The 178,902-nt window shown below is 40.0% G+C and carries 146 protein-coding genes, 8 tRNA genes, 3 rRNA genes, 1 riboswitch and 1 other annotated feature (1 of these 159 running past the window's edge); of the genes, 125 read left to right on the top strand and 32 right to left on the bottom strand.

The features are described 5' to 3' along the window. The first annotated feature begins 522 nt into the window (after window positions 1–522). The 5 genes from rpmH (at window position 523) to IGL90_RS13650 (ending at window position 3,735) form a co-directional block, all read left to right on the top strand. Complete coding sequence (gene rpmH, locus IGL90_RS13670; RefSeq protein ID WP_002356012.1) at window positions 523–657, top strand: 50S ribosomal protein L34; 135 nt, start codon at window positions 523–525, stop codon at window positions 655–657. A 203-nt stretch (window positions 658–860) separates the two neighbouring features. Next, on the top strand, window positions 861–1,217 hold the full coding sequence (gene rnpA, locus IGL90_RS13665) for a ribonuclease P protein component (RefSeq protein WP_048738026.1): 357 nt from the start codon (window positions 861–863) through the stop codon (window positions 1,215–1,217). Beyond that, the gene (locus IGL90_RS13660; RefSeq protein WP_002356010.1) at window positions 1,217–2,044 is read left to right on the top strand and encodes a YidC/Oxa1 family membrane protein insertase; all 828 of its coding nucleotides are present in this window, start codon (window positions 1,217–1,219) and stop codon (window positions 2,042–2,044) included. The genes rnpA and IGL90_RS13660 overlap by 1 nt, the downstream gene beginning before the upstream one ends. Window positions 2,045–2,058: 14 nt before the next feature. Continuing rightward, window positions 2,059–2,835: an RNA-binding cell elongation regulator Jag/EloR gene (jag, locus tag IGL90_RS13655; protein WP_048738024.1), complete on the top strand. Its 777-nt coding sequence runs from the start codon at window positions 2,059–2,061 to the stop codon at window positions 2,833–2,835. Between the two features lie 177 nt (window positions 2,836–3,012). After that, on the top strand, window positions 3,013–3,735 hold the full coding sequence (locus IGL90_RS13650) for a response regulator transcription factor (RefSeq protein ID WP_010824887.1): 723 nt from the start codon (window positions 3,013–3,015) through the stop codon (window positions 3,733–3,735). 43 nt (window positions 3,736–3,778) lie between these two features. Here the strand turns inward: IGL90_RS13650 and IGL90_RS13645 are convergent, their stop codons facing one another. Beyond that, the gene (locus tag IGL90_RS13645; RefSeq protein WP_002356006.1) at window positions 3,779–4,474 is read right to left on the bottom strand and encodes a GntR family transcriptional regulator; all 696 of its coding nucleotides are present in this window, start codon (window positions 4,472–4,474) and stop codon (window positions 3,779–3,781) included. 133 nt (window positions 4,475–4,607) lie between these two features. After that, on the bottom strand, window positions 4,608–6,005 hold the full coding sequence (locus tag IGL90_RS13640; protein ID WP_002410309.1) for a CitMHS family transporter: 1,398 nt from the start codon (window positions 6,003–6,005) through the stop codon (window positions 4,608–4,610). 403 nt (window positions 6,006–6,408) lie between these two features. On the opposite strand from IGL90_RS13640, the gene IGL90_RS13635 reads away from it, so the two are divergent. The 34 genes from IGL90_RS13635 to guaB all read left to right on the top strand — a co-directional run bounded on the left by IGL90_RS13635 (window position 6,409) and on the right by guaB (window position 44,848). Next, window positions 6,409–6,771: a hypothetical protein gene (locus IGL90_RS13635; protein WP_048738021.1), complete on the top strand. Its 363-nt coding sequence runs from the start codon at window positions 6,409–6,411 to the stop codon at window positions 6,769–6,771. Continuing rightward, window positions 6,755–7,156: an acetyl-CoA carboxylase biotin carboxyl carrier protein subunit gene (locus IGL90_RS13630; RefSeq protein ID WP_033594381.1), complete on the top strand. Its 402-nt coding sequence runs from the start codon at window positions 6,755–6,757 to the stop codon at window positions 7,154–7,156. The genes IGL90_RS13635 and IGL90_RS13630 overlap by 17 nt, the downstream gene beginning before the upstream one ends. A gap of 29 nt (window positions 7,157–7,185) precedes the next feature. Beyond that, complete coding sequence (locus tag IGL90_RS13625; protein WP_002383526.1) at window positions 7,186–8,301, top strand: sodium ion-translocating decarboxylase subunit beta; 1,116 nt, start codon at window positions 7,186–7,188, stop codon at window positions 8,299–8,301. A gap of 21 nt (window positions 8,302–8,322) precedes the next feature. Further along, a complete protein-coding gene (locus IGL90_RS13620; protein WP_002356001.1) occupies window positions 8,323–8,457 on the top strand; it encodes an OadG-related small transporter subunit in 135 nt (44 codons plus the stop codon). 32 nt (window positions 8,458–8,489) lie between these two features. Continuing rightward, complete coding sequence (gene citC, locus IGL90_RS13615) at window positions 8,490–9,482, top strand: [citrate (pro-3S)-lyase] ligase (protein WP_002359207.1); 993 nt, start codon at window positions 8,490–8,492, stop codon at window positions 9,480–9,482. 5 nt (window positions 9,483–9,487) lie between these two features. Next, complete coding sequence (citD, locus tag IGL90_RS13610) at window positions 9,488–9,796, top strand: citrate lyase acyl carrier protein (RefSeq protein ID WP_002355999.1); 309 nt, start codon at window positions 9,488–9,490, stop codon at window positions 9,794–9,796. Then, window positions 9,784–10,671 (top strand): citrate (pro-3S)-lyase subunit beta, encoded by an 888-nt coding sequence (gene citE / locus IGL90_RS13605; protein ID WP_002376284.1) that lies wholly within the window; start codon window positions 9,784–9,786, stop codon window positions 10,669–10,671. The genes citD and citE overlap by 13 nt, the downstream gene beginning before the upstream one ends. Window positions 10,672–10,673: 2 nt before the next feature. Then, entirely contained in the window at window positions 10,674–12,206 is a 1,533-nt protein-coding gene (citF, locus tag IGL90_RS13600) for a citrate lyase subunit alpha (RefSeq protein ID WP_002355996.1), read from the top strand. After that, window positions 12,199–12,735 carry a citrate lyase holo-[acyl-carrier protein] synthase gene (gene citX / locus IGL90_RS13595; protein WP_002390266.1) on the top strand — a complete coding sequence of 179 codons (537 nt, stop codon included), beginning with the start codon at window positions 12,199–12,201 and terminating at the stop codon, window positions 12,733–12,735. Before citF ends, citX begins: the two co-directional genes overlap by 8 nt. Continuing rightward, entirely contained in the window at window positions 12,728–14,125 is a 1,398-nt protein-coding gene (locus IGL90_RS13590; protein WP_002359205.1) for an oxaloacetate decarboxylase subunit alpha, read from the top strand. Before citX ends, IGL90_RS13590 begins: the two co-directional genes overlap by 8 nt. 117 nt (window positions 14,126–14,242) lie before the next feature. Further along, window positions 14,243–15,415, top strand: a complete 1,173-nt coding sequence (locus tag IGL90_RS13585; RefSeq protein WP_048738017.1) for an NAD(P)-dependent malic enzyme — start codon at window positions 14,243–14,245, stop codon at window positions 15,413–15,415. 6 nt (window positions 15,416–15,421) lie between these two features. Continuing rightward, window positions 15,422–16,291, top strand: a complete 870-nt coding sequence (gene citG, locus IGL90_RS13580; protein WP_048738015.1) for a triphosphoribosyl-dephospho-CoA synthase CitG — start codon at window positions 15,422–15,424, stop codon at window positions 16,289–16,291. Window positions 16,292–17,031: 740 nt separating this feature from the next. After that, the gene (locus IGL90_RS13575) at window positions 17,032–21,996 is read left to right on the top strand and encodes an Ig-like domain-containing protein (protein WP_163404275.1); all 4,965 of its coding nucleotides are present in this window, start codon (window positions 17,032–17,034) and stop codon (window positions 21,994–21,996) included. Between the two features lie 232 nt (window positions 21,997–22,228). Beyond that, window positions 22,229–23,626 carry a tRNA uridine-5-carboxymethylaminomethyl(34) synthesis GTPase MnmE gene (gene mnmE / locus IGL90_RS13570; protein ID WP_002355989.1) on the top strand — a complete coding sequence of 466 codons (1,398 nt, stop codon included), beginning with the start codon at window positions 22,229–22,231 and terminating at the stop codon, window positions 23,624–23,626. 19 nt (window positions 23,627–23,645) lie between these two features. Further along, window positions 23,646–25,553 (top strand): tRNA uridine-5-carboxymethylaminomethyl(34) synthesis enzyme MnmG, encoded by a 1,908-nt coding sequence (gene mnmG, locus IGL90_RS13565; RefSeq protein ID WP_048737720.1) that lies wholly within the window; start codon window positions 23,646–23,648, stop codon window positions 25,551–25,553. 568 nt (window positions 25,554–26,121) lie between these two features. Beyond that, window positions 26,122–26,301, top strand: a complete 180-nt coding sequence (locus IGL90_RS13560; protein ID WP_048737722.1) for a hypothetical protein — start codon at window positions 26,122–26,124, stop codon at window positions 26,299–26,301. 13 nt (window positions 26,302–26,314) lie between these two features. Continuing rightward, the gene (locus tag IGL90_RS13555; RefSeq protein ID WP_048737725.1) at window positions 26,315–26,875 is read left to right on the top strand and encodes a GNAT family N-acetyltransferase; all 561 of its coding nucleotides are present in this window, start codon (window positions 26,315–26,317) and stop codon (window positions 26,873–26,875) included. Between the two features lie 258 nt (window positions 26,876–27,133). After that, window positions 27,134–27,934, top strand: coding sequence for an SDR family oxidoreductase (locus tag IGL90_RS13550; RefSeq protein ID WP_002355987.1), 801 nt, complete (start codon window positions 27,134–27,136; stop codon window positions 27,932–27,934). A gap of 15 nt (window positions 27,935–27,949) precedes the next feature. Then, window positions 27,950–29,812, top strand: a complete 1,863-nt coding sequence (locus tag IGL90_RS13545; RefSeq protein WP_048737726.1) for a BglG family transcription antiterminator — start codon at window positions 27,950–27,952, stop codon at window positions 29,810–29,812. After that, window positions 29,809–30,294, top strand: a complete 486-nt coding sequence (locus IGL90_RS13540; RefSeq protein ID WP_002368739.1) for a transcriptional regulator GutM — start codon at window positions 29,809–29,811, stop codon at window positions 30,292–30,294. Before IGL90_RS13545 ends, IGL90_RS13540 begins: the two co-directional genes overlap by 4 nt. Next, entirely contained in the window at window positions 30,294–30,848 is a 555-nt protein-coding gene (srlA, locus tag IGL90_RS13535; RefSeq protein WP_002355983.1) for a PTS glucitol/sorbitol transporter subunit IIC, read from the top strand. The genes IGL90_RS13540 and srlA overlap by 1 nt, the downstream gene beginning before the upstream one ends. A 16-nt stretch (window positions 30,849–30,864) precedes the next feature. After that, window positions 30,865–31,860: a PTS glucitol/sorbitol transporter subunit IIB gene (gene srlE, locus IGL90_RS13530; protein WP_002355982.1), complete on the top strand. Its 996-nt coding sequence runs from the start codon at window positions 30,865–30,867 to the stop codon at window positions 31,858–31,860. Between the two features lie 23 nt (window positions 31,861–31,883). Further along, the gene (locus IGL90_RS13525; RefSeq protein ID WP_002355981.1) at window positions 31,884–32,240 is read left to right on the top strand and encodes a PTS glucitol/sorbitol transporter subunit IIA; all 357 of its coding nucleotides are present in this window, start codon (window positions 31,884–31,886) and stop codon (window positions 32,238–32,240) included. Window positions 32,241–32,267: 27 nt separating this feature from the next. After that, a complete protein-coding gene (locus tag IGL90_RS13520) occupies window positions 32,268–32,945 on the top strand; it encodes a fructose-6-phosphate aldolase (RefSeq protein WP_002355980.1) in 678 nt (225 codons plus the stop codon). Window positions 32,946–33,145: 200 nt separating this feature from the next. Next, entirely contained in the window at window positions 33,146–34,918 is a 1,773-nt protein-coding gene (locus tag IGL90_RS13515; RefSeq protein ID WP_002361446.1) for an oleate hydratase, read from the top strand. Window positions 34,919–35,476: 558 nt separating this feature from the next. Beyond that, window positions 35,477–36,463 (top strand): DUF3114 domain-containing protein, encoded by a 987-nt coding sequence (locus IGL90_RS13510; protein WP_048737532.1) that lies wholly within the window; start codon window positions 35,477–35,479, stop codon window positions 36,461–36,463. Between the two features lie 247 nt (window positions 36,464–36,710). Then, a complete protein-coding gene (gene rsmG, locus IGL90_RS13505) occupies window positions 36,711–37,427 on the top strand; it encodes a 16S rRNA (guanine(527)-N(7))-methyltransferase RsmG (protein ID WP_002355977.1) in 717 nt (238 codons plus the stop codon). 15 nt (window positions 37,428–37,442) lie between these two features. Then, complete coding sequence (locus tag IGL90_RS13500) at window positions 37,443–38,204, top strand: ParA family protein (protein ID WP_002355976.1); 762 nt, start codon at window positions 37,443–37,445, stop codon at window positions 38,202–38,204. Then, a complete protein-coding gene (locus IGL90_RS13495; RefSeq protein WP_002355975.1) occupies window positions 38,197–39,087 on the top strand; it encodes a ParB/RepB/Spo0J family partition protein in 891 nt (296 codons plus the stop codon). Before IGL90_RS13500 ends, IGL90_RS13495 begins: the two co-directional genes overlap by 8 nt. Window positions 39,088–39,204: 117 nt before the next feature. Beyond that, a complete protein-coding gene (locus IGL90_RS13490) occupies window positions 39,205–39,390 on the top strand; it encodes a DUF951 domain-containing protein (RefSeq protein ID WP_002355974.1) in 186 nt (61 codons plus the stop codon). A 56-nt stretch (window positions 39,391–39,446) separates the two neighbouring features. Continuing rightward, window positions 39,447–40,562, top strand: coding sequence for a redox-regulated ATPase YchF (gene ychF, locus IGL90_RS13485; RefSeq protein ID WP_002355971.1), 1,116 nt, complete (start codon window positions 39,447–39,449; stop codon window positions 40,560–40,562). Between the two features lie 108 nt (window positions 40,563–40,670). Beyond that, window positions 40,671–41,360: a DUF1129 domain-containing protein gene (locus tag IGL90_RS13480; RefSeq protein ID WP_002363563.1), complete on the top strand. Its 690-nt coding sequence runs from the start codon at window positions 40,671–40,673 to the stop codon at window positions 41,358–41,360. 166 nt (window positions 41,361–41,526) lie between these two features. After that, window positions 41,527–43,209, top strand: a complete 1,683-nt coding sequence (locus tag IGL90_RS13475; protein ID WP_002368743.1) for a 6-pyruvoyl-tetrahydropterin synthase-related protein — start codon at window positions 41,527–41,529, stop codon at window positions 43,207–43,209. A gap of 157 nt (window positions 43,210–43,366) precedes the next feature. Beyond that, the gene (gene guaB / locus IGL90_RS13470; protein ID WP_002355966.1) at window positions 43,367–44,848 is read left to right on the top strand and encodes an IMP dehydrogenase; all 1,482 of its coding nucleotides are present in this window, start codon (window positions 43,367–43,369) and stop codon (window positions 44,846–44,848) included. A 211-nt stretch (window positions 44,849–45,059) separates the two neighbouring features. Here the strand turns inward: guaB and serS are convergent, their stop codons facing one another. The 3 genes from serS to IGL90_RS13455 all read right to left on the bottom strand — a co-directional run bounded on the left by serS (window position 45,060) and on the right by IGL90_RS13455 (window position 48,526). Beyond that, window positions 45,060–46,331, bottom strand: coding sequence for a serine--tRNA ligase (serS, locus tag IGL90_RS13465; RefSeq protein WP_002355965.1), 1,272 nt, complete (start codon window positions 46,329–46,331; stop codon window positions 45,060–45,062). Window positions 46,332–46,418: 87 nt separating this feature from the next. Continuing rightward, window positions 46,419–46,625 (bottom strand) — a binding site (T-box leader). A 40-nt stretch (window positions 46,626–46,665) separates the two neighbouring features. Next, the gene (locus IGL90_RS13460; RefSeq protein ID WP_002363566.1) at window positions 46,666–47,847 is read right to left on the bottom strand and encodes a sensor histidine kinase; all 1,182 of its coding nucleotides are present in this window, start codon (window positions 47,845–47,847) and stop codon (window positions 46,666–46,668) included. Then, window positions 47,837–48,526 (bottom strand): response regulator transcription factor, encoded by a 690-nt coding sequence (locus tag IGL90_RS13455; protein ID WP_002355963.1) that lies wholly within the window; start codon window positions 48,524–48,526, stop codon window positions 47,837–47,839. The genes IGL90_RS13460 and IGL90_RS13455 overlap by 11 nt, the downstream gene beginning before the upstream one ends. A gap of 666 nt (window positions 48,527–49,192) precedes the next feature. On the opposite strand from IGL90_RS13455, the gene IGL90_RS13450 reads away from it, so the two are divergent. From IGL90_RS13450 to IGL90_RS13400, 11 genes are all read left to right on the top strand, one after another. After that, window positions 49,193–50,753, top strand: a 16S ribosomal RNA gene (locus IGL90_RS13450). Between the two features lie 226 nt (window positions 50,754–50,979). Further along, window positions 50,980–53,892: ribosomal RNA gene (locus IGL90_RS13445) — 23S ribosomal RNA — on the top strand. A 96-nt stretch (window positions 53,893–53,988) separates the two neighbouring features. Next, window positions 53,989–54,104 (top strand): 5S ribosomal RNA (gene rrf, locus IGL90_RS13440). The 16S, 23S and 5S rRNA genes sit together here with 8 tRNA genes alongside, the layout of an rRNA operon. A 14-nt stretch (window positions 54,105–54,118) precedes the next feature. Continuing rightward, window positions 54,119–54,191 (top strand) — tRNA-Val (locus IGL90_RS13435). Window positions 54,192–54,197: 6 nt separating this feature from the next. After that, a tRNA-Lys gene (locus tag IGL90_RS13430) sits at window positions 54,198–54,270 on the top strand. Window positions 54,271–54,286: 16 nt separating this feature from the next. Next, window positions 54,287–54,368, top strand: a tRNA-Leu gene (locus IGL90_RS13425). A gap of 6 nt (window positions 54,369–54,374) precedes the next feature. Then, a tRNA-Thr gene (locus IGL90_RS13420) sits at window positions 54,375–54,450 on the top strand. 4 nt (window positions 54,451–54,454) lie between these two features. Next, window positions 54,455–54,526: transfer RNA gene (locus tag IGL90_RS13415), tRNA-Gly, on the top strand. A 15-nt stretch (window positions 54,527–54,541) separates the two neighbouring features. After that, window positions 54,542–54,627 (top strand) — tRNA-Leu (locus IGL90_RS13410). Window positions 54,628–54,641: 14 nt separating this feature from the next. Then, window positions 54,642–54,715: transfer RNA gene (locus IGL90_RS13405), tRNA-Arg, on the top strand. An 89-nt stretch (window positions 54,716–54,804) separates the two neighbouring features. After that, window positions 54,805–54,878, top strand: a tRNA-Pro gene (locus tag IGL90_RS13400). Between the two features lie 45 nt (window positions 54,879–54,923). Here IGL90_RS13400 and IGL90_RS13395 read toward each other — a convergent pair. Continuing rightward, window positions 54,924–55,781, bottom strand: a complete 858-nt coding sequence (locus IGL90_RS13395; RefSeq protein ID WP_002354705.1) for a MurR/RpiR family transcriptional regulator — start codon at window positions 55,779–55,781, stop codon at window positions 54,924–54,926. Between the two features lie 145 nt (window positions 55,782–55,926). On the opposite strand from IGL90_RS13395, the gene IGL90_RS13390 reads away from it, so the two are divergent. The 19 genes from IGL90_RS13390 to IGL90_RS13300 all read left to right on the top strand — a co-directional run bounded on the left by IGL90_RS13390 (window position 55,927) and on the right by IGL90_RS13300 (window position 78,300). Further along, window positions 55,927–57,234 (top strand): PTS sugar transporter subunit IIC, encoded by a 1,308-nt coding sequence (locus tag IGL90_RS13390; RefSeq protein WP_048737491.1) that lies wholly within the window; start codon window positions 55,927–55,929, stop codon window positions 57,232–57,234. Next, window positions 57,212–58,441, top strand: a complete 1,230-nt coding sequence (locus IGL90_RS13385; protein ID WP_048737488.1) for an aminotransferase class I/II-fold pyridoxal phosphate-dependent enzyme — start codon at window positions 57,212–57,214, stop codon at window positions 58,439–58,441. Before IGL90_RS13390 ends, IGL90_RS13385 begins: the two co-directional genes overlap by 23 nt. A gap of 203 nt (window positions 58,442–58,644) precedes the next feature. Continuing rightward, window positions 58,645–59,112 (top strand): CtsR family transcriptional regulator, encoded by a 468-nt coding sequence (locus tag IGL90_RS13380; RefSeq protein WP_002354715.1) that lies wholly within the window; start codon window positions 58,645–58,647, stop codon window positions 59,110–59,112. Window positions 59,113–59,114: 2 nt separating this feature from the next. Then, window positions 59,115–61,610, top strand: coding sequence for an ATP-dependent Clp protease ATP-binding subunit (locus IGL90_RS13375; RefSeq protein WP_002378875.1), 2,496 nt, complete (start codon window positions 59,115–59,117; stop codon window positions 61,608–61,610). Window positions 61,611–61,827: 217 nt separating this feature from the next. Beyond that, window positions 61,828–62,862 (top strand): FUSC family protein, encoded by a 1,035-nt coding sequence (locus IGL90_RS13370; protein ID WP_002354721.1) that lies wholly within the window; start codon window positions 61,828–61,830, stop codon window positions 62,860–62,862. Window positions 62,863–63,041: 179 nt separating this feature from the next. Beyond that, the gene (locus IGL90_RS13365) at window positions 63,042–63,962 is read left to right on the top strand and encodes a peptidase U32 family protein (protein WP_002354722.1); all 921 of its coding nucleotides are present in this window, start codon (window positions 63,042–63,044) and stop codon (window positions 63,960–63,962) included. A 27-nt stretch (window positions 63,963–63,989) separates the two neighbouring features. Beyond that, window positions 63,990–65,237, top strand: coding sequence for a peptidase U32 family protein (locus IGL90_RS13360; RefSeq protein ID WP_002368523.1), 1,248 nt, complete (start codon window positions 63,990–63,992; stop codon window positions 65,235–65,237). Window positions 65,238–65,260: 23 nt separating this feature from the next. Continuing rightward, entirely contained in the window at window positions 65,261–66,823 is a 1,563-nt protein-coding gene (locus IGL90_RS13355; RefSeq protein WP_002367516.1) for a PucR family transcriptional regulator, read from the top strand. A gap of 134 nt (window positions 66,824–66,957) precedes the next feature. Then, on the top strand, window positions 66,958–68,232 hold the full coding sequence (locus tag IGL90_RS13350) for a cytosine permease (RefSeq protein WP_161796739.1): 1,275 nt from the start codon (window positions 66,958–66,960) through the stop codon (window positions 68,230–68,232). Window positions 68,233–68,251: 19 nt separating this feature from the next. Continuing rightward, window positions 68,252–69,346, top strand: coding sequence for a DUF917 domain-containing protein (locus IGL90_RS13345; RefSeq protein ID WP_002354727.1), 1,095 nt, complete (start codon window positions 68,252–68,254; stop codon window positions 69,344–69,346). Further along, window positions 69,347–70,900, top strand: coding sequence for a hydantoinase/oxoprolinase N-terminal domain-containing protein (locus IGL90_RS13340; protein WP_010823318.1), 1,554 nt, complete (start codon window positions 69,347–69,349; stop codon window positions 70,898–70,900). It abuts the gene before it with no gap. A gap of 74 nt (window positions 70,901–70,974) precedes the next feature. Further along, window positions 70,975–71,373: a hypothetical protein gene (locus IGL90_RS13335; RefSeq protein WP_002375430.1), complete on the top strand. Its 399-nt coding sequence runs from the start codon at window positions 70,975–70,977 to the stop codon at window positions 71,371–71,373. A gap of 86 nt (window positions 71,374–71,459) precedes the next feature. Further along, window positions 71,460–72,809: a glutathione-disulfide reductase gene (gene gor / locus IGL90_RS13330; protein ID WP_002354732.1), complete on the top strand. Its 1,350-nt coding sequence runs from the start codon at window positions 71,460–71,462 to the stop codon at window positions 72,807–72,809. 197 nt (window positions 72,810–73,006) lie between these two features. After that, complete coding sequence (folB, locus tag IGL90_RS13325) at window positions 73,007–73,369, top strand: dihydroneopterin aldolase (protein ID WP_002354733.1); 363 nt, start codon at window positions 73,007–73,009, stop codon at window positions 73,367–73,369. Beyond that, the gene (gene folK / locus IGL90_RS13320; protein ID WP_002365443.1) at window positions 73,370–73,855 is read left to right on the top strand and encodes a 2-amino-4-hydroxy-6-hydroxymethyldihydropteridine diphosphokinase; all 486 of its coding nucleotides are present in this window, start codon (window positions 73,370–73,372) and stop codon (window positions 73,853–73,855) included. Beyond that, a complete protein-coding gene (folE, locus tag IGL90_RS13315) occupies window positions 73,849–74,418 on the top strand; it encodes a GTP cyclohydrolase I FolE (RefSeq protein ID WP_002381007.1) in 570 nt (189 codons plus the stop codon). Before folK ends, folE begins: the two co-directional genes overlap by 7 nt. A 3-nt stretch (window positions 74,419–74,421) precedes the next feature. Then, a complete protein-coding gene (locus IGL90_RS13310; RefSeq protein WP_002354736.1) occupies window positions 74,422–75,015 on the top strand; it encodes a non-canonical purine NTP pyrophosphatase in 594 nt (197 codons plus the stop codon). After that, window positions 75,008–75,799 carry a dihydropteroate synthase gene (gene folP / locus IGL90_RS13305; protein ID WP_002386219.1) on the top strand — a complete coding sequence of 264 codons (792 nt, stop codon included), beginning with the start codon at window positions 75,008–75,010 and terminating at the stop codon, window positions 75,797–75,799. Before IGL90_RS13310 ends, folP begins: the two co-directional genes overlap by 8 nt. A gap of 452 nt (window positions 75,800–76,251) precedes the next feature. Beyond that, window positions 76,252–78,300 (top strand): hypothetical protein, encoded by a 2,049-nt coding sequence (locus IGL90_RS13300; protein WP_082153320.1) that lies wholly within the window; start codon window positions 76,252–76,254, stop codon window positions 78,298–78,300. Window positions 78,301–79,161: 861 nt separating this feature from the next. Here IGL90_RS13300 and IGL90_RS13295 read toward each other — a convergent pair. The 7 genes from IGL90_RS13295 to IGL90_RS13265 form a co-directional block, all read right to left on the bottom strand. Then, window positions 79,162–80,208: a serine hydrolase domain-containing protein gene (locus tag IGL90_RS13295; RefSeq protein ID WP_002386221.1), complete on the bottom strand. Its 1,047-nt coding sequence runs from the start codon at window positions 80,206–80,208 to the stop codon at window positions 79,162–79,164. A gap of 451 nt (window positions 80,209–80,659) precedes the next feature. After that, window positions 80,660–80,857, bottom strand: coding sequence for a hypothetical protein (locus IGL90_RS13290; RefSeq protein ID WP_010774056.1), 198 nt, complete (start codon window positions 80,855–80,857; stop codon window positions 80,660–80,662). A 117-nt stretch (window positions 80,858–80,974) separates the two neighbouring features. Next, complete coding sequence (locus tag IGL90_RS13285) at window positions 80,975–81,961, bottom strand: polyprenyl synthetase family protein (RefSeq protein WP_002358954.1); 987 nt, start codon at window positions 81,959–81,961, stop codon at window positions 80,975–80,977. A 37-nt stretch (window positions 81,962–81,998) separates the two neighbouring features. Next, on the bottom strand, window positions 81,999–82,556 hold the full coding sequence (locus tag IGL90_RS13280) for a Gx transporter family protein (RefSeq protein ID WP_048737482.1): 558 nt from the start codon (window positions 82,554–82,556) through the stop codon (window positions 81,999–82,001). Between the two features lie 11 nt (window positions 82,557–82,567). Further along, window positions 82,568–82,990 carry a NusG domain II-containing protein gene (locus IGL90_RS13275; RefSeq protein ID WP_002354745.1) on the bottom strand — a complete coding sequence of 141 codons (423 nt, stop codon included), beginning with the start codon at window positions 82,988–82,990 and terminating at the stop codon, window positions 82,568–82,570. Then, the gene (locus tag IGL90_RS13270; protein WP_082153316.1) at window positions 82,968–83,159 is read right to left on the bottom strand and encodes a hypothetical protein; all 192 of its coding nucleotides are present in this window, start codon (window positions 83,157–83,159) and stop codon (window positions 82,968–82,970) included. Before IGL90_RS13270 ends, IGL90_RS13275 begins: the two co-directional genes overlap by 23 nt. Before the next feature lie 197 nt (window positions 83,160–83,356). Further along, a complete protein-coding gene (locus tag IGL90_RS13265) occupies window positions 83,357–85,303 on the bottom strand; it encodes an NAD(P)/FAD-dependent oxidoreductase (RefSeq protein WP_002354747.1) in 1,947 nt (648 codons plus the stop codon). Window positions 85,304–85,580: 277 nt separating this feature from the next. Between IGL90_RS13265 and pplA the strand changes: the two genes are divergently transcribed. The 6 genes from pplA (at window position 85,581) to IGL90_RS13235 (ending at window position 96,703) form a co-directional block, all read left to right on the top strand. Further along, complete coding sequence (gene pplA, locus IGL90_RS13260; RefSeq protein ID WP_002368513.1) at window positions 85,581–86,510, top strand: extracellular electron transfer flavoprotein PplA; 930 nt, start codon at window positions 85,581–85,583, stop codon at window positions 86,508–86,510. Between the two features lie 254 nt (window positions 86,511–86,764). After that, window positions 86,765–87,832: an FAD:protein FMN transferase gene (locus IGL90_RS13255; protein WP_002354751.1), complete on the top strand. Its 1,068-nt coding sequence runs from the start codon at window positions 86,765–86,767 to the stop codon at window positions 87,830–87,832. 13 nt (window positions 87,833–87,845) lie between these two features. After that, window positions 87,846–88,793 carry a 1,4-dihydroxy-2-naphthoate polyprenyltransferase gene (gene menA / locus IGL90_RS13250; protein WP_010821964.1) on the top strand — a complete coding sequence of 316 codons (948 nt, stop codon included), beginning with the start codon at window positions 87,846–87,848 and terminating at the stop codon, window positions 88,791–88,793. A gap of 387 nt (window positions 88,794–89,180) precedes the next feature. Beyond that, window positions 89,181–89,543, top strand: a complete 363-nt coding sequence (locus tag IGL90_RS13245) for an LPXTG cell wall anchor domain-containing protein (RefSeq protein WP_002368511.1) — start codon at window positions 89,181–89,183, stop codon at window positions 89,541–89,543. Beyond that, window positions 89,530–93,447, top strand: a complete 3,918-nt coding sequence (locus IGL90_RS13240; protein WP_163404262.1) for a WxL domain-containing protein — start codon at window positions 89,530–89,532, stop codon at window positions 93,445–93,447. The genes IGL90_RS13245 and IGL90_RS13240 overlap by 14 nt, the downstream gene beginning before the upstream one ends. A 211-nt stretch (window positions 93,448–93,658) precedes the next feature. Continuing rightward, entirely contained in the window at window positions 93,659–96,703 is a 3,045-nt protein-coding gene (locus IGL90_RS13235; protein ID WP_048737729.1) for a WxL domain-containing protein, read from the top strand. Window positions 96,704–97,089: 386 nt separating this feature from the next. Here the strand turns inward: IGL90_RS13235 and pepG1 (IGL90_RS13230) are convergent, their stop codons facing one another. Further along, complete coding sequence (gene pepG1, locus IGL90_RS13230; RefSeq protein ID WP_277813275.1) at window positions 97,090–97,233, bottom strand: type I toxin-antitoxin system toxin PepG1; 144 nt, start codon at window positions 97,231–97,233, stop codon at window positions 97,090–97,092. 386 nt (window positions 97,234–97,619) lie between these two features. Here pepG1 (IGL90_RS13230) and IGL90_RS13225 point away from each other — a divergent pair, with 386 nt between their 5' ends. After that, window positions 97,620–101,609, top strand: coding sequence for a WxL domain-containing protein (locus IGL90_RS13225; RefSeq protein ID WP_048736879.1), 3,990 nt, complete (start codon window positions 97,620–97,622; stop codon window positions 101,607–101,609). Window positions 101,610–101,798: 189 nt separating this feature from the next. On the opposite strand, the gene pepG1 (IGL90_RS13220) is transcribed toward IGL90_RS13225, so the two are convergent. Continuing rightward, window positions 101,799–101,942: a type I toxin-antitoxin system toxin PepG1 gene (gene pepG1, locus IGL90_RS13220; protein ID WP_277813275.1), complete on the bottom strand. Its 144-nt coding sequence runs from the start codon at window positions 101,940–101,942 to the stop codon at window positions 101,799–101,801. Between the two features lie 562 nt (window positions 101,943–102,504). Continuing rightward, window positions 102,505–104,121 carry a phosphatase PAP2/LCP family protein gene (locus IGL90_RS13215; protein WP_002379014.1) on the bottom strand — a complete coding sequence of 539 codons (1,617 nt, stop codon included), beginning with the start codon at window positions 104,119–104,121 and terminating at the stop codon, window positions 102,505–102,507. Between the two features lie 91 nt (window positions 104,122–104,212). After that, a riboswitch (M-box (ykoK) riboswitch) is annotated at window positions 104,213–104,379 on the bottom strand. A gap of 426 nt (window positions 104,380–104,805) precedes the next feature. On the opposite strand from IGL90_RS13215, the gene IGL90_RS13210 reads away from it, so the two are divergent. Then, the gene (locus IGL90_RS13210) at window positions 104,806–105,444 is read left to right on the top strand and encodes a lytic polysaccharide monooxygenase (protein WP_002375448.1); all 639 of its coding nucleotides are present in this window, start codon (window positions 104,806–104,808) and stop codon (window positions 105,442–105,444) included. A gap of 263 nt (window positions 105,445–105,707) precedes the next feature. Here IGL90_RS13210 and IGL90_RS13205 read toward each other — a convergent pair whose 3' ends face one another. Then, window positions 105,708–106,700 carry a biotin--[acetyl-CoA-carboxylase] ligase gene (locus IGL90_RS13205; protein WP_010778026.1) on the bottom strand — a complete coding sequence of 331 codons (993 nt, stop codon included), beginning with the start codon at window positions 106,698–106,700 and terminating at the stop codon, window positions 105,708–105,710. A gap of 138 nt (window positions 106,701–106,838) precedes the next feature. On the opposite strand from IGL90_RS13205, the gene IGL90_RS13200 reads away from it, so the two are divergent. The 3 genes from IGL90_RS13200 to rpoC all read left to right on the top strand — a co-directional run bounded on the left by IGL90_RS13200 (window position 106,839) and on the right by rpoC (window position 114,905). After that, complete coding sequence (locus IGL90_RS13200) at window positions 106,839–107,054, top strand: zinc ribbon domain-containing protein (RefSeq protein WP_002354768.1); 216 nt, start codon at window positions 106,839–106,841, stop codon at window positions 107,052–107,054. Window positions 107,055–107,470: 416 nt separating this feature from the next. After that, window positions 107,471–111,085: a DNA-directed RNA polymerase subunit beta gene (rpoB, locus tag IGL90_RS13195; RefSeq protein ID WP_002389470.1), complete on the top strand. Its 3,615-nt coding sequence runs from the start codon at window positions 107,471–107,473 to the stop codon at window positions 111,083–111,085. Between the two features lie 166 nt (window positions 111,086–111,251). Continuing rightward, window positions 111,252–114,905: a DNA-directed RNA polymerase subunit beta' gene (rpoC, locus tag IGL90_RS13190; protein ID WP_002354777.1), complete on the top strand. Its 3,654-nt coding sequence runs from the start codon at window positions 111,252–111,254 to the stop codon at window positions 114,903–114,905. 48 nt (window positions 114,906–114,953) lie between these two features. Here the strand turns inward: rpoC and IGL90_RS13185 are convergent, their stop codons facing one another. Beyond that, window positions 114,954–115,646, bottom strand: a complete 693-nt coding sequence (locus IGL90_RS13185; RefSeq protein ID WP_048736880.1) for a prepilin peptidase — start codon at window positions 115,644–115,646, stop codon at window positions 114,954–114,956. Window positions 115,647–115,754: 108 nt separating this feature from the next. Between IGL90_RS13185 and IGL90_RS13180 the strand changes: the two genes are divergently transcribed. The 7 genes from IGL90_RS13180 to IGL90_RS13150 all read left to right on the top strand — a co-directional run bounded on the left by IGL90_RS13180 (window position 115,755) and on the right by IGL90_RS13150 (window position 123,650). Then, window positions 115,755–117,275 carry a gluconokinase gene (locus IGL90_RS13180; protein ID WP_010778024.1) on the top strand — a complete coding sequence of 507 codons (1,521 nt, stop codon included), beginning with the start codon at window positions 115,755–115,757 and terminating at the stop codon, window positions 117,273–117,275. Window positions 117,276–117,358: 83 nt separating this feature from the next. Further along, window positions 117,359–118,078, top strand: a complete 720-nt coding sequence (locus IGL90_RS13175) for a DUF5105 domain-containing protein (RefSeq protein WP_010778023.1) — start codon at window positions 117,359–117,361, stop codon at window positions 118,076–118,078. A gap of 127 nt (window positions 118,079–118,205) precedes the next feature. Continuing rightward, complete coding sequence (locus IGL90_RS13170) at window positions 118,206–118,673, top strand: Dps family protein (protein WP_002354782.1); 468 nt, start codon at window positions 118,206–118,208, stop codon at window positions 118,671–118,673. A 236-nt stretch (window positions 118,674–118,909) separates the two neighbouring features. Next, complete coding sequence (gene rplM, locus IGL90_RS13165) at window positions 118,910–119,338, top strand: 50S ribosomal protein L13 (protein WP_048670019.1); 429 nt, start codon at window positions 118,910–118,912, stop codon at window positions 119,336–119,338. A 13-nt stretch (window positions 119,339–119,351) separates the two neighbouring features. Next, window positions 119,352–119,744: a 30S ribosomal protein S9 gene (gene rpsI, locus IGL90_RS13160; protein ID WP_002354786.1), complete on the top strand. Its 393-nt coding sequence runs from the start codon at window positions 119,352–119,354 to the stop codon at window positions 119,742–119,744. A gap of 138 nt (window positions 119,745–119,882) precedes the next feature. Next, window positions 119,883–122,900, top strand: a complete 3,018-nt coding sequence (locus IGL90_RS13155) for an LTA synthase family protein (RefSeq protein ID WP_082153233.1) — start codon at window positions 119,883–119,885, stop codon at window positions 122,898–122,900. A 189-nt stretch (window positions 122,901–123,089) separates the two neighbouring features. After that, entirely contained in the window at window positions 123,090–123,650 is a 561-nt protein-coding gene (locus IGL90_RS13150; RefSeq protein WP_048736883.1) for a hypothetical protein, read from the top strand. Between the two features lie 74 nt (window positions 123,651–123,724). On the opposite strand, the gene IGL90_RS13145 is transcribed toward IGL90_RS13150, so the two are convergent. Next, complete coding sequence (locus tag IGL90_RS13145; protein ID WP_002396794.1) at window positions 123,725–124,723, bottom strand: AraC family transcriptional regulator; 999 nt, start codon at window positions 124,721–124,723, stop codon at window positions 123,725–123,727. A 130-nt stretch (window positions 124,724–124,853) separates the two neighbouring features. On the opposite strand from IGL90_RS13145, the gene IGL90_RS13140 reads away from it, so the two are divergent. After that, window positions 124,854–126,257 carry a PTS transporter subunit EIIC gene (locus tag IGL90_RS13140; protein ID WP_048736885.1) on the top strand — a complete coding sequence of 468 codons (1,404 nt, stop codon included), beginning with the start codon at window positions 124,854–124,856 and terminating at the stop codon, window positions 126,255–126,257. A gap of 1 nt (window position 126,258) precedes the next feature. Then, the gene (locus IGL90_RS13135) at window positions 126,259–127,725 is read left to right on the top strand and encodes a glycoside hydrolase family 1 protein (protein ID WP_002375460.1); all 1,467 of its coding nucleotides are present in this window, start codon (window positions 126,259–126,261) and stop codon (window positions 127,723–127,725) included. Window positions 127,726–127,836: 111 nt separating this feature from the next. Here the strand turns inward: IGL90_RS13135 and IGL90_RS13130 are convergent, their stop codons facing one another. The 5 genes from IGL90_RS13130 to IGL90_RS13110 all read right to left on the bottom strand — a co-directional run bounded on the left by IGL90_RS13130 (window position 127,837) and on the right by IGL90_RS13110 (window position 133,083). Beyond that, window positions 127,837–130,356 carry a sigma 54-interacting transcriptional regulator gene (locus tag IGL90_RS13130; RefSeq protein WP_048736887.1) on the bottom strand — a complete coding sequence of 840 codons (2,520 nt, stop codon included), beginning with the start codon at window positions 130,354–130,356 and terminating at the stop codon, window positions 127,837–127,839. Between the two features lie 147 nt (window positions 130,357–130,503). Then, complete coding sequence (locus IGL90_RS13125) at window positions 130,504–131,331, bottom strand: PTS system mannose/fructose/sorbose family transporter subunit IID (protein WP_002360964.1); 828 nt, start codon at window positions 131,329–131,331, stop codon at window positions 130,504–130,506. Continuing rightward, on the bottom strand, window positions 131,328–132,143 hold the full coding sequence (locus IGL90_RS13120) for a PTS mannose/fructose/sorbose/N-acetylgalactosamine transporter subunit IIC (RefSeq protein WP_002365419.1): 816 nt from the start codon (window positions 132,141–132,143) through the stop codon (window positions 131,328–131,330). Before IGL90_RS13120 ends, IGL90_RS13125 begins: the two co-directional genes overlap by 4 nt. A gap of 16 nt (window positions 132,144–132,159) precedes the next feature. Next, window positions 132,160–132,651, bottom strand: coding sequence for a PTS system mannose/fructose/N-acetylgalactosamine-transporter subunit IIB (locus IGL90_RS13115; protein WP_002354800.1), 492 nt, complete (start codon window positions 132,649–132,651; stop codon window positions 132,160–132,162). 12 nt (window positions 132,652–132,663) lie between these two features. Further along, window positions 132,664–133,083 carry a PTS sugar transporter subunit IIA gene (locus tag IGL90_RS13110; RefSeq protein ID WP_002354802.1) on the bottom strand — a complete coding sequence of 140 codons (420 nt, stop codon included), beginning with the start codon at window positions 133,081–133,083 and terminating at the stop codon, window positions 132,664–132,666. Window positions 133,084–133,340: 257 nt separating this feature from the next. On the opposite strand from IGL90_RS13110, the gene IGL90_RS13105 reads away from it, so the two are divergent. The 3 genes from IGL90_RS13105 (at window position 133,341) to IGL90_RS13095 (ending at window position 136,201) form a co-directional block, all read left to right on the top strand. Further along, window positions 133,341–134,276, top strand: coding sequence for an ABC transporter ATP-binding protein (locus IGL90_RS13105; protein WP_002354809.1), 936 nt, complete (start codon window positions 133,341–133,343; stop codon window positions 134,274–134,276). Continuing rightward, window positions 134,269–135,039: an ABC transporter permease gene (locus IGL90_RS13100; protein WP_002354811.1), complete on the top strand. Its 771-nt coding sequence runs from the start codon at window positions 134,269–134,271 to the stop codon at window positions 135,037–135,039. Before IGL90_RS13105 ends, IGL90_RS13100 begins: the two co-directional genes overlap by 8 nt. A gap of 187 nt (window positions 135,040–135,226) precedes the next feature. After that, window positions 135,227–136,201, top strand: coding sequence for a tRNA dihydrouridine synthase (locus IGL90_RS13095; protein WP_002413934.1), 975 nt, complete (start codon window positions 135,227–135,229; stop codon window positions 136,199–136,201). Between the two features lie 57 nt (window positions 136,202–136,258). On the opposite strand, the gene IGL90_RS13090 is transcribed toward IGL90_RS13095, so the two are convergent. The 5 genes from IGL90_RS13090 to rpsN all read right to left on the bottom strand — a co-directional run bounded on the left by IGL90_RS13090 (window position 136,259) and on the right by rpsN (window position 139,491). Continuing rightward, window positions 136,259–137,794, bottom strand: coding sequence for a zinc ABC transporter substrate-binding protein AdcA (locus IGL90_RS13090; RefSeq protein WP_048736888.1), 1,536 nt, complete (start codon window positions 137,792–137,794; stop codon window positions 136,259–136,261). Between the two features lie 20 nt (window positions 137,795–137,814). Beyond that, window positions 137,815–137,937, bottom strand: coding sequence for a putative metal homeostasis protein (locus tag IGL90_RS13085; protein ID WP_002383181.1), 123 nt, complete (start codon window positions 137,935–137,937; stop codon window positions 137,815–137,817). Between the two features lie 34 nt (window positions 137,938–137,971). Further along, on the bottom strand, window positions 137,972–138,946 hold the full coding sequence (locus IGL90_RS13080; protein WP_010776196.1) for a CobW family GTP-binding protein: 975 nt from the start codon (window positions 138,944–138,946) through the stop codon (window positions 137,972–137,974). Between the two features lie 15 nt (window positions 138,947–138,961). Beyond that, window positions 138,962–139,111: a 50S ribosomal protein L33 gene (gene rpmG / locus IGL90_RS13075; protein WP_002354818.1), complete on the bottom strand. Its 150-nt coding sequence runs from the start codon at window positions 139,109–139,111 to the stop codon at window positions 138,962–138,964. A gap of 110 nt (window positions 139,112–139,221) precedes the next feature. Continuing rightward, window positions 139,222–139,491, bottom strand: a complete 270-nt coding sequence (gene rpsN / locus IGL90_RS13070) for a 30S ribosomal protein S14 (protein WP_002354822.1) — start codon at window positions 139,489–139,491, stop codon at window positions 139,222–139,224. A gap of 200 nt (window positions 139,492–139,691) precedes the next feature. On the opposite strand from rpsN, the gene IGL90_RS13065 reads away from it, so the two are divergent. The 8 genes from IGL90_RS13065 to lrgB all read left to right on the top strand — a co-directional run bounded on the left by IGL90_RS13065 (window position 139,692) and on the right by lrgB (window position 146,493). Next, entirely contained in the window at window positions 139,692–140,090 is a 399-nt protein-coding gene (locus IGL90_RS13065) for an OsmC family protein (RefSeq protein ID WP_002394733.1), read from the top strand. A gap of 361 nt (window positions 140,091–140,451) precedes the next feature. Beyond that, window positions 140,452–141,174: an ATP-binding cassette domain-containing protein gene (locus tag IGL90_RS13060; RefSeq protein ID WP_048736891.1), complete on the top strand. Its 723-nt coding sequence runs from the start codon at window positions 140,452–140,454 to the stop codon at window positions 141,172–141,174. Next, complete coding sequence (locus IGL90_RS13055; RefSeq protein ID WP_010778019.1) at window positions 141,171–141,842, top strand: methionine ABC transporter permease; 672 nt, start codon at window positions 141,171–141,173, stop codon at window positions 141,840–141,842. Before IGL90_RS13060 ends, IGL90_RS13055 begins: the two co-directional genes overlap by 4 nt. Before the next feature lie 12 nt (window positions 141,843–141,854). Then, window positions 141,855–142,673 (top strand): MetQ/NlpA family ABC transporter substrate-binding protein, encoded by an 819-nt coding sequence (locus IGL90_RS13050; protein ID WP_002354826.1) that lies wholly within the window; start codon window positions 141,855–141,857, stop codon window positions 142,671–142,673. Between the two features lie 90 nt (window positions 142,674–142,763). Next, window positions 142,764–144,533: a sensor histidine kinase gene (locus IGL90_RS13045; protein WP_002367484.1), complete on the top strand. Its 1,770-nt coding sequence runs from the start codon at window positions 142,764–142,766 to the stop codon at window positions 144,531–144,533. Then, on the top strand, window positions 144,514–145,242 hold the full coding sequence (locus IGL90_RS13040; RefSeq protein ID WP_002367483.1) for a LytR/AlgR family response regulator transcription factor: 729 nt from the start codon (window positions 144,514–144,516) through the stop codon (window positions 145,240–145,242). Before IGL90_RS13045 ends, IGL90_RS13040 begins: the two co-directional genes overlap by 20 nt. A gap of 151 nt (window positions 145,243–145,393) precedes the next feature. Then, window positions 145,394–145,813, top strand: coding sequence for an antiholin-like murein hydrolase modulator LrgA (gene lrgA, locus IGL90_RS13035; RefSeq protein WP_002354829.1), 420 nt, complete (start codon window positions 145,394–145,396; stop codon window positions 145,811–145,813). Next, a complete protein-coding gene (gene lrgB / locus IGL90_RS13030; protein ID WP_430604657.1) occupies window positions 145,810–146,493 on the top strand; it encodes an antiholin-like protein LrgB in 684 nt (227 codons plus the stop codon). The genes lrgA and lrgB overlap by 4 nt, the downstream gene beginning before the upstream one ends. Before the next feature lie 188 nt (window positions 146,494–146,681). Here lrgB and IGL90_RS13025 read toward each other — a convergent pair whose 3' ends face one another. Further along, window positions 146,682–147,227 (bottom strand): cysteine hydrolase family protein, encoded by a 546-nt coding sequence (locus IGL90_RS13025; protein WP_010778018.1) that lies wholly within the window; start codon window positions 147,225–147,227, stop codon window positions 146,682–146,684. Window positions 147,228–147,392: 165 nt separating this feature from the next. Between IGL90_RS13025 and IGL90_RS13020 the strand changes: the two genes are divergently transcribed. The 12 genes from IGL90_RS13020 (at window position 147,393) to IGL90_RS12965 (ending at window position 162,297) form a co-directional block, all read left to right on the top strand. Further along, entirely contained in the window at window positions 147,393–148,406 is a 1,014-nt protein-coding gene (locus IGL90_RS13020; protein WP_002370135.1) for an alpha/beta hydrolase, read from the top strand. 366 nt (window positions 148,407–148,772) lie between these two features. Continuing rightward, complete coding sequence (locus tag IGL90_RS13015) at window positions 148,773–153,629, top strand: hypothetical protein (protein WP_048737564.1); 4,857 nt, start codon at window positions 148,773–148,775, stop codon at window positions 153,627–153,629. Window positions 153,630–153,648: 19 nt separating this feature from the next. After that, window positions 153,649–154,038, top strand: coding sequence for an LPXTG cell wall anchor domain-containing protein (locus tag IGL90_RS13010; RefSeq protein ID WP_002354835.1), 390 nt, complete (start codon window positions 153,649–153,651; stop codon window positions 154,036–154,038). After that, window positions 153,995–154,729 carry a WxL domain-containing protein gene (locus IGL90_RS13005; RefSeq protein ID WP_002365407.1) on the top strand — a complete coding sequence of 245 codons (735 nt, stop codon included), beginning with the start codon at window positions 153,995–153,997 and terminating at the stop codon, window positions 154,727–154,729. Before IGL90_RS13010 ends, IGL90_RS13005 begins: the two co-directional genes overlap by 44 nt. 4 nt (window positions 154,730–154,733) lie before the next feature. Beyond that, window positions 154,734–155,534, top strand: a complete 801-nt coding sequence (locus IGL90_RS13000) for a WxL domain-containing protein (RefSeq protein WP_002385162.1) — start codon at window positions 154,734–154,736, stop codon at window positions 155,532–155,534. Next, window positions 155,535–156,293 carry a WxL domain-containing protein gene (locus IGL90_RS12995; protein ID WP_002385163.1) on the top strand — a complete coding sequence of 253 codons (759 nt, stop codon included), beginning with the start codon at window positions 155,535–155,537 and terminating at the stop codon, window positions 156,291–156,293. A gap of 106 nt (window positions 156,294–156,399) precedes the next feature. After that, a complete protein-coding gene (locus IGL90_RS12990) occupies window positions 156,400–157,482 on the top strand; it encodes a DUF916 and DUF3324 domain-containing protein (RefSeq protein WP_002358992.1) in 1,083 nt (360 codons plus the stop codon). A 101-nt stretch (window positions 157,483–157,583) separates the two neighbouring features. Beyond that, window positions 157,584–158,069: a hypothetical protein gene (locus tag IGL90_RS12985; RefSeq protein WP_002354843.1), complete on the top strand. Its 486-nt coding sequence runs from the start codon at window positions 157,584–157,586 to the stop codon at window positions 158,067–158,069. Continuing rightward, entirely contained in the window at window positions 158,044–159,504 is a 1,461-nt protein-coding gene (locus IGL90_RS12980) for a helix-turn-helix domain-containing protein (protein WP_002387402.1), read from the top strand. Before IGL90_RS12985 ends, IGL90_RS12980 begins: the two co-directional genes overlap by 26 nt. A gap of 120 nt (window positions 159,505–159,624) precedes the next feature. Then, window positions 159,625–160,122: an RNA polymerase sigma factor gene (locus IGL90_RS12975; protein ID WP_002360979.1), complete on the top strand. Its 498-nt coding sequence runs from the start codon at window positions 159,625–159,627 to the stop codon at window positions 160,120–160,122. A 24-nt stretch (window positions 160,123–160,146) separates the two neighbouring features. Next, the gene (locus IGL90_RS12970) at window positions 160,147–161,031 is read left to right on the top strand and encodes an RsiV family protein (RefSeq protein WP_002387401.1); all 885 of its coding nucleotides are present in this window, start codon (window positions 160,147–160,149) and stop codon (window positions 161,029–161,031) included. A gap of 129 nt (window positions 161,032–161,160) precedes the next feature. Continuing rightward, a complete protein-coding gene (locus tag IGL90_RS12965) occupies window positions 161,161–162,297 on the top strand; it encodes an ArgE/DapE family deacylase (protein WP_048737572.1) in 1,137 nt (378 codons plus the stop codon). A 52-nt stretch (window positions 162,298–162,349) separates the two neighbouring features. Here IGL90_RS12965 and IGL90_RS12960 read toward each other — a convergent pair whose 3' ends face one another. Further along, on the bottom strand, window positions 162,350–163,141 hold the full coding sequence (locus IGL90_RS12960) for a hypothetical protein (RefSeq protein WP_002354848.1): 792 nt from the start codon (window positions 163,139–163,141) through the stop codon (window positions 162,350–162,352). Window positions 163,142–163,304: 163 nt separating this feature from the next. Here IGL90_RS12960 and IGL90_RS12955 point away from each other — a divergent pair, with 163 nt between their 5' ends. From IGL90_RS12955 to IGL90_RS12945, 3 genes are all read left to right on the top strand, one after another. Continuing rightward, window positions 163,305–163,688, top strand: coding sequence for a YccF domain-containing protein (locus tag IGL90_RS12955; RefSeq protein ID WP_002354850.1), 384 nt, complete (start codon window positions 163,305–163,307; stop codon window positions 163,686–163,688). A gap of 88 nt (window positions 163,689–163,776) precedes the next feature. Continuing rightward, complete coding sequence (locus tag IGL90_RS12950) at window positions 163,777–164,202, top strand: Rrf2 family transcriptional regulator (protein WP_002383201.1); 426 nt, start codon at window positions 163,777–163,779, stop codon at window positions 164,200–164,202. A 58-nt stretch (window positions 164,203–164,260) separates the two neighbouring features. Continuing rightward, entirely contained in the window at window positions 164,261–164,890 is a 630-nt protein-coding gene (locus IGL90_RS12945) for an NAD(P)-dependent oxidoreductase (protein ID WP_002365397.1), read from the top strand. 78 nt (window positions 164,891–164,968) lie between these two features. On the opposite strand, the gene IGL90_RS12940 is transcribed toward IGL90_RS12945, so the two are convergent. Continuing rightward, on the bottom strand, window positions 164,969–166,174 hold the full coding sequence (locus tag IGL90_RS12940) for a hypothetical protein (RefSeq protein ID WP_002367468.1): 1,206 nt from the start codon (window positions 166,172–166,174) through the stop codon (window positions 164,969–164,971). A gap of 191 nt (window positions 166,175–166,365) precedes the next feature. On the opposite strand from IGL90_RS12940, the gene IGL90_RS12935 reads away from it, so the two are divergent. The 10 genes from IGL90_RS12935 to IGL90_RS12890 form a co-directional block, all read left to right on the top strand. Then, window positions 166,366–167,610, top strand: a complete 1,245-nt coding sequence (locus IGL90_RS12935) for a competence/damage-inducible protein A (RefSeq protein ID WP_002365395.1) — start codon at window positions 166,366–166,368, stop codon at window positions 167,608–167,610. Window positions 167,611–167,723: 113 nt separating this feature from the next. Beyond that, complete coding sequence (gene recA, locus IGL90_RS12930) at window positions 167,724–168,770, top strand: recombinase RecA (RefSeq protein ID WP_002354860.1); 1,047 nt, start codon at window positions 167,724–167,726, stop codon at window positions 168,768–168,770. Window positions 168,771–169,166: 396 nt separating this feature from the next. After that, complete coding sequence (rny, locus tag IGL90_RS12925; RefSeq protein ID WP_002354863.1) at window positions 169,167–170,723, top strand: ribonuclease Y; 1,557 nt, start codon at window positions 169,167–169,169, stop codon at window positions 170,721–170,723. 159 nt (window positions 170,724–170,882) lie between these two features. Then, a complete protein-coding gene (locus tag IGL90_RS12920) occupies window positions 170,883–171,680 on the top strand; it encodes a TIGR00282 family metallophosphoesterase (RefSeq protein ID WP_002354864.1) in 798 nt (265 codons plus the stop codon). 73 nt (window positions 171,681–171,753) lie between these two features. Beyond that, window positions 171,754–172,140: a RicAFT regulatory complex protein RicA family protein gene (locus IGL90_RS12915; RefSeq protein ID WP_002359008.1), complete on the top strand. Its 387-nt coding sequence runs from the start codon at window positions 171,754–171,756 to the stop codon at window positions 172,138–172,140. Then, a complete protein-coding gene (mutS, locus tag IGL90_RS12910) occupies window positions 172,141–174,717 on the top strand; it encodes a DNA mismatch repair protein MutS (protein WP_048737569.1) in 2,577 nt (858 codons plus the stop codon). It begins immediately after the preceding gene. Between the two features lie 31 nt (window positions 174,718–174,748). Continuing rightward, window positions 174,749–176,881, top strand: coding sequence for a DNA mismatch repair endonuclease MutL (mutL, locus tag IGL90_RS12905; RefSeq protein WP_048737570.1), 2,133 nt, complete (start codon window positions 174,749–174,751; stop codon window positions 176,879–176,881). A 24-nt stretch (window positions 176,882–176,905) separates the two neighbouring features. Next, on the top strand, window positions 176,906–177,460 hold the full coding sequence (locus IGL90_RS12900; RefSeq protein ID WP_002354869.1) for a Maf family protein: 555 nt from the start codon (window positions 176,906–176,908) through the stop codon (window positions 177,458–177,460). Between the two features lie 132 nt (window positions 177,461–177,592). Next, window positions 177,593–178,030, top strand: coding sequence for a peptide-methionine (R)-S-oxide reductase MsrB (gene msrB, locus IGL90_RS12895; protein ID WP_002354871.1), 438 nt, complete (start codon window positions 177,593–177,595; stop codon window positions 178,028–178,030). Window positions 178,031–178,204: 174 nt separating this feature from the next. Next, window positions 178,205–178,902, top strand: the 5' portion of a protein-coding gene (locus IGL90_RS12890; protein ID WP_002381060.1) for a ribose-phosphate diphosphokinase. The gene runs 274 nt beyond the window's last position; only the first 698 of its 972 coding nucleotides appear in the window; it begins with the start codon at window positions 178,205–178,207; its stop codon lies beyond the right edge, outside the window.

The raw sequence follows: 178,902 nt of genomic DNA, 5'->3' as shown, positions 1-178,902 counted from the left end.
ACAGTGACCTCCTATATGTTTAAATTTTGGTTATCTAAAAAATGTGGATAACTTAAAAGAATGAGCATAGTCGATTTTAGCATTTTTTTAAAACTTTTTCCACAAGCAATTGTTCAATGTGGAAAAAAAGTACACAAGGGTGAAAAAAGTTTTCCACAGGGTGTCGACACTTGCGGAAGAAAGTGGTTGTTGAATGAGTTATCCACAAAAAGTTGAGAATAATTAAGCTTGACACAATCATGTTTCAAGAACTTATCAACAGTCAAAAAAACACCTGTGTAAAACTTTTTAACAGGCTGTTTTTTTGTGTAAAACTAGTGGAAAAATGGCTGTGAACAGAAAAAAATGTGGAAAACTATCCACAAGCTACTCACAGGAAAATTTAATTTGTGGATAATTGAAACGAATCTTTCTCAGGAAATATTTCTTAAATTTTATTGACAAAAGACCCTATTACTCGTTATACTATCAAAGTATGTCTATATATTGATGGATAGTTACAATTTCAGGAGGTGTAATTGCATGAAAAGAACGTATCAACCAAACAAACGTAAACGCCAAAAAGTTCACGGATTCCGTAAACGTATGAGCACTAAAAATGGCCGTCGCGTATTAGCAAGCCGTCGTCGTAAAGGTAGAAAAGTTATTTCTGCTTAATGATGGTCTGGTCTTTTAAACAGTCAATTTCTAAGAACCCTTAGTTATCTCCATAATTTTTTGGAAGATGTGAAGATAACTAAGGGTTCTTTTTCTGTTTTCAATAAAAGAAAGCAGGATTCTATAGAAAAGGCTACTAAAAAAGAGCGGAAATATGCTATTATTATTAAGAAGTAAAAAAATATAGAAACAAAGGGATGCCGATGAAAAAGTCCTACCGTGTCAAGAAAGAAAAAGAATTTCAACAGGTGTTTAATAAAAAACAATCTTGTGCAAATCGTCGTTTCGTGGTGTACGTTTTAGAGAAACCACAACAAGACCATTTTCGAGTGGGGATTTCTGTTGGGAAGAAAATTGGAAACGCGGTCACAAGAAATGCTGTGAAGCGGAAAATCCGCGCGAGTTTATTTCAATTAAAAGACCGTATCTCTCCAGAAATTGATTTTATCGTGATTGCACGTCCAGGATTGGAAAAATTATCGTCTGAAGAAGTGAAAGCTAATTTAACACATGTGTTAAATTTAGCTAAAATATTAGATGTAAGAGAGGGAATTGAGTAGTGAAGAAGTATAAGCGCTTATTATTAATGGCTGGGTTAGTGACCTTAGTCTTTGTTTTATCCGCCTGCGGAACCGCGCCCGTAAGTGAAAGTAGTACAGGAATTTGGGATCGATACATTGTTTATTATTTTGCCCAAGCGATTAAGTTCCTATCATTAGGCGGCAGTGTCGGAATTGGGATTATCCTATTTACGTTAGTCATCCGGATTATTTTATTGCCGTTGATGCATTTCCAAACGAAGAGTATGCGTAAAACACAAGAGTTGCAACCGCAATTAAAGGCCTTGCAACAAAAATATTCTTCAAAAGATCCTGAAACACAACGCTTATTCCGAGAAGAACAGCAACGTTTGTATGCAGAGAATAATGTGAATCCTTACATTGGCTGTTTACCACTGTTGGTTCAACTACCAATCATGATGGCTTTGTATCAAGCCATTTCACGCGTGCCTGAGTTAAAAGAAGGAACGTTCTTGTGGTTAAGCCTCGATAAGCCGGATCCGTATTTAATTTTACCGATTTTAGCGGCTGTCTTTACGTTTGCTAGTACGTATCTTTCAAGTATGAGCCAACTAGAAACAAATGCCTCACTGAAAATTATGAATTACGTTATGCCAGCGATGATCTTCTTTATGGGGATTTCATTAGCCAGCAGTTTATCTCTTTACTGGGTGGTCTCAAATGCCTTCCAAACAGGGCAAACATTGTTATTAAACAATCCATTCAAAATCCGTAAAGAGCGGGAGGAAGCAGCACGTCAAGCCAAAGCACGGGAGCGAGCGCTTGAACGAGCAAAAAGTCCTAAGAAAAAAGGGAAGAAAAAATAAAGGAGGTCGTTCAGATGCCGATTTATGAAGGAAATACAATCGAAGAAGCAACGCAGAAAGGCTTACAAGCACTTAGTTTAACCAAAGAGGATGTTACAATTGATGTGTTAGACGAAGGAAAAAAAGGATTTTTAGGTCTAGGAAAAAAACTTGCCCAAATTTCAATGGAACCAACGATTAGTGAGCAAGTCACAGAAGCGGTCGAAGAAACAGTGGAAGATATTGTTGTTGCCGATGAAGCAAAAGCAGTGGAAGAAGCAGTTGAGGAATTAACCGAAGCAATTCCTAGTCTCTCAGAGGAATCAACACATTCTTTAGAAAATCTGGAAGATGAAGCTGCTATTACTGAATTAGCGATGTATTTAACGAATATTTCAAATGAACTGAACGCCCCTGCCATGGTTCGCATAGCGCGCGAGAATGGCAATATTATCTTCCATTTAGAAACAGAAAAACAAGGCATCTTGATTGGAAAACACGGAAAAGTGTTAAATGCGTTACAGTATTTAGCGCAAGTCTTTATTCACCGCATTGCAAGCAATAAGCTATCGATTGTTGTAAATGTCGGAAATTATCGTGAAAAACGTCATGAAATTTTGGAACGTTTAGCGAAACGCACCGCGGAAAAAGCCAAACGCACTGGGCGGCCAGTCTTCTTGGAACCAATGCCGGCTTTTGAAAGAAAACAAATCCATCACACGCTAAGTAAAGATGAGCAAATCAAAACCCATTCTGAAGGGGATGAACCTTATCGGTATTTAGTGGTTGAACCAGTTAAGAAGTATTTTTAAACAAACAAAGAAACGTTGGCAACTCTCAGCAGGGACTGAATAGTTGCCAACGTTTCTTTGTTAAATGATTTTTTAGCCGTCTCCGTTTCTTTTTTTATGTTATGATAATCAGTAATTACTCCAGTAGTAAATTCAAATGAAAAAGTTTTGTAAAGAGACGTAGGGGGAGCAACAGGTATGCGTACGGAGAAAATACTGGTTGTAGATGATGATGCAGCAGTTCGTCGCTTGATTTGGAAAGCATTACAATCAACAGGTATTCTTATTTACCAAAGTGAATCAATTGAAAAAACAAAAGATATCGTGTCCAGAGTTACCTTTGATTTGTTCATTTTAGATGATAACTTGGAACATGACAGCGATGGTTACTACTTAGTCCAAATGATTAGAGAGAAATATCCACTGGTGCCAATTATCTTTTTTAGTAGCAAAAAAGAAGAAGAGGATATCATTGCAGCCTTGGAAATGGGTGTGGATAGTTATATAACGAAACCTTTTTCCTTGAATGTTTTTAAGGCTCAGGTGATTGCTTCGTTGAATCGATCTCGAATGATTCGAAAACAATTGAATGTTTATAAAAAAGAAGAGCTACAGGTAGGCGATTTCCGTTTTGATTATGGTCGTTATCAACTATTTAAAAAGGATTTACCTATTTCATTGTCTTCGAAAGAAGTTCAATTAATTCAATTTTTTCTGGAGAATCCCGAGCAAGTATTCTCTAAAGAACAAATTTACAGCAGTGTTTGGGGTACTGGGGATGTCGATGCGAATACGATTATGGTTTTTATTAATCGTTTACGAAGTAAATTAGAAGAAAACCCGAAAGAACCTTGTTACCTTCGGACCGTTTGGGGCATTGGTTATACCTTTACGCCAGATGGTTGCGTACAAAAAAAATGAAAAAAGGCCCGCAGTTGCACGAGCGACTGCGGGTCTTTTTTGATTATTCAATTTGTCGACGTTCCATTTCTTTCAAAATAAATTGAAGCGAACGATTTAGATGTTCATGGGTTAAAAGTGTGATCTGGTCAATATTCTTTGTTTTCATTCCGCGGAAAATTAACCAATGTTCTTCTAGGGCAATACTACGACGTTCTGAGGCACGAATCGCAATATCTCTGAAATAGATTAAGTAAGCATGGAGATCAGTCACAATTTTTTTTAAACGTAGCATCTGACTCTTAGTATAAATAAAGGAATTAAAATCTGAAAAGTTCTGTAGTAAGTCATCTACTTGGTTATTTTTATTGTATTGTTCTCCTTCGAGAAGTAAGGCTTCCAATTCATCAAAATCTTCTGGTGTCATGAGTTCCATGGCTTTAATGGTTGCTAAAGTGTCCAAAGATTTACGAATATCATAAATTTCATAAGCATCTTTCATACTGATCCCTTTAACCACGATACCCACCATAGGTATATGTTCCACCAATTGTTCTTTGACCAATTCTTGTAAAGCAAAGCGAATGGGCGTCCGACTAATGTTTAATTGCTCGGAAAATTCTTTTTCGTTAATCCGTTCACCTGCAGGAATATCCCCTAAAATAATGGTTTTTTTAAAGGCTTCATAGGTACAAATTTTTAGAGGTTTACTGCTGGTTAAATCTAAGTTCCGTTTTACTGCTTCAACCGTTGGATTCATATGAGGCACCTCCCTATAGGTTATTTTTATAGATAATAAATATAATATTAAAAATGAAAATATAACGCAAGAAAAGACAAAATGAAAAGAAAACCGAGGAGAAAAGGCACTCCTACGGTTTCAGCGACGACGTTTAATTTTGTGGAATAAATAAAGGCATGTGACCTAAAGCAACAATTGTAACAACGAAAATAACGAAAATTCCTAAGGCATATTTTGCCGATTCTTTTTGCCATTGGCCCATATCTAAACCAGTTAAACGTAATAGCAAGTAAATAAATGCCACTAATGGACTTAATAAGTGGAACGCTTGCCCCATTAAGGAAGCTAAAGCCATAGACATATTGTCAAATCCATAAGAACGTCCAGCTTCTGCTAGGACTGGTAAGACACCGAAATAGAAACCATCGTTTGAAATAAAGAATGTTCCTGGTGCTGAAATGAACGCAATCACTAAGCCCCAAGCGCCGGCTAATTGTTTTGGAATAATATTAACAAAGCTATTTGCTAAGGCATTGGCCATACCAGAACCTTGGAATAAGCCCATGAAGACGCCAGCAGCAAAAACTAAGATAACTACTTGCACAGCATCACCAGCATTTGCACTGATACGGCTGCTTTGATCTTTTAATTTTGGATAGTTAATCATTAAAGCGATACAAGTACCAACTAGGAATAATAATAGCGGTGGCATTTCAATCCACGAAGGCAAACCTAATTGACCAACGAATGAACTTAGGACTAACCAACCGATTAAGATAATCGTTAAAATACCATTGAATGCAAAATTCTTTGGACGACGGATTTCTAATAACTCAGGATCGTTAACAATAGTCATTTCTTCCAATTCTTTATCAGTAAGCGTTGTCACGCCTAAGCGAGCACGTTCTTTTTTCCCCATGCGATAAGCAACAAAGAAGATAACATACAATACAGATAAAATCATACCAGGTGCTAAATAAGAAAGAATGTCGGCATCAACTTCTAGTACGGCCATGGCACGAGCTGTTGGACCGCCCCAAGGTAATAAGTTCATAATGGTGTTTTGTAAGATAACAAGCACACCTAAATTCATCAATTTCATATTAAGTTTTTTGTAGATGGGAATAAACGCAGAACAGCAAATCAAGGTCGTAGTTGTTCCATCTCCGTTTAAGGAAACAGCAGCAGCAACTACCGCAGTAGCCATCAAGACTTTCATTGGATCGCCTTTAGCAAAGTAAATCATTTTTTTAGTGATTGGGTCAAACAAACCAGCATCCAACATAATAGAGAAGTAAAGAATGGCAAATAATAACATAATACCAGTTTTTGAAGTAGTTGAAATCCCATCTAAGACGAAATTCCCAATGTTGACTTCAGGGACAACACCGTCAGCACCAGGTGGCGGACTCGCTACTCCAGTTGCAATTGCAATCAAAGTAAAAATAAGAGGAATAATTACTAAAGATGTAAACGGTGACAATTTCTTTTTCATGATTACATACATAAAGATGATAATCATACCATAAGCTAAAATAGTGAGTAACATGTTTTTCTTCCTTTCTTTTTTAGAACCTTTTTGTAAGCGTTAACAACCGGTGTTAATAAAAAAGAATAGCCATGAGAAATGTTTCACAGTATTCTGGTTTACAACAAAAAATATTTTTTGTGTTTGTCTATAGTGTGAGAATATACAAACTTTCGCAGAGAATAAATAGCCTAAAACAAAAAGAACATCAAAAAAACAATTCAACAATCAAATTCTTATTAATAACTTAATATAATATTAATAGAATCTTAACGGCTGGTAAATGCTTATATACCAATGTTTACAGAGTTTTTTTCACAAAATAAACAATAAAAGAACAATCTGAGCTAGTGTTATCACTAGGTTTTTTAACGGTTTTTTCTATAATGAACGTATACCAAGAATTAGTGAAAGGAGAGACAATATGGGCCTATTTAAGTCCTTATTCAAGAGAGAGCAACACATGCAGGATACCGAGATTAATGAAAGCGTTATCCAACGTGAAGCGGATAACTTGGAAAAGCGATGGATAGATATACCAGCATATATTCCTGCTGAGCCAAAAGAATATCAATTGGTAAGTATTGTGGCCACTGCCATCGCAGCAGGAGAGTTTCCAGAAAGTCGTTTTGTTATCAAAAAAATCGCAAAACGAAATCCAGAAGCAAAAGAAGTTGCCATTATTGCAGCCAGTATAGCTGCAGAGCTTTCAGAAGAGTCTCAGCTAGTTGTCAAAAGAATTTCAAAACAAAACCTTGAGGAGGATCATTATGTTACGCAAATTTAAAATTTCAATTGATGGGAAAGAATATTTAGTCGAGATGGAAGAAATCGGTGGCGTCCCACAACCAGCACCTGTTGCGCCACAACCAACAGCGCCAGTTGCTACGACAGAAACACCAGCCCCTGCTGTTGAAGAAACCCCAGCGCCAGCAGCACAGCCAGCCGCCCCAGCAGGAGCAGATGCAATGCCTGCGCCAATGCCAGGAACTGTGTTAAAAGTATTAGTCAATGTTGGTGATACGGTGTCCGAGAACCAACCATTGTTAATTTTAGAAGCAATGAAGATGGAAAATGAAATCGTTGCAGGAAAAGCAGGTACGGTAACAGGAATTCATGTTACCCAAGGCCAAATTGTGAACCCAGGGGAACCATTAATAACAATTAACTAGAATTAATTTAAGAAGAGGAAGTGATTTGTGTGGAGACACTGATTCAAGGTGTTATAGGAATGGGCCAAGAACCAGGACGCATTGTGATGATGCTGATTGGTGGACTATTAATGTATTTAGGAATAAAAAAAGAGTATGAACCAACACTTTTAGTGCCGATGGGTTTAGGAACGATTTTAGTGAACTTTCCTAATTCCGGCGTATTGAGCGCTGGCGGCGAGCCAGGTCCGTTTAATGTTCTTTTTGATTTTGGAATAAAAACAGAGTTATTCCCGTTATTATTATTTATTGGGATTGGGGCAATGATTGATTTCGGTCCATTGTTACAAAATCCGTTTATGTTGATGTTTGGTGCCGCTGCACAGTTTGGGATTTTCTTTACAGTTATTATGGCTGTTTTATTAGGTTTTGATTTAAACGATGCTGCTTCGATTGGGATTATTGGTGCCGCTGATGGTCCAACGTCTATTTTCGTAGCAAATACCTTACATTCAAAATACATGGGGGCCATAATGGTTGCCGCTTACTCCTACATGGCGTTAGTTCCGATTATTCAACCAGTAGCGATTAAAGCAGTGACGACGAAAGCCGAACGTCGTATCCGTATGACTTATCGGGCCGGTGAAGTTTCTCAAACAGCGAAAATTCTTTTCCCGGTTGTTATTACGATTGTCGCAGGGTTAATTGCGCCGGTGTCATTACCATTAGTTGGTTTCTTAATGTTTGGGAACTTATTAAGAGAATGTGGCGTTTTGGATCGTTTATCCATTACAGCTCAAAATGAATTGGTAAATATTATTAGTATCTTGCTAGGATTATCTATTTCCGTTAGCATGAACTATGCAGAGTTCTTAAAAGTCGATACATTGATGGTTATTGGCTTAGGGTTAGTCGCCTTTATTATGGACTCAGTCGGCGGCGTGCTTTTTGCTAAATTCTTGAATTTATTTAGAAAAGAAAAAATCAATCCAATGATTGGTGCTGCAGGTATTTCCGCTTTCCCAATGTCTAGTCGGGTCATTCAAAAAATGGCTACAGATGAAGACCCACAAAACTTTATTTTAATGCATGCTGCTGGTGCCAACGTTTCAGGACAAATCGCTTCTGTAATTGCTGGCGGCTTACTATTAGCCTTTTTAACATAGGACGGAAAGGAGAACGAATACATGTCTGTTAACATGGAAGATTTAAAAATTGCTTTTGAACTGTTAGGTTTTGGTTGGGGCGGCGTTTTCGTTGTTTTATTTATCATTTATCTAGCATCTAAATTACTAACAAAATTATTTCCAATTAAAAAATAAAGGAGGTTATTGCTGTGAGCAGCGTATATACAATGAAAAGAATCTGGTTGCAAAAAGATAAAAAAGCTTATCAAGCTTGGCGCGAATTAATGGAAAAAGCCGAATTGCAAACGACAGAAGCACTTGATTACACCGTTGGCATATATGATGACACAGCATTAATCGCCTCTGGCTCGCTTTCAGGCAAAACGATTAAGTGCGTGGCCGTTTGTAAAAAATATCAATCTGAAAATTTGTTAACCCAATTGGTGGTTCATCTACTTGAAAAACTGAGAGAAGAAAACCAATTACACAGTTTTTTGTATACAAAACCAAAAAATGAACAAATTTTTCAGTCGCTAGGCTTTCAAAAAGTGGTTGCGAATCAAGAGGTGCTATTTATGGAGCAAGGCAAACCAGATTTTGCCGATTATCTTGATTACCTGACACAGCATAAAAAAGCAGGGCCAGCCAGTAGCATTGTCATGAATGCAAATCCTTTTACGAAAGGCCATCAGTACTTAGTCGAAAAAGCAGCCAAAGAAAGTCCGCACGTTTATGTGTTTGTTTTATCTGAAGATAAATCGCTGTTTTCAAAAGAAGCACGTTTCGCAATGGTGCAAAAAGGGGTAGCCCATTTACCCAATGTGACAGTCCTATCTACAGAAGATTACTTAGTTTCGTCTGCGACTTTTCCTACCTATTTTTTGAAAGAAAAAGCGCCATTAGAGGTAGCTGCAATTCAAGCAACGCTTGATGCAACGTTATTTAAAGAAAGAATTGCGCCAATACTTGAAATTCAGCAACGTTATGTGGGAGAAGAGCCTTATTCAGAAGTGACCGATGTCTACAATCAAGCAATGCAACAAGTTTTCGGACAAACGATAACGCTAACCATTGTCCCGCGATTAGCGAGTGATGGAGAGCTGATTAGTGCGACGAAAGTTCGCAAAGCGATGGCTGAAGGCGACAAAGAGACACTCAAGAAGTTTTTACCAGCAACAAGTTATCAATACTTAGTAGAACACAAGAAACTAATGAGGTGAAGAAAGTGAAGATTATCAAAAATGCTACTGCAGGGACAGTAGAATCAAGTGATATTATGATTACCGTCCAACCCATTGAATCAACAGAAAATACCATTGAATTAGAAAGTAGTGTCGAAAAACAATTTGGCAATCAAATTCGTCAGGTGATTACGACAACTTTGGAACATTTAGATGTCCAAGGCGTTGCGGTCAAGGCGATTGATAAAGGGGCATTAGATTGTACAATCAAAGCTCGGATGATTACAGTTTTACATCGAGGCGCTGAAAAAGAAACGTATGATTGGAAGGAGTTGGACTCATGGAACGTTTAAGAAGAACAATGATGTTTGTCCCTGGAGCGAACGCAGCAATGCTAAGAGATGCACCTTTGTATGGGGCAGATTCAATCATGTTTGATTTAGAAGATGCAGTTTCATTAAAAGAAAAAGACTCTGCCCGTGTTTTAGTCCATTCTGCTTTGAAAACTTTCGATTATGGCAATATTGAAATTGTTGTTCGGATCAATGCTTTAGATGCCGGTGGCGCAGAAGATATTGAAGCAATGGTCTTAGCTGGTGTCGATGTGATTCGTTTACCAAAAACAGAAACAGCCCAAGATATCATTGATGTCGAGGCAGTCATTACAGAAGTAGAACAGCAAAATGACATTCCCGTAGGAACAACGAAAATGATGGCTGCTATCGAATCGGCTGAAGGTGTTCTAAATGCGCCCGCGATTGCCAAAAGTTCAACTCGCTTGATTGGCATCGCGTTAGGCGCCGAAGACTATGTTACCAATATGAAAACACGGCGCCATCCAGATGGCCAAGAACTATTCTTTGCTCGTAGCATGATTTTACATGCCGCTCGAGCAGCTGGGATTGCAGCTATTGATACGGTCTATTCAGATGTAGACAATACGGAAGGCTTTGAAGCCGAAGTTCGTTTGATTAAACAGCTAGGTTTCGATGGAAAATCGGTGATTAACCCTCGTCAAATCCCATTAGTTAATAATATTTATGCGCCAACAGAAAAAGAAATCCAGAATGCTAAGGAAGTAATCTGGGGCATTCGGGAAGCCGAAGCAAAAGGTTCCGGTGTTATCTCCGTAAATGGAAAAATGGTTGATAAACCAATTGTTGAACGAGCTGAACGGGTCATTGCGTTAGCATTGGCGGCTAAATTAATTACCGAGGAGGAAATATAGACATGGTAGTAAATAAAGTAGGCAAAGACATTCCTCAATCTTATGCAGAGCAATACGGCATTTATGAAGGAGAATTAGCACACATTGATGCTTATCAAGAAGCGAGCCGAGCAATTAAACCAGTGAAACCTCGGGAGACAAAACTTTTAGGAAGTATTCGTGAAGCAATTGAAAAAACAGGTTTAAAAGATGGCATGACCATCTCTTTCCATCACCATTTCCGTGAAGGAGACTATGTGATGAATTTAGTTTTAGCCGAGATTGCCGCCATGGGGCTGAAAAACATTTCGATTGCACCTAGTTCAATTGCAAATGTTCATGAACCTTTGATCGAACACATTAAAAATGGAGTAGTCACCAACATTACTTCTTCTGGTTTGAGAGATAAAGTAGGCGCCGCTATTTCAGCAGGTATCATGGAAAATCCTGTGGTGATTCGTTCACATGGTGGCCGGGCACGGGCAGTAGCAGCAGGCGATATCCATATTGATGTAGCTTTCTTAGGTGCACCAAGTTCAGACGCTTATGGAAATGCGAATGGAACCAAAGGAAAAGCTACCTGTGGTTCTCTTGGATATGCGATGGTCGATGCAAAATATGCGGATCAAGTGGTCATCATTACTGACACATTAGTACCATATCCTAATACCCCTATTAGTATTCCACAAACAGATGTTGATTATGTGGTAGAAATTGATGCAATTGGTGATCCAGATGGAATTGCCAAAGGCGCGACACGTTTTACAAAGAATCCTAAAGAATTATTGATTGCTGAATATGCCGCAAAAATAATTACACATTCTCCTTACTACAAAGAAGGCTTCTCATTCCAAACAGGAACAGGTGGCTCTTCACTAGCAGTTACGCGGTTCATGAGAGAACAAATGCTTAAAGATGGCATTAAAGCAAGTTTCGCTTTAGGCGGAATTACGAATGCAATGGTGGAACTTTTGGAAGAAGGCTTAGTAGAAAAAATTATTGACGTCCAAGACTTTGATCATCCATCAGCTATTTCTTTAGGGGAAAATGCCAATCATTATGAAATTGATGCCAATATGTATGCCTCACCGCTTAGCAAAGGGGCGGTTATTAATCAATTAGACACAGCTATTTTATCTGCTTTAGAAGTGGACACAGATTTTAATGTAAATGTCATTACTGGTTCAGATGGTGTCATCCGTGGTGCTTCTGGCGGACATTCCGATACAAGTATGGCTTGTAAAATGAGTCTAGTGATTGCACCACTTGTTCGTGGACGGATTCCAACAATCGTTGAGCAAGTAAATACAGTCGTTACACCAGGTACGAGTGTCGATGTCGTAGTAACAGAAGTCGGCATTGCAATCAATCCAAAAAGAACAGACTTAATTGATTGTTTTAAAACCTTAGACGTTCCTCAGTTTACGTTAGAAGAGTTGAAAGACAAAGCCTACAACATTGTTGGCACCCCGGAACCAATTAAATATGGAGACAAAGTCGTTGCGTTAATTGAATACCGAGATGGTAGTCTAATTGATGTGGTACGCAATGTTTAATGGGGAAAAAGTAACACTTTTAGAGATGTTGGATGCTCGCGAACAAAGAGCTGCCACACAGAAGGAGTTGTTAGAAACAGCACCAGAAGCTAGTCTCTTATCTGCCACAATGAATATTCCTGGAGAAGTAAAAAATTCGCCCACCTTAACGGCTGTTTTTTTAGAAGTAATTGACGAAGTCGAGCAACAATTGCTGGATCAAGTACCGATTGTTAATTTTTACCGGAATGAAAAAACAGGACCTGAATATTATTTGGCGGTTTCGTTAGCCCCACAAGAATTAAAACAAAGAATGGTCAAAATTGAAGAAACACATCCTTATGGTCGTTTAGTGGACCTAGATGTTTTATGGGGAAATGAGGAACTAAAAAGCCTTCATCGAGGAGATTTAGGCTTGCCACCACGGCGCTGTTTTATTTGCCAAGAAGAGGCGAAAGTCTGTGGACGAAATCGACGTCACAGTCTTGAAGCAATGCAAGAAAAAATAACAGAAATAATTTTGACACGAAAGGAGCAGCCAAGTGAGTAAAAAAATTCGTTTTACAGAAACGGTGCTACGGGATGGACAACAAAGTTTAATTGCAACACGGATGCCAACCTCAGATATGCTGCCGATTATTAAAACAATGGACGAGGCAGGATTTCATGCATTAGAAATGTGGGGCGGGGCAACGTTTGATTCCTGTGTCCGCTATTTAAACGAGGATCCTTGGGAACGTCTTCGCCAAATTCGCAAAGAAGTTAAAAATACCAAACTTCAAATGTTATTACGAGGACAAAATTTACTAGGATATCGTCATTACGCTGATGATGTGGTGCGGGCCTTTGTCGAAAAATCAGTTGAAAATGGGATTGATATTATTCGTATTTTCGATGCCTTGAATGATGTCCGTAATTTACAAACAGCAATTCAAACAACAAAAGAAGCTGGCGGACACTGTCAAGCAGCGATTTCTTATACTACGAGTGAAATTCATACCATCGATTACTTTGTAAAATTAGCCAAAGAATTAAGTCAAACAGGAGCGGATTCCATTTGTATTAAGGATATGGCAGGCGTTTTGACGCCACAAACTGGTTTTGAATTAGTGAGCAAAATGAAAGATGCCATTGATTTACCTTTAGAGGTGCATACGCATGCGACTAGTGGTATTTCTGAGATGACCTATTTAAAAGTTGCTGAAGCAGGTGCGGATATCATCGATACAGCTATCTCTTCTTTCGCTGGCGGTACGAGTCAACCAGCCACAGAATCTGTAGCCATTGCGTTAGAAGATTTAGGCTTTGAAACAGGTTTAAATATGGAAAAAGTAACAGAGATTGCTGACTATTTCAATCCGATTCGTGATCGTTTTAGAAGTGAAGGCATTTTAAACCCTAAAGTTAAAGATACGGAACCGAAAACCTTGATTTATCAAGTGCCTGGTGGTATGTTATCAAACTTATTAAGTCAATTAACGGAGCAAGGCTTACAAGACAAATATGAAGAAGTTTTAGCTGAAGTACCTAAAGTAAGAGCAGATTTAGGGTATCCACCACTAGTTACGCCGCTTTCACAAATGGTTGGAACACAAGCCTTAATGAATGTGATTTCTGGGGAAAGATATTCCTTAATACCGAATGAAATCAAAGATTATGTGCGCGGAGAATATGGCAAATCACCAGCACCTATCGCAGAAGAGATTAAGCAAAAAATCATTGGGGATGAAGAGGTAATCACTTGTCGACCAGCGGATTTATTGAAACCAGAGTTGCATAGTTTAGAAAATGAAATCCAACAATATGCAAAATCTGAAGAGGATGTCCTATTATATGCGATGTTCCCACAACAAGGAAAAGACTTTTTAGGACGTCGTGAAGATCCTTTTTACGATGTACCGTTACAGAAAGTGACAGTCAAACTTGACTTGCCAGAATAGAACGGGCAAGTGCTCCGCAAATGTATAAAGAAGCAAGGGTTTGAGCGACGATAACGGTTGTTCAAACCCTTGCTTCATCAAATAGAAAAAAGGCAGCCCGTGAAAGGAAGTGACAATGTGTTAGAAGAAGTTCTAGCAATTCATCAAAAAAATATTGGTGTACTAAGTCTTGAAGCAACAGAAGCGGTGTTAAACCATCATGATTTAGCCAAAATGTATACACCTGGTGTCGCAGAATTGAGTTTAATGATTGCCCAAAATCATGAATTAGCGCGCGAGTGGACCATTAGTGGTAAGTTAATTGCGGTTATTACAGATGGATCAGCTGTTCTGGGTCTCGGCAATATGGGCACGCAAGCGGGCTTGCCAATTGTTGAAGGCAAAGCTTTACTTTATAAAAATTTGGCGGGGGTCGATGCTATTCCTTTAGCACTGGAACAAAAATCAGTTGACGAGATGATTCAAACAATTGAAAATTTACAAAATAGTTTTGCAGGAATCCATTTAGAAGATATTTCTGCACCAAAATGTTTTGAAATTGAAGAAAAACTTCAACAACGTTTGAACATTCCTGTGTATCATGATGACCAAGAAGGCACTGCCATTGTCGTTTTAGCTGGGCTAATTAACGCAGCTAAAATTAAAGGAAAACCTTTAAATCAATTACGTGTGGTGATTAACGGAGTTGGTGCTTCTGGTGTAGCGACCGCTAAGTTATGTATTCAAGCGGGGATTACGCATCTCACCTTAGTAGATCGCCAAGGTGTTTTAAGAGAAGAAGACCCGACATTGAATCCTTACCAACGTGCTTTGCTTCGACAGGTAATAAAACCATCAGTAGAAAACAAAGATTTAGCCACCGCTGTCGTCAATCAGGATGTTTTTTTAGGCTTATCAGAAGCGGATGTGCTAACGCCAGCCCTGATTAAATCAATGAGCCAAGACCCAATTATCTTTGCTTTAGCAAATCCTAAACCAGAAATTGAACCAGCCCTCGCCCAAGCCAATGGTGTCCGTTTATTAGCAACTGGTTCTTCCAAATATCCGAATCAAGTGAACAACATTTTAGCTTTTCCAGGTCTTTTTAAAGGGTTATTGGCAGCGAAAGGCAGAAAAGTCGATGTCGGTTTGCAAATGACAGTAGCACGAAGCTTGGCCGCTATGATTTCAGAACCCACAGCAGAAAAATTTATACCTAATGTATTTGATGGCGGCGTAGTTGACACGGTTTTTAATGCTGTACTAGACTATATAAAACAAGAAAAGACCACGGCAGAAGAAGGGACGTAAAAGGCAATGACAAAGCAAGCAAGGAGTAAATTAGCGCAGCAAGCACAATTGGCACTACTCTATGAAGTGACCTGTTTAAATAAACCAGGCTTGGTGGATCCAGTCGATGCAGGCGCCCATCAAGATATGGATGTTTTCACTTTTTTAGAAAGTAGTGTGGTTTTGACTCCTTATTTTGAAACCTTCGTTCAAGCTGGGACAGAGCTACGTCATTTGCCGATTGAGGCAACATTTCGCGCAATTCGACAAGTTGGTTTAGAAGCAGAACGAGCAATGTTTGAGGCAACAGAAGGTATCAATACACATAAAGGAGCGATTTTTTCTCTAGGTATTTTTTTAGCTGTCTGTGGTCGTCTAATGATTTGGGAGACCCCTTGCACCTTACAATTGTTTCAACAAACGCTTCAAACAATGACGCAAGACTTACTGACCGACTTTGAAAACCTCGCTACGAATGAGCTAGAAAAACTAACTTGGGGTGAACGACTATTTGTTCAGCATGGCTTGACTGGAATCCGTGGTGAGGCGCAACAAGGTTATCCCGCTGTCTTTGAACAGGGAGTGCCTTATTATCAAAAACATCAAGGCACACAACAACAAAAACTCATTGATACGCTCCTTTATTTATCGCTCTATGTTGAGGATACGAATTTGATTAAACGAAGTCAAAATGTCCAAATTTTTGAAATATATCAACCGTTAATCCAGGAATATTTTGCTTTAGGGGGGACACAAACGTTACGGGGAACCCTTTGTTTAGAAAGATTGAATCACTTATTCAAAGAAAAAAATTGGAGTATTGGTGGCAGTGCAGATGCTTTAATTTTGGTGGTGTTTTTAGATAAACTCATGAAATTAAATTGGCTGACGCCTTAATTAAAAAGATAGTTACAACGCTGATTTGGTCAGTTGTTTTGACCTTATATGCTTATGGAAAGGTCTCAAGAGAATTCAAGAAAGCGATTGACAAATACCACGAAACACAGTATATTTTATTACGAAATCATTCTTATCAGAGTATACAAATACGATGATAAACAGTTGAAGCGAATCTTGATTTGCTTTTCCTAAACCTGATTCTTTTAGAATCAGGTTTTTGTTTATCTAAAAGGCGGCATTCGTTCAAAAACGGCTGTCGCCTTTTTTTATGAAATTTTTTTAATATAAAAAATTTCATAAAAAAATCTTAAAAACAGAAAAAATTGTTATAGATTAGAGTCATTTTTTTGATGTAAAGTTTTTGTAACTTATGTCTATAAAATTGATAAAAACAGTCAAAGTAGTAGAAAAAACAAGGGCGGAATTTCTCAAAAAAATAAAAAAATTTTCCGTTATTTAATTATCGATTTATCAAACGATAAGTTATAATAAAATAATTTATTTATCTTTAATGATTGAGAAGAAATGTATAAACTTCCTCATTTTCCTCTCATTGTATAATAACTCACTAATGAATTAGTGAGTTTTTTAACATATCCAGGTTGTTTGTTATCAAATGAATTTTTATATAAAAATTCACAGCATTATATTTTGAAAAGCTGAGGAAATGTACTAAACTGCAGGTGTTAAATCCATTTAAATCGCTAAAGGGGGAGATGAACAACTAGGGGAAGCTAATGATCTTGGTATTTATCGTTTATTTTAAAGAAAAGAGGGACGATCAGATGAAAAAGAAAATTGTTGAGGATTTTAATCGGAAAAGTCAGCATAAAAAATGGACAAAACGCAAGATGCTTAATTTAGCAATATCAAGTGGTTTATTATTTACGTCATTAGCAATCCCTGTAAGTATAGCTGTTACCTCTGGCACAATCAGTGCATCAGCAGCGGTCTTGGATATTGAACTATTATCAAATGTTACGTCAAATAATGACAGTGGCACTTCAACGAGTAATCGTTGGACAGCCGCAAACCAAAATCAACCAGTTAATTTCACGGTTTCTGGTGGCGCTTTAGCAGATGCTTCCGCTGTGTTTAGTGGACAAAAACAAGCGGTGTTAGTGGTTCCTCCTGAGTTAAGAGGAAATGTAGCTGCAGCAGGCAGCGCAGCAATCAATACCAACGTTACGATTGATCTTTCAAAAGTTACTTTTTTGACTGCCGTTTTGAATGCAGCCAATGATTTAACCAATGTCATTACTCAAATTACCAGTGGAGCGTTAGGGAATTTAACTGGTGTTGATATTGATTTGACGGAAGTGAATCGTCAATTGGAATTAGTGAATAACATTGAAAACTTAGGTGCTGCTTCATTTACAGCTCCGGAAACGTTAGCAGCTGACGGCTCATACATTAGTGCACCGATTAGTGATGGTTTAGGGTTAGTTTTAGCCCAAAATGTTTCAAACATCTTACAAGATTTGAATGCGGCAGTTCAAGCTTTGGAGGCGAAAGGAACCAGTATCCCAAGTAATCTTGTCGCTACAGCCATAAATGCAGCCTTGCTTCCTGTCAAAGGCACGGTAAACGTGGCTGTTTCAGGTGCTTTGCCTTTATTAGCGGTTGGTGGTTCAGGTGTGAATGAGTTAGTGGATGCTTCTTTACTAGGCGCAACTACGGTTACTTTACCAACTACCGTTTCAACACCTCAAAATTTATCCAATAATTTAGATGCTCGTTTTGTAGGAACAGTCGTTCAAACAGATCTTTTAGACGTTAATTTATTAGCAACAGCAGACGGTGTATCCAACATTTATTTTGCTGCAGGCACTACTAGTGAAGTAACCGCACCAACAATCACAGGAGTAACAGGCAATTCAACAGCAGGTTACGAAGTTAAAGGAACTGCCGATGCCAATGCCACGGTTGAAATCCGAAATGCAGGAGGCACCGTAATAGGCACAGGTACCGCTGATGGGACAGGAGCGTTTACAGTTACCATTCCCGCAGGTGAAGCAGGCGCCAATGAAACATTAACCGCCGTAGCGAAAAACGCCAGCGGTACAGAAAGTACGCCAACAACGTTCCAAACGCCAGCGGATGAGACAACCGTAACCGCACCAACAATCACAGGAGTGACAGGTAATTCAACGGCAGGTTACGAGGTTAAAGGAACTGCTGATGCCAATGCCACGGTTGAGATCCGAAATGCAGGAGGTGCCGTGATAGGCACAGGGAGCGCCGATGGGACAGGAGCGTTTACAGTTACCGTTCCCGCAGGTGAAGCAGGCGCCAATGAAACGTTAACCGCCGTAGCGAAAAACGCCAGCGGTACAGAAAGTACGCCAACAACGTTCCAAACACCAGCGGATGAGACAACCGTAACCGCACCAACAATCACAGGAGTGACAGGTAATTCAACGGCAGGTTACGAAGTTAAAGGAACTGCTGACGCCAATGCCACGGTTGAAATTCGAAATGCAGGAGGCACCGTGATAGGCACAGGGACCGCCGATGGAACAGGAGCGTTTACAGTCACTATTCCCGCAGGTGAAGCAGGTGCCAATGAAACGTTAACCGCCGTAGCGAAAAACGCTAGCGGTACAGAAAGTACGCCAACAACGTTCCAAACGCCAGCGGATCCTAATACACCCGTGGCGACGCCAATTGTTGAGACTGTAACAGGTAGTACAACAAAAGGCTATGAGGTCAAAGGAACTGCTGAAGTTGGCACCACCATTGAGGTTCGCGATGCAGCTGGCACGGTCCTTGGTACTGCCACAACTGGAACTGATGGAAAATATACAGTGACTTTAGATCCAGGAACAGCAACAGCAAATCAAACGCTGAGCGTTGTAGCGAAAAACGCTAGTGGCACGGAAAGTCAACCAGCAACGGCGACAACACCAGCTGATGTCACTGCACCAACAGTTGATAACATCACAGGCAACTCTGGTTCGGGTTATGAAATTACAGGAACAGCAGACCCTAACACAACAATCGAAGTTCGTGATCCAGCTGGGGCAGTTATTGGTACAGGTACCTCTGATACGAATGGTGATTTTACTGTAACGCTACCAACGGGAACGACCAATCCTGGGGATACGTTAACAGTGATTGGAAAGGATAACGCGGGAAATGAAAGTCAACCGACTGAAGTCCTTGTTCCTGCTGATGCCATGGTTACAGCACCAACTGTAACAGGAGTCACAGGTAATTCAGTTGCTGGTTATCAGGTGACAGGCACCGCTGATCCGAATGCTACCATCGAAATTCGTGATGCAGATGGGAACGTGATTGCAACAGGGACTGCCGATGGGACTGGTTCCTTTGCTGTGAACCTTCCAGCTGGGACGGCAAATGCGAACGAAACATTGACAGCGTTAGCCAAAGATCCTGCTGGCAATACAAGTACACCGACAACCTTCCAAACACCAGCAGATGAAGTAGTGGCACCGCCAAGTGTCGACAAAGTTACTGGGAATACAACACAAGGATATCAAGTGACAGGTACCGCTGAACTTGGCACCACCATTGAAGTTCGTGCAACAGACGGAACAGTTTTAGGCACCGCAACAACTGGACCGACTGGCCAATATACTGTGACATTAGCTTCAGGAAAAGCAACAGCGAAACAAACAGTGAATGTAGTTGCTAAAAATGATACTGGACTTGAAAGTCAACCAACTACAGCTATGACACCCGCTGATGTTACCACACCAACAATTGGTGACATTACTGGAGATTCAACAACTGGTTATGAAATCACTGGGACGGCGGACCCTAATACCACCATTGAAGTACGGAACCCAGATGGAACAATTATTGGTACAACGACAACGGATGATCAAGGAAACTTTACTGTGGACCTTCCAGCGGGAGCCGCTAATCCTGGTGATACATTAACAGTTGTTGGAAAAGACGGTGACGGCAATGAAAGTCAACCAACAGAAGTGACGGTTCCTGAAGATGCAACCGTAGCAGCACCAACTGTGACGACTGTTACAGGAACAACTGCCACTGGGTATCAAGTAACCGGCACGGCAGAGCCAAATGTCACCATTGAGATTCACAATGAAGCAGGTTTAGTTATTGCTACGGGAACGACTGATGGTGCTGGCGCCTTTACAATCACTCTTCCGACGGGCACAGCAACAGCTAACGAAGCTTTAACTGCCATTGCGAAAGATGCTGCTGGGAAAGAAAGTAATCCGACTGCTTTCAAAACACCTGCTGATCCAGATGCACCAGTCGCGACACCTACTGTTGACAAAATCACTGGTAGCACGACAAAAGGCTATCAAGTAGTAGGAGCAGCAGAAGTTGGTACAACAGTTGAGGTGCGTGACGCCGATGGCACAGTCCTTGGCATGGCAACTACTGGAACTGATGGCAAATACACAGTGACTTTAGAGCCAGGGAAGGCCTCAGCTAACGAAACAATAACTGTCGTAGCGAAAAATGCAACAGGGAAAGAAAGTCAGCCGGCTACAGCAACTACACCAGCCGACTTAGCCACACCAACCATTGATTCTATTACCGGAAATTCTAGTAAAGGTTACGAAATCACTGGAACGGCGGAGCCAAAAACCACTATTGATGTCCGTGACGCAGACGGAACCATCATTGCTGCTACAACTGCTAACGAAACCGGCCAATATACGGTGACTCTACCAGCTGGCGTAGTGACACCAGGAGAAACGATTACGATTATTAGCAAAGATGGCGCTGGCAATGAAAGTCAACCAGCTACAGCCGTTATTCCAGCGGATATTGTTTTAGCGGCGCCAACTATTACGAAGGTTGAAGGAAACAAAGCCAATGGCTATACAGTCACTGGAACTGCTGATCCAAATGTCACGGTTCAATTTTACAATAGCAGTGAAAAATTATTGGCAAGTGGCAATACAACTACTGGAGGCACCTTCTCCGTTCATATTGCAGCAGGGTTAGCAACAGAAAAAGAAACGTTAACCGCACTAACCACAGATACACAAGGAAATGTGAGTCCTAAAACCACATTTATGACGCCAGCCGATATTACGGGAGAACCAGAAATTAAAATTGCGGCGCCAACTGTTTCTTCAGTTTTAGGAACGTCTAAAGCCGGCTACCTCATCAAAGGAACAGCTGAACCAAACCGAATCATTCAAATTAGTAACCGACTATTAAGAAGTGTGATTGCTGTAGGTGCCACCGATGCTGAAGGCAACTTCGCTATCCAATTAACAGCGGGACAAGCGACTGCTCAACAAAGTTTACTTGCGACAGCTACCGATGGCGCAGGACATTACAGTACGGCTACAACCTTCATGACACCAGCCGACCCAACGAATCCTGGAGGAGGCAATGGTAACACTGGCGGAAATAACGGCAATACAGGCGGCAACACAGGAAACAATGGCGCAACTGGCGGGAATAATGGGAATGGTTCAAACACAGGTTCAAATCCAAATGGGGGTTCTGGTTTAGGCACAACAGGTTCTGGCTTAGGTTCACTAGGCAATGGCCTCGGTACAAATGGTAGTGGCTACAATCCGAAACTAAGTACCATCAGTTATGGCACTGGAAATCACGGGAAAACAGGCTACTTACCTAGCACAGGTGAAAAAGAGTCTTCAGCCGTGACAACAAGTTTGTTTGGCGCCTTTGTCGCACTCCTTGCGAGCATGGGAATCATCAAACGCAAACGTAAAAACTAGCTCTCTCCTTTAATTCCTATAGATGAGAAAACGTATTGTTGAGAATTCCCCACTCAATGATACGTTTTTTCGTTCCATTTAATGAAGAAAAATTGCCAAATAGAATAAAATGTGCTATTCTATTTTCAGAAAATCGAAGGAACAAGCAGTGAAAGTGCTAAATCCAACCTGAATTTTTTAATGCAGGAGGAGTGGGCGCTTTTTTTGTTGTTATGAAGAAAGGAAGCTAATTATGCAATCAGCTACAATGGAATTTGATACAATTGCGGCGATTTCTACGCCGCCAGGTGAAGGTGCGATTAGTATTGTTCGTTTAAGTGGCGAGCAAGCAGTTGCTATTGCAAACAAAGTTTATCGGTCAGGCACTAAAGATTTAGCTAAAGTCCCCACGCACACGATTCATTATGGTCATATTGTTGATCCGCAAAACGATCAATTGATTGATGAAGTCATGCTTTCTGTGATGCGGGCACCGAAAACATTTACTCGAGAAGACGTGGTAGAAATTAACTGTCATGGCGGCATTGTCGTGGTGAACCAATTATTGCAATTACTGTTACGTGAAGGCGCACGAATGGCCGAACCTGGGGAATTTACAAAACGTGCTTTTCTAAATGGCCGAATGGATCTTTCACAAGCAGAAGCAGTGATGGACTTAATCCGTGCTAAAACAGATAAAGCGATGAATGTTGCATTGAACCAATTGGATGGTAACTTGTCGGCGTTAATTCGTTCATTAAGACAAGAAATTTTAAATACTTTAGCACAAGTAGAAGTTAATATCGATTATCCAGAGTATGATGATGTCGAAGAATTAACCACGAAATTACTTTTAGAAAAAGCCGAATTTGTGAAAGCGCAGATTCAACAATTATTAACGACCGCTAAACAAGGAAAAATTTTGCGAGAAGGTCTAAGTACAGCAATTATTGGCCGACCAAATGTCGGGAAATCCAGTTTGTTAAACCATCTGTTACGAGAAGAAAAAGCTATCGTTACAGATATTGCTGGAACGACACGTGATGTCATTGAAGAATACGTTAACGTTCGCGGCGTTCCTTTAAAATTAATTGATACAGCGGGGATTCGCGAAACAGAAGACATTGTGGAACGAATTGGTGTCGAACGTAGCCGCAAAGCGTTAGCAGATTCGGATTTAATTTTGTTAGTCTTAAATCAAAGCGAAGAATTGACAGAGGAAGATCGTCAACTGTTGGAAGCAACGAAAGGCTTAAAACGCGTTATTCTTTTAAATAAAATGGACTTACCGACAAAACTGGATCCTAACGAATTACAAGAATTAGTCCCTGCAGAAGAAATTTTATCCGTTTCGGTGTTGTCAAACACAGGCTTAGACCAGTTAGAAGCGAAAATTGCTGATCTTTTCTTTGGCGGCCAAACAGGCGAAAAAGATGCTACCTATATTTCTAATACACGTCATATTGCTTTGCTAGATCAAGCAGCGCTTTCGTTACAAGAAGTGATTAACGGCATCGAAGCAGGTATGCCAGTCGATTTAGTTCAAATTGATATGACCCGTTGTTGGGATTATTTAGGCGAAATCGTCGGCGATAGTGTCCAAGATGAATTAATTACACAGTTATTTAGTCAATTTTGTTTAGGAAAATAAGACAAGAGAGGAATTTTTTATGAATCAATATCAAGCAGAATCATATGATGTTATTGTCGTCGGTGCTGGACATGCTGGCTCTGAAGCAGCCTTAGCAGCCGCACGAATGGGCGTTAAAACGTTACTTTTAACAATTAATTTAGATATGGTTGCTTTTATGCCATGTAACCCTTCTGTTGGTGGACCTGCCAAAGGAGTCGTTGTCCGAGAAATCGATGCATTAGGCGGCGAAATGGGTAAAAACATTGATAAAACCTACATCCAAATGCGGATGCTAAATACTGGTAAAGGTCCAGCAGTGCGTGCGTTGCGCGCGCAAGCTGACAAACATGCCTATGCGACAGAAATGAAACATACCATTGAAAAAGAAGGAAATTTAACCCTTCGTCAAGGGATTGTTGAAGAATTAATCGTGGAAGATGGCGTTTGTCGTGGTGTTGTAACTTCAACAGGTGCCGCATACCGTAGTCAAGCAGTGGTGATTACTGCCGGTACTGCCTTGCGTGGCGAAATTATTATTGGTGAATTAAAATATTCATCAGGACCAAACAATTCGCAACCTTCCGTTGGTTTAGCCAATCATTTAAAAGAATTAGGTTTAGAAATCGATCGCTTTAAAACAGGAACGCCGCCACGAGTAAAATCAAGTACGATTGATTATTCTGTGACAGAGGAACAACCAGGCGATAAAGAACCCAACCACTTTAGTTACAGCACGCCAGATAGTGCCTACAATCAAAACCAAGAACCTTGTTGGTTAACTTATACGAATGAAACAACGCATGAAATTATTCAAAAAAATCTACACCGCGCCCCAATGTTTACTGGGATTGTGGAAGGTGTGGGCGCTCGGTATTGCCCATCCATCGAGGACAAAATTGTTCGTTTTGCAGACAAACCAAGACACCAATTGTTCTTGGAACCAGAAGGGTTGAATACCGAAGAAGTTTACGTCCAAGGCTTATCTACTTCTTTACCAGAAGATGTCCAAACAGAAATGCTTCATTCTATTGAAGGATTAGAAAAAGTAGAAATGATGCGTACAGGTTACGCCATTGAATACGATGTGGTAGTCCCTCACCAATTACGCCCAACATTAGAAACAAAGGTCATTGAAAATCTTTATACAGCAGGTCAAACGAACGGAACTAGTGGCTACGAAGAAGCTGCTGGTCAAGGCTTGATGGCAGGAATTAATGCTGCATTGAAAATTCAAGGCAAAGAGCCTCTTGTATTAAAACGTAGTGATGGCTATATTGGCGTCATGATTGATGATTTAGTTACAAAAGGCACTAACGAACCTTATCGCTTATTAACGTCACGTGCGGAGTATCGTTTGATTTTACGACATGACAATGCGGACTTACGTTTAACAGAAATGGGTCATGAAATTGGCTTAGTCAAAGAAGAACAATATGCCGCCTATCTAGTCAAAAAAGCGGCTGTTGAAGCGGAAATTGCCCGCTTAGGCAAACATCGGATTAAACCAACCAAAGAAGTGCAAGCATTTTTGGAAACCAAAGGCGCTGCTGGCTTAAAAGATGGTATTTTAGCTAGAGATTTTCTGAAACGCCCAGAAATCAGTTATCAAGAAGTCGCTCAATTTATCCCCGCACCTGAAGAGGCACTCGATCCGAAAGTGATTGAACAAGTAGAAATTCAAATCAAGTACGAAGGCTACATTAAAAAAGCCATGGAAAAAGTTGAGAAACTAAAACGCATGGAAGCAAAACGCATTCCAGAAAACATTGATTACCAAGCGATTAACGGCTTGGCGACAGAAGCAAAACAAAAACTACAAAAAATCCAACCAGAAACGATTGCCCAAGCAAGCCGTATCAGCGGTGTGAACCCCGCTGACATTAGCATTTTGATGGTCTACATCGAACAAGGAAAAATCGCGAAAAAAGTTACTAAAATCGATTAAGTAGGAAGAAATCTGTGAGTTACACATAAATATTTTAAAATACCTTTTATTTATAAAAAACATAGACAGTCGATTTTTAACGTGAAGAAATAGTAAATATCGATGTGAAAATAGAGAATAGTATAGCCCTCTGTACTTTAATTGTATAGGGATTCTATATTTAAATTTAGTTTCAGAAGTAGATAGAAAAGTATTGAATATTATTAAAAATAAAGCTGAGCTTTTATATTATGCAGAAGATAGTGTGATGTACATTTTTTCTAGAGGAAGAAAAGATATAAGTTTTTAGGTGAAGATTATCTGTATATTTAAAGTTAGGATAATAAAAATATATAAAATATTGAGAAAAAATATGTCAATTTAGTAGTAACATAAGAAATAGTAAACATACTCAGAAGTTATTATAAAAATTGTGATGGATTTCAAATTAAAAAATATTCAATAAGGATTCGATATAGTTGAAAAAAGTATTGCTTATAAGAAGATTATCTGGGATAATAAAAAAGCATAAGATTTAACAGATTAGTTTTAAGCTGTTAAGATAGATGTGAAGAATGGAGGGGATATTATGGCTACAACGATTACTAATACCGAAATGTACTTTAAGACAGAAAGTGAAAGAAAAGTATTTTTAAAAAATGTATATTCTCGTAAAACCAAACCTTCAAATAAAAACATTGCAAAAACTCTAGAGGGTATGAAGCGAATAAAAACACTCAATATTGATGGCGTAAAATATGAACTATGAGTGAGGATTGCAGATGTTTATTGATCAACAAGTGATTATTAAAAAAATTTCAAACATAGATGAAAAAGAAAAAGCCTTAGTTAGGGCTTTTTCTTGTGGAAAAGATCATATTGATTCATATTTAAAAGATGAAGCATTGGAAGACGTTATATATGGGATTACTAAAACTTTTCTACTATTCATAACTTCTGAGGATAGTCCTACCTTTTTGCTAGGGTTTTTCTCATTAACAACAGATAGGGTTGTCGTTACAAAAAAATCAACCCTGACTGGTAAATTTAAAGAATGGAAAAATCCGATTAGTCGAGATTCTATACCCGGAATACAGATTCATCACTTTGGAGTTCAAAAAGAATATCAAAGGCAACATTTTGGAACTGAGATGATGTTTTATGTGTTTACATACATTCAAACAGCTATATTGCCACATATTGGGGCATGTCTTATTACTGTTCAAAGTGAAAAAGATGTTAAAAATTTTTATGAATCAATAGGGTTTAGATGTACAGGACAGGACAGAGGTAAGAATGTAAGCATGGCATTTCTCACAAATGAATTTTTTATAGATGAGTAATTATTTTGAAAGAGTATCATTAAAGTTTAATTTTTATAAAATACTATGTATCAATATTTAACTATCTGAGTGGTCGAACAAGGATAATAAAAATTTGAAGCAGTTGCTTCTTCACGGATGATTGATTGTGAAGAAGCAACTGCTTTTTTGTTTTGAATTAGTCTACTCTTTTTTCTAAACTGCAAAAAAAGACTGTCTTAAATAATTTCACAAACTGACCTATACTGAAAGCGCAAACAAATGATAGGAGTGGAACAAATGACAGATTGGTTAGGAATTAAAGGAAAAGTAGTGATTGTTACAGGAGGCTCATCTGGTATTGGTCGCAGCATTGTTGAAAGCTTGTTAGCGCAAGAGGTCTATGTCGCTAATTTTGATATTTCAGCATCAGAAACGCAACATGAGCATTTACTCTTTGTGAAAGTCGATGTAACTTCTCGAGCAGAAGTAGAAGCGGGTGTCGCTCAAGTGGTGGAAAAATTTGGAACCGTAGATGGCCTAGTAAATAATGCCGGAATCAATATTCCTCGTCTATTGGTGGATAAAAATCATCCTCATGGGCCTTATGAATTATCGGATGAGGTATTCGACAAAATTGTAGCCATCAATCAAAAAGGGCTCTACCTAATGAGCCAAGCAGTGGGCCGGATTCTTGTACAAAAACAAGCAGGTGTCATTATTAATATGTCTTCAGAAGCTGGATTAGAAGGCTCCGAAGGGCAAAGCGCCTACGCTGCAACGAAAGCAGCGGTCAGCAGTTATACACGTTCATGGGCTAAAGAGTTAGGAAAATCAAACGTCCGTGTTGTGGGGATTGCGCCAGGCATTATGGAAGAAACGGGCTTGCGCACTTTAGCATATGAAGAAGCATTGGCTTATACACGAAACATTTCTGTTGAGCAATTGCGAGCAGGTTATTCAAAAACAAGTACGATTCCATTAGGTCGTAGCGGAAAACTCCATGAAGTCGCTGACTTAGTATGCTATTATTTATCAGACCGTTCAAGCTATATTACAGGCATCACCACAAACGTAGCTGGAGGTAAAACAAGAGGATAGAGGTGGGAAAACTAAATGACGCTAGTAAATAGATGGTACCAAGTAATAAAATTACTAGTTGATCACAAAGGAATGAGCTTACAGGAGTTGCAAGAGAAATTAGCCGCAAGTCCTCAAACAGTTCGTAAAAACATTGATACATTGAATGATGAATTAATCGGTATCGCCCAAATTATTCAGAAGGAAAATCTCTTTCAGTTAGAAATCAATAACTTTGAAGGTTTTGAAGAGGTTTTGTCTGGACGGCTAAAAAGGGAATCTGATTTTAATTCTTCAAGCAAGCGTGTTTCCTACATTATCAAACGATTAATAGAAGAAGATCAATTTATTTCAACTTATGATTTATCCGAAGAACTCGCCGTTAGTCGCGGCACAGTTAATAAAGACATTAAGCGCATGAAAGAGCTGATTGCTCCTTGGCAGGTTGCGGTTGTAGGCACGCCAAACCGTGGCATTCATTTAGAAGGAAAAGAGTTTGATTTACGCTTACTTCATGTGAATTACGTCCAAGAATATTTTGAAGAACAGTTTCTTCATGAAACTACCAAACAAATGATACAAAAAATAATCAAAGAAACAAGACTAGCGAAACAAGATAGTTTTCTTTTACGAAGAGTGGTTTCAATTGTTTTGCAGCGTGTTTTAGCTGGAAAACTCATTACGGAACTACCACCAGAATATGTTGATTATGTTCGTCATAACGAGCAGATTGAAGAACTGATGTATCACTTGGAAATAACCTATAATGTAACGTTAAGCCAATGGGAACGTTCCTTTATCAGCTTTCCTTTTAACATCAACACAAACCATATTCGTAATTCTTTATTGGCTGATGAAGGACTCTTAGCTGACTATTTTCAAAAAATGATGAAAAAAATTCATCATTCAGTTGTTGTTGAATTTGATGAGGACTTCTTGTTTTCAGAAATGAAAGATCATTTAAGAAACGTGATGAATCGACTCGTTTTTCATGTGGAGTGTCACGATTTATTTTACGGAGAAATTGAACGTCAATATCCTTTGGCCTATGAATTAGCCAAGATTGGCTTGCAAGAATTGGGCCGTTTGTTAAATCGTTGTGTGCCGACGGTTGAATTTGGGTATCTCGCTTTGTATTTTGAGCTAGCATTGAGAGGGAACTATGAAGCGGGAGCCAAAAAAGAAATCGCTGTAATCTGCAGTACAGGTCATGGAACGGCCTTGATCATTCAGCGGCAATTGGAAAAAGTTTTGGGTCCAGACGTTCAGATTGCCCATTTTTCTGAAGAAGAGGCAGAGAGAAGAGAATTGAATCAATATTTTGCTATTTTTACAACCATTACCTTAAAAAATATTCGACCACAAACACCGATGATCCATTTAACTAATTTATTTAACGATACTTGGCTCAGAAATGAGTGGCAGAGAGCAAAAGAAATTCGTTCCGTGGAATCTCAAAATATTCATATGACCTATCAATTATTAGAGAATACTCAAGGTTACCGAGCGAATATCCAGAAAATGATTGCTGATTTAGAAGCAGAAAAATTAGTAGATCCCCAATTTATCGAACGAATTTTTGCTAGAGAAGATCAACAAACAACTATTTTTGAATCGGGGATTGCCTTTCCCCATACAATTAATCAAGCCTTACCAACGATTATTTTATCGATTGGGGTTTTTGAAGAATCACTGGTTACACCAGAAGGTAAAGTTGATGTTATTTTGCTGTTGGGTATTCCAGAAGAGCTGACGGCCACTGTTGAAGCAGAGTTACTACAACTATATGACCGCTTGTTTACAATCGCAGGAGACGAACGTTTACGTAATGAGTTACGGAAGCAACGAGATGTTTTAGCGGTTAAAGAGTGGATGCAAAGGAAGGGGATTATCATATGAGTTTTATCTACGTATTCGGGGCGCTTTTTTTAACAGCTTACTTCGTTCAGATAGCTATGGGAATGAAACAGATTAAACACTTTAATCAAAACTACCAAGAATTGCGACAATTAGGAAAAGTCGCGATTGGTCGACGTGCAGGGAAGTTAAAAGCAGGCACGATTATCTTATTTGCTGTGGATTCACAAGGGAAAATCTTAGCCGCTAGAAAGATGCAAGGTGTCACTGTTCTAGCTAAATTTCATTCCTTACCTCAGTACGTGAACGAGGATATTCATTATATGGATCATTACCATCCGCTCGTACAAAAGGAAAATAAATTAACCCAACAAGCGATGGAAAATGCACGAGAAATTTACTTACGTGTTGAGCTTGGCAATTATCAAGAAACACAACCATTAACGCCGCTTAATGGAGCCAAAATTCAATGGCAATTATGGAAAAATAAAGTACAAACAAAATTGAAAGGAAGTGTCGAGTAATGTCTTATATTACAAAATTTGCGGAAGGATTTATGCACCTTTTCCAAACAGGAGCAGAAACATTTATTTCTTGGATGACAGGCATCGTACCTGTTGTTTTGATGTTAATGGTAGCTATGAATACTTTAATTGCTTTTCTAGGAGAAGAAAGAGTAACCAAGGTAGCCAAACTTTCTGCCAAAAATCCTGTTACGCGGTATTTAGTGTTGCCTTTTTTATCCGCTTTTATGTTAGGCAATCCAATGTCCTTTACGATGGCTCGATTTTTACCAGAATACTATAAACCTAGCTATTATGCTGCACAAGCGCAATTTTGTCATACCAGTAATGGAGTTTTTCCTCATATTAATCCTGGTGAATTGTTCGTTTGGTTAGGGATTGCGCAAGGGATTGATACGTTAGGACTAAATTCGATGGACCTAGCGATTCGCTATATGTTTGTAGGGATATTAATGAATTTTATTGGCGGTTGGGTTACCGATTTCACTACCGCCTATGTTTGCAAACAACAAGGAATTACCCTTAGTAAAACAGTAGAGATTGCTGTGGATTAGAAAGGAGCAAGGTGAGATGACGTACAATAGTATTAAGGTAGTTAAAGGAAATGGCGGTTATGGTGGGCCCTTAGTGATTACACCGACAGAAGAAAAACATAAATTTATTTACATTACAGGTGGCGGCGAGAAACCCGCAATTGTTGATAAAATCGTAGAATTGACAGGAATGGAAGCGGTCAATGGTTTTAAGACATCGATTCCAGATGATGAAATCGCATTAGCCATTATTGATTGTGGAGGCACTCTTCGTTGCGGAATTTATCCTAAAAAAGGAATTCCTACTATTAACGTTGTTCCAACTGGCAAAAGTGGTCCCTTAGCACAATACATTAATGAGACAATTTATGTTTCCGCTGTAGGCCCGAAACAGATTACATTGACATCAGAAGAAGCTGCTGCTGATACAGAAAAGCCCACCTCGAAAAAAACAGAATTTAAATATGATACAAGTAAAAAAATTACTGAACAAAAAGCGGAACAACAAAGTTTTGTTGCGAAAATTGGTATGGGTGCAGGAAAAGTTGTAGCGACATTCAACCAATCAGCCCGTGAAGGCGTACAAACGATGATCAACACAGTGATTCCGTTTATGGCATTTGTTTCTTTATTAATTGGTGTGATTCAAGGTTCAGGAATTGGTGAATTTTTTGCCAATATCATGGCGCCATTGGCAGGAAACATTGTGGGGTTAACAATTATTGGTTTTATTTGTTCTCTGCCGTTTCTTTCTCCTTTATTAGGTCCTGGAGCAGTAATCAGCCAAGTAATTGGTACGTTAATTGGTGTGGAAATTGGGAAAGGCAACATTCCGCCACAACTAGCCTTACCAGCATTGTTTGCTATTAATACACAAAACGCGTGCGACTTTATTCCCGTGGGCTTAGGCTTGGAAGAAGCTGAAGCTGAAACCGTTGAAGTCGGGGTCCCTTCTGTTTTATATTCTCGTTTCTTAAATGGTGCCCCTCGAGTACTAGTTGCTTGGTTAGCAAGTTTTGGATTGTATAGTTAAAAAATTTTTTTGGAGGATGGGAAATGTCAGTATTTACAACAAAGGTTCAGTCTATTGGACCAGAAGCCGAATTATTTAAAGAAGAAAAAATGGTCATCTTATTTGGAAAAGATGCACCAGATGCTTTAGCAGATTATTGTTATAACATTGAGGTTCAGCCAGTCACAGAAGCGATTACGGACAAGCAAACGCTAGTGATTGATGAACAAACTTACCAGATTACCGCTGTAGGCGAGGTAGTATTAACTAATTTAGACACATTGGGTCACATTACTATTAAATTTGATGGCGCAACAACACCTGAATTACCAGGTACATTATATGTTGAAGAAAAAGCTATTCCTGAAATAACTGTTGGTACAACAATCACTATTCTATAATTATCGTTTGAGGGAGGAACGTAAAAGATGGAATTTATGCTAGATACAATTAATCTTGAGGCTATTCGAAAGTATCAGAAAATTTTACCACTGGCAGGCGTAACGTCTAATCCCAGTATTGTTAAACAAGCAGGAAAAATTGACTTCTTTGCGCAGATGAAAGAAATCAAAAAAACGATTGGACAAGCGAGTTTGCACGTCCAAGTGGTCGGTCAAACGACAGAAGAGATGCTAGAAGATGCCCAAACCATTGTACAACAATTAGGCCAAGAAACATTCATTAAAATCCCAGTCAATGAAGCAGGCTTGGCAGCCATCAAACAACTAAAGCAGGCAAATTATCGGATAACAGCAACCGCTATTTATACAGAATTTCAAGGCTACCTAGCGATTGCGGCAGGTGCAGATTATTTAGCACCGTATTATAATAGGATGGAGAATTTAACAATTGATTCTCAAAAGGTTATTGAGCATTTAGCTGCAGAAATTAAACGGACGAACGCAAAGAGTAAGATCTTAGCTGCTAGTTTTAAAAATGTGGCACAAATTAATCAAGCCTGTCAAATGGGGGCGCAAGCGGTCACTATCGCACCAGAACTCGTGACACAAGGCTTGGCAATGCCCGCCATTCAAAAAGCAGTAACTGATTTTCAGGAAGATTGGGTTGCTGTTTTTGGAGTAGAAACGGTAAACGAATTAGCATAAAAAGAACGAGAAGAAAAAGCGGTCATTTTTCTTCTCGTTCTTTTTTTGTTTCACATGAAACATCTACGATTATTCACTTGCTTAAAAATTAGACAATTTTCTTTATTTGTCAAAGAATTTCTTAAAAAAAAGGGTTATCTTTTGGGTATTTTTTTTGGTAGCAGTATGATGAGGGTATCAAATGATAGGAGGAAACGAGAATGAGATACACAAATGGAAATTATGAAGCATTTGCTCGACCAAGAAAACCAAAAGGTGTAGATGACAAGAGTGCCTATATCGTTGGTGGTGGCCTAGCAGGTTTAGCAACGGCTGTTTTCTTAATTCGTGACGGTCAAATGAAGGGCGAAAATATTCACATTTTTGAAGAACTCACGCTGTCTGGCGGTTCTTTAGATGGTAAATTTATTCCCCATGATGGCTTTGTCACTCGCGGCGGACGCGAAATGGAAAACCATTTCGAGTGTTTGTGGGATCTATTTCGTTCGGTACCATCATTAGAAGTAGAAGATGCCTCTGTCCTAGATGAGTTTTACCGGTTAGATTTAGATGATCCGAATTCTTCAAATTGCCGCATTATTCATAACCGTGGCGAACGTGTCCCAGATGATGGACAATTTACTTTATCCAAAAAAGCACAAAAAGAAATCGTTGATTTATTTATGACTTCTGAAGATCAATTAATTGGTAAAAAAATTGAAGATGTTTTCGGCGAAGAATTTTTTGAATCCAACTTTTGGATCTATTGGTGTTCAATGTTTGCTTTTGAAAAATGGCACTCTGCCATTGAAATGCGCCGCTACATCATGCGCTTTATCCACCACATCAAAGGTTTGCCTGACTTTACAGCCTTGAAGTTTACCAAATACAATCAATACGAATCGTTAGTGAAACCATTACTAAGCTTTTTAACCAATCAAGGGGTAGACTTTCAATATGAAACAACGATCAATGATATCCAAGTCGACATCAAAGGAGCTACTAAAGTTGCTCGGCGATTATTGCTGACACAAGCGGGCAAAACCAAAGAAATTCCTTTAACTGAAAATGATTTAGTCTTCGTAACGAATGGCTCAATTACTGAAAGTTCGACGCAAGGAGATCATCATACACCAGCACCAATTACTCATGAACTAGGGGGAAGTTGGAATCTCTGGAAAAACTTAGCAAAACAATCCCCAGAATTTGGGCACCCAGAAGTTTTCTGTGAAAATTTACCAGATGAAAGTTGGTTTGTCTCAGCAACGATTACGTGGGAAAATTTCGATATTGAACCGTATCTTTCTCGGTTAACACATCGTAAATTACGCACAGGAAAAATTGTCACAGGTGGTATTATTACTATCAAAGACTCTAATTGGATGATGAGTTTCGCTATGCATAGACAACCGCATTTTAAAGAACAAAATGATCAACAATCTATAACTTGGGTATATGGATTACTTTCTAATAAACCAGGAAATTATATCAAAAAACCAATCGAACAATGTACAGGCCAAGAAATTACGCAAGAGTTACTTTATCATTTAGGGGTCCCAGAAGGGGAAATTGAACGTATTTCAGAAGAATCGGCTACCACTATTCCGGTTTATATGCCGTTTATCACTTCTTACTTTATGTTAAGAGAACCAGGCGATCGACCATTAGTTGTACCAAACGGCTCTAAAAATCTTGCTTTCATTGGGAACTTCGCAGATACTGAACGAGATACGGTGTTTACAACAGAGTATTCTGTACGGACAGCGATGGAAGCTGTTTATCAATTGCTAGAGGTTGAACGCGGAGTACCAGAAGTGTTTGCTTCTGCATACGACTTGCGCGTCTTAGCAAACTCTGTTTATTATTTATCTGACAAGAAAAAATTAACAGAAATGGATATGCCGTTCGTGGAACGCAAAATGGTTGAACACTTTGTGAAGAAATTTGAGGATACGTATATTGGTGATATTTTAAGAGAAAATCATTTAATTTAGTTGAAAGAGGTCGGGATAGAAGTGTTTAACTCCGAGAAATAAGAAGTAATTTCCGGAAATTGTTCTATAATTTTTGGAGAATTTCGGCTTATTTCCGAAGGAGTTGCTTCTGTTCCCGCCGTTTATCAGTTTTTGAGCGTGGAGCAAAAATCCAAAGTGATTTTTGTCCCATGCTCTTTTTTGTTGGATTATCAACCGTTGAATAAATATTCATTATTATGTATATTTCTTTTGTGATTTTATGTATATTAAATATATAATATATCGAATGGAGGTAGAAAGTATACAACTTCGCAAAAAAATCTTAATTTCTGAAGAGACTTTTTCAAAATTTTGTTGAAAAGAAGGCGCATTTTTACCATAGTTTCTTCACATTTAACGGCTATTATTTAAACATACCCGATAAACAAAACCCTAACAAAACACTTTTTCATTTTTTAACTCCTCCGCCCGCCCTTCCCCAAAGGGCGGGTTGTTTTTTTGCTTTAAAGCAGTTGGCATTTTGCGGGGAAAGGATTATCATTATAGAAGAAGTATATAGAAAAAGGCGGCGAGAAGATGGGACGTTGGCAAGAATTACAACAAGCAATGAGTGCTGGTGTAGAGGCGGCGATTGACGCTGGCTGGGACCGCCAAGCTGTTTATGGATTAGTGGAAAGCGCCATAAAAGACACGCGTTTCTTGCCGCTTGAGCAAGCGAAAACAGCAGTTGCGGAACTGTTTTCTGAAGTGGAAGAAGTGGGCTCTTCAGCGTATGAGCGATTATTTCGCTTTTCGGCTTATCGTCCGCAAGAAAAGCTCTCGTTACTGTTATGGCAATTAGGTGCAGTGTTGGATCAGCATGGCATGTTGCAATTAGTAGGACCTTATCGTTTCTCGAAGACGATTGCACCGCATGCGACGTTTTGGCATTTGTTGGCAAAAACAGTTCAAAAAGCCTATCCGTTAGGTCTTCTTGGGAGCTTTAATCAAGAGAAAGCGAAAAAGATACATCAATTAAGAATGTATATTGATCGTCAAAATATCACGTATATCCGCGATTTTTTTAAACAAGAAGGGGACACCGATGAACAGGCATTAAAACGCTATGTTTTTGCGGCCAAGCCGCAAGGGATGGACGGGCGGAAGCTGAAAAAAAGCTCTGCTCGTTTGCACAACAAATACCCTGAGGGGGCATCTTATTCTTTAATTAATAAGAAACGATTGACGCCTAATTTTCACAGTGAGTTTATTTTGAATGAAGAAGGGACCTTTGTAACCCAGTGGGATGTGTTAGTTGAAGACTGGCGAGGCAGATTAATTAGTAATCCAGCTTATTATCAAGCGGCCAAAAACAATGAATACCAGGAAAAAGTCTTGAATGGTGAATCGTTTAATTATGCAAATCGGAATAATCGTACCCATGAATTACTAGATAGTTCACCACCAGGGAGATTTGATCATCAATTACGAAAAACAGCCAAAAAAGGTTGGTTAAGTCCCCGTATCCAAGAATACGACTACCGCAGAGAACGACAAATAAAGTGCGATGATTATAGTAAGTAAAACAAGCCAATGTTTCACATGAAACATTGGCTTGTTTTACTCTTAGAGAAAGGCGGTTCTCGTTGCCGCCAATTGAACATTTTGGCCCGTGGCTAGAGACTTTTTACTACATAAAAAGGCGGGTTTTTCTTTTATCATTCAGGCAAAAATCTTCCGAAAAGCATTGCAAGAAATTGCTATTTGCGTTAAAGTAGGAAAAGATGATTGTGAAACATTTTTCTGTTTCACAAAAAAGGAAGGAGTCTTTATGCTACCCGAAGAATTTAGACAACTATTAGCCGCAAAAGGCATTGAATTGACAGACCAACAGATGACACAATTTGACCAATATTTCCATTTACTAGTAGAATGGAATGAAAAAATGAATTTAACAGCCATTACAGAAGAAAAAGAAGTTTATTTGAAACATTTCTATGATTCTGTTTCGTTGGCATTCTTTGAAGACTTTGCCAGTGACAAAGCCATTTGTGATGTTGGCGCAGGCGCAGGATTTCCAAGTATTCCTTTGAAAATTGTTTTTCCTTCATTAAATGTCACAATTGTTGACTCTTTAAATAAACGAATTACTTTCCTAACAGAGTTGGTGAATCAACTAGGTTTGGCTAATGTTTCTTTGTATCATGATCGTGCAGAAACATTTGGTCAAAAAGCAGAATTTCGTGGCGCGTTTGATTACGTTACAGCGCGAGCAGTTGCACGATTAAATGTTTTAAGTGAACTGTGTTTACCCTTAGTTAAAAAAGAAGGCTATTTTTTAGCCTTAAAAGCATCGAAAAGCGAAGAAGAAATTAATGAAGCAAAACCTGCAATCGCTACATTAGGCGGTCAATTTCAGAAAGAAGTTGGTTTTACTTTGCCGATTACGGCAGACGAACGCCACATTGTCGTGATTCAAAAGAAAAAAGAAACCCCTAAAAAATATCCCAGAAAACCTGGATTACCAAATAAACAACCGATTAAATAAGATGGAGGCACACACATGACACGAATTATTTCTGTAGCGAACCAAAAAGGCGGCGTTGGTAAAACAACGACCACTGTAAATTTAGGCGCATGTTTAGCAAACTTAGGCAAAAAAGTCTTACTGATCGACATTGATGCACAAGGAAATGCGACCAGTGGCATGGGTGTCCCTAAACCAGATGTCGCACACGATGTGTATGATGTCCTTGTAAATGAAGAACCAATCACTAGCGTGGTTCAACATACCAGCCGTGAAAATTTAGATATTGTCCCTGCAACTATTCAATTAGCAGGCGCTGAAATTGAATTAACTTCAATGATGGCTCGAGAATCGCGCTTGAAATTAGCAATTGATGAAGTAAGAGACATGTATGATTTCGTTTTAATTGATTGCCCGCCTTCTCTAGGGCATTTAACAATCAATGCTTTTACAGCAAGTGATTCGATTCTAATTCCTGTTCAATGTGAATATTACGCATTAGAAGGCTTGAGTCAATTGCTAAATACGATTCGCTTGGTTCAAAAACATTTTAACCCTGAATTGAAAATTGAAGGGGTCTTGTTAACCATGTACGATGCTCGGACCAATTTAGGTGCCGAAGTCGTGGAAGAAGTCCGTAAATATTTCCGTGAAAAAGTCTATGACACGATTATTCCAAGAAATGTCCGTTTATCCGAAGCACCAAGTCATGGTTTACCAATCATTGACTATGATATTCGCTCAAAAGGTGCCGAAGTGTATCAAGCACTAGCAAAGGAAGTGTTGGAGAATGAATAAAGGCAAAGGTTTAGGCAGAGGCATCGATGCCTTGTTTCAAGATATCGCAAAGCTAGAAGATGTCGACGTTAAGAACGAACAAGTGACAGAAATTCTATTAAACGAACTTCGTCCCAATCCTTACCAACCGCGGAAAACATTTGATGAAACCTCTTTACAAGAACTTGCAAACTCGATTCTACATTCCGGTGTGTTTCAACCGATTATTGTTCGTAAATCGGCAGTTAAAGGCTATGAAATTATTGCAGGTGAGCGTCGGTTCCGGGCTTCTAAATTAGCCGGCAAAGAAAAAATTCCCGCAATTATTCGCGAATTTGATGAAGAATCCATGATGCAAGTTGCTGTTTTGGAAAACTTACAAAGGGAAGATTTAAATCCGCTAGAAGAAGCAGAAGCCTATGAAATGCTAATGAAAAATTTGAAATTAACACAAGCGGAAGTCGCAGAACGTTTGGGAAAAAGTCGCCCGTATATTGCCAATTATTTACGGTTGCTAACCTTACCAGATGCGGTCAAAGCAATGGTTCAAAAACAAAGCATGTCAATGGGTCAAGCACGGACGTTATTAGGCTTGAAGAACAAAGAACAGCTATTGCCATTAGCTAATCGTTGTATTAAAGACAATTTAACGGTTCGACAATTAGAACAACTTGTCGCTGAATTAAACGAAACACAAGGCAAAAAGGGCAAAAAAGCGAAAAAAGCCATCAAGGAAAAACCCATTTATATTCGAGAAAGTGAAGACCGCTTAATGGATAAATTTGGGACAACCGTAGCGATTCAAGAAAAAGAAGGCAAAGGAAAAATTGAAATTGAGTACTTGTCCTCTTCGGATTTGGCTAGAATTTTAGATATTTTAGATATTCATTTTGACGAGGAATAAAAAGCAAAGTGAGAAAGTAAGACAGAAAGTCACAAATCCTTTTGCTAGTTTCGTTAAAAAATGGTATTGTAATCATGGTATTTTTATATAAGTAAGAGAAGAAAGAAGGCTTGGAACATGTATGATTTAGGCGATATTGTCGAAATGAAAAAGCCGCATGCTTGCCAAGCAAATCGTTGGCAAATCATTCGCATGGGCGCTGATATCAAAATCAAGTGCACGAATTGCGGGCATATTGTCATGATGCCGCGTCGTGATTTTACTAAAAAATTAAAAAAAGTAATCGAGAAAAAAGCAGACTAATGCTTTGATGCCTCTAATAGAAAAGAGAATAGACTGAGAGAAAGAGTGGAAAACAAATGGCACTAACAGCTGGAATTGTCGGCTTACCAAACGTTGGTAAATCGACCCTATTTAACGCAATTACAAAAGCAGGAGCAGAAGCTGCAAATTATCCCTTTGCAACGATTGATCCGAACGTCGGCATGGTTGAAGTACCAGATGCCCGTTTACAACGCTTGACAGAACTAGTAAAACCGAAAAAAACAGTTCCCACAACGTTTGAATTTACAGACATCGCCGGAATTGTTAAAGGTGCCAGCAAAGGAGAAGGGCTGGGAAATCAGTTTTTAAGTCACATTCGTCAAGTAGATGCAATCTGTCACGTGGTTCGTTGTTTTGATGACGAAAATATCATGCGTGAACAAAATCGGGATGCGGATTTCGTTGATCCTTTAGCAGACATTGATACAATTAATTTAGAGCTAATTTTAGCAGATTTAGATTCAATCAATAAACGCTATACTCGCGTGGCAAAAATGGCGAAAGCAAAAGATAAAGAAGCGGTGGAAGAATTAGCTGTTTTAGACAAAATTAAACCAGTTTTAGAAGAAGGTTTATCTGCTCGTACGATTGAATTTACGCCAGAAGAAGAGAAAATTGTTAAATCTCTTTTCTTATTAACCACAAAGCCGGTCCTTTATGTAGCAAATGTTTCAGAAGATGAAGTGGCGGATCCAGACAACAACGAGTATGTACAACAAGTTCGTAATTTTGCAACCAGTGAAAATGCGGAAGTAATCGTAGTTAGTGCGCGAGCAGAAGAAGAAATTGCTGAATTGGATTCTGAAGAAGACAAGGCTGAATTTTTAGAAGCAATGGGCATTGAACAATCTGGCTTAGATCAATTGATTCGTGCGGCGTACGATTTGTTAGGCTTAGCTACCTACTTTACAGCTGGTGAACAAGAAGTTCGTGCATGGACGTTCCGTAAGGGAATCAAGGCACCTCAAGCAGCTGGGATTATCCACAGTGACTTTGAACGAGGCTTCATTCGTGCGGAAACAGTTTCTTATGAAGACCTAGATAAATATGGCAATATGCAAGCTGCCAAAGAAGCGGGCCGTGTTCGTTTAGAAGGAAAAGACTACGTCGTTCAAGATGGCGATGTTATGTTGTTCCGTTTTAACGTTTAAAAAAATGTGCCCAACAAGCAATTTGTTTTGGGATAAGCCCACATATTTAAGGCCATTCAGCCGTTTAGAAAGAGGTTCCCTCTACATGAGGGTGAGGAGGATACAACTATGGAAGCAGAAGCATTACGAGCAATCGTGGCTGAGAATCGTCAATTAGAACAGAATTTGACTAAAAGAAATGAACAATACATTTTTGACTTAAAAAAATCATTAAAAGCGGCTAATTTATCTGAAGAAGAGCTAGCATTGGCTCTACACGGTATTTTACCAGAATTAGTAGCCGGTCAAAAAACAGGTAAAACAGCCCGTCAGTTATTTGGCACTGTTTCAGAACGGACGGAAGCAATTTTAAATAAACCAGCAGAAGTCAAAGAACCAGCGGGCTGGATGATTTGGCTCGACAATACCTTACTATTACTTGGTTTATTAACAATCATGTTAGCGGCGATGTCTCTATTTTCAAAAGGAACCGCACAACCTCTCGGATTAACCACATATATCTTAGGTGCGATGGCTGGGGGTTATGTTTTCTATCTAATGCACAAATATGTTTATCGTTTTGATCGTCAAGGTGGCGACAAAAGCAAACGTCCTGGTTGGTTAAAAACGACCGCCATTCTATTTGGTGGGATGTTCTTGTGGATTGCAGTTTTCGCTGGTTCAGCGATGCTGCCACCAGTGATCAATCCCATTTTAGATCCGATGATTGCTTTAGTAATCGGTGCGTTAGCCTTTGTAGCACGCTATTTCTTCAAGAAAAAATACAATATTCAAGGTAGTTTCATGACACGTCAATAAACGGCGCGCGCTCAATTGTGAATGCGCTCGGCTGACGCAGAAACTGCAACAAGCAAAGTCGCTCTCTCAATAGAGCGTTTTAACAGTTAAAGCCTGGGGGATTAGTCGAAAAAGCTAGTGTCCCAGGCTTCTGTTTTCAGAAGTTTGCTAAAGAAAGGAGCCTCTTATGGGACAACAAGTGAAGTCTTGGTGCCGTCAACACGAGCGGCTACTCATTTTTATTAGTTTTCTCTTATTAAGTGGACTTTCTCTTTATTTTGTCTATTTTCAAGAGAATTTTTTACGAGCAAGTGATTTCCGCTTTCATCAAAATCGGGTGGAAGGCCTCGCATTAGCAATTAAAAACAACGACTGGTTTCCTAAAATCAATTATTTTTTCTTGGGAGGCTATGGCTATGCCTCTAGTTTGTTTTATCCAGATGCGTATCTTTATTTGCCTGCGCTTTTGCGTGTTCTGGGGCTTTCCTTTGTCGCTAGTATGGCGGTTTTTGTGTTTGCGGTAAACTTGGCAACATTTAGTCTTACTTATTATGCAGGCCGATTAATGGCGCTCTCTAAAAAAAGAAGCTATCTCTTTGCCATTTTGTATGGCTTATCTATTTACCGCATGCAAGACTTGTTTAATCGCCAAGCGTTAGGAGAATTTTTGGCGCTAAGTTTTTTTCCGTTGGTCTTAGCGAGCCTGTTTTTATTACGAAAGGGAACCACGAAATGTTGGCCGTTGTTAACGCTGGCGATGACTGGGATTGGGTTGGCTCACTTTATTTCTATTGAAATGGTTTCTATTTGGATTGGGTTATACATTCTGTTTTATTGGCAGCAGTTTTTTAAAAAGGAGGTCCTGTGGGCATTAACGAAGGCTGCAGGTCTGACGCTGCTTTGGCTGGCCTTTTATCTTTTACCAGTTGCTGAACAAATGAAAAATCAAGTGTTTAAAGTTACATCCAATCCACTCACTTATATTTCCGAAAGAAGTTATCCCATTGATTCTCTTTTCATTAATAGTTTAAAGAGCAGTGTTTTTCACGCGAAAACAGCGAATCTAGGAACCCTTTTGTTTGTGGGACTTGTTGTAGCAGTGGTTTCGCTTGCCAGCAAAAAAATTCAGAACAAACGGTTTATTGGTTTGACGCTGGTACTCTTATTGATGGTTACCACGCTTTTTCCTTGGCACTGGCTGAACCACACGCCTTTAAATACGATTCAGTTTCCTTGGCGGTTTTTAGGGATTCTTTCCGTAATGCTCGCTTTTTTCATTGCACAAGACGAATGGGGCGTTTTCCGTAAATCTTGGACCGTGGCTTTGTTGGTTTTCCTTGCCATCAGCAATTTAGGCATTTATCAATATCAAAGTATTCAGTCACAACAAGGTCGCCTGTTAACAAAAGCTGAGTATGAGCAACCAACACCTTTTTATATCGGTGCGGGCCATGAATATTTGCCAGATGAAATCAATTATCAGGAATTATTGAAACAGAAAAAACGACAACTTGATTATTCGGCAGAACAAGTAACCATTACAAATGTTAGAATGCCTTATGGGAAAATTTCATTTGATTACCAAGTGGTGAAGCAATCAGCGAAGGTGACCGTTCCTTTTATTTATTACTTAGGCTATCAAGCCACGATTCAAATGAAAAACCAAACGGGCGCTAAAAAAATGAACCTAACCAATCAAGGAGGCTTAGCCGCTCTTTCTTTATCTGGTACAGGACATGTCGACATCCGTTACCAAAGAACAAAAGTGCAAAAAATAGGGACAATGATTACCTTGCTTTCTGTCGGCGGTTTTGGATTTAGCCGATTTTTACAACAAAAAAAGAAACACAAGATAAAAGAACAACGATGAAAGTAGGACCTTAATTAGGAAGAGTTGAATAGAGGACAAACCGATTTTGGTGTTTTGTCCTTTATTCCTCATTGATTATTTAAACAAATCTAGTTGACTTCCTTAGTATTATCTGTTATTTTCATATATAAAATTAAGTCGAGGAGTGGACAAAAAAATGTCAAATTGGGAAACAAAATTTGCGAAAAAAGGTCTTACATTTGATGATGTGCTATTAATCCCTGCAGAAAGCCATGTCTTACCAAATGATGTAGACATGAGTGTACAATTAGCTAAAAATATCAAGTTAAATATTCCATTGATGAGTGCCAGTATGGATACTGTTACAGATAGTAATATGGCAATTGCGATGGCTCGTCAAGGTGGACTAGGTGTCGTACATAAAAATATGACTGTCGCCCAACAAGCAGACGAAGTACGTAAAGTCAAACGTTCTGAAAGCGGCGTTATCATTGATCCATTCTTTCTAACACCAACAAACTTAGTAGCGGATGCAGAAGAATTAATGAGTCGTTACCGTATTAGCGGTGTGCCAATTGTAGAAACAATGGAAAACCGTAAATTAGTCGGAATTATTACAAACCGTGATATGCGTTTTGTAACCGACTACCAAATCAAAATTGAAGAAGTCATGACAAAAGATCATTTAGTCACTGCGCCAGTTGGCACATCTTTAAAAGATGCAGAAAAAATCTTACAAAAACATAAAATCGAAAAATTACCAATCGTTGATGAAGCAGGTCGCTTAAGTGGCTTAATTACAATTAAAGACATTGAAAAAGTGATTGAATTCCCAAATGCTGCCAAAGACGAACACGGTCGTTTACTTGTGGCGGCAGCAGTCGGTGTCACTAGTGATACGTTCGAACGTGCGGAAGCATTATTAGAAGCAGGTGCCGATGCGATTGTTATCGATACTGCACATGGCCATAGTGCCGGCGTTATTCGCAAAATTAAAGAAATTCGTGAAACGTTCCCTGAAGCAACATTAATTGCTGGTAATGTTGCCACTGCTGAAGCAACCAAAGCATTGTATGATGTCGGCGTGGACGTTGTCAAAGTTGGTATTGGACCTGGTTCAATTTGTACAACACGTGTCGTTGCCGGTGTTGGTGTTCCTCAATTAACAGCGATTTATGATGCTGCTTCTGTAGCTAGAGAATATGGTAAAGCAATTATCGCTGATGGCGGTATTAAATATTCTGGTGATATCGTGAAAGCCTTAGCTGCTGGTGGCCATGCTGTAATGCTAGGAAGTATGTTAGCAGGTACAGATGAATCTCCAGGCGAATTTGAAATTTATCAAGGCCGTCGTTTCAAAACTTACCGTGGCATGGGCTCATTGGGTGCAATGGAAAAAGGATCAAGTGATCGTTACTTCCAAGGAAGTGTCAATGAAGCAAACAAATTAGTGCCAGAAGGAATCGAAGGACGTGTCGCCTACAAAGGAAGCGTTTCTGATATTGTCTTCCAATTAATCGGTGGCTTGAAATCAGGGATGGGTTACGTCGGTGCAGCAGACCTGAAAGCGTTGCGTGAAGAAGCACAATTTGTTCAAATGAGTGGTAACGGATTGAAAGAATCACATCCACATGACGTTCAAATCACAAAAGAAGCACCAAACTATTCTGTTCAATAAAATAAAAGCTGATTTTTTTGAAATTTAAAAGAGGCAGACGTCATTTCGACGTCTGCCTCTTTTTCTGTAGAATGAAGGATTTGCTTCTGTTTCCGCCGTTTATCAATTTTTAAGCCTGTAACAAAAATCCAAAGTGATTTTTGTTACAGGCTCCTTTTCCTATAGAATAAAAGCCGTTATCTGATATCAGACAACGACCTTCATCTTCCCTTTATTTAATAACTGTTAGGTTACCCATGTAAGGAACTAGGACTTCTGGTACAGTCACAGAGCCATCTTCGTTTTGGTAGTTTTCTAAAATAGCAGCGACTGTCCGTCCCACGGCTAAACCAGAACCATTGAGTGTATGCGCATATTGGACTTTATCATTTTCATCACGGTAACGAATCATCGCACGGCGCGCTTGGAAATCTTCACAGTTTGAGCATGAACTGATTTCACGGTATGTCTCTTGAGCGGGAATCCAAACTTCCAAGTCATAAGTTTTCGCAGCTGAGAAGCCCATGTCACCTGTTGAAAGAGCCATGACACGGTAAGGTAATCCCAGTTTTTGCAGAATTTCTTCGGCATTATTCGTCATTTTTTCTAATTCCTCATAAGAATGCTCTGCATCACTAAATTTAACCATTTCGACTTTATTAAATTGGTGTAAACGAATTAACCCACGTGTGTCACGACCAGCGCTACCAGCTTCAGAACGGAAAGAAGGGCTCAAGGCCGTAAAGTAAATCGGTAAATCCTTGCCATCTAAAATTTCATTGTTGTAGTAATTAGTTAACGGGACTTCTGCCGTTGGGATTAACGTTAAATCCGTATCTTGTAATTGGAAGACATCTTCTTTAAATTTAGGAAATTGGCCAGTTCCGAACATGGCGGTGTCATTAACGATATAAGGCGTAATCATTTCTGTATAGCCATGTTCATAAACATGTAAATCTAACATGAAGTTGTATAACGCACGTTCTAAGCGAGCACCTAAGCCTTTGTAATAAACAAAACGGCTACCAGCTACTTTGGCACCACGTTCAAAATCTAGAATGCCTAAGTTTTCAGCGACTTCCCAGTGTGGTTTTGGTTCAAAAGCAAAAGTTCTTGGTTCACTCCAACGACGTACTTCTACATTTTCTTCTTCACCAGCACCAACAGGCACAGAATCATCTGGCAAGTTCGGTAAAGTAGTTGTGATCCCACGTAGCTCTTCGTCAATAGCATTAATTTCTGCATCTAACGCTTTAATATTACCGCCGACTTCTTTCATTTCCGCGATTTTGGCCGTTGCATCTTCTTTGTTTCGTTTTAATTGAGCAATTTCAGCAGACACATCATTCCGGTATTTTTTCATTTCTTCGACTTTGACTAATAAATCACGGCGACTTTCATCTAAACGCAGAAATTCCACTAAGATTTCTTCTTTCACACCACGGGTTTGTAGCTTTGCTTTTACTTCGTCAAAATTTTGACGCATCATTTTTACATCTAACATATTTTTTCCTCCTTAAAATTAGTACATAATCAATAATAACTGTTGTAGAAAACAACAAAAAAGCCATCTCACCCCAAAAATAAATATTCTTGGGACGAAATGACTGGAAATCTCGCGGTACCACCCAAGTTCAGTAATGTTACTGCCCTTGATTTGCAGATAACGGCTGCAGACCGTTCCAACTTATTTCGCTGGACACCTGGAAGAGACGGACTTCTTTATGGATGAATGTTTGCTCGCACCCCCGCAAACTCTCTGGAATTCAGTGCCATAAATACTTTTTCTCTTAGTTTTCTCTTTTCTATAGAATACCGAAAAAGTTCAGGGATGTCAATTAACTCTCTGATTTCTTGTTGGTACGCTGTAAGGGTAGATGAATAATAAAGGAAGTCCACTTTTGATCAGACTTCGCATAAATATATCCACCATGTAAAGCAACAATACTTTGTGCAATAGCCAGACCTAAACCAGTACCACCCGTTTCTTGTGATCGGGATTCTTCGACACGATAGAAGCGGTCAAATAACTGATCTAAAGAATGTTTAGGGATAGCTGGTCCATCATTGCGAACAGCGATAATTGCTTCGGTGCCGACTTTGTCTACTTCCATTACAATATGATGGCCGCCTTTGCCATATTTCAAAGCGTTTGAAAGAAGGTTGTTAAAGACTCGGACTAGTTTTTCCGTATCGCCTTCCATCATTAAAGAAGCTGGATTGGCTTTTACTTGGATTTGCATATTAATCTTTTTCGCTTCCAATTCAAAATCGGCAGCAAGCTGTTCAATTAATTGTGCCATATCAAAAGTCGTCGTATGAATCGGTACACTTGGTTGACGGACTTTTGTATATTCAAAAAGATCATCAACTAATAATTTCATTTGTTTCGCTTTGACGTAAGCGGTATGCGTATATTTCAGTAAATCTTCTTGGCTATGAAATTGACGATCTTCAATCAATCCCAGATAACCAATAATAGAAGTTAACGGTGTCCGAATATCATGACTGACATTCGTAATTAATTCATCTTTTGATTTTTCAATTCGCCGTTCATCTTCAATGGCTGCGACAGTACTATCCACTAGACCGTTAATACTCGTCACGACTTTTGCTAAATCACCACTTAATTCAAACGGAATGCGGTGATTGTAATTACCATCAGCGATGTAATGTAACTCACTGATAATATGACGCAATTGCATTTGGTGGTAGCGACGAATTAAGCGCCAATAGAGAACAGCTGCATCTACTAAAAAGAAAATGGGTAAGACAAATTTATTCCAGCTCCAAAACAAATCAGTATTTAATTCTTTAGCGACCGCATCCTTAGTGGCCCAGATGACACCAGCTAAGGGCGAGTTTTCACTAAGTAGTTGTCCTAAAAGGAACATAATTGAGACATTTAATAGTAGTAATAAAACAATTGTCACAATTGCTTCTGCTAATAACTCGCTGATTTCTTTAGAAGTTAAGGTAATTCGTTTTTGTTTTTCAATCTTTTTAGGTTTAACGAGCATCGATCTTATATCCAACTCCCCACACTGTTTGAATGACTTTTTCTCCACCAGTTGCTTCTTCAATCTTATCTCTTAAATGACTGACGTGAACCATCACGGTTTTAGCAGAAACAATACTTTCTTGTTGCCACACACGCTCAAAAATTTCATCCGCACTAAACACACGATTTGGATGACTAGCTAATAGATAGAGGATACCAAACTCAAGAGCGGTTAATTGAATTTCTTTTCCTTCTATTGTTTTGACTTCGTGAGAGTCCTTATTAATCATTAATGGGCCGACTTCTAATTCATCGGGTTCTTCTTTGGTTAATTGCATTTGGCTTCTACGTAAAATAGACTTTACCCGAGCCATTACTTCTAAAGGATTAAAAGGCTTGGTGACATAATCGTCTGCACCAGCAACTAAGCCTTTGATTTTATCCATATCGGTTGTTTTTGCTGTTAACATAATAATTGGAATTTGCGATTCTTTTCGAAGTTCTTTCACTACTTCCATTCCATCCATGATTGGCATCATAATGTCCAAGATTAATAAATCGATATCTGGTGTTGTGTGCAATTTGGATAACGCTTCTTTTCCATCATAAGCTTTCACGACTTCGTATCCTTCATTATGAATATAAATACTCAATAGTTCTACAATTTCTTTATCATCATCTGCAACTAAAATTTTCATAAGCGTTCATTTCCTCCATATATAAAAAAATCTCTTTTCCATATTTTAACAAATAATTGCTAAAAAGGACAAAATCCTTGATATATTACGATAAATTTAGAAGATTTTGCTAAAAGTTAATAAACTATAGCCAAAAAAGGATGAAAGGGGGTAAAAAGCGAACGAAAACACCTATACCAATCATAATAATCGGTATTGAAAAAAAGTTTAAAAAAAGTGAAAATAATGATTGACCAATGCTTGAAATCTTGGTATATTATTACATGTCGCAAGGCGAGTCACACAGCTGAGCGATTCAGAAATCAATAATTAAATAACAATTCTTGATTTCAAATCTCTCGAAAAAAGTTTGAAAAAACAACAAAAAAGTTGTTGACAAATAACAAACGAGATGATAAGATATAGAAGTTGTCACAATAGACAACAACAACCAAGCAAAACAACTTAAAAAACTTTTTCAAAAAAGTTCTTGACATTCAAACGAAAGTTTGTTATGATATAAAAGTTGCTGCGAGGTAACGTAGACCTTTGAAAACTGAACAAAGAATAGACGAACCAAATGTGTAGGGCGTCTTGATTCAATTCAAGACAACAAACATTTTTAACAAGCAAGCAATATGCTAGCAAACAAATTGAGCTTAACAATCGCAAGATTGTTCTAACTTTTATTATGAGAGTTTGATCCTGGCTCAGGACGAACGCTGGCGGCGTGCCTAATACATGCAAGTCGAACGCTTCTTTCCTCCCGAGTGCTTGCACTCAATTGGAAAGAGGAGTGGCGGACGGGTGAGTAACACGTGGGTAACCTACCCATCAGAGGGGGATAACACTTGGAAACAGGTGCTAATACCGCATAACAGTTTATGCCGCATGGCATAAGAGTGAAAGGCGCTTTCGGGTGTCGCTGATGGATGGACCCGCGGTGCATTAGCTAGTTGGTGAGGTAACGGCTCACCAAGGCCACGATGCATAGCCGACCTGAGAGGGTGATCGGCCACACTGGGACTGAGACACGGCCCAGACTCCTACGGGAGGCAGCAGTAGGGAATCTTCGGCAATGGACGAAAGTCTGACCGAGCAACGCCGCGTGAGTGAAGAAGGTTTTCGGATCGTAAAACTCTGTTGTTAGAGAAGAACAAGGACGTTAGTAACTGAACGTCCCCTGACGGTATCTAACCAGAAAGCCACGGCTAACTACGTGCCAGCAGCCGCGGTAATACGTAGGTGGCAAGCGTTGTCCGGATTTATTGGGCGTAAAGCGAGCGCAGGCGGTTTCTTAAGTCTGATGTGAAAGCCCCCGGCTCAACCGGGGAGGGTCATTGGAAACTGGGAGACTTGAGTGCAGAAGAGGAGAGTGGAATTCCATGTGTAGCGGTGAAATGCGTAGATATATGGAGGAACACCAGTGGCGAAGGCGGCTCTCTGGTCTGTAACTGACGCTGAGGCTCGAAAGCGTGGGGAGCAAACAGGATTAGATACCCTGGTAGTCCACGCCGTAAACGATGAGTGCTAAGTGTTGGAGGGTTTCCGCCCTTCAGTGCTGCAGCAAACGCATTAAGCACTCCGCCTGGGGAGTACGACCGCAAGGTTGAAACTCAAAGGAATTGACGGGGGCCCGCACAAGCGGTGGAGCATGTGGTTTAATTCGAAGCAACGCGAAGAACCTTACCAGGTCTTGACATCCTTTGACCACTCTAGAGATAGAGCTTTCCCTTCGGGGACAAAGTGACAGGTGGTGCATGGTTGTCGTCAGCTCGTGTCGTGAGATGTTGGGTTAAGTCCCGCAACGAGCGCAACCCTTATTGTTAGTTGCCATCATTTAGTTGGGCACTCTAGCGAGACTGCCGGTGACAAACCGGAGGAAGGTGGGGATGACGTCAAATCATCATGCCCCTTATGACCTGGGCTACACACGTGCTACAATGGGAAGTACAACGAGTCGCTAGACCGCGAGGTCATGCAAATCTCTTAAAGCTTCTCTCAGTTCGGATTGCAGGCTGCAACTCGCCTGCATGAAGCCGGAATCGCTAGTAATCGCGGATCAGCACGCCGCGGTGAATACGTTCCCGGGCCTTGTACACACCGCCCGTCACACCACGAGAGTTTGTAACACCCGAAGTCGGTGAGGTAACCTTTTTGGAGCCAGCCGCCTAAGGTGGGATAGATGATTGGGGTGAAGTCGTAACAAGGTAGCCGTATCGGAAGGTGCGGCTGGATCACCTCCTTTCTAAGGAATATTACGGAAATACACATTTCGTCTTTACTTTGTTCAGTTTTGAGAGGTCTACTCTCAAAACATTCGTTCATTGAAAACTGGATATTGAAGTAAAAAGAATCAAAACAAACCGAGAACACCGCGTTGAATGAGTTTTTTAATAAGTTCAATTGCTTATTTATTGATTAACCTTCTATCGCTAGAAGAAGTGATCAAGACCCAACCGTAAGGTTGATAAGGTTAAGTGAATAAGGGCGCACGGTGGATGCCTTGGCACTAGGAGCCGATGAAGGACGGGACTAACACCGATATGCTTTGGGGAGCTGTAAGTAAGCTATGATCCAGAGATTTCCGAATGGGGGAACCCAATATCTTTTATAGGATATTACTTTTCAGTGAATACATAGCTGATTAGAGGTAGACGCAGAGAACTGAAACATCTTAGTACCTGCAGGAAGAGAAAGAAAATTCGATTCCCTGAGTAGCGGCGAGCGAAACGGGAAGAGCCCAAACCAACAAGCTTGCTTGTTGGGGTTGTAGGACTCCGATATGGTAGTCTGTTAGTATAGTTGAAGGATTTGGAAAATTCCGCTAAAGAGGGTGAAAGCCCCGTAGACGAAATGCTAACAACACCTAGGAGGATCCTGAGTACGGCGGAACACGAGAAATTCCGTCGGAATCCGCGGGGACCATCCCGCAAGGCTAAATACTCCCTAGTGACCGATAGTGAACCAGTACCGTGAGGGAAAGGTGAAAAGCACCCCGGAAGGGGAGTGAAATAGATCCTGAAACCGTGTGCCTACAACAAGTCAAAGCTCGTTAATGAGTGATGGCGTGCCTTTTGTAGAATGAACCGGCGAGTTACGATTGCATGCGAGGTTAAGTCGAAGAGACGGAGCCGCAGCGAAAGCGAGTCTGAATAGGGCGAATGAGTATGTAGTCGTAGACCCGAAACCATGTGATCTACCCATGTCCAGGTTGAAGGTGCGGTAAAACGCACTGGAGGACCGAACCCACGTACGTTGAAAAGTGCGGGGATGAGGTGTGGGTAGCGGAGAAATTCCAAACGAACTTGGAGATAGCTGGTTCTCTCCGAAATAGCTTTAGGGCTAGCCTCGGAATTGAGAATGATGGAGGTAGAGCACTGTTTGGACTAGGGGCCCATCTCGGGTTACCGAATTCAGATAAACTCCGAATGCCATTCATTTATATCCGGGAGTCAGACTGCGAGTGATAAGATCCGTAGTCGAAAGGGAAACAGCCCAGACCACCAGCTAAGGTCCCAAAATATATGTTAAGTGGAAAAGGATGTGGGGTTGCACAGACAACTAGGATGTTGGCTTAGAAGCAGCCACCATTTAAAGAGTGCGTAATAGCTCACTAGTCGAGTGACCCTGCGCCGAAAATGTACCGGGGCTAAACATATTACCGAAGCTGTGGACTACACCATTAGGTGTAGTGGTAGGAGAGCGTTCTAAGGGCGTTGAAGGTCGATCGTGAGGACGGCTGGAGCGCTTAGAAGTGAGAATGCCGGTATGAGTAGCGAAAGACAGGTGAGAATCCTGTCCACCGTATGACTAAGGTTTCCTGGGGAAGGCTCGTCCGCCCAGGGTTAGTCGGGACCTAAGCCGAGGCCGATAGGCGTAGGCGATGGACAACAGGTTGATATTCCTGTACCAGTTGTTTTTGTTTGAGTAATGGAGGGACGCAGTAGGCTAAGGAATGCATGCGATTGGAAGTGCATGTCCAAGCAATGAGTCTTGAGTAGAGTTAAATGCTTTACTCTTTAAGGACAAGTTGTGACGGGGAGCGAAATAATAGTAGCGAAGTTCCTGATGTCACACTGCCAAGAAAAGCTTCTAGTGAGAAAACAACTGCCCGTACCGTAAACCGACACAGGTAGTCGAGGAGAGTATCCTAAGGTGAGCGAGCGAACTCTCGTTAAGGAACTCGGCAAAATGACCCCGTAACTTCGGGAGAAGGGGTGCTGACTTCGGTCAGCCGCAGTGAATAGGCCCAAGCGACTGTTTATCAAAAACACAGGTCTCTGCAAAATCGTAAGATGAAGTATAGGGGCTGACGCCTGCCCGGTGCTGGAAGGTTAAGAGGATGGGTTAGCTTCGGCGAAGCTCAGAATTGAAGCCCCAGTAAACGGCGGCCGTAACTATAACGGTCCTAAGGTAGCGAAATTCCTTGTCGGGTAAGTTCCGACCCGCACGAAAGGCGTAACGATTTGGGCACTGTCTCAACGAGAGACTCGGTGAAATTTTAGTACCTGTGAAGATGCAGGTTACCCGCGACAGGACGGAAAGACCCCATGGAGCTTTACTGTAGTTTGATATTGAGTGTTTGTACCACATGTACAGGATAGGTAGGAGCCGATGAGACCGGAACGCTAGTTTCGGAGGAGGCGCTGGTGGGATACTACCCTTGTGTTATGAACCCTCTAACCCGCACCACTAATCGTGGTGGGAGACAGTGTCAGATGGGCAGTTTGACTGGGGCGGTCGCCTCCTAAAAGGTAACGGAGGCGCCCAAAGGTTCCCTCAGAATGGTTGGAAATCATTCGAAGAGTGTAAAGGCAGAAGGGAGCTTGACTGCGAGACCTACAAGTCGAGCAGGGACGAAAGTCGGGCTTAGTGATCCGGTGGTTCCGCATGGAAGGGCCATCGCTCAACGGATAAAAGCTACCCTGGGGATAACAGGCTTATCTCCCCCAAGAGTCCACATCGACGGGGAGGTTTGGCACCTCGATGTCGGCTCGTCGCATCCTGGGGCTGTAGTCGGTCCCAAGGGTTGGGCTGTTCGCCCATTAAAGCGGCACGCGAGCTGGGTTCAGAACGTCGTGAGACAGTTCGGTCCCTATCCGTCGCGGGCGTTGGAAATTTGAGAGGAGCTGTCCTTAGTACGAGAGGACCGGGATGGACTTACCGCTGGTGTACCAGTTGTTCTGCCAAGGGCATTGCTGGGTAGCTATGTAGGGAAGGGATAAACGCTGAAAGCATCTAAGTGTGAAGCCCACCTCAAGATGAGATTTCCCATTTCTTTAAGAAAGTAAGACCCCTGAGAGATGATCAGGTAGATAGGTTGGAAGTGGAAGGCTAGTGATAGTTGGAGCGGACCAATACTAATCGGTCGAGGACTTAACCAAAGAATGGATAAGTAAAAGCAACTTGGTTATTTTGATTCAAACTTCAATCCAGTTTTGAGTGAATGAAGATTCAACTCAATAAGAAACAACACCCAGTGTGGTGGCGATAGCGAGAAGGATACACCTGTTCCCATGCCGAACACAGAAGTTAAGCTTCTTAGCGCCGATTGTAGTGAAGGGTTTCCCTTTGTGAGAGTAGGACGTCGCCACGCGAATTGTTGTTTTTGGAGGTTTAGCTCAGCTGGGAGAGCACCTGCCTTACAAGCAGGGGGTCAGCGGTTCGATCCCGTTAACCTCCATTTTTTGAGCCGTTAGCTCAGTTGGTAGAGCATCTGACTTTTAATCAGAGGGTCACAGGTTCGAGCCCTGTACGGCTCATATTCATATTTCATTTGCGGGTGTGGCGGAATTGGCAGACGCACTAGATTTAGGATCTAGCGCCGCAAGGCGTGGGGGTTCAAGTCCCTTCACCCGCATATTTAGCCGGCTTAGCTCAGTTGGTAGAGCATCTGATTTGTAATCAGAGGGTCGAGGGTTCAAGTCCTTTAGCCGGCACCATTTTGCGGAAATAGCTCAGTGGTAGAGCACCACCTTGCCAAGGTGGGGGTCGCGGGTTCGAACCCCGTTTTCCGCTTAGCCAATTCATTACGCCGGGGTGGCGGAACTGGCAGACGCACAGGACTTAAAATCCTGCGGTGAGTGATCACCGTACCGGTTCGATTCCGGTCCTCGGCATTGTTTTATATTTAGCACCCATAGCTCAACTGGATAGAGTGTTTGACTACGAATCAAAAGGTTAGGGGTTCGACTCCCTTTGGGTGCATAGTTGAGTGATTGACTAAGTTTTAAAAAGGTGCACGTGAGTTTCTTTTTAATTCGATAGTCTTTTTTTATTACTTTAACTTCATAGCCCGGGAAGTAGCTCAGCTTGGTAGAGCACTTGGTTTGGGACCAAGGGGTCGCAGGTTCGAATCCTGTCTTCCCGATTGTGAAAAACAGTACTGATCATCAGTACTGTTTTTTTGTTTTGTTTAAAATTTAAGTATCGAAGTAGGTGTATTTTTTTGTGATGTGTAGTTCTTATCGAAATTGCGACTAAAAATACAGGAATAAAGGACATTGAGAATATATTCGATGGCTAGTTGAGAGGAAAAGGTCGAGACTTTGAAATCTGCATGTTCAACGTTAGGAATGGGCAAAATCACTGTGGCGTATTTAGCTAATTGGCTGTTCAAGTCTGAAGTAATGGCAATAATCGGAGTGCCTCCTTCTGCAAAAATCCGTGCTTCATTTACGATTTCTGCAGTGTTACCACTGTAAGAGACGAGGATGGCTACGTCATTTTTGGTGGCATTGATGGCTAAATAAAATTGTTCAGCTTGATAAGGGATTAAATGGATAAATAGCTGAATGCGTAATAACTTTGTTTGAAAATCCGTTAAGCGAATGTAGGAGTTACTGACCCCCACTGCTAAAATATTTTCAGCGGTTAAAAGTAAATCAATGCTTTTATTTAACATGGCCTCGGTTAATAACTGTTGGGTGGATTGAACAGTTTCAGTCGTTAACTGCGCAATTTTCTTGGCAATTAGTAAATCAGAATCTTGCGCTAAAAAAGGCATATTCGCATCAACATTCCGGATTGCTTGGTAGTGAATTTCTAAGTCGCGGGACAAGCGGATTTTAAATTCTTTGAAACCGCTAGTTTCTGTTTTTTTACACAAACGAACAATCGTGGAAGTTGAAGAGTTGGTGGCTTCTGCTAGTTCATAAATCGACATATGCAGGACTCGTTCAGTATGAGATAAAATAAAATCAATAATTAGCCCTTCGTTATATGTATAGCGTTCTTTTTGTTCTAAACATTCGATTAGATTCAATGGGTTCACCTCTCTGTGGTACTTTGTTTCGCTTTCAGTATACCTTAAGCGTATGAATTATGAAACATAGTTACAGAATCAGTTAGTTGTATTTACATCAGAAAGCGGTTTCTTTATGATGAGGATATCACAAAGGATTAAGGAGAGAAGTGAAATGGATAAGTTAACAAACTGGGTGGAGCAAGCCGTAGTGCCTAAAATTTCAAGGATTACAAGTTTACGTTATTTTCAAGCCTTAAGAAATGGTTTTTTTGCAATTATGCCGTTAACAATTATTGGATCGATTTTTATGTTGATTACAGATTTTCCAGTAGCAGGGTATGGCGATTTTATGGCTGGAATTTTCGGTGCAGGTTGGGCGGATATGATTTCACCAGCTTATCGAGCGACTTTCAACATGATGGGAATTATTTTTGCTGGGACGATGTCCTATAAATTGGCGGAAAGTTACGAAATGGATCGTTTAACTTCATTAATTTTAGGAATTGTTGCTTACGTAGTCGTTTTACCGAAAACGGTGATCACAGAATCAGGCGAAGTTGTGACGAAAGTTTTATCGTTTGATTGGTTAGGAACGCAAGGGGTGATTACGGCCATTATTATGTCAATTCTTTCGGTTGAATTGACTCGTTTCTGTATTAAGAAAAAATTAGTCATCAAAATGCCTGAAAGCGTGCCTTCTATGGTGAGCCAAGCTTTTAGTGCATTGATTCCTGGGATTTTTGTGGTAGCGGTGGCTTTATTGATTAATGGGATTGGGCTTTCGTTTGCGGATTCCTTCCCGCAATTAATTTATGCGGTGATTCAAGCGCCACTGCAAGGTTTAATCGGAACCCCTTTTGCAATTATTATTGTGGCTGGCTTAAATGGACTGTTCTGGTGGTTTGGAATTCATCCAACTGTCATCAATTCCATGCTATATCCTATTTTGTATGCGAATGCAGACAAAAACCAAAGCTTAGCAGAATTAGGACAATTAACTGCTCAAAGTGGCAACTTTGGCACGGTCCAAATGCTCGATCAATTTGCCACAATTGGAGGCGCTGGTTGCACGATTGGCTTGGCTATTGCAATGGCCATCGTCGGACATTCATCTAGAATGAAAGCCATGTCGAAAATTTCGTTTGTTCCAGCATTTTTCAACATTAATGAACCCTTGATTTTTGGACTCCCAGTTATTTTTAACCCTTTATTATTGATTCCGATTGCGGTCGCGCCGATTGTATCTGTCTTGATTGCCTTTCTGTCAATGAAAATTGGGTTCATGCCAATGTTTACAAACATTCAAGCACCATGGGCTACGCCCTTTCTGTTTTCGGGCTTTTTAGTGGGAAAATGGCAAGGTGCAGTGACGCAAGTTTTAGCTGTTGCGGCTAGTGTCGTTATTTATTATCCATTTGTAAAAGCCTTAGATCGACAATATCAAAAAGAAGAAGCCCATGAAGTACCAGAAACATTGTAGAGAAAGAGGAGTGAAGGAAATGCATGTTGAGAATGATGAAAATATTTGCTGTGAAGTGGAAAAAGGAATGGAAAAAATGTATCATCCGATGGTGCCCGAGTTGGTTCAAACCTCTTCCTTTTATTTTCCAACTTACGAAGAATTTATGGCAGCGAGTATAGATGAAAAAAATAATTATGTTTACACACGTGGCACCAACCCCACAACAGAAATTTTAGAGAAAAAAATTGCTCGTTTGGAACGTGGAGAAAAATGTAAAGTTTTTGCCTCAGGAATGGGAGCTATTTCGGCAACGCTGTTTACGTTGCTCCAACAAGGCGATCATGTTTTAATGGTCAACACAATTTATGGAGAATCTGTTTCGTTTGTGCAATATTTAGAGAAATTTGGCGTATCCTTGACCAAAGTAGACGTTGCAGAAACAGAAGAACTTTTTCAATTTGTTCAGGAAAACACCAAAGTCATTTACTTTGAAAGTCCGTCCTCACAAAAGTTTGAACTGCTAGATTTAGAAAAAATAACTGCGTTAGCACAAAAAATTGGCGCATACACTGTCATTGATAACACGTGGGCGTCACCGTTATTTCAGCATCCTTTATGCCATAATGTGGACCTGGTGATTCATTCTTGTTCCAAATATATTGGTGGTCATTCGGATATTGTAGCAGGGGCTGTCATTGGCAAAGCAGCGCTTGTGGATCAAATTTTTGAACATGGTCATCAAGCATTAGGCGCAGTCAATAGTCCCTTCAATTCTTGGTTAGCGTTACGAGGTATTCGTACCATGCCCGTTCGGTTGGCGCATCAGTCTCAAGCCATCCAAACGGTGCTGTCGGCTTTGCAAAAGGATCCGCGAATCAGTCGATTATATCATCCTTTTGTAGGGAATCAACAACAACAAGCGTTAGCAGAAAAATATTTAACAGGTTATGGCTCATTGTTTGCGATTGATTTAAAAGATACCGATTTTGAACGTTTGAAAACATTTGTGAACGCATTGACGCTGGTCACAATTGGGGTCAGTTGGGGTGGCTTTGAAAGTTTGGCCTTGCCTGTATTTAAAGGCAATAACTTGGCGGCTCTTCAGAAAAGAGGCTTGTCACCAGCGCACATTCGCATGTACGTTGGTTTGGAAGAGCCAACATCTATTATCGAAGATATTCAGCAAGCCTTGGATCAAGCCTACGGCGAAGAAACGCTTTTGTGAGACATTAAGGCGGAGCCATTGTCTGCCTGTAATTCAATAACATATTTTCAATTTTAGGAGGGGAACTTAAGTCAGTTTGACTGAGGTTGCTCCTCCTGTTTTGCATTTTTTTATTAAAGTCAAAGCGTTCCTCTTTATTTAATAGGCAAAGTTCGATATAATAATGGTCAATATTAGTCAAGAGAGAAGAAGGATGGAAGACTATGAGTAATCAAAATACGTCAGATTTAATCGAGGCTTATTTAAAAAAGATTTTAGAAGAAAGTAATAAAATTGAAATCCGTCGGGCGGAAATGGCTAATTTATTTAATTGCGTTCCTTCACAAATTAACTATGTAATTAATACACGTTTTACCATCCAACGAGGCTACGCAGTTGAAAGTAAACGTGGTGGAGGCGGCTATATTCGCATTGTCAAAGTACAAATTTCAGATAACGATCAATTACTAAAACAAATGGATCAATTGATTGGCGCAACCTTAACAGAAAAAGATGCGCTAACATTTATTCAAACATTGTATGAAGAAGAAGTGATTACGAAAAAGGAAGGCAATTTAATGCTAGCTGCTTTAAGTAAAAGCACATTGAATGGTCTGGGGAATCACGAAGATTTTCTAAGAGCTCAAATAATGCGTTCATTTTTAGAGCGCTTGAGCTATGAGGAGGAATAACTATGGATGAACTATTTACAGAAAGTGCGAAAGCCGTACTGGCGATTGCCCAAGAAGAAGCGAAGTATTTTCGTCATCAATCCGTCGGTTCTGAGCATTTATTATTAGCACTCGTTTTAGAACCGAATGGGATTGCCGGAAAAACATTACGACAATTGAATACTGACACAGAAGACATCCGTGAAGAAATTGAGCATTTAAGTGGCTATGGCACCATGCAAAGTCCAATGGGGAATAACAACTTATACTTACCTTATTCACCAAGAGCCAAACAAATCTTTGCCTATGCTGGAGATGAAGCGAAGCGCTTAGGGGCTCAAAAGATTGGTACCGAGCATTTATTATTAGGCTTGTTAAGAGACGAAGAAATTTTAGCGTCTAGAATTTTAGTGAATTTAGGATTAAGCTTATCCAAAATGCGTCAATTATTATTGAAAAAAATGGGCGTTTCCGAACCCAATGGCGCACAACGTCGTCGGAATGGTCAAAATAAAAATGCGCCACAAGGGACGCCAACATTGGATTCTTTAGCAAGAGATTTAACCAAGTTAGCACGAGAACAAAGTTTGGATCCAGTAGTTGGTCGCGGGACCGAAGTTCGTCGTTTGATTCAAATTTTGAGTCGCCGTACCAAAAACAATCCTGTCTTAGTCGGTGAACCAGGTGTTGGGAAAACAGCGATAGCAGAAGGGTTAGCCCAGAAAATTGTCAACCGGGAAGTCCCTGAAGATATGCAAGGCAAACGTTTAATGATGCTAGACATGGGTGCCTTGGTTGCTGGAACCAAATATCGAGGTGAGTTCGAAGATCGCTTGAAAAAAGTTGTCGATGAAATCTATCAAGATGGACAAGTCATTTTATTTATCGACGAATTGCATACCTTGATCGGTGCTGGCGGTGCAGAAGGGGCGATTGATGCTTCAAATATTTTAAAACCTGCTTTAGCACGTGGCGAGTTGCAAACAATTGGTGCGACAACTCTGGATGAATACCAAAAATATATTGAAAAAGATGCCGCTTTGGAACGTCGTTTTGCCCGTATTCAAGTAGCAGAACCAACGCCAGAAGAAGCAGAAGAAATTCTAAAAGGCTTGCGTTCACGCTATGAAAAACATCATGGCGTAGAAATTACAGATGAAGCTCTACATGCAGCGGTTCAATTATCGATTCGCTATTTAAATGACCGCCAATTACCAGATAAAGCAATTGATTTAATGGACGAATCTGCAGCAAAAGTTCGTTTAGATAAGGCAGATCAACCTTCAGAAATTAATGAATTGCGTACCGAAATTTCTCAATTAATTACGGAAAAAGAAGAGGCCATTCAAAACCAATCATTTGAAAGTGCTGCTCGGATTCGTCAAAAAGAAAAACAAGTGATGGAAAAACTAGAAGAATTGATTGCAGTGAAAGAAAAAAGTCTGTCTGGTTACAGTACACAAGTAACAGAAGAAGACGTGGCTGGGGTCGTTTCACAATGGACAGGCGTTCCTTTGCAGCAGCTAGAGAAGAAAGAAAGCGAACGATTGATGGAATTAGAAACCATTTTACATCAACGGGTCGTTGGCCAAAATGAAGCAGTTGAAGCTGTTTCACGCGCTATCCGTCGTGCGCGTAGTGGCTTGAAAGACCCAGCAAGACCGATTGGTTCTTTCATGTTCTTAGGACCAACAGGGGTTGGGAAAACAGAACTTGCCAAAGCCTTAGCCGAAGCGATGTTTGGCAGCGAAGAAGCGTTGATTCGCGTGGATATGTCTGAGTTTATGGAAAAATACAGTACTAGCCGTTTAATCGGTTCTCCTCCAGGTTATGTCGGCTACGAAGAAGGCGGCCAACTAACTGAAAAAATTCGTCAACGTCCTTATTCCGTTATTTTGCTAGATGAAGTAGAAAAAGCCCATCCAGATGTCTTTAATATTTTATTACAAGTCTTAGATGATGGCCATTTAACGGATGCCAAAGGACGAAAAGTCGATTTCCGTAACACGATTTTAATCATGACCTCCAACTTAGGAGCAACAGCGATTCGTGAAGAAAAACATGTCGGCTTCAATGTGAAAGACATTTCTAAAAATCATGAATTAATGCAAAAACGAATCATGGAAGAATTGAAAAAAGCCTTCCGTCCAGAATTCTTAAACCGAATTGATGAAACGGTTGTCTTCCATTCCTTGAAACAAGAGGAAATTCATGAAATCGTGAAAATTATGAGTCAATCTGTCGTGAAACGGATGGCTGAACAAGAGGTTAAAGTGAAAATCACACCAGCTGCAATTGAAGTTATTGGTAAAGTCGGGTTTGATCCAGAATATGGTGCACGTCCAATTCGTCGGGCCTTGCAAAAAGAAGTGGAAGATCGTTTAAGTGAAGCCCTTCTTTCTGGTCAAATTCAGTTAGGGGATAAAGTAACCTTAGGTGCTAGCAAAGGCAAAATTACGTTAAATGTGCGGGCACCAAAAGCACCAAAGACAGAAGCGAAAGAATTACAAACTGTATAGATGAGATGCAAAGGAGGTCGGGACAGAAGTGTTTAACTCCGAGAAATAAGCCGAAGGGGTTGCTTCTGTTCTCGCCGTGTATCAGTTTTTGAGCGTGGAGCAAAAATCCAAAGTGATTTTTGTCCCACGCTCCTTTTTCTATTTTCCAGTGGCGATTTCTTTTTGAGAATTGCCAGATTGATTTTTCTGTGCTACGTTAATAAGGAGGGGTGATGGAATGGAACAATCTTTTTTTCGAGAATTACTACATTATCAACGTCCAAAGGATAATCCTTTTCGACTAGTGTTTGCTGGCTTGGTTATGTTCAGCATTCTTTTTTTGGGCTATATCAATCATCAATTATTGATTTCAAGCTTTGGCTCGTTAGGTATTTTTACTTTTTTATATTATCAGCCGCTACCATTAAAACAGTTAATGACTCGTTTATCTGTGGTCGGTAGTTACCTTTTTTTAGGAAATTTGTTAGGCATGTTATCGACCCATATTGCATGGCTCATTCCCATTGTTGTTGCACTGGTCGGTTTTGGTGGCCGCTTTTTCTTTGAAGTCTACGATATTTCAAAACCAGGGGCCTTCTTTGGTGTGATGGTGACAGCGATGGGTGCCAGTACGAGTATTCCGTTAGCAAAAATTCCGTTCATGAGTGGCTGTATGTTATTAGGCATTGGCTTTTCTATTTTGTTTGCACTAGTGTTGCATTTTACAGAGAAGGAAATCAGTGCCCCGCTAGCTAAGCGATCATTACGGGAACGAATTTATCGGCATCCAGAAGCGCCATTAGATAGCATATATTATAGCTTTGTCTTATTTTTTGCTGTATATATCAGCGAAAGTTTACATTTACAGAATCCATATTGGCTAGTCGTTTCCTGTGCATCCATTTTACAAGGAGACAATTTACGTGCGATTAAGCAGCGAAATATTCAGCGAATTTTTGGCACAACGATTGGATTGGTTATTTCCGCTTTTCTGCTTAATTTAGCTTTGACAACTTTTGAATCGATTGTCGTGATTACAATCTTATTTGTGACCGTTGAGTATTTTATTCGTCGTAATTATGGATTGGCGCAATTTTTCACAACGCCTATGGCTCTGATGCTTTCATTGCTCGTTCGTCAGCAGTACGTGATAACGTTGATTCAATTCCGCTTTTTGGGGATTGTTTTAGGCAGCTTGTTAGGCTTAGCGGCAGCGTGGCTATTCACCGTTGTAGTAACGTTTTATGAACGAAAATATCACTTGAACGAGTGACCAAAGAACAGATGACCAGTAATAAAAAAAAGAGCATTTGGTAGGTAAGCGGTTGGCGCTTTTCTACCAAAATTTTTTCGGAAACATTGTGAAAAATGTACGTTTAATACAGATAGGCTCTTTTAAAGTTTGTGAACGTATGATACTATTAAACGGTCATAAAGAAGGAGGCTATATTTATGATTGAACTGATTGCAACTGCAGAATCTGTTGAGCAGGCTGTAGAATTACTCGCAACAGGTGTGGATACATTATATATTGGAGAAGAAACATTCGGGTTGCGTTTGCCCGTATCTTTTACACGAGATGAACAACGCGAGATTGTGAAACGTGCACATGAAATGGGCAAACAAGTGCTAGTTGCAGTAAATGGCATTATGCACCCTGAAAAAATGAAATTAGTCCCAGAGTATCTGACATTTTTAAAAGAAATCAACGTCGATAAAATTACTTTGGGTGATCCGGGTATTGTGTTTATTATGCAACGAGATGGATTAGAAATTCCTTACGTTTATGATGGCGAAACCTTGGTAACGAGCTCACGTCAAATCAATTTTTGGAGTAAACGAGGAGCCATCGGAGCTGTCCTAGCTCGGGAAGTACCTTTTGAAGAAATGGTCGCAATGGAAGAAAACTTAGCAGTTCCAGCTGAAATTCTTGTCTATGGGGCGACCTGTATTCATCAATCGAAACGCCCATTAATTCAAAATTACTACAATTACACAAAGAACGACAAAGGGGTTACGAAAGACGAAGGGCTGTTTATTTCTGAACCCAAAAAACCAGAAACCCACTATTCCATTTATGAAGATAGTCATGGTACGCATATTTTTGCCAATAACGATGTGAACTTGATGAATGAGTTAACAAACTTGTATGACCATCACTATCGTACATGGAAGCTCGATGGCCTTTACACGCCAGGTGAAAATTTTGTCGCGATTGCTCGCTTATTTGCTGAAGCGAAAGCAGCACTTGAAGCGGGAACTTGGTCAGAAGATCAAGCAGCTCATGCAACAGCTGAAATTGAAAAATTACATCCAACAGGTCGTGGCTTAGACAATGGTTTCTTTGATTTAAGTGCCGATGCAATAAAATAAATTGATTCATTTAAGGGGAAGAAGAACATGAAAGTAATGACAGAACGAACATTGAAGCGTCCCGAGGTGTTGGCTCCAGCCGGGACGCTAGAAAAACTAAAAGTCGCAATTCGTTATGGTGCCGATGCCGTTTATATCGGAGGGAATGCCTACGGTCTGCGTAGCCGCGCAGGAAATTTCACGCCAGAAGAAATGGCGGAAGGCGTAGCCTTTGCCCGCGAACATAATGCGAAAGTTTATGTCGCTGCCAATATGGTCACTCATGAAGGAAACCAGGAAGGGGCAGGAGCGTTTTTCAGAGAATTGCGAGACATCGGAATTTCAGCTGTGATTGTTTCCGATCCAGCTTTAATCGAAATTTGTGCGACAGAAGCACCAGGTTTACCCATCCATTTATCGACACAAGCTTCAGCAACCAACTATGAAACATTAGAATTTTGGAAAAATGAAGGCTTAGAACGTGTGGTATTAGCGCGCGAAGTTTCAATGGAGGAAGTTGCAGCGATTCGTGAAAATACGGACATTGAGATTGAAGCCTTTATTCATGGAGCAATGTGTATTTCATATTCAGGACGTTGTACTTTATCCAACCATATGTCGATGCGGGATGCCAATCGTGGCGGTTGCTCACAATCTTGTCGTTGGAAATACGAGTTATTTGATATGCCTTTTGGGACAGAACGTCGGAGCAAAACCAGCGAAGGGGAAGTTGAAGAAGAGTTTTCAATGAGCGCCGTAGATATGTCTATGATTGAACATATTCCAGAATTAATTGAAAATGGTGTCGATAGTTTTAAAATTGAAGGCCGCATGAAATCCATTCACTATGTTTCGACAGTCGCTAATGTGTATAAAAAAGCCGTCGATTCTTACATGGAAGACCCTGAAAACTATGTCTGCCAACAAGAGTGGATTGATGAATTATGGAAAGTAGCACAACGTGAATTAGCAACTGGATTTTATTACAATACACCAAGTGAAAATGAACAATTATTCGGCGAACGTCGTAAAATTCCACAATATAAATTTGTTGGCGAAGTGATTGCGTACAACGAAAAGACGCAAGTCGCGACAATTCGTCAACGGAACCTTTTCAGTGTCGGCGATGAAATTGAATTTTATGGTCCCGGGTTTACCCATTTCCACCAAACCGTTAAAGAGATGTATAATGAAGACGGTGAAGCGATCGATCGGGCACCTAATCCCATGATGTTATTAACGATGGAAGTGACCCAACCTGTTGCAGTCGGCGATATGATTCGTAAGAAAAAATAAACCAGCCAAAAGGAGGAGTAAATATGAGTGTCCGCGTGAATGATTTATTAAAATTACCGTCTTTGCGAGAAGCAACGGTACTTTCTGGTAAAAACCAATTGGACACATCTGTTGCTTCTCTTTCTTTTTTAGAAGTCTCTGATATGTCTTTGTTTTCGGAAAAACTTCACAAAACAAATGAATACCATGCTGGCGAAATTTTGATTGGTTCATTTTGTGCCATTCGTCATGATGTGGTGAAGCAATGCGAAACGATTCGGCATCTCCATGAATTAGGCGAAGTAGGCCTAATCTTGTACTACGTTGGGATTATCGTACCGAAAGTTGCAGAGGAAGTGATTCAATTAGCGGATTCTTTAGGTTTCATTTTAATCCAAATGCCTAAAAATGATCCCACATTACGCTACAACGAAGTCATTTATGAAGTCATGAAATTGTTAGTCAATAAAAATAAAATGACTTCTTTTGCAACGGACCTCTTGGAAAAAGTTTCCCTTTTGCCTGAACAAAACCGCAGTGTGGAAATGACCTTGAAAATCCTATCCGATTTTTTAAAAGTCAATATTGCGTTAACCACCTATACCAATGAAATCATCAGCACCATCAATTGGCCGCGAAGCACGAAATTGCCCTTAACCAAGTTACTTTATCAATCACAAGAGAAAGTAGCGCTAGGAGAAACGACCTACTTCATTACCTCGCAAAAACTTCCTCAGAAGGATGGACAAACATTGAAGCTTTACTTCATTCGAGAAGAAGAGCAGTTAACCTCTTTTGAGATGAATCAAGCGGTGGAAGTCGTTCAGATGGCTCTGAATTTATGGGGGAAAAACTATGACGAAGTCAGTGAGTATGCCTTAGTCCAAGCAATCATTAACGACGAAAGTGATAAGATGTACCAATTAGCCAAAAAATTAATGATTGATATTTCTTCTGTCGAAACGATGTGGCTTTTGCCTATTTGGCAACAAGGACAAGAAATCCACGCTATTCAGCAAGATTTGAAAGATTTCCTACGTTACTATTACCAAACAACGATTGTCCAGCAAACAGAAAATTACCTGATTGTTCTCTTAGGTAATTATTTACACAAACAGCCTGAAGCCACGATTAGTAAAGAATACTTGCAAGCCACAGACTATCAGGACTATTTAGGTGAAATCATCCTTTGTCCGAAAGTTCGTAACACGACTGAAGTGCGTGTCAGCTACCAAACCGCTAATCAAGTCGCGCCGTTTTTAAAGCGCGTCTATCCACAAAGAAAAGTGTTATCAATCGCGGAAATTCGTACAGTTCAACAAATGATGACGTGTCTCCAAGCAGGAGAAGAAGCAATCCAACAACGCTTAGCAGTTATCCAACCTCTCTTAAAAGAATCAGAGCAGTTAATGACATTAGGGACGTTTTTACTAGATGCAAGTAGTGATTTTAAAGAATGCGGCGAACGCCTATTTGTTCATAAAAATACGGTCAAATATCGTATCAGTAAAATTAATGAAGCGCTCGGCTATGATATGACTAACGCCGCCGAAGCCTATGAAGTCTATTTGGCGATGATCTTATATCGCTTGGTCACGAATGAATGAAAAAAGCAGACAATCGGCAGTAGCCGATTTGTCTGCTTTTTTATTTTAAGCCAAAACTTCCTCGATATTTTTTTCAATTTGAAAAAGACCTATGACTGATTTTTCGTTATAATTGAAAAAATAATTAAGGAGGAATGAGAATGAAATTAAAAAACGAGCAACAACAATCGTGGCTTAGCTTAGCATTTGTTTGGGCGGGCGCAATGATTAGCGTGCCAGGATTAATTATTGGAGGAACGTTAGTTGCAGGCATGCCTTTATGGGAAGCTTTGTTAACAGGATTTATTGGTTACGGTATTATTGTTATTTTAATGATTTTACAAGGAATTCAAAGTTCCGACTTACAAGAACCTTCTGTCAAAGTCGCTTCTCAAGTGTTTGGCATTCAAGGTTCGCAAAAGATTATTTCCATTATTCTAGCGATTGCTTGCTTAGGTTGGTTTGGTTTGCAAGCCAATGTCAGCGGCGGCGCCTTCACGAACTTTTTAAAAATTTACGGCATTGATTTACCTGTGTCGCTTTCTTCCTTAATCTGGGGAATTATCATGCTTATTTCGGCTCTTTATGGCATAAAAATATTGAAAATTCTGAATTATTTTGCGGTTCCTGTGTTAGTTCTGGTTTGTCTTTATGGCTTGGTGGCTTCGTTAAGAAACAACGGTTGGGAAGCTGTTAGTCAATATACACCTCAAACAGTAGGAAGCTTTATGTCAGGTCTTTCAATGACTGTCGGTTCTTTTGCATTAGGCGCAGTAATTGCTGGAGATTACTCTCAATATGTTTCTTCTCGTAAAGATGTGGTTAAAGCGGCCACCTTAGGGATTTTACCGACAGGCTTGTTGATGATTGGCGTTGGTGCGGTCTTGACCATTGCTTCGAACACCGCAGATATCACGGAAGTTTTTATGAATCTCGGTTTTCCAGTTTTAGGAATTATTGCGCTAATTTTAGCAACTTGGACCACGAATGCCGTGAATGCTTTTTCTGGCGGACTGGCCTTGATTAATGTCTTTGATATTCCAAAAGAAAAAGAAAAAGTCGCTGTCGGTGCGGCCGGCGCCATTGGAACCTTATTAGCAGTTGTGGGGATTTTAAATTACTTTACGCCGATCATGTCTGTCCTTTCTGCGATGGTTCCACCAGTGGCTGGTGTAATGATTGCTGCCTATTGGTTGATTAACAAAGGCGATCGAACCAAATGGCAGCCAACGCCTGGCGTGAATAAATTAGGTGTTTTTTCATGGCTAATTGGTGCTGCAGTGGGGGGCATTCCGGTGATTATGAGTTTCTTTCCCAATGCCCCTCAATTGCCTAACCAACCGCTAATTGGCATTGTTTTATCGTTTGTTATTTATTATTTCGGTGCAAAACGTCAACAGACGAACACCGAATCATTAGAAATGGAATGAAGAAGAGGAGTGTCGGAGAATGCGTTATTTAGATGCAGAAGCAATTGAGAATATAGCTACAGGAGCAGCTTTTTTAGGGACAGGAGGTGGCGGTGATCCCTACATTGGTAAAATGATGGCTTTGTCCGCCATCGAAGAAAACGGACCTGTCAAACTGGTTTCTCCAGAAGAAATTGCCGCGGAGGATTTTTTCCTACCCGCCGCAATGATGGGTGCCCCATCTGTCGCAATTGAAAAATTTCCCAAAGGCGACGAATTCGTCCGTGTCTTTGAGAAGTTAGGAAAATATTTAGACCAAGAAACGATTGCGGGAACCTTTCCAATGGAAGCTGGGGGCGTCAATTCAATGATTCCAATTGTTGTTGCAGCGAAGCTAGGCATTCCCTTGGTGGATTGTGATGGTATGGGGCGGGCCTTTCCAGAATTGCCTATGGTAACGTTCCATTTGAATGGGATGTCAGCGACCCCTATGGCAATTACCGATGAAAAAGGAAATATTGGCATTATGGAAACGATTGATAATACTTGGACAGAACGTCTTGCTCGTGTTCAAACGGTTGAAATGGGCGCTAGTGCTTTAGTGAGCATTTATCCCGCGACAGGCAAACAATTACAAGATTATGGTATTCATAACATCGTGACATTATCAGAAGAAATTGGCAAAGTGATTCGAGGTACCTATGCAGATGAACAAGAAAAACGCCAAGCATTAGTAGAAGTTACGGATGGCTTTGAATTGTTCCAAGGAAAAATTCTAGATGTAGAACGAGAAGTAAAAGGTGGCTTCAATTTGGGACGTGTCAAATTGAGTGGCTTAAACAGTGACGCTGGTTCAGAAGCAGTCGTCCATTTTCAAAATGAAAATTTAATTGCCGAGAAAGATGGTCAGGTGATTGCGATGACGCCTGATTTGATTTGTATGGTAGATTTAGAAACTTTAACGCCTGTGACAACAGAAAGCTTGAAATACGGCAAACGTGTCCAAGTAATGGGCTTGAAAGCGAATGCCGCTTGGCGAACGAAAAAAGGTATCGAAACAGTGGGTCCTCGGTATTTCGGCTACGAAATGGATTATCAACCACTAGAAAACTTAGTAGCGAAGGAGGACAAATAAATGTATAAAATTGGTATCGATGTCGGTGGCACAAATACAGATGCTGTTATTTTAGATCATCAATTAAACTTGATTCATTCAGTGAAAGTTCCAACAACCGATGATATTCAAACAGGGATTGCCGGTGCCTTAAATAAAGTCTTGGCAGAATCAGCAGTGGACCCAACCAAAGTCACACATGCAATGTTGGGCACGACCCAATGTACGAATGCCATTGTTGAGCGAAAAAAATTAGCAAAAGTTGGGGTCCTTCGTTTGGGCTATCCAGCAACCGCTTCGGTCTTGCCTTACACAGCTTGGCCCGAGGATTTAGTGGCCACTCTTTCAGAAACGTATGCTTTAGCACATGGCGGTTACGAATATGATGGACAACCATTGACTGCACTGGACGAAGAAGAATTACGTGGGATTTTGGCCTCTTGGCGAGGAGAAGTAGAGGCAATCGCAGTAATTGGCGTTTTTTCTTCTTTAAAAAATGACCAAGAATTGTTTGTTCAAGCGCTTGCGAAGGAAGTGTTAGGGGCAGATGTTCCTGTATCTTGCTCCTCAATGATTGGGTCTGTCGGTTTAATTGAACGGGAAAATGCGACAATTTTGAATGCTGCGTTGCACAAAGTAATTAAAGTGACCAGCGAAGGCTTTGAACAAGCCTTAGAACAAGAAAAAATTCATCACGCCCAAGTGTACTTATGTCAAAATGATGGTACGTTAATGTCGTTAACGTATGCCAAACAGTTTCCTATTTTAACCATTGCTTGTGGACCAACCAATAGTATTCGTGGCGCTTCATACTTAGCTGGCTTGAAAGATGCGGTTGTTTTAGATGTTGGTGGCACAACGTCCGACATTGGCGTGTTAGTGGATGGCTTTCCAAGAGAATCTTCACTGGCCGTTGATGTTGGCGGGGTACGGACCAATTTTAGAATGCCAGATATCGTGTCAATTGGTGTCGGCGGCGGCAGTCTAGTGCGTGAACAACCAGATGGTTCTGTGACAGTTGGCCCCGATAGTGTCGGCTACCGTATTACACAAGAGGCCCTTGTTTTTGGCGGCACACAATTAACGACCACTGATATTGCGGTTCGCTTAGGCCATGCCCAAGTCGGTGATCCTAGCAAAGTGGCTCATTTAGACCAAGCGTTTGCGGAAAAAGTGTACCAAAAAATTGGCGAATTGGTCAGTGAAGCGATTGATCGCATGAAAACCAGTTCTGCAGACGTGACGGTCGTTTTAGTTGGTGGTGGAAGTATTATCATCCCCGAAGAATTGACAGGTGTTAAAGTGCTAATTCGCAACGAAAACGGGGCAGTGGCGAATGCCATCGGTGCCTCTATCGCTCAAATTAGCGGACAATACGAACAAATTTATGTCTATTCAAAAATTCAACGGGATGCGGCGTTGGCTGATGCCCAAGAAAAAGCCGTCCAACAAGCTGAACTTGCAGGTGCAGTCCCTGGCACAATCGAGTTAGTCGAGGTGGAAGAAACACCACTCGCCTATCATCCAGAAAATGCAACCCGCTTACGAGTAAAAGTGGTTGGGAACATGTATTAAAAGAAAGGAAATCCTCTGGCATATGAGGGTTTCCTTTTTGTGCTATAGTAAAAGAAAAAGAAGGAGGAATAACTATGGCTAAATTATTCGCCTACCAAATTGGTCAAAACCCACGTATTCAAACGGACCTTTTGGTAGATCCTCAGCTGTTTGAAGATGAGCATGGCTGTGCGGGGGGTGTGGGCTTCGGGTTAGCCGATTGTGTTCAAACCGGAATGTTTACAGATATTGAAGTGATAAAACGGTATCTTCACGAAGCAACCTACGTTTTTATTAATGGTGACTTTGACCGACTAAGTTATTTAGAAATTGGGATTGCACTTTCCTTAGGCAAAACACTTTACGTCATTACAATGAATCCAAACGTAACGAAAGAAGATTTAGGAATTCCCTTCGACAATGCTACGATTGAATTCCTTTCCCCCAGTGCTTTTACGGAACGAATCCATGAAACAGAAGCAGCAGAAAACTAAACAAAAGTAAGTAATACGACTGTCTTTTTTTGCTATTTTTTGCGATAATAAAGGAGAAAGTTCAAATTGAAAGGGAGCCAGAATAAATGAAAACCTATGATTATATTGTTATTGGTGGCGGTAGTGGCGGGATTGCTTCTGCTAACCGCGCAGGAATGCACGGAGCCAACGTCCTTTTAATTGAGGGCAACGAAATTGGTGGGACCTGTGTCAACGTTGGTTGTGTGCCTAAAAAAGTCATGTGGCAAGCCAGCAGCATGATGGAAATGATGGAAAGAGACACAGCAGGCTACGGGTTTGATGTTGAAATCAAAAATTTTAGCTTTAAACAATTAGTTGAAAATCGTGAAAAATATATCGACTTCTTACATGGTGCGTATAATCGTGGTTTAGACAGTAACAACATTGAACGTATCCATGGTTACGCTACGTTTACTGGGGAGCAAACAATTGAAGTCAATGGAACAGAATATACGGCGCCGCACATTTTAATCGCGACAGGTGGTCGTCCGAAAAAACTAGGTATTCCAGGAGAAGAATATGCCTTAGATTCAAACGGCTTCTTTGCGTTAGAAGAAATGCCAAAACGTGTGGTCTTTGTCGGTGCGGGTTACATCGCAGCCGAATTAGCAGGAACCTTACATGGCTTAGGCGCAGAAACACATTGGGCCTTCCGTCATGAACGACCATTACGAAGCTTTGATGACATGCTTTCTGAAAAAGTCGTAGAACGCTATCAAGAAATGGGCATGCAAATTCATCCGAATGCAACACCAGCTAAAATTGAAAAAACGGCGCAGAATGAGTACGTTATTACATTTGAAAATGGTGAATCAATCACGACAGATGCCGTGATTTTCGGGACAGGCCGTCAGCCGAACACGGATCAATTAGGCTTAGAAAATACGAAAGTAGCCCTTGATGAAAAAGGCTACGTCAAAGTAGATAAATTCCAAAATACCACGCAAAATGGCATCTACGCAGTCGGCGATGTCATTGGGAAAATCGACTTAACGCCAGTCGCGATTGCCGCTGGTCGGCGCCTGTCTGAACGCTTATTTAACGGACAAACCGATTTATATTTGGATTATAACTTGGTACCAACGGTGGTCTTTACCCATCCACCAGTTGCGACAATTGGTTTGACGGAAAAAGCAGCGCTTGAAGAATATGGTGAAGACCAAGTGAAAATCTATCGCTCTAGCTTTACGCCAATGTATTTCGCTTTAGGAGAATACCGTCAAAAATGCGACATGAAATTAATCTGTGTCGGCAAAGAAGAAAAAATTGTCGGTTTGCATGGCATCGGCATCGGTGTTGACGAAATGCTACAAGGCTTTGCAGTCGCTATTAAAATGGGCGCGACCAAAGCAGATTTTGATAATACTGTTGCGATTCATCCAACAGGCTCAGAAGAATTTGTAACAATGCGATAAAAGACGAATAACCCCCGAAAAAGAGCGTTGCATCAGCAACGCTCTTTTTTGAATACACGAGTTATACTATTTGATTCATAAAAAGTAATTTTTTATATCATACCAATAACCACTTTTCCATCTTTTAACTACTGACTTTTCCAAGAAATATGCTATGATTAAAAAAATCAGCAAAACAGAGGGTAGGGAGTTAGAGGATGGATAAAATTAGAATCAACAACTTGAAATTTTTCACAAAAAATGGTGTTTTGGCAGAAGAAAAACGTCTAGGGCAGCAAGTAGAAATCGACCTTGAAATGCAGTTGTCGCTAGCCGAGGCAGGGCGAACAGATGATGTCACTCAAACTGTCAATTATGCCGAAGTGAATGAATTGATTGCCCAACGAGTAAACAATCACTCGTACGATTTAATCGAAGGGTTAGCGAGTGCTATTTTAGATGATATTTCCGCAGATTATCAAGAACAATTGAACAAAATTATCATTAAAATTAGAAAATATAGTGTGCCGATGCCCGGCCTTTTTGACAATATTGAAATTGAAATGGAGCGAGAAGTATAGATGATTGGCTATGTAGCATTAGGTAGTAACGTCGGCGATCCGTACGCAAATTTAGTGAAAGCCCGCAATTATTTAAACGAAGACCCGCAGATTCAGGTCGTGGCTTCTTCAAAACTTTATGAAACGGATCCTTACGGCTATACAGACCAAGATGATTTTTTGAACGCCGTATTGAAAATTGATACTAGCTATACCGCTGAAGAATTACTGGCTGTTACCCAAGGAATTGAACAAGCGATGAAACGTAAAAAATTAATTCACTGGGGTCCGCGGATTATTGATATTGATATTTTATTATTAGGGGAACAGTCAGTCACGTTGCCCCACTTACAAGTTCCTCATCAAGAATTAACAAAACGGTCATTTGTTTTGATTCCCTTAAGTGATGTTTACGCAGAGGAACAACTATTGGGCGCGCCAATAGCTACATGGATTCAGCGCAGTGGCAATCAAGAAGAAGTGCGAGTAAGCGAAAAGGAATGGTAGAGATGGAGCAGGAAAAACAAGCGCAAATTGAGCAGGCAGTTACCACAATCTTAGAAGCAGTGGGGGAAGATACTCAACGGTCAGGACTCATTGATACACCCAAACGTGTAGCTAAAATGTATGCAGAAGTTTTTAGTGGATTAACCGAACCTGAATTTGACGATTATAAATTATTTGATAGCTTAAATGAAGGCGAAATGGTTTTAGTAAAAGATATTGCCTTTTATTCAATGTGTGAACACCATTTATTGCCATTTTATGGAAAAGTACATGTCGCTTATCTGCCAGAAGGTGGCAAAGTATTGGGACTAAGCAAGTTACCAAGATTAGTAGAACATTGTGCCAAACGTCCCACAGTTCAAGAAGATTTAACAGTGACAATTGCCCGCAAACTCCAAGAAAATATTCCCGTCAAAGGCATTGCAGTAGCCATTGAAGCGGAACATATGTGTATGACGATGCGCGGCGTGAAAACACCACAAAGTAGCACCAAAACATTTCAATTTACCGGACTATTTAAAGAACAAGAGTGGAAAAATCAATTTTTAATGGAGATACGTTAGAAAATGGAAATCATTGTTGGCACGAATAACCAAGGTAAGTTAAAAGAAATGCAATCAGGACTTAAGGACCCCGCTATTCAACTTGTCTCTTATCGAAAGTATACAACCAGTCAAGAACAACCTGCAGAAACTGGCACTACGTATGCTGAAAATGCTTATCTAAAAGCTCGCTTTTTCCAACAATTAATTGGCCGCCCAGTGTTAGGTGATGATGGCGGCTTAACGTTAACTGCTTTTCCTGATTTATTAGGTATTCATACAAGCCGTTTTTTCCATTCAGCCAATCCGGAAGAACAGAACCGCGAACTGTTGCACTTATTTGAAGGGCAACAGTCGACCCGCGAGTTAACCTTATCAGCCACGTTGGTCTATGTACTCGATGACGACAAACTGTTGCAAACGGAAGCCACTTTGACTGGTGAATTAGTTGAACCGCGCGGTACAGGTGGTTATGGTTTTGACCCGATTATTTATTTACCAGACCGAGGCAAAACCTTAGCGGAGTTGTCCACGAGTGAACGAATGAAGATAAGTCCTAGAATGCGGGCCTTACGAAAGATGATTCAGCAGATAAAGGAGCAATGTGACAATGATTGATTTAAAAAAGAATTACCAAATTATGGGGATTGTCAACACGACCCCCGACTCTTTTTCTGATGGCGGTAGCTACACAACGGTCGACGTGGCCTATCAACATGCGCTTCATTTACTAGAAGCGGGGGCCGATATTTTAGACATTGGCGGCCAATCCACACGTCCTGGCTACGAAGAAGTTTCTCCACAAGTTGAGGCAGACCGAGTATTACCGTTAATAAAAAAAATACGTGAGACTTCTCTAGCGCCGATTTCTGTGGACACCTACTATCCCGAAGTAGCGGAAGCCGCGATCCAAGCTGGCGCCACAATGATTAATGACATCAAAGGATTAGACACTCCGGGGATGGCAGAAGTCCTCGCGCAATATCCTGAAATCCAAGTTGTGATTATGCATTCTAGAAAACGCCAATCTCTTTCTTTAAAAGAAGAGTTACACCAATTTTATACAGAAAAAATTGAACAATGCCAAAAATACGGCCTTTCCTTAGAAAAAATTTGTTTCGATCCAGGGATCGGCTTTCATAAAACTGTCGCAGAAAACCTTCAACTGTTAAAAGATCCTAACGCCTTTCGCTACCAAGATTATCCGTTACTATACGGCGTTTCTCGCAAACGAACCATTGGCGCTTTAACGAACGAACCAGAACCAGCCAACCGTGATTTTGGTTCAGCCGCTGCTTCCTTGTATGCAGCACAACAAGGCGTAGAAATTTTACGTGTTCATAATGTCCAAGGCTTAAAACAAACATTTGATGTCTGGCGAGCATTGTCGGAGAAGGAGTAAAGGTAGACCAATAGACTAAACAGACCGACCATCTTTTTTGATGGTCGGTCTGTTTAGTCTATTGCTAAAATCAGTAATAAAAAATAAACCTGTCATAACTTTTACCGAAGGTTGATTATAATTAAAGATGACGTCTTAAACGTTCGCAACCTAATAAACGGCAGAAACAGAACCAACGCCTTCGGAACTAATTGGTTCTGTCCTGACCTCTTCATGTTTATCGTGTTTATTATGCTAAGTTGAAACGGGAAAGTCGATTGTTAAATAAGCTTTCGTTTTTTAGGTATTTTTAAGAAATATTTTAGAGTAGATACAGCATAGAAATTCTATTACAATTGTCTTTGGATCTTCAAATAATATCAATTGTTATTTAATATTTATTTTATTTTTTACAAGTAAAAGTAAGGAGGTTGTAATCTCAATTGAAAAAACATAACTATTTATTGATTTTATTGTGGATAGTTGGAGGGATCTTTTTAGGAGTTGAAAAAGTAGAGGCTGCTCCTAGACCATTAACAGAACTGGGCTATTTCCATTGGGCAAATCAATCGATTACACCAGCGGCAAACACATTTATTATGCATTACGGCGAAAATACATCCGTTGAACCAATTGAAGGCGAAGTGTATTCAAACTACATGGCAGTTAGTCAAACGACAAATAAAAGTAAAGCATTAGTAAAAAATGTGGGGTTCTATGAAGGAAAAGCAGTTAATTTATTAGTTACATTACAACGGAATAAAAGTAATTTGGATGGAGGATCAATTAGTTTTACTGAAAGCTACTTTTTAGGAATTACGATTAAAGGCGAAATGCTGGTTACCTATGATTTTGTTGATAATTATGGTCAGCCCTTAACGATAAAAACAGCGTTTAATTACTATGGGTTAAATTCAAACAAATATGTTGGCTATAAAAACCCTGGAACGATAATTGATGCCTTATATGCGGAAAATCCTACACATATTCTTTACGATACGTGGGATGGCGGAGACGATGATTATTGGTTATATCTAAAAAACGTTACTGCAGGGGTACCTTGGCGGGACCCTCGCCAGCGTTTTGAAATGACGACCAAAAGTATTTCTACTGTTACTTTTGTAGTCCACAACAATGACACAACGCCGTCATCAATTGTTTACTTTACGGATTTTTTGGCAAAACCAGAATTTCCACCAGCCTACGCAATGGATACTTATTTTGAAAATGCAGAGACGGCTGTTTGTTTAAATGTGCAACAGACCATTCCCAATATTGATCAGTGGACAAAACCTAGTCAAATGGTTGTAAACGTTAACCTGAACCAAGTAAATCAAACAAAGCAATATCAATTTGACAAAGTCTTAGTTACAGACTTTAAAGGAGAAGATTTAACGGATTTATTTACTAGCCAAACAGATGGTGAAAATATCCAAATTATGACAAAAAATCTGTCAGATAGTCGTCTCTACGATACCGTATTACAATATAAAGTTTACTTGAAATGGCAAGGGACTCAAAATCCAGTCGATACGGCGCTCATTTCAAGTGGAAAATTAGACTTGCCGTTTAGTGCAAGAACTCTTTTAGATGGAGAAAATTTAGAGGAAACGACTGCTACATCCAGTGTGAATTATGTGGGGAAAGCAACGGCTGTGTTTTTAAATGAACAAGATAATGCTATTCATGAACTAGTCACAAAAGAAGGGATTTTAACCACGCCTTTTGACTTGTCTAATCAGTATCCCCAAATAGCTGGCTATGAACCAATTAAGACCCAACAAGATCAAGGAATGTTTCTTCCAGAGGAGCAAACAATTATTCATCGTTATCGTGAAAAGAAGTTATTACAATTCAAATTGATGGATGAAGAAAATCCGCTATTGGTCTCACGTTTTACAAATCAGCGAGAAGTTACTTTTTCATTTTCTCATGATCCATCAACCAATATAACTTTAATAGCGAAGTGTGGCACAGAAGAAAAAGAATTAAAAAAATATGTAGATGCGCCAGAATCGGTTGTTGATAAAGTTACGTATACTTTTCCTGAACATTGGTTGAATCGAGAGGTTTTCTTTTATATAAAAGATGAGAACAATCAAGAGTCAGAAAAAGACAGTCGGACTCTTCAAAAAGAAGCTGGGCCCAAGCTCATTTTACCTGATACAATCAATTTTGGTGTGAATGAAATTCCCGCAACAGAGACAATGATTTCTTCTATTACAAATAAAGAAATCCGCATTGAAGATACAAGCAAACTTGATAAAAGTCGGTGGACAATTAAAGTAAAAGAAGAACAACCGTTAAAGAACGAAAGCGGTGAGTTACTCGACAAAAGAATAAGTTATGGTGAGAAGAATCAGCGTGTTCTAATTAATGCAGATAGCCAACCTATTTTGCAAGGAAGCGGCAACGCTACCGCTAATTTGACCAAACAACTTCAGTTGACGATTTTTCCTTCTGATCCAGTCGGAAGGTATAGTGGAGTATTGCGATGGTCTCTGGAAGATGCGCCAGAATAAAACCTTTGTTTAATAAGAAAAAAGTGTCCAAAGATCTATTAATAGATAATTGGACACTTTTTTCTAGATCTCTCTGGGGCTCCTACTTTTTTAAAGAGAGCGCCTTCTAACAAAGTACAAATGTGTTATACTACACAAGTAGGAAGTTTATGACGGTGGCAATTTCTCAAAAAAAGGGGGACTGCCAATGTTTTTGCTTGTTTGCTCTTTCCCTAGAAAGGAATAGCAGTGACTGTCTTTGAAGCATTGATGCTTGCGATCGCTTTCGCAACGTTAATTGTTAAAATCAGTAATAAAAACGACAAAAAATAAACCCGTCATAACTTTTAGCGAAGATTGACGGGTTTATTAACCAATAAATTAAAGCTACCGTCTTAAACGGTCTACCCGAGAGCGTATGTCTAGTACGCTCTCTTTGTGTTTATTATAGCAAGTTGAAACGGAAAAGTCGAATAGTAAATAAAAAAAGTAAGCGTATTCCAGTAAGGGATAAATGTGTTATACTACACAAGTAGGAAGTTTATGACGGTGGCAATTTCTCAAAAAAGGGGGACTGCCAATGTTTTTGCTTGTTCGCTTTTTCCCTAGAAAGGAATAGCAGTGACTGTCTTTGAAGCATTGATGCTTGCGATTGCTTTCGCAACATTAATTGTCAAAATCAGTAATAAAAACGACAAAAAATAAACCCGTCATAACCTTTAGCGAAGATTGACGGGTTTATTTCCGTATTAAAATCAAGCTACCGTCTTAAACGGTCTACCCGAGAGCGTATGTCTAGTACGCTCTCTTCGTGTTTATTATAGCAAGGTATCACCTAAAAAGCTAGCCGCTAAATCTTTCAATAGGATTAGAGCTTTTTTATTAATTTTGAGAAAATGACCAATCTCGAATTAAATTACGCCAATTGGAACGTTCATCCATAGAATATTGATCTAATTCAGAAGTGGCTTCCCGATTATAAAGCATAACTTTTCCTAGACCTGCTTTTCGATGCAGAAAGATTTCGCAGTAAAAACCTAGATATTGACCGCCATGGTAAAACCAATCTCCTAACTTCATCCAACCACAATTATATTCTTTTAAATAGAGATTGAAAACTTGATCCCAACTTTCGGGCGACAAAATTTCACCTTTGAGAACTGCTTGTAGCCATTTCGATAAGTCGTTAATAGTCGAGACCATACAGCCATCTGCAGATAGTAATTGATAAGTATTTGGAAATTCATGTAGTTCATTATCAATGTTACGATAGCTCCTTGCTATGCTATTTTGTGTGGCAAAGGAAGTTTTTACCATCGATAAAGGAGACAAGATTTTTTGTGTTACAAATTTCTCAAATGAGAGTCCAGATACTTTTTCAATAATCAAACCTAATAAATAATAATTAGTATTACTATAAGAAACTCGGGTTCCAACCTGAAAATCCATCGGTTTAGTAGCAATTATCGTTTTCAATTTATTGAAAGAAATTTGTTCTGCGGTAGCAAATTCAGCATAAAATTCCTGAAGTTTTTCGTTTAGCTCTGGTCTCTGTTCTTTAATTTTTTTCAAACTATTTAAGAATAGCTCCGTTGGATAATCAGGTAGACCACTACTCATTGTCAATAAATGTTTAACTGTGATTGCTTTTGGGATTAGCAAATCTGGAAAAAAGGCTACTACTGGCATTTCCAAGTTTAACTTACCTTGTTCATGAAGGATCATGCAGGCGGTACCAGTGAATTGCTTCGTTACAGAGCCAATACAACTTTGAGTTGCTTCTGTGAATAACTGTTTTTCCTTAAATTTTGCAAACCCATAATTTTTCTTAGCTAAAATTTTATCAGCGGTTACAAGTGCATAACTACCATTGTAATCGGTCTGTTGATAGATAGTTTCTAATCTATGGATTATTTCTTGTAAATTCATTTTTTCTCTCTTTTCGCTTTAGTCTCCAAGGCTGATATTACTTGTCTTGGGAAAAATGTTAAATTAAGCGAACATAGTTGGTACATCTTTACGCAAAAAATCACGTCCTTTCAATTATTAGTATACGCTTTCAATACATAAAAACGGCAAAAAGGATTTAGAAGAAACAAGCTTACATCAAATGTCTTCTATGAAGTGGTCAGGATAAGTATCCCAATATTTTTTATAGACACGGTCTGCGTGATTATCTAAATTTAACTGGTACATTCAGAAATGAGCACATTTTTAGGTTGCCATTGTTCTCTGTATTAGTAACAGTACGTCATACCGATTTATTTCATCACATTTCCACTGCGATAATTTTCTACATCATGTGTGGCTGTAATATAGGGGATACTCTCTTTTTTTCAGTAATGAAACCAATGATTTACTGGCGTCTGTCACAATCCCTTTATGCCGAAGAAACTCCTTTCGAAGTGCCAAAGTCGTGACTATCGTTCATTTCCGCTTTTACGTAGCCAATTGGACAACTATTTTCTTTATCTTTAAGACAGATGGCAAGGTAATAGGGATGATGCGTGATTGTTTTTTCATAAAACGCCCACATTTCGCTGAGCGTGGTATGAGAATACCACTGGAGAAAAGTCATAGTAGCACCTCTTTCTACTAATGAATCAAGTATATTTTTAAATTCTATCATAAAATATATGTTTGGTATCACCTAAAAAGCTAGCCGCTAAATCCTCAATAGGATCCAGCGGCTTTTTTAATTTTCTCTTGTCAAAATCGTTTGTGTAATTTCATACAATTGTTCTTTCGCTTGGGCCTTTGTTTCAGGAAGTTTGCTGATTTCTTTCAGCGCTTTTTCTGTGTAATGAGTGGCTAATTGTTGGGCCTTTTCTACGCCACCTAGTTCATGGACAAGACGATAAATTTCCTGTGTTTCTTCATCGGTCAAGGCTTCTTTTTTCATTAAAAGTGGCAACAAGACTTCACGATTGGCTTCAAGTGCATAAATCAATGGCAAAGAATACACGCCTTGACGTACGTCTTCTAAGACGGGTTTGCCGATAGCATCGGCAGTTTGTGTATAGTCCAAAATATCATCAATAATTTGAAAAGCCAGTCCGATATTTTCGCCGATTTCACCACAACGTTTGGCAAAACGTTGGGAGGTGCCACTTTCATAGGCACCGACAAAACAACTTAGCGCAAACAGTTCCGCAGTTTTCCCGGAAATATTTTTTAAATATTGGTCAATCGTTACCTCGAAATTATAGCGATTGTCCATTTGACCAAGCTCACCAGTCAGGACTTTTTCCATACTGCGCGAATTTAATTGAATGCTTTTTAATGAAGAAGAATAATCAGATAAGAGCTTGAAACAGCAAACAAAAAGATAATCGCCTGTATACACGGCTGTGCTATTTCCAAAGCGCGAACGCAATGTTGGCAAGCCACGACGCGTATCAGCTTCATCGACAATATCGTCGTGAACTAACGTGGCGGTATGCAGTAATTCAATGGAAGCCGCTAACGCTGTCGCCTTTTTAGGGTCCCGCTGTTCACCAAAATAAGAGAACAACAGTTGGTAGGCTGGACGTAGCAATTTGCCGCCAGAATGAATCATGTCATGGACAGCAGCTTGAATCTCTTGATTATCGATTTGAACCGCTTGTTCCATCAAGCGAAGAGTAGTTGTTAATTCTTTTGATAACGTAGGATAGGTATTCCACATAGGATGTATATTCATAAGATGACTCCTTTAATTGTGGCGGACAGGTTTTCAATTAGAAAAATTGACTCCACTTATGTTTCGTTGCTTGTTCATAATTCAGTTGGAATTTTCGTAACGTCTGGACATGTTGCAGTAAATAATTAGCGGCAATCCCAATGGCAATCCCCGAAAGTAACCCAAACAGAGATAGAAATGGTAAGTACAGCATCGGCGCCCACGAATGAGCAAAGAAAGAGGTCGTTAGCAACTGACCAACGTTGTGTAAGAAACCACCAACGGCACTAATCCCAATAATGCTGACCCGTTTTGGCCCCAGCTGCTTGACAAGCAACATGCCGAAATAACTTAATAAGGCACCACTGGCACTATAGAAAAAGGTCGAAAGTGTGCCGCCCAGTAATGTCGTTAAAATCAAACGTAAACAGACTAGGAAAAAACTATCACGCTTACGCATGGTGAAAATCGCAATAATGGTAATTAAATTTGCTAGACCGAGCTTTGCCCCAGGAGCAAATGCGAAAGGGTAAGGAATCATATTTTCGATTAAACCAATAATGACCCCTTGGGCAACGAGCATAGCAATATAAATATTCTTGTGTAATTTGCTCATAGTTGTCGTGCTTAATAAATTAAGCTACCGTCTTCACTCCCATCAGAAGCTTCCACGGTGATAAACAAATTGTGGGGTAGACAGGCAATCGGGGTTTCACCAGGTTTGGAAATCCAGCCTCGTCGAACATCCACTAAGTCAGCACAGTTGGCTTCCTTCACGCGGATACGATCACCATCTACTTCAATCAGGTTGTAATCACCGTCTTTTGCTTCGTATTTATATGTATAATGCGGGCCGTCCTTTTTTAAGTCAAAGACTTTGATTACTTTGTTGTCTACTTTCAAGACTGCTTGATACGTAGCCGCTTCTTGACCACGGTTTTGCATGGCAAAAACAACAAGGGGCAGAAAAGAACCAAGAACTAAAATAGCAATAATAATAACGTCCCATGTTTTCAAGCGACTTTTCTTAATGAATTCTTTGATCGTCATTTTCTTCTCTCTCCTTTGGTGTTTTTTTCTTGTCTATCATAACACAGTGAACGAGCTTGGAACAAAAATTACTTTGAATTTTTGTTCCAAGCTCAAAAACTGATAAACGGCGGGAACAGAACCAACTCCTTCGGAAATAAGCCGAAATCCCCCAAAAATTAAAGAGCAATTTTCGGAAATTTCTTCTTATTTCTCGGAGCTAAACGATTCTGTCCCGACCTCAGTTGAGCCACCATATTATATAAAAGAAAATATGTGGGACAAAAGTCATGCTTGACTGCTGTCCCACATACTAAATCCTATGATAGTCAGCTGGAGACATGTGTCTCAGCTTTTGCTCGTAGTTGTCAATCGATTATCGATTGCTTACTTACCGCCGTATCTAGCTTTCGGGGTACCATACCACGCTTTACCAAGTTTGCGTTGAATCCATGGAATTACCCAGCGGTCTAAACCGACAGCACGGCCTGAACCGTTCATCAAAGCAAAAGCGACAAAGATAAACCAGATATTTACCCAATAGAACATGCCAGATAAACAGAAGGCAATTGTTAAACCAATTGTAGCAGCACTTGATAACCAAGTGAATAAACCAGCAATCAATGCTAAAGCAATACATACTTCAACGATTGTCATGAATTTTTGCATGAACAAAGCAACTTCTTGGTTTGGCATCATAAATTTCATTACGCTTTCGAACCATTTAGGCATGTGATCAAACACTTGCATTGGTGTTTCGCCGTAAGCGTAGCTTAAACCAAAGTGCGCTGCTTGTGTTGCCGCATCGGCACCACCGCTTGCCGCCGCATCCGCCGCACCACTTGCAGCAGTTGTTGCTGTTTCAGTTGCTTGAGAAGCACCTGTTGTTACTTGTTCTTGTAACCAAGGGAATGGGAAAACGACTTTATCTGTGAACCAAGAACCATCACCAAACCAAGTGCTTGGTTTCAAGTAATCGCCGTTGCCGACAATTTTCTTCATTGATTCGACTAACCAAACCATACCATAGAAAACACGTAGCGGAACACTCCACAAGACATTGCCGTAACGAGACGTATGTCCGCGAGCAACAGAACGATCATCTTTAATATGGAAGATTTCGTGCATAATGTATTGGAACATGTAGTAACCAGAACGAATATCAAAGAAGTATTTCAAGTTAACGATATGTTTCATAATGATGGCTAAGAAACCACTCAAATGAATTTTATCGAATAAGTTGGCAACGCCCCATTTCGCGCCGATGGAAACCATGAATCCTTGGTAGTTTCCTTTAAAGGCGTGTTTTTCGCCACCTTTAATATCTGCAACGATGTTGGCAGCCGCAGTATGACCTGTTTGTTCAGCTGCTTGAACGATTTGAGGAGTTGGTGTATTTGGTGTTTCTTCGTAATAAACCAAGTCACCAATGATATAAATGTTTTTGTCTTCGTAACCTTTTGCTTGCATGTATTCATTCGCAACTAAACGACTACCACGTGCTGCTTCTAAACCAAAGTCAGCGGCATCAGAAGTTGCTTTCACACCAGCTGTCCAGATTAACGTATGCGTTGGTACTTCAGAACCATCTTTTAATTTAATGTGATCTGCTGCAACTTCAACGATTGGTGAGTTCAATAATAATTGAACATTTTTCTTTTCTAGATAACGTTCTGCTTTGGCAGCATCGTTACGAGATAACATGTTTAAGATGGTTGGCATTGCTTCAACAACCATTAATGTAATTTCGTCTGGATCAATTTTGGCATCTTTCGCTAAACGATCTTTCCAGTCGATTAATTCGCCGACCATTTCGATCCCAGTAAAACCAGAACCACAGACAACGAATGTTAACATTGCTTTGCGTACTTCAGCATCTGGTTCGATGGCTGCTTTAGCAACGGTTGCTTCAATGTGATGACGAATTTTCACTGCATCATCAAATGACCATAAGGTGAAACCATTTTCTTTCACGCCTGGTGTTCCAAAGTCGTTTGGTTCGCCACCCATACCCAGAATTAACTGGTCAAATGGATAAGAACCTGCTAAAGTTTTCACAACTTTGTTTTCTTTGTCGATCCCAGTAACAGTATCTGTTACCAATTTTACGTTTTTCTTGCGTGAGAACAAACGTTGTAAGTCGTATTGAATTGCTTCTGGTTCAACACGTCCGCCTGCTACTTCATGCAATTCGGTCATCATAGTGTGGTAAGAATGGCGATCAATCAATGTGATTGTTACGTCCGTATCTTTTTTAAATTTCTTTGCTAGAAATTTAGTAGCTGAAACGCCAGCATACCCAGCACCTACAACGACAATATTTTGCTTTGTCATTGACAATCCGCTCCTTAATATTGTAAGTAGTAAAATAGTGATAATGATTAATAAGTACACAATCGACTAACATTATATAAGTATTTCACGAATTTGTCTAATATAAATTTTAATTGTCAACAAATTTACTCCAACGATGAGTTTTTGATGAAAAAAAGACCGAAATGTAAATATTTTTAGGGGATGGTCTTGACAACGTTTTTAAAACCATTATAATGTGTAATGTATCACAAACTTTTAATGTTTGTGAAAATCATGAAAGAAAAGGTGACTATCAATGAAAGTGAATAAATTTGTTAAAGGTTTTGCGGCAATTGCATTATTTAGTTTAGTATTAGCAGGCTGTGGCGCAGACAAGAAAGACAACACAACGAACTCTTCTAGCGCAGCATCTTCAGAAACGAAAAAATCAACTGAATCATCAGCACCAGCGAAAAAAGTTGCCGGTGGCGATTTAAAAGATGGTACGTATAAATTAGAAGAAAAAAATGAAAAAAATGGTTACCGTGCAGTCTTTGAAATGACTGTAAAAGACGGCAAAATCACTGAATCTAAATATGACAACATCAATGCTGACGGCAAATCTAAAACAGAAGACACTAAGTATGAAGAAAGCATGAAAGCAAAATCTGGTGTTGGACCAAAAGAATACATCAAACAATTAAACGATTCTTTTGTTAAAGCACAAAGCGCAAGCGGTGTGGAAGTAGTAACTGGTGCGACTCATTCATCTGAATCATTCCAAAACTACGCACAACAATTAATCCAAGCAGCACAAGCTGGTAACACAGACACAATCGAAATCGACAATGGGGCAACATTGAAAGATGGTACGTACTCATTGAAAGAAAAAAATGACTCAAACGGCTACCACACAACATTCTCAATGACTGTGAAAGATGGTAAAGTGACTGAATCTAACTACGATAACGTGAACGCTGACGGCAAATCTAAAAAAGATGACACTGAATACGAAAGCAAAATGAAAGACGTTGCTGGCGTTGGACCAAAAGAATATATCGAAACATTAAACAAAGAATTTGTTAAAGCAATGGGCGAAGAAGACGGCTCACCTGCAGGTGTTGAAGTGGTAACTGGTGCAACACACAGCACACATTCATTCATCAACTACGCACAACAATTAGTGAACGCTGCTGAAAAAGGCGACACAACTGAAATCGTTGTTGACAACATCGTAACAAAATAAGTAATAATAAATGAATCGTGAAGTAGTTCCTGAAATGCTTTTCAGCAATTACTTGACACCATTGAGGGGTTGGGAAAAAGTCGGTTGGCTGACTTTCCCGCCCCTTTTTCTTCGCTAGTTCTGTCCATCATTTCACAAATTTTTTCACAGAAATTTGTGAATTTCCAAGAGAAAGACTTTTCATTTTTTCCAAAAAAGGCTACTATGCAAGAGAACTTATTTTTTAATTAAAGAAGGAAAGAAGAGGGAATCCTATGAAAAAGAAACTTCTGCTCATGGTGAGTGTTCTAGCAGTGCTGTTTGTGGCAGCTGCTTGTTCCTCAAAACCAGAAGCGAAAATTAATACAGAACCATACTCTGACCGTCAAACAATGCTTGGTACCTACGTTCAAATTCGCATCTACGATGATGGCAAAGAAGACGTCTTACCGAAAGCCTTTGCCCGTGTCAAAGAACTAGGCGATAAAATCACGGTCAACCAACCAGGTTCAGAAATTGATGAAATCAACCAAGAAGCAGGCGTAAAACCAGTCAAAGTCTCAGATGACCTGTATCCTTTGTTGAAAAAAGCCTATGAATATAGCAAAGACTCCCGCGGCGGCTTCGACATGGCAATTGGCCCAATCACCTCTATGTGGCACATTGGCTTCGATGATGCCCGCAAACCAAGCCAAGCCGAAATTGATCAAGCCTTGAAACTTGTCGATTACACGAAAGTCAAATTCAACGACAAAGAGCAAACCGTTTACCTTGAAGAAAAAGGCATGCAATTGGATTTAGGTGCAATTGCCAAAGGCTTCATCACCGACGAAGTCGTGAAAGTCCTCAAAGACAACGGCGTCACCACCGCTATCGTCGACTTAGGCGGGAATGTTTACGTCTTAGGACACAGCCCACGTGGCAAAGACATGGACTGGACAGTCGGTATTCAAGACCCGAATAAAGCCCGCAACACTGTTTTAGGTCAAGTCAAAGAAAGCAACAAAACCTTAGTCACATCAGGAATTTATGAACGCTACTTAAAAGTCGATGGCAAAACCTACCACCATCTCTTTGATCGTGAAACTGGCTATCCGTTTGATAACGACATCGCAGGTGTCACCATTATCACCGACAAATCCATCGATGGTGATGGTCTCTCAACAGCCGTCTTCTCAATGGGCGTCAAAAAAGGACTAGAATATGTCGAAAGTCTGAAAGGAACCGATGCCATTTTCGTCACAAAAGACGACAAAGTCTACATCAGCAAAGATATCGAAGGCAACTTTGAAATCGGCAAAGACTCTGGCTATACGATGGGTAATCGGGCCGATTTGAAATAAGGAGCGACTAAAAATGTCTTTAAATGTGTTTTTAAAAGTAGTGGAAATTCAGACGAAGCTTGCCAGTCTCTTTCCCTTCATTATCGGGGTCTTGTTTTCAATGACCTATTTTGGGGAAGTCCAGTGGGGCAACACGCTGGTTTTCTTCATTGGCATGGTGGTCTTTGATATGGCCACCACTGCCATTAATAATTACATGGACTTCAAAAAAGCCAAATCTGACGTCTATAAATATGAAGAAAATATTATCGGACAATCAGGCGTTTCACCACAACTGGTCCGCAACATGATTTTCGCCATGATTGCCTTCACTGCCGTTGTGGGTGCTTACTTAACGGTTCAAACAGGCTGGCTCTTCCTCGTATTAGGCGGGATTTGCTGCTTCATCGGTATTTTCTACACGTATGGACCGATTCCGTTATCCCGCATGCCCTTGGGGGAAATTTTCAGTGGCTTCACGATGGGCTTAGGCATCTTCGTCTTAACCGTTTACTTGAACGTCGTCACCAATCCGCCTTTTTACTTAACGGTCGATTTTGCTAGCGGCGCCTTTCGCTTAGACGGCAATCTCTGGGCGGTACTTGCGATTGTCGTGGCGTCCTTGCCTTTGGTCTGTTCGATTGCTAACATCATGCTCGCCAACAATTTACGGGACTTAGACACGGATATTGAGAACCACCGTTATACGTTAGTCTATTATATCGGGCGCCCAGCAGGGATTGTGCTGTTTCAAGTGTTAGCGCTAGCTGGTTATCTGGTGATTTTATTCGGCTTCATTAGTGGTATTTATCAATGGCCAGTGTTAATTACATTTGCTACTTTGCCTGTCATTTGGAAAAATATTCAAACGTTTAAACAAGAATTGCCGCAGCCGAAAAGTTTCCGTCATTCCATTAAAAACTTAATGGTTTTCAATGGCACCTATGCCTTAGGGCTATTCATTAGCGCCTTACTTGGTTAGTCTTGCGGAAAAATAGCGGGCTGGGCGAAAAAAATACTGTTTTTTTTCAGGTGCCTACTTCAAAACAATCAAACAAAGCTCAAAATGTTAGTATTCGTTGCTAACATTTTGAGCTTTTCTTGTTAAAAAGAGCGGAATCTTAAAATTTTGTCAGGGGATTTTGGTAAAAATTTGCCGAAATCGCCCTTTTTTTGAGCCGATTATTAAATAACAGCTGTTGTAACCCTTGTCAGAATAGGAACCTTCAAAATTTTCGCATGGGGTGCGAAAAAATCGTCAATTTCTGCTGGGGGTTTCTTTGTTATTATAGAGGAGTAACAAAAGGTTGTTTCGTCTTTCTTGTGTAAAAGGGCAAGAAAGGCTAGCGAGTTAAAAGGAGGTTTTTCAATGAAAAAAAAGCGTTATTTAATGATTGTGTGTCTACTATCTTCTCCTAGTTTTTTTATAAATGTTGAAGCGTCTGATGGTGGTTCTAGTTCGGTGGGGATTGAATTTTACCAAAATCCGAGAACACCCGCTCCTAAAGATCCCCCACCGAAAACAGATGCGCCAGCTGCTGATCCCAAGGAACCAGCTGGTCCTCCGCAAGGAGATCAACGAAGTGGTGGTTCGACACAGACCACCACAACTGGCTCAACGCTCCCTCGTACAGGGAGCAAGAGTCAGGCAAATTTGAGCATTCTCGGCTTCGCCTTAATCGGTTTGGCGGGAATCGTACATAGAAAGAAGGGACGACATGAAGCAAACTAAGTGGCAACGATTAGCAACCATTGGCTTGTGTAGTTCTTTAGTAATTAACGCCTTTTCTGGTGTGACGGCAGTTGCGGAAACCGTGACGATTGAAAGTAGTCCGACCGCCGAAAGTAGTGCCAAGGAAGAGACGCAAGCAAGTAGCGTGAAAGAAGAAACAACGAAAGCCAGCACGGGAAATAGTCAAGTAACGACTGACACGAGTCAGGAAGAGGAAACGAAAGAAGCGGAGAAACAAGAAGAAGCAGAAGCGAAAGAAGAGCAGAAAGAAGAACCGCAAGCAGAAGTGGAACAAGAAGAAACACCAGCAACTAGTAGTGAAAATGACCTACAAAAAAGCATTTCACCACGTTGGGTACCGAATAACCAAGTAATTTATCCGAGAATAACCTTTGGCTTTACGGATGAAACAGGAAAAGCTTTCGCTGATGAAAATTTGACGTTATCAGGGACATATACTAAATTTTTAATGACAACTGCAACATCTACAACACCTACTCGATATCAAGCAAGCGCTTATAGATATCCAATTGTTTCTTCTAATGCAGGGAGTGGACAATATCGAGTAGCTATCAATGCAGCAGTTCCTTTGCCGTACGATTTTTACACAAATTTACCAGCAGGTTATAATCAGACTGTTTATGCGATTGAACAATTAAAGATTGATAACACGCTAAAATATGTGGATAACATCATTGTTGTTCCAAATTCTACAATGAGGGCAGTCGTATATAGTTCGCAGCATACAAGTGACACACCAAAGTTTGGAAATTTTAATATTCCTTATGATCCATTTCGCACAATAGAGAGTGTATTTTCTAAAAGTAGTGGGAATATTTTTTCTCTAAATTCGGATAGTAAAGATGTTCTAAGAATCCTGCTTGTAGGTCGTGTAAACAACCCATCTGAACCAGTACTATTCGGCTTTGACGGTACAGCAACGTACCGAGAAACAATCAATTACGTAGTCACACGGAAACAAGTCACCGAAAAGTTCGTAGATGCGAACGGCGTAGCCATTACACCGCCAACAGGGTTTACCCAAAATAAGAAAACCCCGATGACTAGCAATGCTTTCACCTTCAAACAAGCAGGTACCTTACCAGACACCTACACAACAGGTGGTAAAACCTACAAGTTCAAAGGCTGGTACAAAGGGAAAACCAAACCAAGTACCTTGACCACCACGAAAGCGCCAAGTTATGCGGTGACGTATGATGGGAATGATGACTTGAATGTGGTGTATGAGGAAATAGATGCCGTTGATTTTCCAGCGCTGACCTATCAATTCGGCTTCGTGAAAGAGTCAGGCCAGCGAGTAGATGCTTCAACAATTAAACTAACCTATGACACTTGGTTTGGGGAATTGTTAACAGGCAATGTTGCTGGTTGGAAAACAGTCAGTATTGAACAAGGTAAAGTTGCGCCAACCAAAAATAATTTAAAAGAAATCGTTTATCCTACTCAATCTTTTGAAATAGTAAGTGGGAAATATTCACAATATAGCGCGGCTAATTTAACGTTTACACCACCAAGGTACTATGAAAAAATGAGTGTTTATAACAAGAATGGAACGTTTGATGCATTCTATCCGCTTCCTAATATCCTAGGTAATAATAGTACAAATTATGTAATTGAAGGTGCAAGTAAAAACATTTCTAGATGGTTTGACCTAAAGAAAAGTGGCGTTCAATCATTTATTTTTAACCAACCAATTAGCGCTGCTCCAGCAGATGTTCAAGTCCCTGCTTATTTAAGGGAGATTGTCGAGGATCCTAATGTGACAGTGAAAGAAAGAGGAACCTATTATACAGTAGATAAACCAATCTACTACTACTTAACCAACCGCCGTGTCACTGAAAACTTCGTAGACACAAACGGTGCCAAAATCACACCGCCAACAGGTTTCACCCAAGGTAAGCAAACGGTAATTAACAGCGACCCATACACCTTCAAACAAGCAGGTACCTTACCCGACACCTATACAACAGGCGGTAAGACCTACAAGTTCAAAGGCTGGTACAAAGGCAAAACCAAAACCGAGCCTTTGAAAACGACGAAAGCGCCAAGTTATGGAGTAACCTATGATGACAATGATGATTTAAATGTGGTGTATGAGGAAGTAAGAGCCTTTGATTTTCCTGCAGAGACATTCCAATTTGGTTTTGTTGGTGAAGATGGTAAGTTAGCGAATCCTGCAGATATTAATATTACGTACAATCATACGGGGATTTCTTTTAGACGACCTGCAGGAGTAGATCCAAGCGTTTCTTACAAAACAATTGCTGCCAATCAGAGTGGTACAACGGTAGGTAATTTTAAACAGGTGATATTTCCTGCGACAACTATCGAGCGACCTACTACAACCGGCTGGAATGGAGATGTCTTTTCTGACTTCTCAATCAAGCTTCCTAAATATTATGAATCGTTAAATCTTTACGATAAAACAGGGAAAATTGGGACGAATTATCCATTGCCTAAACTAGCAATAATTAGCACGATTGCACCAGATAATGTTTTCACTGAAGCAGGGCTTATTTCTAATTTAACTTTAACACAGAGGGAAGATAGGAGTTATACACCGTGGGAGATAAATGTGACGATAGATTCTAGTGTTAAATATCCGAATATTATGAGTAGAAGTATTAATAGTTTAGATGAAAGCGATGGAAATATTAGATATAAAACAATCGAAGGGCCAATCTACTATCATTTAACCAATCGCAAAGTCACCGAAAACTTCGTTGATGCCAACGGTACCAAAATTACCGCACCAACAGGCTTCACCCAAGGTAACCAAGTACCGATGACTAGTAACACCTTCAAGTATACAGCGGCAAAAGCTTTACCAGCGACGTATACTACAGATGGCAAGACCTATACTTTCCAAGGGTGGTACAAAGGAAAAACCAAGCCAAGTACGTTGAACAAAACCACAACACCAACGTTCAATGCGACCTTTGATGGCAATGACGATATGACCGCCATGTATAAGGAAGAAATACCAACGGCTAGTGTCACATTAACTCGACCAAAAGAAGTGATCGATACGAATACCAATGTAATTTGGACAACAACGATCACGAATACCAGCAAAGCACCCTTACAGAATCTTACCTTGAAAAAAGGGCCCAATTGGTCAGTTGGTCTGACGATCCCAACCTTCATGGAAGTGACACCAGAAGGAGGAACGACAAAATCAATCCCAGTAAATAGTACACTTTGGACAGAGGGGGTTCCTTTACCAAATGCCGTTCCTATCGGCAAAAAAGTTTCAGTTGCTTTCACAACGCGCGCAACAGGGAAACCAAACACTGTTTTGAAAGCAGAAGTTGTAGTATTTGGTGGTATTAAAGATCGTACAGTGGATAACTTCGTGAGAATTCGTCCAAATGATCAAGAAGTAGTCACACCAACGACCGAAGGCTTCATCAGTGTGCCAACCTTCGACTTCGGCCAAGTGGGCGTTGCAGGAACTAAGCAACAACACAGCTTGAAACAAGCCGCGGATTACTACGGTAACGGTACCCGCAATCCGTATGTCCGAATTAAGAAAACGCAACCGAATTGGAGCTTAACAGCGCAACTGTCACAACCAAAATCAGCGACAGACAGCTTGCCTACAGCGACCCGCTTATTATTAGGGGCGGCGCCTGTCTCTAGCTTCACCAATTACAATCAACCAACCGAGTTGAAAAATACGGTCGGTACCACGAGTGCCATTAGCTTAACAGCCAACAACACGGCGACGAGTATTATTGCCAACAAGCAATTCACAGGTAGTAATGTTTACCAGTTGGACTTCACCTTCAATAATGTCAAACTTGAAGTGCCAGCCAATCAAGGTGTTAAAGGGCAGCAATACAAGGCCGCAGTTACATGGAACCTAGTTACAGGTCCTTAAAATAGTTAAGTTATCATGAGAAAAGCTCAAAATGTTAGTTGTTATTACTAACATTTTGAGCTTTTTGGTTTAAATATTAAGGAAAAAGCAGTTGGGGTTCATCAAAAGAGCGTTTAAATCCTTGATTTTCGCTAAAATAACACTTGTTTTCAAAGGGAACAGAGGCGCTCAGCCTTGAAAGGATAGGAATCACTAAAAAACGGCACTCAATATGTCAAAATTTGAAATTTCAAGCGGTGTGTTCTTTGGTAAAATAAATAAAAAAATGCTAGTTATCAGTATCGATAATAACAGGATACTGATTAAGAAAGGACTTTATAGAGACTATAGATTGAATTTTTACATAGAAAGAAGGAGCAAGATGAAGCGAGTAAATTGGAAAAGATGGCTAGTTGTTGGGTTAAGTTGTTCTTTGTTCATGGATTCAGTGGTTGGTGTGACTGTGTTAGCGGAAACGATTACTGGGGCGACGGAGCAAGGAGTAGCAACATCTCAGTCTAGTGACGAAGCGAGCCAGACGACGCAAACAACCGAAGAGTCACAGGCAACGGTCGCTAGTGAAGCGAAAACAGTGCCGCCACAGGAAACGGCGAGAATTGCTTCTCGAGCGATTGGTTATTCTTCTGTGGAAGGGCGCGAGATTCCCTTTTTCTTTGTGGAGGAAGACGGGACGTTGTTTGATCCCGACCGAATTACGATGGCGGTCAATCTTTCTTCGTTTTCGTTTTATGAAGAGAAATTACAACGAACCCCCCTTGAGCCCACCACTGTGAATGGCGGAAAGTTACTGTCTATTCCAACGTCACCAGCTTTTAAATATGATACCAACAATCGGGATCCAAGTAATATTTATGGCGTTTCTGAAGTGTCGTTTACTATTCCTAAGGAGTATCAAAGCCTGGACATTCGACCAAGTACGTTTTATACAGGAGACACTACGCAATATCCAGTGCCAACGGTTTTTGCGAACGTTGGGGGCAAAGTGACGAACTATGTGGGCGCCAATGCGGAGACGGAATTAGAGTTAACCAATGAAAAAATGCCCAATAAGCTGACGTTTGGTCCTAAAAAGACGTTTAAATATACGGTAGCTACGGCACCAGGAGGCGTTACGTATGCACTGACCTATTTTTATGGAGATGTCGGCGGTCCAACTAGTTCGCACCAAAGACGAGGAACAGCGGGTCCTGTGTATTATTATTTAACCAAGCGGCGTGTCACGGAAAAATTTGAGAATCCCGCAGGCGGGGCGATTCCTGTGCCAGAAGGTTTTACGCAGGATAAGAAAACCATTGTGACGGGGGAGGATTTTACTTTTACCCAAGAAGGCACCTTGCCTGAGCGTTACACAGGCAGTGATGGGAAGACGTATTTATTTAAAGGTTGGTACAAAGGGAATGCGAAACCTAGCACGTTGGAAACCACCAAAACGCCTAGTTATGCGGTGACCTATGATGACAATGACGATTTGCATGTGGTCTATGAAGAAGTCAAGACAACAATCTTGCCAGGCGCTACCTATCAATTTGGTTTTGTGGATGATTCAGGAAATTTTATTGATCCAAGTAAAATTAAGATGACCTATGACTTATGGGAGTTGGAGAATAAAGACTCAACCATTTTAGCAACAGGGATTACTGGAACGAATGTCGAAAATTATAAAACAATGACTCTTGATGACAAAGAAATTATTGTCCCTAACACTGATACTGGCAACAGTGTCTATAGCCCAATCAATGTGACGTTTCAAGTACCAAAAAACTATTCAGCCATGGCACCAAGCTCTGGTGAAGATAGTCGATATCCTGTACCAACAGTTATGTATCATCGGAGCGACCAAGGCGATAGCCTTTTAAATACAGCAAAGACAGCCTTTGATGTGACCAAAGTCGTTAATCAAGCACAAAGTTATACGTTAGCTAATGTTAATGCTGAAGTAAGTGCGCCAGATATTTCCTATCCAAGGTTGTATCGACGGTATGCTGTGCCAATAAATTCTACGTATTTTACCAATTACAATACCTTTAGTGGCCCTGTTTACTACATCTTAACGCAACGAAAAATAACTGAACATTTTGTAGACGAGAGTGGCGCAAAAATCACGCCACCAACTGGCTTTACACAAGGAAATCAGCTAGTGATGGACAGTGAAAACTATGTCTACACTGCCGCAAAAGCTTTACCGAAAATCTACCAAGCTGGTGAAAAAACCTATATCTTCCAAGGGTGGTTTAAAGGCAAAAGCAAGCCAGCAACATTAAAGACGACAACGACCCCAAGTTTTACACCAACTTTTAATGATGAGGACGACATGACCGCTGTGTACCAAGAAGCAATTCCCACTGCGGAACTAACGTTAACAGGTGCCGTTGACATAATCGAAAATGGCGCCACAATGGACTACTGGGAAGCACTACTGAAGAACACAGGCGAAGCGCCGTTAACCACCATTAAAATCAAGCCAACGGCAACTTGGGCGGCTGGCATCGGCGCACCCAACACGATATTTGTACAAGGAACGGGTCAAAACACCAAAGCTTTTCCTGTCACCAAAGAACAATGGACGACCGGTGCAGGAGTGACCATCACGTTGGATCAGCCTTTACCAGCTGGCGGTCAATTAAAAATGAACATATTAGGAACCACCGTGACCGGTCAACCTGGTCAAGTTTTAACCGCTGATGTTGAGGTAACGGGCAACTTTGGCAGCTTAACCGCCAAAGATACGGTCCGTATTAAAGATTTAGATCAAGAAATTACGAGCCCTGACGGTGACGGCTTTATTAGTACCCCGACATTTGATTTTGGTAAACTAGCAATTTCAGGAAGTAAGCAACAATATGGTTTGAAGAAGGCCGCAGATTACTACGGCAATGGCACTCGCAACCCTTATTTACGCCTGAATACTAGCCAAGCCAATTGGAGTTTAACGGCCCAGCTGTCGCAACCGAAATCAGCCACAGACAGCTTGCCAACAACGACCCGCTTGTTGCTAGGAACGGCCGCTGCTGCCAGCTTTACCGATTACAACCAACCAACAGAAACCAGGACACCACTTGGCAAGACCAGCACCGTGACTTTAACCGCCGACAATACCGCAACAGCGGTGGTCGCAAACCAACAGTTCACAGGCAGTGACGTTTACCAACTAGACTTCACGTTTGCTAACATCAAACTAGAAGTGCCAGCCAACCAAGGCATGGCTGGCCAACAATACCAAGCCGCCGTCACGTGGAATTTAGTGACTGGCCCCTAAAATAAAAATGCCCGAGCCTCTTATTTTTCTAAGGCTCGGGCATTTTTATTGATGGTCTTTTGATGGTCGTTGTGCTATAATAGCATTGAAAAGAGAGATATGCTGTAACATACCTCTCTAGTGTAGAGCCGTTTAAGACGGTGACCAATTGTATTATTTAAAAATAACCGTACTGGTCAAAGTAAACGGTTATTTTTTCTTGTCTTCTTTAACAACCTTTAGGATTCCGAAGATTAACGATAAATTTATTCGTACTTTTCGGGAAAATGTGCTATAATGAAAAGGAAAAGAGAGATATGCTTCAACATACCTCTCTGATGTAGAGCCGTTTAAGACGGTGACCTTTTTAGTTGCAAAAAATAACCGTACTTGGTCAAAGTAGACGGTTATTTTTTATTGTCATTTTTAAGCAATTTCACAATCAGCGCAATCAAAGCAATGGTAAACATACCAAACCCAAGAATTGTCTGAATTGTTTCATATGCTGACAACAGGCCTCTCCTTTCTCTAAATTTCGGAAATACGTGCATACGCATCACCTCTCTTTCAGATTGGATAGCCACCGCCATAACTTCTCTACACATAGATTATACCATGCGAAACAAAAAAATAATTAGTTTCCAATATATTTTTTTAGGAAATTGTGCTATAATGATAATGAAAAGAGAGATATGCGCTAACATACCTCTCTGATGTAGAGCCGTTTAAGACGGTGACCATGTTAATTATTTAAAAATAACCGTACTCGGTCAAAGTAGACGGTTATTTTTCTTGTCATTTTTAAGCTTTAAAAGATTTTCCTGTTCCCTAATTGTTAAGAATAGAGAAGAAAAGCTCAAAATGTTAGTTATGATTACTAACATTTTGAGCTTTTTTCAATAAATATCAAGAAAAATTAGCAAAAATTAGAGAGGGAATGGTGGATTCCACTGATTTCCAGGCTGTTTTTTACCAAAAAACAGTGGCTCCTCCTTGGTATGAAAGGAATCATTGGAAATATCAAGTTGTCGTATCAAAATTTGAAATTTCAGCGGGGCCTTTTTTTGATAAAATGAAAATCATACAAAAAATCATACATAGGACAATAAAAATAACAATAAAAAGTTACATAAAAAAGGAGAATGGCATGAATCAAAAAAGAAACCGTTTATTTGCAATCGCTTTGTGTGGTTCTTTACTAATCAGTTCATTAAATGGCCTCCCAGCAGTTGCTGAAACTATAACCGCACCAAACATTACTCAAGAAAAACCACAAGAAGAACTGCAAGCTGATGCACCACCAGAAAGCTCAGAGAGCGGAGCACCTCTTCGAGGACTACCAGTGATTCCACCAATTACAACAACGGCGGCAGAAGCGCAACCAGAAGAACCGCCAGTGGCAGAAGTTTCTGAAAACGTTCAACTGGATCAGCCTGTTCCGCTTGTTCCTGACTCACAGCAAGGGAGCAAACGAGAAAATCGAGCGGCAGGTACATTTGCTATTCCCGCTAAAACGTATAAATTAGCGTTTATTGATGAAGCGGGTAATTATATCGATCCCGCTAAAGTCACGATTACTGGCGATGTAATGAAGGTTGAAGCGCAAGGCACCTCTGGCAAAGTTGGTGATGTCGTCACAAGCAACGTCGGTAATCTTAAAGAAATGATAGTGCCGACAGTAACGTTGGCGGATGATGATAGTACGGGAAATACGGGGTATTCGGGGATTTGGAATAATCAAATTCGTTTACCTGGTTACTATGATTTACCTCAAATATCCCCCACTAGTTATCATACAGGCACGACATTTCCAATCGCTCAATCTAAGCGAGTTCGTCTTACGAACAATGAAGTAACAGAAACAGATGAGAGTGGTACGCGCTTTAGGTTGCTTAGGACTACTCCGAAGCAATACGCGTTTACCACAGTTTCTTGGCAAAGCGATGTATCAAAGACTAAGTTTGCTTATGGCTTTAGTATGGCCACAACAAGTGGTGCCAATGATTATTATACGACGGATGACACGGTTTACTATTATGTCCCCAACAGACGGGTTAGTATTTATTATAGTACCATGGAACCAGCCGCTTTACCTGCGTATCCTACAGGGTATAATGCCAGTCTTTCAAAAACAGTGGTTGATTCAGACGATTTTCACTACAAAGCACCAAAGGCGTTTCCAGCAACTTACTCTTCTGGGAATCGTCATTTCCAGTTTAAAGGCTGGTACAAAGGGTCAGCAAGACCAGCGGACCCGAAAGCCGTTAAGTTAGAAACTTCATTGACACCAGAGTTCGATGTCACTTATGATAATGCCGACAATTTATATGTTTTTTATGATGAAGTCGATGAATTGACCACCACTATTCCTGAAGTTACCTATAAGTTTGGTTTTGTTGATGAAAAAGGGGCACTTGTTGCGCCAACGAATGTAGACATTCAGGCGAACTTAACAACTGTCGTGGACAAGGTGGCCCAGAAGGTGGGGACTGCTCCAGTCGCTAATGCAGGTAATTTAAAACAGTTAACTGTTCCTAGCCAAACACTAACCTATGTACCTGAAATTAAATTTGCTTATTCTGGGGTAACCGATTTTCGTTTGACTATCCCCAAGCGTTATAAAACTCCGACAGTCGCACCTAGCTCATTCTACACTGGCTCAACGACCGCCTATCCTTTGACGCCAACGTTGTTAAGACATATTAGTAATCAGACAGATGAACAGGTAACAACTGATGGCACTTACTATAGTTTATATAACTTACCGACGCCTCATAGCTATTTTATTAAAAAAAGTAGATGGAAAAATGATGTTACCAACACGGAATTTAGTACACCTTTAAGCATGGCGACGACCACTACTCAGCCAGGTTATTTCACGACCGATAACACGATGTACTATTTCTTAGAAAACCGCCGCGTCACTGAACACTATGTTGATGAAGCAGGCGCTGAGGTACCAATGCCTACAGGCTTCACGCAAGGGAATCAAACGGTGATTGACAGTGATACTTATCATTTTAAATTGGCGAAGGAATTGCCGTTTAGTTATTTTTTAAACAATAAAGCTTACCGATTTAAAGGCTGGTATAAAGGCAAAACCAAGCCTAAGGTGTTAGAAACGAGTCGAACGCCTGAGTATGATACAACGTTTGACGATAACGATGATTTAACCGTTGTTTACGAAGAAATTAAATACGGCGGAAATACGGTGACATTTGGTTTTGTTGGGGAAGATGGGCAATTGCTTCAGCCGACAGGGTTTCAGGTGACTACGGATATTGTTGAAACAATCGATGGGCTGAGTACGGTTTTAAGTAATGTTTCAGCTGTCGACAGTACAGGCAACGTTAAAACTTTGACGATCCCGCAAAAGGAATATGTATTGACTCCCCAGATGAATTTCTATGGAACAAAAAATTCATTGATTACGATTCCAAGACAATACCAAGAAATTTCTTTTACCAAACCTGCCAATTACCAAGGACTAGATTATCCAGTTGCAGGGCGTGTTGAGAATATGTTTAGTGGTAATCCGTATGATGCGGGGGCACAACCACCTTACTTTTCTGCTTCGAAAGTCAAAGCCAATCAATACAAAATAATTGAGTTTCATTGGAAAGAAGAGCCTACACAAAGTTTCTCTAGTTTGTACAAAGCTACGTTAATTCGAAGTAGCGTGGCACCAACAGGCGTAGAAATGTATCCTAATAAGCCAATCTATTACTATGCGACTAATCGCCGAGTGACTGAAAACTTTGTAGATAAATCTGGCGCAAAAATCACGCCACCTCAAGGATTTACGCAAGGGAATCAAGTCACAGTCACCAGTGATCCTTTTACTTATACTGCTTCAAAAGCTTTACCAAGCGTTTATGCGGCTGGGGCAAAAACCTATAAGTTTGTTGGTTGGTATAAAGGAACCACCAAGCCAACGACCTTAAAAACAACGGCTACGCCAACTTATCAGGTGGATTTTGATGATAATGACGATATGACGGCGGTCTATGAAGAAGAAACGCCGACTGCTGCTTTAACTTTGACCAGCACCAACCGTGTCGTGAATAATGGCGATAGTGTAGATTGGGTGGCAACACTGAAAAATACCAGCCTGGCACCACTTAAAACGCTGACAGTGAAACCAGCGACTACTTGGCCTGCAGGAATTGGTACGCCGACGTCACTTTCTGTCCAATTGGACGGACAAGCACCGAAAATTTATCCAGTAACGGCGACAACTTGGGCTCAAGGAATCAGCTTAACAGGTCTCGAAATTCCCGCTGGACAAACAGCCAACGTGACGCTTGTTGGCACCAAAATTTCAGGAACATCAGACCAACGCTTGACGGCAACCCTTGATGTTACAGGCAATTTTGCGACAGTGAGCGCCGCGGATGCGGTACGTCTGACAGATACAACCCAAGGAACAATTACACCAACAGCAGAAGGCTTTATCAGCGTGCCAACCTTTGATTTTGGACAAATGAATATTGCTAGTAAAACGCAACAATCAGGCTTGAAAAAAGCGGCCGATTACTACGAAAATGGTACACGCAATCCTTACTTACGAATTAAGAAAAATCAACCGAATTGGCAGATGACAGCGCAACTATCTCAACCGAAAGCAACCACAGATAGTCTGCCAACAGCGACTCGTTTATTGTTAGGTCCAGCGAATGTTTCAAGTTTTACAAATTATAACGAAGCAACCGAACAAATCAAAGCAGTTGGTAAGACTAGTTCTTTGAGCTTAACGGCGAATAATGTGGCAACCAGTGTTGTCGCAAACCAACAGTTCACAGGTAGTGACGTCTACCAACTGGATTTTACGTTTGAGAACATTAAATTAGAAGTGCCAGCCAATCAAGGAACCAAAGGACAACAGTACAATGCTGCGGTCACTTGGAATTTAGTGACTGGTCCCTAAAATAAAAATGCCCGAGCCTTTAAATAGGAGGCTTGGGCATTTTTTATTGATGGTCTTTTTAGGGTTGTTGTGCTATAATGGTAAAGAAAAGAGAGATATGCTTCCAACATATCTCTCTGATGTAGAGCCGTTTAAGACGGTGACCAATTTTATTATTTAAAAATAACCGTGCTTGGTCAAAGTTGACGGTTATTTTTTATTGTCATTTTTAAGCAATTTCACAATCAGCGCAATCAAAGCAATGGTAAACATACCAAACCCTAGGATCGTCTGAATTGTTTCGTATGCTGACAACAGGCCTCTCCTTTCTCTAAATTTCGGAAATACGTGCATACGCATCACCTCTCTTTCAGATTGGATAGCCACCGTGTTAACTTCTCTACTCTTAGATTATACCATGCGAAACTAAAAAATAATTAGTTTACAATATATTTTTTTAGGAAAGTGTGCTATAATAATAATGAAAAGAGAGGTATGCGCCAACATACCTCTCTAGTGTAGAGCGGTTTAAGACGGTGACCTTTTGGATTATTTAAAAATAACCGTACTTGGTCAAAGTAGACGGTTATTTTTTCTTGTCTTCTTTAACAGCTTTTAGGATTCCGAAGATTAACGTTGCGATTCTTGTTGCAAAGCGCATGTTCCTGTGCGCTTGCCGCCGCCATAACTTCTCTACGCTTAGAGTATACTATGTAAAACAAAAAATAATTAGTTTCCAATATATTTTTTAGGCAATTGTACTATAATGGTAATGAAAAGAGAGCTATGCGCTAACATACCTCTCTGATGTAGAGCCGTTACTAACGGTGACAAAAATTAATATTTTTGAAATGACCGTCTAACTAGGCAAAGTTAAGCAGCGCCCCTTTCATTAAGGGGCGCTGCTTTTTAGTCGTTATTGCGATTGTTCAGTGTCTTTCGTAGAGAGGTTCATTTGTTCTTTGATGGCATTTTCGACACGTTGGCGTTCACTCTCTTCCACAAGTTGATAAGAAATACCTTCAATCCCTGTCACGCCATCGCCAGTGTAATCGTAGCCTTTTAATTGATCGGTTTCAATCGTTTTTAGTGCGGGGGTGTATTTTTTTAGCATCGCCATCATTTGGTCAAAGGACAAGTCGGTTTCGCCATGTTCGCCGATTACGTCCAGAATTTCTTGATATTTTAGCAAGCTGTTAAAAGAAAGTAGCTTGTTGGTTAATTCGATTAAAACTTCTCGTTGGCGGCGTTGACGACCATAGTCGCCTTCAGGGTCTTCGTAACGCATGCGCGCGTATTGTAAAGCTTCCCAGCCACCTAAATGCTGTTTGCCTTTCGGATAATGAATCCCTTCAGCGTCAAAAGCAAAGGCATTGTCAACAGTGACGCCGCCCACCGCATCGCCAAGGTCCTTCATAGCATCCATATCAATTGAAAAGTAATGATTGATTGGGATGTGCAAGACATTTTCAACCGTTTTAATTTGCATATCGGCACCACCGAAAACGTGGGCCGCATTGATTTTATTGTATTCGCCATTGGTGCCAGCCATTTCCACATAGTAGTCACGCGGGATGCTAGTGATGGTAGTTTTTTGTAATTGATTATTCACTGTAACCACCATTAAGGCGTTGGAGCGGTAATCGGTTTTGCGTTTTGAGTCATTCGCAATCCCCATAATTAAGAAACTAACCGGTTCCCCTTTGGCTAAATCGGGACTCTTCGTGGAAGATTTTCTTGGTTTATACATGGTGTTCGCCGTTTTTTGCAAATTGCGATACATGCTGACGCCGTAAGCCGAAACAGAAAGTGTACCTAAAAATAAAAGGGTTAAACTGAAGACCACGAATAAACTTTTTCTTTTACGAGAATGGCGGCGCCGGCGTTGTGTCGATACTTCTGCTTCCTCTGGTTCAGGTGCCGGCAAATAACGTTGGACAATTTGAAATGAAAAGTTGATCCAGCTATAACTTAGGAGCATCCCAGCAATGACATCACTAGGATAATGAACGCGTAAGATTAAGCGACCTAACACAATCAAAACTAAATAAGTGAGTAAGAAAATTTTGATGCCTTTGGTTTTTTCGACATGAAGATAGGTCAAAATGATCAAAATCGTACAGACTAGCGCCATTGCTAATAATGAATGTCCGCTGGGAAAGCTAGCAGAGCTCCGGTCAGCTAAAGCGCCTAGGTTTGGTCGAGCCCGACCCACCACGTGTTTAAAAACGCTCCCTAAAAAGCCGACAGCTAATAGGTTACTGACAGCCCAAAAGGCTAGAATTTTTTCTTTTTTGCGTAAAAGGTACACCATCAATGATAAGAAGAATAGCAGCATTGGTCCAATCGTGGCAGTTTTTGCTAACAGATTGACCGCTGTTAAAAGTGGGGCATTTAATTGCCATTTGATGTGATAGATAGCTTCGTCCATTTGTTGAAACCAATTTGGACTAGCCGCCACTAACAAAGTGAGGAAAGTAAAACCAAGCGTTGTTAGGGCATAAAGTGGAAATTTTTTATTCGATGTTTGCATGAGAATCCCTTTCTTTTTCCCTTGAAAGAGTAGACTAAGCCAGCATCGATCGTAAATAAGCGCTTGCGACTAAACAGGACACAGCAAGCCAATCGGTTCTCATCGTCTGAGCTTTAGCACTATCCAACGTAAAGATTTCTCTTAGCTATTTTTAGAAGAGCCTTAATTCGACCATTCCTGTTTTACACATTGGTGTCTTTCGACATTTCTGCGCAATAGCCTATGTTTGGATAGGAGCCTCACCTAACAAGGTTATTTTATCTAACGCTAGAAGTATAGAATTTATGCAGCGGTTCTCACAATGAAGTTTAAGAAAATTTATTGTTTTTTAAATAAATTTAAAGGTGTGGGGAAGTGAAGCAGTTAAAAAAACAGTACTTGAGCATTCTTAAAAAAGTGTACAAGGCTGTTCTCGGTTAACCGCTATAAATAGTTGGTGTTCAATAATGATAAATTAAAAAACAAACATTTTTTATAAGAGTGCTATAAGTTTTTTTCAGTAAAAAAGGCGGACAGTTGCTATTGAATTGCTAGTTCATTTAAAATAAATATGTCGACAATAATTGTGCACAAAGTTGATGGTCGCTATCGAAAAAGTAAAAATGATGTTGTGGAGATTTTATGTTTCAGTTGATTAAGATTACATGTTTTTTGAAGGGTTTTGCTTATAAGGGAGCGATATACATGAAAAAAATGATGTTATTTATAATTGCAGTAGGCGCAACGATGATCAGTGTTTTTGCTTTAGGAGATGCACAGCAGAGTTATGCACACGGCTATGTTGATAGCCCAGTCAGTCGAGTCAAAAATGCGGAAGCAAACGGATTTGGATGGGGACCTGGTCAAGACAGCTCACAGCCAGAAATTATCACGACACCCCAAGGAATTGAAGCGCCAACTAAATTATTAGACACGGGTCAATTAAATGGAAGGTTGCCTTCAGCTGGCTTAGCAAGCTATTCCAAACTAGATGAACAAACAGCCACTCGTTGGGTAAAAAGTAATATAACAACAGGAGAGAATAATTTTAAATGGGTGATGACGGCAAAACATAAGACCAATCGTTTTAGATACTATATGACGAAACCTGGATGGAATCCTAATGCACCATTAACGATGGACGAAATGGAACTGATTGGCATAGTAGGGCAACCAATCGGTCAAGATTTACCTCCTGGTCAAGGATTTATGGTCAATGATACAGAAACACACAGAATAAATATTCCCGCTGATAGGAAAGGATACCATGTTATTTATGCCGTTTGGGATATCAATGACACGATTAATTCATTTTATCAAGCGATAGATGTTAATGTTCAATAATCAGGTATCAAGATAATGTGGCTGAGACAAAAGTGCTTAGCGCCAAGAACCAAGTAGGTTCTGTTCATCATCGAATCACTACGTTCTTCGTGATTCTCAACACTTGGAAGGATTAAGATATGCCGAACACTTGTGTGAGAAAGTCAATTTCGGCTTATTTCCGAAGGGGCTGCTTTTGTTCAGCTGATTATCTTCAGAAGAAGCAAGTGGGACATCAGTCAAAACGACTGATGTCCCACTTGCTTTTTTCTAAATTTCCCCACTTAACCTCGACGCCATTCACCAATCTGGTCCAAACTAATTTCCCCAGAAGACAACGTTTTGGCCGTGCCATCAGGCAACTGGACAATCAATTCGCCATTTCCATTAATGGTTGTCGCAACGCCGCGGAAGTCTTGCCCGTTTTGGGTAAAAGCGACGTCTTTGCCAATCACAAAGGAGCGTTGACGGTATTCTTCTAAAAAGTCTTTCGTTGAACGTTTGTCTAAAATTTGATAAAAATGATTCCAAATGTTGGCGACTAATTCATTTCGCGTCGCCGTTGGTTCACCCTCTGGGAAAAGAGAAGTCACTTTCTGCCGAATGTCCTCAGGAAATTCGGTTTCTGTAATTGAAAAATTAATCCCCATGCCGATGATAACATTAGAAATCTGCCCTGTTTCCACATTGCTCATGGCTTCCGACAAAATCCCGCAAACTTTTTTGCCGTTTAAATAAAGGTCGTTGACCCATTTAATTTCTGTGTGAACGCCTGCCAGAGCATCCATTGCTCGAGCGACCGCTACGGCCATAATCACAGTATATTGAGCGATTTCTTCAAAATTTTGGTTCGGTTGAAGCACCATGCTCATGTAAATCCCTTTACCTGGCGTAGCGAAAAACGGCCGGCCGAACCTGCCCCGCGGCATTTCTTGCATGTCAGCAACAATCAAAGTATTGTCGGGCGTCTGGTCTAAAATCGCCCGCTTAGCATCGGTCATGGTAGATTCAGATGTTTCTAGGACGGTAATTGTTAAAGGCGGTGTTTGTGACCATAACGCCAACTGAATGCCTTCTGCAGAAAGGACATCTGATTTTTCAAGGCGATACCCCTTATTTTGCACGCTAGTAATTTGATAGCCATCTTTTTTCAATTCATTAATCGCTTTCCAAATAGCTGTGCGAGATAAGGACAGACGTTGTGCCATCTCTTCGCCCGAAAGGAATGCGGGCGTTTGTTTCATCAATAAAGTTAGGACTTGGCTTTTTGTCGACATATTTTTTCCTCCGATTCGTTATGCTTATTGTAGCGGAAAGGAAAAGGCTTGGTCAACTAGTGAAAAAATCCATCTTAGGATGGAGGAAAATGAAGCAGGCGTTTGCTATACTTATTTTATTGAGAAGGAGTGAGGGGAATGGAAAAGCAACAATATGTTTGTGAGAAATGTGGCAACATGCACTATGTGTCGGACCAATTTCAAGCAACAGGTGGGAACTTTGCGAAAATTTTTGATGTTCAAAATAAAAAATTTATTACAATTAGCTGTACCCAATGCGGCTACACCGAACTTTACCGCAGCCAAACAAGCGGCGGCATGAATGTCCTAGACTTTTTATTAGGTGGCGGTTAGTCAAAAACGAATGCATCTTTGCATTCGTTTTTTTGTGTGAATAGAAGATAGGGGAAAAGGCGTAATTATTTATTACGCATTTTTTCATTAAAACCCTTTATAAAAAAACTCCTTTTTATGAAAAAGAAAACCTTAAAGAAACCCTTGACTTTTCTAGACAAAGGTAGTAGAATCTATAGAGCAAAAACTATCTGAAAGTGACGAAGCAGGAGCGAAATATTGTCCGTTCCGGTTTTTTATAGGAAAACAAAAGTAGAAACGCCAGAAAATTTTTCGGAAGCATGTTCTATTTTTGGTTTTTTTTTGCTTAAAAACTGCAAAAAATGCTTTTTGTTACATATATTTAATATATGTAACGTAAATGTAATTTTTCGGATCGGTGTTTTGATAGACTTATAACTAGAGGGGTGAAGAGCTTGGCTGGACACGTAGTAAAATACGGAAAGCATCGCGAACGTAGAAGTTTCGCACGTATCAGTGAAGTATTGGAATTACCAAATTTAATTGAAATCCAAACAGACTCTTATCAATGGTTTTTAGATGAGGGACTTCGTGAAATGTTTGAAGACATTTTACCAATTGATGATTTCCAAGGAAACTTATCCTTAGAATTTGTTGACTATGAATTAAAAGAACCAAAGTACACAGTAGAAGAAGCCCGCGCACATGATGCCAACTATTCTGCGCCATTACATGTAACATTACGTTTAACCAACCGTGAAACAGGTGAAATTAAATCCCAAGAAGTATTCTTCGGCGATTTCCCATTAATGACAGAAATGGGTACCTTCATCATCAACGGGGCAGAACGTGTTATCGTTTCCCAATTAGTTCGTTCTCCAGGTGTTTATTTCCATGGAAAAGTGGACAAAAACGGCAAAGAAGGTTTTGGCTCAACAGTCATTCCTAACCGTGGTGCATGGTTAGAAATGGAAACAGATGCGAAAGACATTTCTTATGTTCGGATTGACCGCACACGTAAAATTCCTTTAACTGTGTTAGTTCGTGCTTTAGGTTTCGGTTCAGATGATACCATCTTCGAAATTTTCGGCGACAGCGAAAGCTTACGCAACACAATTGAAAAAGATTTACACAAAAATGCAAGTGATTCTCGTACAGAAGAAGGCTTGAAAGACATTTATGAACGTCTTCGCCCAGGCGAACCAAAAACAGCAGATAGCTCACGTAGCTTGTTAACTGCACGTTTCTTTGATCCAAAACGTTATGATTTGGCAAACGTTGGTCGCTACAAAGTTAACAAAAAATTAGACTTAAAAACACGTCTATTAAACTTAACCTTAGCGGAAACGCTAGTTGATCCAGAAACTGGTGAAATCATTGTCGAAAAAGGCACGGTTTTAACACACCAAATCATGGAAACATTAGGCGAATACATTGACAACGGCTTAAACAGCGTAACTTACTATCCAAGTGAAGATGCGGTAGTAACTGAACCAATGACAATCCAAGTGATTCAAGTTCTTTCACCAAAAGATCCTGAACGTATCGTAAATGTGATTGGTAACGGCTATCCAGACGACAGCGTAAAAACAGTTCGTCCAGCAGATATCGTTGCTTCAATGAGCTACTTCTTCAACTTAATGGAAGATATCGGCAATGTCGATGACATCGACCACTTAGGTAATCGTCGTATCCGTTCAGTAGGTGAATTATTACAAAACCAATTCCGTATTGGCTTAGCCCGTATGGAACGTGTGGTTCGTGAAAGAATGTCTATTCAAGACACAGAAACATTGACACCACAACAATTAATCAACATCCGTCCAGTGGTAGCAAGTATCAAAGAATTCTTTGGTTCTTCACAGTTATCACAGTTCATGGACCAAACAAACCCATTAGGTGAGTTAACCCATAAACGTCGTCTATCAGCCTTAGGGCCTGGTGGTTTGACTCGTGACCGTGCCGGTTATGAAGTTCGTGACGTTCACTACTCTCACTATGGTCGTATGTGTCCAATTGAAACGCCTGAGGGACCAAATATCGGGTTGATCAATAGTTTATCTAGTTACGCAAAAGTGAATAAATTTGGTTTCATCGAAACGCCTTATCGCCGTGTTGATCGTGCGACAGGCCGTGTTACTGATCAAGTAGATTACTTAACAGCAGACATCGAAGACCATTATATCGTAGCGCAAGCGAACTCACTTTTAAATGAAGATGGCACATTTGCCAATGATGTTGTTATGGCGCGTCTACAAAGTGAAAACTTAGAAGTTGCCGTAGACAAAGTTGACTACATGGACGTTTCACCAAAACAAGTAGTCGCAGTCGCAACAGCATGTATTCCTTTCTTAGAAAACGATGACTCCAACCGTGCCTTGATGGGTGCCAACATGCAGCGTCAAGCGGTGCCGTTAATTCAACCACGCTCTCCGTGGGTAGGTACAGGGATGGAATATAAATCAGCCCATGACTCAGGTGCTGCTTTACTATGTAAACATGACGGTGTCGTAGAATTCGTCGATGCAAAAGAAATTCGCGTTCGTCGCGACAATGGCGCATTAGACAAATATATGGTTACTAAATTCCGTCGTTCAAATTCAGGAACAAGCTACAACCAACGCCCAATTGTTCACTTAGGTGAAAAAGTTGAAAAGGGCGATACTTTAGCGGATGGACCTTCTATGGAAGAAGGCGAAATGGCTTTAGGGCAAAACGTCTTAGTTGCCTTCATGACATGGGAAGGTTACAACTACGAGGATGCCATTATCATGAGCCGTCGTTTAGTTAAAGACGATGTTTACACTTCTGTGCATATTGAAGAATATGAATCAGAAGCACGTGATACAAAATTAGGACCTGAAGAAATTACCCGTGAAATTCCAAACGTTGGGGAAGACGCATTGAAAGACTTAGACGAAATGGGGATTATCCGCATTGGTGCTGAAGTTCAAGATGGCGACTTACTAGTTGGTAAAGTCACACCTAAAGGGGTCACAGAATTATCTGCAGAAGAACGTTTATTACACGCAATCTTCGGGGAAAAAGCCCGCGAAGTTCGTGACACGTCTCTCCGTGTACCTCACGGTGGCGGCGGTATCGTTCACGATGTGAAAATCTTTACTCGTGAAGCTGGCGATGAATTATCACCAGGTGTCAACATGTTAGTTCGTGTCTATATCGTTCAAAAACGTAAAATTCACGAAGGAGATAAAATGGCGGGACGTCACGGAAATAAAGGGGTTGTTTCCCGTATTATGCCGGAAGAAGATATGCCATTCTTACCTGACGGAACACCTGTTGATATCATGTTGAACCCATTAGGGGTACCTTCTCGTATGAATATCGGACAAGTACTTGAATTACACTTAGGTATGGCTGCTCGCCAATTAGGCATTCACGTCGCAACACCTGTTTTCGATGGGGCAACCGATGAAGACGTTTGGGAAACTGTTCGTGAAGCTGGTATGGCTAGCGATGCTAAAACAGTTCTTTACGATGGACGTACAGGTGAACCATTTGATAACCGTATTTCCGTTGGTGTCATGTATATGATTAAATTAGCCCACATGGTTGATGACAAATTGCATGCTCGTTCAATCGGACCTTACTCTCTTGTTACGCAACAACCGTTGGGTGGTAAAGCTCAATTCGGTGGACAACGTTTCGGGGAAATGGAAGTTTGGGCACTGGAAGCTTACGGTGCTGCTTACACATTACAAGAAATCTTAACTTACAAATCTGATGACGTTGTCGGACGTGTGAAAACATACGAAGCCATCGTTAAAGGTGAACCAATTCCAAAACCAGGTGTGCCTGAATCATTCCGAGTATTAGTGAAAGAATTACAATCACTTGGTTTAGACATGCGTGTCTTGGACATTGAGGAAGCTGAGATTGAGTTACGCGATATGGACGATGACGATGATGATTTAATCACCGTTGACGCACTAACCAAATTTGCGGAACAACAATCAGCGAAACAGCTGGAAAAAGAAGCAGAATCAGTCGTGAAAGAAGAAGCACAAGACGTTGTTCAAGAAATTGAAACAGCCGAAGACAGAGACTAATTTGTCGCTACCACTCTGATGAGTTGATTCAACTGCGACTTTGTTGCAACTGCGCAAGCCATTACTTGTTCCAAGTGTCGTCAGACCTTCTTTCAAGTGATGCTTGCCATTTGCTAACAAGTTGCTGACTCAGCTTCTCTAAATAAGGAAATGGAGGGAATTCCTTTTGATCGATGTAAATAAATTCGAAAGTATGCAAATAGGGCTTGCTTCACCAGAAAAGATCAGAAGCTGGTCTTATGGGGAAGTTAAAAAACCCGAAACAATTAACTACCGTACATTAAAACCCGAACGTGAAGGGTTATTCTGTGAACGCATTTTTGGTCCAACCAAAGACTGGGAATGTGCTTGTGGTAAATATAAACGTATCCGTTATAAAGGTATTGTCTGTGACCGTTGTGGCGTTGAAGTCACTCGTTCAAAAGTACGTCGTGAACGTATGGGACATATTGAATTAGCCGCACCAGTTTCACATATCTGGTACTTTAAAGGAATTCCATCTCGGATGGGTCTTGTTTTAGACATGAGCCCTCGTGCATTGGAAGAAGTCATTTATTTTGCTTCATACGTTGTCATCGAACCAGGTGACACAACATTAGAGAAAAAACAATTGTTAACGGAACGCGAATATCGTGAAAAACGTGAACAATATGGCCAAGCCTTCAAAGCTGCTATGGGTGCCGAAGCCGTGAAACAATTATTAGATAACGTCGATTTAGATGGCGAAGTTGCGCAATTAAAAGAAGAATTAAAAACAGCTTCTGGTCAAAAACGGACACGTGCCATCCGTCGTTTAGACATCTTAGAAGCCTTCCGTGCTTCTGGTAACCAACCAAGCTGGATGGTAATGGATGTTATCCCAGTTATTCCACCAGATTTACGTCCGATGGTTCAATTGGAAGGTGGTCGTTTTGCAACAAGTGACTTAAACGACTTATACCGCCGTGTTATCAACCGTAACAACCGTCTAAAACGTTTATTAGACTTAAATGCGCCAAGCATCATTGTTCAAAACGAAAAACGGATGTTACAAGAAGCGGTCGATGCTTTAATCGATAATGGTCGTCGTGGCCGTCCAGTTACTGGACCAGGTAACCGTCCATTGAAATCTCTTTCTCACATGTTGAAAGGGAAACAAGGTCGTTTCCGTCAAAACTTACTAGGTAAACGTGTTGACTATTCTGGTCGTTCCGTAATCGTCGTTGGTCCGTTCTTAAAAATGTACCAATGTGGTTTACCAAAAGAAATGGCGATTGAATTATTCAAACCATTTGTAATGCGTGAATTAGTACAACGTGAAATTGCGACAAACATTAAAAATGCGAAACGTAAAATCGAACGTGGCGAAGATGAAGTTTGGGATATCTTAGAAGAAGTTATCCAAGAACACCCAGTTTTACTTAACCGGGCACCTACGTTGCATAGATTAGGGATCCAAGCTTTCGAACCTGTTCTTGTTGAAGGTCGTGCGATTCGTCTTCACCCATTAGTTTGTGAAGCCTACAATGCCGATTTCGATGGAGACCAAATGGCGGTTCACGTGCCTCTAAATGAAGAAGCACAAGCAGAAGCTCGTATGTTAATGCTTGCTGCCCAAAATATCTTGAACCCGAAAGATGGTAAACCAGTTGTTACACCATCTCAAGATATGGTCTTAGGTAACTACTACCTAACAATGGAAGAAGAAGGCCGTGAAGGGGAAGGCATGATCTTCCGCGACATGAACGAAGCTGTTTTAGCATGGCAAAATGGCTACGTGCATTTACACTCACGGATTGGGGTTCAAACAACACTTTTAGGTGACAAACCATTTACTGATTGGCAAAAAGAACGAATCTTAATCACCACAGTTGGTAAGATCATCTTTAACGAAATCATGCCTGTTGAGTTCCCTTACTTGAACGAACCAACAGACTATAACTTAACTGTTCAAACACCAGATAAATACTTCGTAGAAGCTGGTACAGACATTCCTGCACACATTAAAGAGCAAGAATTAGTTTTACCATTCAAGAAGAAAAATCTTGGAAATATCATTGCTGAAGTCTTCAAGAGATTCCACATTACGGAAACCTCTAAAATGCTTGACCGCATGAAAGACTTAGGTTACAAACACTCAACTTATGCTGGGATGACGGTAGGGATTGCCGATATCATGGTTCTTCATGAAAAACAAGCAATCATTGATGCTGCCCACAAACAAGTTGAAACAATTACTAAACAATTCCGTCGTGGTTTAATTACTGATGACGAACGTTATGAACGTGTAATCGGCGTTTGGAACGGTGCCAAAGACGAAATCCAACAAAAACTGATCGAAAGTATGGAAGCTCGTAACCCAATCTTCATGATGTCTGACTCTGGAGCCCGTGGTAACATCTCCAACTTTACACAGTTAGCTGGTATGCGTGGTTTGATGGCCGCTCCGAATGGACGAATCATGGAATTACCAATCATCTCAAACTTCCGTGAAGGACTTTCTGTCTTAGAAATGTTTATCTCAACTCACGGGGCTCGTAAAGGGATGACCGATACGGCCTTGAAGACAGCCGATTCAGGTTACTTAACACGTCGTTTAGTTGACGTTGCCCAAGACGTAATCATTCGTGAAGACGACTGTGGCACTGACCGTGGTCTTGAAATCGAAGCAATTCGTGAAGGTAACGAAATTATCGAACCATTAGACGAACGTCTATTAGGTCGTTATACACGTAAATCAGTTGTTCATCCAGAAACTGGTGCAATCATCATTGGTGCGGATCAATTAATCACTGAAGATCTTGCCAGAGAAATCGTGGACGCTGGTATTGAAAAAGTAACCATCCGTTCTGTCTTTACATGTAACACAAAACATGGTGTATGTAAGCACTGTTACGGACGTAACTTGGCAACTGGTTCTGACGTTGAAGTCGGAGAAGCAGTTGGTACAATCGCCGCTCAATCTATCGGGGAACCTGGTACACAGTTAACCATGCGTACGTTCCATACCGGTGGGGTTGCCGGTGACGATATCACTCAAGGTTTACCTCGTATCCAAGAAATCTTTGAAGCACGTAATCCGAAAGGACAAGCAGTGATTACAGAAGTAACCGGTGAAGTTATCGATATTTCTGAAGATCCTGCCACACGTCAAAAAGAAGTAACCATCAAAGGAAAAACAGATACACGTACCTATACTGTCCCTTACACTGCACGTATGAAAGTTGCTGAAGGCGACATCATCCACCGTGGTGCACCGTTGACAGAAGGTTCAATCGATCCAAAACAATTATTACAAGTTCGTGATGTTTTATCTGTTGAAAACTACCTATTACGTGAAGTACAACGTGTTTACCGTATGCAAGGGGTAGAAATCGGCGACAAACATATCGAAGTAATGGTTCGTCAAATGTTACGTAAAATCCGCGTAATGGATCCAGGTGACACTGAAATCCTTCCAGGAACATTAATGGACATCGCAGAATTTAAAGACCGTAACTACGACACATTAGTTGCTGGTGGCGTCCCTGCTACTAGTCGTCCAGTCTTACTTGGTATTACCAAAGCGTCATTGGAAACAAACAGCTTCTTATCTGCTGCATCCTTCCAAGAAACAACACGCGTGTTAACAGATGCTGCTATCCGTGGCAAAAAAGATCCATTACTTGGATTGAAAGAAAATGTTATCATTGGTAAAATCATCCCAGCTGGTACTGGTATGGCGCGTTACCGTAACATGGAACCAAAAGAAGTTGGCGTAGCTAGCGAAAACGTTTATAGTATTTCAGACATTGAAGCACAAATGGCTGCTGAAGATGCGATGAAAAACATCAATAAATAAACCCTAAAAAGCCGTAAGGAGCATGCTCCTTACGGCTTTTTTTATTTGCTATAAGCAACTGATTGTGAGTAAGCCCAAACTTAAAAAGGGGACAAAGGGAAGTTTTTGTTCAACTGGATACCCTAAAAATTTACAACTGTAGCCATAGATTAGACCATAACTACTGGCAAAAAATAGTAGCATCAGCAACTGAGGTACCTGTAAAAAACAGCCCCACAAACCCAGTAACAAAAGATCTCCTCGCCCCATGGCTTCCGGAAAATAGTGTAAGACGGCTCGGAAAAAACAAAAACAAAAAAGACCAGTCAGTAAGTAAAACGAATGCTGACCCGCCATTTTCAGCAAGCAAAGCACAAAAAAACTCGGATAAAGAATCTTCGGTTCAACCACTAAATACCAGTAATCAATCAAGGATAATGTGAAAGCACTCGTCAGCCACCACCAGAGAATCAAAGCATCAATCGTCAGGCCAGCTGAAAAACAGCTTGCGGTTAACCCGCCCATGACAAGTTCTGCTAAAAGATAACTCTTAGCCACTGGCTGTTGACACTTTCGACAACGAAAGCGCTGCAGTAAAATCGAAACAACTGGAATTAATTCATAGAGTTGTAGAGGCTGGTGGCAACCTTGACAGTGGGAAGGGGGCCACCACAAAGAACGCCCTACTGGTAAGCGCTCCGCCACTAAGCATAAAAAAGAACCGAAACAGGCACCAATCAAAAAGAGATTCAAGAAAAACATAGGTTACCTCCTTAAAAATAAACTACGCTTTTTTTAAACTTTTTCGTTTGACTAGACAAATCTTTTTTTGTTAGGAATAATAAAAGAAACAAGAAATGAGGGAATCAAATGGAAAAATTAGCGATTGGTGTCGACGTTGGCACCACGCAAGCCAAAGCAGTGGCTTTTCAACCCAATGGCACAGTCGTAGCTTCTAGCTATGTGCGTTATCCATTAATTCAAGAGACTGAAGGAATGGCAGAGCAAGACCCAGAAACGCTGTTCCAAGCTGTGGTGAACTGTATTCGAACCGTCACACAACAAGTGAAGAATCAACCAATTGGGCTCATTTCTTTTGCTTCAGCGATGCATGGCTTAATTGCCATGGATGCGCAAGGACGCCCATTGACCCAAGTGATTACTTGGGCTGACACACGAGCATCTGATTATGCGGAAGCGTTAAAAGAAACGCCAGCGGCCCAATTGTTTTATCAATTGACAGGCATGCCAGTTCATCCAATGGCGCCTTTGTACAAGATTCGCTGGCTGCAGGAAAATCAGCCAGCCGTTGCGCAGAGCGCGGCCAAGTTTATTGGGATTAAGGACTACATTTTTTACCGTTTCTTTGGCGAATACTGGACAGATTATAGTAGTGCTTCGGGGATGGGTTTATTTAATATTCACACGCGGCAATGGGAATCGTCGATTTTGGCGTATTTATCTATTGAGGAGGAACAGTTGCCAAAAGTTGCCCCGTCAACGTTCATTTTTCCAGCATTAGCGCCTTCTTGGCAAGAGATGCTTGGTGTTGAGGAGGAAACGGTTTTAGTTCTTGGTGGCGCGGATGGTCCATTGTCTAATTTAGGTTTGGGAGCGCTAGGAATGGGTGTAGCGACTTTGACCGTTGGTACGAGCGGCGCACTTCGGTATATTGTCGAAGAACCTTTTTTGCATCCGCAAGGTGAAACGTTTTGTTTTGCTCTAGATGAACAGCACTGGGTGATTGGTGGCGCAAGTAGTAATGGTGCAGTTGCGTTAGATTGGGCGAGCCAAACGATTTTTGCAGAAGAACGTCAGCAAGCTATCCAAAACGGGACCAATCTCTATGACCCAATTATGGCCAAAATTGCAACCGTGCCAGCTGGGGCAAATGGCTTACTGTTTCATCCTTATTTGCTAGGTGAACGAGCACCGCTGTGGAATGCAGAGGCGAGCGCAAGTTTTATTGGCTTGCGCAAAAATCACCACGCCGGACATTTAGCTCGAGCGGTGGTGGAAGGAATCTGTTTCAATTTAAAAACTATTTTAGAAGATTTGAAACAACTCGGTGGACCCGTTCAGGAGATTCGGGCGACAGGCGGCTTTGCTGATTCCCCTGTGTTCCGTCAAATCATGGCTGATGTGCTGGGAGAAACGTTATCGTTCACTGATAGCACCGAAGCTTCGGCATTAGGCGCTGTTTTGCTAGGCTGGCAAGGCTTAGGGCAATTACCAAATTTGCAAGCAGCGGCGCAACAGGTGCTGATTCATGAAACGGTCACGCCACGAGCGGATCAATTGCTAGTTTATCAAGAACTGTATCCTGTTTTTCAAGAAACCCAACAAATTTTAGCACAAAGTTATCAAAAATTAGCAGAATTCCGAAAATAATTGATAGTAAATAGCTTTGACAAATGGCTGAGAAGTTGCTTAACTAGAAGAGAGACAAAGACTTGAGGAAATGAGGATGAGAAATGAAGAAGCAGCTACTACCACTATTTCTGTTATTCATTGGGGCGTTAGCAAGTTGCAGTGCACCGTCTCATTCCGGCGAAAAAGCAGCGCAACAGTTGGTAGATTACTTTATTTATCAAGAAAAGACAGCGACATTCTCTCAAACTTTTCGTGAACCGAAAGTCTTAGTGGAGCATTTGCAGACGAGCCGTCAACAGTTCCAGAAGCAGTTTTTCAATAGCTTAAAAGAAATGAACGCTGAAGTCACCGAGACCGAAGCCCAGAAGCTTAGCGCAGAATTACTGGCTCAAGTGAAGAAAAAAGCGTCATATCAACTAGTAGCCACGAAAGAATTGAATGGGCAAGCGACAATCACCTTTCAGATTAAGGGCTTAGATTTTGTGACGGCGATTGAAGATACAACCACTGCTCTTCTTCAGCAAACGCAACAGGCAACACAAGCGCTAGACATGCAGCACACGTTAGCCGTTTTAAAAAAAGAAATCCAACAAATCAATGTCAGCCATGAGCCAGTTGAACTGCCATTAACGGTTAAGCAAGTAGAAGGGCAATGGTACTTGCCGGCAGCGGAGCAACTGAGACTGAATCAGTTTTTTTTAGCTTTCGTCACAGGAAAAGAAGATACTGACCAGTTGACGGAGGCACTCGACACGATCCTCACTCAAGCGGAACAAAAAGTCGTCACTGCGGATGAAAAAACAGCGATTTCAGGAAATTAATTAGATTCTTAATTGTAATTATTATAATTTGATAACAATTTTAAAAAAGAAAGGTTTTCAGTGTACTTTTTTCACAATTCATATTACACTAAGAGTGTAGAAATAATATTTAGGAGGATGACAAAGAATGAAATTTGAAAAAACAAAAGAAATTTTGAACCAACTCGTTGCAGATTTAAGCCAATTTTCCGTGGTAATTCATCAAACACATTGGTATATGCGTGGACCTGAATTTTTAACACTTCACCCACAAATGGATGAATACATGGATCAAATCAATGAGCAATTAGATGTTGTTTCAGAACGTTTAATCACATTGGACGGCTCTCCATTCTCAACATTGCGTGAATTCGCAGAAAATACAAAAATTGAAGATGAAATTGGTAACTGGGACCGCACCATTCCAGAACGTATGGAAAAATTAGTAGCAGGCTACCGTTACTTAGCAGACCTTTACGCAAAAGGAATCGAAGTTTCTGGTGAAGAAGGCGACGACTGCACACAAGACATTTTCATCGCAAACAAAACAGACATCGAAAAAAATATTTGGATGTTACAAGCCAAACTTGGCAAAGCGCCTGGTATTGACGCATAATTTAAAACAACTCCCAAAGCCGCTGACGTTGACGTTGGCGGTTTTTTTCTGTTTAAAAGGCACAAAAAAATAAGTGAAAATCTATTTTCTGAAAGCGCAGAAAAACATTGACTTTATCAGTGATTGAAGGTAAAATATTAAATGGTATTGTTTGCCCCACAATGAGCCCCGGAAACTCAAGTGTATGTCAAACATCGAAAACAAAATTGGAGGAAAGAAACGTGCGTACAACATATATGGCCAAAGCTGGCGAAGTAGAACGTAAATGGTACGTAGTAGATGCAACAGATGTTCCTTTAGGACGTCTATCAGCAGTTGTTGCTTCTGTACTACGTGGTAAAAATAAACCAACATTCACACCACATGTGGATACTGGAGATTTCGTAATCGTAATTAACGCTGATAAAGTAAAATTAACAGGTAAAAAAGCTACAGACAAAATTTACTACCGTCACTCAATGTATCCTGGAGGATTAAAATCAGTGACTGCTGGTGAATTACGCGACAAAAACTCTCGCCGTCTTATCGAAACTTCTGTAAAAGGTATGCTACCTAAAAACACTTTAGGACGTAAACAATTTACTAAATTGAACGTATACGGTGGAGCTGAGCATCCACATGCTGCACAACAACCAGAAGTATTAGATATCACGAACTTAATTTAAGGAGGGAAATTCATTGGCACAAGTACAATATAGCGGCACAGGCCGTCGTAAAAATGCAGTTGCCCGCGTACGCTTAGTACCAGGTACTGGTAAAATTACTGTAAACAAAAAAGACGTAGAAGAATATATTCCACATGCTGACTTGCGTGAAGTTATCAACCAACCATTTGGCGTAACTGAAACAAAAGGCGCTTACGATGTAATCGTAAACGTAAACGGTGGTGGCTATGCTGGACAATCAGGAGCTATCCGTCACGGAATCGCTCGTGCATTGTTACAAGTAGATCCTGACTTCCGTTCTGCTTTAAAACGCGCTGGGTTACTTACTCGTGACGCACGTATGGTTGAACGTAAAAAACCAGGTCTTAAGAAAGCCCGTAAAGCTTCACAGTTTTCAAAACGTTAATTATTTGGAGTCGTTGCAAATTTATTTGCTTACGAATACAGTATGGGACGGAGATTTCCTTGGAAATCGAGTGCCACTCAATTATCATTTTGAAAGACACTTTCCAAATGAGGAAACTAAAATTATAAACCGTCCATTTTGGACGGTTTTTTTAAATTAAAGATAGGTGAAAATATGATAGAATTAAAAAAATACCCAATAGTTACACCAATTATGGCATGTATTTTTATAATTGTTCAACGTGTATTATTTTCGGGTACAGCGATTCCACAATATGACCAAAATGGTACGCGTTTTTATCTTTATTCAGTAGCATTAGGATTAGTTGCAGTTGGTGGGAATTTATTGGCTTTATATATGGGGTACCACGGAAAAAAATCAGTAGGAACCAAGCCGCTAGCTAAATTTGCAAATTTTTATTTATTATATGTTTTTGGAACATTCGTTTTAAATTTGTCTTTGGCTTCTTTTTCATTAAATATACGTGATTATTGGACGATACTCTTTCCAATTAGTCAAAATATTTTTCCATTTGCTACGGCTTACTTGCTTTTGTTTTTATTAAGCCCTTATTTATACGAGTATTTAGATCGGTTAAAGAACGAACAAATCAAATGGACCATGTCACTACTAACATTCTTTTTAATCGCTTTACCAACTTTTTTTGGAAAAGATATTTGGGGAATGGCTAGCGGCAATAGCATTTTACTTTTAATTTATTTTTACTTAGTTGGCTACACCATTTATCGGTTTAAATTTCTTCCTCGTTACCATTTGAAATTTATTCAAGTGGCTTTTGGAATAGTAATATTAGCAAGCTTAGTCTTACTAATGACACAAATCTCTCTATTTTTAAACAAAGGAACAAGTACTGCTACTCGATTCAATGTTCCTTGGTCTCTTTTTTCCGTGTATTATTCAATCTCTTTATTTATATTTTTAGAAAATGTAAATAAACGATTTTCCTTATTGCGTTTAAATTTTAATGTGCTATCTACAAGTTTATTAGTTGTACAAATCTTAGTAAATTGGCCAATTGTTACACGTCTAGTTTCTGAGAAATTTGTTCAAACAGAGGTGAAATCTGGTACTGTTTGGGCAAAACAAATTATCTATTTAACTATTGCTTATTTGATAGTAGCACTTCTTTCTAGCTGTGTTGTATTACTTTTACAAAAAATTCCGCTATATCGTAAAATTGAGCAGAATTTAAGAGTAGAAAATTTTTCACAACTAAAATTGAAATTAAATAAGCTATGGAACTGGGTCTGTGCTTACCGCAGATTATTTTATAGTGCGCTATTTTTCTACTTATTCACGATTATGCAGATGTTATTAATTGCAGATTATGGATCAAAGGATGCAGCACTTCGTTCTATTTTTACCGTTGTTATCTACAGACAGGCACCAGTTGTCTTAAACGTAATAGTAATCATGGCATTCTTAATGTTAGTTATTTTATTGATTAATAGATTTTGGTATGCATTTGCGTTTACCTTAGTGATAAATCTTGTTTTAACTATCGCGACAGTTTTGAAAATTAAATATAGACTTGAACCCATTTTACCGGCAGATTTAGCTTTTTTAAACAGTATTAGTGAAATTTTAGATATGCTAAATCCTGTCATTCTTATTGTTAGCGTCATTGGTTTAGTTTTAGTAGGAATTTATTCTTGGATTCTACAAAAACGTTTGGAAAGAACCTATCATCTAAAAGTAAACATAAAAAAACGAGTATTAGGAATTGTCTCAATTTTAGTGTTTTTTTCAGGGGTCTTTTTCGTTAACCATCAGAACTCGCTGCCTAATTTGGTGTTTAAGCTTTTCCGTATTGATAGTCAATTTTATAATCAAAGACGTGGGACACAGATTAATGGTCCAGTCATCCAATTTTTAAGTAATATTGATGTGAAAATTATGGAGGAACCCTCTGGATACTCACAAGAGAACATTAAAAAAATTATGGCAAAGTATGATGCAGAGGCTAAAAAAATAAATTCAGAGCGTCAGGATTGGCAAAAAGAGCAAACGGTTATTTTTACTCTTAGCGAAAGCTTCAGTGATCCGTCTCGATTGAAGGATATAACCTTGAACAATAATCCATTTCCGTTTATTACACAGTTATCTAAAGAAACAACATCGGGTTTAATGCTTTCCTCAGGTTATGGTGGAGGTACAGCAAACATGGAGTGGCAATCGTTGACAGGGATGGATTTAAGTAACTTGGGGGCTACCTTGCCTGTGCCTTACACTCAGTTAGTGAACAAGCAAAAAAAGACGCCTACTTTTTTAAATTTATTTGATGAAGCTGTGGCAATTCATCCATTTTCTGCAAATACTTACAGTCGTTTAAATGTATTTGAAAAGTTTGGGTTTGATAAATTTCATTATATTGGAAGTCCAGATGGATTGAATTATACACAAAAGATTGAAGCGAATCCTTATATTTCAGATGAAGCAGCCTATCAAGAAACAGTTGATGCGATAAATGCAACGGAAGGTAAGACTCAGTTTATCCAACTATCTACAATGCAAAATCATATGCCGTATAACAATTACTACAAAGAAGACACATTTGATTTCGAGGGGGCTGGTGTCTCAGAAAGCAATAGAAATCAAATGAAGACCTATCTTCAAGGTTTAAATTATACAGATCAAGCAACGCAGAAATTTATTGAAGAAATTGATAAAATTGAAAAACCAATTACAATTGTTTGGTATGGAGATCATTTACCAGGTATCTATAAGGAACAAGATTTAGCGAAGTATCCTTTGTTGTATCGAGAAACAGATTATTTCGTATATAACAATAAATATGCACAACAACAAAGAAAACTGCCAAATTATTCATTAGTATCTCCGTATATGTTTTCTTCATTGGCGCTCGAGCAAGCTAATATTAAAGTGACACCATTTTATGCCTTGTTAACAGCAGTGACAAATAATTTACCAGCTACAACAATTGACCCTAATTCTGGTAGTCAAAACGTTCAGAATGGTAAAAAAGTATTTGCTAGTGATCAAAATAAAACGACAGAAGAAAAAGATCTTACGAAGGAACAAAAAGAGTTGCTTCATGATTATGAATTGATTCAGTATGACCTAGTCGCAGGAAAACAATATTCAGCAGATTGGGCGGAAAAAAAAGTGAATTAATTAGAAATAAAGATGTTATATAAATCTAGTAGGCCATAAGTCGTTTCGACTTATGGTCTACTAGCTATGTCTTAAAATACTCAGCTGAACAAAAGCAACTTCTTCAGAAATAAGCCGAATTCTCCAATAAATGGTATCATTAAGTAATGAAACATAACCATAAAAAATAACAAATATCGGAGGCAAAAAATGAGTAGTGTGGTTTGTCAAAGTTGTGGGGCGAATGCGTTTAAATGGTACGATACCGCTGATCAAGTGGTGGAATGTAAGTATTGTCATTCCAAACAAGCTTTTATAAAAGGTATGGGCGTCGAGTCAGCCATAAAAGTTGTTGGGGGAAAAGAAGAAGCGGAGACGGATTCTGAATACCAAGAACGGATTATTCATCAATTTGGTTTGAAAGATCAAGTGATTGAAGTGAAGAATTATTCATTAATCGATATTCCGTTAACATTTGTTGTTTGGTTGTATTTAGATATTTTATTAGGAGCGTTGTTTATCTGTGGTGGTTTTCTATCTAAAAACTATCGGGCTTGGTACGCCAATTTACTTCGTTGGCACTTTTGTGGTTGGCGGTATACAAAGTCAGCGACTGAAAAAGAGAAGGCAAGTCAACGGATTAGAGGCAGTCTGTTGATTAAATGGCTACTTCAAGAGGACCCCAACAAAACGAAAAAATTAATAATGGTTGGCGTGTCCATTTTGTTCACTTTCTTGTTCGTTTACACTACAGGAAACAGCGCTGCCTAAACGAAATATTTATTGAAACACTTTCTGTTGATAGAAAGTGTTTTTTTATACCATTAATGGAGTAAGTGAGTATTTCAGTGTTTCGTCAATGTTTTTCTATATTCATTAGGAGAGAGTGTATAGAGAGCTGAAAAATTTTTATAAAATTGGCTTACGTTTGAAATACCAACATTTTGAGAGATTTCAGCGATTGATAATTCTGAATAACGCAATAATTGTATCGCATTTTTCATCCTTTGTTCTGTTTGAATTTCTTTAAAGGTTTTATTGAAAGTCTGCTTGATTAACTGAGATAAATATTTTGGATGGTAATTAAATAATAATGCGGTTTCCTTTAATGTACAGGTGCGAGCATTTTTTTCTATATAATCGATAATTTCTAACATATGGCTGGTTTTATTGCTAATAGGGGCAACTTTCTTTGTGGAATTCTTCTGATAATCACGGATAAGCTGAATAAAAATTAATGAAAAGAGTGCTTCTATCGCATGTTTACTAAAAGTATCATTTTGGAAATATTCACAAATTAGTTGATTGAGAAAAGCAATTGTATTTTTATGGTTATTCTGAAAAATCATATAGCCGTCATGGTGGTTATTTTCAGTAATTGCTGAAAATAAAAAAGTACTTAAAATGCTTGTTTCACCTAAGCCCATAATAAATGCTCGTGAAAAAAAGTCATTGCTTAGACTAATATTAAAGACTATATCTTTTTCACTTAGTCTGCCTTTTGAGCGAAGAACATGCCGATCAACAATGCATAAATCTCCTTCTTTTAGTAATACCTCGGTTCCGTTTACTTGATAATGACAGCTTCCAGAATAGACATAATTAAGATTTAAATTAGTATGTACATGTAATGGTACATCTGTGAATCGCGAATCTCTTCTAATTTCAATAAGGTTTTGTTTTAAATTTGGTAATTGAAACTGATAGACTTCTTGATCATGTAACAGAATTTTGTCTAGTTGTTCATAAATAGGGCTATGATAATTGGGATCCTCTAAATAATGGTGTTCGCTGTGGGTTAACAGAAATAAGTCTGATGGGAGTTGATTTAACAATTTTATCACCTTACCTTTTGTTATCAATGTTCTGGAAAACGATTATTGAAAGCGTTTTTTATAATTGTATAATTCAAGTATAACTAGTGATTGATATTTGTACAAGTATTGAAATACAAGTTGAATAGGAGGGTTATTGATGGATGTTCAAAAATTATGTCATAGCATTTTGTCAAACATAGGCGGAGCCAAAAATGTGAAAAGTGTTACTCATTGTGCAACTCGCTTGCGTTTAACGTTAAATGATGAAGAGAAAATACAGCAAGAGTCTATAAATGATTTAGACGGCGTAATGGGCAGTATTGTTACCGGAGGACAATATCAAATAATTATTGGTCAAAGTGTCGGAACTGTTTATGCACACTTTACTCAGTTGCTGTCAACTGAGTCTGAAAGTGATCTGAGTCATCAAGAAATGGCCGAGCCAAGTGAACCATCAAAAAAAGGGATTATTCCACAAGTATTAGATACAATTACAGGTATTTTTACACCGCTGTTACCTGCAATCACCGCTGCAGCAATGATAAAAACAGTACTGGTGCTTTTAGATTTGTTCCATTTAATTGATCCTGCAGGTGGTACTTATCAAATTTTGACATTTGCTGGCGATACTGCTTTTTATTTTATGCCTGTTTTAGTTGCTTATTCTGCCTCAATAAAGTTTCGTTTGAATCCTTATTTAGGAACAATTATTGGCATGCTACTGCTACATCCGACCTTTGTTTCATTGGTAAGTGAAGGTAAACCATTAAAGATGTTTGGCTTTTTACCAATTACGTTAGCTAATTATAGTTCAACTGTGATTCCAATTATCTTAATTATATGGGTAGCTTCCTATGTGGATCGTTATGTCGAACGTTTTTGTCCTGAGTCAGTAAAGTTTTTCTTGCGGCCGTTAGTGACATTTTTTATTATGATTCCTTTAGCTTTGGGAATTATTGGTCCATTAGGAAGTTGGGTTGGACAAGGATTAGGAATTGTCTTAAATTTAGTTCAAAATTATGCTGTTTGGGTGCTACCATTTATTTTTGGTGCGTTATCGCCAGTCTTCATTATGACTGGGATGCATTATGCGGTAACAATTCCTCTCGTTTTACAATCTATCAGTTCCAATGGATTTGATATGTTAGGGATTGGGTTTTTAGTTTCTAATTTCGCTCAAGCAGGCGCAGCAATTGCTGTAGGTCGCTTTGCAAAGAGTCAGAAAGTACGAGGATTGGCTTTTTCTTCAGGATTTACTGCACTGTTAGGAATTACCGAACCAGCTTTGTATGGCGTGAATTTAAAATATAAAAAACCGTTTTTAGCAGTGATTATTGCTGGTGCAATGAGTGGTTTACTTGCGGGTTTCCTGAATGTTAAGCGAATGACTTTTGCGCCAACAGGAATTACGACATTGCCTATTTTTATTGATCCAACGAATCAATGGAATTTTATTTTTGCAATTGTCTGTGCAGTGGCTAGTTTTATTTTAGCTTTTATTATAACGAGCGGTCTGGTTTATAAGGACCAGTATTTACGTAATGAATTGGAGGAAAAGTAAAATGACTTACACATTTTCAAAGGATTTTTTATGGGGCGGGGCTATTTCGAGTGGTCAAGCAGATGGTGGTTATTTAGAAGATGGCAAAGGTGTGGATACACAATCGATGCGTTACTTTGACCCTAACTGGAACCGTGAGGAACGGAATCGAAACAGAGATATTAATATGACCAGTGAGCGTTTCGAGCAAGCGCTAGTTGCAGAAGGCGATCGCAATTATCCCTTTAGAAGAGGGATTGATTTTTATCATAGATATAAAGAGGATTTAGCGTTGTTTGAAGAAATGGGGATGAATATTTTCCGAACATCCATTGATTGGTCGCGTATTTATCCAAATGGAGATGACGAGAGACCTAATGAAGCAGGAATACAATTTTATGTTGATCTATTTACTGAATGCCAAAAAAGAGGAATGAAAGTCTTTGCTACAATGCTTCACTATGGGATTCCAGTTAATTTAGTGACCAAATATGGTGGTTGGAAAAGTAGAAAGACTATTGATTTTTTTGAAGTCTATGCACGTACATTGTTTGAGCGTTTAGGTGATTTAGTGGACTATTGGCTACCTTTTAATGAAATTAACTGTAATAGATTTAATCCATACAATGGATGTGCCGTTATTGAAGATCAAGAAGAAAACTATAACCAAAGTATTTTTCAAGCAGGACATAATCAGTTCGTGGCAAATGCAAGAGCAATTAAAGCTGCAAAAGAAATACTAGGCGAACCAATGATTGGTGGAATGATTGCACGATTTACAACATATCCTGCGACCTGTAAGCCAGAAGATGTAATGCAAAGCATTTTGGATGAGAACTATAAGAATTATTTTTATACGGATGTTTTAGCAAGAGGAAAATATCCTAGCTATACAAAGCGAATGTTTGATGAGTTAGGAATTACGATAGAAGTCGCTCCTGGAGATTTAGAATTATTAGCAGAGAATAAAGTAAACTTCCTATCATTTTCGTACTATATGTCAATGATAACTAGTGTCAGTCCTGATTATGAAATTACCAGCGGAAACTTACTAAGCGGGATGAAAAATCCTTACTTAGAAACAAGTGACTGGGGATGGCAAATTGATCCAATTGGTTTGAGAATTTCTCTAAACGAGATGTATGATCGCTATCAATTACCGCTGTTTATTGCTGAAAATGGGTTAGGTGCTTATGATCAAGTAGAAGAGGATGGCGCAATTCATGACCCTTATCGGATTGACTATTTAGAAAAGCATTTACAACAAATGAGTGAAGCAATTGCTGATGGTGTAGAGCTTTTAGGCTATACTATGTGGGGAATCATCGATATCATTTCATGTGGAACCATTGAAATGTCTAAACGGTATGGTGTTATTTACGTGGATAGTGATGATGCAGGGAATGGAACGCTTGAAAGAAGTAAAAAAGATTCATTTCATTGGTATAAAGAGGTTATTTCTACAAATGGAGAAAGTTTGAATCGGTGATTTGCTGTTAGTGAAGAAAAATAAAAAGGACATCTATTGAGATCCTTTAGTAAAGAGAGCTTGGGCCATAAGTCGAAATAACTTACGGCCCAAGCTCTTTCCCATCCCCCCTCACCGAGAAGACAAAATTTCATAAATCACATAGAGTTCCCAGTTGGAAATTTCTATTCGATAAAACTGTTCTAGAGTATAGAAAATGTTTTTAGCATTTTGGAAAAATGGTTTTTGGTTAATGGTTAGTTCCTCTAGGTTAGCAGGGATTTCATAGTCTTCAACGCCGAGCATGGTTCGCTCTACCATGAGCGCGTTGTGCATCATTAAGTTAAATTTCATTTTGCCGCTGAGTGTGAGGTCGAAGCGTTTTTCAATGTTTTTTGTAACGTTTTCGACTTGTTTAATAATGACATCAGGATTTAGAAATTCTAGTTTTTCTGACAAGCCCTCTTTCGAGAAGAAGTGAACAAATTCGTTAATCATGCTATCGATGTTATTGGGATGCATCAAGTTTTGGAAAGGTTCCATCAACTGGGTTCCTGCATCTTCGTCTAACATGTCTAAGAGATTCACGCTAGCAACATTCGTATGATTGTCTAAGTAGGACGTCGTCAAAATGAGCGAGGTTTCTTTTAAATAATTTTCTTCGGCGTTGGCAATGTCTAACGTGTTTACCAAATCTTTGTATTTTAGAGTAATGACTTTAATATCAGTATACAGGTATTTTTGACAGATTTGTTTGATTTGCTTGGCAATATCCAGACCTGAAATACTAGAGACAATGATATTTTTTTCCACTGAAAAGCCTTCAAAGTACTGTACATCGGTTTTAAATTTTTTTTCAGCGGTTTTAGCAATACCATAGAAAAGTTGTTCGTTCATTAATTGATGGCCAATTTCCAACGCATAGGCAGTGGTCAGGTTATTGATCACCAAGAGTTCTCCAAGAATTTGCGGTTTCAAACTTTTATAAAGTTGTGTCAGAGAACCCATATCGACGAGCATAATGACGCCTTGTGATGTGTCCCGCTGAGAAAGCCAGTCTTTAACTTCGGCGACGATATCTCGGACGGAGGAGGTTAAGGGCATGTTAATCGCATCGAAAATATAGGTACCGCATAATTTGTTGGCAACGGCTTGAATACTTGTGGCAGTCGATTCACCATGCGCCACGAGGAGCGCTTGGTAAGGAATCGTTTCAGAAATTTCTCCGCTAAGTAATACAGATAAGAGTACCTCTGTCAAGAAACGGTATTCTTCTGGCAGCGGACTGACTAAGTTTTTCACGAGGGAAACCGTTCGCGGATAGTGTTCTTTTAACTGTGCTTGGACTGGAAGGAGCATTGTTTCGTTAAATGTTGGCGGTAAAATTTTCAGCAATTTGGCAACATCTTTCATCGGTTTTTCAGTTTGCTCAGGTTGGTTAATAATTAGTTTGTTTTTGGTTTGGACTTCCGTGACTAGGTTTTGTAAAAAGTAATCATTTTCCAAGGTTATTTCATCGTCTAAACAATATTTAATGAATTGTGTCAGTTCAGTTTTTAAGTGGGTCAGTGTTTTTTCTTTTGTAAATAAGGCTTCAAATGTTGCGAAAATATCGGAAGAAAGTGTGTCTTCTTCTAACACTTCTTTGTCTAAAGGAATCGCAATCATTGGTTGAGTCGCATCGCCAATGACGACAGGTTGATTGGGCAAAGTTTTTCGTAATTGCGACGCGCAAAGGAGCTGCACTTTGTTGGATAAACTTCCCACGTTGCCAGGTTCGTCATTTTCTAATAATGCCGTAAAGATTTCTTCGTCCACGTTGATGTCTTTGGTCATTCGTTTCGCTTCTCGGTGAAATAAGTTTTTCAAAATCGCAATCCGTTCTCGAATGGGGCGCTCTTTGAAGTTCGGAAGTGAGACGATTACGGAAATTCGGCGATAAAAGGTTGGTAATAAGACTTTTTTCGGGTTTTCGGTGGTTGCAAATAGTAGCCGGACCTTGGAATGCACCATTTTTCCTTCTTCACCAATGGGGCGGAAGGTTCCTGTATCCATAAACTGAAAGAGTTTTTCTTGGTTTTCGTTGGATAATCGATGTACTTCATCTAAAAAGAGTACGGAATTATTGGCTTGGGCCAAGAGTCCTTGCTTTTCTGATTCAGCTCCAGTAAACGCGCCTTTGGTATGGCCGAAGAGAATGGATGACAGTAATTCGGGATTGTTGGCATAATCGGCACAGTTAAAGGTGTAGAATTTTTCCGGGCCAATGATTTGTTCGTTTTTTAGATACTCATAAATCAGCTTTGCCAAAAAGCTTTTGCCGACGCCACTGGCTCCATGGATTAATAAAGGCATACCCAATGGGGGATACAACATAGCGGCTTTGCATTGTTCAATGGCTTTTTTGGCGCTGCCTTGGCTACCGATGTATTGTCGAAACACATCGGTCGTGGGGGTTGTTGCACGGATTAATTGCCAATAAACGGGTTTTTTTCCCGTTTGTTGGACTTCACCTTTTTCCAATAATTTATTTAAGTATAAGCTGGTTACCGAGCGGCTTAATTGAATTTTTGTGGCAATTTCTTGTGTGCTCATCGGGTTGTTGCTGGTTTCTAAAATATCAACTAAGTGTTGGTAGGTCTCCAAGCGCATGATTCATCGTCCTTCCAAAAGAGAGGTCGGGAAAGGGTTTGCTTCTGTTCCCGCCGTTTATCAGCTTTTAAGCCTGAGATAAAAATCACTTTGGATTTTTGTCTCAGGCTCTAAGTGTTTAATAATTAAATGTTTATTGTTTCAATTTTAACAGATGCCTAGTAATCCTAGCAAGATGCCTAAGAACATGATGCCAAACATCACTACGTTAACATTGACTTTTTTGCGTAATAGCCAGAAAGCAAGTAACGTCACGGCTAATGGTACGATACCGACGAATAGTTGATCCAAATAGTCTTGGATTTTAACTACGTCTTCGCTTCCTTTAACGGAAACTTCAAGAATCGTTTTGAATTTTACATTTGAAGCAGTCATACTGCCCATCATCATTAAGCCTAGCATACTTGATACTTTTGTGAGTATCTTCATTCCGCCTGATTCGTACATTTTTTGGATAAAACTTTCACCGATTGAATAGCCGCTATACAACGCATAATAGTGAATTAAGAACGCAGGAACGTTGTATAAAAGTAAGAAGACAATCGCCCCTAATGGCGAACCAGTGCTGGCTAATGAAATCCCAATACCAGCAGCAATGACACGTAAGATGCCCCAGAAGAAGGAATCACCGATGCCTGAAAGTGGCCCCATTAGTGAGGCTTTAACTGCTGTAATAGAGCTAGCATCAAAGTTTTCGTCTTCACTGTTTTGTTTTTCCATCGAAGCAACGAGCCCCATGATGAAGTTATTGATATGCATGGTTGCATTGAACCAAGTGGTGTGACGCACCAATGCCTCGGCCCGTTCTTCCTTGGTTTTATAAAAACGATTGATAACTGGGAGTAAAGTGTACATGACACCCACTGCGTGGTATTGTGTAGCTCCTGTCCGGCTAGCGTTCATCGTCCAAGAACGCCAGAAAACAGAGCGCATCATTTTTTTCTCTTCTTTAGATAAATTCTCTTTTAACTTCATGCGAAAAAGTCCTCCTCTTCGATTTCTTTCGCGCTGCCTTCAACCGCAGAAGACGCCGCAGGTTTTCTTTTTAGAATGTCGCGAAATTCTACATCCCGTTGGGCACTCACGACACAAATTACTGTCCCGATGACCGCTACCGCAACGGCTGGTAATTGTAGGTACGCGGTTAAAACAAAGCCTAAAATGTAAAAGACGGCTAATTTATTATCCCATAATAGTTTCATTAACATAGCAAACCCAACGGCAGGTAAAAGTCCGCCAGCTGCGCTTAAGCCGTTCATCAAATTTTGTGGAATGCTTTCAACAAACAGATTTACTGGCCCGCTTCCTGCTAAAATTCCGATAAATGAAATCGAAGCGATGATTAAATAATAAATGATCCACGTTCCGTAATGCAGTGTTACAACCATTTTTTGGTTGCCTTCACGTGCTGCTTTGTCAAGAGAAGGAGCAAAGATATTCATAAAGACATTTTTTAAAAACATCACCACGAAAGCGGCTAACATCCCAATTGGTACGGCTAACGTCATGGCGGCTTTTTGTTCGACATTTGAAATAATTGCAAACGTTGTGGCTAAAGTAGTCGCAGTTACAGGTTCCGCTGCGATAACACCACCGATATTAACATTTCCTAAGAAAATTGCTTCCAAAGAGGCCCCCATTAAGACCCCTGTTTTCATGTCGCCCATTAAAATTCCTGTGACTAATCCAACGACTAAGGGACGTTCCATCATACTTTGACCAGTTAAATAGTTCCCAGCAAAACAGATAAATACAGCTAAGGCTGCCATTGTTGCATGCATAAGCATTGTTCATTTCCTCCTTTTAATTGACGGCTTGTTTTAGACTTAATTTTGAGTTGGTTGGCAGGACTTGGTTATAGCTTTCCACGTGAGTCAAACTGGCTAATTCTTTGGCAGCTTCTAACTCTTCAGGGTTTAATTGGACACTTGGGAAAACCATTGTTTTGGTGGCTGGATCTGATTTATCAAAGCGGCCAGCATTGGCAACATTCACACTTTCAATATCTGTCACGTTTTTCGCAATTTTAGTAGCATCCGCTACACTGTTCACAATTACAAAAATTCGTTTGTCTTTACCACGAGGATCATTGAAGACATCAATCGCATCATCGACTGAGCGAATTAATAGTTTCATGCCATTAGGGACAGCCATTTTTAACGTCATTTGCATTACTTCGTTTTTGGCTGCTTCATCATTCGCTACAACTAATAAGGGGGCATTCAATTCTTTGGTCCAAACTACGGCTACTTGGCCGTGAATTAATCTGTCGTCTACTCGTACTTGTGTAATCATTTTAATTTCCTCCTAAAAAAAGTTTTCTTCTTCATTTGATGGGTTTAATTCAACGAATTGAATTTGTGCTTCAGCAATTGCTGCTTGAATATCTTCTTTGGTTAGCTTTTCGCCTTCTTTTAAGAAAATCAGCGACAAGGCAATGGCTAAGTTGGCATTGGAAATGATAAAAACATTGTCTGGTTTTGTCGTCATGACTTCTTGAACAATTTTTTGATTGACACTACCACCATATAAATCTGTTAAAATAATAGCTTGTTCTTCTGCGCCAAGGGACTGAAGAAACGTTTGAATAATTGGCGTGTAGTCCTCAGGAGTCACATAGGCATTGATGACCGCCAGCTCTTTTCCTTTGTCTGCGAGAATATCCAAGGAACTTTGGAAGCCTTTCGCTAAGTTTCCATGACTAGCAATTAAAAATTTTCTTTTCATTCTTTTCACCTCACTTTTATATAAAGCAAGTTCTGTGCCAAAAAAAGAGAACTCTAAATCCTTGATTTGAAAAGGTTTTGACGCTCTTGAAACTGTTTAAACAGTTTCAAGTCAAAATAAACACGTTAATCGTTGGCTAGTTTATTGTTGAAAAATAGCTAAGCAAAACTGTGAAATTTAATCAAAATAACCCCCGTTTTTATCGAGAAGTGTTACAATAATATTCATGAATATTTATACATTAAGGAGAGTTACGAATGACTGATGCTCTTGTGATACAAGATTTACGCAAAGTGTACGCTTCAGGTGTTGAAGCGTTGCGGGGGATTGATTTAACAGTCGAAGAAGGCGATTTTTATGCTCTTTTGGGACCGAATGGCGCAGGAAAATCAACGACGATTGGGATTGTGACCTCGTTAGTTAATAAGACTTCGGGGAAAGTCAAAATTTTTGGGTATGATTTAGATACGGAGATGGTGCGGGCGAAGCAACAGATTGGGTTAGTGCCGCAGGAGTTTAACTTCAATCCGTTTGAAACGGTCCAGCAGATTGTGGTTAATCAAGCGGGCTATTATGGGGTGTCTCGTAAAGAAGCCATGAAACGGAGTGAAAAGTATTTAAAACAATCCAATTTATGGGAAAAACGGAACGAGCGGGCTCGGATGCTTTCTGGCGGAATGAAACGTCGCTTGATGATTGCTCGTGCGCTGATGCATGAGCCGAAGTTATTGATTTTAGATGAACCAACTGCAGGTGTCGATATTGAATTGCGCCGTGAAATGTGGGCCTTTTTACAAGAGTTAAATGCGCAGGGAACCACGATCATTTTGACGACCCATTACTTAGAAGAAGCTGAGATGTTGTGTCGCAACATTGGGATTATTCAGTCTGGTGAATTGATTGAAAACACCAGCATGAAGCACTTGTTAGCAAAATTACAATTCGAAACGTTTATTTTTGATTTGGCACCTTATACGCAGGCGCCAGTTATTGAAGGCTATCAAAGCGTATTTGAGGACGAGTTAACGTTAGCGGTGGAAGTAGAACGAAACCAAGGAGTCAATCACTTGTTTGAACAGCTAAGTCAACAAGGAATCAAAGTATTGTCAATGCGGAATAAGTCCAACCGTTTGGAAGAGCTCTTCTTGAAGATTACCGAGGATACGTACCAAAGGGAGGATCAACATGTTTAGTCTGTATTTTACTGCTTTAAAAAGTTTAGCTGTGAAGGAAACCAACCGTTATTTACGGATTTGGGTCCAAACACTGGTACCGCCAGTGATTACGACGTCCTTATATTTTGTGATTTTTGGGAAAATGATTGGCGGGCGAATTGGCGACATGGGCGGTTTTTCTTATATGGAATTTATCGTGCCAGGTTTAATTATGATGTCAGCCATTACAAGCTCGTACGCCAATGTTTCATCTTCCTTTTTCTCACAAAAATTCCAGAAAAATATCGAAGAAATTCTCGTGGCGCCAGTTCCAACTCATGTGATTATTTGGGGATTTGTGATTGGTGGCGTTGGTCGTAGTATTTTGGTCGGTGCGTTAGTCACCATCATTTCTCTATTTTTCGTCCCATTGCACGTTGTTTCTTGGCTGATGGTCATCATGACTTTATTGATGACAGCGATTCTCTTTTCTTTAGCTGGTTTGTTAAATGGTATTTTTGCGCAATCCTATGATGATGTATCGATTGTGCCGACCTTTGTGTTACAGCCTTTAACCTATTTGGGTGGGGTTTTCTATGCCATTTCCATGTTGCCGCCATTTTGGCAAGCTGTCTCAAAAGTTAATCCGATTGTTTACATGATTTCTGGGTTCCGCTACGGTTTCCTAGGGGTTCAAGATGTGCCAATTGGTATTTCTATGACCATTTTAATCTTATTTATTGTCGTTTTATATGGCATTTGTTGGTACCTTGTAGAAACAGGGCGTGGCTTACGTAGTTAAGCCGTAAAAAGATTAAACTGTCTGAATCACTCATTCTAGCGAGCAGATTCAGACAGTTTTCTTGTTTCTAAGTATGCCTTTTTTGATTCTTCGTGCATTTCCCTGTATAATAGCAATGTTTCGCACCAGAATATGTCGACAATTGTCGTTGAAAATAAAGAAAAAATCAGAAACGGAGTATATGAAGATGAGCAAGAATTTTTGGGCAACATTGCCAAAGCCCTTTTTTGTTTTAGCACCGATGGAAGACGTCACTGATGTGGTCTTTCGTCATGTCGTGAAAGAAGCTGGAGCACCAGATGTGTTTTTTACAGAGTTTACTAATTCAGATAGTTATTGTCATCCTGAAGGAAAAGACAGTGTGCGCGGGCGCCTCGTTTTTACAGAAGATGAACAGCCGATGGTGGCACATATTTGGGGGGATAAACCGGAATTTTTCCGTGAAATGAGTATCGGCGTAGCGGAGATGGGCTTTCAAGGATTAGACATAAATATGGGCTGTCCTGTGCCCAACGTGGCTGAGCGTGGAAAAGGCAGCGGGCTGATTTTGCGCCCAGAAGTCGCGGCTGAATTGATTGACGCCGCCAAAGCAGGTGGCTTACCTGTTAGTGTCAAAACACGCATTGGGTTTACTGAAATGGCGGAAATGGAGGCATGGATCACGCATTTATTAGAGCAAGACATTGCGAATCTATCCATTCATTTGCGAACACGAAAAGAGATGAGCAAAGTGGATGCTCATTGGGAGGTCATTCCGCAAATTATGGCTATTCGGGACCGTGTCGCACCGCAAACGACAATTACGATTAATGGGGATATTCCCGATCGTCAAAAGGGCCTAGAATTAGCAGAACAATATGGTGTAGATGGCATCATGATTGGCCGGGGGATTTTTAAAAATCCTTATGCCTTTGAAAAAGAACCCAAAACGCATACGCCACAAGAATTGCTGGGCTTGCTACGTTTACAATTGGATTTGCAAGACAAGTATGCAGAATTGGTGCCTCGCTCCATCGTTGGGCTGCATCGCTTCTTCAAAATTTATGTCAAAGGCTTTCCAGGTGCCAGTGATTTAAGAGCACAATTAATGAATACAAAATCAACGGATGAAGTGCGCCAGTTGTTAGCGACGTTTGAAGCAGAACATGGTGTGCTTGACTAAATAAAAAAAGAGAGGAGGTAGCATTTTAGCTAATGCTACCTCCTCTCTTTTGAATGTTTAATGCGCAATCATTTCTTGGGCAATTTCTTGTTTGCTTAAGTCGCTTGGATAATACGTTGGCCAGTTGTCCATTTCATTGAACAGACTTTCTTGGCTATCGCCGCCGAAGAAGATGTGGAAATGAGCGGCTTTCGTTGGTGCAATGTTGTGGTCGCTAAATTGGACGTATTTAAACCGCCCAGCATTGGCATCGTCTGTTTCAAAAAGGAAACGGACGCCACGGTTGCCTTTTGCATAGTTTAAAATTTTATAACCGGCTGCTTTATAGGTGAATTTTTGTGGTTTGCCATTGACCAGAAATTCAATGGTGGAATCAGTGATGTTGATGTGGTCGACATCGGTTTGATAGCCGGCATCATAGTAGGTTTTGTATTCGGCTGGTGTTTTATCTTTTTTCAGTTTCGCTTTGTAATCGAAGACTTGGTCTAATGTGCCATCTTTTAATAAAGGATAGACGGATTGCCAATTTCCAGCGTAATCTGTCAGTGTTCTCTCAGCCACCTCACTGTCTTTGAAATAGCCGTTAGCCACGGTTTTTTCTGTTTTTTCAGAGGTTTCTGGCTGAACCTCTTTCCCAGCTGTATCTGTTGTTTTTTTCAAAGCAGTTAAGTTTTCTTTCATTACAGAAAGATAATCTTCGCCATTGTCCATTTGTTTTTGTGTCAAACTTTCTAGCGGGTTTAGGACTTCCAATTGAACATTCGCTTCGTCAGCTAACGTTTTAGCAATTTTATCGTTGGCATTTTTTTCAAAATAAATATAGCGAATTTGATTGTCTGTGACATATTTTTTCAACTCTGCCAAACGCCCTGCAGTTGGCTCTTGTTCAGGTGTTAAACCAGCTATTGGCACTTGTTTTAAGCCGTAATCTAAGGCAAGATAACCAAATGCAGCATGTTGGGTAACAAAACTTTTTTGCTTAGCGTCTTTCAAAGCTGTTTGGAACTCTTTGTCTAAGGCTGTTAATTTTGTTAAGTATTTTTCTGCGTTTGTTTCAAATGTTTTGGCTTTTTTAGGGTAAAGTTTGACTAATTGTTCTTTGATGTTTGTGACTTCTTGGATGGCACGATGGGGCGAAACCCAAGTATGTGGATCTAATTCATGGTGGTGGCCTTCTTCGCCATGTTCGTGGTCATGGTCGTGTCCGTCTTCGTCACTGCCAGGAAGTAAGACCATGTTTTCGGTACCTTTAATGACGTTCGGGGCTCCTTTTTTCCAGCCTCTAGCAGCTTTTGGTACCCAAGATTCCATATTTTCATTGTGGTAAACGAAAACATCCGCATCATGGATGGTAGCCATATCTTTGGCGGATGGTTCATAATCGTGGGGTTCAGAACCAGCAGGGATTAACAATTTGACGTCTCCTTCATCGCCTACAATATTTTTAGTGAAATCGTACATAGGATAAAAAGTCGTGACAATGGATAGTTTTTCTTTACCGTCAGCGGTTTTATCAGAGGTGTTTGTTTTGCCGCAAGCGCCGAAAAGGATTAGCGATAAGGCGGCTAACAGGGGAAGAGTAAATTTTTTCATAGGTGTGCTCCTTTAGTGAATTACGCAATTTTCTTTTGTTTATTGCGCTTATGTTCTTTAATGATTTTAAGTGCGCGTTTTCGTGTTTTGATGTTGGGACTTTTCAGTCGACGATAAGCGCTAGATAAGTCAGTTTTTTCCATTATATATAGGACCTCCATTTCGTAAAAAATTAATTTACGGAGTAGCTATTTTGTTGAGGGTTTGAAAGGTTTCTTGGATTTTTTTTGTCTCTAATTCTTTGCCAATCAGAACAATTGTCGTTTCTTGAGGGGGTTGATTCGTCATTTGAAAGGCCACTTGCTGGTTGACGCCTTGCATGGCAATGGCCAAGTCATGCTCCTGTAAGGCGAGAATCCCTTTGAAACGGTATAACTTTTCCTGATGTGTATACATTAACCAATCAAGCCAACGAGTGAAAAGAGGTTCGTTGAGGGCTGAGGACGCCGTTAACGTAAGGGAGTGAAAGGTATGGTGATGATGCTCGTGGGCGTGCTCATGCGGGGAATGAGTCATTTCGTGTTCTGTAAGTGTTGCCGTAAACTTATTTAATTGAAAAAAGTCACTAGCCAAAAGAGGCTCGTTGGCTTGAAAGGATAAAATATCAGCAAAAGGATTAATGGTACGAAGGGTTTCTTGGAACGTTGGTAGCTGAGTGCTGTCTGCTGGTTCCTTGACAGAAAAAAAGAGGCGATCTGCTAAGGCCAGTTGTTTGATGGCTTCGGTTTCTTGAAGTTGCTGTTGCCAATGATGCCCATCAACGACCGTTAAGAGACTGTCTATATAGAAATGATTTTTGATGTGCGGGGTCGTTAAAATTGTTTGAATGATTGGTTGCGGATCAGCAATGCCCGTTGTTTCTAAAATAACTTGGGCAATGGGTTGTTGTTCTTCTTGGTACACTTCTAAGATTGCTGATAAAGAGGCAAGAAGATCTCCTCGTAAGCTGCAACACATGCAACCATTATTTAATTGAATAATTCGTTCCGTGGTTTGTAAAAGTAATGCGTGGTCAACGCCTGTTTGACCAAATTCATTTTCAATAATAATAATTTCTTCTTTAGGAAACGGTGACTGCGCAAGCGCATGGTTAATTAAGGTTGTTTTTCCTGCGCCTAAAAAGCCAGAAACAATGGTGATTGGAATGCCCATCAAGTTTTCCTCCTGTTATTTGACTTCAGTGAAAAGTGCGCGGCGCCGTAGTTTTGGTGAATATTTTTTCAGCTGTAATTTTTCTGGTGTATTTCGTTTGTTTTTACTTGTTAAGTAAAGGCGCTCGCCAGTTTCAGCGCAAGCTAACGTAATGGTTTGGCGCATAGTACCGTCCTCCAATTTGATTTTTTTAATTGCGTATAAAAGATAAAGGGGGCTGCGAGGTCAGCCCAAATGCGACTGTCCTCGCTAGTTGTCTTTATCGAAATAATGAGTTACCAGCTTGCTTTTTTGACGCCAGGAATCAAGCCTTGGTGAGCCAATTCACGGAAACGAATCCGAGACATGCCAAATTTACGCATGTAGCCACGTGGGCGCCCATCTGTTTGATCGCGGAGTTTTAAGCGACTTGGATGAGCATCTTTTGGCAATTTGCTAAGACCTTCATAATCGCCAGCTTCTTTTAAGGCTTGGCGAATAGGCGCATATTTTGCAATCATTGCTTGTTGTTTTTTTGCTTTAGCAATTTTTGATTTTTTAGCCATAAGGCACTTCCTTTCTTTTTGGATTTATAAAATCTAAATCGTAATGGTTACGATTTGAACGGAAGTATATTATCAGGTGTTGCGTTGTTTGTCAAGTGAGAATTTCGTTTTTTTTAGGACTTGCTAAGTTGAGAAGTTAGAAATGTTTGTTTTAGCGCTGTTTTGTAGTATCTTTTAAGAAAGAGTAAAAAGGAGTGAAGATGGCAATGGTAGAACGTTTGACGATTATTCGTGGTGTGGAAAAATTTGAATTACAAACGAAAACAGCGCGCTGGGTGTTAGCAAAAGAAGAGGGATATTCGCCAGTTCAAATGCTCGTTTCGGCAATTGGCGCTTGTGGGGGGTACGTGTATCAATCCGTTTTGGAAAATTCGCACATTCCCTTTGAGTTTGAAAAAATAGAAGTCACGTATTCAAGAGAAGTAGAGAGACGCGCACAACCATTAAAACAGGTGACGATTCTCTTTTATGTGTCTGTTCCAGAAGCCTTTCAAGCACGGGCGACACGGTGTTTGAAACTTGTCTCCCCAAACTGTCCAGTGATTCAATCATTGGCTGAAAGAATTACTGTCGAAGAAACAGTTGTATTTAAAAAGTAAACTATTAGAGACATTATCGTTACGAGCGCTTTTCCCATTTTGGATGCCTCGTTTCTGAGAATGTCTTTTTTTAGAGGAGCGTGGGGAAATAGCTGTAGAAACAGGAAATTTTTAATTCATTTGTACAAAATAATACAGACAAAAAACAGATAGTGTTTTTTTCACAAATAAAAAGGTTGCTTTTTTTTCTGTTTTAGTAGATGATGTAAGTAGTTACATCTCTGATATAACGCTGTTTTGCGAAACGTGTGTTATTTTTTAATTCGTAATAGTTTTTTTAAATCGTTTCACAGAATTACTTTAATTGTTATACAGTTTTTTTAGTTGTTATAGTTTGTTTGTCGGCCTTTAGGAGGTAATCATGATTGAGTTAGTGAATGTGACGAAAGTCTATCAAGAGACACACGCGTTAAAAAATATTCACTTTTCTGTCCAACCAGGAGAAATCGTTGGGATTGTTGGGAAAAGTGGCTCTGGCAAGTCCACGTTGTTACGTTTGTTGAATTTAATGGAACAACCGAGTGAAGGGGAGATTCGTATTGATGGCAGAAATGTTCAAACCTTCTCTAAAAAAGAAGTTCGCCAGCAGCAACAACAAATGGGGATGGTGTTTCAACATTACAATTTGTTAGAAAATTTGAAAATTTATGATAATGTTGCGTTGCCTTTGAAACTTTTAAAAGAGAAACAGCCTGAAAAAATTGAGCGTTTATTAACGTTTGTTGATATGGCCCATAAGGCAGAAGCGTATCCTGCTCTGCTTTCTGGTGGGGAAAAACAGCGTGTCTCTATTGCTCGAGCGTTGAGCCGTAATCCAAAATGGTTATTATGTGACGAGGCAACGAGTTCATTAGATGAAGAAAATACAGAAAGTGTCGTTCGACTATTACATAAGACGCATCAGGAATTCCGACCGACTATTTTCTTTGTCAGTCACGAATTAGAAACCGTGAAGCGCTTATGTAATCGTATCTTAGTGATGGAAAAAGGTCAGTTAATTGGCGAATTTCTGAATAATCCTCAACAATATGAGGAAGAACCGCTTTCCTATTTAGAAAAAGTGGAAAGGAGTTTGCGCCCATGACTTTTTCAGAAACCTTTGTCGAATATTGGCCATCTATGCTGATTGGTTTAAAAGAAACAGGGATTATGATGTCGATTTCGATGGCTATCTGTTTGCTTGTTGGCTTGCCTTTAGGCTTAGGACTATTTTTGGCTAATCCGAAAGTCAAAGGACATCAACCTTGGCTATACTGGGTTTTAAATTTCATTGTAACTGTTATTCGTTCGTTTCCTTATTTATTATTTGTGATTGCGTTGATTCCAGTTACTCGTTCTGTTTTAGGAAAGGCATTTGGCCCAATTCCTTCATCTGTGCCATTGAGTATTGTTGCGATCGCGATTTTTGCTCGCTTGGTTGAACAAGTGCTGTTGGATGTTCCAGGAGAAATTTATTTTTTAGCTAATTCGTTAGGTACCTCGAAAGTCCAATACATTTGGCACTTTTTATTGGTGGAAGCACGTAGCGGATTGGTCCTTGCTTACACAACCACGACAGTGAGTATGGTTTCATATTCCACGGTGATGGGTGTTGTTGGTGGCGGCGGGATTGGCGATTTTGCAGTTCGTGTCGGGTATCAACGGTATGAATACGGTATTATGTATGTTGCCATTGTGATTATGATTGCACTGGTCTTCATTTTACAAATGCTTGGGAACTTCATTGCCCAAAAACTAGACAAAAGAAAGTAGGAGGACAAAAGAATGAAGAAGTTTTATTTAGCAACATTCGCTGTTATTGCAACAGTCATTTTAGCTGCCTGTGGGGGAAATAAACAAGCAGATCAGAAAGAAGACAAGGAGATTACCGTTGCCGTGCAATTGGAATCTTCAAAAGATATCTTGGAAATTGCCAAGAAAGAAGCTGAGAAAAAAGGGTACAAAATTAACATTATGGAAGTGAGCGACAATGTTGCCTACAACGATGCCGTGCAACATGACGAAGCGGATGCTAATTTTGCGCAACATCAACCTTTCATGGAAATGTTTAACAAAGAGAAAAAAGCTGATTTAGTGGCTGTTCAACCGATTTATTATTTTGCTGGTGGTTTCTATTCAAAAGAATACCAAGATGCGAAAGATTTACCTGAAAATGCCAAAGTGGGGATTCCTAGCGATCCAACCAATGAAGGTCGTGCTTTAGCAATTTTAAATGCAAACGGCGTGATTAAATTAAAAGAAGGTGTCGGCTTTAACGGCACGGTGGCAGATGTCGTGGAAAATCCTAAAAACATCACTTTTGAAAGCATTGATTTACTGAATTTAGCTAAAGCCTATGATGAAAAAGACATCGCTATGGTGTTCTGCTACCCAGCCTACTTAGAACCTGCTGGTTTAACAACGAAAGATGCGATTTTGTTAGAAGATGAAGAAGCAAGTAAACATTACGCATTGCAAGTTGTGACACGTAAAGGCGAAAAAGATAGTGAAAAAATCAAGGTTTTAAAAGAAGCGATGACAACAAAAGAAGTTGCTGAATACATCAAGAAAAATTCTAAAGGCGCCAATATTCCTGCGTTTTAATGAATAGAAAAAATGAAGCCTCTTTTTGAGAAGCTTCATTTTTTTCTTTTCCTTGATTTATAGTATAGTTAATAGGAAGGAGGTGCCGGTGTGGTCGAATTATTTATTTTAATGATGGAACGGGTGGGCTTAATTATTTTACTGGCCTTTCTTTTAGTGAATGTGCCTTATTTTAAGCGTGTTTTATTAAGTCGTGAAAAAATGTCTTCAAAAGTTCAGTTGATTTTGATTTTTGGTTTATTTGCTATTATTTCTAATTTTACAGGTATCGAAATCGCTAAGAATCAGATTGTTCCCAATAATTTACTAACCTATTTAAGCAGCAATGCTTCCATTGCGAATACGCGTACGTTAGTAATTGGCGTTTCTGGATTAGTGGGTGGTCCGATTGTCGGCAGTACGGTTGGTTTAATTGCTGGCTTTCATCGGGTTATTCAAGGCGGGGGGCATAGTTTCTTTTATGTGCCTGCTTCTTTAATTGTTGGCTTAATTGCTGGTTTTTTAGGGAGCCGCATGGCAAAGCAAACTGTTTTTCCGTCTGCCGGCTTTTCTGCCATTGTCGGAGCGTGTATGGAAATGATTCAGATGATTTTTATTTTCTTTTTCAGCGGTGATCTAGCGGATGGGGCTACGTTGGTTCGTTTTATTGCGCTGCCGATGATTTTGTTAAATAGCGTAGGAACGTTTATTTTTATGTCGATTCTAACGACGACATTGAAACAAGAAGAGCAGGCCAAAGCGGTTCAGACGCACGATGTTTTGGAATTAGCAGCGGAAACACTGCCATATTTTCGAGAAGGCCTCAATAAAAATTCCAGCAAAAAAGTTGCGGAGATTATTAAGCATTATACAAAAGTCAGTGCGATTAGCATGACAAACAGTCATCAAATTTTAGCTCATGTTGGCGCAGGAAGCGATCATCATATTCCAGAGCTAGAAGTCATTACGGAGCTTTCTCGGGAAGTGTTACGGACGGGCCAAATGACCATCGCGCATGCCAAAGAAGAAGTTGGTTGTTCGGACCCTAATTGTCCGTTGCAAGCGGCGATTGTGATTCCATTATTTTCCCATCAGCAAATTGTTGGCACCTTAAAAATGTACTTTACGGATCCAGCGCAGTTAACGCATGTCGAGGAACAGTTAGCAGAAGGTCTTGGGACAATTTTTTCTTCACAAATTGAATTAGGTGAAGCGGAAGTACAATCAAAATTACTTAAAGAAGCTGAAATTAAATCCTTGCAAGCGCAAGTGAACCCGCATTTCTTCTTTAATGCCATCAATACTATTTCCGCATTAATGCGGAAAGACAGTGAAAAAGCGCGGAAACTATTGCTCCAATTAAGTAAATACTTTCGAGGCAACTTGCAGGGAGCCGTGCAAACTACGATCCCAGTTTCACAAGAACTAGAACAAGTAAAAGCCTATTTGTCATTAGAACAAGCACGGTTTCCGAATCGTTATCAAGTAACATTTGACGTGGAAGAAGCGGTTGCTTCAGAAAAAGTACCGCCGTATGCGATTCAGGTGTTAGTGGAAAATACCATCAAGCATGCATTTGGCAGCCGGAAGGAGAACAATCAAGTCCGGGTAGTGGTCAAAGCAAAACAACACAAATTACATGTGGATGTGTATGACAATGGGCAAGGGATTCCTGAAGAACGCCGCTTGCTATTAGGAAAGACAACAGTGACTTCGGAAAAAGGCACCGGCACGGCACTGGAAAACTTGTCCCGCAGAATGGCGAACCTTTATGGATCAGAAGGTTGTTTTTTAATTGAAAATTTAGAAACAGGCGGGAGCCATGTTCATTTAGAAATCCCGATGGAACAGGAGGAATTAGATGCACGTATTAATCGTTGATGATGAGCCCTTAGCACGAGAAGAATTGAGCTATCTTGTTTCCCAACATCCGCAAGTGACGAGCGTTGCAGAAGCGGATTCTGTGGCGGAGGCAATGGAAGAGATGATGGATCAAAAGCCAGATTTGTTATTTTTAGATATTCATTTGACCGATGAAAGCGGGTTTGATTTAGCGGAAAAATTAACCCATCTTAAAAAAGCGCCCTACTTGGTCTTTGCAACCGCCTATGATCAATATGCGTTAAAGGCCTTTCAAGTGAATGCAAAAGATTATATTTTGAAACCTTTTGAAGAAGAAAAAATAACACAAGTCATTGAAAAAGCATCGAAAGAAATGGGTCAAGCTGTCCCAGAAAACACTGCCGAAAAAGGACCAAAATCTGAAGCAATACCTATTCAAGGGGAAGACCGCATTTATCTTGTGGCGCCAGAAGATATTTACCTCGTTTCTGTCGAAGAACGGCAACTGAGCATTTTTGTGGATCAACAGGTCTACAAGATGACAGGGACCCTCAACAGTATCGAACAAAAATTACCTGCCACGCTCTTTATTAAAACGCATCGAAGTTTCATCTTGAATCGAACAAAAATTCAAGAAATCCAGCCGTGGTTTAATAACACGTTGCAAGTAATTTTAACCAACGGCTCAAAAGTACCTGTTAGCCGTTCATACGTCAAAGAATTTAAAGAAAAACTTGGCTTAAGTTAAAAAATCACCACTTGAAATGTCGAATGCATTTCAAGTGGTGATTTTTGCATTTGGTGAAGAAATTCTGGCATTTCATGAAAAAAAGCCCTTAAAAAAACGTTTTCTTTATATACTTAACCCATAGAAAACAGACAAAAGGGAGCGAAGAAGCATGGAAAAGAAAGTATATTCATTTTTACAACAAGCAGCAGTTTTTGCCATTATTATGTTAATCGCCAACGGCTTGGCGTTCATTTCCCCAATACCAATGCCTGCTTCAGTAATTGGCATGGTGTTATTGTTCATTGGTTTATGTACAAAAGTTGTTAAATTGGAGCAAGTGGAAGGGCTAGGTAATAGCTTATCAACGGTTATTACATTTTTATTTGTTCCTTCAGGGATTTCCTTAGTTAATTCTTTAGGGATTATGCAACAATTTGGCGTTCAAATTGTTTTTGTTATTTTAGTAGCAACATTAGCGTTACTAGCAACGACTGGTTGGACGGGCGCCTTTTTATTGCATATGAAAGATGCTCGAAAAGAAAAAGAACCCGCAGCAACGAAGAAAGCGAAAGGAGAGGTTCGCGCATGAATCCGTATGTTGGCATTATTATTTCATTAGCTGTATTTGGCATAGGTACTTGGTTGTTTAAAAAAAGTAAAGGTTTCTTCTTATTTACGCCATTATTCGTTGCGATGATTTTAGGCGTTGTCGTTTTAAAAGTAACAGGAATTAGTTACGAGCAATACAATGAAGGTGGCAAATATATCAGCTTCTTTCTAGAGACTGCGACAGTAGCGTTTGCGATTCCTTTATATAAAAAGAGAGACGTGTTGAAAAAATATTGGTTAGAAATTTTAACGGCGTTAACAATTGGTTCTTTTGGTTCGCTAGTGGCTGTTTATTTTGCAGGAAAAGTGATTGGCATGGATAATCATTTAGTGGCCTCAATCTTACCACAAGCAGCTACAACAGCGATTGCCGTACCTATTTCTCAAACTGTTGGTGGCATTGCTTCCATTACGGCGTTTACTGTAATCTTCAATGGTGTACTAACCTATGCCTTGGGCCGAATTGCATTGAAATGGTTTAAAATTAACAATCCAATCGCCAAAGGTTTAGCTTTAGGTGCGGCCGGACATGCCCTAGGTGTGGCAGTTGGCATGGAAATGGGCGAAACAGAGGCTGCTATGGCTAGTATTTCTGTCGTAGTGGTTGGCGTAGTTACTGTTTTAGTAGTTCCTTTCTTTGCAACGGTCATTGGTCTATAAAAAAGTGGGCTTCCCCACTCTTTTATGAGTAGCTAATTTCTATCAGCTAGCAGACTCTGCTTATTCTGTTCCCGCCGTTTATCAATTTTTAAGCCTGGGACAAAAATCCAAAGTGATTTTTGTCCCAGGCTTTTTTGTGTTGTTTACACGATTTTTTGAGTATAGATAGGTCGGATTGACCAGTCTTTTTATAGAATGGTTGCTCCTAAAGTTTGTTTAAAGTGGCGTAACGCCCATTCGTGTCCTTGTTCATCAAAACTAGCAACGGCATGCTCGGGAATCATTAATTGATAGCCTAAATTATAGGCATCAACAGCCGTATGCAACACGCAAATATCTGTACAAACACCAGTTAAACAAAGCTCTGTAATTCCTCGTTCTCGTAACCGAATGTCCAAATCCGTGCCACTAAAAGCAGAATAGTGCCGTTTGTCCAGCCAATAAACGGTTGCCTCATTTTTGTGAGCTTGATAAAAATCAGCTAGCGAGCCAAACAGATTACGCCCGTCAGTTCCTAAGACATTGTGGGGCGGGAAAAGTTTATTTTCAGGATGATAGCGATCTAGGGGGTCATGCCCATCAATGGCAAAAACCACAAAATCGCCATTGTCAAAATAGTGCTTTGTTTGTTGAACAAGGGCCGTTTCAATGGCTTGTCCAGCGGCACCAGTGGTTAGTTTTCCGTCTGTGGCGACAAAATCATTCGTATAATCAATGGAAATCAGAGCTTTCATTTGGCAACCTCCTAAAGGTTAAAGTCATTTTGTTCATTTTACAGCTTTTAAGAAAGCATTTCAAATGATAAAAGTACATCAAATTCTAAAAAAGCTGTTTCAAAATAAACGCTTTGGCTAAAAAACATGCTATAATTTTGCTACAAATTAAAGCAGGTGAATAGAGTGAAAAGAAAAATCGTACGTTTTATCCTTTGGTTGTTAGGAATCCTTGTGGTTATTTGCTTAGGCGTGTTTCTCGCCTTTCAATTATCTCCTAAGCCAGGCGCTTGGGTCATCAACCAGTTATTCGCAGGCGAAGTTGAAATAAAAGATTCAGCTTCCTATGATAAAGCATTACCCAATGTCCAATTGCAAGAAAATCAAACATACCCTTCTTCAAGAAAAAAGAATACCTTTGATTTGTATTATCCCCAAACGTCAAAACAAGCGGTACCAGTCGTTTTATGGGTCCATGGTGGTGGCTATGTGGGAGGAGATAAGTCTGGGATGAAAGAGTTTGCGACACGTTTAGTGGCTGATTCCTCAGTTGCCTTTATTTCAATGAATTATGAATTAGCACCAGACGCACCTTATCCAAGCCAGCTCCAGCAGGTCAATGAACTTGTTCAATTTTTATTAGAAAAGAAACAAGCGTATCCCATGTTAGATTTATCTAAGCTTTTTATTGGCGGGGACAGTGCGGGTGCACAGATTGCTCTACAATATGCAACAGTTCAAACCAATGCCAACTATGCCAAAGAATTAGGGATGACTGCAGCGTTGCCGGCTAGCCATTTAAAAGGCACACTCTCGTATTGTGGTCCGGTGGATTTGAAACAAATGGCCAACCAACAAAGTGATAATCGTTTTATGAAATTTTTCGTTAAAACAGTGGCTTGGTCCTTGCTCGGCACTAAAGACTGGCAGACGAGTGCAGAACTGCAAGAAGTGAGTTTAGTGGATAAAGTCACCAAAGAATTTCCCCCGACGTATCTAACAGATGGCAATAGTTTTTCATTCCAAGAGCAAGGACTAGCCTTGGTTCAGCGGTTAAAAACTTTAAATGTTCCAGTTTCAGCTCTCTTTTTCAAAGATAAGAAAGCAACGATCACCCACGAATATCAATTCGACTATCAAACAAAAGAAGCTAAACAATGTTACCAAGAAACAGTCCAGTTTGTGAATACGTATAAATAAACAGAGGCCTTAGAAATATTTCTAAGGCCTCTGTTTATTTATTTTTGTCATTTTTTTAGCTGAGAAATATGTATAAATTAAACAAAAATGTTTATTTAATGATGTTTACATGAGAAAAAATCCGTGCTATACTACGAACTCGTTTGTTAATTTTAATGTTAAAAACAACGTTTTTGTTATTTTTGTGAACAAATTAACATTTTATCTTACAAAAAACAGCAAAAAATTCGTTTAGTTAACAAAAAGAAAATTAAAAAATAAATTTTTTTTTTGAAATTAAGAAAATATCTTTAAAAAAATCAGAAGAAAACTTCGTATACTTGAGCCATAGGTTGGTTGTGGAAAGTTTACTTCGAGGGAGGAGTGATGAAGTTAATGAAAAAGAAAATCGCTGTTTTATTGGCAACTTGTTTACTTGTACAACCATTTTTATCTGTTTCAGCGTGGGCGATTGAAGGGGAGCAACAAACAGAACGTACGCAGACACAGCCAAAAACAGCAGAAACCAGTACAAGTGAAGCAACAAAAGAAAGCAGCGCACATTCTATAGAACAGTCATCAATGACGGAATCTAGTGCTATCACAGAAAAAGTAACCACCTCTTCCACAGAAACAAAACCAAGCGAAGAGCAGAAGCAAATCACCTTGACCTTTGAAACAACGGATCAAGCTTTGTTTCTAAATGATGCAAAAAGTTATCAAGTGGTAAAAGAAAAAAATCAGCCACTTCGGACAGAAGAATTACCAAAATGGGCGAATAGTGAGGAAAATACGACTTTCGTTGGCTGGTCTTACCAAGGAAAAACATATACAAATGAAGAACTTCTTCAATTAGAGTTTTCAGAAGATACACAACTTACAGCTGTCTTTAAACAGAAACGGACACGCATGGCCAGAGCTGTTTCAGTTGATCAGTCCATTGCGGACACAATTGCTCCTGCGGATAAAACAAAAGTGATTGTTGTGCCAAGTCCAGCAGGAGATGGAGCAGCGTACAAAGAATATGCATCGACAGAGGCTGGTTTGAAAGAAGCCTTGTTTGATTTGTATCAACAGGGGAACAATGGCGATTTCACTCTTTATATAGGAACTAATATTACAACGGGTACGGCAACCACCGCTAAAGTGATTCCTGACACCGTTACGGCAAGTAATATGACCTTTTACGCCTTGCAAGGCAAGGTCAATCATTTAGTGATTACTGGAAACAGTGCGGATCCGATTAGTATGGATACAACTTTACCTACAGGTTCCAAAACATTGGCACTAGGAATTGTTCACTTCGGTACAGATATTACTTTAAGAAATATTTCTTATACAGGATCACAAATGTATTTAAACGGTCATAGTTTGTCATTGAATGGTGGTTCTATCGGGAATGGTTTCTCTGTGTTTGGCGGAACGGATTCAGGCGATGTTACAGGAAATCCTGTGATTACAGTAAATAGTACTGGTTCAGGTACGTGGTATTTTTATGGCGGAAATAATAATGGTGGAACTTTAAAAGGAAACCCAACGTTGCTCATTAATAACACGGTCTCCGGAATCAATACGCTATCAGGCGGTGCAAATCTAGGTACAGTCGATGGGAATGTAACCGTTTCTGTTAAACGAATCAATGGTGCTCTTTCTAATTATTATGGTGCAGGAATTGGTACAGCAGCAAACCCAATTTCTGTGACCGGGAGTGTTTCCAATGAGTTAGACATTGCAGTAGAAGCAAATAGTTCTTTTAGGATGTCCACTTACTATGGTGGCGCACTTTATGGAAACATTAATGGTACTATTAAAAATTCATTATCTGGATATGGCGGTTGGAGTTCAAGAGGGCCGTATGTTGGTGGTTCAGGTCGTGGGAATATTGGAACAAATCGTGGAACAAATGCAATTTCCACAACCCTCGATGCAAGTAATTATACAACCTATGGACCAAGTATTATTGGAGCCAATCGTTATAACGGCACAATAACAGGAAATATTGAAAATACGGTTATTGGTGGAACAACAGATGCTCAAGGCGGTATAGGTAATTTTGATGGTGGTAGTGGAACGGAAGCTGATCGATTATCAAAAGCAGCACTAGGAGCTTCCAATGAAGGCACCTATGATGCTTATACATCAGAGCAACGAGCAAAATTAGCTTTTGATAGTGCAACTTATAAAATTTTAGGAAATATTCACTCACATCTTGTTAAAGGTTCATTTGGTAATGCGGATCTGTGGCGAACAACCGCAGCTGGTGTAGGTGGTTACGTAGAAGGTAAGGCAACTATAGAAGTTGGAACACAAACAGGCGATGGCACAGCTGGCGGCGATGGCTTGGTTTATAAAGGAAGTCGTCCAACTGACACGAATTATTCTTCTAGTAGAAATAATTTAGCGAATGCGAAAGATTTTGATATTGCTGGCGGTGGTCTTGTCATTGGCCGAGATGCTTGGACTATCTACATTCGCGGTGAGTCAAATACAGTAATTAATAATGCTGTAGCTCGACGAACATACGGTGGTTTATTTTCTGGCGTTGTTGAAGGGAACACCTCTAATACATTGAATGGAGGTATTGTCGATACCTTAGAAGGAAGTGGTTATGAAGGCGGTCGAGTTTATGGAAATGCCCAAGCAACTGTGAGGAATGGTCAAGTTGACTGGTTCTTATCTGGTGGTGGCTGGAATGATAAAAAAATTGTCGGGAATGTTGGAGTAACCGTTTATGATGGTGTCATTAATGCCTCAATGGGAGCATCTTATGGTGCTTCAAGTGATCATACTGTTACTGGAAATTCTAATAACATTGTTTACGGTGGCGACTTTTCTGGTACTCCTCGTGAAGGAACGAATGGTTTTTCTGGCGGAATAACAAATGTTGGCTCTTTGTTAGGAAACGCAAATTTGACCATTGATTTAAGAAACTACAATCGCGAGTTTAAATTGCCTTCGGGAACGTTTATTTCAGGAGGTGTTCCTTATAACGGAACAACTAATTTAGGAACAGATGCTTCTAATACAATCACGCTAAATATCTATACAAAACCAGGTTCAGATGTTTTGAATGGTGCAGCGATATACGGAGATGGCGCGCGGACGTCCTCATATACAAAAAGTGGCAAAATTATTATGAATATTCAAGCAACAGGTTCAAGTATTGGTAACTTATATGCAACAAATTATGGTAATGCCCCTACGACAGGGCTGTTACGTGATGTCGAGATAAATTTACAAGGTGCCAAAACAATCAATGGATTATCTGGTGGAAATGCAACAGATAGTTTCACCAATACCATTGTTTCTAAAAATGCTCAGAAAGTTGTCATTAACATTGGCGAGAACGTTGACGGCACCAATAACTATCAAACAGAACCACTAAATGCGACAGGCTTAGGCGTTGTCAACTTTACGGAATTAAATGTCACCAATGGCATTAAATTAATGGCTAATGGTGGGAACATCAAAAATGGCGTTTCTGCTACTGCCGCGAATCATAGTACGACTTACAATGAATTCGGATCAATTCATCTATCTAAAAACGCTGGAATTGGGATTACCAACACGGCCAATTTAATTTCAGCTAGCAAACTAACGGTTCAGGATCATGCAACATTAGAAACAATTCCTGGTACAGGTAAGGTAAACATTGCGGATTTTGAAGCTGTCGATCCAACAAAAGATGAACTTTTATGGATTAAACCAACGACAGATACAACTGCTTTGGTGGATAGCACAGGGACTTGGTTTGGAAATGTCAAAGCCTATCAGGTCTTGACGATTAATCCAACGGTCAATAATGCTACAAAACTTACGCCAACAACGTTTCATGGGATTGAAAAAGCGACTGGAAAAACATTTATTGGCGATAACGATGTGACCAAGGGCGCCAATGGCTATGGGATAGCAATTCCTGGCTCCATCATCGATTACGAAGTGGAAACGCCTGGAATTGTGGCAGGTGCAGGTACTATTTCTCATGATGTAAAAGAGGTCAAAGCCGGCAATGCGCCGTTAACCTTACAAGCGTGGGGCACCGAAGTAGCTGGACAAAAAGTTCAAAAAGGACGTTTGATGATTCCGACCTCAAGTGCTTTAACACCAACCCTAAGCTTCCTTCCTGACGAAGTAACAGGTTCTTGGTTGCACCAAGGAACGGTTAAATCTAGTGAAGTTGGGAGCGCGATAGAGCAAATTCCAGAGCAAAAAGATACCACCCCGCTTTCATGGAAAGCGACGAATATGAACTACAGTTATCAGGTGAAAGTTCAATTTTCAAATAAAGTGGAACTTTCGGGGCAATCGGTGATTGTCACAGAAGATGAGGCAGCGCAACTAACGACTGTCGATAAAGTAATAGAAATGCTTGGCGCAAAAGGTCGGCCGTTTTTCAAGACCTCATTAAAAGAGACGGATTTACCACAAATTCAAGCGCCGTTAGCAGAAAAAACTGTATCGCGGACACATGATATTCAATTAGAAGCAGGGACGTCAGGAGATAATTTGCAAAACAAAACGGTTCATTTAGTTGTTGTGAAAAATGAAAGTGTCCTTGCCAAAGATCGTTCGTTTGCCTTGTATGCGACAAGTGCGCATTTGAAGTTAAAAGAAGCAAATGGCTTAACGAATTCAGACGAGTTGGCACAATGGACACAAGCAACGGTGATTTTCGCAGATGGTCGGGCCAATCAAACACCAAGTCTTGATGCCGCAACCTTCCAAGCCATTCAACAAGCGAAACCAGAAGAATTAGCCAAAACGGTGCCAGCCAATTATCAATTTACAGAAGCTGGTGAAACGTTAAATAAAAAAGTCAATGTGTCTATTTCAGGTGAATTAACGTTAGAAAAAGTACCTAAAACAATTGATTTTGGCAAACAAAAAATTTCTGCCAAGCCAGAAGTTTACTGGCCAACTCTTTCAGATGATTTAGTCGTTCAAGACACACGCGGGACAGAAAGTACGCCTTGGAAACTGAATGTTCAGGTAACGAATCCCTTAACAAACGGCACAGATCAATTGGAAGATTTGTCATTGGTTACAGACAAAGGAGAATTTTTACTCAATAAGGGAGATACGGTTGTTACAGAAAATGAAGGCTCCGGTTCAGGTAGTTATACAATTAACCAAGGTTGGGGTGCGGCAAACCAACGGGGACTTAAACTATCTGTGCCAGTCGAGAAACAAAAAGTTGGCGAATTCAAAGGGACATTGTCATGGTCATTAGTCATGGCACCATAACAAGGAGGAGAGAAGTGAGATGAAAAAATACCTTTTGCTTAGTTGTTTTTTAGGTCTTTTCAGCTTCTGTCATTCAGACACTGCGTTTGGGGAAGCAGCTTATGAAAATAGTGGTGTTGTCTCCTTTTATGGAACGTATGAATATCCCACAGAAGAGTCGACAACAGCGACTAGTAATTCTTCCACAACGACCGAACCCACCAAGCCAGCTGACGGAGGCGCTTCATCCGTCCTTTCTTCTGGCGTATATGGGTCGCGACAAGGAAGATTACCAGCGACAGGTACCACCAATCAAGCACCATTTATTTATTTGGGAATCAGCCTTATCACTATAGGCATATTATTTATTAAAAGGAGAAGAGAAGATGAAAAAAACAGTATTAGCAGTAGTAGGGATTGTAGGATTTAGCGGTGTCCTAGCGACACAACAAGCATTTGCGGAAGACATTAACGTGAACTATACAAGTAATGGCGCCATTACATTTGAACCAGATACAGATCCAACGAAGCCAGTTAACCCAACCAATCCAGATGAAAAAGTTGAACCAGAAGATCCAACTGACCCAACTGGACCAAAACCAGGGACTGCAGGCCCCTTATCAATTGACTATGCTTCAAGCTTTCAATTTGGCGCCCAAAAAATCACTTCCGATACGAAAGATTATTACGCACAAATTCAAACATTTAAAGATGGAACAACAGGTCCCAACTATGTTCAGGTAACGGATAAACGTGGGACACAAGAAGGCTGGACGTTAAGCGCTGTACAAAATGGGCAATTCAAAACAGCCCAAAATGAAGAATTAGTTGGGGCCGCTTTATCGATTGCCAATGCAGGTGTGACATCGATTGTTGATGCTGCATACGCGCCAACACCAACAGCAGCACATACCTTTGTTCCTGGAACAGAAGTAGAATTAGTCAAAGCAGAAGATGGCAAAGGAATGGGGACTTGGGTCTATCGTTTTGGGAAAGATGCGACAGAAGGTGCTACTGCCGTGAAATTAAATGTCCCAGGTAAAGCGATTAAATTAGCAAAAGAATATCGTACGACCTTAACATGGACATTGAAATCTGTACCAACGAATGTTGGAGGCTAAGTAAATGAAAAAAACAGTCGTCTACTCCTTGTTATTCGGAACAATGTTGCTTGGCGCCACTGTTCCTGCTGAAGCGGCGACGGTCGTTTTTGATAGCGAACAGTCGATTGTTTTTACCCCAAGCACAGATGGGACGGATCCAGTAAATCCAGAAAATCCCGATCCAGAAAAACCAGTTCGACCAGTCGATCCAACGAATCCTGATGGACCTAATCCAGGCACACCTGGGCCACTTTCCATCGATTATGCCTCAAGTTTGGATTTTGGGAGTAATGAGATATCGAATAAGGATCAAACGTATTTTGCCAGAGCGCAAACCTATAAAAATCCAGATGGTTCAGCAAGTGAATTGGCAACTGCTAATTATGTACAAGTAAGTGATTTACGGGGAACCAATGCTGGCTGGGTTTTAAAAGTGAAACAAAATGGTCAATTTCGTAATGCAGAAACATTACACAAAGAATTAACAGGCGCCACCGTCGCCTTTACTGAGCCCAGTGTTCGCTCAAATGCGACGGACGTATTGCCGCCAACTGCTACCGCAAACATTCAATTAGATGCTGCGGGCGCAGAAACTGTTGTCATGCAAGCCCCAGAAAAGACCGGCGCCGGAACGTGGATCACGCTGTGGGGGCAAGCAGAAAAAGTGACCGAAAAAAATCAACAAGGACAGCAAGTAAATGCCACAATCACACGGGCAATCTCACTAACTGTTCCTGGGAAAACCCCTAAGGATGCAGTACAATATAAAACAACATTGACTTGGCTACTTTCAGATGTACCAGTAAATAATGGAGGGAAATAAATGAAAAAGACAAAAGTAATGACATTGATGGCAACCACAACTTTAGGCGCACTGGCACTTGTACCAATGAGTGCATTAGCAGTCGACGGTGGTGAATACCAAACAAACGGAGCGATTCAATTTGCACCAAATACGAACCCAACGAATCCAGTTGATCCGACGAATCCAGACCCAGATAAACCAATTACACCAGTTGATCCAACTGATCCGACAGGGCCTAAGCCAGGGACAGCAGGTCCGTTATCCATTGACTATGCATCTAGCTTATCTTTTGGGGAACAAACGATTACCTCAAAAAATATGACCTACTATGCAGAAACACAAAAATACAAAGATAACGCTGGTGCCGACCAAGAAGGCCCAAACTTTGTTCAAGTCTCAGATAATCGTGGGACTGAGACAGGTTGGACGCTAAAAGTAAAACAAAATGGTCAATTCAAAACTGAAGCCAACCAAGAACTAACAGCGGCCAAAGTAACTTTAAGCAACGGACGCGTGGTTTCAGCTTCACAATCTGCAAAGCCAACGACAGCGCCAGCTACGATTGAATTAAACCCAACTGGGGCTGAATCAGTGGTCATGGCTGCTGGCGATAAAGAAGGTGCGGGTACGTACTTAATGAGCTGGGGCGATAGTGTAGATACCGCTAAAACAAGTATTTCATTAGAAGTACCTGGTTCAACCACAAAATATGCGAAAAAATACACGACAACTTTTACTTGGACTTTGACAGATACACCTGCTAACACAGGAAACTAAGAACGACAGCATACACGCAAGATCGGGATATAGGTCAAAAATTTTTTGGCTTATCTTTCGGTCTTTTGGTGCTTATAATACAACAAAGAATGACAGACATAGGAGAATGAATATGAACAGATGGAAAGTATATGCAACGGTAATCGCTTGTATGTTATTTGGCTGGATTGGCGTGGAGGCGCACGCTTCTGAATTTAATTTTGCGGTCACACCAACAATTCCCGAAAATCAAGTGGATAAATCAAAAACCTACTTTGACTTAAAAATGGCGCCTGGTGCCAAACAAACCGTAGAAATTCAGTTACGCAATGATACAGATGAAGACATTACCATTGAAAATACGGTGAACTCAGCGACAACAAATTTAAATGGCGTAGTAGAATATGGCCAAAACGGGATCAAACCTGACAAAACCTTACGTTTTAACTTAAAAGATTATGTGGAAGCACCGAAAGAAATCATCTTGCCGAAGCATTCCCAAAAGACCTTACCTTTAACCATTACGATGCCTAAAGATTCTTTTGATGGCGTGATGGCTGGCGGTATAACACTCAAAGAGAAAAAGAAAGAAACAACGACTTCTGCGGATCAATCAAAAGGGTTAGCTATTAATAATGAATACTCCTATGTTGTGGCTATTATTCTTCAGCAAAATGAGACAAAGGTTCAACCAGATTTAAAATTACTGGGGGTTAAACCAGGCCAAGTCAACGCGCGAAACGTCATCAATGTTTCTTTACAAAACCCACAAGCGGCCTATTTAAACCAATTACATTTAATCAACACTGTTTCAAAAGGAGGCGAAACGCTTTACCAATCCGATACTGAGGATATGCAAGTGGCGCCAAACTCTAACTTTAGTTACCCAATTTCTTTAAAAGGGGAACGATTAACGCCAGGAAAATATGTCTTGAAATCAACGGCCTATGGTGTAAAAGATGAAAAGGGCACCTATCAAGTCAAAGGCGCCAATGGTGAAGAACGGTACCTGTACAAATGGGAATTTACAAAAGAATTTACTATTTCTGGGGACGTCGCTAAAGAATTAAATGAAAAAGACGTAACCATTAAAGGAACCAATTGGTGGTTGTATCTACTGATTGCATTAATCATTCTAGCGCTGCTCTTATTGATTTTCTTCTTGTATCGTAAAAAGAAAAAAGAGGAAGAACAACAATCTGAGCAATAAAAAGGGCTATCTATTGACAAAAAGGGTTTTCCTTGTAAAAGTAAAGGTACTTTTACAAGGAATTGCTTCCCATAAAGTAGAGGTAGAGAGAGTGAGAAGCCATGAGAAAAAAGTATCTTTTTTTATTTAGTTCTTTGCTAATTTTTACGGCTGTCGAAATAGAACCAATTCAAACATTGGCGACACCTATTTATAATCCCTTAGAACCAACGGAAGAAATTCAACCAAAACCAGAATCAATCACCCCTCAGGAAAAGTCAGAACCGGAACAACCTGCGCCAACCCCTCCGGAAGATCAAAAAACTACGGTTCCTTCTGAAGAAAAAAAGCCTTCACCCAAGAAAAAAGACAAACCTGTGGAGAAACCGGCAATGTCAAAAGAAAAAAAGAAACAAACAAAAGAAACAACGGCTCATCCCTTACAAGTGAATAAAGATTTTGTCTTTCCTAACGGACTTGGTGCAGGCGGCGATGAAGAATCTGAAAGCTATTTAGCAGCGGTTGGGTACTTTCTTTCAGGAAATGGATTGTATGGGAAAAAAATGGATGTGAGAGAAGTCTATGATATTGATGATGTTTTTAAATAAAGTGGATAAAAGAAAAATCGCCTTATTTCAGTTACTGGAAAATGCACCGATGTTAACAGAGTCAAAAGAAACCGTAATGCAGGAGTTAGAATTATCTGAATTTATTGTGAACAAAACGGTCGCTGAATTAAATGCCGATTTTATTGAATTTGGTTTATCAGAGGATTTTCAAATTGTGAGCGATGGTATTTTCTTAACTCTTAATGAATCAGGAACGGAAACTTCCGCTACCTTGATTGATTGCTATATTAAAGAGTCGTTACGTTTTGCTATGTTTCAAGATTTCTTTTTTCAGCGTTTTGATTCTGTGAATGAGTTTGCGTTAGAACACTTTGTTAGTCACACATTGGCTTATAAGGAGTTCAAGGAATTAAAGAAAATGCTGGAAAATTATCAAATTACAATTAATAAAGAATTTCACTTAGTGGGAAATGAAACCAATTTACGCGAAGTAACAACACTGGTTTTTTTACAATTATACCAACGTGATTTTTCATTGTACGGTAAAAAAGTTTTAGAGCAGATTCGGAACTTTGAGCTATTTTTTTCTGAGAAGGTTCATCTTAATCAGCGTGCGGGCTATGCACAAGCTAAATGTTTTCATTTTTTGGCGGTTTCTTTAGTACGAACGCAGCAACAGTTTTATGTAGAGAAAAAAGTAGATTCGCAAGTGTTAAAACAATTAGCCGGTGACAATCAGCAGAATGTTTTCAATTGGTTAGAGAGTCTTCAAATCCCAGAACCACAACGAACAAACGAAGGCAATTATTTACTCTTATTTTTAATTGCTGAAGAGTGGCTTCAAGTAGCTTCAGCAGCACTTTGCCAAAGATTTGCAGAAATTCAACAATTGAATCGTGACTTGTTAAGCTATTTAAAAATACAATTTCAGCTTTCCGAGGAAGTCCTGCAAGGTTTTGAACAAAAAGTAACAATCGTACATTTTAAATTGTTCCATTTTCCAATAGAAGCAAACTATAGTTATCTCAAAATGGATATAACCTACTTTGCAGAAACGTATACAGAGTATTTTTCTGCTAGTCGACAATTTATTCAAGAACAAAAAACGAATCCCGCTGTTTGGGATGCCAGACGGTTTTTATTTTATCGGTATCTGTTGTTAATGGTGGATGCGTTACCATTGAAAAAAGTTTTGGCTCCGATTACATTGTGTGTCGACTTTTCCTTTGGTGAAGCCTATAATCGTATGATACAAAAAAATATTGAAAAAATTACGGAATGGAATATCATTTTCAAAGCACATGTAGATGAAAGTGTACAATTAATTTTATCGGATATTCATTTTGTCGATTGGCCTGAGATTACTCAAATTATTTGGCTAGCGCCACCACGTCCTGTTGATTGGTCGCATTTTATTAAAACGCTGAGTGCACTAAGACCGCACTCGGGAGAAGAGAAAAAGAAATCATCGTAGACTAGACGGTGATTTCTTTTTCTTTTAGAATATAAAAATTAAAAATAATAAAAAAGTTGAAACTTTTTATGCTTGTGATTCGTCTATATAAGTGTACAGGAAAGGAGGTTCCAGAAATCGATGGTTTTCGATGGTTGGAAAAGAAAAAAACAAATTCGCGCGTTAGAAACGCTTGTGGATACCAAATATGAAAAAATGTATCGCATTGCCTTTAACTATACACATTCGAAAGAAGATGCCTTGGATGTGATTCAAGAAAGCTTTGAAAAGGCACTGAAGGCCATCCAAAAAGGACCCGATATTAAGGATTTTGACGCGTGGTTCTTTCGAATTCTGCTTTCTGTAGCGACAGATTATTGGCGTAAAAAGAAACGAGAAGCTGTTCATATTGAAAAAGATGAACATGTTTTAGCCCTTTTAAATAATCCCCAACGCAGTTTTTTAGAAATTGAAGAAATTATTAATCAATTAGATAGTCCCAATCGTGAAATTATTCTATTAAAATTTTTTGAAGGATTTACGCTAAAAGAAATTGCCTTGATCCTGGATATTAACGAAAATACGATTAAAACGAAGATGTACCGCAGTTTGAATGAACTCCGAAGTCTATTGAATTAGTAAAAGAAAGGAAGCGAAAAAATAATGGAAGATTTTGTAAAAAGTGTTGTTAAAAACTTTTCAAAAGAATACCGCCAACAACCGTTGCCAACGGATCTACAAGCGGAAGTCAAAGCGCGTTTTCATAAAGAGAAAAAGCGGTACACCTGGCTTCGTTTTAGAAACCGCTCACTGCAAAGTAGTCTAGTAGTGGCTTGTGGCTTTGTCTTATCAGTCAATTTGTTTCCAGGCTTTAGTGAAGCAGCCCGAAACATTCCTGTGTTAGATAAAATTGTTCAATTAGTCACCATCAAAACGTTGACAGCGAAAAAACAGGAAAGTGAAGTAAACATCGATGTCCCTAAAATCCAAACATCCCAAGAATCTTCAGTAGCCGACACGCTCAACAAAAAATACTTGAAAGAAGCCCAAACAGAATTTCAACAAGTCAAAGGGCAATTGTTTGATGGTTCTCGTGTTTCAGTCACTGGAGATTATGAAAAAGTCGTGGACGACCGTCGCTTCCTAGTGGTCAAACGAACCTTCACAGAAATTAAAGGCAGCTCTGCGACGACAACGAAATATGACACCATCGACAAACGAGCCAATGTTGTCGTTTCACTCCCTTTAATTTTTAAAAATGATTTTTACATTGATGTCATTAGTAGTGAAATTAAACAACAAATAGCAGACCAAATGAAGAACGATAGCAATAAAATATACTGGTCCGAAAAAGAGGATGCCCCCAGTGATGTTCAACCCTTCAAAAAAATTAAAAAGGACCAACCTTTCTATATCAATGAAAAACACCAATTAGTGATTGTGTTTCCCCAAGGAGAGATTGCGCCTTACTATATGGGCACTCCTGAATTTGTGATTCCTGATCAAGTCATTGAAAATGAATTGGCAGCGCCTAATTATTTAAAATAAACTCAGTAAAAAACACGCGACATTTCTTAAAACTGTCGCGTGTTTTTTGCTGACCTAACCAAGTCAGTTGCGGTTTTACTGAGAGAAGCGTACACTAGAATTAAGCATAACAAGAAAGGGCGAATGGCAATGGAAAAATCAGAAAAAATTAGTATTTTACAAGATGTGGTTAAAATTAAATCTGTAAATGGAAACGAAGAAGAAGTGGCAATCTATTTACAAAATCTTTTGAAGAAATATGAGATCCCTTCTGAACTTGTTTCTTATGCACCAAATCGTAGTAGTTTGGTTGCTTATTTAGGTGAAAACCGAGAAAAAGTCTTAGGGTTTAGTGGCCACATGGACGTGGTTTCTGAAGGGGACGAAAGTCAATGGACTTTCCCACCATTTGCGGCCCATATTGAAGGAAATAAATTGTATGGCCGTGGCGCAACGGACATGAAAAGCGGCTTAGTCGCAATGGTTTTAGCAATGATTGAATTAAAAGAAAAGAAAGTCTCATTAAATGGAGCGGTTAAATTTTTAGGTACAGTTGGTGAAGAAGTCGGTGAGCTAGGTGCTGGCCAATTAACTGAAAAAGGCTATGCGGATGATTTAAGTGCCTTAGTCATTGGAGAACCAACCAATTATAACTTGATGTATGCGCACATGGGTTCAATTAACTACTCCGTTGTGTCACACGGAAAAGAAGCCCACAGTTCGATGCCAGAAGAAGGCATTAACGCGATTAATAATTTGAACGAATTTATTACAGAAGCAAACCAACAAATGGCGGAAGTCACAGCAAACTATGAAAATCCTGAATTAGGCCGAACGATTCACAATGTAACCGTCATTAAAGGTGGCACACAAGTGAACAGTATTCCAGGTCAAGCAGCCTTGCAAGGGAATATCCGTTCAATTCCAGAATTCAGCAACGACCAAGTCATTGCATTATTACAAAAAATTGTCGATGAATTGAACAAAAAAGAAAAACATCAGTTAGAATTAACGATTGATTACAATAAAATTCCTGTAAAAGCTGAGAAAGATTCTGCGTTAATTCAAGCCATTCAAGCCCAATTTGATCAACCATTACCATTAGTGACAAGCGCTGGGACCACAGACTTAGCTGAATTTACTAAATCAGACAATACATTTGATTGCGTTGTCTTTGGACCAGGCGTGACCACTACTGCACACCAAGTCGACGAATATGTCGAAATTGATAATTATTTAGATATGATTGATAAGTATCAAGCGATAGCAAAAAGTTATTTAAATTAAAAAAATGTCGCGCCTGAATCATAAAAATCAGGTGCGACATTTTTTATAAGGTTTATTCCACCACAGTCCATTCATTTAAGGTTTTGCCGTTCTCATCAACTAGCTCTAACCAGCTGTTTGTTCCAGCAAAATAGAGAAACAAGCCGACTTCATTAACGCTTTTTAAGACGATATCTTCCGTTGTGACAAAGTCTTTAAATTGGCCCTTGCGTTCATCACGAAGTTTTTCACCAAATCTGGCGGAGAAACCGACAGACCCGTCTTTATTTAAAGGGGCTTCGGGCATCATTGTCGCGCCAGCTTTAATAAGCATTTCATTGCGCTTTTGCCAAAAAACTGTTGCTTTGCTTTGTCGAGTATCAATATAAAAAGGAATTTGGCTGACTTCTTTTGTCCATTTGTGGCGTGCTTTGGCTGGTCTGGCTTTCTTCGGCGCCGGTTTTTTAAACAGAGAGTAGCCAAAACGTTCCAAGATAAAGGTGACTGTTTCTTTATAGTTAGTCACTGTCGCTACCGCACTTTTCGGAATTTTGACTGTCGCTGGGGTTGCTTCCAATGTTAAACCACTTTCTTTCGCATCATCTAGGAAAGCTTGCGCTAAATAGGCAAGTTCTGTGTCCCAAGTCGGTTTCAACAAAATCGAGTGATCAAAAGAAACTTCTTTATATGTAGCTTTTTCTTCAGCAAGTCCTAAAGCAACTAGTTGGTTATCTCTTAGCAAGAAAAGAATCGCTGCCTCTTTTTTCGGTAATTTAGTTGTTTGTTCAATGATTAAGTGGGCCTGATCGGCTAAATCAATGAGTGTCTTTGTTTTTTTTAGATCAACGGTTAAATGTAAGTCCATGAAGTCTGCTCCTTTATCGTTAGTTTCTTCATTGTATCATGAAACAGCGTCTTCGTCTTTTAACGAGTCAGCAACCTTACAATATTGTTTGAAACAAAAAGAAGCTTTCATGGTATACTTACTCACATGCATAATTTTTAATGAGGAAAGTAGAGGAACAAGAATGAAAACACTTGGCAATATTTTATGGTTCATCTTTGGCGGCTTTTTTGGTGGCTTATCTTGGCTATTCGCAGGCGTGATTTGGTGCATTACAATTATCGGTATTCCGATTGGTTTACAATGTTTTAAATTAGCGGGGTTGAGTTTTTGGCCGTTTAAAAAGCGAGTCGTGTATAGTGATAGCGGCGTATCTTTGGTGGTAAACATTATTTGGCTGATTATCAGTGGACTACCATTAGCAATTGGGCATTGTATTAGTGGCTTGTTGCTTTGTCTGACAATCATCGGTATTCCGTTTGGGCAACAATCCTTTAAATTGGCGAAATTAGCGTTAATGCCGTTTGGGGCCCGTGTTGTTTCAACAACTGATTTTTATTTTGAATAGTCAGAGGTTTCTCATTGACAAATAAAACGAAACAGCGTATTCTGTAAATGTAACAAATAACGTTACATTTAGTTTGGAGTGATTAGACATGGCCATGTCAACGAAATTAAGTGTTGCGATTCATATTTTAAGTTTGATTGAAACAGGTCCTCAAGAACAAGTGACTTCTGAATACATTGCTTCGAGCGTGAATACGAATCCAGTCGTTGTTCGACGACTAATGAGTCAGTTAAAAAAAGCCGGCTTGATTCATTCCATGCGTGGAGCCAATAAAAATACCTTATTAAAGAAACCAGAAGAGATCTCACTGTATGAAATTTATACAGCGGTTGAATTGGAACGAGAGATTTTCAATATTCATCAAAATCCTAATCCAAACTGTTCCGTTGGGGCAAATATCCAATCGGTACTAGAAACTGAATTTACTAAAGTGCAACAAAAAATGGAAGAAGAATTGAAAAGTATCACCTTAGCAGATGTGATTCATGAAATAGAAGTTAAGAGAGATAAGTAATCTCTCTACTTTTAAAGTATTAAATGTAACTATTTTAGTTCTATTTAAAAATGAAAGGATGATTTACATGAAAGTAGCAGTATTAGGAGCAACAGGAAAAGAAGGACAATTACTTTTAGCAGAAGCTAAACGTCGCGGGATGGACGTGACAGCCATCGTTCGTAATGCCTCAAAAATAACAGATGGCACACCGACCATTGAAAAAGATGTTTATCAATTAACAACAGAAGATATTCAAGCGTTTGATGTATTAATTAGTGCCTTAGGATTCCCTGATGTGCAAGATTTCCCAAAATCTACCCAGCATTTGATTGAGATTTTAACCAATCAAAAAACGCGCTTGTTTGTCGTTGGGGGCGCTGGAACCTTGTATGTGGACCCAGAACACACAACTCAATTAAAAGATACACCATCATTCCCAGCAGAAATTCAGCCATTAGCTTCGGCGATGGGCGAAGCTTTAAACTTATTGAAAGAAGCTCAAAACATCCACTGGACCTATATTAGTCCTGCAGCCATGTTTGATGCTGATGGTCCTGCGACAGGCCATTATGAAGTCGCTGGCGAAGAATTAACAACCAATAGTCAAGGTGACAGCTACATTAGTTACGCAGACTACGCCGTTGCCATGTTAGATGAAGTGGAAAGTAATGCACACCCAAATCAACGAATTAGTGTGTATCAATAAAAGAAACAAGAAAAATGGGGCCTCCGTTAAAACAACGGAGGCCCCATTTTCTTGTTTGATTAATTATTGCTAATGTATTTACTGTTTGGGTGCTCGGTATCCTGCTGCTTCTGCTTCTTCAACAGTAGAGAACCAAGCTACTGGATTCGTAGTTCTATTATAATATCTACTTCCAGGTACATGATAAATTCCATTACGTGACCCTTTAATTAAGGCGTTACCGCTTGGTGCTTCCGCAGCAGCCGTCTCGACTTCCGCCGGCGCCTGTGCGGCTTGTTGCGCCTCTGCTTCAGCTTGCGCTTTTGCTGCCGCTTCGGCTTGTTCTTTTTGCGCTTTTTCAGCGGCTAGTTTCTGAGCTTCTGCTTCTTTTCGTTGTTTTTCTTTGTGGGCATCTAATTGAGTTTTAACAACGGCTACCCGTTTTGTTAAAGCTTGATTTGGGGAGTTTAAAGCGTCAATTTGTTTGACCGCTTCATTATAGTAAGCTTCATTGGTTGGTTCTTGTTCAGCTTTTTCAACAGCGGCAGTTGCACTGGCGACTAATTGTTCATTTTTTTCTTTTTCAGCGATAGCGGTTTGAACAGTCGTTAATCGTTGTTGAAATCCTTCTTTGCCAACTGGGGCAGCAGCTACTAATTTTTCAGCTGCTTGATAATCGCTTTTACTTTTAGATTTTTCAGCAGTTGTAACTGCTTCATCAACAGGTACTGCTTCTTTGATTTTTTCAAGGCGATCATTGTATTCCTCGTATTCTTGACTTAATGAAGATACTAAGGTTGCGGCTTCATCATAGTTTTTCTGAGAAGGTTGTTTTTCAGCGTAAGCTAAGGCTTTTTCTGTTTTGGCCAATTCTTGCTCAGAATCTGTGATGCTCGCAATAAATTCTTTTGACGGTGTGACTTCGACTGATTTTTCAACTTTGGTATCTTTCTTCTCAGCAACAAAAGTGATTTTTTGCGTTTTTTCATCGGACAGTTTTACTTTGTAAGCAAACGTTTTGTCTTTCGTTTTTACTTCCTTGCCATTGGCCGTTAGTTTGCTGTTGCCGTCGTATTCGCCTTTGATGGTGGCTGAGCCATTGGCATCGGTTTCAACACTCTCTGCATCAAGTGAAAGTGTCGGGGAAGAATCTGTCGTGGCAACCCCACCAATAAATAGAGCGGCACTTGCTAACGCGGCATAGCCATATTGTTTTTTCGGTTGTTTCTTAATTAATGCTTTGATAGTCAGTCCCCCGCTGACAAGTAACCCTAATAGACCCAAAAGTACTAATACTACACTCATTCATTTCTCTCCTTTCGATATAACGTTATTATACAATGTATTGTGAGAAAATGAACATTTTTTTCGTAATAATTAATAAATTTCCTGATAAAAAAATTATTTCCTGAAGCTCAAATTCTTTTGTAAAAATTTTGTTGTGCTAAAATGGAAAGTGAGTTTAACTACGTATGTTATTAGAGAAGGGGAAATCAATGAAAGCAGAGATCATTGCAGTCGGAACAGAGTTATTACTGGGACAAGTAGTGAATACCAACGCCACCTTTTTATCAGAAGAGTTAGCTGCGCTAGGCATCGATGTTTACTATCAGACCGTTGTTGGTGATAACGGCGGCCGCTTAGAAACGCTACTAACAGAAGCAGAACAAAGAAGTGATTTAATTGTCCTTTGTGGAGGGCTAGGACCTACAGAAGACGATTTAACCAAGCAAGTTGTCGCACAACATCTCCATAAATCATTAGTAGAAGATCAAGAAGGATTGAACCGCTTGCACCAGTTTTTCCAACAGTCTAAGCGGCCAATGACGGAAAATAATTTACGACAAGTGTTAGCCATTGAAGGTGGACAAGTTCTTCAAAACCCGACAGGATTAGCGGTTGGTTCTTTCGTAACAGAAGGCACAACAAGCTATTTGCTCTTACCAGGACCACCCAATGAATTAATTCCGATGTTCCAACAAGCGGCACGACCTTTATTGATTGATGCGTTTCCACAAGAAGAACAATTGATTTCAAGAGTCTTGCGTTTTTATGGGATTGGTGAATCACAACTGGTGACCGAGATTCAATCGTTGATTGCGCACCAAACGAATCCAACCATTGCGCCTTATGCTAAGCCTAATGAAGTGACACTTCGTTTAACAGTTAAAACAAAAGACTTAGTAGCTGGCGAAGAATTATTAACAGCGACGGAAGAAAAGGTTTTAGCTAAAGTGGGAGACTATTTTTATGGGTATGGGGATGACAATAGTTTAGCCAAGGTAACAGTGGACTTGTTATTACAAAACGGACAAACCGTCACGGCTGCTGAGAGCCTCACCGCTGGCCTATTCCAAAGTACACTGGGGGAAATTGCGGGTGCTTCGAAGATTTTTAAGGGAGGCTTCGTGACGTATTCGCAAGAAACAAAAGAGAACTTTTTAGGAATTTCTCATGAACTTTTAGAAGAGCATGGCACGGTAAGTGAAGCGTGTGCCAAAGAAATGGCAGAGAAAGCGCGTCAGTTAGCTAAATCTAACTATGGCTTATCATTTACTGGGGTCGCTGGTGACCCACTCGAAGGTCAACCGACAGGCACTGTTTGGATTGGGCTGGCGGAAGAAGGCCAACCAACTGTTGCAGAATGTTTCCATTTTAACCGTGACCGAAATTATATTAGACAGAGTGCGGTTATGCGAGGGTTAGATCTTTTGCGGCGCCGAATCATTAATAAAAAATAAATATGCGAATGTTTGTTCGGTTTTTTCTTGCTTTTTTGGTACAAAAGAGATATGATAGACCTACTAACAGGAAATGAAAAATAAGTTTATATAAATTAAAGGAGGATTATCCATTGGCAGATGATCGTAAAGTGGCTTTAGATGCCGCACTGAAAAAAATTGAAAAGAACTTTGGGAAAGGTTCTATTATGAAATTAGGCGAAAAAGCTGATCAAAAAATTTCAACTATCCCTAGTGGTTCTTTAGCGTTAGATGTTGCATTGGGCGTAGGTGGGTATCCACGTGGCCGAATTATTGAAGTATATGGTCCTGAGAGTTCAGGTAAAACAACTGTTTCTTTACACGCAATTGCAGAAGTGCAACGAAATGGTGGAACAGCCGCTTTTATCGATGCTGAGCATGCATTGGATCCTCAATATGCGGAGAAACTAGGCGTTAACATTGATGAATTACTTTTATCTCAACCAGATACGGGTGAGCAAGGCTTAGAGATTGCCGATGCCTTAGTTTCAAGTGGTGCGATTGACATCGTTGTCATCGACTCGGTTGCTGCGTTAGTTCCTCGTGCAGAGATTGATGGTGAGATGGGAGCGAGCCATGTCGGCTTACAAGCTCGACTAATGTCTCAAGCACTACGTAAATTATCAGGCTCAATTAATAAGACAAAAACAATTGCTATTTTCATTAACCAAATTCGTGAAAAAGTTGGCGTGATGTTCGGAAATCCTGAAACAACTCCTGGTGGACGTGCATTGAAATTCTACGCAACGGTTCGTCTAGAAGTTCGTCGTGCAGAACAGTTAAAACAAGGAACAGACATCGTCGGTAACCGCACAAAAATTAAAGTCGTTAAAAACAAAGTGGCGCCACCATTTAAAGTGGCAGAAGTTGATATCATGTATGGCCAAGGGATTTCCCAAGAAGGCGAATTACTAGATATGGCTGTGGAAAAAGACCTTATCAGCAAAAGTGGTGCTTGGTATGGCTACAAAGAAGAACGAATTGGCCAAGGCCGTGAAAATGCTAAACAATACATGGCGGATCATCCTGAAATGATGGCAGAAGTGTCTAAATTGGTCCGTGATGCATATGGCATCGGTGACGGTTCAACCATTACAGAAGAAGCAGAAGGTCAAGAAGAATTACCCTTAGATGAATAAATAACGAGTGAATACGACTCGTTAAGAAGAAAGACAACACTTACTGAACAGGACAGGTGTTGTCTTTTTTTGTTTAGAACTAGATTGTTAAAGAGACTGTTGTCCATGTCCGAACCCATCCACATCAAGCAGCTTAGTCAAACGGCAGACTATGCGGCGTTTGTTCTAAAATTTAAACAATTCGTGACGGCGGAAACCTAAAAATGTGACGTTGTCTAATATTTGCTGCCCTTTCCAAAAGAAAGGGCTTTTTTAAGTTGACACCTTTCGCGACAAACATTAGAATAAAATTGTGTGTATGCACAAATATGCAAGTAGGCATATTGATAATTGATTTTAGTTTATCAAAAAACTACAAGATATGAATTAACAAAAAGATAGTATGGAGGTGGAAATATGGTTTTAAATATTCTCCTCGCTATCGTCGGTTTGATTGTCGGTCTTGGTTTAGGATTTGTTATTGCAAAGTCACGTCATGATAAAGCAATAAATGGTGCAAAAATTTCAGCGTCGAGTATTCTCGAGAACGCTCGGAAAGAATCAGAAACACTGAAAAAAGAAGCATTGCTAGAAGCTAAGGAAGAGAACCAGAAGTATCGTTCAGAAATTGAAAGTGAGTTGAAAGAAAGCAGATTAGAACTTAAATCTCAAGAAAATCGTTTAATTCAACGGGAACAAACGTTGGATCGTAAAGATGACTCTCTTGAAAAACGTGAAGGCTCACTGGAAGAAAAAGAAGAGAAACTTGGTGCTAGACAGCAATTAATTGATGAGCGAGAAAAAGAAGTAGAAAACTTAATTAATCAGCAACATCAAGAATTAGAACGAATTGCTTCCCTTTCAAAAGAAGAAGCAAAATCGATTATTATGAAGTCAACAGAAGAAGAGTTGAATCATGAACTAACCTTGATGGTCAAGGAGTCAGAACAACGTGCCAAAGAAGAATCTGATCGCAAAGCGAAGAACTTGCTTTCCCTAGCAATTCAACGTTGCGCCGCCGATTCTGTTTCTGAAACAACTGTTTCCGTGGTCACTTTACCAAATGATGAGATGAAAGGTCGCATTATTGGTCGTGAAGGACGTAATATTCGTACATTGGAAACATTAACAGGGATTGACTTAATCATTGATGATACGCCAGAAGCGGTTGTGTTATCCGGATTTGATCCAATCAGACGAGAAATCGCTCGAATGACCTTGGAAAAATTAATCCAAGATGGTCGGATTCATCCCGCTCGTATCGAAGAAATGGTAGAAAAATCACGTAAAGAAATGGATGAACGGATTCGTGAATACGGAGAACAAGCAGCCTTTGAAGTAGGTGCTCATACGTTACATCCTGATTTAATTAAAATTTTAGGCCGTTTACGTTTCAGAACAAGTTATGGTCAAAATGTCTTGAACCACTCAATCGAAGTAGCAAAACTGGCTGGCGTTTTAGCCGCCGAATTAGGCGAAGATGTTCAATTAGCCAAACGTGCAGGTTTACTACATGATATTGGGAAAGCATTGGATCATGAAATTGAAGGTTCTCACGTTGAGATTGGCGCAGAATTAGCTGCGAAATATAAAGAAAATTCAGTAGTTATTAATGCCATTGCCTCGCATCATGGTGATGTGGAAGCAACCTCAGTTATTTCTGTTTTAGTGGCAGCCGCAGATGCGTTATCTGCAGCCCGTCCAGGTGCACGTAGTGAATCGTTAGAAAACTACATTCGCCGCTTAGAAAACTTAGAAAATATTTCTAATAGTTTTGAAGGCGTTGATTCAAGTTTTGCTGTTCAAGCAGGACGTGAAGTTCGTGTCATGGTGAAACCAGAAGAAATTTCTGATTTAGAATCTGTTCGTTTAGTTCGAGACATTCGGAAGAAAATTGAAGATGACTTGGATTATCCAGGACATATCAAAGTAACGGTTATCCGTGAAACACGTGCCGTTGACTATGCGAAATAAAATAAAAAGCGAATAAGTATCGCGTGTAGTGTCTCAACGAACAATTGCAAGGATTGTTCGTTGAGACACTTTTTTTAATCTTTTAAAACCAAAACTTTCTTTTCAAAGCGAAAACAACTATAATAAACAAGAGATGTTAAAAAGAGAAGAGGAACCTTTTTGCGTATATTATTTATAGGAGATGTTGTCGGTTCTTTAGGAAGAGAAGCCCTAGCAACGTATGTCCCTAAATTAAAGAAGAAATATCGTCCACAAGTGACCATTGCCAATGGTGAAAATGCGGCATCTGGTCGGGGGATTACTGGCAAGATTTATAAGAAATTTTTGCAAGATGGTGTCGATGTTGTTACGATGGGTAACCACACGTGGGACAACAAGGATATCTTTGAATTCATTGATGATGCGAAGAAAATGGTTCGTCCAGCGAACTTTCCAGAAGATGTGCCTGGTCAAGGAATGGTTTTTGTGAAAGTCAATCAATTGGAACTAGCGGTGATTAATTTACAGGCCCGCACATTTATGGTGCCATTGGAAGATCCTTTCAAGAAAGCCGCCGAGCTAGTGGCTATCGCTCGCAAACGGACACCGCTCATTTTTGTGGATTTTCATGGCGAAACGACAAGCGAAAAACAAGCCATGAGCTGGTTTTTAGATGGCCAAGTTTCAGCCGTTGTTGGAACACATACGCATGTTCAAACAAATGACGCTCGGATTTTACCGAAAGGGACAGCCTTCTTAAGTGATGTCGGTATGACCGGTCCTTATGATGGGATTTTAGGAATGAAGCGTGAACCGATTATTGAGAAGTTTATGACAGCATTGCCGAAGCGCTTTGAGGTAGTCGAAACAGGGCGGACAATTTTATCTGCCTGTATTTTAGAGATTGATGACCAAACGGGCCAAGCGAAGATGATTGAGCCGATTCAGATTAGCGAAGATCGCCCGTTTCAAGAATAATAGAAGAAAAGTTAATCTCGGATCATTAAGAGGTTAACTTTTTCTGCTCTTATAGAAAAAGTGCCGGTGAAAGATGAAGGTGAAAAAAATGGAGCCGTTGAATTTAGATGCACAAAGTAATAAAGAATTAGAAAAATTGTTACATTTAATTGGACAAGATGAAGTCATTCAGCGCTACCAAGCGATTGAAGAAAAGGTAAAGAAAAACAAAAAGCTGACAGAATTAGTGGAAGAAATTAAAGCTGCGCAAAAAGATGCGGTTCAATTTGCTCACTATGGCAAACCAACTGCTGAAAAAGAAGCCATTCAACGAGCTGATGCGAAAACAAAAGAATTTGATGAGCACCCACTCGTTGTAGCCTACCGCGAACAACTGATCGAAGCCAATGACTTAGTTCAACATGTCACGGCGCTCATTCAATACCGCGTGAACGAAGAGCTAGAGAAGGAAGGGAATTAAATGCCACAAAAGACAAAAAATACACCCATGATGGAACAATATTTATCCATTAAGGCCCAATACAAGGATGCGTTTTTATTTTATCGCTTAGGTGATTTCTATGAGTTATTTTATGAAGATGCTATCAATGCAGCGCAAATCTTAGAATTGACGTTAACCAGTCGTAACCGCAATGCGGATGATCCGATTCCTATGTGTGGCGTTCCTTATCATGCCGCGCAAGGCTACATTGATACGTTGATTGAGCAAGGCTATAAAGTAGCGATTTGTGAGCAAGTGGAAGATCCAAAGACTACCAAGGGCATGGTCAAACGAGAAGTGGTGCAGTTGGTAACGCCAGGAACGGTGATGAATAGTAAAGGCTTGGAAGCCAAAGACAATAATTACTTAACCGCTGTGCTAACAGATGGTAATCAGTTCGGTTTTGCCTATGTAGATTTGAGTACAGGCGAATTAAAAACAGCAGTCTTGGCTGATGAAGAGGGCGTTTTAAACGAAGCTTCTGCGTTGCAAACAAAAGAAATGGTCCTAGGCTCAGGGATTCCTGAATCGTTAAAAGAGAACTTAAGTTTACGTTTAAACATCATCTTTTCGACACAAGAAACGGTGGAAGAAAATGCCGAGTTTAGTTTTTTAACCAATGAACTGATTAATCCATTAGAAATTGAAATTACAGGCAAATTATTATCTTATTTATCCGTTACCCAAAAGCGGAGCTTGTCCCATATTCAGAAAGCTGTGGAATATCAGCCAGATCATTTCTTGAAAATGGATCATTATTCTAAATTCAATTTAGAATTGAGTCAGTCGATTCGAACAGGGCAGAAAAAAGGGACTCTTTTGTGGCTATTAGATGAAACGAAAACAGCTATGGGCGGCCGTTTATTAAAACAATGGTTGGATCGTCCGCTAATTCAGGAACGTCAAATTAAGGCGCGTCAAGAAATGGTGCAATCCTTATTAAATGCCTATTTTGAACGCTTAGATTTGCAAGCAGCATTGACGAACGTGTATGATTTAGAGCGGTTAGCAGGACGCGTGGCATTCGGCAGCGTGAATGGGCGTGATTTAATTCAATTACGGACCTCTTTAGAACAAGTACCAACGATTCGACAGTTAATTGTCGGGATCAATCAAGGGGAATGGGATGATTTGTTAGTCGACTTAAACCCCGTTGAAGATTTAGTGGCATTGATTGCGACGGCGATTAATGAAGAAGCCCCTTTACAAATTACTGAAGGAAATGTTATTAAAGACGGCTATAACGACCAATTAGATGAATACCGTGATGCCATGCGCAATGGTAAGCAATGGTTAGCGGAGTTAGAAGCGAAAGAACGCCAAGAAACAGGGATTAAAAACTTGAAGATTGGCTACAATCGTGTCTTTGGTTATTTCATTGAAATCACTAAGTCAAATTTAGCGAATTTAGAAGAAGGAAAATACGAGCGTAAGCAAACATTAGCTAATGCGGAGCGCTTTATTACGCCCGAACTAAAAGAACTAGAGCGTTTAATCTTAGAAGCTGAAGAAAAATCAGTTGAACTAGAATATCAATTGTTCTTGGCCGTTAGAGAACAAGTAAAAACGAATATTGATCGATTGCAAACACTGGCTAAAACCATTAGTGCGGTTGATGTTTTACAATCTTTTGCAACAATTAGTGAACGGTATCAATACGTTCGACCAACGTTAAGAAGTAACACGAAAAATTTGGCGATTGTCGAAGGACGACACCCAGTCGTGGAAAAAGTTTTAGGGCATCAAGAATACATTCCAAACAGTATCCGCATGAACCCAGAAACAGATATTCTCTTGATTACTGGACCAAACATGTCAGGGAAAAGTACCTACATGCGTCAATTGGCTTTGACGGTGGTCATGGCGCAAATTGGCTGTTTTGTACCAGCGGAAAGTGCTGAAATGCCAATTTTCGATCAAATTTTTACACGGATTGGGGCCTCTGATGATCTAATTGCAGGGCAAAGTACCTTTATGGTAGAAATGATGGAGGCTAACCAAGCACTGCGACACGCCACGCCTAACAGCCTAATTTTATTTGATGAATTAGGACGCGGCACGGCAACCTATGATGGGATGGCGCTAGCGCAAGCCATCATTGAATATATCCATCGTGAAGTACAAGCCAAAACGCTATTCTCTACACATTATCATGAACTAACTGTTCTAGATGAAACCTTAAAAGGCTTGAAGAATATTCACGTGGGCGCTGTCGAAAAAGATGGCGAAGTGGTCTTTCTTCATAAAATGATGGAAGGACCTGCTGATAAGAGCTATGGGATACATGTTGCTAAAATCGCTGGTTTACCAAGCCCGCTTTTAGAACGAGCAGCCACCATTTTATCCGTTTTAGAAGCGGAAGAAACAACGATTCCAATTTCAGTTCATCATGAAGAAGTTTCAGAAGTACATGAAGAAACCGAGCAACTTTCATTATTTAAAGAAGTTTCAACAGAAGAATTAAGTGTCATTGACACATTGAAGAAAATGAATCTATTAGAAATGACACCACTAGATGCGTTAAACATGCTTCATCAATTGCAAAAACGTATCTAATTAGGAACCGAACCGGTTAGGAGGTCGTGAAATGGGGAAAATTCAAGAACTATCCGAACAACTAGCCAACCAGATTGCTGCTGGTGAAGTTGTTGAACGTCCCGCTTCTGTCGTCAAAGAATTGGTGGAAAATGCACTGGATGCAGGAAGCACCCAAATTGATATTTTTATTGAAGAAGCTGGCTTGAAAACCATTCAAATTATTGATAATGGTGAAGGAATTGCCAAAGAAGATGTACTGAATGCCTTCAAACGCCATGCCACAAGCAAAATTCATACAAGAGATGATTTGTTCCGAATTCGCAGCTTGGGGTTCCGAGGCGAAGCCTTACCAAGTATTGCCTCAGTTTCTGAAATGATTGTCGAAACTGCCACAGCTGAGGAAGAAGAAGGCAGCTATGTGATTCTAAAAGGGGGCAAGGTCGAAGAAAACCGACCAGCAGCTCTCCGTAAAGGCACAAAAATGACCGTTTCCAATTTATTTTATAATACGCCTGCTCGTTTGAAATACGTCAAAACGATCCAAACGGAATTGGCCAATATCGGTGACATTGTCAATCGTCTGGCGTTAAGTCACCCTAAAGTCGCTTTTCGCTTAGTTCATGACGGCCACAAAATGATGAGTACAACAGGCAATGGTGATTTAAAACAAACGATTGCCGGGATTTATGGCATTAGTACCGCAAAGAAAATGTTGAAAATTGAAGGAAAAGACCTTGATTTTACTTTGACAGGGTATGTTTCATTGCCAGAAGTCACACGGGCCAGCCGCAACTATTTATCAACGATTATCAATGGTCGTTATATTAAAAATTTCGCGTTAAATAAAGCAATTGTAGCCGGCTATGGTTCGAAACTAATGGTGGGACGTTTTCCAATTGCTGTGTTAGAAATTGAAATGGATCCGCTGTTAGTCGATGTCAATGTCCATCCTACTAAGCAAGAAGTTCGTTTAAGTAAAGAAAAAGATTTAATGGCATTAATTGAACAGGCGATTCAAGAAGTGTTGAGCCAAGAACAGTTGATTCCCAATGCGGCAGACAATTTGCGTTTTAAAAAGAAACTACCGCCAGAACCTAAAGCCGAACAAATGGAAATTCCTTTATCGACTGAACAACCTGCGGTAAAACAACGACCGGGCAGCTTAAGCTATAATCCCGCAACAGGCCGCTTCTATGCGGAACATGCGACAGACGAAATACCAGCCTCAAGCGCCCCTGAAGCTGTCAACCAGACAGAAAGAGCAGTGGACCCAATGGACGATCCATTTGCGCCGCCAGTGCCAGAATCAACGAGTGTAGCGGAAGAAACGTCAGCTTACGAAACCTCTTCGGCAGCTGTTGATTCCGAAAATCATTGGGAAACAGCTAGTAATGAGCAACAGGTAATAGCCGAAGAAACGAAAATAACTGAAGTATCTGATTCAGAACCTTCTCTGCGTTCATCAGAGGCTGCTGACGAGGTTTTCCAAGAAGAAATGAAACTTCACCCAGAATTCGATGCCAATAGCGCTGCGAGTCAAAGAGAACTGAAACAAGCCCTGAATAAGTTGGAAGAAGAACGACCGACAGAACGTTTTCCTGAGTTAGAATACTTCGGTCAAATGCACGGAACTTATTTATTCGCACAAAGCAAAGATGGCCTGTTTATTATCGACCAACACGCTGCCCAAGAACGAATTAAATACGAGTACTTCCGTGAAAAAATTGGCGAAGTCAGTGATGATTTACAAGAATTATTGGTACCAATCGTTATTGATTATCCAAATAGTGATGCCTTGAAAATTAAAGAGCAGAAAGAAACCCTTGCAGAAGTCGGCATCCATTTGGAAGACTTTGGACAAAATAGTTTCATTGTGCGGGCGCACCCAACTTGGTATCCTGCAGGCGAAGAGGAAAGCATTGTTCGCGAGATGATTGACATGTTGCTAACAACTGGCTCGGTCAGCGTGAAAAAATTCCGTGAAGCAACTGCCATTATGATGAGCTGTAAGCGATCCATCAAAGCCAATCATTACCTCAATGAGCAACAAGCACGCGTGCTATTAAAAGATTTAGCCTTGTGCGAAAATCCGTTTAATTGTCCGCATGGACGTCCGGTGCTGATTCATTTTACGAATTCAGATATGGAACGAATGTTTAAACGCATTCAAGACCCCCATTAAAAAGAAACGAGGCGTCATCATTTTATGCAAATTATTTTAGCATCCCAATCTCCTCGCCGTCAGGAGTTATTAAAGCGTGTGGTCCCAACTTTTACGATTGCACCAGCCGATATCGATGAAACTGTTGGTAAAGACGGCTTACCAGCAGAATATGTGGCGCAAATGGCTGCCCAAAAAGCAGCGGCTATAGCAGAGCAATCCCCCGAAGCACTAGTCATTGGCTGCGATACAATTGTGGCATTGGCGGGAGAAATCCTCGGCAAACCCACTTCTCGGGAAGACGGTTATCGCATGTTGCGCCTCCTAAGTGGCAAAACACATGACGTGTATACAAGTGTGACGTTGAAACAAGGGGAAAAAGAGCGCTCCGCGACAGTTCATTCAACCGTGACGTTTTATCCACTGACAGACACGGAAATCCATGCTTACTTAGATACCGCAGAATATGCCGACAAAGCAGGCGCTTATGGTATCCAAGGACAAGGAGCATTACTAATTGAAGCAATCGCCGGCGATTATTACGCCATTATGGGCTTACCAATTGCCAAAGTAGCCCGACTACTAAAAGAATTCAACTAATAAAAGACAGTCCTTTTCATTCGTTAAAAAGAGAAAGGACTGTCTTTTACTATGCAAACTATTAGGTGCCTGTTTGGCAAACGTGGTATCATTGAACCCAATAAATTGAACAGAAGAAAAGGAGTGGACAGAATGACAAAACCAACAGAAGAAGAATTAAAACAAACCTTGACGGATCTTCAATATGCCGTCACACAAGAAAACGCAACAGAACGCCCTTTTTCAGGAGAATATGATGACTTTTACCAAGACGGAATCTATGTAGACATTGTTAGTGGCGAGCCGTTGTTTAGCTCCTTGGACAAATACGATGCTGGTTGCGGCTGGCCATCCTTTACCAAACCAATTGAAAAACGTGGCGTCAAAGAAAAAGCTGATTTTAGTCACGGCATGCACCGAGTAGAAGTTCGCAGTCAAGAAGCGGATTCACATTTAGGGCATGTTTTCACTGATGGCCCACTCCAAGAAGGCGGCTTACGTTATTGCATTAATGCGGCAGCTTTGAGATTTGTGCCAGTGGCAGATTTAGAAAAAGAAGGCTATGGCGAGTACCTTTCTTTATTCAAATAATCCTCATTTTTTAGACAAATACGATAAAATAGTTAGAAGAAAGCGACTTTTGATGAATATCTTGTATGAAATACAGAAAATCTCTTGATTTATTTGGCTAGGACTACTATTATTTTAGAAGGAAAGTATTGTTCAGTTTTAACGAATTGGCTGAAATAGAAAGTGGAGGTTCTAATGTCGAAACATTATTTTGATCCAAGATTGAAAATCTTTTCTTTGAACTCTAATCGTCCCTTAGCAGAAAAAATTGCGGATGCTGTGGGTGTGGAGCTAGGAAAGTGCTCTGTAACACAATTTAGTGATGGCGAAATTCAAGTGAATATTGAAGAAAGTATTCGTGGTGCACATGTTTACGTCATTCAATCAACAAGTAGCCCTGTTAACGATAACTTAATGGAACTATTAATCATGATTGATGCGTTAAAACGTGCGAGTGCTAAAACAATTAACGTGGTTATGCCTTATTATGGGTATGCACGTCAAGACCGTAAAGCACGTGCCCGGGAACCAATCACTGCTAAACTTGTTGCAAACATGATTGAAAAAGCTGGTGCAACAAGAATGTTGACATTGGACTTACATGCGGTCCAAATTCAAGGATTCTTTGATATTCCAGTGGATCATTTGATGGGTGCACCATTAATTGCCGATTACTTCATCGAACACGGCATTCAAGGCGATGACGTCGTTGTTGTTTCCCCTGACCATGGTGGTGTAACGCGTGCGCGTAAATTGGCAGAATTCTTAAAAGCACCAATTGCGATCATTGACAAACGTCGTCCAAAAGCGAACGTAGCAGAAGTAATGAATATCATTGGTCATGTGGAAGGCAAAACATGTGTCTTAATTGATGACATGATTGACACAGCGGG

The sequence above is a fragment of the Enterococcus sp. DIV1307a genome, assembly GCF_050537425.1.
Classification (GTDB): domain Bacteria; phylum Bacillota; class Bacilli; order Lactobacillales; family Enterococcaceae; genus Enterococcus; species Enterococcus faecalis.
The sequence above is the reverse complement of the archived record's forward strand: the minus strand, read 5'-3'. Positions and strand labels throughout refer to the sequence as shown.

Bases quoted from the DNA above. Each gene is read 5' to 3' on its own strand.
- IGL90_RS13370 (WP_002354721.1), top strand. From the start codon at position 61,828: ATGGAACAATCTTTTTTTCGAGAATTACTACATTATCAACGTCCAAAG.
- IGL90_RS13280 (WP_048737482.1), bottom strand. From the start codon at position 82,556: ATGAGCAAATTACACAAGAATATTTATATTGCTATGCTCGTTGCCCAA.
- IGL90_RS12950 (WP_002383201.1), top strand. From the start codon at position 163,777: ATGGCCATGTCAACGAAATTAAGTGTTGCGATTCATATTTTAAGTTTG.
- IGL90_RS13460 (WP_002363566.1), bottom strand. From the start codon at position 47,847: ATGCTCGTTAAACCTAAAAAGATTGAAAAACAAAAACGAATTACCTTA.
- IGL90_RS13575 (WP_163404275.1), top strand. From the start codon at position 17,032: ATGATCTTGGTATTTATCGTTTATTTTAAAGAAAAGAGGGACGATCAG.
- folK (WP_002365443.1), top strand. From the start codon at position 73,370: ATGATTGGCTATGTAGCATTAGGTAGTAACGTCGGCGATCCGTACGCA.
- IGL90_RS13245 (WP_002368511.1), top strand. From the start codon at position 89,181: ATGAAAAAAAAGCGTTATTTAATGATTGTGTGTCTACTATCTTCTCCT.
- guaB (WP_002355966.1), top strand. From the start codon at position 43,367: ATGTCAAATTGGGAAACAAAATTTGCGAAAAAAGGTCTTACATTTGAT.
- rpmH (WP_002356012.1), top strand. From the start codon at position 523: ATGAAAAGAACGTATCAACCAAACAAACGTAAACGCCAAAAAGTTCAC.
- IGL90_RS13185 (WP_048736880.1), bottom strand. From the start codon at position 115,646: ATGTTTTTCTTGAATCTCTTTTTGATTGGTGCCTGTTTCGGTTCTTTT.
- IGL90_RS13150 (WP_048736883.1), top strand. From the start codon at position 123,090: ATGAGTAGTGTGGTTTGTCAAAGTTGTGGGGCGAATGCGTTTAAATGG.
- IGL90_RS13050 (WP_002354826.1), top strand. From the start codon at position 141,855: ATGAAGAAGTTTTATTTAGCAACATTCGCTGTTATTGCAACAGTCATT.
- IGL90_RS13175 (WP_010778023.1), top strand. From the start codon at position 117,359: ATGAAGAAGCAGCTACTACCACTATTTCTGTTATTCATTGGGGCGTTA.
- rpsN (WP_002354822.1), bottom strand. From the start codon at position 139,491: ATGGCTAAAAAATCAAAAATTGCTAAAGCAAAAAAACAACAAGCAATG.
- rsmG (WP_002355977.1), top strand. From the start codon at position 36,711: ATGCTACCCGAAGAATTTAGACAACTATTAGCCGCAAAAGGCATTGAA.
- IGL90_RS12995 (WP_002385163.1), top strand. From the start codon at position 155,535: ATGAAAAAGACAAAAGTAATGACATTGATGGCAACCACAACTTTAGGC.
- IGL90_RS13385 (WP_048737488.1), top strand. From the start codon at position 57,212: ATGAAGTACCAGAAACATTGTAGAGAAAGAGGAGTGAAGGAAATGCAT.
- mutL (WP_048737570.1), top strand. From the start codon at position 174,749: ATGGGGAAAATTCAAGAACTATCCGAACAACTAGCCAACCAGATTGCT.
- IGL90_RS13500 (WP_002355976.1), top strand. From the start codon at position 37,443: ATGACACGAATTATTTCTGTAGCGAACCAAAAAGGCGGCGTTGGTAAA.
- IGL90_RS12980 (WP_002387402.1), top strand. From the start codon at position 158,044: ATGATATTGATGATGTTTTTAAATAAAGTGGATAAAAGAAAAATCGCC.
- IGL90_RS13520 (WP_002355980.1), top strand. From the start codon at position 32,268: ATGGAATTTATGCTAGATACAATTAATCTTGAGGCTATTCGAAAGTAT.
- IGL90_RS13170 (WP_002354782.1), top strand. From the start codon at position 118,206: ATGAAATTTGAAAAAACAAAAGAAATTTTGAACCAACTCGTTGCAGAT.
- IGL90_RS13065 (WP_002394733.1), top strand. From the start codon at position 139,692: ATGGCAATGGTAGAACGTTTGACGATTATTCGTGGTGTGGAAAAATTT.
- citG (WP_048738015.1), top strand. From the start codon at position 15,422: ATGACAAAGCAAGCAAGGAGTAAATTAGCGCAGCAAGCACAATTGGCA.
- IGL90_RS13200 (WP_002354768.1), top strand. From the start codon at position 106,839: ATGGAAAAGCAACAATATGTTTGTGAGAAATGTGGCAACATGCACTAT.
- IGL90_RS13555 (WP_048737725.1), top strand. From the start codon at position 26,315: ATGTTTATTGATCAACAAGTGATTATTAAAAAAATTTCAAACATAGAT.
- citE (WP_002376284.1), top strand. From the start codon at position 9,784: ATGGAACGTTTAAGAAGAACAATGATGTTTGTCCCTGGAGCGAACGCA.
- IGL90_RS12955 (WP_002354850.1), top strand. From the start codon at position 163,305: ATGAAAACACTTGGCAATATTTTATGGTTCATCTTTGGCGGCTTTTTT.
- IGL90_RS12985 (WP_002354843.1), top strand. From the start codon at position 157,584: ATGAGAAAAAAGTATCTTTTTTTATTTAGTTCTTTGCTAATTTTTACG.
- IGL90_RS13120 (WP_002365419.1), bottom strand. From the start codon at position 132,143: ATGCTTATGCATGCAACAATGGCAGCCTTAGCTGTATTTATCTGTTTT.
- IGL90_RS13090 (WP_048736888.1), bottom strand. From the start codon at position 137,794: ATGAAAAAATTTACTCTTCCCCTGTTAGCCGCCTTATCGCTAATCCTT.
- IGL90_RS13205 (WP_010778026.1), bottom strand. From the start codon at position 106,700: ATGTCGACAAAAAGCCAAGTCCTAACTTTATTGATGAAACAAACGCCC.
- IGL90_RS13285 (WP_002358954.1), bottom strand. From the start codon at position 81,961: ATGAATATACATCCTATGTGGAATACCTATCCTACGTTATCAAAAGAA.
- IGL90_RS13515 (WP_002361446.1), top strand. From the start codon at position 33,146: ATGAGATACACAAATGGAAATTATGAAGCATTTGCTCGACCAAGAAAA.
- IGL90_RS13310 (WP_002354736.1), top strand. From the start codon at position 74,422: ATGGAAATCATTGTTGGCACGAATAACCAAGGTAAGTTAAAAGAAATG.
- pepG1 (WP_277813275.1), bottom strand. From the start codon at position 97,233: ATGCACGTATTTCCGAAATTTAGAGAAAGGAGAGGCCTGTTGTCAGCA.
- citC (WP_002359207.1), top strand. From the start codon at position 8,490: ATGAAAAGAATCTGGTTGCAAAAAGATAAAAAAGCTTATCAAGCTTGG.
- folE (WP_002381007.1), top strand. From the start codon at position 73,849: ATGGTAGAGATGGAGCAGGAAAAACAAGCGCAAATTGAGCAGGCAGTT.
- IGL90_RS12945 (WP_002365397.1), top strand. From the start codon at position 164,261: ATGATTTACATGAAAGTAGCAGTATTAGGAGCAACAGGAAAAGAAGGA.
- gor (WP_002354732.1), top strand. From the start codon at position 71,460: ATGAAAACCTATGATTATATTGTTATTGGTGGCGGTAGTGGCGGGATT.
- mutS (WP_048737569.1), top strand. From the start codon at position 172,141: ATGCCACAAAAGACAAAAAATACACCCATGATGGAACAATATTTATCC.
- lrgB (WP_430604657.1), top strand. From the start codon at position 145,810: ATGAATCCGTATGTTGGCATTATTATTTCATTAGCTGTATTTGGCATA.
- IGL90_RS13025 (WP_010778018.1), bottom strand. From the start codon at position 147,227: ATGAAAGCTCTGATTTCCATTGATTATACGAATGATTTTGTCGCCACA.
- IGL90_RS13080 (WP_010776196.1), bottom strand. From the start codon at position 138,946: ATGGGCATTCCAATCACCATTGTTTCTGGCTTTTTAGGCGCAGGAAAA.
- IGL90_RS13100 (WP_002354811.1), top strand. From the start codon at position 134,269: ATGTTTAGTCTGTATTTTACTGCTTTAAAAAGTTTAGCTGTGAAGGAA.
- IGL90_RS13540 (WP_002368739.1), top strand. From the start codon at position 29,809: ATGAGTTTTATCTACGTATTCGGGGCGCTTTTTTTAACAGCTTACTTC.
- serS (WP_002355965.1), bottom strand. From the start codon at position 46,331: ATGTTAGATGTAAAAATGATGCGTCAAAATTTTGACGAAGTAAAAGCA.
- IGL90_RS13645 (WP_002356006.1), bottom strand. From the start codon at position 4,474: ATGAATCCAACGGTTGAAGCAGTAAAACGGAACTTAGATTTAACCAGC.
- IGL90_RS13380 (WP_002354715.1), top strand. From the start codon at position 58,645: ATGAGTAATCAAAATACGTCAGATTTAATCGAGGCTTATTTAAAAAAG.
- IGL90_RS13360 (WP_002368523.1), top strand. From the start codon at position 63,990: ATGAAAGTAATGACAGAACGAACATTGAAGCGTCCCGAGGTGTTGGCT.
- rplM (WP_048670019.1), top strand. From the start codon at position 118,910: ATGGCCAAAGCTGGCGAAGTAGAACGTAAATGGTACGTAGTAGATGCA.
- IGL90_RS13475 (WP_002368743.1), top strand. From the start codon at position 41,527: ATGGGACAACAAGTGAAGTCTTGGTGCCGTCAACACGAGCGGCTACTC.
- IGL90_RS13480 (WP_002363563.1), top strand. From the start codon at position 40,671: ATGGAAGCAGAAGCATTACGAGCAATCGTGGCTGAGAATCGTCAATTA.
- IGL90_RS12965 (WP_048737572.1), top strand. From the start codon at position 161,161: ATGGAAAAATCAGAAAAAATTAGTATTTTACAAGATGTGGTTAAAATT.
- IGL90_RS13115 (WP_002354800.1), bottom strand. From the start codon at position 132,651: ATGATTACACAAGTACGAGTAGACGACAGATTAATTCACGGCCAAGTA.
- IGL90_RS12940 (WP_002367468.1), bottom strand. From the start codon at position 166,174: ATGAGTGTAGTATTAGTACTTTTGGGTCTATTAGGGTTACTTGTCAGC.
- srlA (WP_002355983.1), top strand. From the start codon at position 30,294: ATGTCTTATATTACAAAATTTGCGGAAGGATTTATGCACCTTTTCCAA.
- IGL90_RS13110 (WP_002354802.1), bottom strand. From the start codon at position 133,083: ATGAAAAGAAAATTTTTAATTGCTAGTCATGGAAACTTAGCGAAAGGC.
- IGL90_RS13640 (WP_002410309.1), bottom strand. From the start codon at position 6,005: ATGTTACTCACTATTTTAGCTTATGGTATGATTATCATCTTTATGTAT.
- IGL90_RS13095 (WP_002413934.1), top strand. From the start codon at position 135,227: ATGAGCAAGAATTTTTGGGCAACATTGCCAAAGCCCTTTTTTGTTTTA.
- menA (WP_010821964.1), top strand. From the start codon at position 87,846: ATGTCTTTAAATGTGTTTTTAAAAGTAGTGGAAATTCAGACGAAGCTT.
- IGL90_RS13060 (WP_048736891.1), top strand. From the start codon at position 140,452: ATGATTGAGTTAGTGAATGTGACGAAAGTCTATCAAGAGACACACGCG.
- IGL90_RS13240 (WP_163404262.1), top strand. From the start codon at position 89,530: ATGAAGCAAACTAAGTGGCAACGATTAGCAACCATTGGCTTGTGTAGT.
- jag (WP_048738024.1), top strand. From the start codon at position 2,059: ATGCCGATTTATGAAGGAAATACAATCGAAGAAGCAACGCAGAAAGGC.
- IGL90_RS13085 (WP_002383181.1), bottom strand. From the start codon at position 137,937: ATGGAAAAAACTGACTTATCTAGCGCTTATCGTCGACTGAAAAGTCCC.
- IGL90_RS13365 (WP_002354722.1), top strand. From the start codon at position 63,042: ATGATTGAACTGATTGCAACTGCAGAATCTGTTGAGCAGGCTGTAGAA.
- citF (WP_002355996.1), top strand. From the start codon at position 10,674: ATGGTAGTAAATAAAGTAGGCAAAGACATTCCTCAATCTTATGCAGAG.
- IGL90_RS12900 (WP_002354869.1), top strand. From the start codon at position 176,906: ATGCAAATTATTTTAGCATCCCAATCTCCTCGCCGTCAGGAGTTATTA.
- IGL90_RS13510 (WP_048737532.1), top strand. From the start codon at position 35,477: ATGGGACGTTGGCAAGAATTACAACAAGCAATGAGTGCTGGTGTAGAG.
- IGL90_RS13000 (WP_002385162.1), top strand. From the start codon at position 154,734: ATGAAAAAAACAGTCGTCTACTCCTTGTTATTCGGAACAATGTTGCTT.
- folB (WP_002354733.1), top strand. From the start codon at position 73,007: ATGGATAAAATTAGAATCAACAACTTGAAATTTTTCACAAAAAATGGT.
- IGL90_RS13390 (WP_048737491.1), top strand. From the start codon at position 55,927: ATGGATAAGTTAACAAACTGGGTGGAGCAAGCCGTAGTGCCTAAAATT.
- srlE (WP_002355982.1), top strand. From the start codon at position 30,865: ATGACGTACAATAGTATTAAGGTAGTTAAAGGAAATGGCGGTTATGGT.
- IGL90_RS13010 (WP_002354835.1), top strand. From the start codon at position 153,649: ATGAAAAAATACCTTTTGCTTAGTTGTTTTTTAGGTCTTTTCAGCTTC.
- IGL90_RS13340 (WP_010823318.1), top strand. From the start codon at position 69,347: ATGTATAAAATTGGTATCGATGTCGGTGGCACAAATACAGATGCTGTT.
- IGL90_RS13265 (WP_002354747.1), bottom strand. From the start codon at position 85,303: ATGACAAAGCAAAATATTGTCGTTGTAGGTGCTGGGTATGCTGGCGTT.
- IGL90_RS13215 (WP_002379014.1), bottom strand. From the start codon at position 104,121: ATGCAAACATCGAATAAAAAATTTCCACTTTATGCCCTAACAACGCTT.
- IGL90_RS13040 (WP_002367483.1), top strand. From the start codon at position 144,514: ATGCACGTATTAATCGTTGATGATGAGCCCTTAGCACGAGAAGAATTG.
- IGL90_RS13055 (WP_010778019.1), top strand. From the start codon at position 141,171: ATGACTTTTTCAGAAACCTTTGTCGAATATTGGCCATCTATGCTGATT.
- IGL90_RS13490 (WP_002355974.1), top strand. From the start codon at position 39,205: ATGTATGATTTAGGCGATATTGTCGAAATGAAAAAGCCGCATGCTTGC.
- rpmG (WP_002354818.1), bottom strand. From the start codon at position 139,111: ATGCGCCAAACCATTACGTTAGCTTGCGCTGAAACTGGCGAGCGCCTT.
- folP (WP_002386219.1), top strand. From the start codon at position 75,008: ATGATTGATTTAAAAAAGAATTACCAAATTATGGGGATTGTCAACACG.
- IGL90_RS13455 (WP_002355963.1), bottom strand. From the start codon at position 48,526: ATGAAAATTTTAGTTGCAGATGATGATAAAGAAATTGTAGAACTATTG.
- IGL90_RS13255 (WP_002354751.1), top strand. From the start codon at position 86,765: ATGAAAAAGAAACTTCTGCTCATGGTGAGTGTTCTAGCAGTGCTGTTT.
- IGL90_RS13560 (WP_048737722.1), top strand. From the start codon at position 26,122: ATGGCTACAACGATTACTAATACCGAAATGTACTTTAAGACAGAAAGT.
- IGL90_RS13545 (WP_048737726.1), top strand. From the start codon at position 27,950: ATGACGCTAGTAAATAGATGGTACCAAGTAATAAAATTACTAGTTGAT.
- IGL90_RS12935 (WP_002365395.1), top strand. From the start codon at position 166,366: ATGAAAGCAGAGATCATTGCAGTCGGAACAGAGTTATTACTGGGACAA.
- IGL90_RS13550 (WP_002355987.1), top strand. From the start codon at position 27,134: ATGACAGATTGGTTAGGAATTAAAGGAAAAGTAGTGATTGTTACAGGA.
- IGL90_RS13620 (WP_002356001.1), top strand. From the start codon at position 8,323: ATGTCTGTTAACATGGAAGATTTAAAAATTGCTTTTGAACTGTTAGGT.
- rnpA (WP_048738026.1), top strand. From the start codon at position 861: ATGAAAAAGTCCTACCGTGTCAAGAAAGAAAAAGAATTTCAACAGGTG.
- lrgA (WP_002354829.1), top strand. From the start codon at position 145,394: ATGGAAAAGAAAGTATATTCATTTTTACAACAAGCAGCAGTTTTTGCC.
- IGL90_RS13180 (WP_010778024.1), top strand. From the start codon at position 115,755: ATGGAAAAATTAGCGATTGGTGTCGACGTTGGCACCACGCAAGCCAAA.
- ychF (WP_002355971.1), top strand. From the start codon at position 39,447: ATGGCACTAACAGCTGGAATTGTCGGCTTACCAAACGTTGGTAAATCG.
- IGL90_RS13375 (WP_002378875.1), top strand. From the start codon at position 59,115: ATGGATGAACTATTTACAGAAAGTGCGAAAGCCGTACTGGCGATTGCC.
- IGL90_RS13335 (WP_002375430.1), top strand. From the start codon at position 70,975: ATGGCTAAATTATTCGCCTACCAAATTGGTCAAAACCCACGTATTCAA.
- IGL90_RS13350 (WP_161796739.1), top strand. From the start codon at position 66,958: ATGAGAATGAAATTAAAAAACGAGCAACAACAATCGTGGCTTAGCTTA.
- IGL90_RS13235 (WP_048737729.1), top strand. From the start codon at position 93,659: ATGTCAAAATTTGAAATTTCAAGCGGTGTGTTCTTTGGTAAAATAAAT.
- IGL90_RS13210 (WP_002375448.1), top strand. From the start codon at position 104,806: ATGAAAAAAATGATGTTATTTATAATTGCAGTAGGCGCAACGATGATC.
- IGL90_RS13015 (WP_048737564.1), top strand. From the start codon at position 148,773: ATGAAGTTAATGAAAAAGAAAATCGCTGTTTTATTGGCAACTTGTTTA.
- rny (WP_002354863.1), top strand. From the start codon at position 169,167: ATGGTTTTAAATATTCTCCTCGCTATCGTCGGTTTGATTGTCGGTCTT.
- IGL90_RS12990 (WP_002358992.1), top strand. From the start codon at position 156,400: ATGAATATGAACAGATGGAAAGTATATGCAACGGTAATCGCTTGTATG.
- mnmE (WP_002355989.1), top strand. From the start codon at position 22,229: ATGCAATCAGCTACAATGGAATTTGATACAATTGCGGCGATTTCTACG.
- IGL90_RS13345 (WP_002354727.1), top strand. From the start codon at position 68,252: ATGCGTTATTTAGATGCAGAAGCAATTGAGAATATAGCTACAGGAGCA.
- IGL90_RS12915 (WP_002359008.1), top strand. From the start codon at position 171,754: ATGAAGGTGAAAAAAATGGAGCCGTTGAATTTAGATGCACAAAGTAAT.
- IGL90_RS13295 (WP_002386221.1), bottom strand. From the start codon at position 80,208: ATGAATTTACAAGAAATAATCCATAGATTAGAAACTATCTATCAACAG.
- IGL90_RS13355 (WP_002367516.1), top strand. From the start codon at position 65,261: ATGAGTGTCCGCGTGAATGATTTATTAAAATTACCGTCTTTGCGAGAA.
- IGL90_RS13275 (WP_002354745.1), bottom strand. From the start codon at position 82,990: ATGACGATCAAAGAATTCATTAAGAAAAGTCGCTTGAAAACATGGGAC.
- pplA (WP_002368513.1), top strand. From the start codon at position 85,581: ATGAAAGTGAATAAATTTGTTAAAGGTTTTGCGGCAATTGCATTATTT.
- IGL90_RS13225 (WP_048736879.1), top strand. From the start codon at position 97,620: ATGGTGGATTCCACTGATTTCCAGGCTGTTTTTTACCAAAAAACAGTG.
- IGL90_RS12975 (WP_002360979.1), top strand. From the start codon at position 159,625: ATGGTTTTCGATGGTTGGAAAAGAAAAAAACAAATTCGCGCGTTAGAA.
- IGL90_RS13130 (WP_048736887.1), bottom strand. From the start codon at position 130,356: ATGCGCTTGGAGACCTACCAACACTTAGTTGATATTTTAGAAACCAGC.
- IGL90_RS13650 (WP_010824887.1), top strand. From the start codon at position 3,013: ATGCGTACGGAGAAAATACTGGTTGTAGATGATGATGCAGCAGTTCGT.
- IGL90_RS13635 (WP_048738021.1), top strand. From the start codon at position 6,409: ATGGGCCTATTTAAGTCCTTATTCAAGAGAGAGCAACACATGCAGGAT.
- mnmG (WP_048737720.1), top strand. From the start codon at position 23,646: ATGAATCAATATCAAGCAGAATCATATGATGTTATTGTCGTCGGTGCT.
- IGL90_RS13105 (WP_002354809.1), top strand. From the start codon at position 133,341: ATGACTGATGCTCTTGTGATACAAGATTTACGCAAAGTGTACGCTTCA.
- IGL90_RS13630 (WP_033594381.1), top strand. From the start codon at position 6,755: ATGTTACGCAAATTTAAAATTTCAATTGATGGGAAAGAATATTTAGTC.
- IGL90_RS13140 (WP_048736885.1), top strand. From the start codon at position 124,854: ATGGATGTTCAAAAATTATGTCATAGCATTTTGTCAAACATAGGCGGA.
- IGL90_RS13125 (WP_002360964.1), bottom strand. From the start codon at position 131,331: ATGAAGTTAAAAGAGAATTTATCTAAAGAAGAGAAAAAAATGATGCGC.
- IGL90_RS12960 (WP_002354848.1), bottom strand. From the start codon at position 163,141: ATGGACTTACATTTAACCGTTGATCTAAAAAAAACAAAGACACTCATT.
- IGL90_RS13005 (WP_002365407.1), top strand. From the start codon at position 153,995: ATGAAAAAAACAGTATTAGCAGTAGTAGGGATTGTAGGATTTAGCGGT.
- IGL90_RS12970 (WP_002387401.1), top strand. From the start codon at position 160,147: ATGGAAGATTTTGTAAAAAGTGTTGTTAAAAACTTTTCAAAAGAATAC.
- IGL90_RS13525 (WP_002355981.1), top strand. From the start codon at position 31,884: ATGTCAGTATTTACAACAAAGGTTCAGTCTATTGGACCAGAAGCCGAA.
- msrB (WP_002354871.1), top strand. From the start codon at position 177,593: ATGACAAAACCAACAGAAGAAGAATTAAAACAAACCTTGACGGATCTT.
- IGL90_RS13495 (WP_002355975.1), top strand. From the start codon at position 38,197: ATGAATAAAGGCAAAGGTTTAGGCAGAGGCATCGATGCCTTGTTTCAA.
- IGL90_RS13290 (WP_010774056.1), bottom strand. From the start codon at position 80,857: ATGACTTTTCTCCAGTGGTATTCTCATACCACGCTCAGCGAAATGTGG.
- IGL90_RS13135 (WP_002375460.1), top strand. From the start codon at position 126,259: ATGACTTACACATTTTCAAAGGATTTTTTATGGGGCGGGGCTATTTCG.
- pepG1 (WP_277813275.1), bottom strand. From the start codon at position 101,942: ATGCACGTATTTCCGAAATTTAGAGAAAGGAGAGGCCTGTTGTCAGCA.
- citX (WP_002390266.1), top strand. From the start codon at position 12,199: ATGTTTAATGGGGAAAAAGTAACACTTTTAGAGATGTTGGATGCTCGC.